The following is a 228,350-nucleotide window of genomic DNA, read 5'->3' as shown; positions in this document are numbered from 1 at the left end:
CCCCGCGGGCGACCGCGTGGGCAAGGTCCGGGACGTCCTGGTGGTCTACCGCCGGGCCGATCCCCCGCACGTCGTGGGGTTGATCGTCGAGGTGCCGGGCAAGCGCCGCATCTTCGTCAGCGTCGGCCGCATCACCTCGATCGGTGCCGGCCAGGTCATCACCACCGGGCTCGTCAACATGCGCCGCTTCGAGCAGCGCGGCGGCGAGGTCCGGGTGATCGCCGAGATGCTCGGTCGCAAGGTCCTCATCAAGAACCAGCGCATCCGCGCCACCATCGAGGACGTCGCGATCGAGGACCGCGGGCAGGGTGACTGGGAGGTCGCGCAGCTCTTCCTCCGCAAGCCGAAGACCACCCCGTCACCGTTCGGCAAGGGCCCGACGACCTTCGCGACGTGGAACGAGGTCACCGAGGACGAGCTCCCCGGCGAGGCCCAGTCCGCCGAGCACGTCATCGCGGCGTACTCCGACCTGGTGCCCGCCGACCTGGCGAGCACGCTGCTCGACCTGCCGGAGGAACGCCGGTTCGAGGTTGCCGAAGAGCTGCCCGACGACCGGCTGGCCGACGTGCTCGAGGAGATGCCCGACCAGGAGCGCGTCGAGATCCTGTCGCGGCTCGAGGACTCCCGCGCGGCCGACGTGCTCGACCAGATGCAGCCGGACGACGCCGCCGACGTCCTCGCGCAGTTCTCCGACGAACGGAGCGAGGCGCTCCTGCAGCTCATGGAGCCGGAGGAGGCGCAGGACGTCCGCATGCTCCTGGAGTACGAGCCGGACACCGCCGGTGGTCTGATGACCACCGAGCCCGTCATCGTCTCCGCCGACGCGACCGTCGCCGAGGGGCTCGCGCTCGTCCGCCGCCACGACCTCGCCCCGGTGCTCGGTGCCGCGGTGTGCGTCACGCTGCCGCCGTACGAGCCGCCGACCGGTCGGTTCCTCGGGCTGGTGCACTTCCAGCGCATGCTCCGCTACCCGCCGAACGAACGGCTCGGCACGCTCATCGACCAGCAGACCGAACCGGTCCGGGTCGACGCGAGCGCTGCCGAGGTCACCCGCGTGATGGCGACCTACAACCTGCTGTCCGTCCCCGTGGTCGACGACGCCCACCGCCTCGTCGGGGTGGTGACGATCGACGATGTCCTCGACCACGTCCTGCCGGACGACTGGCGAAGTCAGGGCGAGGGGGAACCCTCACCGCTTCCACGCCAACGCCCGCGCAAGACACCCGTGACGACGGGAAGGAGGACCACCCGTGGCCCGAACGGATGAGAACCGTCGTGATCGCGAGCGCTCCGACGTCCGCCTCGACTCCCCCAAGGGCATGCGCACGCGCGTGCTCCCGACCCGCCGTCGTGGCGGACGCGGTGACACGTTCGGTCGCGCGACGGAGGGCATCGCACGAGGCATGGGCACGCCGTGGTTCCTCATCGGCCTCACCCTGTTCTGTGTGGTCTGGATGGGTTACAACACCCTCGCGCCGAAGCCGTGGCAGTTCGACTCCGCCGCGATCGGCTTCACCGCGCTGACCCTGGTGCTGTCGCTCCAGGCCTCGTACGCCGCCCCGCTCATCCTGCTCGCGCAGAACCGGCAGGACGACCGCGACCGCGTGCAGTTCGAGCAGGACCGGCAGCGTGCGGAGCGCAACCTGGCGGACACCGAGTACCTGGCGCGCGAGGTCGTCGCGCTCCGGCTGGCGATGCGCGACATGGCGTCGAAGGACTTCATCCGCGCCGAGCTGCGGTCCCTGCTCGAGGAACTCGACCGGCGCGACGCCGACGACGCCGGCTACGCGAACGAGCCCGGCAGCTCCACCCGTGGCTGAGGCGGCTCCTGCCGACGAGCAGCTGGGCACGGCGGTCCTCGCTGCGCTCGGCCGCGTGATCGACCCCGAGATCCGTCGGCCCGTCACGGAGCTCGACATGATCCGTGGGGTCGACGTGCAGCCAGGAGGCGCGGTGCGCGTCGACCTGCAGCTCACGATCGTGGGGTGCCCCGCCGCCGACACCATCGAGCGCGACGTGCGCGTCGCCGCCGGTTCCGTCGACGGGGTGTCGTCGGTCGACGTCGACGTGTCGGTGATGGCCCCCGCGACGCGCGCCGCGCTGACCGAACGCCTGCGGGCCGGCCGGCCGAACGGCATCCAGTTCACGGCAGACTCGCTCACCCGGGTGATCGCCGTCACGAGCGGCAAGGGCGGCGTCGGCAAGTCGACGGTCACCGCCAACCTCGCCGTCGCGCTCGCCCGCCGGGGCCTGCGGGTCGGGGTCGTCGACGTCGACGTGCACGGCTTCAGCATCCCCGGGCTGATGGGACTGACCGACGAGCACGGCGTCGCGCCGCGTCCGACCCGGGTGGACAGCATGATCCTGCCGCCCGTCGCCCACGACGTGAAGGTCGTGTCGATCGGCATGTTCGTCGACGACGCCTCCACCGCGGTGTCCTGGCGCGGCCCGATGCTGCACCGCACCGTGAACCAGTTCCTGACCGACGTGTTCTTCGGCGACCTGGACGTCCTCCTGCTCGACCTGCCGCCCGGTACCGGCGACGTCGCGATCTCGGTCGGCCAGCTCCTCCCGCACGCCGAGGTCCTCGTCGTCACCACACCCCAGGCAGCCGCGGCCGACGTCGCCGAGCGCAGCGGGATCGTCGCACGCCAGACGGGCCAGCGGGTGATCGGGGTCATCGAGAACATGGCCGGGCTCGTGCAGCCCGACGGCTCGGTCCTGCACCTGTTCGGCGAGGGCGGTGGCGCCGAGACCGCCGCACGGCTGTCCCGCGGGCAGGACGCCCCCGTGCCGGTGCTCGGCAGCGTGCCGCTGTCCGTGCCGCTCCGCGAGGGCGGGGACACCGGCCTGCCGGTGGTCCTCGGCGCGCCGGAGGACCCCGCGGCCGTCGCCCTCGCCGCGATCGCCGACGGCATCACGACGATGGGGCGCGGACTGGCCGGACGGAAGCTGGGTCTCTCGCTGTCCTAGGCTCATCAGCATGAGCATGGATCACGTCAGCGTCGACTGGGACCGCGCCCGCGACACGAACCGGGCGAACTGGGACGACCGGGTCCCCATCCACGAGGGCGCCTACGCCGTGGACGAGCTGTCCGACCCGGCGCACCGCTCCGACGTCGTGCGCGACGACCTGCCGGTGTTGACGCCGTGGCTGCCGGACGGCACGCTCGCCGACCTCGACGTCTGCCACCTGCAGTGCCACATCGGCACCGACACCGTGTCGCTCGCCCGCGAGGGTGCCCGACTGACCGGTGTCGACTTCTCCCCCGCGGCGCTCGCCTCCGCCGCCGGCCTCGCGACACGGCTCGGCCTCGACGTCACCTGGGTGGAGACCGACGTGCTCGACGCCCGTGCCGCGGTCACCGGTGACTTCGACGTCGTCTACACGAGCATCGGCACGATCTGCTGGCTCGCCGACCTCGACCGCTGGGCAGCACAGGTCGCCGGCCTGCTGCGCCCGGGCGGGGTGTTCTTCATCCGCGACGGCCACCCCGCGCTCTACGCCCTCGACGAGACCGCCGACGAACTCGTCACCCGGTACCGGTACTTCCCGGACGGCACCGCGCAGCAGTGGGACGACGCCGGCACCTACGCCGGCGACGGCACCGTGGCGAACACCCGTACGTTCGAGTGGCCGCACCCGCTGTCCGAGATCGTGAACGCCCTGCTCGACGCCGGACTCCGACTCCGCCGCCTGGACGAGGGGCGCACCCTGCCCTGGCGCTTCAGTCCCCGCATGGAGGACACCGGTGACGGCTCGTGGGCGTGGCCCGACGCCGATCGCGACCGGGTCCCCCTGACGTACACGATCGTCGCCACCCGCGACTGACGACGGGCGTCCTGCCATCCGCTCGGCGCACGCCTGTACGTTCGTTCATGGACAGGTCGTTCCACCCCGGAGCATTATGCAAGGGCATTGCACAATGCCCTTGCGGAATGTGACCGCCTGGGCTCCACCCGCCGGACGACGACGTCCGGCCGAGGACAGGAGAACCGTGTGAACCAGAACACCCGAGTACGGATCGGCCTCGTGGCCACCGTCGCCGCAGTGATCGCCGGGGGATCACTCGCCGCAGCACCGGCCATCGCCGCGACGCCGTCGTGCGCGACCGCGTGGACCGCCGGCACCGCCTACTCCGGCGGTGCCACCGTCAGCGAGAACGGATCGAACTACACCGCGAACTGGTGGACGCAGGGCGACGACCCCGCGACGCACGCCGGGGCGACGGGCAGCGGCCAGCCGTGGACGTCGACCGGCGCCTGCTCCGGCACGGGCGGCGGCACCACTCCTCCCGGCGGGGGGACGACGACCCCCGGCACGGGCGGGAGCGGCGGCACGGCCAGCGGACTGGTGTTCAGCCCGTACAAGGACATCACCGTGAACCTCGACTGGAACACGAACGTCATGAACACCGCGGTCACCGGGACGCGGATCCCGGTGGTCGGCTCGAGCAACAGCCTGGTGTCGACCCGCGAGCCCGGCCTCAAGGCGATCACCCTCGCCTTCGCGACCGGCACGTGCGGCAGCGAGAACTGGGGCGGCGTCGCGGCGGATGCCTTCGCGAACGCCAACATCCCGAAGCTCGATGCCGCCGGGGTGAACTACATCGTCAGCACCGGCGGAGCCGCCGGTTCGTTCAAGTGCTCGGGCGCCGCACTGCAGTCGTTCATCGCCCGGTACGCGACCCCGCACATGATCGGCGTCGACTTCGACATCGAGAGCGGTCAGTCCGCCGCCGACGTGCAGAACCTGGTGAGCGCCGCAGCCCTCGCCCAGGCGAAGTACCCGGGCATGCGCTTCTCGTTCACGCTCGCGACCCTGGCCGCCAGCGACGGCTCGTACGGCGGGCTGAACAGCACCGGCGACGCCACCGTGAAGGCGATCAAGGCGTCGACCCTGACGAACTACACGATCAACCTCATGACGATGGACTTCGGCCGCGCGACCGCCGCGAACTGCGTGCTCTCCGGCTCCACATGCCAGATGGGCAAGTCGTCGATCCAGGCCGTGACGAACCTGCAGCACACGTACGGCATCGCGTCGTCGAAGATCGAGGTCACCCCGATGATCGGCGTCAACGACACCACCGACGAGGTCTTCACCCTCGCCGACGTCGACACCCTGTCCGCCTACGCGAAGGCGAACGGCCTCGCCGGGATCCACTACTGGTCGCTCGACCGGGACACGCCCTGCGCCTCGACCACGGCGTCGTCCACGTGCAGCTCCGTCCCGAGTGCACCGGCACTCGCCTGGACGGATCGTTTCCTCGCCGACCTGAAGTAGACGTCACCACAGGAAGGGCGGGAGGCCCGTGGCGGATCCGCCACGGGCCTCCCGTCTGCCGTCCGGTCAGGTGACGGGCGTCAGGTCGCTTCCGCGTCGAAGGGTGGCGCTTCTCCCGCAGCCAACGGCACGACGGGAGCCGTCGCGCGCACCTTGGAGGCGGTCACCTGCGCGGTCTGGACCGCGGCGGCGCTGCTGGCACTGCCGGAGTCGAGGAGCGCATCGCGGATGATCCGGCGTGGGTCGTACTGTCGCGGGTCGAGCTTCTGCCACTCGATGTCGTCGAACTCGGGGCCCATCTCGTCGCGCATCCGCTCCTTCGCGGTGTCGGCGAACCGGCGGACGGCCTTCACGAACTCGGCCAACTTCTGGGCGTACATCGGCAGGCGCTGCGGCCCGAGCAAGAGCACGGCAATGATCCCGATGATCAGGATCTTGTCGAGCGGGATGTTCACGTGAGCGAGCCTAACCCGTACGGCTCCGATGCACCCCTAGAGTTGTCAACCGAACGGAGTGTGCGTGTCAGAGAAAGAGTCGAACTGGAAGTTCGCCGAGGACATCGTCTCGGAGTCCGAGGCGATCGCCCGCGCTCGTGAGCACTCCCTGGAGCTCGGTGTCGAGGCGATCTCGCCCGCGATCGGCGCGCAGATCGGCGTCATCGCCGCAGCCTCCCGAGCCACGAGCATCATCGAGATCGGGACGGGCCTGGGAGTCTCCGGGCTGTACCTGCTCGGCGGCGCGCCGGACGCGACCCTGACCACCATCGACGTCGAGGTCGACCACCAGCAGTTCGCCCGCGACGCCTACATCAGTGCCGGCACCGCCCCCGCTCGGATCCGGCTCATCCCTGGTCGCGCGAACCAGGTGCTCCCCCGGATGAACGAGGCGTCGTACGACGTCGTCCTGGTCGACGCCGACCCCGAGCACGTCATCGAGTACGTCGAGCACGGTCTGCGGCTCGCGCGCCTCGGTGGGACCGTCCTGGTGCCGCACGCACTGTGGCGCGGACGCGTCGCCGACCCCGTCAAGCGCGACCGGGCGACGACCGACTTCCGGCTGCTGCTGACCGAGGTGTCGACGTCAGGTGCGGTGCGCAGTGCGCTCTCGCCGGCCGGCGACGGGCTGCTGCAGCTGACGAAGGTCACCGCGTAGCAGCCGTCCCCACCGGTCACTCCAGGTGCCGCAGGTACCGCTCTGGGGACTCGAGGAACGACCGCTGGTTGCGCACCAGGTCGAGGTCCTCCCACTCGGTGCGCCGGAACCCCCACTCGCCGACCTCGTGGATCGTCGCGCCGGGGAACGCCGCCAGGACCGGTGAGTGCGTCGAGAGCACGACCTGCCCGACCCCGCTGTCGACGATCGACCGCAGCAGCGCGATGAGCGTCAGACACCCGGAGAAGGACAGCGCCGACTCCGGTTCGTCGAGGATCCAGAGCCCCGGCCACTGCGCGCGGTCGATGACGAAGTCGAGGAACGACTCACCGTGGCTGCGCTCGTGGAACACCGGCTCGGGGCGGGAGTGGTTGGGGTGGTCCTCGAGGTAGGTGAAGAAGCCGTGCATGGTCTCGGCGCGCAGGAAGAACCCGCCGCGGGGCGCACCGAAGTCACGGCGGAGGATGATGTGCTGCCACAGCGACGACTCGGACGGACGCGTCGAGTGGTTCGCCAGGGTGGAGCCGCCCTCGGGTGACATGCCGAACCGGAGCGCGATCGCCTCGATCAGGGTGGACTTGCCGACACCGTTGTCGCCGACGAACACCGTCACCGGGTCGAGGTCGAGTCCCTCGTCGAGCAGCTGCCGCACCGGGGGCAGCGTCGCTGGCCACACGTCGCGCGGCATCGGGTCCGGGTCGCGGTACTCCTCGACACGGCGGATCGGCATGTGGGTCCTCGGCACGAGGCCATCCTGCCGGACCCGACCGACAGCGCGACGGGCGCGGACGCCGACGGCGCGGCACCCCAGACGCAGACGACGGGCCCGGCGCGTACACGCTCCGGACCCGTCGTTCTGGTGCTTTCGACTACGAGGCCGAGACGACCTCAGCGAGTGCGTCATGGAGTTCCTTGGCCTCGGCATCGTTGACCGAGACGACCAGGCGGCCTCCTCCTTCGAGCGGAACCCGCACGATGATGAGTCGACCCTCCTTAACAGCCTCCATCGGCCCGTCACCGGTCCTCGGCTTCATGGCTGCCATCAGATGTCCCCTTTCGTGCAGTACATGCCCGCTCATTATCTCGTATTGATGGGGCAACTGCGAAACCGCCCAGGTTGGGGGTGTCGGATCGGCGGTTCTTCGCGGGTTCCGTTCGTAACCTTGGCGGATGCCGAACATCCGCTCCATGCGCCGTCAGTCCCCCCGCGGACGACCCGACCGGTCCGAGCCGACCGGCAGGTCCGACGACGCAGTGCCCGCCGGCTTGCGGATCGGCGCGGCGTTCACCTGGCGCATCCTCGTCGTCGGTGCCGGCCTCGCCGTCCTGGTGGCGCTGGTCGTGCTGCTGCAGGACATCGTGGTGCCGTTCCTCATCGCGCTGCTGGTCTGCGCGCTCCTCATGCCGATGTCGTCGTTCCTGCAGCGGCACCGGTGGCCGAAGTGGACGGCGGTGCTGTCGAGCCTGGTGGCCTTGGTGCTGGCGCTCGGTGGGCTGGCGCTGCTCGTCACCGAGCAGGTGCGGTCCGACCTGCCGTCGCTCGAACGCCGGCTCCACCACAGCGTGCAGTCCCTGCGGACCCTGCTCGACAGCGAGCCGTTCGGGATCACGGCGAAGGACGTCGACTCGTGGGTGTCGAACGGCTTCGACTACCTGCAGGCGCACGCCGCGACGATCCTGTCCGGGTTCCAGGCCGCCGGAACCGGCGCCGTGCACGTGCTCGAGGGGCTGTTCATCATCGTGTTCACGACGCTGTTCGTGCTCATCGACGGCCCGCGCATCTGGGGGTGGGTCGTCCGGCTCTTCCCACGGCGCGCACGTGCTCGCATCGACGTCGCCGGGCACGCCGGCTGGAAGACCCTGACGAGCTTCATCCGCGTCCAGCTGGTCGTCGCCGTCACCGATGCCCTCGGCGTGACCATCGGCGCGCTCGCCCTGCAGATCCCGCTGGCGATCCCGATCGGCGTGATCGTGTTCTTCGGCGCGTTCGTCCCGGTCGTCGGGGCGATCGTCGCCGGTGCGGTCGCGGTGCTCATCGCCCTGGTCTTCAACGGCTGGGTGCCGGCGCTCGTGATGCTCGGCATCGTGGTGGTCGTGCAGCAGCTCGAGAGCCACGTCCTGCACCCGTTCCTGACCGGCACGGCCGTCAAGGTCCACCCGCTCGGGGTCGTCCTCGGGGTGACCGCGGGCACGACGATCGCGGGTGTCGTCGGCGCGTTCTTCGCGGTGCCGTTCATCGCCACCGTCAACGCGATGGTCGTGGCGGCGGCGAACTGGCGGCCGGGTGACCCGGAGCCGATGTCAGCGACGGTGCCGAAGCGCGAGCGGAGCGGTCCCGCCGCACGGCTCCTGGCCCGTGCCCAGGCCCGTGAGCGCCGTGCCGATCACGGCGGGGTCCAGTCGTAGCCGTCGATCCACCAGCAGTAGTACAGCCAGACCCACTGCAGCCCGACGAACGCCACCACGACGGCGACCCGGTACACGCGGGACCGCGGCAGCGCCACGATGCCGAGCAGCGGCGCGATCGGCACCAGGATCCGCCAGGTGCTCGACTGCGGGAAGAACACGGCGAGCAGGTACACGACGTAGGCGATGCCCCAGAGCCGCAGCTCGATCCCGATCACCCGTGCCGCGGGCATGCAGACGAACGCCACGAAGCCGACGACCACGACGGCCAGCAGGATCCCGCCGGCCGGCTGGTGGAACCACCACCCGAAGCCCTGGATCCACGGCGCGAACGGCACGAGCTCCTGCCACCCGACGTAGGACGACCGCCAGGCGAGCTCGGTGTCGGTGTAGGCCTTGGGCACCCCGGTGACGGCCCACGCGATCGCCGGCCACGCCAGGCCGACCAGTCCGGACACGACCGCGACCACGGCGGGCGGCACGAGGCGGCGCAGGGTGAGCGGCTCCGACGACCGCACCCACGCGGGCCGGATCGCCCACGCGCCGACGAACAGCGCGACGAGCAGCGCGAACGCGAGCCCGGTCGGCCGGGTCATGCCGAGCAGGAGCACGACGGGCAACATCGACCACCACCGCCGGTCGACCATGAGCAGCAGCGCGACGAGCAGCAGGAACAGCCCCATCGACTCGGCGTACGCCACCTGGAACATCGCCGACACGGGCGCGACGCAGAACAGCACGGTGGCGAAGGTCGCCCGCGCCGGGTCGAGGAAGCGCCCCATCAGGCGACGGAACACGAGCGCAGCGCCGAGCCCGGCGAGCAGCGAGACCGCCACCGCGACGAACTCGAACGACGCTCCGGTGAGCAGCATCAGGCCGCGCACCAGGAACGGGTACGCGGGCATGAACGCCCACGCGTTCTCGGTCACGTGCCCTGCCGCATCCACGGGCAGGGTCGACGGGTAGCCGCCGGTCGCGATCACGCGGTACCAGGCGCCGTCCCAGATGGACGCGAACGACAGGTACGCCGGGTGCTGGACGGTGAAGGAGTTCGCCGCCTGCACACTCGCGAAGGCCTGCATCATCAGTCCGGTGACGAACCGGGCGAGCACGTAGACGACCGTGATGCGGACCCACCACGGCACCACCCGGTAGCGGGCGCGCCAACGGGTGCGTGCAGGGGTCGGCCGGGTGGCCCCGGCCGTCGTCAGGCCGTCAGCCACCGACGGAGGCCGGCCTCGACCGCGGTGATCTGCGCGACCGGGACCTGCTCGTCGTCGTGGTGGGCGAAGACGGGCTCACCGGGGCCGTAGTTGACCGCGGGCACCCCGAGCGCCGAGAAGCGGGCGACGTCGGTCCAGCCGTACTTCGGCCGGGGCTCCGGGCCACCGACCGCCGACACGAAGTCCTGCGCGAGCGGGGCGTCGAGGCCGGGGCGGGCACCGGCGGCGAGGTCGACGATGGTCACGTCGTAGCCGTCGAAGAGCTCGCGGATGTGCGCCACGGCCTCGTCGGCCGAACGCGACGGCGCGAAGCGGTAGTTCACGTGCACCATCGCCTCGTCCGGGATGATGTTGCCCGCGATGCCGCCGCTGATCCCGACGGCGTTGAGGCCCTCGCGGTACTCGAGCCCGTCGACCGTGACGGTGCGGGGCTCGTAGGCGGCCAGCGTGGCGAGGATCGGTGCCGTCTTGTGGATCGCGTTGTCGCCGATCCAGCTGCGGGCGCTGTGCGAGCGCTTGCCGAACGTGCGGATCTCGGCGCGGAGGTTGCCGTTGCAGCCACCCTCGATCTGCGCGCCGGACGGCTCCCCCAGGATGGCGAAGTCGGCGGCCAGCAGTTCCGGACGGGTCCGGGCGAGACGGCCGAGGCCGTTCAGCAGGTCGCTGACCTCTTCGTGGTCGTACCAGACCCACGTGACGTCGACCGAGGGCTCGACCAGGTCGTACGCGAGCTTGAGCTGCACCGCGCAGCCGGCCTTCATGTCGACGGTGCCGCGACCCCACAGGATCTCGGTGCCGTCCTCGGCGGTGCGGAACTCGGTCGGCAGGTTGTCGTTGAGCGGCACGGTGTCGATGTGCCCGGCGATGACGACGCGACGGTCGCGGCCGAGGTTCGTGCGGGCGACGATCGCGTCGCCGTCCCGGATCACCTCGAGGTGCGGCAGCGGTGCGAGCACCGCCTCGATCGCGTCAGCGAGGGCCTGCTCGTTCCCCGACACCGATTCGATGTCGCAGATGGCACGGGTGATGTCGATGGACGAGGCGGTGAGGTCGAGCTGCTCCGGCATGCGGTCACCTTATCTGCCGTCGCCCCCGTCGCGCTGGCCCACGGCACGGCGGCCCGGGAGGCACGGTGCGGTTCCGCAGCGTCCGTCCGGTCGGTCCGGTGCTCCCGTCCAGTGCGTCGGTACCCTGGTGCGGTGACCGACACGACCGCTGCCACCGACCCGACCGCCACCGCCGACCGCCCGACGCACGCCTGGGGCCACGGCCTCGCGACGATCGCCGCCGACGGCACGACGCTCGACACCTGGTACCCGGAGACCCACCTCGGCCCGCTGCCGACCGACGCGGTGGTCCCCGCTGAACTGCAGGCGCACGTCGGCGACGACCCCCGCCGCGACGTCCGGATCGAGGCCGTCACCACCGAGGTCACCATCGACGCCGCCCCGACCAGCACCGAGGACGCGTACCTGCGCCTGCACCTGCTGAGCCACCTGCACGTGCGTCCGAACACCATCAACCTCGACGGGGTCTTCGGGTACCTGCCGATCGTCGCGTGGACGAACGCCGGGCCGGTCCACCCGGAGTCCCTGACCCGCCTGCGCCCGTCGCTGCAGCGCGCGGGCATCGCCGTGCACGCCATCGACAAGTTCCCGCGTCTGGTCGACTACGTCGTGCCGGACCGCGTCCGCATCGGTGACGCCAACCGGGTCCGTCTCGGTGCGCACCTGGCACCGGGCACGACCGTCATGCACGAGGGCTTCGTGAACTTCAACGCCGGCACGCTCGGCGACGCCATGATCGAGGGCCGCGTCTCGCAGGGCGTCGTCGTCGGCGACGGCACCGACATCGGCGGTGGTGCGTCCATCATGGGCACGCTCTCCGGCGGCGGCACACACCGGGTCTCCCTGGGCGAGCGCGCGCTGCTCGGTGCGAACGCGGGTCTCGGCATCTCCCTCGGCGACGACTCCGTCATCGAGGCCGGCCTGTACGTCACGGCCGGCACGAAGGTCGTCCTGGTCGGCGCCGCACCGAACCCGGACGGCACACCGAAGACCGTCAAGGCCGCCGAGCTGTCCGGCACCCCGAACGTCCTGTTCCGGCGCAACAGCCTGTCCGGCGCGGTCGAGGCCCTGCAACGCAAGGGCGAGGGCATCCAGCTCAACACCGAGCTCCACGCGTAGGACGCGTCGGACGGGAGGCCCGTGGCCAGGCCGCCACGGGCCTCCCGTCCGGCACTTCGTGAGCAGAAATGGTCGGGTCCCATCTCGGGACCCGACCATTTCTGCTCACGAAGCGGCTACCGCGCGGGGAGGTCCCGCTTCGGCGCACCCACGTAGAGCTGCTGCGGGCGACCGATCTTGTTGAGCGGGTCGTTGTTCAGCTCGCGCCACTGCGCGATCCAGCCGGGCAGGCGGCCGATCGCGAACAGCACCGTGAACATGCGCGGCGGGAAGCCCATCGCCTTGTAGATGATGCCGGTGTAGAAGTCGACGTTCGGGTACAGCTTGCGGTCGATGAAGTACTGGTCGCTCAGCGCGATCTGCTCGAGCTCCTTCGCGATGTCGAGCAGGTCGTCCTGCACGCCGAGGGACTCGAGGACCTCGTCCGCCGACTCCTTGACGAGCTTCGCGCGGGGGTCGTAGTTCTTGTAGACGCGGTGTCCGAAGCCCATGAGCTTCACGCCGCGCTCCTTGTTCTTCACCCGCTCGACGAAGCGCTGCACGGGCTCTCCGGAGTCCTTGATCTGCTGCAGCATCTCGAGCACGGCTTCGTTCGCGCCACCGTGCAGCGGCCCGTACAGGGCGTTGATGCCGGCCGAGATCGAGGCGAACATGTTCGCCTTCGTCGAGCCGACCAGGCGGACCGTCGCGGTGGAGGCGTTCTGCTCGTGGTCCTCGTGCAGGATGAGGAGCCGGTCGAGGGCCTTCGACAGCACCGGGTTCGGCTGGTAGGTCTCGGCCATGGTGCCGAAGTTCAGGCGCAGGAAGTTGTCGACGAACGACAGCCCGTTGTCCGGGTACAGGAACGCCTGCCCGATGGACTTCTTGTGCGCGTACGCGGCGATGACCGGCAGCTTGGCGAGCAGCCGCACGGTCTGCAGCTCGACCTTCTCCGGGTCGTCGACGTCCATGTCGTCCTCGTAGTACGTCGACAGGGCACTGACGGCGCTGGACAGCACGGACATCGGGTGAGCGGAGTGCGGGAGCGCGTCGAACAGGCGCCGGAGGTCCTCGTGCAGCAGGGTGTGCCGACGGATGCGGGCGTCGAAGTCGGCGAGTTCGGACTCGTCGGGCAGCTCGCCGTAGATCAGGAGCCACGCGACCTCGAGGAAGGTGCAGTTCGACGCGACCTGGTCGATCGGGTACCCGCGGTACCGCAGGATGCCCTCGTCGCCGTCGATGTAGGTGATCGCGCTCTTGGTCGACCCGGTGTTCACGAACCCGTAGTCGAGCGTGTTCATCCCGGTCTGCTTCTTGAACGTCGAGATGTCCATCGTGGACGCGCCGTCGACGCTCGGCAGGATCGGGAACTCCGCGCTGCCGCCCGGGTACGTCAGCGTCGCGGTCTCGCCCGTCTGTTCGGCGGCGGGACTCACGGGCACGGGCGTCGTGGGCGGTGTGGCCGTCTTCTGAGCGTCGTTGGCAGTGTCAGTCACGTTGACAGCCTAATCGCGGCGTCTGTCGCTCGTGCACACATCGATGGTCACGACTTGGTGGGAACCCCCGGTTGCGCTCCGGGCGGAATGCACGATCCGGCCGGTCGCGGGGTCCGTCCCCGCGCTACGCGGTGCCGAGCCGACGGCTGCTGGCCAGCCGCTGGGCCGCCGCGGCGATGCGCTCGTCGGTCGCCGTGAGGGCCACCCGGACGTGCTCCCCGCCCGCTGTGCCGTAGAACGTGCCCGGTGCGACGAGGATCCCGCGGTCGGCCAACCACGACACCGTGTCGAGCGCCGGCTCACCGCGGGTCGCCCAGAGGTACAGGCCGGCCTCGCTGTGCTCGATGCGGAAGCCGGCGTCCTCGAGTGCCCGTCGGAGCATGTTCCGGCGCGCCCGGTAGCGGGCCTTCTGCTGCTGCACGTGGGTCTGGTCCGCGAGTGCGACGATCATCGCTTCCTGCACCGGCAGCGGTGGCATCAGCCCCGCGTGCTTCCGGACCGCGAGCACGTCGGCGAGGATCCGGGCGTCACCGGCGACGAACGCCGCACGGTACCCGGCCAGGTTCGACTGCTTCGACAGCGAGTACACGCTGAGCACGCCGTCGACCGAGTCGCCGACGACCCGGGGGTCGAGGATCGTGGGGGTCGGGGTGGTCGCGTACTGCGGGTCCCAGCCGAGCTCGGCGTAGCACTCGTCGCCGACGATGACGGCACCGAGTTCGCGGGCGCGGTCAACCGCTGCGCGCAGGTCGTCGATGGAGAGCACGCGGCCGTCGGGGTTGCCGGGCGAGTTCAGCCACACCAGCTTCGTCGTCGCCGGCCACGCCGCCGGGTCGTCCGAGGCGAGGGCGTCCGCACCGACCAGGGCCGCGCCGAGCTCGTAGGTGGGGTACGCAGCGGCGGGGAACACCACGGTGTCGCCGGCGCCGATGCCGAGCCAGAGCGCCAGGCCGGCGATGAACTCCTTCGACCCGATCGTCGGCAGGGTGTGCGCCTCGGTCAGCTGCACCCCGTGCCGGCGGCCGTACCAGTCGGCGATGGCCTGCCGCAGCGCCGGGGTGCCGGCGACCTGCGGGTAGGCGTGCGCGTCGGTGGCGTCGGCGAGGGCGCGTCGGACGACCTCGGGGGTGGGGTCGACGGGCGAACCGACGCTGAGGTCGACGATGCCGCCTTCGTACCCGGCCGCACGCTGCTTGAACGGGACGAGCTGGTCCCAGGGGAAGTCGGGCAGGTCGAGCGCCACGTGCGTGTCCGGCTCAGCCGCGGGGCGGTTCGGCCATGACGACCGGGTGGTCCTTGTGGATCACACCGACCTTCGCGGCGCCACCGGGCGAGCCGACTTCCTGGAAGAACTCGACGTTGGCCTTGTAGTAGTCGGCCCACTCGTCCGGCAGGTCGTCCTCGTAGTAGATGGCCTCGACCGGGCAGACCGGCTCGCACGCACCGCAGTCGACGCACTCGTCGGGGTGGATGTACAGCGAGCGATCGCCCTCGTAGATGCAGTCGACGGGGCATTCGTCGATGCAGGCACGATCCTTGACGTCGACACAGGGCTGGGCGATCACGTAGGTCACGGTTCGGGTGCTCCCTTCGACGAGCGGGTTCGAGTCTACTCGCGGCCCGGGGCCGTCCGGGACCGCAGCCCCGACAGGTCCGGCCACGCGAGCACCAGGGCGGCGATGACGGCGGGCGCGAACGTCCAGACGTACCCGGCCGCGTTCGCCAGCACGAGCGGGGAGCCCTGGCCGCCGACGGAGACGAGCACCTGCGTGGCGACGAGGATGCCGATGCCGATCGCGGCGACCATCGCCCGCGACCGGTACAGCAGCCGGATGCCCACGGTCAGCCCGATCACGAGCAGCGTGGTGATCACCGTGCCGATCGGGAACACGGCGGCGCCGACGGTCTGCTGGTGCGTCACGGTGCCGAGGCCGCCGGTGACGAGCCCGAGCACGAGCGCGACGGCGACCGCGGCGACCTTGCCCTGACCGGACATCTCGGCGTAGGTCTGCGGCGCCGGGGGCTGCGGGTCGGCGTCGTGCCGGAAGGCCTCGACCGCGGGGGCGTGCTCGCGGACGCCGTGCGGCATCACCCACGACAGCGCGGTCGGGTCGGCGGGGTCGACCGGGTCGACCGTGACCTGCGAGCGGTACTGCTCGACCGCGGCACGCACCTTCGCCCGCACCGGCAGGACGTCGACGGTGACGTCGGCGTCACCGGTGTCCGGGGCGACGATCATCGAGAACGCGACCTCTTCCGCCCGGGCCGCGTACCGAGCAGCGTGGTGCACACGCACGTGGTCGGGGTGCCCGTACCCGCCGTCGTCGGCGTAGCTCACGACCGCGTCCGCACCGGTGGAGCGGATCGCGGCACGGACGTCGTCGACGACCTCGCCGAGGTCGGCGGCGGTCAGCGAGTCGACGGGGGCGTCGTCGGCGGCGGTCGCCCGGCCGTCGGGCCCCCACTGCATGCCGGAGTCGACGTACCGTCGTTCCGGCAGGTCGGTGGGCCGCGCACCGCGACCGCCGAGCCACAGGTGCGCCGGGCCGCCGAGGGCCGCGAGCGCCGCGTCGATCTCGGTCTCACGGTGCGCGGCGACGCGCTGCGCGTCGCCGGCCAGGGGTGCGAGCCGCTCGGTGAGCATCTCGCCGCGCTCACCGCGGGTCGCCGTCAACACGGTGACCTCGGCGCCGAGCTCGAGCAGGGTCGCGATCGTCCCGCCGGACGACAGGGTCTCGTCGTCGGGGTGGGCGTGCACGAACAGGACGCGCTCGGGGCGCGTGACGGAGGCCTTCGACATCGCCCCCAAGGGTACGGGACTAGCGGGCCGTGACGATGTAGGTCGCGGTGACGCCGTCGTCGCCGTCCGAGAACGTGAGCACGACGCGGTACCCGTCGCTGCGGAACATCCCGAAGGCACTCGACGAGTCGGCACGCTTCGCCGACTCGGTGTAGCCGGCGTCGGCGAGCTGCTGCGCGGCGGAGGCGAAGTCGTCGACCGACCCGGCGCGCACCTGCACGACCCACCCGGAGCCGTTCGGTCCCGCTCCCCCGCCGAGCACCGTGCCGTCGACGAGCGGCACGTCGGACGACGGGAACCCGTCGGGCACCTTGCCGTCAGAGGTGACGTTCGCACCCTTGAGCGCCGTGTCGAGCGCCCCGTCGATGCCGCCCGCGACCGAGGACATGCCGTCCTGGATCGCCTTGCCGTCGATGCCCGCGACGCCGTCCGCGACCGTCGAGGCCACCGAGGACCCGAGGTCCGTCGCCTGCTTCACGGAGTCGGACGAGCAGCCGGTGAGTCCGGCCAGGGCGATGCCGGCGGCGACGGCGGCGATCAGCGGGGTACGGAGGGAACGCATGCGCCGACGGTAACGGGTGAGCCGGGAGGCACGGCGCGAGTTGGCTGTGAACGTCCTGTCCCCGGGACGGTCACCCGCGCGGCGGGGCCGCCCCGCGCCTCCCGTCCGCCTCGCGCGTACCTGGCCGAAACGGGCGTACCTGGTCCTTCGTTCCGACCAGGTACGCCCGTTCCCGCTTCCCACCGCCCGCGCGATGGGAAGGAAGCGTCAGGCGACGTAGGCGCGCGTCGCGGCCACCAGGGCATCGACGCCCACCGGGATCGCGGTCTCGGCCTGCGGCGCGTAGAACGGCGAGTGGTTGCTCGGGATGTCCTCGCCACGGCGGAACAGCTCCGGGTCGGTGATCCCCGTGAACCAGTACACGAGCGGGACGCCCGCCGCCGTCGCGAGCTGCCCGACGTCCTCCGACGCCATCGCCAGCCCGATCTCGAGCTCGCGCGCACCCGGCACGGCGGCGCTGACGGCCGCGAGCACCCGGGCAGCGGACTCCGCGTCGTTCACGGTCACCTCGGCACCGGGCGACCGCACGATCGTCGGCTCCGGCAGCCCGCCGGCGTCGCTCTCGGCACGGACGATCCGCTCGATCGACGCGATGATCCGCGCACGGGTCTCCTCGTTGCGGGCACGCGTCGAGATCTCGATGACGGCCTGGTCGGGGATGATGTTGGCGCGGGTGCCGGCGTGGAAGCTGCCGACGGTGACCACACCGGCGTCGCTCGGCGAGACCTCGCGCGAGACGACGGTCTGCAGCCGCACGACGGCGGACGCGGCGGTGACGACCGGGTCGAGGGATGCCTGCGGCGCGGACCCGTGCGCCCCGCGACCGTTGAAGGTCACCGTGAGCCGGTCACTCGACGCCATCACGGGGCCGGAACCGATCGCGACGATGCCGACCGGGGCCGGAGCCGAGTGCTGACCGAGCACGACGTCGGGCTTCGGGAACCGGTCGACCAGGCCGTCCTCGACCATGGCGCGGGCGCCGGAGATGACCTCCTCCGCCGGCTGGAAGACGCCGACGACCGTGCCGCTCCACTGGTCCTTCGTGGCGACGAGGCGCTCGAGCGTGCCGAGCAGCCACGTGACGTGGATGTCGTGGCCGCAGGCGTGCATCGTCGGGACGTCGTTGCCGTCCTCGTCGGTGCCGCGGTGCTGGCTGGCGTAGGACAGACCCGTGCGCTCCTGGACCGGCAGGCCGTCCATGTCGGCGCGGAGCCACACGACCGGGCCCTCGCCGTTCGACAGGACGCCGACGACACCGGTGCCACCGACGCCGGTGGTCACCTCGATGCCATCGAGTTCGGCGAGGCGGTCGGCCACGATGCCCGCAGTGCGGTGCTCCTGGAAACCGAGCTCGGGGTGGGCGTGCAGGTCCTGGTACAGCGAGAGGAGGTCGAGGGTCACGGCATCCACCGTAACCCCCGACCTCCTCAGGTCGTGCTCTTGCTGACGCGACGCGTCGCTTGGTGCTTACGCGTCCTGACGCTTCAGGCGGGCGTACGAGCGCTGGCGGGCCTGCGCGTCGAGCTCGACCTTGCGGATGCGGACGACGGCCGGGGTGACCTCGACGCACTCGTCCTCGCGCGCGAACTCCAGGCACTCCTCGAGGGAGAGCTGGCGCGACGGCGTCATCGACTCGAAGGAGTCGGCGTTCGCCGAACGCATGTTCGTGAGCTTCTTCTCCTTCGTGATGTTGACGTCCATGTCGTCGGCGCGCGAGTTCTCGCCGATGACCATGCCCTCGTAGACCTCTTCGGTGGGGTTGACGAAGAACGTCATCCGCTCCTGCAGGTTCGTGATGGCGAACGGCGTGACGACACCCGAACGGTCGGAGACGATCGAGCCGTTGATGCGGGTCTGGATCGGGCCGGCCCACTCGTCGTAGCCGTGCGAGATCGCGTTGGCGATGCCGGTGCCGCGGGTCTCGGTCAGGAACGACGTGCGGAAGCCGATCAGGCCGCGCGACGGGACGATGAACTCCATGCGCACCCAGCCGGTGCCGTGGTTCGTCATGTTCTCCATGCGGCCCTTGCGAGCGGCCATGAGCTGCGTGATCGCGCCGAGGTACTCCTCCGGCGTGTCGATCGTCATGTGCTCGTACGGCTCCTGCAGCTTGCCGTTCTCGTCACGCTTCGTGACGACCTGCGGCTTGCCGACGGTGAGCTCGAAGCCCTCACGACGCATCTGCTCGACCAGGATGGCGAGCGCGAGCTCACCACGGCCCTGGACCTCCCACGCATCGGGGCGACCGATGTCGAGGACCTTGAGCGAGACGTTGCCGATGAGCTCGCGGTCGAGGCGCTCCTTGACCATGCGGGCGGTCAGCTTGTGGCCCTTGACCTTGCCGACGAGCGGGCTGGTGTTCGTGCCGATCGTCATCGAGATCGCCGGGTCGTCGACCGTGATGGTCGGCAGCGGGCGGACGTCCTCGGGGTCGGTCAGCGTCTCACCGATGGTGATCGTGTCGAAGCCGGCGACGGCGACGATGTCACCGGGGCCCGCCGACTCGGCCGGGTAGCGCTCGAGGGCCTTGGTGATGAGGAGCTCGGTGATGCGGGCGTTCACGACGGTGCCGTCGTGCTTGACCCACGCGACCGTCTGGCCCTTCTTCATCGTGCCGTGGAAGATGCGCAGCAGCGCGAGACGACCGAGGAACGGCGACGCGTCGAGGTTGGTGACGTGGGCCTGCAGCGGGTGCTGGTCGTCGTACTTCGGCGCGGGGACGTGCTGCAGGATCGCTTCGAACAGCGGCTCGAGGTCGTCGTTGTCGGGCAGCGAGCCGTCGGCCGGCTTGTTGCGCGACGCGGCACCGGCACGACCCGAGGCGTAGACCACGGGGACGTCGAGGATCGCGTCGAGGTCGAGGTCGTCGACCTCGTCCGACAGGTCGGACGCCAGGCCGAGGAGCAGGTCCTGCGACTCGGAGACGACCTCGTCGATGCGGGAGTCGGGGCGGTCCGTCTTGTTGACGAGCAGGATCACCGGGAGCTTGGCGGCGAGCGCCTTGCGGAGCACGAAGCGCGTCTGGGGCAGCGGGCCCTCGGACGCGTCGACGAGCAGGACGACACCGTCGACCATGGAGAGGCCTCGCTCGACCTCACCACCGAAGTCGGCGTGACCCGGGGTGTCGATCACGTTGATGGTGATGGGGCCGTCCGCGCCGAACTCGGTCGCGTGCTTGCCGTTGTAGAGCACCGACGTGTTCTTCGCGAGGATCGTGATGCCCTTCTCGCGCTCGAGGTCGTTCGAGTCCATCATGCGGTCTTCGCCCTCGAAGTGGGCGTCGAACGAGTTGGTCTGCGTGAGCATCGCGTCGACGAGGGTGGTCTTGCCGTGGTCGACGTGTGCCACGATGGCGACGTTGCGCAGGTCGGACCGGGTGGCGAGCGCCATACAGGACATCCTTCAATTTCTGGGAGAGTGTCGGGCCAGTGATTTGTCGGCACCGCACCCGCGGGCAGAACGCCCGACACGCCAGTCTACCGGTAGTTCGCAACCGTCAGGAGTACAGCAGATGAGCCGACGGCGAACGTGGGTCGAGATCACCATCGTGCTGCTGCTCTCACTGGGTGCCAGCGCGCTGTACTCGATCCTCCAGATCATCGACGACCTGTCGCAGACGACCCCGCTCGGCGAGCAGTCCACGGCGCTCAACACGTCGTCGACGACGGTGCAGTACGTCGACCTGGCCCGGCAGCTGCTCGGCATCGCGGTGGACCTGGCACCGGTCGCGCTCGTCTGCTTCCTGCTGTGGAGCACGTCCCGCCCGCACCTGTCCCGGCTCGGCATCGACCGGTTCCGGGTGAAGCCCGACCTGGGCGGTCCGGCGCTCATCGCGCTGTGCATCGGGATCCCGGGGCTCGCCCTGTACTTCGCCGGGCGTGCGCTCGGCATCACGGTGAACGTGGACCCCGCTGCCCTGAACTCGTACTGGTGGACGGTGCCGGTCCTGCTGCTGTCCGCGATCCGCTCCGGCCTGCAGGAGGAGGTCATCGTGATCGGGTACCTCTACGCCCGGCTCGGCGACCTGGGCTGGGGGCGGTGGCAGGTGATCCTGTCGACGGCACTGCTGCGCGGGAGCTACCACCTGTACCAGGGCTTCGGCGCGTTCGTCGGCAACGCCGTGATGGGCATCGTGTTCGGCTGGATCTACACGAAGTGGGGCCGCCTGATGCCCTTGATCATCACGCACTGCCTGCTCGACGCCGCGGTGTTCGTCGGGTACCCCTGGGTCGCGAGCGCGTTCCCCCGGTTGTTCTCGTAGCGTGAGCACATGAGCATCCCCGAGGTCGGCGAGTCCGCGCCGACGTTCACCCTGCCGGGCATGATCGTCCGCGACGGGGTCCGCACCGACGACGAGTACGACCTGTCGTCGGAGATCGGCCGGACCGTGGTGCTCGCCTTCTACCCCGGCGACGCGACGGCCGTCTGCACCGCGCAGCTGTGCAGCTACCAGGCGGAGCTCGACGAGTTCGACGAACTGGGCGCCGTGGTGTGGGGCATCAGCCCGCAGGCCCTCGACTCGCACGAGACGTTCGCGCGCGGCTCCTCGCTCACGTTCCCCCTGCTGAGCGACACCGCCGGCTCGGTGATCCGCGACTACGGCGTGCGTGCGCCGGGGATCGGACTTCGCCGATCGGTGTTCGTGATCGGCCCCGACGGCATCGTGCGGTGGCGGCACGTCGGGCTGGTCGGTCTGCGGTTCCCGAAGGCCGAGACCATCCGAGAACAGATCGAACTGCTGGTCTCGTAACCGGATCCCGCGGATCCCGCAGATCCCGCGGATCACGCGGCTTCGGCCGTTCCCGGCGTGGGGAATCCCGGAATCCGTCGCCATGGGGTATTGACACCCGAACTGGGGGCGACGACCATTGTCGGCACGAGAGGTCCACGCAGGATCTGCCTCCCCGGGGAATCGGGTCGTCCGGAGATACGCGCTGGTGTGTCACACCCGCTCCCCGGGCGTCTCCGGGGAGGCATCTCGTAACCTCGTCCGGTGCACACCACCATCGTCGCCCCGGGTCTCCGTCGTCTCGCCATCGTCCTCTGGGTCGTCGCGGTGGCGCTCGTCCCCCTGGCACTGCTCGGTGGCGGCACCCCGTGGCTCGTCCCGGTCCCGAGCATCTGCATCGCGTTCGTGGCGTGGGCCGCGCTCTGGCGGCCGCGCATCGAGCTGACCCCCGAGCACCTGCGGATCGTGGACGTCCGCCGCACCAGCACCTACACGTGGTCGCGCGTCACCGAGGTGCGCACGAAGTACGGCATCGAGGTCGTCACGAGCGAGGGCGTCCGCCGCGTCTGGATCGCGACGCGCCCGACCGCGCGGCTCACCGCCCAGGTCCAGGGCCGACCGGGAGGCCCGGATCACCTCGACGTCGACGCTGCGGCCGCGCGGATGCTGGCCCTCGTGCCCACCCCGGCTCCGCAGGACGGTCCGCCGCCCGCGACCGTGACGGCGGCGCCGATCACCCACCGGGTGCACGGCTGGACGGTCCTGGCGTTCGTCGTGCTCGGGATCGCGGCGTCGCTGGCGGCGGCCCGGATGTAGCGTCCCGGCGTCCACTCCCCCGCCGACGCAGAACGACACCCCCGACGTCGTGCGACGTCGAGGGTGTCGATGCGGGTCGTGCGACCGCGGGACTACTTGGTGTAGCCCACGTCCTGCCACTTGACCGAGTACTGCTGGAACTGCGCGGGCCCGTAGTTCACGAGGTCCTTGCGCACACCCCAGGCGTACGGCTCGGCGAACAGCGGGATGGTGCCGGCGACGGCGACGATCTTCTTGTCGATCGCCTGCGCGTCCTTGATGCGGGCGTCGGCGTCGAGCTCGGCGTTCGCCTTGTCCCATGCCGCGCCGAGCGAGTCGTCCGTCACGCCGGTGTAGTTCTGGCCGGCGTCGGCGGGGTAGTAGATCGACTTGAGCGACGAGATCGGGAACGGGGTGCCCTGCCACGCGAAGTACGTGGCGTCGAAGTCACGGCCGTCGGTGGTGATGTACTTCGTGAAGAAGTCGTCCGACGGGACGGTGTCGATCGTGACCTTGAAGCCGGCGAGCTTCGTCTGCTGCTGCACGAGCTGCGCGACGTTCGCCGAGTTCGGGTTGTCCGACGGGATCACGAAGCGGACGTCGAGTTCCTTGCCGCCCTTGGTCGCGTAGCCGTCCGAACCGACCTTCCAGCCGGCGTCCTCGAGCTTCGACTTCGCCTTGTCGGTGCTGTAGCCGTAGACCGACGAGACGTCGTCCTTGTACCCCTCCTGACCGGGCAGGTACGTCAGGTTGTTGAGCACGTCACCCGGGCTCTTCACCGGCGACAGGATCGCCTGGGCGAGGACCTTGCGGTTGATGGCCTGGGCGAACGCCTGGCGCACGTCCTGGTCCTTGAAGACGTCCGAGGTGCCGTTCAGCGTGATCTGCCGCTGCGTGGTGCCGAGCGAGCGCTCGATCTTCGAGTCGGAGCGGGAGTTCGCCGTCTTGAGGTTGTCGGCGCTGCCGTTCAGGTTGAACGCGTCGAGTTCCTTGTTGCCGTACGCCTGCGCGACACCGTCACGCGAGACCGTCTTGAAGACGATGGTGTCGAGCTTGCCCGGGTCGCCCCACCACTTCGAGTTCTTCTCGAACGTGAGGACGCCGCCGTTGGCGTCGAAGGACTTCACGATGTACGGGCCACCGGAGACGTAGGTCTTGCCGTCAGCGGCGTACGGGCCCTTGGCCCAGGCGGTGTTGAAGTGCTCGGGGGTGTCGACGGCCCAGTACGGGTAGATGGAGCCCAGGACGCTCGCCCAGTCGGCGTTCGTCTTCGAGAACGTCATGATGACGTCGCGCTCGTCCGAGCCCTGCTTGACCGAGTCGACGTCCTCCCACACGTTGGTGGCGAGGGGCGCGAAGGCCTTGTTCGTGCCGTTCAGCGCCTTCCAGTTGGCGATGACGTCCTTCGCGCTGATCGGGGTGCCGTCAGACCACACGGCCTTCGGGTTGATCTTGATCTCGACGGTCTGGGGTGAGTCCTTGGTCAGCTCGACCGAGGTCGCGAAGTCCTTGTTCACCTCCCACTCGCCGTTCTCCTTGAACTGGATGAAGCCCGGCAGGTACGCACCGGAGATCGTCTGGTCGTCGACGGTTCCGGAGTCGAGGTTGTTGATCTGGAAGTTCGCCGGAGCGGTGTCGATCGGCAGGGTGATCGACCCGCCGTCCTTGACGTCCGCGCGGTCCGCGACGGTCCAGCCGGTCGACTTCAGCGACGACTCGGCGACCGCGGAGCTGCTGTTGCCCGCCTGTCCACCGCCGGAGCAGCCGGCCAGCACGACGGCCGCAGCCGCAGCGGTGGCCAGCACGGCGATGCCCTTGATCCTCTTTCGCATGGCGAGGATTCCCTTTCGTTGTGGTTCGCGCAGTTCGCGCTGGAACGCGGCGACCCCCGCCGCCACGCCTGTTGGTTGAGAACCCTAGTCACATCCGAAGGCTCCACAAGGGTTGATGTGGGGAATCGAAACATGCTCGTAACGAATGTTGCATAGCGTCACAACGGAAGTCCCACCCCTCCGTCGCGAGCGGCTAACCTGTCGCCACCGACAACGCCGTCCGGACGGACGGCCGCACCCCACGAGGTCCCAGTACATGCTTGCCTTCATCGCAAAGCGGATCGTCAACTACATCGTCCTGACGATCGTCGCGACGACCCTCGGTTACATCCTCGCCAGCAGCACGCTGAACCCGGCTGCCCGGTTCCTGGGCCGCAACCCGGCCGTGCCCCAGGGCACGATCGACGCGTCCCTGCGGAAGCTCGGTGCCGATCCGGACACCCCGCTCATCGTCCGGACGTGGACCTGGTGGTCGAACCTCGTCACGCACGGGTCGCTCGGCATGAGCACCCGCGGCACCGAGGTCACTGCCGACATCGTCGCCCGCTCCGGCACGAGCCTGCGCTTGCTGGTCATCGGCACGCTGCTCGGCGCGATCCTCGGGGTGCTGCTCGGCGTGTGGAACGCCGTCCGCCAGTACCGCACGTCGGACCAGGTCTCGACGTACCTGTCGTTCGCCGTGCTCGCCACCCCGACCTTCGTCATCGCGGTCGTCCTGATGATCCTCGCGACCGCGATGAACCAGGGGCTCGGCACCCAGGTGATCCGGTTCACGGGTGAGTACACGCCGGGGGTGAACGGGTTCTTCCCGGTGCTCGGCGACCGGCTGATCCACCTGTTGTTACCCACGATCTCGCTGACCATCGGCGCCGTCGCCACGTACTCGCGGTACCAGCGCTCCGCGATGCTCGACGTGCTGTCGAACGACTTCATCCGCACCGCGCGGTCGAAGGGCCGGACGCGCGGATCGGCCATCATGCGCCACGGCGTCCGCGTCGCCCTCATCCCGATGTCGACGTTCTTCGCGTACTCGTTCGGGCTGATCCTGACCGGCGCGAGCATCACCGAGCTGGTCTTCAGCTGGCACGGCATGGGCGAGTACTTCGTCCAGGGCATCACCAACAACGACATCAACGCGGCCTCGGGCACGATCCTCTTCACGGCGATCCTCGTGCTCATCGCAGGAACCCTCGCGGACCTGCTCTACGCCGCGCTCGACCCGCGAGTGAGGGTGTGACCCGTGTCTGTTCTCGACCCCACGACCACGACCACCGCCGGCGACCCCGGTGACGGCAACGCCGGCACCCCGGCGCACGTCATCGAGGTCAAGGGCGGCCGCACGCCGCTCTGGCGCAAGGTGTTCGGCACCTGGCGTGCCCGCATCGGTGGCGGCGCCCTGCTGCTCATCCTGCTGTGGGCCTTCGTCGGCCCGCACCTGTACCACTGGAACGCCGTCGACTCCGATGGTCTGGCGTTCGGCATGCCGCCGAGCGCCGCGCACTGGTTCGGCACGAACGACATCGGCCAGGACATCTACGCGCAGACGCTCGTCGGCCTGCAGAAGTCGCTGCTCATCGGCCTCATCGCCGGTCCGGCCGCCACGCTGATCGCCGGCATCGTCGGTGCGATCGCCGGCTACTTCGGCGGCACCGTGGACCGCGTGCTCGTGTGGGTCATCGACCTGCTGCTCGTGATCCCGTCGTTCTACGCGCTCGTGCTCCTCAGCCCGGTGTTCAAGAACCTGACGTGGGTGGCGCTCATCGTCGGCCTCGCGGTGTTCAGCTGGATGGTGATGGCCCGCGTGATCCGCGGCCAGACGATGTCCCTGCGCGAACGCGACTACGTCAAGGCCGCCCGCTTCATGGGCGTCCCGGCGTTCACGATCATCCGACGGCACATCCTGCCGAACGTGGCGTCCCTGCTCATCATCGACGCGACGCTCGGCGTCGGGGCCGCGATCCTGGCGGAGAGCTCGCTGAGCTTCTTCGGCTTCGGCATCCAGATCCCCGACGTCTCGCTCGGCACCCTGCTCGCCGCCGGCAGCCAGTCCGCCGTCACCCGCCCGTGGCTGTTCGTCCTGCCCGCCGCGACCCTCGTCGCGACCGTGCTCTCGACCAGCCTGCTCGGCGACGCCCTGCGCGACGCCATCGACCCCACCTCCGGAGCCAACCGTGACTGAGCCGCTGCTGACCGTGTCCGACCTGTCGGTCACGTTCAACCCGAAGACCAAGCCCGTCTACGCCGTCCGCGGGGTCGACTACACGGTGGCCCCCGGCGAGTTCCTCGGGATCGTCGGCGAGTCCGGCTCCGGCAAGTCGGTGTCCTCGATGGCCGTGATGGGTCTGCTCCCGTCGTCCGCCCACGTCGAGGGCAGCATCCGCTTCGACGGCCAGGAGCTCTTGGGCAAGAACGACCGCGAGATGTCCCGCCTGCGCGGCGGCGACATCGCGATGGTGTTCCAGGACCCGCTGTCCGCTCTGACGCCCGTGTACACGATCGGCCAGCAGATCATCGAGGGGCTGCGACTGCACGACCGCTCCCTCACCCAGCACGCCGCCCGCACCCGCGCCGAGGAACTGCTGCGCGTCGTCGGCATCCCGAACCCCGCTCGGCGCCTCGACGCGTTCCCGCACGAGTTCTCCGGCGGCATGCGGCAGCGCGCGATGATCGCCATCGCCATCGCGAACGACCCGAAGCTGATCATCGCCGACGAGCCGACCACCGCGCTCGACGTCACGATCCAGGCGCAGATCCTCGACGTGCTGCAGACGGCGAAGGACATGACCGGTGCCGCCGTGGTCCTCATCACGCACGACCTCGGTGTCGTCGCCGGCAACGCGGACCGCGTCGCCGTGATGTACGCGGGCCGCATCGTCGAGACGGCACCGGTCGAGCCGCTGTTCCGCGAACCCGTCATGCCGTACACGATCGGGCTCCTCCGCTCGATGCCGAACATGACCGCGGCCCGCACCGAACGGCTCGTCCCGCTCGAGGGCCGCCCGCCCCTGCTCACGCAGAAGCCGACCGGCTGCCCGTTCGCCGACCGCTGCCCGGCGGTCATCGACGCCTGCCGCGACGGCGAGCCCGCGCTGGTCGAGCCGACCGTCCCGCAGAGCGGCGACAACCCGGTCCTGACCGGGACCGTCCCGACGATCGGCAACGGCACGCTGCTCGACGACCACACCGCCGCGTGCATCCGTCGCGACGAGATCGCGGCGGGCACCCTCGAGCGGTCGGAGATCTTCCCCCGCCCCGAGGACATCCCCGAAGCGGCGGTCGACCACGGCGACGACGTCGTCCTCGAGCTCACCGACGTCGTCAAGACGTTCCCGCTCACCAAGGGCGCGCTCTTCCGCCGGCAGATCGGCGAGGTGCACGCGGTCGACGGCATCTCCCTGACGCTGAAGCGCGGGCAGGTGCTCGGGCTGGTCGGTGAGTCCGGTTGCGGCAAGACCACCACGATCATGGAGATCCTCGAGCTCGCCGGCGCCCAGCAGGGCACCATCCGGGTGAACGGCGTCGACACCGCGTCGCTGTCGAAGAAGGACCGCCTGGCGATCCGCCGCGACATCCAGGTCGTGTTCCAGGACCCGATGGCGTCGATCGACCCCCGGCTCGACATCGGTTCGGTGATCGGTGAACCGCTGACGGTGCACAGGGTCGCGAAGGACGAGATCCGCCGCCGGGTCCGCGAGGTCCTCGAGCTCGTCGGGCTCGAGCCGAGCTACATCGACCGGTACCCGCACGAGTTCTCCGGCGGCCAGCGGCAGCGCATCGGCATCGCCCGGGCGCTCATCGTCGAGCCGAAGATCCTCGTGCTCGACGAGCCCGTCTCGGCACTCGACGTCTCGGTGCAGGCCGGCGTGATCAACCTGCTCGAGGACCTGAAGCACCGCCTCGGCCTGTCGTACCTGTTCGTCGCCCACGACCTGTCCGTCGTGCGGCACATCGCCGACGACGTCGCGGTCATGTACCTCGGCCGCATCGTCGAGTACGGCGACGGCGACAAGGTGTTCTCCGATCCGCAGCACCCGTACACGCGGGCGCTGCTGTCGGCCGTGCCGGTGCCGGACCCGTCCGCCGAGGCCGCCCGCGGGCGGATCCTGCTCGACGGCGACCTGCCCTCCCCCACCGAGCGCATCGACGGCTGCCGGTTCCGCACCCGCTGCCCGCTCTACCAGCTCCTCGACGAGGGCCGGCAGGAGCAGTGCCGTACCGTCGACCCACGCCTGCAGGACGTGCACGGCCGTGGTGTCGCGTGCATCCAGACCGACCAGGAGCACCTGCTCACCGAGCGGGTCGGCGCGGTCGTCTGACGACGCGGGTCACGTTCACCGCTCCACATCGTGAGCAGGAATGGTCGGGTCCTGTTCGCGGACCCGACCATCTCTGCTCACCAAGCGCGGCAGTTGACGTGACCAGCAGACGGACGGGAGGCCCGGCGCACGTCGTGCACCGGGCCTCCCGTCCGTCTCGTGGTCGCGATCGCGAGCCGCGTCAGCCGCCCAGCGTCAGGCTCAGCAGCGAGACCACGAGGAGCGCCAGCGCGACCGCGCCGACGATCACGGCAGGGCGGTCCCAGCCGCGCACGGCGTCGCCGTCACCGGCGACGGCACGCTGCTCAGCCCAGCGGTCGAGCAGCACGGTCATCTCGTCCGGCTGGCGCAGCACGGCACGCTCGCCGCGCCGGGCCGGCTTCGGCCGGGGCAGCGACGGGCCGCCCCAGCACTGCACGCGACGGCCCGCGACCGTCTCGATGACGATCTGCCAGCGGAGCTTGACGTCGGCGACCGCGTGCCACGGCACCACGGTGCGGCGGAGCGGGTTGACGACGGTGACGGCCGTGTCGTCGATGCGGATGCACGGGCGGTACGTGAGCACCCACAGGACCCAGACGAGCACGGCGATCGGTCCGACGGCGTCGAGCACCACGATCCAGCTGCCGCGCACGGCCGCGTCGACCAGCAGGAAGAGGCCCAGGACGGCGACGAGGCCGGCCGCCACGGCGCCTCCGCGACCAGCGCGGAGGACGACGGGACGTCCGGCCTCGTTCGTGTCCAGCAGGATCAGCGTCCGAACTCGAACCCGGCGCCGGGGATGGCGGCCAGGAGGTCCTTCGTGTACTGCTCCTTCGGGGCGGCGAAGACCTCGTCGGTCGTCGCCTTCTCGACGATCTTGCCCTGGCGCATGACGCACACGTTGTCCGCGACCAGGCGGACGACCGCCAGGTCGTGCGTGATGAACAGGTAGGTCAGGCCGAGTTCGGTCTGCAGCTCCGTCAGCAGGTCGAGGATCTGCCCCTGCACGAGCACGTCGAGCGCGGAGACGGCCTCGTCGAGGACGATGACCTCCGGCTTGAGTGCGAGCGCGCGAGCGACGGCGATGCGCTGCCGCTGCCCACCCGAGAGCTCGTTCGGGTAGCGGTTGACCATCGACTTCGGCAGCGCGACCTGGTCGAGCAGCTCGAGCACGCGGGCCCGACGCGACGCCTTGTCGCCCACTTTGTGCGTGGCGAGCGGCTCGGCGATCGTGTTCCCGACGTTGTACATCGGGTCCAGCGAGCCGTACGGGTCCTGGAACACCGGCTGCACGCGGCGGCGGAAGTCGAAGAGGTCCTTGCCCTTCAGGGCGCCGATGTCGATGCCGTCGAACTGCACGGTGCCGCTCGAGATGCTCTCGAGCTGCAGCACCAGCTTGGCGACGGTCGACTTGCCCGAGCCGGACTCGCCGACGAGCGCCGTGGTGGTGCCCTTCGGGATCGCGAACGACACGTCGTCGACGGCCTTGAGCTCGCGGGTGGCGAGGCTCTTGCCGCGCAGCTTGTAGATCTTCTCGAGGTTCTTCACCACGATGAGGTCCTCGGCCGGACGGTGCTCGCGCTCCTGCGCCCGGGCGATGAGCTCGGCGTCGTCGCTGCCGGCGTCGGCGATCTCGATGCGCTCGTGCTGCACCTTCGACTGGATGCGGCGGCTCGCGAGCGAGGGCGCCGCAGCGACCAGGCGCTGCGTGTACGGGTGCTGCGGGTTGGCCAGGATCTCCTTCGAGGGACCGGCCTCGACGACCTGGCCCTTGTACATCACGACGAGCTTCTCGGCGCGCTCGGCGGCGAGTCCGAGGTCGTGCGTGATGAACAGCACGGAGGTGCCGAAGTCGCGGGTCAGGCTCTCGAGGTGGTCGAGGATGACGCGCTGGACCGTGACGTCGAGCGCACTCGTCGGCTCGTCGGCGATGAGCAGCTGCGGGCGGCTCGACAGACCGATGCCGATGAGCACGCGCTGTCGCATACCGCCGGAGAACTCGTGCGGGTACTGCTTGAGGCGGGTCGAGGCATCGCCGAGGCCGGCCTCCTTCAGGACCTCGATCGCGCGGTCGCGGACGGCCTTCTTGCCGGTGGCCATGCCGTTCGCACGGATCGCCTCCTCGACCTGGAAACCGATCGACCACAGCGGGTTGAGGTTCGACATCGGGTCCTGCGGGACGTAGCCGATCTCCTTCCCGCGGATCTCGGACATCTCCTTGTCGCTCAGCCCGACGAGCTCGCGCCCGTTGAACTTGATCGACCCGCCGGTGACCTGGCCGGTGCCGGGCAGCAGCTTGATGATCGCCTGGGCGCTCGTCGACTTGCCGGAACCGGACTCGCCGACGATGGCCAGACGCTCGCCCTGCTCGAGGGTGAGGTCGACACTGCGCACGGCCTGCACGAGACCGGACTGCGTCTTGAAGCCGACCTGCAGGTCGCGGATCTCGAGCAGCGGAGCACCGTCGGCGTTGGTGCGTCGGCCGGTGGGGTTGGTCAGCGTCTCGCTCATCGGCGGGCCCTCGCCTTCGGGTCGAGCGCGTCGCGCACCACGTCACCGAGGAGCAGGAACGCGAGCACGGTGATGGACAGCGCGGCCGACGGCCAGAAGATCGTCGACGGGTTGGTGCGGATCGACGTCTGCGCCGTGCCGATGTCGAGACCCCAGCTGAGGGCCGACGGCGGCAGTCCGATGCCGAGGAACGACAGGGTCGCCTCGGCCACGATGAACGTGCCGAGCGACACGGTCGCGACCACGATGACCGGAGCCAGCGAGTTCGGGATGACGTGGCGCACGAGCGTCTTGAACCGGCTGACGCCGAGGGCCGCCGACGCCATGACGTAGTCGGCCTGCTTGGCGCTCAGGACGGCACCACGCATGATGCGGGCGATCTGCGGCCACGCGAAGGCCGACAGCACGAGCGCGACGGTGATCGCGTTCCGCGCGGGGATGACCGACATGATCACGATCGCACCGAGGACGGTGGGGATCGAGAAGAAGATGTCACCGATGCGGGACACGATCGTGTCGAGCCAGCCGCCGTAGAACCCGGCCAGCGCACCGATCACGATGCCGACGATGGACACCAAGACCGTCGCGACGATGCCGACGATGAGCGAGTTCTGGGCGCCCCAGATCACGCGGGCGTAGACGTCGGAGCCCTGACGCGTGAAGCCGAGGATGTGCCCGGCCTCGGGCCCGCCGTCGCTGTTGTCGAGGTTCGACGCACGCGGGTCGACGTGGGCGAAGAGCCCGGGGAAGACCGCGACGACGATGATCAGCAGGATCAGGATCGAGGAGATCCAGAACGTCGGGCGGGTCCGCATGGACTCCCAGGCGTCGGTCCACAGGGAACGGGTCTTCTCGTCCTCGTTGACCTGGTCGATCGCCTGCAGGGGCGTTTCCTCCAGCGGGGCGACGAAGTGCGTCGCCGAGCGGGGTGCGGCGTTACTTGGCATAGCGGATCCTCGGGTCCAGGACGGCGTAGAGCAGGTCCACCAGGAGGTTGGCGAGCATGAAGATGATGACCATCACGGCGACGAAGGAGACCACCGTCGGGCCCTCGCCGAGCTTGACGGCGCGGAAGACCGTGCCGCCGACACCGTTGATGTTGAAGATGCCCTCGGTGACGATCGCGCCGACCATCAGGTTGCCGATGTCGACACCCAGGTAGGTCACCACGGGGATGAGCGAGTTCCGGAAGATGTGCACGCCGACCACACGACGACGGGGCAGGCCCTTCGCGGTGGCGGTGCGCACGAAGTCCGCCGTGGTGTTCTCGGCCACGCTCGCACGGGTGAGCCGCACGATGTAGGCGAACGACACGGACGCCAGCACGATCGCCGGCAGGATCAGTTCGTCCCAGGGCGCTTGCCCGGACACCGTGACCCGGAACAACCCGAGTTTGATGCCGAACACGTACTGCAGCACGAACCCGACGACGAAGGTCGGCACCGAGATGAGCAGGAGCGAGACGACGAGCGCTGTGGCGTCGAACAGCTTGCCCTTGCGCAGACCCGCGACGACACCGACGACGATGCCGGCGACGGCCTCGAACACGAGCGCGAGGATCGCGAGACGAGCGGTGATCGGGAACGCCGAGGCGAGCTGCTGGCTGACCGGCAGACCGGAGTAGGTCACACCGAGGTCGCCGCGGAACACGCCGCCGATCCAGAGCAGGTACTGGACGATGAACGGCTTGTCCAGGTTGTACTGCTGGCGCAGGGTCTCGATGACCTGCGGCGACGGCTGGCGGTCGCCGAACAGCGCTGCGATGGGGTCGCCGGGCAGCGAGAACACCATGAAGTAGATGAGGAACGTGGCCCCGAAGAACACGGGGATGAGTTGCAGGAGGCGCTTTCCGAGGTACCAGAGCATCAGATCCCTGCCCGGTCCGGAGCGATGTCGATCAGGTTCATTGTGGTGAGGGGTGGACGTTCCGAGGGTCGGCACGGATGTCCGGTTCGGGCGGCGGCGCCCGATGTGGTGGGGGAAGGTGTTGCCGCCGAGGTACGGGGGTTCGGGGACCGTTGCGGTCCCCGAACCCCCGTCCGGTGGTCGCGAGGCAGGATACCTGCCCACGCGGTGCTCTCGAGGAGAGCGGTGTTACTTCGTGACCTCGATGTCGTAGTACAGCGGCACCGAGTTCCAACCGAACTTCACGTTGGACACGTTGTCGGCGTTCCAGACACCAGTGACGTTCGAGTACCAGAGCGGGATCTCCGGGAGGTCCTTGAACAGGAGCTCCTGGGCCTGGTCGAAGGCCTTGTTGCCCTCTTCGACCGTGGCGGCCGAACGGCCCTCGGCGAGCAGCTCGTTGTACTCCTTGGAGTCGTACCGCGAGTAGTTGTTCGACGAGCCCTCACCCATGGTCGGGCCGAGGAAGTTGTACAGCGACGGGTAGTCGGCCTGCCAACCGGTGCGGCTGCCGCCCGTGAGCTTGTCGTTCGTCTGGAGGTCGAGGGCCTCCTGGAACGTCGGGATCGCGTTGCCCTCGGCCTTGATGCCGAGCGTGTTCGAGATCGAGTTCGTGACCGCGGTCACCCACGCCTCGTGCCCACCGTCGGCGTTGTACGTGATGGTGAGGGTGTCGTCGTACTTCGAGATCTTGTCGGCCTCGGCCCACAGCTTCTTGGCCTCGGACTCGTTGTAGTCCAGGACGTCGGAGCCGTCGAGGTCGTCGTTCCAGCCCGCGATGACCGGCGACGTGAAGTCCTTCGCCGGGGTGCGCGTGCCGTCGAAGATCTTGTCGGTGATCTGCTTGCGGTTGATGGCCATCGAGACGGCCTCACGACGCAGCGTGCCTTCCTCGCCCTTCCAGTGGTCGAGGTAGTACGGCAGGTAGATCGCCTGGAAGATGGCGGCCGGCTGGTTGACGTTCGAGTCCGGGAAGTCCGACTTGTACGTCTTGAAGGCGCTGTCCGGCACGGCGTCGAGGACGTCGAGGTTGCCGCCCTGCGCGTCGGAGTACGCGGTGTCCTGCGAGGCGTAGAACGTGATCGTCAGACCACCGTTCTTCGGCTTGCGCTTGCCCTCGTAGTCCTTGTTGGTGACGAGCTTGATGGACTGGTTGTGCGTCCAGGCCTTCTTGCCGTCGAGCTTGTACGGACCGTTGCCGATCGGGTTCTCACCGAACGCCTTGGTGTCGTCGTAGAACGAGGACGGCAGCGGCACGAACGCCGAGTAGCCGAGCGACAGCGGGAAGTCCGACTGGGCCGACTTCAGCGTGACGGTGAACTCGTCGTCGTCGACGACCTTGAGGCCCGTGAGCTCCGAGTCCTTGTCGGCGTCGTAGCCCTCGATGTTCTCGAAGAAGTAGCTGGCGCCCTGGGCGTTCGACTTCTGCGCGGCCCAGTTCCAGGCCTTGGTGAAGGACTCTGCGGTGACCTTCTCGCCGTTCGTGAACGTGTAGTTCGTGTTCAGCTTGACGTCGAAGGTCTTCGAGTCATCGGTGTCGATGCTCTTCGCGACCTCGTTGACGGACTTGCCGTCGGCGTCGTAGGACACGAGGCCCTCGAAGAGCGAGTCGATGATCTTGCCGCCACCGGTCTCGGTGGTGTTCGACGGGATCAGCGGGTTCTGCGGCTCGCTGCCGTTGGTCGTGACGATGCCCGAGGCGTTGGACGAGCCCGAGCCACCCCCACTGTTGCTGTTGCTGGAGCAGGCGGTCAGGGCGAGTGCTGTGGCCCCGAGCACGGCGAGGGCTGTGAGCCCGGCGCGCTTCTTGATCAAGGTTCCTCCTGGTGCATGGGACGCGCAAGGGCACAGCGGTGTCACCCGGGCGCGTTTGACATCTGCACTGTAGGCAAGGTGGACAGCAGCCTCCAAACCCTGGAGCGAACGGTTACAAGCCGGTAACCAACTTGCACGATCCTTGCGAGAAGATGCAAGATTCGCGCGCTTGCTGAACGCCCTCGCGCTTTTGTTGCATCTGCATGAAATTCGTTGCACTGCGACACAGTTCTGTGCAAGGAAGACCTGTTCCGAGGCCGCCTCAGGACCCGGGCATCGGCGCCGCACCAGCCGTACCGTGAACACGTGCTCGCGAACGACATCCCCCATCTCCACGTCCCCTCCTCCCCCACCGTCAGCGGTGATCCCGGGAACGGCGGAGCCGCCTTCGTCGCGGTCTCCCGTCCGGACCTCGACCAGGACGCGTACCGCAGCACCATCGAACGCGTGACCACCGAGGGCACGGTCCGCTGGACGTCCGGCGACCGCGACTCCTCGCCGGCCCTGTCCCCCGACGGTCGTGCCCTCGCCTTCCTCCGGTCCGTCGAGGACGACCACGGCGTCGCACACCCGCAGCTCGCCGTGGCGCCGGTGCACGGCGGCGAGGCCCGCGTGGTCACCGCCCTGCCGCTCGGCGCCGGCACCCCGGTCTGGTCGCCCGACTCGACACGCGTCGCCGTGACCGCACGCTTCCCCGAACCCGGCCGCTACGGCTCCGAGGTCCCCGGCGGCGACCGTCGTCCGGCGACGGACGCCGAGGCGCCGCGGCTCGTGTCCCGACTCGACTTCCACGTCGACGGCACGGGGTACCTGCTCGACAAGCCGCAGCAGATCGTGGTCGTCGACGTCACCGACCCCGCAGCGGCACCGGTGGACTCCCCGCTCACGAGCGCGCCCTGCTCGGTCTCCGCACCGGCCTGGTACCCGGACGGCGGCGCGCTCCTCGTCGTCGCCCCGCGGGACCTCGGTGCGCGTGAGACCCACGACGACGACCTGTACCGCGTCGACGCGTCCGACGGCACGATGGCGCTGGCGATCCGGACCGAGGGCTCGGTCAGCTCGATCGCGATCACCCCGGACCGTACCGTCCACTACGTCGGGGCGTCGCACCGCGACGGGCGGCTGGTCGGCGAACCCGAAGGGCTGTGGGTCGCAGCGCACGACTCCGAACCGGTCCGACTGACCGCCCGCGAGACGGTCGACGTCTCCGGGACGCCGGCGTTCCACCGCGACGACGTCCTCGTGCAGGTGCTCGACCGCGGCACCGTCACCGTCCGTCGTGTCCCCGCCGGCACGACGGCTCCGCTCCGGCTCGACGAGCTCGGGGTCGTCCTCGGCGGCCGTCTGGTCGTCTCGGGCTTCGACGTCGACGGGGACGTCCTGGTCGCCACGGCTGCCACGACGGACTCGCCCGGCGAGGTCCACGTGGTCGACCTGACCGTGACCGACGATGCCCTCCCGCCGGTGCTCACCGACTACGCGGCCCCGCTCCGGTCCGAGGCATCGGCCCCCGGTGTCCGCCGCATCGAGGAGCTCACCGGCACCGCTCCGGACGGTACCCCGGTGCACGGCTGGGTCGTCCTGCCCGAGGGCGAGGGGCCGCACCCCGTCCTCCGGGTGGTGCACGGCGGACCGTTCGGCCAGGACACCTGGGCGTTCTTCGACGAGGCGCAGGTCTACGCCAGCGCCGGGTACGCCGTCGTCATCGGCAACCCGCGAGGGTCCGGTGGCTACGGACTCGACCACGGCCGCGCGGTCATCGGGGCGATGGGCACCGTCGACGTCGACGACGTGCTCGCCCTGCTCGACGCAGCGCTCGAACGCCCCGACCTCGACGCGGCACGCGTCGGCATCATGGGCGGCTCGTACGGCGGGTTCATGACGAGCTGGGTCGCCGCGCACCACGGCGAGCGGTTCGTGGCCGCGTGGAGCGAGCGCGCCGTGAACGCGTGGGACTCGTTCGCGGGCAGCTCCGACATCGGTTGGTACTTCGCCGACGCGTACGTCGGTGCCGACCCCGAAGAGCAGCGTCGCCGGAGCCCGCTGACGTACGCCGCGCAGGTCACCATCCCGTTCATGGTCGCGCACTCGGAAGCGGACTGGCGCTGCCCGATCGAGCAGGGGCAGCGCCAGTTCGTGGCCCTCCGGCGCGCGGGGATCGACGCGTCGTTCCTCGTGTTCCCCGGCGAGGGCCACGAGCTCTCCCGCTCCGGCACACCATGGCACCGCGTGCAGCGGTTCGAGCACGTCCTCGCCTGGTGGGCGCAGCACCTGCCCGTCACGCCGGTCGCCTGACCGGGCTGACGACGGACGGGAGGCCCGTGGCGGGTCCGCCACGGGCCTCCCGTCATCTCGTTGGTGCGTCGAGGACGCGGGTCGCTAGGCGAACGCCTCCACCGGCGGGCACGCGCACACCAGGTTGCGGTCACCGTAGGCCTGGTCGATCCGGCGGACCGGCGGCCAGTACTTGCGGCCACTGATGCCCGGCAGCGGGTAGACGGCCTGCTCGCGGGTGTACGCGTGCGCCCACTCCCCCGAGATCACCGACGACGCCGTGTGCGGGGCGTGCACGAGCGGGTTGTCGTCCGCCGGCCACTCCCCGCGCTCCACGGCCGAGGCCTCGGCACGGATGGCGAGCATCGCGTCGACGAACCGGTCGAGCTCGGCCAGGTCCTCGCTCTCGGTCGGCTCCACCATCAGGGTGCCGGCGACCGGGAACGACATGGTCGGGGCGTGGAAGCCGTAGTCGACCAGGCGCTTCGCGACGTCGTCGACGGTGATGCCGGTGGTGTCACGCAACGGTCGCAGGTCGAGGATGCACTCGTGCGCCACGAGGCCGTCCTCGCCCGTGTAGAGCACCGGGAACGCGTCGCGCAGTCGGGCCGCGATGTAGTTCGCCCCGAGTACAGCTGCCTCGGTCGCACGGGTGAGCCCCTCGAGCCCCATCATCCGGACGTACGTCCACGTGATGGGCAGGATGCTCGGGCTGCCGTACGGTGCCGCGCTGACCGGGCCGCCGGCGTGTGCCAGGCGGTCGTCGGCCTCGGCCGCGGTCGAACCGGGCCGTCGGTCGGCCTGCTGCGCGAACGGGTGCCCCGGCAGGTACGGCGCCAGGTGCGCCTTCGCCGCGACCGGACCGACACCGGGTCCGCCGCCGCCGTGCGGGATGCAGAAGGTCTTGTGCAGGTTGAGGTGGGAGACGTCGCCGCCGAAATCGCCGAAGCGGGCGTGGCCGAGCAGCGCGTTGAGGTTCGCGCCGTCGACGTAGACCTGGCCGCCGGCGTCGTGGACGGCGTCGCAGATCTCGCGGATGTCGTGCTCGTACACGCCGTGGGTCGACGGGTACGTGATCATCAGCGCCGCGAGGGTGTCGGCGTGCTGTTCCGTCTTCGCGCGGAGGTCGGCGAGGTCGACGTTGCCGTTCTCGTCGCAGGCGACCACGACGACCTGCATGCCGGCGAGCACCGCGGACGCGGCGTTCGTACCGTGCGCGCTCGACGGGATGAGGCAGACGGTGCGCTCGGTGCCGCCGTTCGCCAGGTGGTACCCGCGGATCGCGAGGAGTCCGGCGAGCTCGCCCTGGCTGCCCGCGTTCGGCTGCAGGGACACGGTGTCGTACCCGGTGACCTCGGCCAGCCAGGACTCCAGGTCACCGATCATGTCGAGGTAGCCCTCGATGTCGTCGCGCGGCGCGAACGGGTGGATGTTCGCGAACTCCGGCCATGTCACCGCGGCCATCTCGGTCGCCGCGTTGAGCTTCATCGTGCAGCTGCCGAGCGGGATCATGCCCCGGTCGAGCGCGTAGTCCTTGTCCGCCAGGTGCTTCAGGTACCGCATCATGCGGGTCTCGCTGCGGTGGGCGCTGAAGACGGGGTGCGTCAGGTACTCGCTCGCGCGCAGCAGACCGGCCGGGAGGCCCGTGGCCGCGTCCCGCACGGCCGCCTCGGTCGCGGGGACGGTCACGTCCACGGCCCCGAACACGCCCGCCAGTCGGGTGACGTCGTCGGGCGTGGTCGTCTCGTCGACGGAGAGCTGGAACACGTCCTCGTCCACCTGGTGCAGCAGGAAGTCGGCGTCCTGCGCTGCGGCGACGACCGCCCCGGCGCGACCGGTGGCCCGCAGGGTGAGCGTGTCGAAGAACGCGTCGTGCACGACCTCGAGCCCGGCGTCGCGGGCGACCGCGGCGAGCGCCGACGTCGTCCGGGCGACCCGGTTCGCGATGAAGCGCAGCCCCTCGGGCCCGTGGTAGACGGCGTACATCGAGGCCATCACGGCGAGCAGGACCTGCGCGGTGCAGATGTTGCTCGTCGCCTTCTCGCGGCGGATGTGCTGCTCGCGGGTCTGCAGGCTGAGGCGGTAGGCCATCGCCCCGTCGGCGTCGAAGGACACCCCGACCAGGCGACCGGGCAGCTGGCGTTCGAGCCCGGTGCGCACGGCGAGGTAGCCGGCGTGCGGGCCGCCGAAGCCGAGCGGGACGCCGAAGCGCTGGCTCGTCCCCACGGCGACGTCGGCACCCAGGTCACCGGGGCTGGCGAGCAGGGTCATGGCGAGCAGGTCGGCCGCGACGACGGCGATGCCGCCACCGGCGTGGACGCGCTCGATGATCGACGACGGGTCGACGATCCGGCCGGAGGCACCGGGGTACTGCACGATCACGCCGAAGGCGCCGTCGAGCTGCTCGTCGGTCGGCCCGGTGACGGGGTCGAACGCACGCAGCGTGATGCCGACGGCGTCGGCGCGGTGGTCGAGCAGCGCGCGGGTCTGCGGCAGCAGGTCGTCGTCGACCAGGAACGCGTCGCCCTTCACCTTGGAGGCGCGGCGGGCGAGGAGCATGCCCTCGACCACGGCGGTGCCCTCGTCGAGCATCGAGGCGCCGGCGGTGGCCATGCCCGTCAGGTCGGAGACCATCGTCTGGAAGTTGATGAGCGCCTCGAGCCGGCCCTGGGAGATCTCCGGCTGGTACGGCGTGTAGGCCGTGTACCAGCTCGGGTTCTCGAGCACGTTCCGCTGGATCACGGCGGGGGTGTGGGTGCCGTGGTACCCGAGCCCGATCATCGCGCGGCGGACGGTGTTGCGCCCGGCCTTGGCGCGGAGTTCGGCGAGCGCCTCGGTCTCGCCGACGGCGGCGGGGATCACCGAGTCGGTGACGGGTGCTGCGTGGATCGACTCCGGGATCGCGGCGCGGACCAGGGCGTCGAGCGACGGCCGGCCCACGGTGTCGAGCATCGCCTGCTGGTCGGCCGGGGTGGTGCCGATGTGGCGGTCGGCGAACGAGGTCTGCAGGTTCTGGAACTCCTGCTGGTCGTCGGGGCCGGTCATGCGATGGACGCCCGGTACGCGTCGTGGTCCATCAGGTCCTCGGGGAACGAGGTGCCGTCGACCTTGATCTTGACCAGCCAGCCGGTGCCGAACGGGTCCTGGTTGACCGTGTCGGGGGCGTCGACCACGGCGTCGTTGACCGCGACGACCTCGCCCTCGATCGGCGCGAAGAGCTCGCCGACGCTCTTGGTGGACTCGATCTCGCCGATCTGCTCGCCCGCGGTGGTGGCGGTGCCGACGGCGGGGAGCTCGACGTAGACGACGTCACCGAGCTGCTCGGCGGCGTGGTCGGTGATGCCGACGGTGACGGTGTCGCCCTCGACGAGGAGCCACTCGTGGTCGGCGGTGTACTGGAGTGCGGTCTGGTCGCTCACGGGATCAGCCTTTCTGAGGACGGCGGTAGAAGGGGAACGCGGTGACGGTGCTGGGGATGGCCGTTCCGCGGACGTCGATGTGCAGGACTTGTCCCTCGGTGGCGAGCGCCGGGTCCACGAAGGCCATCGCGACCGGGTGGCCGAGCGTCGGCGAGAGGGCACCCGAGGTGACGGTGCCGACGACCGTGCCGTCGTGCACCACGTCGTAGCCGGCACGCGGGGCGCGGCGGCCCTCGGTGACGAGCCCGACGAGCACGCGGGCGTCGTCCGACGGCGCGACACCGGCAGCGCCGACGAAGTCACCGGTCTTCGCGACCACGCGGCCGAGGCCTGCCTGGGCGGGGCGCACGTCGGTGCCGAGCTCGTGTCCGTACAGGGGCATGCCGGCCTCGAGCCGCAGGGTGTCGCGCGCTGCGAGTCCGGCGGGGACGACACCGCGGTCGGCGCCGGCCTCGAGCAGCGCGTCCCAGATCGCCGGGGCGACCTCGGGTGCGCTGTACAGCTCGAAGCCGTCCTCGCCGGTGTACCCGGTGCGGGCGACGAGCACCTCGGAGCCGTCGAACACGGCGTGCAGGGCGCGGTAGTAGCCGAGGTCGTCGAGGGGGCTCTCCGGCTGCAGGCGGTCGGCGACGACGAGGGCGTCGAGCGTGCCGGCGGCCGCGGGGCCCTGGATCGCGACGAGTGCGGTGCTGTCCGAGTCGTCCGACACCGCGACGTCGAAGCCGTCGGTGCGCCTGGACAGTGCGGCGACGGCGACCTCGCGGTTCGAGGCGTTCGCGACGACGAGGAACACGTCGTCGTCGGTGCGGTACACGACGAGGTCGTCGAGGATCCCGCCGTCCTCGGCGAGCAGCAGGGAGTACTTCGCGCGGCCGAGCGGCATCGCGCCGAAGGAGCCAGCGAGCGCGTGGTCGAGGAACACGACGGCGTCCGGACCGGTGACGCCGATCTCGGCCATGTGCGACAGGTCGAAGACCCCGGCCGACTGTCGCACGGCGTGGTGCTCGGCGAGGTCGGACGAGTAGCGCACGGGCATGCGGTACCCGGCGAAGTCGGTGAAGGTCGCACCGGCGGCTTCGTGCGCGGGTTCGAGCGGGGACGAACGCAGTGGCGTCGGACTCATGGCGGAGTTCTCCTGGCATCAGCAGGGCCCGGCGACGATCGCCGGGTGGAACTCCCCCTCTGTCATGGGCCTGAGAGTTTCACCGCGGCCCGTGAGGTCCGGCGGCTTTCACCGTGGGCGAGACGACTGAGCGTCTGCTTTTCAGAGTGGCCTGTCCGCTGCGGTGTGGGACCTGAGAGATTGACGGGGGGATTGCTCCTTCGGTGCCCGTGCGTGCGCCCGAGGGCACGTGCAGGGCGTCTCCCGCGACGGATGAGCGGCCGGTGTGTTCAGTTGTCCGCGCCGAGCATACCGAGACCGCGTTACGAACGTGTGTCGCATGCCGGCCTTCGACATCTCGTAGAATGCGGGGATGGCCGGACAGCGATCACGCCCCAGGGGGCAGCTCGAGCAAGCGGTGCTCGACGCGCTCCGCTCCGTGACCGACGGCCTCACCGCACGACAGGTGCTCGATGCCTTCCCGGAGCCCCGGCCGGCGCTGACCACCGTGCTCACCGTCCTCGACCGGCTCGGCCGCAAGGGCCAGGTGGAGCGGCAGGAGCACGACGACGCCCCGCTGAGCTTCCGTGCCGTGCACAGTCGCGACGAACAGACGGCGTCCCTCATGTCGAGTGCGCTCGCCGCCTCGGCCGACCGTGAAGCAGCGTTGCTGCAGTTCACCGGCTCGCTCGCCTCCGACGACCTCGAGGCCCTGCGCCGCGCCCTCGACGCCCGCGCACGTTCCTGACCGGGGTCGCTCCGTGGTCGTCGCCGGCATCGCGCTCATCGTCCTCGCCCTGCTGGTGGTCGTGTTCGCCCCGAGGGTGCTGACCCGATCCGCCTGGACCATCGACCGGCCGCGCACCGCCCTGGTGTGCTGGTCACTCGCGGTGCTGCTCGGCGTCGTCGGGTTCGTCGCCGGCATCGCGCTCGTCGCGCTCGCCGACCGCCCGCTCACCGAGCTCCTCGGCGGTGACGGCTCCCCCACGCACGGCTTCAACGTCGGCGTCGCACTGCTCGCGGTCATCGCGTTCGTCGTCGCCGTCCGCGTCCGGCCCGGGCCCGAGCACGAGGCCGTCCGCCAGGCCATGCGCTCCGGCGTCGCGCCGCACCGCGAGATCGACGGCACCCCGGTGGCCGTCGTCGACGCGGACCACGCCCTGGCCTGCGCCGTGCCCGGGCGGAGCGGCGGTGTGCTGGTCAGCACCGGCTTGGCAGACCGGTTGCGGACGGACGAACTGGAGGCCGTGGTCGCCCACGAGCGCGCCCACCTGACGCAGCACCACGCGGCTGCGGTCGCGGTCGCCGAATCGATCGAACGTGCGGTCCCGTGGGTGCCCGGTGCGCGCGCCATGGCGCGCTCGACGCGCGTCCTCGTGGAGTTCGCCGCCGACGACGCCGCGGCCCGACGTGTCGGACGCGACGCCCTGCGCCGGGCCGTCCTGGTGGCGGACGGGAGCAGCGCGCTCGGGGCGATCCGGGCCTCCAGGCTGTCCTGACGGGGCGATCCGAGACCGCACCGTCGCCCGCAAGGCTGTCCTGAGCGAGCACGTGTCGGAGGCGAGGCATATGGTGATCGAACCGTGAAGCCACTGACCGAAGCCGACATCCGATCCTCGTTCGTCAACGCCACCCCCGACGAGCTCGAGCAGTTGCCGATCCCGGGCCTGCACGAGATGCTCTGGGACGAGCGCGAGTTCCTGGGCTGGCGCGACCCGCAGGCCGCCCGCCGCGGGTACATCGTGTCCTGGATCGACGACCGCCCCGTGGGCATCATCGTCCGGTCCGCGGGCGGGTCCCTGCGCGCCGGGATCGCCGCGATGTGCTCGTTCTGCCACTCCCCGCAGCCGGCGACGCAGGTGCGGCTGTTCTCGGCACCCCGTGCGGGCGAGGCCGGGCGCAACGGCAACACCATCGGCACCTACATCTGCGAGGACCTCGGGTGCTCGATGCTCATCCGCACCGCTCCTCCGCACCTCAACCCGCCGGCGACGATCGCGATGCGCGGCGCCTCGCTGCTGCAGCGCGTGCAGAACTTCACCGCGGACATCATGAAGTCGGCGTGAGCCGCTTCGGCACCGCCCGCTGGGCCGTGGTCGAGGAACTCGGCGACGGCCGCTGGCGCCTCACGCTGCGCGACGAGGCCGACGACGAACTCGGTGCGTTCGGCCTCGGGGTCGAGGGGCCGTGGGACCCGGACGTCGAACCCCACGTCGGGTTCGTGCTCGTGCAGCTCGGGCTGACCCTGCGGGGTGCACGGCCGTGGCACGTCGACGAGCTCGGCGACCACCGGGCGCCGGTCCTCGCGCTCGGCTGAGCGGAGCGCTTCCTGCCGGGCGTCGTTCAGTCGGCTTCGCTCAGTCGGCTTCGACGAAGTTCCGCAGGATCTCGCGGTCGTCGTCGGCGCGCATCGCCCACGACAGCTCGCTGCGGTGATCGCTGTCGGTCAGCGGCAGCAGCACGACGGTGTCCGGTGCGGCGAGCGCGGCACTCTCCGGAGCGACGGTCACGCCGAGTCCCGCGCCCACCAGGTGCAAGACGGTTGCCCAGGTCGTTGCCTCCTGCACGACCACGGGCCGTCGGCCACCGGCGGTGACCGGGGCGAGGTTCCGTTCGGTCGCGAGCGAACCGGCCACGGCGGGGAAGAACACGAACGGCTCGTCCACGAGCTCGGTGCCGCGGATGGACGCACGGCCCGCGAGCCGGTGTCCGCGCGGGACCGCCGCGACGAACGCCTCGGTCCGGAACGGCAGTAGCCGCACGGCGGGGTCCGGGTCCGGGTCGCGCACGACGGCCAGGTCCAGTTCGCCCCGCACGATCCGGGCGAGGAGCGTCGACGAGTAGCCCTCGGTCAGGTCCACACGGACCAGCGGGTACCGCGCACGGAACGCCTGCACGCGCTCGATCGGCCCGAGGGGCAGCGCGGAGACGACGAAGCCGACGTCGAGCCGGCCGGCCTCACCGCGCCCGACCCGGACCGTCTCGTCGAGGTCACGGCGCACCTGCCCGAGCAACGACCGCGCACGCCCCTGCAGCGCCTGGCCGGCGGCGGTGAGGGCGACGCTGCGGCTCGTGCGGACGAACAGGTCGACGCCGAGTTCGCGTTCGGTGCGGCGGATCTGCTGGGACAGCGCGGGCTGTGCGATGCGGAGGCGCTCTGCAGCGCGCCCGAAGTGCAGTTCGTCCGCCACTGCCAGGAACGCGCGAAGCTGACGGAGGTCGACGTCCGGATCCCGATCCATGCACGCAGCCTATCGATCGAAGCGAACGAGTATTGGACGCGACCTCATCGGGATCGGAGGATGGACGCATGCCCGAAGCGATCTCCACCGTCACCATCACCGACCTCGCCACCCCCGCCGATGCCGAGGCGTTCCGCGTCCTCAACGAGGCCTGGATCACGCAGTTCTTCGCGCTCGAGGACGAGGACCGCAAGTTCCTCGGCGACCCCGTCGGTCACGTCGTCGAGCCCGGCGGCGCCGTGTTCGTCGCACGACTCGACGACCAGGTGATCGGGTGCATCGGCATCGTCCCGACGACGCCGGGGGTGTTCGAGCTCGTGAAGATGGCCGTCGCTCCGGGGCACCAGGGGCACGGCACCGGTCGGAAGCTCATCGCCACTGCACTCGACCGCGCCCGGGAGCTCGGTGCGCAGCGGGTCGACCTCGAGAGCAACGCACAGCTGGCCAGCGCCGTGCACCTGTACGAGGCGTTCGGCTTCCGGCACCTGCGCGACGACGAGCTCGTCCCGAGCCCCTACGTCCGGGCCGACGTCCACATGACGCTCGAGCTGCGCTGAAGCTCGAGCGGCGCTGAAGCGCGATCGGCGCTGAAGCGCGATCGGCGCTGACGACACCGGCCCGCTTCGGTACGCTCGCGGCATGGCGACGTACGAGGTGCAGGCGGTCCGTGAGCGCGGCGCGTGGCAGGTGTTCATCGACGGCTTCATGGTCACCGAGGTCGACCGCTGGCCGGCCGTCGGCTTCGTCGCCCGCGAGATCCTGGCGATGGACCGCACCGACGAGCTGCAGATCCGCGTCGTCGGGCGCAACCAGTACGTCGACTGACCCGGGCGCTCACGCGACGTGCCAGACCAGCCCCTCCTGCGCACTCGACGGGTACGCCGAGGCGATGCGGAACAGGGCCTCGCGCAGCGTCTCCGGTGAGCACGCCAGGTTGAGGCGGACGAACCCGCGCCCCTCGCTCCCGAACCCGAGCCCGGAGTTCAGCGCGACGTAGGCGTTCTCGCGCAGTGGAACGGCCGGGTCGTCGCCGAGCCCGATCCCGCGGAAGTCGAGCCACGCCAGGTACCCGGCGCGCGGCCGCGTGTAGACGACGCCGGGCAGGTGCTCGGCGAGGAGCTTCGCGAGCAGCCGGTCGTTGGCCACGATCCGGGACACCACGTCGTCGAGCCAGGTGGTCCCGACGGTGAACGCGGCGAGGTTCGCGTGCAGCCCGAGGATGCTCGTGCGGCAGGCGACCTCTTCCCACAGGGTGTCGAGGAGTGCGGCGGTGCGGTCGTCACCGGCGACGATGATCGAGCACTTCACGCCCGCGAGGTTCCACCCCTTGCTCGCCGAGGTCACGCAGACGCTGCGGGCTCCGACGGGTTCGGCGACGGCCGCGAACGGGGTGAACTGCACGCCCGGGTGGGTCAACGGTGCGTGGATCTCGTCGCTGATGACGAGCACGTCGTACTTCGCCGCGAGTTCGGCGATCGCGAGCAGGTCGGCGCGGTCGTGCACGAGACCGACGGGGTTGTGCGGGTTGCAGAGCAGGAAGACCCCGACCCCGCTCGCGAACGCCCGCTCGAGTCCCTCGAGGTCGAGTCGGTACTGCCCCCACTGCTCGAGCAGCGGGACCTCTTCCACCTGACATCGGGCCTCGTCGACGAGCTCGAAGAACGGCGGGTACACCGGCGGCGTGATCGCGACGCGACCGCCGTCGGGCAGCGCGAGCCGCAGCGACTCGACGATGCCGACGCTGACGTCGGTGGCCAGGTGGATGCGGGACGGATCGATCTCCCAGCCCCAGCGGTCGAGCGCGAACTGCGCGAACGCGGGCGCGAGCGGCCCCGGTCCGTCCAGGTAACCGAGGTCGGACTGCGACACGCGCTCGATCAGGGCCTGGCGGATCTCCGGCGCGACGTCGTGGTCCATCTCGGCGACGAACAGGGGCAGCACGTCGGGCGCGTACCGCGTCCACTTGATGCTCGTGCGGACCCCGCGGAGCGTGCCGACCGGGTCCTGCTCGTCGCTCGCCATGCGTCCCAGCATGCACCGACCGGGAGGCCCGGCGCGAGCCCGCCTGTCATCCAGCGTCGTCTTCCGCGCACCCTGGGACGCGGGGCGTCGCCCCGCCTACTGTCGGTCCCATGAGCACGAGCACCGCCGACAAGGCCACCACCCTCAAGCAGCTGCACGAAGCCCCGGAGATCCTCCGCGTCGTGAACGTGTGGGACGCGATCACCGCGAAGGTCGTCAGCGACCTGCCCGGCACGAAGGCGATCGCCACCGCCGGGCACTCGATCGCCGCGTCGTACGGGTACGAGGACGGCGGGATGCCCCTCGACCTCGCGTTGTCGGGCGCCGCGATCGTGGCCGCCGCGACCGACCTGCCGGTCACCGCTGACCTCGACGACGGCTACGAGGACCCCGCCGAGACCATTCGCCGCGCGATCGGCTCGGGCGTCGTCGGCGCCAACGTCGAGGACCGTCTGCGTCCCTTCGACGAGGCCGTCGCCCGGGTCGCCGCGATCACGGCCGCTGCCCAGGCCGAGGGCGTCGACTTCCAGTTGAACGCCCGCACCGACGCGATCGCCCGCGGCGGCGACCGTCCGATCGACGAGAGCATCGCGGACGCCATCGCTCGCGGCAAGGCGTTCCTCGACAACGGCGCCGCGCTCGTCTTCGTGCCCGGCGCGATCCAGCGCGACGTCGTGGAGCAGCTCGTCGCAGGCCTCGGCCGCGGCAAGCTGTCGGTCATCGGTCTGCCGGGAGCCCTGCCCGCTGCCGAGTACGAGGCCCTCGGCGTCGCCCGCATCTCGTACGGGCCGCTCACGCAGCGCGTCGCGCTGCGGGCGCTCCGCGACCTGGCGACCGACCTGTACGCCGACGGCGTCGTGCCGGAGGACACCCCGACCTTGAACTGACGGAGCGGACGGACGGGAGGCCCGTGGCGGTGTCGCCACGGGCCTCCCGTCCGTCCTGTGGTCGCGTCACGCGACCCGCTCAGCTCAGCCGAGCGCCGGGTACAGCGCGGGCGTGGTGCGCGCCTTCGTCTCCTGCTCGAAGGCGTAGCCGAGGCCGATCAGCGTGCTCTCGTCGAACGAGCGGCCGAGGAACTCGAGGTTCACGCCGGCACCGGTGATCGTGCCGTCGGCCGCGGTCGCCTGCCCCATCGGGACGGTGATCGCCGGCATGCCGGTGTTCGGGCTCAGACGCATGTTCGTCGACTGCGTGCCGTAGGGCGTGCCCGACGGGTAGATGAGCGAGTCGAGGTCCTGGTCGTCGAGCATCTGCGTGACGAGCTGCTTGCCGGTGGCGAGCTGCGTCGTGTGCGATCCCGTCGGCCCGGCCCACGCCTGGTACTGCGCGTCGGTGATCAGGTCGCGGGACTCGTAGGTCGACTTGCGGCTCGGCACGTACTCGCCCGAGGCCAGGATGCCCTGCAGCGACCGGGCGGTCACGTCGGGGTCGAGGTGCTTCGCGACGTACTCGTCCAGGTCGTGCTTGAACTCGTTCGTGCTGCCGCTGCCCTCGGACAGGACCCGGTTGAAGGCCGTCGTCGCGGTGATCGGGACGACGGTCGCGCCAGCGGCCTCGAGCTTCGCGACGGACGCGTCGAACAGTCGCTTGGCCGTGGCGTTCGTGCCGACCATGCTCGTGACGTAGCCGATGCGGGCGCCGTCGAGCGAGTCCGCGTCGAGCGAGGACGTGTACGAGGTCGGCACCTTGCCGGACTGGGCGCTCGTGACGGGGTCGGCCGCGTCCACGCCGGTCACGGCGTCGAGCGCGACGGCCGCGTCGGTCACCGAGCGGGCGATCGGCCCACCGGTGTCCTGCGACAGTGCGAGCGGGATGATGCCGTCGCGGCTGGCCAGGCCGACCGTCGGGCGGATGCCGACGAGCTGGTTGTACGTCGACGGGATGCGGATCGAGCCGCCGGTGTCGGTGCCGAACCCGATGCCGGCGAGGTTCGCCGCGATCGCCGCACCGGTCCCACCGCTGGAGCCACCGGCGGTCTGCGCCGTGTTGTACGGGCTGGCGACCAGGAGCGACGAACCGGCGGGCTGGTTCGACGAGAACTCCGAGACGAAGCCGTAGGCGAACTCGTCGAGGCTGGCCTTGGCGAGGATCACCGCACCGGCACCGCGCAGTCCGGCGACCATCGTGGCGTCGGTGTCGGTCTGGTTGTCGTCCCAGCAGCCGCAGCCGCCCGTGGTCGGCATGTCCTTGGTGTCGTAGTTGTCCTTCACCGCGATCGGCACACCGAGCAGCATGCTCGTCATGCCGTGCTCGGCACGCTCGGTGTCCGCCGTCTTCGCGGCGGCGAGGGCCTCGGCGTTCGTCGTGACGATCGAGTTGAGCGCGCGGCCGGTCGACGCGGAGTCGACCTTCGTGCGGTCGTACGCGGCGATGCGGTCGAGGTAGTCCTGCGTGATGGCGACCGAGGTGGTGACCCCGGCGTTCATCGCGGCCTGCATGTCGATGGTGGACGCCTCGACGAGCGTGAACGGACCGTCGTCGTAGATCATCCGCTGGGACAGAGCCGCGACGTCCGCGACGGTGATCGTGCCGTCGGCGTCGGAGTCCGCGGCGCTGACCGTCGCCCAGTCACCGCTGGCGCTCGTGGCCCCGAGGTGCTCGGTGAGCACCGCGAGGTCGGCCTTCGTGACCTGGTCGTCGCCGGTCAGGTCGAGGTCCGTGTAGTACGGCGCGAGCATCGCGGCGGGGCTGGCGTCCACCGCTGCCGGTGCTGCTGCGGCCGTGATCGCGGGGGTCGCGGCGAGGACGGTGCCGACGAGGGCGATGAGCGAGGCGCCGGCGACGGCCGTTCGCTTCCGGGCGTGCTTCGTGCTGGCGTCCGGCTTGGTGATCGCCTGCTTGCTGGCGTCCAGCTTGGTGATCGCCTGCTTGCTGGCGTCCGGCTTGGTGGCGGTCATTCGGCTGCTCCGGTGCGCTCGCGGCGGGCGCGGCGCGCACGCAGGGTGATCAGGGTCCCGCCGGCGGCGAGGAGGGCCAGCGACGCGGCGATCCACGGGGCGACGTCGGCGCCCGTCCAGGCGAGTTCGCCGCCGGTCGGACGGTCGCCGCCCGCTGCGGCCACGGCGGTGGCGCCGCTGGTCGGGCCGGCGGTGGTCGTCGGGTCGGGGTCGCCCGCGCCGGTGCCCGGGTCGGCCGTGGCGGTGGCGCCCGGGGTGGGCGCGGCCGTCGGGGTCGCCGTCGGCGCTGCAGCGACCGAGATCGTGGTGCTCGCCGGGTCGGTGAGGGTCGTCGAGGTGCCGTCGGATCCGACGAGGGTGATGCTCGTGACCGCCAGGTCGACGCTGCCCGATGCGGTCGGCGTCAGGCCGATCGAGGCAGCGAGGTCGCCGCTGAGTGCCGGGGACGTCCCGAGGCGGGTGTGCACGATCGTCAGGGCGTCGCCGTCCTGCTCGACGCTGTCGAAGCCGCCGTCGGGACCGGTGACGCTGTCCTCCACGTACGACACGGACTCCGCGTCGGCGTCGAGGGTGATCTCGTAGGCGTAGACGTCGGTCGTCGCCGGGATCGTCAGGTCGACGTCGAAGGCGGTGCCGACGGTCGCGGTGGTGGGGGCGTCGATGGTCGCGGTCGTCGCGGTCGGTGCTGCCTGGGCCGGCGAGGCGGTCAGGGCGGCGAGGCCGATCGCCCCGGCGGCGACGAGTGTCGAGGACACGATCGTCGCGCGGGGGCGCAGCCGGAGGCGGTGCTGCATGGGTGCAGGTCCTTCGGGAGGAGGTCGGGTGCTGAGCGGGTACTCAGTGATCCGAAAGCTAACGGTGCGCTGTTTCCGGCTCGGGCCCGGCACGTTTCCGCGCCGTTACGGCTCCGTCGCACCGCTACTGTCGTGCCATGTCGCTCGACGTCGAAGCCCTGCTCACCCCGCCCTCCCCCGTCGCCGCACGGGCGTTGGACGTCGTCCGCACCTGGTCCTCCCCCGCCCTGGTGAACCACTGCCTGCGCTCGTGGGCGTGGGCGGTCCTGCTCGCCCCGACCGTCGACCTCGAACCGGATCCCGAACTGCTCTTCGTCGCGACGATGCTGCACGACCTCGGCGTCACACCGTCGTTCGACGCCCACGCCGTGCCGTTCGAGGAGGCCGGCGGTGCCGTGGGCTCCGTCTTCGCCCTCGGCGCCGGGTGGGACGCAGCGCGCGCTCGACGCGTCGGCGAGGTCATCGAGCGGCACATGTGGACCTCCGTCGACCCCGTGGTCGACGTGGAGGGGCACCTGCTCGAGGTCGCCACCTCGCTCGACGTCTCCGGTGCCGGGTTCTCACGGTGGTCCACCGACGACCTGCACGCCGTCGCCACAGCACTGCCCCGCCTCGGGTTCTCCGGCACGTTCGACGAACTCATCCACGCGCAGGCTTCGCGCAAGCCGTCCTCGGCCGCTGCTCGGCTCGACGGCTCCGGCAACGTGACTGCGGGTGGCTCGCGATGGGACGCGTTCCTGGCGTCCTGAACCGTCTTCCTGGTCTGCGCTGGACTTCTGCGCTTCGGGTGCGTATAGTTCTTGGTTGGTGCACTGCAGCGAACCCATCTGACTCGCGCACACCAACGTCTCGAGACCGACTCGCCCGAGTCGCATTCCAACCGAGACCACCGCTTGATCCGAACGGATCAGCAGCACGTTGAAACTCGACGTGCGCGCCCCGCACTCGATGCGTCGCGCCGGACTGAGACGTCCGCCGACACCGAGTCGCCCTGGCGCCGAATGACCAGGAAGTACAGCACCATGACCAGCAACGAACGAATCACCGTGTTCGGGACCGCACTCGCGGCCCCGACGATCACCCCCGACCGCATCGCCGAGTTCCCCGTGCGTGACGACCGCTCGCAGCGCGAGTACCTCGTCCGCATCGCGGCCGACGACCTGCAGACCTTCGTCACCCGCGGCACCCGTCTGGACGCCGTCGGCGAGGCCGGCTGGACCGTCCCGGGCCGCTCCTGGGCCGGCGAGGCCAGCCGGACCCTGCTGCAGGCACAGTCCGTGCACGCAGGGGACATGGCCCTCGCGGCCTAGGCTCCACCAGTACGAACGCGAAGCGCCGCCGGGCTCCCCGGCGGCGCTTCGTCGTACCTGCGACCGACCGTGCGACGGTCACACACCTCGACGGGCAGCAGCGACGACCTGCGATGCCGCCCCGAGCACGCCGGGCACGATCGCTGCGAGCGCTCCGACGGGGTGACCGGCCGAGATGAGGATCGCCCCCGGAACGAGCCGCTCGTACTCGGCCAGGACGCGCGGAGACGCTACCGGTCCACTGAACATCTCCGTTGCAGCGATGTCGAGGACGTTGGCGTCCGCCTCTCCTCGGCTGCCGCCCGCTGTGCCGCTGATGCCCGCTTCTCGTTCAACAGCTCCCGCATCGCCCGCGCTCGGGAGCTGTCGCCCGTGAACCCGACGTACAGGCCGTGCATCACCGCAGTCTTCACCAGAGTCGCCGTCATAGCCCATGCCCTGCCCTTCATCACCGGTTCGTGGCGACCAGGGTCGATCAGCGTTGCCTGCCGTACCAAACATTTTGCATGCACGGCTGCTTCGCCACGTCAGTACTCGCCCTTCACCACGAAGAACGAGCCGCGGATCGTGCCGGCGAGCTTCGACTTCTGCCGCGCGAACTTGAACTTGTCGGCGAGTTCCTCGGGCACGTCCATCCCGTCGGACAGCTTGAAGCCGACCGCACGCTTGCCGCCCGGTTCGAGCGTGTAGAGCACGTTGATCGCCAAGCCGGACTCGTAGAACACGTAGGTCCAGCGCACGCCGTCGACGAGCGCTTCCGTCGCTTCGAGCGGTGGCGACGCGATGACCAGCCCGCGCTCCTCCTCGAGCACCCGCCGCACGTACCCCACCAGGTCCGGAACGTCCGCCGCGGCGTGCGTGGTGAACACGTGGTCGTACTTGTTCGCAAAGTACCGCGCCTCGTTGGCCCGGAGCCCGGCGAGTGCGTCGGCGACCGGCGAGGACTCCAGACCCACCGTGGACACGTTCACGAAGTCGACGACGTACGACATGGGGCCTCCTCGGGCGCTCGGACGGTCTGAATCTAGCCCCTCAGCTCCCTCCCGGAGCCGCCGCGGTCCACCTACAGTCGATGACCGTGACGGAAGCGACGACGCGACTCGACCACGCCGCGGAACTGATCCGTGCTGCGCGCGAGGACATCGGGTTCTCGCAGGCCGACCTCGCCGAAGCCGCGGGAGTGGAGTTCCTGGAGATTTTCGATTACGAGAGCGGACGGAGTCGACCTCGCCCAGAGTCGCTCGATCGCATCCTCACCGCTGCTCGCGCCCGGCCGAGCATCCCGCTCGTGGTCTTTGCGGACACGATCCTCAACGAGGCGGAGCGCTTCCGCCTCGAGTACGTCCGTGTGTTCGGATCGGCTGTTCGCGGTCACGACACCGAGCACAGCGACATCGACCTCTTGGTCAGCCTGACGCCCGCGGCTTCGCTGTTCGACCTCGGCGGATTCGCGCACGCGGTCGAGCGCCTCACCGGGTTCGAAGTCGACGTCCTCACCGACGACATCGAAGACGACGAGCACTTCGCACGCGTCCTCGACGAAGCTGTGCCGCTCTGACCAGGCGCGCCATCAGCCGATCCTGGCTCCTCAGTTGATCCGCTCGAACACCATGGTGGCCTGCAACCTGTCTCCGCCACCGAACCCAGTACTGCCCGACGAAGCCGTCGTGATCGTGTGCAGCCGGTAGCCGAGCGCCGCCTGCGCGTTGATCGCCTTCTCCAACTCGGTGAGGTTGCCGGAACCCGTCCCGAAGAACTTCTCCCGCAGCACCACCTGCAGCACGACGTAGCTCATGCCGTTCTGCGCCGGCCGAGGCTGCCCGCCCGCCGCGGCTTCCGCTTGGATACGGTCGATCACTCCGCCGATGCCAGCCGCGCCCGGTGCCTTCGGCTGCACCTGCTCCGTCCACGCCGAACCATCCCACCACCGCATCGTGCCGGAACCGTCGTCGTACCAACCTGCCTGTGGGTTCGTCATGCGCTCATCCTGGCGCACCCGCAGCGGGGTCAGTTGTTGAAGCGGAACTCCACCACGTCGCCGTCCTGCATGACGTAGTCCTTGCCCTCGATCCGGGCTTTGCCGGCAGCGCGGGCCTCGGCGATGGAGCCCGTCTCGACCAGGTCGTCGAACGAGATGACCTCGGCCTTGATGAAGCCCTTCTCGAAGTCGGTGTGGATGACGCCGGCAGCCTGGGGTGCCTTCCACCCCTTGCCGATCGTCCACGCACGGGCTTCCTTCGGACCGGCCGTCAGGTAGGTCTGCAGCCCGAGGGTGTCGAAGCCGATCCGGGCGAGCTGGTCGAGGCCGGACTCGGTCTGCCCGGTCGACTCGAGCAGCTCGGCCGCGTCGGCGGGGTCGAGGTCGATGAGCTCCGACTCGACCTGGGCGTCGAGGAAGACGGCCTGGGCCGGGGCAACGAGGGCGGCGAGCTCGGCCTTGCGGGCGTCGTCGGTCAGGATCGCCTCGTCGACGTTGAACACGAAGATGAAGGGCTTGGCCGACAGGAGTCCGAGCTCGGCGATCGGCGCGAGGTCGATCGTGGTGGCGGACAGCAGGGTGCCCTGCTCGAGCGCGGCACGGGCCTCGCGAGCGGTCTCGAGCACGATCGGCTCGGCCTGCTTGAGCTTCACGGTCTTCTCGTACCGCGGGAGCGCCTTGTCGATCGTCTCCATGTCGGCGAGGATCAGCTCGGTGTTGATGACCTCGAGGTCGTCCTTCGGGGACACCTTGTTCGCGACGTGCACGACGTCGTCGTCGGTGAAGCCGCGGACGACCTGCGCGATGGCGTCGGCCTCGCGGATGTTCGCGAGGAACTTGTTGCCGAGCCCTTCACCCTCGCTCGCACCCTTGACGATGCCGGCGATGTCGACGAACGACACCGGCGCGGGCACGGTCTTCTCCGAGTGGAAGAGTTCGGCGAGCTGGTCGAGCCGCGAGTCGGGCAGGTTCACCACCCCGACGTTCGGCTCGATCGTCGCGAACGGGTAGTTCGCGGCGAGGACCTGGTTCTTGGTCAGGGCGTTGAACAGGGTCGACTTGCCGACGTTCGGGAGACCGACGATTCCGATGGTGAGAGCCACGGAAGAACAGCCTACCGGCGGCGGCCCGCCGGAGCCGACCCGGGCCTCCAGTCCGTCCGCCAGAACCAGCGCGAGCCGGTCGTGGCAGCGTGGTCCCCGTCGTCCGGACCGGGCGACGGGACAGGAGGACGTCGATGTGGTTCGAACGCGACGAGCGCGGTGTGCACTCGGTGGGCATGGGAGCGCCGGGGCTGCGCCAGCGCTTCGCACCGGAGACCCTCGACGCCCTCGAGCAGGCCTCCCGCGCTGAACTCGAGCAGCTGCACGACGCGATGGCCGAGCTCGAGGCGGACGTCCTGGTCGTCTACGACCCCGAGGACGACACGATCGACTACGCCGAGGAGGACCGCTTCCGCGGGATCCCGCTCCCCCGGAACTCCGGCTTCCCGGTCATCACCGGCGACCTGACCGCCGGGCTCACCGAACACGTCGAGCGCCTGCCGCTGCGCTGGCGACTGGACGGCGTCGCGGTGGCGTTCGAGATGGTGGGCACCCTGCTCGCGCCGCACTGGAAGCGCGAACGAGCCCGTCGGACGGCGACCTGGCGAGCGACGGCACGACGCCGGCGCAGCGGTTCCCGCTCGGCACGACGCCGCTGAGCGTCCGGCCGCAACGCCGAGGCGGCTTCCGGCGATGTCGGCGCCCCGTGCGACGATCGGAACCGTGCCGTTGAACTTCACCGCGATCGACTTCGAGACCGCGAACAGCTCGCCCGCCAGTGCGTGCTCCGTTGGACTCGTCAAGGTCCGCGCGGGCCGGGTCGTCGACCGGGCGTCGTGGTTCATCCGCCCGCCGTTCGGACACGACGCGTTCCTCGAGTGGAACACCCGGATCCACGGGATCGTCGCCGAGGACGTCGTTCGCGCGAAGACGTGGGAGCAGCAGTACCCCGACCTGGTGGCCTTCGCCGAGGGTGACGTCCTGGTCGCGCACAACGCTCGGTTCGACATGGGCGTCATCGCCGGTGGGTGTTCGGCAACCGGCATCGACCTCGCCGAGCACCACTCGATGTGCTCGCTCGCGGTGGCCCGCAAGACCTACACGCTCGACTCCTACCGTCTGCCGGTCGCCGCGATGGCCGCCGGGTTCGAAGGCTTCCAGCACCACGATGCCGCCGCCGATGCCGAGGCGTGCGCCGCGATCGTCATCCACGCCGCCGGCCACCACGGCACCGACACGGTCGAGGCCCTGGGGGCAGCGACCCGCGTGACGATCGCCCCGGTCCGGGCCCGTGCCGAGAAGCCCAAGGCCTCGACGCCGCAGCCCCGGCTGTCGAACCGCCCGATGGTGTTCGCCGACTGAGCTGACCGAGCCGGCCGAGCCGGCCGAGCCGAAGGTCCCTGTTGCGCCCTCGACCGCGGCACTACGCTCAGCGCATGGCAGCGCCCACCACGATCGAACGCGAGACCGTCATCACGGCTCGCGCCACGGACATCACGCCGTACCTGGCAGACCTGCACCGCTGGGTCGAGTGGTCGCCGTGGGAGGGGCAGGATCCCGCGCTGCAGCGGACGTACACCGGTGAACCGGGGACGGTCGGCTCGACCTACGCCTGGAAGGGCAACCGCAAGGCCGGCGCCGGGTCGATGGCGGTCACCCGAGTCGATGCCACCGAGGTCGACGTCGACCTGCAGTTCACCGCACCGTTCAAGTCGTCGAGCGCAGTGGCGTTCCGGTTGCACGAAGCGACCGACGGCACGCGGGTCGTCTGGTCGATGACGAGCCCGCAGAACCTGATGTCGCGCGTGATGGGGGTGTTCGTCAACATGGACAAGTTCCTCGGCGGCGACTTCGAGAAGGGCCTCGCCAAGCTGAAGGCTGCGGTCGAGCACTGACGGGAGTGGCACACCGGGGAGCAGGGCACCCGGTGGTATTGTCACGACAATCCCTCGGCATCGCTGCCGAACCCGCAATTCCCCGAAGGACCGCGATGACCAACGAAGGCCAGCTGCCGTCCGACCTGTTCATGGACCTGGACCGGTCGGGTCCCATGCCCCTCTACTTCCAGGTGGCCTCGCGCATCGAGGAGTCGATCCGCTCCGGTGTGATGCCTCCCGGCGCCCGTCTCGAGAACGAGATCGCGCTCGGTGAACGCCTCGGGCTGTCCCGCCCGACGATCCGCCGGGCGATCCAGGACCTCGTCGACAAGGGTCTGCTCGTCCGCCGCCGCGGCATCGGCACACAGGTCGTGCACGGCCCGGTGACCCGCAAGGTCGAGCTCACGAGCCTGTACGACGACCTGGCCCAGGGGTCACAGGCACCGGCGACGAAGCTCCTCGAGCGCAACGACGTCCCTGCCTCGGACGAGGTCGCCGCAGCCCTGAGCATCGAGCCCGGCACGATCGTGGCGCACATCCGCCGCGTGCGGTTCGCCGAGGACGTCCCGATGGCGATCCTCGAGAACTACCTGCCGCCGGAGTTCCTCGAGATCACCGACCAAGACCTGCAGGACCACGGGCTCTACCAGCTGCTTCGCGGCCGCGGTGTGACGATGCGAGTGGCGAAGCAGCGGATCGGTGCCCGCGCGGTCACCGACGAAGAGGCCGGTCTGCTCGAGATCGAGGACGGCGACCCCGTGCTCACCATGAGCCGCACGGCGTACGACGCCTCGGGCCGCGCGGTCGAGTACGGCGTGCACTGCTACCGCCCCGACCGCTACTCGTTCGAGGTCACCCTCGTCGACAAGTAGGCAGTTCGTGCTGCCCGCGTGACGTCGAGGTTCCACGAACTGCCGCGTGCGTGACGCCGAGGTTCCACGGACGAGCGCCGGACGCCTCGAGATGCCGAGATTTCGGAACCTCGGGACCGGGACGGACGGCCCCGCTCAAGCGGGCGCGGGCACGCCGAGCTCGCCGGTCACGTACTGGGCACGGCCGAAGCCGAACGACCAGTCCTGCGGCCCGTTCTCGACGTAGCCGATGAAGACGTCCTCGGACGCGACACCGATCGCCGCCAGGGCGTCGTGGATGGCCGCGTACAGCGTCGTCTTCGCCTCGTCGGTGCGCCCGCGCTGCGTGAAGACCTGGATCATGACGACGCCCTCGGTGCGCTCGAACCCCAGGCCGGCGTCCTCGGCGATGATCTGCTGCGCCGGGTGCTCGGTGATCACCTGGAACCGGTCGCGCACGGGGATCGCGTACACGCCGACGATGGCCTGGTGGATCGCGTCGGCGATGGCGCGCACCGCCTCCGGCGTGCGGCCGGTGGCGAGGTCGATACGGACGAGCGGCATGGTGCCTCCTGCAGTTCGGGACTTTGTCCTGACAAACTAACATGGATCGAGACCCAGCAACAGACGGACGGGAGGCGCGGTGCCAGCTGGCACCGCGCCTCCCGTCCGTCGTCCGCGACCGTCTAGAGCACGGGGGTCGCCGCCGCGTAGGTGAGCGGTCCGTCGACGCGCGCGACGTCGTGCCACGCACCGTCGGCGAGGGACGCCTCCGCCGCCTCGACGATGGACGCAGCAGCCAGCCCGTCAGCGACGGACGGGGCGAGCTGCTCCCCGCGGCGGACGCTCGCGATGAACTGGGCGGCCTCGATCGTCTTCAGGTCGTCGTAGCCCATGGCCGTGCCGGCGCCGGGCTGGAAGCGCGCGAACTCGCCGTCACCCGCGGCGACGTAGTGCGTGGCGTAGCCGTCGACCTCTTGGCCGTCGAGGTACACCTCGAGCTCGTTGAGCCGTTGGAAGTCCCACCGCACCGAACCCTTGGTGCCGTAGATCTCGAGCGTGTACTCGGCGTGCGGCCCCCGCATGACGCGGCTCGAGTCCATGGTGCCGACGGCGCCGTCCTCGAAGCGGAAGAGCAGGGCGGCGTAGTCCTCGTTCTCGACGCGGCCGAGGTCGCCGGTGGCGGCGGCGCTCCGGTCGACGATGCCCGCTGCTGGCTTCGGGCGCTCCTGGATGAAGGTCTCGGCGAGCGCGCTCACGCTGGCGATCCGACCGACGACGTACTGCGCCAGGTCGAGGCCGTGCGAGAGCAGGTCGCCGAGCACGCCCGAACCGGCACGCTCACGCTCGAAGCGCCAGGTCAGCGGCGCCGCGGGGTCCGACGAGTAGTCGGCGAGCAGCGACCCGCGCACGTTCGTGATCCGACCGAGGCGGCCGCTGCGGACGAGTTCGCGCGCCCGCTCGATCGCGGGGGCGTGCCGGTAGTTGAACCCGACGCTCGTGATGACGCCCGCGCGCTGGACGGCCTCGTGGATCTGCCGGGAGTCGCTGGCGTAGCGGCCCATCGGCTTCTCGATCCAGAACGGCTTGCCGGCCTCGGCGGCGGCGACCGCCATCTCGCGGTGCAGGAAGTTCGGCGAGCAGATCGACACGACGTCGACGGCCGGGTCGGCGAGGACCTCGTGGTAGTCCGCGACAGCCCGCTCGTAGCCCAGGCGGGTGACGGCCTGGTCGCGTGCGGCCTCGATCGGGTCCGCGGCGACGACGAGGCGGGGCTGCACGCCGAGCTCCGGGAAGTGGTCCGGCAGGGCGCGGTAGGCGCGGGAGTGCAGCCGCCCCATCCAGCCGACCGAGACGAGGCCGACACCGATGCTGTCCATGGGAACTCCTTCGTTCGTGGGCGCCGATTGGAGCGCGACAACCATCGTACGGGATCGCTCGTGGTTTGTCAGTACAAAGACCGTGAGCAGAAGACGTCGGGTCACCTGGGGCGACCCGACGTCTTCTGCTCACGAAGTGGCTCAGTTCGGCGGGAAGATGATGTCCCGCACCAGGGCGTCGAGCTGCGCGTCGGCGTCGAGGAACTGGCGCAGCGTCGTCACCGTGGCCCCGAACCGGTCGAACTCGTCGATCGTCATGCCGTCGACGTCGTACCCGCGCGCGAACTCGGGCGTCGCCGCGCGCAGAGCCGCGATGACGTCGGCCGGCACCTCGTCGTGGATGGCGTCCGGACGGAACGGGAACGCGTTCGCGTTGATGTCCTTCGTCCACTGGAACGGCGGCGAGACGACGAGGTCCCCGCCCTGGAACTCCGACCACTGCAGGGCGTTCCGGAAGGCGGCGACGAGCACGCGCGACCGGAAGCCACGCTCCTGGAACACCCGGTAGGCGTTCTTCACCGCGGCGACGCCGGCCCACTCGAGGATGCCGGGGTCGACCATGACGTGGTCCCGCTTGACGACGGTCTTCAGCCAGTCGTCGAACCGGCCGGCCATCAGCGTGACGACGTGGCCGAACTCCTGGTCGGGCAGCCCGTCGGCGGCACGACGGTCGAGCGCACGCTCGATGGCCTCACCGACGGCGACGACCTGCGGCACCGTGAACGACACCGTCGCGTTGATCGAGACCCCGCGGTAGGCGGCCTCCTCGATCGCGGCGATGCCGACCGTGGTGGCGGGGATCTTCACGATGATGTTCGGGGCGAGCTGCGAGAACCGCACGGCCTGCTCGACCAGGGCGTCGGCGTCGCGGTGGAACCGCGGGTCGGTCTGCATCGACAGGCGACCGTTGCGGCCGCCGGACGCCTCGAACGCGGGCAGCAGCTGTTCGGCTGCCGCGATGGAGAGCTCCTCGACGGCCTTCCAACCGATCCAGGACTCCCCCGCGGTCGGGTGCTCCGCGGCGATCTCGCGGATGCGCGGCACCCAGGTCTCCGGGTCCTGCTTGATGCAGGTGTACGCGATCACCGGGTTGCAGGTCGCCCCGACGGCGCCGTACTCGTGGATCGCGGTGGACAGTTCGCGCGGGTCGGCGGAGTCGTTCCACAGGGCGGTCACGGTCTGCGACGCGGCCTGTAGTGTGACGGGTCGGACGTCGGCGTCGGTGGTCGCCGGTGACGAGAGGGTGTCGGTCATCGTGTGAGTCCCTTCTTGATCGTGTCGAGCTGGAAGCGCGAGACCTGGTCGGCGTTCTCGTCCTCGGCGAAGACGCTCGACACCGCGACGGTGTCCTCGCGCGCCGTGAAGCCGACCCGGTCGAGGGCGGCCCAGAAGGCGTCGAAGTCGACGTCCGCCTGGCCGACCGGCAGGTGCTGGTGCACGCGGACCGGGTTGCCGGGCGGGTTGGTGATGTAGCGCAGGCCGTGCGACCGGTGGTGGTCGTACGCGTCGGCGACGTGCACGAGCTGCAGCGAGTCGCCCGCGGCGTCGATGATCTCGTCCATGTTGCCGCCGTAGTGGAACGTGTGGCATGCGACGTAGACGAAGCCGATGCTCTTCGAGTTCAGCCCGCGGATCACCCGGAGCGCCTCGAGCCCGTCCTCGACGAAGTCGTCGGGGTGCGGGTCGATGAGGACCCGGATGCCGGAGTCCTCGATGATCGGCAGGAGCTCCTCCATCGCCCAGTGGAACTGGTCCTCGGACTCCTCAGCACGCTCGGGGCGGCCGGAGAACTCCGTGTTGATCGTGTCCACGCCCAGGCGCTTCGTGATCTCGATGACCCGCTTCCACTTCTTGACGGCGGCCTCGCGGGCCTCCTTGTCCGGGCCGGCCCAGCGCAGGACGGGCAGGACCGACGCGACCTGGACCCCGGCCGTCGTGCACGCCGCGGCGAACGCGTCGACGAGGTCGTCGTCGGCCGTGGGGTGCCGGTAGAACGGGATGAAGTCCTTGTGCGGGGTGAGCTGCAGGTACTCGTAGCCGAGGTCGGCCACCTTCTGCGGGAACTCCAGCAGCGACAGGTCGTGGTGGTAGGGCGTGGGGTCGAGTGCGATCTTCGGCATCGATCAGGCCGTCTCGTAGAACGCGGGCTTCGCCGTGGCGTACGTGATCGGCTCGAGCGCACCGGACTGTTGCGCACGCACGGCGACCTCGGCGACGACCGACGCCGTGTAGCCGTCCCAGGCGCTCGGGCCGTCGATGCCACCGGTGCGCGCGGCGTCGACCCAGCGCTGCACCTCTTCGTCGTACGCGGCACCGAAGCGCTCGACGAACGACGGGGTGACGCCCTGGCCGGAGACGCCTTGCGACACGAGGTTGAGCGAGGTCTCGCGGCCGATGTACGCGACCCCGGACTCGAACACCGCGTCGGTCGTGACCTGGTAGCCGAACTGGGCGTTCACGTTGATCTCGACGATCGCCATGGTGCCGGACTCGGTGGTGAACAACACGAACTGCGGCTCGGGCAGGTCGGCTGGCGCGAGCGAGTTCTTGCGGGGCTTCTTGACCTCGACGCTCGTGATCGCCTCGCCCGTGATGAACGGGATGATGTCGATCTCGTGGATCACCGAGTCGTGGATGAGCATCGACTCGCTGAAGTTCGGCGGCGTGGTCGGGTTCCGGTGCGCGTGGTGCAGCGCGAGCAGGGCGCCGTTGGCCCCGGACTCGCGCAGGGCGCGCAGCTCCTGGTAGCCCTTGTCGAAGCGGCGCATGAAGCCGACCTGGATCTTCGGACGGTCGGACGTCGCCTGCTCGAGCTCGACGATCCGCAACGAGTCCTCGGCCGAGGTCGTCAGCGGCTTCTCGCACAGGACGGCGAGACCGCGCTCGATCGCCGGCACCAGGACCGGCTCGTGCAGGAAGCCGGGCGTCGCTACGATGACGGCGTCGATCGGGGTGGCGTCGAGCGCCTCCTCGAACGATGCCGCGGTGATCGCGCCGGGCGCCTTCGCCGCGGCGGCGGTCGCACGGCCGGTGTCCGGGTCGACGATCGCGACGACGTCGGCGCCGGCGATGGTCGAGGTGATGCGACGGATGTGGTCGCTGCCCATGGCGCCCGCGCCGACGACGGCGACGCGGAGGTTGTCAGTGGTGCTCATGGCGGTGCTCCTGGGGTAGATGACGCTGCGTGGACGGCTGCTGGGGCCGGTCAGGACACGCGGGCGGCGGACGTGGAACCGAAGATGTGCTGGAAGGTGCGCTCGGCGATCGGGCCGGGGGCGTCGACCGAGCAGCCGTACATGTCCTGCTCGACGATGCCGAAGATGTCCGGGTTGATCTTCGCGACCGCCTCGATGATCGGGCCGAGCTCCGGGGTGCCGTGCGGCGGCTCGGTCATGATCCCCTGCGACACGGCGGTGGCGAACGGCACGTCGTTCTTCAGCACGTCGAACAGCAGGTCGGTGTCGACCTGCTTGAGGTGCAGGTAGCCGATGCGCTCCGGGTGTGCGGCGATGAGCTTGAGGTTGTCGCCGCCGTAGTACGCGAAGTGGCCGGTGTCGAGGCAGAGGTTCGTGTACTCGGGGTTCGTCACCTCGAGGAACCGCACGGTCTCCTTGTAGGTGCCGACGTGGCTGTCCGCGTGGGTGTGGAACTGCTGGTGGACGCCGTACTCCTCGAGCAGCGCCTTGCCGAGCTGGTCGTGCCCCTTGCCGAGGCGGTCCCACTGCTCGTCGGTCAGGGTGCGCGACTCGAGGACCTCTTCCGTGGCGTCCGAGCGCCACAGGTCCGGGATCGTCACGAGGTGCTGGGCGCCGAGCTTCGCCGCCAGACCCGCGACCGCCACGGCCTGGTCCCAGGCACGCTGGAACTGGTCCTCGCCCTTGTGGAACCCGGTGAACACCGTTCCGGCGGACAGCTTCAGCCCGCGCGACTCGAGCTCGTCCGACAGCTGCGACGGGTCGGTCGGCAGGTAGCCGTACGGTCCGAGCTCGATCCACTCGTACCCGGCTGCGGCCGCTTCGTCGAGGAAGCGCTTCCACGGCACCTGCTTGGGGTCGTCGGGGAACCAGACGCCCCACGAGTCGGGGGCGGTGCCGATCCGGATGGCGTCGGTGGCGGTGGCGGTGTCGGTCATGACGAGAGTCGTCTGCTTTCTGGATGTGGTGCGTGTGGTGGACGGTGGTGCTCAGCCGAGCAGCGGGCGCTGCGCGGCGACTTGCTGCTCGTACTCGGCGCGGGCGGTCTGCGTGCTCGACAGCGTCGAGGTCTGCGCCACCGGCACGTCCCACCAGCCGTCGCCCTCGGGGGCGTAGACCAGCGGGTCCGAGTTGATGTGCACGAGGGTGGTGTGGTCGTTCGCCTTCGCCTGGCGCACCGCGGCCTTGAGGTCCTCGATGCTGTCCGGGCCGGGCTGGACCTCGATCACGTCGACGCCGTACGACCGCGCGTTCGCCGCGAGGTCGACCGGCAGCGGGTCGCCGTTGTCGAACGACTGCGTCTCGTCCAGGTAGCGGTACTTCGTGCCGTAGCGCTCGGACCCGACGGTCTCGGACAGGTGCCCGATCGACGCGTACCCGTGGTTCTGGATGAGCACGACGATGATCTTGATGCCCTCGGCCACGGCGGTGACGAGCTCGGTGTGCAGCATGAGGTAGCTGCCGTCGCCGACCATGACGATCGCGTCGCGGTCCGGGGCGCCACGACGGACGCCGATGCCGCCGGCGATCTCGTAGCCCATGCACGAGAACGCGTACTCGACGTGGTAGCCGAGGGCGTCCTGCACGCGCCAGAGCTTGTGCAGGTCGCCGGGCAGCGAGCCGGCCGCCTGGATGACGACGTCGCGCGGGTCGGACACCGACTGCACGGCGCCGATGATCTCCGGCTGACCGGGCAGATCGGCGCCGGACGGCGTGAACGCGCCGTCGACGGCTGCGTCCCACGCCTCCTTCAGCGACGCGATCTCCGCAGCGTAGGCGGCGTCGACGACGAACGCGGGCTCTGCGGGTGACGACCCGGACGACGCGAGCGCCGCGGTCAACGCGACCAGGGCCTCCCGGGCATCCGCGATCAGCGGCAGCTGCGAACCGTGCTTGTACGCGTCGAACGCGGCCACGTTGACGTTCACGAACGTGACGTCCGGGTTCTGGAACGCGGTCCGCGACGCGGTCGTGAAGTCGCTGTAGCGCGTGCCGATCCCGATCACGACGTCCGCCTGCGCGGCGACCGCGTTCGCGGCGGCTGTGCCGGTCGCGCCGATGCCACCGAGGTACTGCGGGTGGTCCCAGACGAGCGAGCCGCCGCCGGCCTGCGAGGTACCGACCGGGATACCGGTGGCCTCGACGAAGGCCGCGAGCTCGTGCTCCGCGCCGGAGTACAGCACGCCGCCGCCCGCGACGATCACCGGACGCTGGGCGCCCCGGATCGCGGCGACCGCACGCGCCAGCGGCCCGTGCTCGGGCAGCGGCCGACGGATGTGCCACTCGCGCGGCTGCAGGAACGCGACGGGGACGTCGAACTCCTCGGCCTGCACGTCCTCGGGCAGGGCGATGGTCACGGCACCGGTCTCGGCCGGGTCGGTGAGCACGCGCATCGCGGCGAGGGCGATCGAGAACAGCTGTTCGGGGCGCTCGACGCGGTCGAAGTAGCGCGACAGCGGACGGAACGCGTCCGTCACCTGGATCGAGGTGTCGTGCGGCAGCTCGATCTGCTGGAGCACCGGGTCGGTGGTGCGCGTCGCGAACGTGTCCGACGGCAGCAGCAGTGCGGGCAGGCGGTTCGTCGTCGCGAGCGCCGCAGCGGTGAGCATGTTCGCGGCACCCGGGCCGACCGACGCGGTCGCTGCGAAGGTCGCACGGCGGCGGTGCATGCGGGCGAAGCCGACGGCCTCGTGGACCATCGCCTGCTCGTTGCGGGCCTGGTGGTACGGCAGCAGGCCGGGCTGCTCGACGTGGAGCTGCTTGATGGCCTGTCCGACGCCGGCGACGTTGCCGTGCCCGAAGATGCCGAAGATCCCCGGGATGGTGCGTTCGCGGACGTCGCCGTCGACGGTCCACTGGTTCGCCAGGAACTCGACGAGTGCCTGGCCGACGGTCATCCGGCGCGTCGCGCCGGCTTCGCGCGTGGTGGTGGTCACGCGGACTCCTTCTCGTAGGGCAGGCGCGGGTCGAGCTGCTCGCTCGCCCAGGCCTGGCGGACCCAGCCGTGGGCCGGGTCGTCGGTGATGTTCCAGACGCGCTCCGGGTCGGGCCCGGCCATCACGTTCAGGTAGTACATGTCGTAGCCCGGAGCAGCGACGGCGGGACCGTGCCAGCCGTGCGGCACCAGCGCGATGTCACCGGTGCGCACTTCGCGGAACTCGTCGATCGGACGGTCGTCCGAGGCGTAGGTCCGGTGCAGGGCGAACGGGTCGGCGGTGGCCGGAGCGGAGAGGCCGCGTGCGACCGCGGACTCGTAGTAGTAGATCTCCTCGAGGTTCGACTCCTTGCCCGGCACGTTGGTGTCGTGCTTGTGCGGCGGGTACGACGACCAGTTGCCGGCCGGCGTGATCACCTCGCACACGATGAACTTGTCGGCGCCGAGGGCCGCCGGGGTGCCGAAGTTGTGCACCTGGCGGCTGGACTGCCCGGCACCGCGGAGCTCCACCGGCACGTCCTGCCGGGCCACGTACGTGGTCGGCTCGACGGTGTCGGTGGGCGCCTCGGCGACCGCGAACCGGCCTGCGCCGGTGATCGTCGCCGCGGTGCCGGACCCCAGGTACAGGACGTCGGTGGGGCCCTCGAAGACGCTCGCGCGTCCCTGCAGGGCCTGCTCGCCGTCCCCGGCGGCGCCCGCGTAGGTCACGTGGAACGACCCGGCGAGCGGCACGACGATGCGCTCCACGGCGTCGGCCGGGAGGCGCAACTCGCGCGTGCCGGTCGGGTCACCGTCCGTCAGGGTGCCGGTCCGGAGCCCGGTGTGCGCCCATCCTGCGATGCGGCCGTCGACGACGTCGGTCCAGCCGGCCTCCGGCCGGCTCCCCTTCGGGATGAACCACTGCTCGTGCTCGTGCTCGTGCTGTTCGTTCGCCATGCTGCGGCTCAGTTGTTCGACGGGAAGCCGAGGTTGATGCCGCCGTGCGACGGGTCGAGCCAGCGGCTCGTGATCGCCTTCTGGCGGGTGAAGAAGCTCACGCCGTCGGCGCCGTACGCCTTGTGGTCACCGAACAGCGAGTTCTTCCAACCGCCGAACGAGAAGTACGCGACCGGCACGGGGATCGGGACGTTGATGCCGATCATGCCGACCTGCACGTCGCGCTGGAAACGACGCGCCGCGCCGCCGTCGTTGGTGAAGATGGCGGTTCCGTTGCCGTACGCACCCGAGTTGATGAGCTCGAGGCCCTCCTCGTACGTGGCGACGCGGACGACGCTCAGCACCGGGCCGAAGATCTCCTCGGTGTAGACGCGGCTCGTGGTGGGGACCTGGTCGATCAGCGTCGGGCCCAGCCAGAAGCCGTTCTCGTCGCCGTCGGGTCGGACGGTGCGGCCGTCCACCACAACCACCGCACCGTCCTGCTCTGCGACCTCGATGTACGAGGCGACCTTGTCACGGTGCTGCTTCGTGACGAGCGGGCCCATGTCGCATCCGCGACGACCGTCGCCGATGCGCAGGGTGGCCGCGCGGTCCTTGATCTTCTGGATGAGCTCGTCGGCCACCGGCTCGACGGCGACGACGACCGAGATCGCCATGCAGCGCTCACCGGCGGAGCCGAAGCCCGCGTTGATTGCGTTGTCCGCGACCAGGTCGAGGTCGGCGTCCGGCAGCACCAGCATGTGGTTCTTCGCGCCGCCCAGGGCCTGCACGCGCTTGCCGTGCTTCGTGCCCGTCTCGTAGACGTACTGCGCGATCGGCGTGGAACCGACGAACGAGATCGACTCGACGTCGGGGCTCGTGAGCAGGCCGTCGACGCTCAGCTTGTCGCCGTTGAGGACGTTGAAGACACCGTCGGGGAGACCGGCCTCGGAGAACTTCTCGGCGAGCCAGATGGCGGCGCTCGGGTCCTTCTCGGACGGCTTCAGTACGACGGTGTTGCCCGCGGCGATCGCGATCGGCAGGAACCACAGCGGCACCATCGCCGGGAAGTTGAAGGGGCTGATGATGCCCACGACGCCGAGCGGCTGCCGGATCGAGTAGACGTCGATGCCGGTCGAGACCTGGTCGGAGAACTCGCCCTTGAGCAGGCTCGGGATGTTCGTCGCGAGCTCCACGACCTCCTGCCCACGGGCGATCTCACCCAGGGCGTCGTCGATGACCTTGCCGTGCTCGCTCGTGATGATCTCAGCGAGCTCGCCCTTGTCGCGGTTCAGGATCTCGCGGAACGAGAACAGGATCTGCTGGCGCTTGGTGAGCGACAGGTTGCTCCACGCCGGGAACGCCGCCTTGGCGCTCGCGATGGCGGCCTGGATCTCGTCCTCGTTCGCCAGGGCGACCTGCTTCGTCGCGACGCCCAGGGCCGGGTCGTACACGGGGGCGCTGTTGCCCGACGCGGACTCGACGTGCTTGCCGCCGATCCAGTGGCCGACGGTGGTGGTGGCGGTCTCCGTGGTGGTCATGCGTTGCTTCCTTCGAGTGTGGTGGCGTGTTCGTGCGTGGTGCCGGCGTTCCCGGTGCCGGCGCTCCCGGTGTGGACGAGGCCGGCGGCGACGTCGACCGCGGTGGCGACGTCGCCGTCCGGCGGGTAGAGCAGGGTCCGACCGACGACCAGGCCGCGCACGCCGGGGAGCGCGAGGGCGTCGGCCCACTTGGCGTACGTCTCGAGCGGCTTGCTCGACGGGTCCCCACCGAGCAGGAGCGTCGGCAGCGTCGTCGCCGCCATCACCCGCTCCATGTCGTCGACGACGGGGATCTTCAGCCAGCTGTAGGCGCTGGACTCCCCCAGGCCCGCGGCGATCGCCATCGAGGTGATGACGGCGTCGGCGGTCAGGTCGTTCACGACCCGGCCGTCCTGCCACGCGGACATGAACGGTTCGAGCATGATCGGCAGCTGGAGTGCGGCGGCCTCGCTCACGGCGCGGGCCGTGGCCTCGAGCGTCGGGGCCGTGCCCGCGTCCTCGAGCGCGATGCGCACCAGGAGCTTTGCGAAGTCGAGCCCGGAGTCCTTGATGGCCTGCGCCGAGTAGGCGGTGTAGCGGTCATCCATCTCGAACGTCGCGCCGCGCAGCCCGCCGCGGTTCATCGACCCGACGACGACCTTGCCGTCGAGGGCGCCGAGCAGTGCCAGGTCCTCGAGGATGTCGGGCGTCCCGAGCACCCCGTCGACGCCGGGGTGACCGAGCGCCGTGACGAGCCGCTCGAGCAGGTCGTAGCGGTCGGCCATGGCGGACTCGTCGTTCCGGACCGCCAGGGCACCGCGTGCCGGGTGGTCGGCGGCGACGATGAAGAGCTTGCCGTCGTCGGCGAGCAGGGAGCGCTTGTGCCGAGCGTCGAGCACGGACCGCACCAGTTCGGGCTGTCCGGCGCGGATGTCCCGGAGGCGCTGGAAGTCAGCGGGGCTGATCTCAGGCATGGGTCTTCTCCTCGGTGTTGGTCGCACCCGCGCTCGTGTGCGTCGTTCCCTCGGCGGGGTTGTCGGTCAGGAACTGCTCGATCTCGTCGCTCGTGGGCATCGCCGTCGAGCACTCGAACCGGGTCGCGACGATGGCGCCGGCGGCGTTGCAGAAGGCGAGGATCCGCTCGAGGCCCCAGCCCTGCAGCAGGCCGTGGGTCAGCGCGCCGCCGAAGCCGTCGCCCGAGCCGAGCCCGTTGACGACGTCGATGTGGTGCGGGCGGAACTCGACGAACTCGTCGCGGGTCTTCGCCAGCACGCCCTTGGGGCCCTGCTTGACGATGGCGATCTCGACGCCGCGCTCGAGCAGGGCGTCGGCCGCACGGACCGGGTCGGTCTCACCGACGGCGACCTCACACTCCTCGCGGTTGCCGACGGCGACCGTGGCGTGCTCGAGGGCGACGGCGACCTCGCGCGTCGCGGCCTCGGGGCTCGACCAGAACATCGAGCGGTAGTCCAGGTCCAAGACGGTGTGGTTCTTCGTGCTGTTCTGCGCGGCTGTGCGCGCTTCGTACGCGACGTGGTGTGCCTGCCGGCTCGGCTCTTCGCTCAGGCCGGTCACCGTGGTCCAGAAGATCTTCGCCCGCTCGATCTCGTGCAGCGGCAGCGACTTCGCCGTGATCATCAGGTCCGGCGCCTTCGGGGCACGGTAGAAGTACAGCGGGAAGTCGTCCGGCGGGAAGATCTCGCAGAACGCAACGGGGGTGTTCAGCCCCTCGACCGTCTCGACGTAGGCGTTCGCGACGCCGAACTCCGGCAGGGTGCGGGCGATGTACCGGCCGAAGGGGTCGTTGCCGGTGCGGGTGATGACCGCGGCGTCGGCACCGTGGCGCGCTGCGGCGATGGCGACGTTGGTCGCGCTGCCGCCGACGGACTTCGAGAACGTCGTGACGTCTTCGAGCGGGCCGGTCTGCTGCGGGTAGATGTCGACGCTGACGCGTCCCATCGTGATCACGTCGTAGGCGTGGGGAGCGGGGTTCGTCATGCGACGTGGTGGACCTTCCGTGCGGCTTCATCGGCGGACGTTCACGACTGTACACCGTGTTTGCCCTAATGTCATGACATGGTTTGCCGGGCTGGTCCCGCCGGGCCGGTGGCCGCGTCGCTGCGCCAGGAAACCCGGGATCGGTGGGCCGGGAGGCCCGGTGTCGGTGGGTTCTGCCAGGGTCACGACATGCAGATCCTCGCCCTGGTCATCGGTCTCGTGATCGGCATCGCCGTCGGTGCGGTCGTCGCCTGGTCGCTCGCGCGGTCGCGCGCCGGCGTCGACGCCGCAGCGTCGCGCGCGAGCGCCGAGGCACTCCGCACGCGGCTCGACGAGGTCCGGCGCGACGCCGAGGAACGCCTCGACGCGCAGGACGCCCAGTACCGCCGACAGGTCGACTCCCTCGAACGGCGCGCGGCCGAGCTCGAGCACCTCGTGCAGCGCATGCACGGCGCCGACTCGGCCCGGAACCAGAACGAGTCGAAGGTGCTGTCCGCCCTCAGCCCCGTCGCGCAGACCCTCGACGTCATGCGCACGAAGATCGCCGAGCTCGAGCAGTCCCGCAGCGAGCAGTACGGCGCCCTGTCCGCGCAGCTCCGGTCGGCCGCCGAGTCCGAGGAACGCCTGCGCGCCACGGCCGACACCCTGGCCAGCGCCCTGTCGTCGAACAGCACCCGCGGGGTGTGGGGCGAGACGCAGCTGCGCAACGTGGTCGAGGCGGCCGGGTTGCTCGAACGGGTCGACTTCGACGTGCAGTCCTCGGTCACCACCTCGGCCGGCACCGCCCGGCCCGACATGGTCGTGCACCTGCCCGGTGGCAAGACCATCGCCGTCGACGCCAAGGTGCCGTTCAGCGCCTACCTGCAGGCCGCCGAGATCCCGGCGACCGCAACCGGCGCCGAGGGGGCTCGCCGCGACGCGCTCATCGGGCAGCACGTCAAGGCGCTCCGAGCGCACGTCGACGCCCTGGCCGCGCGCGAGTACTGGACCGGGTACGACGCCTCCCCCGAGCTCACCGTCGCCTTCATCCCGTCCGAGTCCCTCATCTCGAGCGCCCTCGCCGCCGACCCCGGACTGCTCGACCACGCCTTCCGCAAGCGCATCGCCCTCGCCTCACCCGTGACCCTGTGGTCCGTGCTGAAGACGGTGGCCTTCTCGTGGCAGCAGGACGTCGTCTCGCAAGAAGCGCACGAGCTCTTCCGCGTCTCGCGCGAGCTCTACGGCCGGCTGTCCACGATGGCGGGGCACGTCGACAAGCTCGGTCGTTCGATCCGGGGCTCCGTCGTCGACTACAACCGGTTCGTGGGGTCGCTCGAGCGGCAGGTGCTGCCGAGTGCACGGCGGTTGTCGCTGCTCGACGAGTCGAAGGTGATCGCGGACCCGGCATCGATCGAGGACGAGCCGCGGTTGCTCACGGCGCCGGAGCTGGTGGGGGCGGTCGACGAGGACTGACCGGCCGCTCGCTACGATCGTTCGTCATGGGGGAACCACTGCAGAACCATCCCGGCGACCGCGAGTTCCCGGTCCGTCCACGCTGGCGGCACCGGGCGATGGTCGCCAGGGCGCGGAAGCAGACCGGGCGGCGACGGGACCGCGCCGCAGCATGGATCATCATGGCGATCGCGATCGTCGCGTTCTTCGCCGTACTCCTGATCTCGATCCTCGCGCCGTACGAGGTCCGGCAGCACTTCGGGTACGGCATCCAGGCGGTGTGGCGTTGCTTCCTGATCGCCGTCGTCGTGTGGTTCGTGTTGACCTTCATCGTCTCGCTGCGTGACATCGGACTGCCGGTGCGGGAACAGCGGCGGTACCAGGAGCGCACCGGCGCCCGCGAGCTGCCCGTCCGCCGGCTGCAGCAGCTGGCGCTCACCTCGTTCGGCGACTTCCACGAGGGCTGGTGGCCGGCGTCCCTCGCCCCGTACGGTGCGCGGATCGAACTCGGCGGCGAGTACCTGCAGGACGCCACACGTTCTCCCTTCGTGACGATTCCCCTGCCGCCCGTGACCGTCCTGCGCCGCGAACTCGATGAGGCCTACAAGGTCGCCAGCGGGCGGGACGCACAGGCCTTCGCCGTCGACCTGCTCGGTCCGAAGAGCGTGTCGTGGCAGTTCCTCGCGTTGAGCCGCACCGCCGAGGGCGAGGCTCGGCTCACCCGACTGTCCTCGCTGCTCGGCAGCGATCCCTGGGCGGGGTCGAGCCTGCTCGAACGCCGAGCGGACCGCCCGCCGAAGCTGCTCTGGTCGATGGACGTCAAGAACGCCGTCACCGCCGTCCGAGGCGCGTACGCCGCCGGGCTCCTGAGCGAGGACGATGCCTGGGCGTCGATCGACCTGGTCGCCGACGTCGCGTTCACCCTGTTCGACTCGTGGGACGACTACTTCGACAACCTGCGCGCCGCGTACGCCCTGGTCTACGACGAGCTCAAGACGGTGCAGGAGTTCGATGCCGGGCGGCGTGAGCTCTTTGCCTCCGACTGGCCGGTCACGCGGCTGCCGTGGCCTGCGTCGCCGGAGGCACTGTTGCCCCGGACCGTCAGCGACCCGCTGTGGGCGGACGAGGACGACGCGTCGGTCTCCTGACTGCGACCGGACCCTCATCGGGGCGCCGGCTCGTGTGTGGAAGTGCCCGGGGAGCGCGCGGACGGCCTCGAGCAACCCACCGCACGCCAGAGCAAGCGCAGCACACTGTCAGTGACGCCTCGGTGAACGGCGGCATCTCGCGAGAACGCCACCGGCGTCGGGCCGTCTGGTAGGTCATTTCAGATGTGGCCCGCAGGGCCCCTCCTCCTACAGGAGATCGAGCGGCAGGAAGGGCGATTTCATCTCATCGAGGTGCATGTCGGTCGCTTTGGCGATCGCCGGCAGTTCCAGCGCCCAATACCCGACGAATCCCGCACCGTAGCTGTCGCCCGGGGCGACTGCTTCCAGCGATCCCATCCAATCCATCGGTTTCATCCGCGACGGCCAGTCTGCGAGGTACGTCTCGATTGCATGGCTGGCTTCGACTGGCTGCTCGAGCGCCGTGAGCAGGGGCCGCGCGAGCCGCGGCGTCGAAGGCTTGTTCTGATCCCAGGAGTGCTGAAGTCCGGACGCAGACGCAAGCGCCGAGAACAGCGGGTCCGCCCCCTGCCGAACCACCGTCTCGAGAACCGTCCGCGCACGAGTCGTCCGGCCACAGCCCATCGTGATGCCGAGAAGCCGCAGCACGCTGATGTAGTACTCGTTTCCGTCGCCGAGGCTGGGCGACGGCTTCTGGTCGGAGGACGCTAGGTCGACCCACGTGCAGTACGCATCCGCCACCGATTCAGCGACATCTCCGATGACGTCCAAGCCGACGCCCGCGGAGTACTGCGCGGCCAGGTAGCGGAGGCCCATGTGCCACTCGCCACGAACGGCGCTCAATCGCTTCGTGGGATCGGTTGCTCGCTGCGCGGCAGCCTTGCGCCCTTCCCAATTGGTCGAGGTCACCTCGATGGCGCTCTGCCAGTATCGCGCATCGAACTCGGCGGCCCGCTGCCGGAATGCAGTCTTGCGCCGGAAGAGCGGCATCAGGGGATCACCTTTCCACCCGTATCGACCATGAATCGTGTTGAACCTCCATCATGTCCGACGACGACGACACTTCGGGGGAGCTTTCCCTCGTCGAGCAGCTTCTGGATCGCGTCGAAGTGGCGCTCGTCCACGGCTCGTTCCAATCGAGTCAAGGCATCCCGCCCCGCTGGAGAGTCGATCCACTGATCACTCAGCTGACGACCACTCAGTTTCGTGTTCTGCAACAGGCCGTTCGGAGCAGCGTCATCGTGCTTCGAGAACTTCGCCTCGCCGATCTCGTAGTCGCCGGTCTTCTTGTCGAAGTACACACCGTCGAGTCCGTTGGCATTGGTGCTGCCCTTCGTGTCGATCCGTTCGAAACCGGAACGAGCGTAGAGGTCGTGCATCTGCTGCTCTCCGAAGGCTGCCTTCTCGTCCTTGGTCGCGGTCCTCGCCAGGGTCCGCCCGTTCGGGTTGACCTTGACACCGAGGGGCAGTTCGACGCGACGTCCGAACGGGATCGCAGAAGTGACCTTCCCGACGACCGAGCGCCCCGCGGCGAGGACCCGTCCGCCGGCGCGGGAGATCCCACCCATGCCGCTGGCGTACTTGCCCATGCTCGCCAACCGCCCCAGGGCGCCAGCCGCGGGGACGCAGTCGAGCAGGGAGAAGGCGAGGTCCCACCCGTCGGCTTCACCCTTGCTCATCTTGTACAACGTGTCCGCCAACACCACGAGCGCGATCGCCGCGATGATCAACGTCCACGGCCCCGGGATGATCATCGCGATGATCCCGCCCACGGCCACGACGACCTTCGCCACCGACACGATGGTCTCCCACGCCTCGGACCCGAAGATCTTGTCCCACGTGGACTGCTTCCCCAGCCCCGCGTCAGCCGCTTCACCGATCTTCGTCGCGGTCCGCTGCTCCGCGTCCTGCCAGTCACCCTTCGCATCCGCCACGAGCCGCTTCGCCGCGTCGATCCGCGACTGCGCCGCCGCGATGTCGCCCTGCGCGGACGACACGGACCCCTGCGCGACGGCGGCGTTGTCGGACGCCGCCCGCAACTGCGCCGGCGACGGCACGTCCACCCCGTCCGGCACCTCGGACCCGGCCGGGTACTCGTCCGCGACCTTCGACAGGTCCTTCGACGCCGACTGGTAGTGCGACAGGTTCGACTGCGCATCGGAGAGCCGGTCCTGCGCCGCGGCGAGGTCCCCGGAGGCGTCCTTCGCATCCGCGAGCGCACCATCAGCCCGGTACTGGGTGTCATCGACCGTGTCCGCCCACCCCGACAACGCCGTCGCGGCGAGTTCGTACGAATCGACGAGCTTCGTCAGGTCCGACGGGGTGTCCTCGATCGCGTCGACGAACACGTCGGCGGCTTCACCCTCCCAGTCGGTCAGCCACCCCGACCCCTTCACCGACTGCAACCGGGTCGAGGCGTCATCCGCTGTGTCGGAGATGCGCTGGTACTCCCGCGACATCATCCGCAACGTCGACGGATCACCCTTGACCGGATCATCACCCTGATCGACGACATCCCACCCCGACGGCCGCCCCATCATTCCTCCCCAGGTCCGATCTCTCGCCCTGTTCTCCATAGGCGCGCGAATGTGACCATATCAGGGGACATCGACGTGGACGCGTGCCCCCGACGCGGCCACGGCGTCAGAGGGCTGCGCGGATGGCACCGAGCTCCGGGAACCCTCGGAGCCGGTACCGGGCGGGGCGGACGTCGAGCTCGTCGATCAGGTCGGTCGCCAACTCCCGGAGCCGACCGAAGGGCACGGGCTGCGTCTGGCCGTCGAGTGTGACGAGCACCACGGTGTCGACCGCGGCGACGATCGTCTCGACGTCCTGGGTCCACGACGAGTACGAGAAGGCCGGGGAGTCCTCGGCGAGCCGCGCAACCGACACCGCAGCGACGTGCACTTCCTCGCCCCGGCGATCGAACGACGCCTGCAGGTCGTCCTGCTGCAGGTTCGCGACCGTCGACGTCCACAGCGCTCGGATCGTCCGCAGTTCCCCGTCGAGCGAGGGGTGCTCGAACCGTACCCACCCGTCAGCGCGCAGCACCATGGGCGGTCCGCTCAGGACCTCGCCCTCGTCGTCGGCCAGGATCTGCTGGGCGACACCGGCCGCGACCTGGAGCCCGTCCTCGTCCTGGTCGCCGGTGACGATGAACGTCGTCGGCGCGACCGGGAAGACCACTGCGCTGCCGCGGAACTCGATGCCCTGGAACGTCTGCGGTGCGAGCACGAGCACCACGGCGAGATCGGGGTCCTGGATGACGATCGTGCCGGGCTGGATCACCGCGACGTCACCGCCGGCCTGCTCCTGCGCAGCAGCAACGGCCGCACGCAGGACGTCGTCGTCCGTCCACCCCATCTCGGCGAGCGCCGACGTGGTGAGGACCGAGCCGTCATCGTCGGCGAGGATCACGCCGAGGTCGGGCGCCACCGGCACGACGTGCGGCAGCCGGTCGGCCGTGCCGTCCGCCTCAGCGTGCAGCGTGCGGATGCCCGCGGTGTCCAGTCCGACGATCCGTGCCGTTGTCGCAGCCATGCGTCGAGCCTACGCAAGGGCCCGTGCAGCGGGGCGCCGCCGGAAGACCGACGACGCCCCGAAGCGGCGGACGAGCGTCCGGCCTAGAACCACTTCTCCGCACGGTGGTCCGCCTGGATGCGACGGATGGTGTTCGAGCGGGACCGCAGCACGAGCGAGTCGGTGTGGATGACACCGCGCGAGCGACGGACACCGTCGACCAGGACGCCGTCGGTGACGCCGGTGGCGACGAAGAACGTGTTGTCACCCGTGACCAGGTCGTCCTGGTCGAGGACCTTGTCCAGGTCGTGGCCGGCGGCGATGGCGCGCTCGCGCTCCTCGTCGTCCTTGGGCTGGAGCTTGCCGAGGATCACACCGCCGAGCGCCTTGATCGCGCACGCCGTGATGATGCCCTCGGGGGTGCCACCGACGCCGACGCACATGTCGATGGTCGAGCCGGGCAGGGCGGCGGCGATGCCACCGGCGACGTCACCGTCGAGCAGCAGTCGCGTGCCGGCACCGGTCGCACGGATCGCGCGGATCAGCTCGTCGTGACGGGGACGGTCGAGCACGGCCACGACCATGTCCTCGAGGTCCTTGCCCTTGGCCTTCGCCAGCGCGCGGATGTTGTCGCCGATCGGCTTCTCGAGGTCCAGGACACCGCGACCCTCGGGGCCGGCGGCGATCTTGTCCATGTAGAACACGGCGGAGGGGTCGTACATCGAGCCACGGTCCGAGACAGCCATGACGGAGATGGCGTTCTGGCGGCCGGCGGCGGTGAGCGAGGTGCCGTCGATCGGGTCGACCGCGATGTCGCAGGCCGGGCCGTGACCGTTGCCGACGTGCTCGCCGTTGTAGAGCATCGGGGCGTTGTCCTTCTCGCCCTCACCGATGACGACGACGCCGTCGAAGTTCACGGTGCCGAGGAACTTGCGCATCGCGTCGACCGCGGCGCCGTCGGCGAGGTTCTTCTCACCACGCCCGACCCACGGCTGGGCACGGATCGCGGCGGCCTCCGTCGCACGCACGAGCTCGAGCGCCAGGTTGCGGTCGGGCTGGAGGAACAGGGAGCCGGTTTCCGTAGAGGGAGTCACGACCCGAGCCTACCGACCGGCGGCCGACCGGCGGTCTGGACACCGGGCCCGTGAACGCATGTGCACGACGGACGCGGGCCGAGCGCGTAACCCGCACCGCGCCTCCAGAGCTTCTGACTACGATCGGCGGGGACATCACCGAAGTCGAAGGAGATCCACGTGCCCATCGCAACGCCGGAACAGTACGCCGAGATGATCGAACGCGCGAAGGCGGGCAAGTTCGCGTACCCCGCGGTCAACGTGTCCTCGTCGCAGACCATCAACGCTGTCCTCCAGGGCCTGCAGGAGTCCGGCTCGGACGGCATCCTCCAGGTGACGACGGGCGGTGCCGACTACTTCGCCGGGCACACCATCAAGAACCGTGCCGCCGGTGCTCTCGCGATGGCGAAGTTCGCCCACGAGGTCGCGAAGAACTACGACATCACGGTCGCGCTGCACACCGACCACTGCCCGAAGGACGCCCTCGACGGCTTCGTCCTGCCGCTCATCGCGGCGAGCGAGGAAGAGGTGCGCGCCGGGCGCAACCCGATCTTCCAGTCGCACATGTGGGACGGCTCGGCCGTGCCGCTCGACGAGAACATCGAGATCGCGAAGACCATGATCGAAAAGACGCGGAACATCAACGCGATCCTCGAGGTCGAGATCGGCGTCGTCGGCGGCGAAGAGGACGGCGTCGAGCACGAGGGCACGAACGACGCCCTGTACACGACCCCGAACGACGTCGAGAAGGTCGTCGACGCACTCGGCCTCGGCGACAAGGGGCGCTGGATCGCCGCGCTCACCTTCGGCAACGTGCACGGCGTCTACAAGCCGGGCAACGTCAAGCTCCGCCCTGAGCTCCTCGGCGAGATCCAGGCCTCGGTCGCGGCCAAGCACGGCACGGGCGAGAACCCGCTCGATCTCGTCTTCCACGGCGGCTCCGGCTCGACCGACGACGAGATCCACGAGGCCGTCCGCAACGGCGTCATCAAGATGAACATCGACACGGACACGCAGTACGCGTTCACGCGCTCGATCGCCGACTCGATGTTCCGGAACTACGAGGGTGTCCTGAAGATCGACGGCGAGGTCGGCAACAAGAAGCAGTACGACCCCCGCGCCTGGGGCAAGGTCGCCGAGTCCGCCATGGCGGCTCGCGTGGGCGAGGCCGCGAAGGTGCTCGGCTCCGCCGGTCACACCAAGGGCTGACACCGGGAGCAACTGCCAGGAGGAACGGGGCGCGTCCGACGGACGTGCCCCGTTCTGCGTCCGGTCGACTCCACCGCATGCCACGATGGGCAGGTGACCGTCGACGCCATCGCCTCCGAGTTCGCCCAGTTCGTCACCGAGTCGCCGACCGCGTTCCACGCGGCAGCGGCCGCCCGTGACCGCCTCGTCGCAGCCGGGTTCACCGAGCTGTTCGAGCTCGACGCCTGGCCGACCGAACCCGGTGCGTACGTCGTGGTCCGCGACGGTGCGGTCATCGCGTGGCGCCTGCCGGAGGGTGCACCGGCGACGACCCCGTTCCGGATCCTCGGCGCACACACCGACTCCCCCGGGTTCCGGATCAAGCCGAACCCCGGAGTCCGCACCGGCGGGTGGGAGCAGCTGAACGTCGAGGTCTACGGCGGCGCGCTCCTGTCGACGTGGTTCGACCGCGACCTGCGCATCGCCGGCCGGGTCGTCGACACCGACGGCAGCGTGCGGCTCGTCAGCACCGATGCCGTCGCCCGCATCCCGAACCTCGCGATCCACCTCGACCGCGGGGTGAACGACGGCAAGGAGATCGACCGCCAGCGCCACACGCTGCCGATCGTCGGCGTGGACGGCGACGCCGGCGGGACCTCGGTCGTGGAGTGGTTGCGCGCTCGCCTCGGAGACGATGCAGTCTCGTGGGACCTCTTCCTCGCCGACACCCAAGCCCCCGCCCGCATCGGCATCGAGCGCGAGTTCCTAGCGTCGGGCCGGATGGACAACCTGACGAGCGTGCACGCCGGGCTCCGCGGCATCGTGGACGCCCCGGCGGACGGCGACCACATCCCCGTGTTCGCAGCGTTCGACCACGAGGAGATCGGTTCCTCGACCCCGTCCGGTGCCGGTGGCCCGTTCCTCGAGGACGTCCTCGTCCGCGTGCAGGAGGGTCTCGGCGCCACCCGCTCCGAGGCCGCCCGGGCGTTCCGCGCCTCGTGGCTGCTCTCGAGCGACGCCGGTCACCTGGTGCACCCGAACCAGTCGGAGAAGCACGACCCGACGAACCGTCCGCGCCCCGGCGCCGGTCCGCTGCTGAAGATCAGCGCGAACCAGCGTTACATGACCGAGGCCAAGGGCGAGGCCGTCTGGGCCGCCGCGTGCGACACCGCAGGGGTGCCGTGGCAGCCGTTCGTCAACGTCAACACGATCCCCGGTGGCTCGACCATCGGCCCGATCGCAGCGACCCGGCTCGGGATCCCGACGATCGACATCGGCGTCGGGTTGCTGTCGATGCACTCGATCCGCGAGCTCGTGCACGTCGAGGACCTGGCATCACTGCACGGCGCCGTCGCGGCGTTCCTGGCCGGCTGAGCCCTGACCGGCTGGACCCGGTCGCCCACGCGGAACGACGTTCTCGACGTCTCACGACATCGAGAACGTCGTTCCGGGTCGGCGCGTACCCGGCTCGGGTCAGGCGCCGGCCTGGCGCATCATGAACTCCACGAACTGCGGGTCCTGGAACACCACGACGACGAACGCGATGGTGCTCACGAACGTGGCCACGACCGCGCCGACGATCGGCACCCAGAACGTGCGCTTGCGTGCCCGGAGCCGGCGGATCGACCACCACGCCACGAGCGCGAAGACCACGACGTTCGTGATCGCCCCGATGATCGCGGCACCGCTCAGTGCACTCGGGTCGTTCAGCGCCGTGTACTGCGTCTCGAGGGTCCGACGCACCGTCGACGCGACGTTGGTCACCGCGAGGGACTGCACCACGGAGATGAGTCCGAAGGCGAGCAGCCCGACCGTCAGGACGAAGTCGGCGGGCGTGCGGCCGAACCGGCTCGTCGACGCGGACCGCTGCGACCCGCCCGTGGTCGGGTCGCCGGCTGCGCCGGGTCGGCCTGGAGGCACGGTGCCGGTCGGCGCACCGGCACCGGACCGGTACGCGGTCGCGCCGTCCTGCCCGGCCTGGCTCGCCGCCTGCTGGCGGCGGTCGCGCTCCTGCTGCTCGCGCTCCTGTCGTTCCTGTTCGACCAGGACCGGGTTGACCCATCCCTCGGGCGCGTACTCGCCGTACGCGGGGGCGGGTCGGCCGTGGACCCGGCCGCTGACGGCACCGGCGGCCGTCGTCGGGGACGTGCCCCGGGCCTCCTGGCCGGCTGCCGCCGTGTCGTCGACCTGACCCGGCTCGCGCTGCGGCACCGAGCCCCAGCCGTCCGCGCCGCTCATGCCCGACGCCCGCCGAGCGCGCGCGTCGGGTTGCCCGACGCGTCGGTGCGGAGCTCCTTCGGGAGCGAGAACATCAGGTCTTCGTGTGCGGTCACGACTTCTTCCACGGCGCCGTACCCGGCGTCGGCGAGTTGTTCGAGGACCTCGGCGACGAGCTCTTCGGGGACGGACGCACCGCTCGTGACGCCGACGGTGGCGACGCCGTCGAGCCACTCCTGGCGGATCTCCTCCGCGTAGTCGACGCGGTGCGCGGCCTTCGCCCCGTGCTCCAGGGCGACCTCGACCAGACGGACGCTGTTCGACGAGTTCGCGGAGCCGACGACGATCACCAGGTCGGTGCCCGGGGCGACCTTCTTGATGGCGACCTGGCGGTTCTGGGTGGCGTAGCAGATGTCGTCGGACGGCGGGTTCGCGATCGTGGGGTACTTCTCGCGCAGCAGGCGGACGGTCTCCATCGTCTCGTCGACGCTCAGCGTGGTCTGCGACAGCCAGACGAGGTTGTCGGGGTCGGGGACGTCGAGCGCGGCGACGTCGTCCGGTCCGTTGACCAGGATCGTGCGGTCGGGGGCGTGTCCCATCGTGCCCTCGACCTCTTCGTGGCCGGTGTGCCCGATCAGGATGATGGTCCGCTCGGCCTTGGCGAACCGGGTGGCCTCGCGGTGGACCTTGGTGACCAGGGGGCAGGTGGCGTCGATGGCGTGCAGGTCGCGGTCGGCAGCACCGGCGACGACGGCCGGCGAGACGCCGTGGGCGCTGAAGACGACGTGCGAACCGCGCGGGACCTCGGCGACGTCGTCGACGAACACCGCACCGCGCTGCTCGAGGGTCGACACGACGTGGACGTTGTGGACGATCTGCTTGCGGACGTAGACGGGCTCGCCGTACTGCTCGAGCGCCTTCTCGACCGCCACCACCGCTCGGTCCACCCCGGCGCAGTAGCCGCGGGGTGCCGCGAGCAGCACCTTCTTCGGACCGGCGACCGGCTCGTCACGCAGTCGCCCACGCGCCGCGTGCACACGCGGAGGGGCGAGCGGGACCGTGTGGCCGTTGGTGATCGTCACGTCCCCGATGATAGGTGAGCGGGACGCACGCGACCTGGGCGCGGGGGCCGGCTGTGGAGAACCTGCCGCTCGCCCGCTGTCACCGGTGTCGGGCACGATGGACGTCCAGCACGAGAAGGAGCGACGTGGCGATCGAACAAGGCCCGCCGACGGCCGACAACCCGTGGCCGGTCGCGCTCCTCGGCGCGAAGCTCCGCGACTGGATCGATCGGCTGGGCACCGCGTGGATCGAGGGCGAGATCACGCAGTGGAACGTCGCCGGCGGCAACGTGTACGGCAAGCTCAAGGACGTCGAGGTCGATGCGACGGTGTCGTTCTCGATCTGGTCGAGCGTGCGGTCCCGGGTGCCGGCGGACATCAAGCAGGGCGACCGGGTCGTCGCGGCCGTCAAGCCGAACTACTGGGTCAAGGGCGGCTCGCTGACCATGCAGGTCGTCGAGATGAAGCACGTCGGCCTCGGTGACCTGCTCGAACGGCTCGAACGCCTGCGCCGGACCCTGGGCGAAGAGGGGCTGTTCGATCCCGCACGCAAGAAGCGCCTGCCGTTCCTGCCGCACCGCATCGGCCTGATCACCGGCAAGGACTCCGACGCCGAGAAGGACGTCAAGCGCAACGCGCAGCTCCGGTGGCCGCAGGTCGAGTTCCGCACCGTCCACACCGCGGTGCAGGGCGAGCGCACCGTGGGCGAGGTCACGGCGGCGATCCTCGAGCTCGACGCCGACCCGACGGTGGACGTCATCATCATCGCCCGTGGTGGCGGCGACTTCCAGAACCTGCTCGGCTTCAGCGACGAAGGACTCGTCCGCGCAGCAGCAGCAGCGAGCACACCGATCGTGTCGGCCATCGGGCACGAGGCCGACCGTCCCATCCTCGACGAGGTCGCGGACCTCCGTGCCTCCACCCCCACCGACGCCGCCAAGCGCGTCGTGCCCGACGTCGCGGAGGAGCTCGCGAACGTCCGGCAGGCCCGCGCCCGCATCGGCCTGCGGTTGTCGCAGACGCTCGCGGTCGAGGCCGACCGGATCGCAGCACTCCGGTCACGCCCCGCGCTCGCGTCGACGGCGTGGCTCGTCGACACCCGTGCGGAGGAAGTGGCCCGCGACCTCTCCCGGTCGCGGGAGCTGCTCGATCGTCGGCTCGAGCGGGGCCACTCCGAGGTCGGGCACCTGACCGCCAGGCTCCGTGCGCTGTCGCCACGCGACACCCTGCGCCGCGGCTACGCGATCGTGCAGCGGGCCGACGGCGGCGTGGTGCGGTCGTCCGACGACCTGACCGGGCAGACGCCGGTGCACGTCACGCTCGGCGCGGGGACGGCGACCGGAACGCTCGAGCCGGACGGGCCGGGTCCCGACGGGTCGGGTTCGACCGGGTCGGGTCCGACCGGGTCGGGTCCGACCGGGTCGGGTCCCGACGGGTCGGGTTCGACCGGGTCGGGTTCGGGCGCCTGACGCGTCGGGATTGCCGACGGCCTGGTCACCAGCCGCGGTCGCGCAGCCAGGTCGTCGCCAGCGTGCTCCACGCCTCGGCCGGCCCGAGGCCCTCGGCGAGCCCGATGCCGTGCACCCCGCGCTCGAACACGTGCAGGTCGAACGGCACCCCGTGCCGCGCCAGCGCGTGTGCGTAGGACAGCGAGTGCGTCACCGGCACGTGCTCGTCCTCGGCCGTGTGCCACAGGAAGGTCGGCGGGGTCCGGTCGTCGACGAGCAGGTCCGCGTCCACCGCGGACCGCTCGCGGACGCTCGCGCCCGATCCGAGCAGGTTGTCGGCGCTGCCGACGTGCGGGTGGTCCGTCATCGACGTCACCGGGTAGCAGAGCACCGTCAGGTCGGGTCGGTCGTCGACGTCCGACACGGCGCGCTCGGCCGGCGTCGGTGCGTTCGACACGAGGGCCGCCAGGTGCCCGCCTGCCGACGAACCGATCACGACGATCCGCGGATCGGACGGGAGGCCCGCCCAGCGTCCGGCACGCAGGTCGCGGACGAGCGCTCGGGTCGCCACCACGGCGTCCGGGTGGCGGTGCGGGGCGAGCGGGTACGCGAACACGACCGCGTCGATGCCGATCCCGTTCAGCCAGCGGGCGTACCCCTCACCCTCGTGCGGAGCGTGCATGCCGTACCCGCCGCCGGGCAGGACGACCGCGAGCGAGCGGCGGCCCGGCAGCCCGTCGCGCTCCGCGCTCGGTCCGTCCGGTGCCGGGTACCAGTCCACGCCCTCGGGGAGATCTGTCATGGCGCGACCCTACCGGCCGGTGTTCTCCCCAGGCGCAGCGGGCACGTCGGTCAGTCGGTGGACCCTCGGTAGGATCGAGTCGTGCCATCCCAGCAGGAACCCGAGCAGACCGACGTCCAGTCGCTGAGCTACGAAGCAGCCCGCGACGAACTCGTGCGTGTCGTGAGCGAGCTCGAACAGGGCTCCGCGACCCTCGAGCGCTCGCTGTCGCTCTGGGAGCGCGGCGAGGCCCTGGCCGCCCGCTGCGAAGAGTGGCTCGTCGGCGCTCGTGCCCGGCTCGACGCGGCCCGCGCGGCCAGCAGCGCCGAGGACGGCTCCGCCCGATGACCGACGCGAACGGTCGCCCGATCGTCGCCGAGCTCGGCCGACCCGAGACGGCAGAGGAGACCTGGGCACGCAAGGACGCCGCACGGACCGCTCGTCGCCAGCACCAGACGGCCTTCAACCTGGTGATCGCGCTCATCGCGTCGCTCGGCATCGTGCTGTTCCTCGTCGCCGTGGTCGTGCGGCCGAACACCACGGTCGACCGCACCGTCGACTACCAGCAGATCGCGGCCGATGCCCACGTCGGCGACATCACCCTCGCCGCCCCCGACCTGCCGAGCGGCTTCACGTCGAACCGCGCCGACTTCTCCGACAAGACCTCGGACGACGTCGACGTCTGGACCGTCGGGTTCGTGACGCCGGACAAGCAGTACCTCAGCCTGCAGCAGGGCGTTGACGCGAACGGCTCGTGGGTCTCGAACCAACTCGACCAGCGACCGTCGACCGGCACTCGCGTCATCGACGGCACGAAGTGGACCGTGTACGACCGACGGGCCGAGGGCTCGGATGCCGGCAACCACGCGTACTCGCTCGTGTCCACGTTCGGCGCCAACACGATCGTGCTCTCCGGCACCGCCGACGACTCGTCGTACCGCACCGTGGCCACGGCCGTGACCAAGCAGTTCTCCCAGTAGCGACCGCCGGACGGATCCTGCCGGACACCCCGCAGCCCGACCACTCGACCTGATCCGACCCGATCCGAGGAGCCCCATGCCCGACCGCGCCGCCTCCACCCCGTCCGACGCCCTGCGCCTGCTCGTCGACGGCAACGCCCGCTTCGCCGCCGACAAGCGCCGCATGGGCCGCACGGACCCCGACCGCCGCACCGAGCTCCAGGGGTCGCAGGCGCCGTTCGCGACCGTCCTCGGCTGCTCCGACTCGCGCGTGCCGTTCGAGCACGTGTTCGACGCGGGCATCGGCGACCTCTTCGCCATCCGCAACGCCGGGCAGATCGTCGACGACGTCGTGCTCGGGTCGATCGAGTTCGCGGTCGTCGCGCTCGGCACCCCGCTCGTCGTCGTCCTGCGCCACACCCGGTGCGGAGCCGTCGCCGCCGCCCGCTCGGGTGAGCCGGTCCCCGCGCCGCACCTGCAGGCCCTGGTCGACGCAATCGCCCCGAGCGTCGAGAAGGTCCGTGCCACCGACGCCGAGCTCCCGCAGGAAGCGATCGGCGCCGCCCACCTCGAGGCCACGCTCCGCCAGGTGCTCGAGCGCTCCGGTGCCGTCTCCGACGCGATCGCCGAGGGCCGGCTGGCCGTCGTCGGCGCGACCTACGACCTCGGCACGGGCGAGGTCACGATCGACACGGTGGTCGGCAACGCCTGACGGCGCCTCGGCGCCGCACCCGCACGTCCCACATCCGTCGCACCGGTACAGTCGAACGAGACGCCCGGCGCCGGTTCCGTGACCCACGGAGACCTCGTGCGCCGGCGCAGTCCCCCGACGCGACCGCGTCCGGCGAGCACCCCAGGAAGGACCACGACGACGTGACCGACACCACCGAGACCGAGTTCCGCATCGAGCACGACACCATGGGCGAGGTGCGGGTGCCGAAGTCGGCGTTGTACCGCGCCCAGACCCAGCGCGCTGTCGAGAACTTCCCCATCTCGGGCACCGGGCTCGAGTCAGCCCAGATCGTGGCGCTCGCCCGCATCAAGCGCGCTGCGGCCATCGTGAACGGCGAGCTCGGCATCGTCGAGCCCGCCGTCGCCGACGCCATCGCGGGCGCGGCGGACCTGATCATCGGTGGGCAGCACCACGACCAGTTCCCCGTCGACGTGTACCAGACCGGCAGCGGCACGTCGTCGAACATGAACATGAACGAGGTCCTGGCCACGCTGGCGTCGGACATCGGCGGCACCGCGGTGCACCCGAACGACCACGTCAACGCCTCGCAGTCCTCGAACGACGTGTTCCCGACCTCGGTGCACGTCGCTGTGACCGAAGCCCTGCTGCGCTCGCTCGTCCCGGCGCTCGAGCACCTCGCCGAGTCGCTCGAGGCCAAGGCCACGTTGTGGGCCGACGCCGTGAAGTCCGGCCGCACGCACCTGATGGACGCCACCCCGGTCACCCTCGGCCAGGAGTTCGGTGGCTACGCACGCCAGATCCGCCTGGGCATCGAGCGGGTCACCGCGACGCTCCCCCGCGTCGCCGAGGTCCCGCTCGGCGGCACCGCCGTCGGCACCGGCATCAACACCCCGAAGGGCTTCCCGCAGCGGGTCATCGCCCAGCTCGCGAGCGACACCGACCTGCCGATCACCGAGGCCGTCGACCACTTCGAGGCCCAGGGCGCGCGCGACGCCCTGGTCGAGGCCTCCGGGGCGCTCAAGGTGCTCGCGGTCAGCCTGACGAAGATCAACAACGACCTGCGCTGGATGGGGTCGGGCCCGAACACCGGGCTCGGCGAACTGCACATCCCCGACCTGCAGCCGGGCTCGTCGATCATGCCCGGCAAGGTCAACCCGGTCATCCCCGAGGCCACCCTGATGGTCGGCGCGCGGGTCATCGGCAACGACGCCACCATCGCCTGGGCGGGTGCGTCCGGTGCGTTCGAGCTCAACGTCGCGATCCCCGTGATGGGGACGGCGCTGCTCGAGTCGATCCGCCTGCTGGCGAACAGCTCGCGGGTGCTGGCCGACAAGACCATCGACGGGCTGCAGGCGAACCTCGAGCGGGCCCGGGCGTTCGCCGAGTCGTCGCCGTCGATCGTCACCCCGCTCAACCGGGTCATCGGCTACGAGGCCGCGGCGAAGGTCGCGAAGTACGCCGTCGCCGAGGGCATCACCGTCCGCCAGGCCGTCGTGGCACTCGGACACGTCGAGCGTGGCGAGGTCACCGAGGAGCAGCTCGACGCGGCACTCGACGTCCTGTCCATGACCCACCCGAGCTGACGCCTCCGAGCTGACCCCTCCGCGCTGCCGCCTCCGCGAAAGCGACAGATCTCCGCGAACTGTTCGCGGAGATCTGTCGCTTTCGCGTGAGGGGAACAGCCGGGCGCTAGACCAGGTCGGGCGAGTCCAGCAGGTCCGTCACGAGGGCGGCGATCGCGGAGCGCTCCGACCGCGTCAGCGTGACGTGGGCGAACAGCGGGTGGCCCTTGAGCCGCTCGATGACGCTCGCGATGCCGTCGTGCCGTCCGACCCGCAGGTTGTCGCGCTGCGCGACGTCGTGGGTGAGCACCACGCGGGAGTTCTGCCCGATGCGGGAGAGCATGGTGAGCAGCACGTTCCGTTCGAGCGACTGTGCCTCGTCGACGATCACGAACGCGTCGTGCAGGGACCGACCGCGGATGTGTGTGAGGGGCAACACCTCGATCAAGCCGCGCTCGATCACCTCGTCGAGGACGTTGTCGGACACCACCGACCCGAGGGTGTCGTAGACCGCCTGCGCCCACGGGTTCATCTTCTCGCCGGCGTCACCGGGCAGGAACCCGAGGTCCTGGCCACCCACGGCGTACAGCGGTCGGAACACCATGATCTTCTTGTGCTGCTGCCGCTCCAGCACCGCTTCCAGCCCGGCGCACAGGGCCAATGCGGACTTGCCCGTGCCGGCGCTGCCGCCCAGGGACACGATGCCGATCTCGGAGTCGAGCAGCGCGTCGATCGCGAGCCGCTGCTCGGCGGAGCGGCCGCGCAGCCCGAAGACCTCGCGGTCGCCACGGACCAGGGCGACGGAACCGGCGGTGTGCACGCGCCCGAGGGCCGAACCGCGCTCGGAGTGGATGACGACACCGGTGTTGACCGGCACGCCGTCGAGCTGGACGGAGCGGATCTCCTCCTTCTCGTACAGGTCGGCCATCTGCTCGCCGGAGACCTGCAGGTCGGCGATGCCGGTGTAGCCGGAGTCGACCGCGAGCTCGGCGCGGTACTCCTCGGCCGCCATGCCGATCGACGACGCCTTGACGCGCAGGGGCAGGTCCTTCGACACGACGACCACGTCGAGCCCGTCGTTCTGCAGGTTCGAGGCGACGGCGAGGATGCGGGAGTCGTTGTCGCCGAGCTGCAGCCCGGACGGCAGGACGGACTGGTTGGAGTGGTTCAGCTCGACGCGGAAGGAACCGCCGTCACCGAGCGCGATCGGGAAGTCGAGCCGTTCGTGTTCGATGCGCATCTCGTCCAGCAGCCGGAGGGCCTGCCGCGCGAAGTACCCGATCTCCGGGTCGTTGCGCTTCGACTCGAGTTCGCTGACGACCACCACGGGCAGGACCACCGCGTGCTCGGCGAAGCGGAACAACGCCCGCGGATCGCTGAGGAGCACCGATGTGTCGAGCACGTACGTGCGCTGGGCGACCGACGTGGACGAGTCCGCGGTGGGCTGGTGCTGGGTTCCGCGAGAGACGTTCTGAGAGGTCACGACCACTCCATCCCCGGGCCGCGAGCAGCCCGGTCCATGTCCTCGAACGCGGCCGTGGAGCGGGTCCCGAAGCACCGACTGTGGCCGCTTCGATCGGGCGCGGTGCCCGATGGGGACAACGTACGTCCGCCCTCCGACACCCCGCCAGCGACACGCGGTTCCCGGCGTTACGGTCACGTGAACAACGTGACACCGGCAGTCGACGTGGCAGGATGCCGGACGGGAGGCCCGTGGCGGCGCCGCCCCGCGCCTCCCGTCCGCCGGTGGGGCGCGCGTTACTGCAGCGTGGCGTACGAGACGCAGGCGTCCCGGAACATGTCCAGCGTCTCGTCCGTCGTCGAGGCGAACACCGACACCCGCGCGACGCCGAGCCGCGTCGTCGCGGTCACGCCGTGGTTGTGCAGCGCCGCGGACAGCGCGGTCAGGCGTCCCTCGGCCGGCCGCAGCACGACGATGCCGGCGCGCTCGCGCGGGTCACGGCTGGACTCGACCTCGAGCCCGAACTCGTCCGCGATCGCGAACACGCGCTCGACGCGCTCGGTGACGCGCTCCTGCACGGCGGCGACACCGACGGCGGTCAGCCGGTCCAGCGACACCGCGAGGCGGGCCTGCGCGATGGGGTCGATGCGGGTCATCTGGTAGCCGGCGGCACCCGGGCGCACGGCGGGGACGTCCACTGGCCAGCCGGTGGTGCCGTGCGCGCCGGACAGCGCCGGACGCAGGCGGTTCAGGGCACGGTCGCTGAAGGCGGTGAACCCCGTGCCCCAGCCTGCGTGCAGCCACTTCTGGCCGCCGGTGGCGACGACGTCCGCGATCTCGTACGGGGCGTCGACGACCCCGAAGCCCTGGATCGCGTCGAGGATCAGCAGGCGGTCTCCGATGACCTCGCGGATGCCGGCGAGGTCGGCCAGGTAGCCGGTGCGCCAGTCGACCAGCGACACCGCCACGGCCGTCACGTCGTCGGTCAGGCGCTCCTGGATGAGCGAGGGGGTCATCCACCCGGCACCGGACTCGATGACGACGGGCTGGACGCGGCCGCCGGTCGCCGAGGCGGCACTCGCCAGCGCGAGCGGCAGCGAGGGGTACTCGTCGGCCGACACCAGCACGCCGCCGGTCAGGCCGAAGGCGGTGTGCAGCAGGCCGGGCGTCGTCGCGGTCTGCGAGACGACCTGGTCCTCGCGGCGACCGACCAAGCGGGCGGCGACCGTGCGGACTCGGGCGTCCTGCTCGTCGAGGGTCTCCATGGCGCCGAATCGCATGTGCTCCTGGATCGTGCCGAGCACGCGCTGCTCCTCGAGCACGGCGGTCTGCACGGGGCCGAACGCAGCGTGGTCGAGGTAGCCGGGGTCCTCGGAGAAGCCGGCGGCGTACTCGTCGATGTTCACAGGGGTGCACCTTTCACAGTGTCGAACCCTGAGAGCCTACTGGGACGGGGCTGCCGCGGCCGACGCGACGCGGGACGTGGCCACTCCGTGCGCGGTGTGGGCAGCGTCCGCCGAGTCAGCCTGGACAGCAGGTTCAGCCGGTTCAGCCGGTTCAGCCGGTTCAGCCGCCTCAGCCGCCTCAGCCGCCTCAGCCGCCTCAGCCGCCGAAGCGTCGGGACCGCAGCCCGAAGTCGCGGACGGCACGCAGGAAGTCGACCTCGCGCAGGTCGGGGTAGAGCGCCTCGACGAAGTAGAACTCGCTGTGCGCGCTCTGCCAGAGCATGAAGTCGGACAGCCGCTGCTCGCCCGAGGTCCGGATCACCAGGTCGGGGTCGGGCTGTCCCTGCGTGTACAGGTGGTCGCCGATGAGCTCGGGGGTCAGGACCTCGGCCAGGGTGTCGATCGTGCCGCCACCCGCGCCGTGCGACTCCACGATGCTGCGCATGGCGTCGGCGATCTCGCGGCGTCCGCCGTACCCGACGGCCAGGTTGATGTGGAGTCCGGTCCGGCTGGCGGTGCGCTCCTCGGCCTGCGCGAGCGCGGACACGAGCGAATCGGGCAGCCCCTCGTTCGACCCGACGTGCTGGACGCGCCAGTCCGTGGTGTCGGCGAGCACCCCGGCCAGGTCGCCGATGATGCCGACGAGCTCACTGAGTTCCGCTCCGGCACGTCCGGTCAGGTTGTCGGCGGAGAGCAGGTAGAGCGTCACGACCTCGATGCCGAGCTCGTCGCACCAGGTCAGGAACTCCGGGATCTTCGCGGCGCCGGCGCGGTGGCCGTGCGCGGCGGACTCGAGCCCGAGCTGCTTCGCCCACCGACGGTTGCCGTCGACGATCATGGCGACGTGCTTCGGCTTCGCGCTGCCCTCGATCTGGCGGCGGATGCGGCTCTGGTAGGCGCGGTAGAGGATCCCTCGTCCTGCCCATCCCACCCTGCCGGTCACGCACCGAGCGTAGTGCACCGTCGGTCGGAGCGTCCCGAGTGCGGCTCCCCCGGAACTCGTGGCATCCGTTCGGGCGCGGGGCTTACAGTCGGCACATGCAGGACGAGCACGAGACCGCCACCCTCCCCCACGTCCCGTTCACCGAAGAGGCCGCGACGACCACGGAGGACACCCGCCCCGCCTGGCGCGGGTGGATCCACCTCGGTGCGTTCCCGTTCGCCATCGCGATGGGCATCGTCCTCATCGCCCTGGCCGACAGCACCGCGGCGAAGGTCGGCAGCGCGGTGTTCATGGCCACGTCGCTGGCCATGTTCGGGGTCTCCGCGACGTACCACCGGTTCCCGTGGGGGCCGACCGTCAAGGCGGTGCTCAAGCGCATCGACCACACGAACATCCTGCTGCTCATCGCCGGCACCTACACGCCGATCGCGATCTGCGCCCTGCCGCACACCCTGATGGTGGTCGTGCTCTGGGTGATGTGGTCCGGCGCCGCCCTCGGCATCGCGTTCCGGGTGCTGTGGATCAACGCGCCCCGGTGGCTGTACGTGCCGATCTACCTGGTGCTCGGGTGCGCGGCGCTCGGGCTGCTGCCGCAGTTCTTCGCGGCGAGCGTCCCGATGACGGTGCTCATCCTGTCCGGCGGCGCTGCCTACATCGTCGGCGCGCTGGTCTACGGCTTCAAGCGGCCGAACCCGGTGCCGACCCAGTTCGGCTTCCACGAGGTGTTCCACGCCCTGACGGTCGTGGCCTTCGGCGCGCAGTGGGTCGGCGTGCTCATCGTCGCTCTTGACCCGGTGCGCTGACGGTCGCACGTTCCTTCCCAGAACGCGCGCGATGCCTGGTCGTTCCGGGCGTACTCACCCGGAACTCTCGACCAGGTACGCCCGATCCGTCCAGGTACGCCCGATCCGACCATGTACGCCCGGTTCCGGCCGGTGCGCTAGCGCGTCAACCGCGCTCGGTGTCGTCCCCGACGTCGGCTCGGCCGTCCTCGGCCGCACGCCGCTCCGACTCGTCCGTCGCCGGACCGTCGACCGCGGTGCCGTTCGCTTCCGCCTCGAGACGCTCGCGGATCTCCGACCGGTAGCGCGTCCGGCGGATGCGCCGGGTCATGTCCACGACCAGGACGATCGTCGCGATCGCCACCAGCGCGATGGCGATGAACCCGACGACACCGGGGGTGACGTTCACGTCCGGCACGACGCTGGGGCTGGGACTGGGGGTGGCGGCGAGTGCCGCCGCGATGGAGCTCACGGGGTCGGTTCCTTGTCGGCAGGGATCCCGGCGAACAGATCGGTCTCCGGGAGCTCGGTCGGCACGCGGGCCTCCACGAGCTGGTAGTCCTCGGTCGGCCACACCGTGGCCAGGAGGTCGTTCGGCCAGTAGAAGAACGCACTGTCCGGTGCCACCTGGCTGGCGTGGGCGCGGAGCGCGGCGTCGCGCTGGTCGAAGTACTCGTGCACGTCGACGTGCGTGGTCGCGAGGTCGGGCCGGTCGGCGAACCGCTCGACCCACTCGCGCAGCTGCTCGATCGCGGGGCTGTCCGGGTCGCGGTCCTGCAGCGCCTCGAAGATCGTGCGGAAGCGGCGCGGGTTCATCGTGCGCTCGTAGTAGAGCTTGGCGATCGACCACGGTTCGCCGGCCGCCGGGTACGCAGCGGGGTCGGCCGCTGCCGTCCAGGCGGCGACGGACACCTCGTGCGTGCGGATGTGGTCGGGGTGCGGGTAGCCGCCGTTCTCGTCGTAGGTGACGAGCACGTGCGGACGGAACCGGCGGATGACCCGGACGAGCGCCTCGGTGCTGTACTCGAGCGGCACGGTCGAGAACGTGCCGGGTCGGACGGTCTCGCCCTTCTCGGCGTCAGGCAGTCCGGAGTCGTGGTAACCGAGCCACAGGTGGTCGATGCCGAGGGCTGCCTGCGCGGCGGCCATCTCACCGCGGCGGTACCCGGCCATGTCGCGGTGCGCACGGCTCGTCGCGGGCTCGCCGAGCTTGTCGTTGAGGATGTCGCCGGCCTCGCCCCCGGTGCAGGACACGACGAGCACCTCGTGCCCCTCGGCCACGTACTTCGCCGCGGTCGCCGCCCCCTTGCTCGACTCGTCGTCGGGGTGGGCGTGGACGGCCAGCAAGCGGTACGGCACGGGACTTCCTCACGGGGGTGAGCGTGGGCGAGCGGAGGACGAGCGGAGGACGAGCGGGGACGGGAAGTGCACAGCGACGCGTGAACTACCCTGGGATCAGGATAATCACCCCGGGAGCCCCGAACTGTCCGAACAGCACCGCACCGCCACCCTCGACGACCGCTACGGCCGCACCCCGGCCCGAGCGCGCCGCAGCAAGGCCGTCGCGATCACCGCCGCCATCGCCGTGGTCGTGGTCTTCGCCGCCTGGGTGATCTGGGCGGGTCTCGACCAGTCCGACCGCGGCCTCACCGACGACGTCGTGGGGTACGAGGTCCTCTCCCAGCACAGCACGGTCGTGCACTCGCAGGTCTCCGTCGACCCGGGCGTCCGGGCGAAGTGCGCCGTCCAGGTCCTCGACAAGAGCTACTCGATCGTGGGCTGGAAGGAGATCACCCTCGCACCGTCCGAGCAGCGCACCCGCAGTGTCAGCACCGAGGTGACGACCACGACCCGTGGCGTCACCGGCTTGATCCACGACTGCTGGATTCCCTAGACTGTCCTGATTCGCCTCTCGAGACCGACCACTCGGCCGGTCTCGTTTTTTCATGGTCGAAGGGACAGAAGATGAGCAACGACACGCAGGTCACCTGGCTGACCCAGGAGGCGCACGACCGTCTCCAGGCGGAGCTCGACGAGCTGAGCGGCGAGGGCCGTGCCGAGATCGCGCGCCGCATCGAGGCCGCTCGCGAAGAGGGCGACCTCAAGGAGAACGGCGGCTACCACGCCGCCAAGGACGAGCAGGGCAAGATCGAGGCGCGCATCCGCGTCCTCACGAACCTCCTCAAGCACGCGACCGTCAGCGAAGCCGTCTTCGACGGCACGGTCGAGCCCGGCACCGTCGTCACCGCGGTCATCGCGGGCGACGAGTCGACGTTCCTGGTCGGCAGTCGCGAGATCGTCGCCGAGGGCTCCGACCTGACCGTCTACAGCCCGGTCAGCCCCGTCGGCGCGGCGATCGTCGGCCTCAAGGCCGGCGACGAGGCCACCTACACGGCGCCGAACGGCAAGGAGATCGCGGTCGAGGTCGTCAAGATCGAGCGCTACGAGCCGTAGGCAGCACCACAGACGGACAGGAGGCCCGGGGCGACACCGCCACGGGCCTCCTGTCCGTCTGTCGGTCGCGTCCACGGCCCGCGCCTGACTCGGAACGACACCACCGACGTCGTACGACAGCGACGTTGTCGCTCCCCAGCGGCCGCAACAGTTGCACGCGCGCAAGAACGACGTTCTCGGTGTCGCACGACGTCGACGTTGTCGCACCGCCCGTCGTCGCAGGACGCGTACGCAGGACTAGTGCTCGAGGAGCTCCGGGCGGAAGCCGACCTCGTGCAGGCGCTGGATGACCTCTTGTGCGTGCTCGGGGCCACGCGCCTCGATCGACAGGTCGAGGGCCACCTCGTTGATGACCAGGCCCTGTCCGTGGCGGGTGTGCAGGACCTCGACCACGTTCGCGCCGGCGTCCGAGATCACCTGGGCGACCCGGGCGAGCTGGCCGGGACGGTCCGGCAGCATGATGCGGATGCCGATGTAGCGCGACGCAGCGACGAGACCGCGGGTGATCACACGCTCCATCATGAGCGGGTCGATGTTGCCGCCGCTCAGCAGCACGACGGTGCGCCCGGTGTCGCGGACCGCACCGGACATGATCGCGGCGACGCCGACGGCACCGGCGGCCTCGACCACGAGCTTCGCACGCTCGAGCAGCACGAGCAGGGCGCGGGCGGTGTCGTCGTCGGAGACCGTGACGATGTCGTCGACCAGGTCGCGGATGATCGGGAAGTTCAGGTCGCCGGGGCGGGCGACCGCGATGCCGTCGGCGATCGTCGGTGTGGTCGTGATGGTGACGGGCTCGCCGGCGCGGATCGACGACGGGTACGCAGCGGCGTTCTCGGCCTGCACCCCGATGACCTTGATCGGTCGTCCGAGCCGCTCGGCCATGCCCTTCACGGCGAGGGCGATGCCGGAGATGACTCCGCCGCCGCCGATCGGGACGACGACGGTGTCGACGTCGGGCACCTGGTCGATGATCTCGAGGCCGAGGGTCCCCTGGCCGGCGATGACGGCGGGGTGGTCGAACGGCGGGATGAAGACCGCTCCGGTGTGCGCGGCGAAGTCCTTGGCGGCGCTCAGGGCTTCCTCCACCGAGTGGCCGCGCAGCACGACCTCGGCGCCGTAGTGGCGGGTGGCCTGCAGCTTCGGCAGCGCGACGCCGACCGGGGTGAAGATCGTCGCCGGGATGCCGAGCTCGCGGGCGGCGAGGGCGACGCCCTGGGCGTGGTTGCCGGCACTGGCCGCGACGACGCCCTTGGCGCGCTGTTCCTCGGACAGGGTGGACAGGCGGTTGTAGGCGCCGCGGACCTTGTACGCGCCGGTGCGCTGCAGGTTCTCGCACTTCAGGTGCACCGGTGAACCGAGCACTTCGGCCAGGAACTGCGAGGTCTCCATCGGGGTGACGCGCGCGACGCCCGAGATGGTCTCCCGCGCCGTCTCGATGTCCGCGAGGGTGGGGATCGCGGCGAGCGTGTGCTGGGAGGCGCTGGTGTCGGTCACTCCCCCATCATCGTCGTTCCGGGCGTCCGCGGCGAACCCGTGACACGAGGGATCGTTCAGCGTCAGCCTGCCGTCCCCTTGACCGCGGTCGGCTGCTCGTCGGTGCCCGGCTTCGGGACGTCGCCACGGCGCTTGCGCAGCTTGAGGATCTTGCGCCGGCGCTTGGTCCGGACGTTCTCGTCGTGCGCGTCCTGCTTGGCCTCGAGCACGTGGTCGGAGTCCATCGTCTTCCACCGGCCGCTCGAGATGGTCGTGACCATGGAGTTGACGGTGGCGATGAGCGGGACGGCGAAGAACGCGCCCGCGATGCCCGCGAGACCCGACGCCGCGGTGACCCCGAGGACGACGGCGAGCGGGTGCACCTTGACGGCGCTGCCCATGACGAGCGGCTGCAGGATGTGTCCCTCGACCTGCTGCACGACGAGGATCACGCCGAGCATGATGACCGCCGCCACCGGGCCGTTGAAGACCAGGGCGACGAACACCGCCAGGAACCCGGTGACGATCGCACCGACGACCGGGATGAACGACCCGAGGAACACGAAGACCGCGATCGGCACGACGAGCGGCAGCTGCAGGAAGAACGCACCGAGGCCGATGCCGACGGCGTCGACGAACGCGACGAAGATCTGCACCCGGATGAAGCTCGTCAACGTCGTCCAGCCGGCGACCCCGGCGCCGTCGATCGCGCTGCGGGCGTTCTTCGGGAAGAGCCGGACCGTCCAGCGCCAGACGTTCTTGCCGTCGATGAGCAGGAAGATCACCGTGAAGATGACGATGAACAGGCCGGTGAGGATGTGCGTCAGCGACGACCCCGCGCTGGCCACTCCGGACAGGATCGAGCCGGAGTTGCTCTGCAGCCAGTCGGTCGCCTGGTTGAGGTAGGAGTTCAGGTCCTTCTGACTGATCCCGAGCCCGGAGCTGAGCACGAAGTCGCGGATGTTGTCGTACTGCGACAGGGTTCGGTCGCGGAGCGACGGGTAGGCGGCGGCGATCTGGTCGACGACGAGCCAGATGAGCGCCCCGACGGCGGCGAGCCCACCGACCAGGCTGACGATGACGGCGAGCCACTTCGGCACGTGGTGGCGCTGCATCCAGTTCGACAGCGGGACCAGGAGCGCGGCGACGACGATGCCGATGAGGAACGGGATGAGGATCTCGCTGAACAGCGTCACCAGGTAGATGACCACCGCGACGACGCCGACCACGACGAGGATCCGCCACGACCACGCGCCGGCGATCCGCATGCCGGGCGGCACCGCGTCATCGACGACGACGGGATCCGCGTGCGGTGTCTTCTTTCCCCAGGCCATGGGCCGATCCTAGCGATCCGAACGTCCTCGCGTTCCAGATACGGCATACGTTCGGACGCCGCGCTGTCGGCGGGGTTCGGTAGCGTCGCCGCATGGTCAGGTCCTCGCTCTCCGCCGCCGAAGCCCGCCGCGTCGCCCTCGCCGCGCAGGGGTTCGGTCGGCCACCGGCGACGGACGTCTCGACGCGTGCGGTGAACGCTGCGTTCGCTCGGCTCGGGCTGCTGCAGATCGACTCGGTGAACGTGTTCGAGCGCAGCCACTACCTGCCGCTCTTCGCACGGCTGGGGGCGTACGACCGGTCCACGCTCGACCGACTGACCCTCGGCCGGTCCGGGCCCTACACCGAGTACTGGGCGCACGAGGCAGCCCTCATCCCGCGCGACGACCTGCGGCTGTTCCGCTGGCGGATGGACGCCCTGCGGGAGCGCGACGCCGGCCCGACCCGGATCGACGGCGTCACCCGCACCGCCGGGGTCCGACGTGAGCTGCACGCGCTCCTGCGTGCCGAGGGGCCGATGCAGGCCAGCGCGGTCGAGCACGAGTCGAACGTGCGCCGTGGTCCGTGGTGGGGCTGGAGCGACGTGAAACTCGGGCTCGAGCAGATGTTCCGCTGGGGCGAGGCCGTGAGCGCCGGACGGTCGGGCTTCGAGCGCGTGTACGCCCTGCCCGAGCAGGTCCTGCCGGCCGGGTTCCTCGAGACGGCACCGCCGCGCGCTGCCGCAGTGCTCGAACTCGTCCGGCACGCCACCCGCGCCCTCGGGGTCGGCACCCGAGCGGACATCGCCGACTACTACCGACTGCGGTCGGACGACACCGCCGGCGCCATCGCGGAGCTCACCGCTGCCGGCGAGCTCCTGCCCGTGCGGGTCGAGGGCTGGGGTGAGCGGGCCTGGCTCCACCCCGATGCCCGGGTGCCCCGGCAGCTGACCGCCGACGCGGTGCTCAGCCCGTTCGACCCGGTCGTGTGGTTCCGCCGGCGGGCGGAGCGGATGTACGGGTTCCACTACCGGATCGAGATCTACACACCGGCGCCGAAGCGTGTGTTCGGGTACTACGTGCTGCCCGTGCTGCAGGACGACCGCCTCGTCGGCCGGGTCGACCTGAAGAGCGACCGGCAGCGTGGCGTCCTACGGGTCCGTACCGCGTGGCAGGAGCCCGGCGAGCACCTCGATGCCGAGCGGCTGGCCGAGACCCTCCGACGCACCGCCGCCTGGCAGGGACTCGACGAGGTCGAGGTCACCGATCGGGGCACGGCTGCGGCCGCGGTCGCCGGTGCGCTCGGCCTCCCGCTGGTCCCGCACGAAGCCGTCGACGACGCCGATGCCCCCGAACCCACGGAACAACTCGACCCCGTCGAGGCCTGACCGGGCTCAGAAGCGGTCGGCGTTCGCCCGCAACCGTGCGATGCGGTCCGGCAGCGGCGGGTGCGTCGAGAACAGCCGGTCCATCACGCCGGGGCGCATCGGGTCGGCGATCCACAGGTGCGCCATCGACGAGTTCTGCGTCTGCATCGGTCGGCCGTACGCGCCGAGCTTCTCGAGCGCCCGGGCGAGGCCCTCGGGGTGACGGGTCGTCATCGCACCGGTGGCGTCGGCGAGGTACTCGCGCTGCCGGGACACCGCGGCCTGCACGCCCGCGGCGGCGATCGGCGCCACGACGACGGCCACGATGCCGGCGATGAGCAGTACCGGGTTCGCGCCACCGCCGTTGTCCGAGTTGCGGTTCCGGCCGCCGGACAGGCCGCTGAAGATCGAGATGCGCAGGAGCACGTCGGCGATCAGGCCGACGGCGACCACCAGCCCGAACACCATCGTCGAGACCCGGATGTCGTAGTTGCGGACGTGCCCGAGTTCGTGGGCCATCACACCCTGGAGCTCCTGGTCGTCCATGATCTGGAGCAGCCCGGTCGTCGCCGCGACCACGGCGTGCTCCGGGTCGCGCCCGGTGGCGAAGGCGTTCGGCGACGGGTCCTGGATGACGTAGACCCGGGGCATCGGCATGCCGGTCGAGATCGCCAGGTTCTCGACCGTCCGCCAGAGCCGCGGTTCGGAGGTGCGGTCGATCTCGATGCCACCGGCGATGGCGGTCGCCTGCCGAGCGGCGAAGAAGTACTGCAGCACCGCGTAGCCCAGGGCGACGGCGAGCACGATCACGCCGATCGAAACGTTCCCCGCCAGGTAGCCGCCGAGGAACCCGAGCGCGCCGATGATCAGCAGGAAGACCAGGACGATGACGACGGTGTTGCGCTTGTTCCGCGCGATGGCGCTGTACACGGCAGCTGCGAGGCTGGGGTCAGAACTGGACGCGCGGCGGCTCGGCGATGGCTGCCGGCTCGGCTGTCTCGAAGAACGTCGCCTCGGCGAAGCCCCGTCGCTTGGCGAACGTGGAGTTCGGGAAGACCCGGATCTTCGTGTTCAGCTCGCGCACGCCGCCGTTGTAGAAGCGCCGGGCGGACTGGATCTTGTCCTCGGTGTCGACGAGCTCGGTCTGCAGCTGCAGGAAGTTCTGGCTCGACTGCAGCTGCGGGTACCCCTCGGCGACCGCGAACACGCTCTTCAGCGCCTTCTGCATGTGTCCCTCGGCCGCGGAGGCCGTGCCGGCGTCACCGGCCGTCAGCGTCTCGGAGCGCGCCTTGGTGACGTCGTCGAAGACGGCCTTCTCGTGGGTGGCGTACCCCTTGACCGTGTCGACGATGGTCGGGATCAGGTCGGCGCGCCGCTTCAGCTGCACCGAGATGTCGCTCCAGGCCTCGTCCACACGGACCTTGAGCGTGACGAGCGAGTTGTACGTCACCCAGAGGTAGATCCCGATGATGACCAGGATCACCACCACCACTCCGACGACGATCAGCGTCGTGACGAGTCCGGTGTCCATGCGTGGGTGCTCCTTCTCGCGTTCGGATCCGCGGTGCTGCGTGGCCTGAACGGCCGTCGTGAAGTCTACCGACGCGTCCGCGGTGCTCGCGTCGACCATCAGGGTTCACGGGCGATTCCCGAGTCACGCACACCGGGCGTTCGGGCTGCGGGGCGAACACGACCGGATGCGGGACATCATCCGCGAGGTGTATTGACCCAGCGGCCCGGATCACGTGGGATGGAGCCGGTGAGCACGCGAGGGGACAACGTGGACGACCGGGCCGTCGGGGGCGACGGCCCTCGTCGTCGTACCCGGTTCGTCGCGCTCGCCTCGGCCACGGCCGTCCTCGCCGCGGCATTGCTGGCGGCGGCGGCCGCCCCCGCGTTCGCCGGCACAGCGGCCCACGAACAGGCGACCACCGAACGCGTCAGCGCCGCGAGCACCGCGACCCCCGCACCGGGCGAACTCGTGGGCCCGCCGAGCAGCGGTCGCCCCGGCACCCCCACGCCCCCGCCCGCGTCCACCGGACGACCGCCCGTCGCACCGACCATCGCCGACCCGGGGGACGTGACGAGCAGCACCGCACGGTTCCACGGCACCGGGACCCCGGCGCACGTCGTCCGCGTCGCGGGCCCCGCGTCGACCGGTTCGGCCGGGTGCTCGGCCCAGGTGCAGCCGAACCGTTCGTGGTCGTGCCTCGGTACGGTGCGGTCGGGTCCGCAGCAGGTCTTCACGGTGCGGGACGTCACCACGCCGAGCCAGCCGCCCGCGAGTGCCCCGGCCTCCGACGTCATCGTGCCGCCGACCATCGCGTCCGACCACCCGACCAGCGGCGCGCTCTCCGGCGCGGGCTTCCCCGGTTCCACCGTGGTGCTGTCGGTCTCCGGATCGTCGACGCAGCAGACCGCCCCGGTCGGCCCGGACGGTCGGTGGGTGACCTCGCTCGCGCTGCGGTCCGACGCGACCGTCACCGTGACCGCCTCGCAGACCGCCAGCACGGCGCGCGGTTACCGCTCCGACCTGCGCAGTGCGTCGTCGGCCCCGGTGCGGATCACGGTCGACCGCACAGCACCGGCAGCCCCGCGGATCACCGCACCCGACGACGGCGACCGCGTCGGTTCGCGTGCCACGGTCGTCCGCGGCACCGGCGAACCCGGTGCCGACGTGACCGTCTACGTCGACCGCGCACCCGTCTGCCGGGCCGAGGTCGCTGCGAACGGTTCCTGGTCCTGCTCCACCGCGGGGTCGCAGCTGCGGGCCGGCGGACACGACCTCACCGCGACGCAGCACGACGCCGCCGGCAACTACTCGCGATCGTCCGCTGCCGTGCAGGTCACGGTGTGGTCAGCCTCGGGCACCCCGAACGGCACCTCCGGCACCGGCGGCGTCGCACCGACCAACGGCACCGGCACCAACGGCACCGGCACCGGCACCAACGGCAACGGCTCCGACTCCGACTCCGACTCCGGCACCACCGGCACCACGACCGCACCGGGTGACGGCCAGACCCCCGGCGACGCGGAGACCCCGGCCGGCGCCGGAACCGGGAACGCAGGCGGCACCGGCGACGACGGCCTCGGATCGGCGGCAGCGCCCGGTGACGGCACCGACCCGACCGGCACGAGCATCCCCGGGGCCGCGGGCTCCGGCGGCGGCCACACCGACTGGTCGGGCCCCGCGGGCGACTGGACCGCCGCCACCGCCTACGACCGCACCGTTCCGACGATCCAGGCCGCGTTCTCGTGGCGGACCGTCCTGATCGCCACGGCCGTCGCCGCTGGGTTCCTCCTGTTGATCGCCGCACCCCTCGCGCTCGTCGCGGCCGCTGCCCGCGGGCGCATCCGCTCGCCCTTCGCCGGACTGCTCGGGCGGAACCGCTCGCGCTCGGACCGCACCGGGTCCGACGACGTGCTGCCGACGTGGGTGTCCATCACCGTCGCGGTGGCCGTCGCCGCCCTGTGCACGCTGCTCGGCGTGGGCGTCTCGCTCGAGGCCCGCTACGTCCGCCTCGCCATCGCCGTGCTGCTCGGCACCGCGGTGCTCACGGCGGCCGTGGTGCTCGTGACCCGGTGGGCAGCCGGGCCCGACCACCGTGCGGTGGGCTTCCGGGTGTCCCCGTGGCTGGTGCTCGCGGCGCTCGTGGCGTGCGGGATCACGCGGGCCGCGGACCTCTCCCCCGCCCTGATCGTCGGAGTGGTGCTCGTGCCGTCGGGACGCCCCGACCTGGACACCGCCGCACTGCGCCTGGGCTCCGGGATCGCCGCCGGTGCCCGGAGCGCGACCTGGCGGACGGTTGCGCTGCTCGGACTCGCGACCGCGGGGTGGGTGCTCCACAGCCTGACCGCGGGCGGGGGCTTCTGGTCCGCGTTGACGTCGGAGTTCGCCATCACCCTGTGCGTCGGCGGGGTCGGTGCCGTCGTCGCGACACTGCTGCCGTTCGCCGGGTCGGCCGGCAGTGCGGTCCTGATGGCCTCGCGTGGCCGGTACGTGGCACTGGCGGTCGTCGCGGTCGCGCTCACCGCCGCGGTCTACTCGGGTCCCGCGGGGACCCACGCGTCGCCGGTGCTGCTCGGTGCGGTCGGCGCGGCCTGCGTGGCGGGCGCGATCGGGGCTTGGTTCTGGGCGCGCACCGCGCGACCGGACGCGGCCGCCTGACCCGCACCGGGCCTCCCGTCCGCCGTCCCCGCGCGGCGGATACAGTGACGATCGGTGCGTGACGCGCCGTTCGACCGCCCCAGGGAGCGATGATGACCGAGACCCGATCCGACTACGACCCGACGCGGTTCCGCGAGGTGTTCGAGGGCAGCTACACGTACGCGAACGGCTTCGCGCGGAACACCCACCGCTTCGCGGACCGGCCCGCGCTGCGCGACCCGGACACGGGTCGATCGTGGACCTACGCGGAGCTCGGGGACGTCGTCGACCACATCGGCGGGTGGCTCGTCCGGCACGGTGCCGGTCGCGGTTCGGTCGTGATGGTCGAGCTGTTCAACTCGCCCGAGTTCGCGATGCTCTACCTGGCGTGCCACCGCATCGGCGCGGTGTTCTCGCCGACGAACTTCCGGCTCGCGCCCGACGAGGTCGCCTTCATCGTCGAGGACTCCGCGCCCGTGGTGCTGGTGCACGACGCAGTGCGCGGCGACGACATCGCTCGAGCGCTCGAGACCGCGCCGCACCGTCCGGACCACATCGTCGTCGTCGGTGGCGACGACCAGGTCGCACACCACGACCACGACGCGCACGACCCCGACGCGCGCGACGACCACGCCGCGCGCGACGCGCGGGTCCCGTTCACCGCCCTCCTCGCCGCCGACCCGGTCACCCCCGCCGAGCTCGCCGCGACCGAGCCCCGCAGCACCTACGACGAGACCACCCGGCTCTACACCTCCGGCACCACCGGGCGACCGAAGCCGGTGCCCCTGCCGAGCCTGGTCGAGGTCCTCAGCGCCCACGACGTCGTCATGCACTTCCCGCTCAGCCCCTTCGACAAGACGCTCAACATGTCGCCGCTGTTCCACCGTGGCGGCCTGTACTCGGGCGGCCCGAACCCGGTGTTCTACGTCGGCGCCGAGCTCACCACCCTGCGGCACTTCGAGGCGGAGCGGGTGCTCGACCTGGTCGAGTCCGAGCGGCTGACCTTCCTGATCGGTGCGCCGCCGAACCTGGTGCAGCTCGCGAACGCGCAAGAGGCTCGTGCCCGCGACCTGTCGTCCCTGCACGGCATCGTCACGATGGGTGCCCCGCTCGACCGCGCCGCCGCACTCCGCTACCAGGAGCTGCTGTCCCCGCGGATCTTCAACGGCTACGGCACGACCGAGACCTTCTGGAACACCTTCCTGCGTCCCGAGGACTTCCCCGACGGTGCCGGCTCCACCGGACGCGCGTCGACGGACGACGACGTCGCGGTGGTGCGCGTGTACGAGGACCGCCTGGCCGACCCGAGCGACACCGTGCCGAAGGACGGCTCCGAGATCGGCGAGTTCGCGGTCCGGACCGTGAAGTCCGGCTACTCGTACCGCAACCCGGGGCTCGAGGCGGAGAAGTTCGCGAACGGCTGGTTCTACCCCGGCGACCTCGCCACGTGGGACGAGCACGAGCGGGTGACGATCGTCGGTCGCAAGGACGACATGATCATCTCCGGCGGCGAGAACGTCCACCCCGTCCAGGTCGAGGCTGCACTGCAGGAGCACCCGGGGGTCGCCGACTCGATCGTCGTCGGGATCCCGGACGAGCGTTGGGGCGAGGTCGTCACGGCGTACGTGGTCCGTGCAGCGGGACGGCTACCGGACGACGACGTCGCAGCCGCCGGCGTGCTCGAAGAGTGGACGGGCTCGCACCCCGGGCTCGCCCGCTACAAGCGGCCGCGGCGGTACCGGTTCGTCGACGAGCTGCCCTACAACGCGACGGGCAAGAAGGTGCACTACCTCGCCAAGGCGACGGCAGCGGAGGACCAGGCGGCGGGCCGACTGCTCGAGCCGTAGCGGGTTCTGCACGTGCGCGGCGCCGGACGGGAGGCCCGTGGCGGCCCCGCCCCGCGCCTCCCGTCCGTCACCGGTCGCGTCCACCCGGCGCTACGTGTGGCTCGGCGCGTTCCGGGCGAACAGGCCCGGCAGCAACCCACCGATCTTCGTCCCGATGCACAGGCTGACGAAGGTCGCCAGGGGCGTCGCGAGGGACTCGGGGTCGAACGTGGCCACCGCCACCAGCCCGACGGTCCCGGGGACGAGCAGCAGGAACGCCGGGAAGAACGACACCGTCGCCGGGATCGCCGGCACGAGCCGCTCGAGCAACCGCGTCGCGACGAACAACAGGGCCGCCGTCGCCCCGGTCGCGACGACGCTCCCCCACACCGGCGTCGTCCCGCTCACCAGGGCGTAGGCGGTGACCATGACCGCCACCGACACGAGCGTCAGCCGCCAGCCCGATCGGAACACCAGGCCGAGGCCGACCGCCAGGACCACGACGGCGACCCACGACACCCAGTAGGACGGCACGGACTCCCACCCGGCCAGGTCCGTGCCGACGCCGGCGACCTCGCCGACGAGCGCCGCCGAGGACGGGTCGACGTGCAGCCCGGTCAGCGCACTGCCCGAGGCGATGCCGGCCGCCATGAAGCCGAGCATGATGAGACCCTGGACCAGCCGCGAGGACCCGGTCACGATGTCCGCAGCGGTCAGTTCGAGCAGGGCGTTCGTGATGAGGGCACCGGGGACGAACACCGCCACCGGGGCGCACACGGCGAACAGCGGGACCTGCTCGAACCCGGCACCCGCGGCGACGAGTCCGACGATGGCCGTCGACACGAAGGCCGCCAGGAACGGGATGATCGCGACGGCCTCGCGGAAGCGCCGGAGCAGCAGGCCGATGACCCCGACGAGCGCACCGACCAGGAGTGCGAGCAGGATCGCCCACCACGGGCACCGGAACACGACGGCGAGCCCGGCGGAGGTCAGCGCGTTGCCGAGGATCCACGGCAACGCGGGCGGCGGGACCGTGCCGGCACGGATGGCCCGGACCCGCGCGGGGATCTCGGCGAGGGCGATGGACCCGCTCTCCAACCCGAGCACGACCCGGTTCGCCCGTGCAGCCTGTCGCGACGACAGCTCGACGCCCTCGGCGTTCACGATCGTCGCCGCACCGGTCGAGACCTCGCTCACCATCACGAGCGCCGGCAGCACCCCGATCGCCAGGGTCGGACCGACCCCGGCGGCGTCGCGGGCCTTCTCGAGCGCCGAGCGGACGTCGGTGACGGAGCTGCCCGCGTCGAGCAGCAGCGCACCGAGCGTGCCGAGGAGCATGCCGACGGGGACGGTCTCGCCGTCGACGACCTCGACGTGGGCCTCGGGCCGACGGAGGGCGTTCTGCAGGTTCGCGAGTGCGCTTCCGAGTCCGACCACGCAGGCGATGTTAGCGATCGAGCGTGGCCTCGATGACCACGTTGTCGACCGAGGCGGAGCCGTCCGGCCGCTGCAGGCACGTGATGAGCAGGAGCCGGCCGGGCTCGTCCGCCCAGACGTCGGCATCGGCGGCCACGGTCGCCTTCGTGATCCGCTCGGAACCGGTCACCGTCCACCGCGCGTCGCCGATCCGGACGCTGCTGCCGACCGCGACCTCGGAGCGTTGCCCGTCGACGTCGATGAGCAGGTTGCCCGGTCCGATCGCACCGTTCCGCAGCGAGTGCATGACGACGAACACGGTGCCGTCCGCGCGGTCCGCCAGCGGGACCCCCAGATTGCGGACCCGGTACGCCTCACTGAACCCCGGCGGCGTGATCTGCCCGTCGACGGCGTCCAGTTCGCCGAGCGGCACCTCGAGCCCGACCGACGGCACCACGAGCTGGACGCCGGTGTCGGCGACCGCGTTCGACGCAGACGCCGCCGTCCCCGACTCGCCCGGGTCGAGCGTGACCTGCTTGCCGTCGAGCGACGTGCCGGTGATCGCCGTCGGCGAGGCCGCTCCGGTGGTCGCCGCGACCACACCGACCACGCCGACGACGAGGGTCGCCGCGGCGAGCACGGCGATCATCCAGAGCAGCGCGCCGCCGCGACGGCGGGGCCGCCGCCTGCGGGGCTTGGTGCGAGGGGCGGTCATCTTCCGTTTCCGGGGTGGTGACGGACGTGTCGGACGGGAGGCGCGCTCCCGTCCGACACCTGGGTGTCGGGATCCGCGTGGCGGGGTCGACCGCCCCACGGATCCCGGTGCGTCAGTCCTGCTGGGTGACGCGGCGGCGGTACGCGATGAACGCGACCGAGCCGAGGGCGACGACGCCGACGGCCGACAGGCCGATCCACGGCAGGGCCGAGGTGCCGGAGACGGTGCCTCCGGTGTTCACGGCTGCGCCGGTGGTGACGGCAGTGGTGGTGTCGACCGGGTCGACGACGACGGTGCCGTCAGCGGTGACCGTGACGGCGAGCGAGACCACGGCGGTGCCGTCCGATGACTCCACCGCGATGGTGTGTGCGCCAGCCGGGGTGTCCGCGGGGATCGCGACCGAGGTCGCGAAGGCACCGTCGGCGTCGGTGTTCACCTTGCCGAGGACGACGGGGTCGCTGTGCAGCACGATCGAGTACTCCGTCGCAGCCGGCAGGCCCTCGGCGCGCAGCGGCACCGAGTCGCCGACCGTGAAGGTGGTGGTGCCACCGGTGCTGAGCGACGGCGCGGGGGTGGTCGGGCCGGTCGTGGGCTCCGGGGTGCCGGGCTCGCTCGGCACGGTCGTCGGCTCCGGCGTACCGGGCTCGCTCGGCTCGGTCGTCGGCTCCGGCGTACCGGGCTCGCTCGGCTCGGTCGTCGGCTCCGGCGTGCCGGGCTCGCTCGGCTCGGTCGTCGGCTCCGTCGTCACCGGGGTGGTCGGCTCGGGCGTGGGTGCCTCGGCCGCCGTGTACGCGATCGAGATCGGCTGCGGCTTCTTGGCCGCGGCGTCGTTCGCGCCGGACGTGTACCAGTACGAGCTCTGACCGGTCTCGTTCTGGAAGTCGACGAAGTCCGCCGGCCACGAGCCCCAGTCGGCGTTCGTCTTGTTCAGGCTCGTCGCCGACGCGGGCTCGACGCCCTGCCAGTCCGGGCTCACGGTGATGCCCGAGCTCGTGACGTCGACGTCGGTGAGGGTGGCGAGGTGCACCGTGCGCGGCGTCAGCGGCGCCCAGCTGCCCCCGTCGCGCGAGGCCGCGTAGCCCGAGACCGTCGCGGTGAGCTCACCCGTGCCGTCCGCTGCGACGTGCAGTTCCGGGTCCTCGGCGGACCAGTAGGTCAGGCCGCCGTAGAACGCGACCGTGAAGCCGCCGTCCCACGCGATGTCCGCGGTGCCGGCTGCGGCGTCGACGGTGCCCGTCCCCGCGGCGAGCGTCAGGACCCCGGCGGTCGTGGTGCCCGGGCGGACCGTGGCGCCGTCGCCGGTCTGGCACTTCGTGGCGAAGGTCGGGGTCGAGGTACCGCCCGCGGCCTTCGGGTAAGCGATCGAGACGTTGCCGGCCGAAGCGGCGTAGCCGGGCGACGGGTTGGTCGCGGTCCACGGAGCCGAGGCACCCGAGTTGCCGGCGACCCCGGCGGACAGGAAGTTGCAGCCGCCGAAGTAGGCGCCGGCGTTGGCCTCGTTGCTGAGGCTCCAGGACAGCGACGCGTCGGTGACGTCGGCGGAGGCGGCGTTCGCGGGGGCGGCGCCGAGCGCGGCGGCCGCGGCGATCGTCGCGCCGACGGCGACGGCGGTCGCGCCGGCGGCCAGACGCCGGGCGCGAGGAGAGGACAGGTGCATTCGGGTGGTCTCCAAGTTTGGGTAGCCTTACCTAACTCCCTGAGCATAGGGACAGGAGTTAGGTAAGGCAACCCTAACTTTGGGTCGACTAGACATGTTCGTGCGCGGACCTGGTTCGCGCACGTCAAAGCGACAGTTGTCCGCACGGACGCGCCGTCCTGCCCGCGAAAGCGACGTAGTGCCGCGAACGGTTGGCGGCACGACGTCGCTTCCGCGAGACGCACGCGTGTGACGGACGGGAGGCGCGGTGCGGGCGCGCCACGGGCCTCCCGGCCGGGCTGGGGCCGGTTCACACCCGCCGAAGCGACAGATCTCCGCGCGGATGCGCTGTCTTGCCCGCCAGGGCGACAGTGTGCCGCGAACGGTTGGCGGCACGACGTCGCTTTCCCGAGACGTGCACGGGTACCCCCGGTGGGACTCGAACCCACAACTCGGCGATTTTAAGTCGCATGCCTCTACCGATTGGGCCACGGGGGCGGGCCGCAACAGCCTACCGATGCGCGAGAGGCGGCCACTCCGAAGGGTGACCGCCTCTCGCGGACTGCTGCTGGGACTACTTGGCGTCGGCCGGAGCCTTCACGGGCTCGGCCTCGTTCGATACGTCCTTGGCGGGCTCGCCGTACGCCGGGCCGGCGGCACCAGCGGGCTTACCCTCTTCCGGAGCCGGAGCGGCGGCCGGAGCTGCCGGGGCCTCGGCCGCGGGCTTCGGACGGGACGCGAAGGCCTCGAACGCAGCGCGCGGGGTCTCACGGTCATCGAGCGACGCGATGTCGCGGCCCAGGAAGAAGCCCCCGACCCAGTCGCCGATGACGCGCCACTTGCGCTCCCACGACGGCATCGCCATGCCGTGGTAGCCGCGGTGCGCGCCCCACGCCAGGAAGCCCTTCATGGCGAACTTGCCGGACTGGAACACGCCGATGCCCAGACCGAGGCCCGCGACGGCGCCGAGGTTCTCGTGCTTGTAGTCGGTCGTGGCCTCGCCACGGATGGTCGCGACCAGGTTCTTCGCGAGCTGCTTCGCCTGACGGACGGCGTGCTGGGCGTTCGGCACGCAGAAGCCGCCGACGCCACCACCGCTGAGGTCCGGCACGGCTGCGACGTCGCCACAGGCCCATGCGTCCGCGATCACGCCGTTGTCGTCGACGACGCGCAGGTCGGGCTGCACGCGGATGCGACCGCGCTGCTCGAGCGGGAAGTCGGTGCCCTTGACCATCGGGTTCGCCATGACACCGGCGGTCCAGATGATGAGGTCGGACTCGATCTTCTCGATCGCGCCGTCGCTCGTCTTGAGCTCGCAGACGCCACCGACGGCCGAGGCCAGCTGGGTCTCGAGGTGCACGTTCGCACCGCGCTGCGCCAGGTTCTTGAGCACCCAGTGCGAGGTCTCGAGCGAGACCTCGGGCATGATGCGGCCCATCGCCTCGACCAGGTGGAACCGCGTCTCGTCGAAGGAGAGCTGCGGGTAGCTCTTCAGCAGGTCGGTGACGAAGGAGCGGAGCTCGGCGAAGACCTCGATGCCGGCGAAGCCACCACCGACGACGACGACGGTCAGCAGGCGGTCACGCTCGGGACCGGCCGGAAGGTTCGCCGCCTTGTGGAAGTTCGTGAGGATCTTGTCGCGGATCGCCGCGGCTTCCTCGATCGTCTTGAGGCCGATGGCCTCGTCCGCGACACCCGGGATCGGGAACGTGCGGGACACCGCGCCGGCGGTCATGACGATCTGGTCGTAGGACTCCTCCCACGCCTCGCCCTCGGTCGGGGTGATCGTGGCGGTCTTCGTCGCGTGGTCGACCTTGGTGACCTTCGCGGTGACGACGCGGGTGTTCTTGAGGTGGCGGCGGTGCGAGACGACCGCGTGACGCGGCTCGATCGAACCGGCAGCGACCTCGGGCAGGAACGGCTGGTACGTCATGTACGGCAGCGGGTCCACCATGACGACCTCGGCTTCGCCCTGGCGAAGGTGCTTCTCGAGCTTCCATGCGGTGTAGAAGCCGGCGTAACCGCCGCCGACGACGAGGATCTTGGGCACGGGGGATGATCTCCTTGGATGGGGGTTTCGGAGTCGAGTCAGACTTCGCCGCCACCCGCCCCGACTCCAGCGTCTGCACCGTCATCATACGCCCGGCACTCACACCGGGAGGGCGACCAGTCCGCGCGCTCGAGCGCGAGGTCACCGATGGGGTTGACGCCGGGTCCGGCGGCGAGGGCGTGACCGACGAGGGCGTGCAGGCACTTCACACGGGTGGGCATGCCACCGGCGCTGATGCCGACGATCTCGTCGACGTGCTCGATCGACTCGCGATCGGCCAGGTAGGACTCGTGGGCCGCGAGGTACGCGGCCGCGGTGGTGTCGTCCTCGAGCAGTGCTGCCAGCTCCGGCATCACCTGGTTGGCCTCGAGGGTGCTGACCGCGGCGGTGGCCGCGGGGTGGCACAGGTAGTAGAACGTCGGGAACGGGGTGCCGTTCGACAGTCGGGGCTTCGTGGAGACGACCGTGGGGTTGCCACAGACGCACCGTGCCGCGATCCCGATGACGTCGCGTGCCGGTCGGCCGAGCTGCGCCGACACGACCTGGACGTCGCGGTCGGAGGGCGGGTCGAAGGGAGGGGTCGTCACGGGAACGTGAGCCTACCGGAGACCCGGTGCCCCGCGCACCGTCGCGCCGGACGGGTCCGGCTCGGAGCTACTTGCTCTCGCCGGTGCCCGAGACGTCCGGGGCCACGAGGTCGGCAGCGGTCTCGTCGGTGAGCCCCGACTGCAGCACCGAGGACAGCATCGCCTGCACCCAGTCCACCTTCGGCGTCTGGACCTTCGTGCTGACGGGCGTCCCGGAGTCCGTCGTCGGCGTGGTCTCGGCCTTGCGGTCCTCGGCCCCCATCACGAGGTAGCTCTCCTCGCCCGGGTACACGTAGAGCAGGCGGTCGCGCGCCTGCGCCTCGATGTAGGCGGGGTCGTCCCAGCGGGCGACGTCCTTCTTCTTCTGCGTGACGTCGGCCTTCTGGCTCGCGACCTCACGCTGCTGCTGGGCGATCTGCTCCTGCTGCTGGATGAGCGTGCGGAGCGACGGGGCGAGCACCACGACGAAGAGCACGATGATCGCGAGCATCAGCAGGCTGAACCCGGAGAAGTGGATCGAGCGGTACCAGGGCTGCGCCGACGTGCTGCCGTCGGGCATCGCCACGGGGACGCGGCGGACGCGGGGCTTCTGGCTGGGCACGTCCCGACGATAACCCGACCGACGCGGTGGGAGCGCCCGGCACGCGGCCGTTCGGTGGCCTCTCAGCGACTCGTGTCGCGCGGTGCAGCCCCGCAGAAGTCGCCGTCGTCTCGTCGAGACGCCTCCGGATTCGGCGGCGTCTCACGGATTTCGCGGCGGCAGGCGAAGACGACGGCGTCGCGCACACGACGAGACGCCGCCCTCTCGGAAGAGGACGGCGTCTCGATGGTGCCGGTACTGCCGGCCCGGGTGGTTACAGGGCAGCGGCGCGCGGGAAGGCCGAGCGACCGGCGTACACCGCGGCGTCGCCGAGCTCTTCCTCGATGCGGAGCAGCTGGTTGTACTTCGCGACGCGGTCCGAACGAGCCGGTGCGCCGGTCTTGATCTGACCACCGTCGACCGCGACCGCGATGTCCGCGATCGTGGTGTCCTCGGTCTCGCCGGAGCGGTGGGACAGGATCGAGGTGAGGCCGTGACGGTGCGCGAGCGAGACCGCGTCGAGGGTCTCGGTGAGCGTGCCGATCTGGTTGACCTTCACCAGGATCGAGTTCGCGGCCTTCTCGTCGATGCCCCGCTGCAGACGCTTCGGGTTGGTGACGAACAGGTCGTCGCCGACGATCTGGACCTTGTCGCCGAGCTCGGCGGTCAGGTGCGACCAGCCTTCCCAGTCGTCCTCGGCCAGCGGGTCCTCGATCGTGACGAGCGGGTAGTTCGCGACGAGGTCGGCGAAGTACGCGGTGAACTCCTGGCTCGAGAGCTGCTTGCCCTCGAACGAGTACTTGCCGTCGTGGAAGAACTCGGTGGACGCGACGTCGAGGCCGACGGCGATGTCCTTGCCCGGCGTGTAGCCGGCCTTCTCGATCGCGGTCAGCAGGAAGTCGAGCGCCGCACGGTTCGACGCGAGCTCCGGCGCGAAGCCGCCCTCGTCGCCGAGGCCGGTCGCGAGGCCCTGCTTCTTCAGCTCGCCCTTGAGGGCGTGGTAGGTCTCGACGCCCCAACGGAGCGCCTCGGAGAACGACTCGGCGCCGTAGGGCACGAGGAAGAACTCCTGGATGTCGACGTTGGTGTCCGCGTGGGCACCGCCGTTGACGACGTTCATCAGCGGAACGGGCAGCGTGTGCGCGTTCGGGCCGCCGAGGTAGCGGAACAGCGGCAGGTCGGCCGAGTCGGCAGCGGCACGGGCCACGGCGAGCGAGGCACCGAGGATCGAGTTCGCGCCGAGTCGGGACTTGTTCTCGGTTCCGTCGAGCTCGATGAGCGCGGCGTCGACGAGGCGCTGGTCGGTGGCGTCGAAGCCCTCGAGCGCCGGGCCGATCTCGTCGAGGACGGCGTCGACGGCCTTGAGCACGCCCTTGCCGCCGTAGCGCGAGGCATCGCCGTCGCGGAGTTCGTACGCCTCGAACGCGCCGGTGGAGGCACCGGAGGGGACGAGCGCGCGGGACACGACGCCGTCGTCGAGGAGGACCTCGACCTCGACCGTCGGGTTGCCTCGGGAATCGAGGACTTCGCGTGCGCCTACGGCATCGATCAGGGCCACGGGGTACTCCCTACACATTGGTTGTGGTGTTTGCGGGACCGATCCTAGCGAGCCGAGGTGAACACGACGTCGACCGTGACGCCCGGTGTGGACAACTCAGTCGAGCGGGCGGAACTCCACACCCTCGAGCGACGTCGTGTCCGCGCCGACGGTCGCGAAGGCGGAGAACCCCTGCGCGGCCAGACCGGCGAGCAGGTTCTTCGCGTTCTTGGTGCGTCGTTCGAGCCGCACGCGCCGGTGCGAGGCGAGCGCCTCGGTCTTGAGGGCGGCGAGCCGGACCGGGTCGACGTCCTTGTCGTAGACGAGCACCACGGCGTCCGACTCGGCGGACTCCGGGAGTGTCACGAGGTCGACCAGGCGCTCGAAGCCCAGCGAGAAGCCGACCGCGGGGACGTCCTGCCCGAGGAACCGACCGATCATGCCGTCGTACCGACCGCCGCCGCCCAGGCTGTAGCCGAAGTCGGGGTGCGCGACCTCGAAGATCGTGCCGGTGTAGTAGCCCATGCCGCGCACGAGCGTCGGGTCGAAGCGCAGGTCGACGCCGGGCAGCGCTTCCCGCAGACGCAGCAGATCGGCGAACGCATCCCCGTCGAGCCACGCAGCCCCCTCGACCGAGGTCCAGTCCGCGGCCTCGAGCGCGCGGATGGTGTCCTCGAGCCCCGGCAGCTCCTGTCCGACGGTGCTGCGGAGCTCGGCGGCGACGCCGTCCGGGCCGATCTTGTCGAGCTTGTCGACCGTGATGAGCGCGCGGTCGGCGGCAGCGGGGTCCGCGATGCCCCACGACGCCAGCAGGGTCAGCAGGATCCGCCGGTCGTTGATGCGGATCGTGGTGCCGGTCACCCCGAGCGCGTCGAGCGCGGCGGTCGTGGCTCGGATGAGCTCGATCTCGGCCAGCTGCCCGGGCTCCCCCAGGATGTCGATGTCGCACTGCACGAACTGGCGGTAGCGCCCCTTCTGCGGACGCTCGGCGCGCCAGACCGGCGCGATCTGCACGGAGCGGAACACCGCGGGCAGCTCGGCACGGTGCGAGGCGTAGAACCGGGCGAGCGGCACGGTCAGGTCGAACCGGAGCCCGAGGTCAGCGAGGTCGAGCGGCGCCTGGGCCGTCTGCAGATCCTCGGTGCTGAGCCCGCGCTTCATGACCGCGAACGCCAGCTTCTCGTTGTCGCCGCCGAGCCCGGAGTGCAGCCGTGCGGCGTCCTCGACCACGGGCGTCTCGATCTCGTCGAACCCGTGCCGCGAGTAGACGTCGCGGACGACACCGAGCACGTGCTCGCGTCGGGCCTTGTCCGCCGGGAGGAAGTCGCGCATGCCACGGGGTGCCGTCACGGTCGTCGCCATGGGGTCAAGTCTGGCAGATGCACCTCGACGAGTTGCGCGGCACCCGTCCTACTGGCATACTGCATTCAGTACCTCGGTTCGGAGCGTGCCTGATCCACTCTCCGGACCGATCGCGTGGGCACCGTGCTGCAGTGTGCCCCGCGACTCGAGCGGGTTCTGCGTGCACACCTCTCCCTGGGGGTGTGCCCACCCGCTCACGGGCGCCCTCCTTTTTCGGGTTAGGAGGGCGCCCTTCTCTTTTCGGGTGCACGCACTCCGCGGCTCCCCGCGCACGCACTCCGCGGCTCCCCGCGCACGCACTCCGCGGCTCCCCGCGCACTCACTCCGCCGCGCGGCCGGCTTCCTCGAGCGCAGCGACCGCAGCACGGAGACTCGCGACCGGGTCGATCCCGTCCCGCACCGCTCCGGCGACCTCTTCCAGCATCGCGATCCCCCACGCCGGGTCCACCGCCCCCGCACCGTCGGCCGGTGCCGGCGACCCGACCGATGCCCGAGCGGTCCCCGCTCCGGGTGCCGCAGCCGACGTGGCGGACGTGCCGCAGGCCTCCCGGTCAGCGACCGAGACGGACGCGACGGTCGCGGCGGCCACGACCGACGCGACGGCCGTGTCGGCCGCACCGTGCTCCTCCAGGCGCTCCAGCAGCTTGACGGCCCGCTCCAGCGGCGGCATCGCACGCGGGACGCCGTCGAGGGCGCTCGTCCGGGCCGACTTCTCCGCCGCCTTCGCCGCGCGCCACACCCGGACCACGTCGTCGACCGTGTCCGCGGTCTCGTCGCCGAACACGTGCGGGTGTCGACGGACCATCTTGTCGCGGACCCCGGCGGCGACGTCCTCCAGGGTGAACTCCCCCGCGCGTTCGGCGATCCCGGCGTGCAGGACGACTTGGTACAGGACGTCGCCGAGCTCCTCGCGGACGTCGTCCGGGTCGCCGTCGTCGATGGCGTCGACGAGTTCGTAGGACTCCTCGACCGCGTAGCGCGCGAGCGTGGCGTGGGTCTGCGCACGGTTCCAGACGCAGCCCCCGTCCTCGGCGAGCAGGCGGTCGACGACGGTCACGAGGTCCGGTACGGCGGTCATCGCGCCATCGTCTCACCCACGTATGCTGGTCGTGGTGTGTCGGGAAGTCTGGTCGACGGACTACCACCCGACCCCTCGAGACGGAGATCCATGTCGTCCCTCGTCCGCTCCCCCCGCTTCAGCGCCATCGCGCTCCTGACCGCCGCCGTGCTCGGCCTGGTCGTCGCGAACTCACCCGTCGGCCCCGGCCTCGAACGGCTGCTCGACGCACACCTGCCGCTCGGCGCAGTCGGTCTCGACCTGTCGATCGCGCACTGGATCAGCGACGGCCTGCTCGCGGTGTTCTTCCTGCTCGTCGCGATCGAGCTGAAGCAGGAGCTCGTCGACGGTGAGCTGTCGAACCCGAAGACCGCGATCATCCCCGCCATCGCGGCGGTCGGCGGCGTGCTCGTCCCGGCTGGCATCTTCCTGCTCGTCACCGCGGGCACGCAGTACACGCACGGCTGGCCGATCCCGACGGCGACCGACATCGCGTTCGCGCTCGGTGTCCTGGCGATGTTCGGTCGCGGGCTGCCGAGCGGCATCCGGGTGTTCCTGCTCGCGCTCGCGGTGCTCGACGACCTCATCGCGATCATCATCATCGCCGTCGTGTTCGCGCACGACACCGACTTCCTCGCCCTCGCCGGTGCCGTCGTCACGCTCGCGGTGTTCTGGCTGCTCGGCCGGATGCTCCGCCCAGGGCGCAACTGGCAGACGCTGCTCATCGTGGCGATGGTCGTGGTCGGGCTCCTGACGTGGTGGCTCGTGTACCACTCCGGCGTGCACGCCACGATCGCCGGCGTCGCGCTCGGGCTCGTGCTCCCCCGCCGCCCGGGGCACACGCTGCACGAGAACGTCGAGCCGTGGTCGAACGCCATCGTGTTGCCGGTGTTCGCGTTCGCGTCGGCCGCGGTGGTCATCCCCGCCGTCGGCATCAGCGAGCTCTCGCCCACGTTCTGGGCCGTCGTCATCGCACTGCCGGTCGGCAAGGTCATCGGCATCACACTGTTCGGCGCGGTCGCCACGCGGATCTTCCGCTCACCAGGACGGTCGTCGTTGTCGTTCTTCTCGATCATCACCGTCGGGGTGCTCGGCGGGATCGGCTTCACGGTCTCGCTGCTCATGAACGAGCTCGCGTTCGCCCGGAACGAGGAGATCCTCGACGAGGGCGTGCTCGCCGTGCTCGTCGGCTCGGGCATCGCCATCGTCGCGTCGGCGGTCGTGGTCACGCTGCGGGCCCGGGCGTACCGCGGGCGGCGCGAGCTGTCCGAGGCCGAAGCGACCGAGTAGCGGCTGGCCGGCGGCGGCGCAGCCGATGCGGAACGACAAAGTCGACGTCGTACGACGTCGACTCTGTCGTTTCGCATCAGCGGACGCGTGGATCGTCGCGAACGGCGTGCACGCGGTGGACGCGCCCACGAGCGGACGGGAGGCACGGTGCCAGCCCGCACCGTGCCTCCCGTCCGTCGCCGCTCGCGACTACTGCACACCCTTACGCGGCCGGCGCCTCCGCCGGCGTCGTCGCGCCGTACACGGCGGTGAGGATGCTCTCCACCCACTGGATCAGGGCGTCGTCCGGCAGCGCCTGGTCGTGCGGCCGCGGCATCGGGATGCTCGCCGCGTTCTGCTGCGGGAACCACTTCGCGCCCGGGAACATCCGCTTGAGCCGCACCTGCGACGAGTCGGCGAGCTCCTTGCCCGCCACGCGCAGGTTCGAGCCCATGACCACCACGTCGGACAGCCCGACCTGCTGCGCCATCCGACGCAGGCGGGAGACCTCGACCAGCGTCTGCACGGCCTGCGGCGGCTGCCCGTAGCGGTCGGTGAGTTCGTCGAGCACCATGTCGATGGCGTCCCGCTGCGCCGTCGGGGCCGAGGCCGCCGACAGCTTCTGGTAGGCCTCGAGCCGGAGCCGCTCGGACTCGACGTAGTCCTCGGGGATGTGCGCGTCGACCGGGATCTCGAGTCGGAGCTCGGTCTGCCCCTCGGCCACGTCGCCGCGGAACTGCGAGACGGCCTCGCCGATCATCCGGAGGTACAGGTCGAACCCGACGCCTGCGATGTGCCCGGACTGCTCGCCGCCGAGCAGGTTGCCGGCGCCGCGGATCTCGAGGTCCTTCATGGCGACCTGCATGCCCGCGCCGAGCTCGTTGTTCGCCGCGATGGTCTCGAGGCGGTCCTGTGCGGTCTCGGACAGGGGCTTCTCGGAGTCGTACAGGAAGTACGCGTACCCGCGCTCGCGCCCTCGGCCGACACGACCGCGCAGCTGGTGGAGCTGCGACAGCCCGTACTTGTCGGCCTTGTCGATGATGAGCGTGTTCGCGTTCGCGATGTCGAGGCCGGTCTCGATGATCGTCGTCGACACGAGGACGTCGAACCGGCGCTCCCAGAAGTCGACCATGACCTGCTCGAGGGTGCTCTCGGACATCTGCCCGTGTGCCACGGCGATGCGGGCGTCTGGAACGATCTCGGCCAGGTGCGCGGCGACGCCCTGGATGTCCCGCACACGGTTGTGCACGTAGAACACCTGGCCCTCGCGCAGCAGTTCGCGGCGGATCGCGGCGGCCACCTGCAGGTCGGACTGCGGCCCCACGAAGGTCAGGATGGGGTGGCGGTCCTCGGGCGGGGTGGCGAGGGTCGACATCTCGCGGATCCCGGTGACCGCCATCTCGAGCGAGCGTGGGATCGGGGTCGCCGACATCGCCAGGACGTCGACGTTCGTCTTGAACTTCTTCAGCTGGTCCTTGTGCTCGACACCGAACCGCTGCTCCTCGTCGATGATGACGAGCCCGACGTCCTTGAAGGTGATGCCCTGCGACAGGATCCGGTGGGTTGCGATGACGATGTCGACGGTGCCGTCGGCGAGCCCGGCGATGGTCTCCTTGGACTCCTTCTCGGACTGGAACCGGCTCAGGGCGCGCAGGTGCACGGGGAACCCGGCGAAGCGCTCCTGGAACGTCTCCATGTGCTGGCGGACGAGCAGGGTCGTCGGCACGAGCATGACGACCTGCTTGCCGTCCTGCACCGCCTTGAACGCGGCGCGGATCGCGACCTCGGTCTTGCCGTAGCCGACGTCGCCCGACAGCAGGCGGTCCATCGGGATCGGGCGTTCCATGTCGCGCTTGATCTCGTCGATGGTGGTGAGCTGGTCGGCGGTCTCGGCGAACGGGAACGCCTCTTCCAGCTCGCGCTGCCACGGGGTGTCCGGGCCGAACGCGTGCCCCTTCGACGCCATCCGCGCCGAGTACAGCTTCACCAGGTCGACGGCGATGTCGCGGACGGCCTTGCGGGCCTTCGACTTGGCGGCGGACCAGTCCGAACCGCCCATCTTCGACAGGGTCGGTGACTCGCCACCGACGTACCGCGACAGCTGGTCGAGCTGGTCGGTGGGCACGAACAGCTTGTCGCCGGGGTAGTTCCGCTTCGACGGCGCGTACTCGAGCACGAGGTACTCGCGCTGCGTCTTCACCGCGTTGCGGCCGCCGGAGCTGACCTCGCGGCTCACCAGTTCCACGAACTTGCCGATGCCGTGGGTCGCGTGCACGACCACGTCGCCCGGCTTGAGCTGCAGCGGGTCGACCACGTTCTTGCGACGGCTGGCCAGCTTCTTGACGGTGCGCGCGCCCTGCTGGACGCTCCGGCCGTAGAACTCCGCTTCGCTGAGCACGACGATGCGCGGATCCGGGATGGCGAAGCCGTGCTCGACGGTGGCGGTCGTGACGATGGCGACACCCGGTTCGGGAGGCGCGGGCAGGGCTTCGGCACGGGCTGCGACCCCGGCGTCGGCGAGGACCTGTACCGCCCGCTCGACCAGCCCCTGGCCCTGGGCGGTCACGACGACCGCCCACCCGTCATCGGTGAGCGCCTTGACGTGCGCGATCGCGCCGTCGGCGCTGCCCGCGAAGCTCGGTACTGCCTCCGCACGGACGCGGATGTACTCCCCCGCCTCGGCTGCTGCCTCGGCGTCGGTGAGTACGCGCGCCGTGTCGCCTTCGTCGAGACCGGAGTCGAACGGCGACACCGTCCACCAGGTGCGCTGGCCGCGGGTGTTCTTGAGCTGCTGCACCGTCAGGAAGTTGCCGGCGTCGAGGTCGATCGGCGCCTGGGCCCCGGCGACCGCGGCGCTCCACGCGGCCTGCAGGAACTCGGTGTTCGTCTCGGCCAGGCTGTTCGCGCGACCGTTCACCCGCTCGGGCGAGAACACCGCGATGGTGGCGTCCTCGGGCAGGTACGAGGTCATCGGGACGAGGTCCTGCACGAGCGCGGGGGCGAGGGACTCCATGCCCTCGACCGGGATCCCCTCGGCGATCTTCGCGAGCATCTGGGACAGGTTCGGGAACTCGTGGAGCATCTCGCGCGCCCGCTGCCGGACGTCGTCGCTGAGCAGGAGTTCGCGCGAGGCCGTGAGTTCGACCGAGCCGAGGTCGTCCTCGGTCGTGCGCTGGTCGGCGACCGAGAACGCCTTGACGGCCTCGATCTCGTCGCCGAAGAAGTCGACGCGGACGGGGTGGTCCGCGGTGGGCGGGAAGACGTCGAGGATGCCGCCGCGCACCGCGAACTCACCGCGCCGCGTGACGAGGTCGACGCGGGCGTAGGCCATGTCGACGAGCTTCGCGGCGATGGCGGCCAGGTCGTTGCCGCGCGAGTCGGTGCGCAGCACGACGGGCGCGAGTGAGGTCAGGTTGGCGGCGATCGGCTGCAGCGCTGCGCGGACGCTCGCCACGACGATGGTGGTGCGGCGATCTGTGTCGTCGGCAGCGGACCACGACGCGAGCCTGCGGAGCGTCGCGATGCGGGTGCCGACGGTCTGGGCACTCGGGCTGAGCCGTTCGTGCGGAAGGGTCTCCCACGCTGGGAACTCGAGGACGTCGGCGTCGGGGACGTAGCTGCCGAGGGCGTCGCGGACCGCTTCGGCTTCACGCCCCGTCGCCGTGATGACGAGCACGCACTGCGGCCCGTTCCGCTCGGCGAGCAGCGCCCCGAGCAGCGGGACCCGCAGGCCGTCGACGACCGAGAAGTCGGCGTCACGAGGCGCGGCGCGGAGCACGCGATCGAACGCGGAGGCGCGCGAGAGCGCAGGGATGATGCCCGAGATCGTCACTCAGGAGATGGTACCGGCCCCCACCGACACCGCCCGCGCGGTGCGCGACGGGCGAACACGGCCAGCGCGGTCAGGACGGCGCGTGCACCCGCTGCTGCGCGGCGACGAGTCCGACCTCGGCGATCGCCTCGACCGCGTCCGCGGCGTCGGCCAGCAGGATGGGCAGCGACTTCTTCTCGGCTGCGGAGAAGTCACGCAGCACGTAGTCGGCCGGGTCCTGACGACCGGGCGGACGACCGATGCCGACCCGCACGCGCGTGAACTCGTTCGTGCCGGTGGCCTTGATGATGTCGCGCAGCCCGTTGTGCCCGCCGTGACCCCCGCTGCCCTTGAGGCGGACGGTGTCGAACGGCAGGTCGAGCTCGTCGTGCACGACGACGAGGTCGGCCGGGGTGGCGCTGTAGAACCCGAGGACCGACGAGACCGGTCCGCCCGAGGTGTTCATGAACGAGCCGGGCTTCGCGAGCACCAGGCGCGGACCGCCGGGCACCAGGCGCCCTTCGGCGACCTGGTTCGGCGTCTTGTGCTTCTTGAACCGCGCACCCATGCGGGACGCGAGTTCGTCGAGGACCATCTGGCCGACGTTGTGACGGTTGCCGGCGTAGTCGGGCCCGGGGTTCCCGAGTCCGACCACGACCAGCGTTCGATCCGCCACAGCGTCGACCAGATGCCTTCGAAGGGGGTGTTACTCGGAGTCGACCGGCTCGGAGCCGCCCTCGGCACCGGCTTCGGCACCGGCCTCGGCCGAGGCCTCGTCCGCGGCGTCGTCGTCAGCGGTGCCACGCGGGGTGACGATCGCGACGACCAGCGCCTCGGCGTCGGTCTCGAGCTCGGCGCCCTCGGGGAGCTCGAGCTGGGCGGCGTGGATCTGCACGCCGTCCTCGAGGCCCTCGACGTTGACGACGACGTGCTCCGGGATGTCGGTCGCGAGGACCAGCAGGGAGACGGTGTTCAGGTCCTGCACGTGGATCGTGCCGGAGAAGGACTCGCCCTCGATGACGACGGGCACGTCGACCGTGACCTTCTCGCCGCGGCGCAGGACCACGAGGTCGATGTGCTCGATGATCTGGCGCACCGGGTCACGCTGGACGTCCTTGACGAGGGCGAGCTGGGCAGCACCCTCGATGTCGAGGTCGACGACCGCGTTGGCGGTACGGACGAGCAGCATGGTCTCGTGACCGGGCAGCGAGATGTGCTTCGGCTCGGTGCCGTGGCCGTAGACCACTGCCGGGATCTTGTCGGCGGCGCGGAGCTTGCGCGCTGCACCCTTGCCGAACTTGGTGCGGACGTCCGCTGCGAGCTTCGTGTAGTCGGCCATGGTGCCTCCTGGTCTCGGGGGTCGACACCGGCGGTCCGGCATCGTGGGGGTCTGTGGTGTTGCAACTCGAACGCGTGCACGCGTGAGGAACGTTCCCTGGGCTGGGCCGGGTCTCCCACCGCGTCGATCACGGCCGCTGTCGCGGCCCTCGCCGAAGTCAATCACCGACTCTACCAGCACCCGCCGGGCGTGTCGTGCCTCAGTGCCCCGCGGCCACCGCCTCCTTCGGCACCTTGAGGAACGACAGCACCACGAAGGCGAGGACGTAGAGGCCGACGAACGTCCAGACCACGCCGCCGGGCCCACCCCACGGCAGGACAGCGCTGACCACGGCGTTGCCGAGGAAGGTCGCACCACCGGCCGCCGTGGCGTACATGGCCATCGCGGCGCCCCGGCGCTCCTCGCCGGCGAAGGCGGGGACGATCGCGCCCATGGGTGTGAACCCGGCGAGCATGATGCCGAACACCGTCCCCGCGGCGGTGGCGAGCCAGAAGCCCCACTCGGAACCGGCCGGCACCAGGTGCGGGACGTACCACCAGGCCAGCAGCCCGATCGCCGAGGCGCCGATGCCGAACCACTTGACGGTGCGGATCCAGCCGATGCGGTCGCCGAGGGCGCCGAAGAAGGCGTTGAACAGGATGTTGCCGGCGTAGACGATCACGGTCATCGTGAGCCACTTCGACTGGCCCCACCCGAGCTCGGTGCCGATGATCGCCGGCATGATCACGAACATGCCGAACTCGGGCGCCGTGTTGACGAGCCGGATCAGGACGGCGAGCAGGACCTTGGGCCGCGCGATGCAGACCTCGATGCCGCTGGCGATGACCCGTGCGGCGGAGTGGGAGCGCGGGGCGATGCGGCCGAGCCCGGTCTGCTCGTGCACGCCGAACCGGACGATCACCCAGCCGGCCACGACCAGGACGAGCGACAGGGCCATCGACCACGTCTCACCCGTGTGACCGCCGCCGAACGCGGGGATGCTGCCGATCGCGATGAGCGAGCCGAGCGTCGGCAGGCCACCGGTGAAGACGACGTAGAACCAGCCGACGGCCGTGGCGTTCCGGTCGCGCGCCACGGTGTGGTTCACCCAGCAGAGGAACGAGAAGGCGAACAGCGGGAACCCGAGTCCGCGCATGAAGTACGTCAGGGCGATCAGCCCGACCGACCCGGTGGGCAGCGCCGCGAGGAACGCGACCTGGAACACCACCCACAGGACGGCGCCGATCGTCATGACGCGGCGTGGGCCCCACAGCTCGGAGAGCACGCCGGCGAAGTAGGACGCCACCAGGACGGCGACGCCGTAGATGCCGATGACCATCGCGGCGCTGTCCGTGCCGCCCGAGCCGAGGGCCGCGGCGATGTGCGGAGCGATGAAGTTCGACTCGATGCCGTCGCCCGTCATGAAGACGAGGACACCGAGGAAGCCCCAGCGCAGCGGGTGTGGGATGCCGAGGCGGGCGATGAAGCCCTCGCGCCCGGCAGACGGTGGTGCGGTGGCAGGTGGGGCGGTCGTCACGCCGTTCGGCGGGGTCAGGGTCGTGGTGCGCTTGGTGCGGGGTTCCGACATGTGTCGTCTCTCCTGGAGGGGCCCCGGAGTGCTCGACCCGGCATCGCGGCATGTCTCCGGGGTGCGCCGCGCGCCACGCACCCGACCGTCCGCGCAGTGGCTGCGGGCGGTCGGGGCGTCGGCGATGATGCGAGTCCTGTACCCGGGGCGCCCCGTGCTGATGCGGAGACGGATCCCGGCGGACCATCGCCGGCCCGAAGCATGGTGTCCGACGTTAGACCGCTCCAACGCCGCTCGTCAAGAACGACAACTGTTGTGTAACGATCGGCGGTCGTGCCGCGCGGAGGCGGTCGTTCCGGGCGTAGTGGGTCGTTCCGGGCGGAGGTGGTCGTTCCTTTCGGCCGAGTACGCCCGATTCGACCTTCCATCGCGCCCGTGATGGGAAAGAACGCTCCGCGAGGCTCAGCGACCGAGGCTGCGCCGGTGCTCCTGCGCGGCCGCCAGCAGCTCGCGGGCGTCGTTGCTCGTGGCCTCGGCGGCGTCGCGAGCACGTTCGAGGGCCTCGATCTCCGCGATCGCCCGATCGAACTCGCGCTGCAGGTCGGCCCGGCGCTCCTCGGCCTGCTCGAGGTCCGCCTCCGCGGCGTCGAGTGCGGCATCGGCGTCGCGCGACTCGCTCCGGGCTGCGGTCTCCGCCCGGCGTGCGGCCTTCCGCGCAGCGGCCGGGTCACGCTTCGGCTCGGGCTGGGCGTCCGGCTCCGGTCCGTCCTGGGGTTCCGTCTCCGTCGACCGGGAGGCACGGCTCGCCTTCCGCGCGCCCCTCGCCTGGGTGATCGGGATGGGTGGGGCATCGCTGCCGGACCAGGCGTCCGGCACCGCGTCCGGATCCGCGAGCGCCCCGTCCAGGTCGACCGCGTCGAACCCCACGCTCTCCAGCGGTGCCACGAGCAGCCCCGACCGCACTGCGGCGCCGGCGTGCGGATCGGCCATCGCGGCCTCGATCGTCGCGCGCACCTGGTCGAGCACGGCGGGAGTCGCGGCGTGTCCGGCGTCCGAAGCGAGGTCGGCGCCGGCCTGCGTCAACGCCTCGATCACCTCGGAGCGTTGCTGCCGGAGCTTCCGGATCTCGCCGGGGTCGGCGTCGGCCTGGGCCTTCCGCAGGGCGGGCCCGAGGTCGACCGCGTCGTCGAGGGCGCCGTCGTGCGCGAGCAGGTCCACGACCCACGCTGCCGGTGCGGGCTTCCGGAGCTTCCCGATCGCCGCCGCCAGGGCCCGGTCGTCCGTCCGCACCGCGCGCTGGCGGGCCGTGCGCTCGGCGACGAAGTCCCCCGGCGCGACGAGCAGCAGCTCCCTGGCGACGTCCGCGAACTCCATGCCCCCAGCCTGCCCGCTACCAGTCGTGGACGGTGCCGTCGGCCAGGCGGTTGAACGGCAGGTAGGCCTGCTCGTACGGGTACTTGCCGGCCTCGTCGACGTCGAGGCTGACCCCGAGGCCGGGCTCGTCACCGGGGTGCAGGTAGCCGTCCGTGAAGGTGAAGGTCTGCTGGAACACCTGGTTCGTCTGCGGCCCGTGCTGCATGTACTCCTGGATGCCGAAGTTGTGGATCGCCATCCCGAGGTGCATCTGGGCGGCCAGGCCGACGGGCGAGATGTCGGTCGGCCCGTGGAACCCGGACTTGATCTGGTACATCGCGGCGTAGTCCATCGTCTTCTTGAGCGGGGAGATGCCACCCATGTGCGTGACGGCTCCGCGGACGTAGTCGATGAGCTGGTCGCGGATGATGTCCTTGAAGTCCCAGATCGTGTTGAAGACCTCGCCGATCGCGAGCGGCGTGGTGGTGTGCTGCCGGACGAGCTTGAGTGCCTCTTGGTTCTCGGCGGGGGTGCAGTCCTCGAGCCAGAACAGGTCGTACGGCTCGAGGGACTTGCCGAGCTTCGCGGCCTGCAGCGGGGTCATCCGGTGGTGGCCGTCGTGCAGGAGCGGCAGTTCGGGTCCGAACTCGTTGCGGACGGCCTCGAACACGGTGGGGACGTGGCGCAGGTAGGCGCGGGTGTCCCAGTCCTCCATGGCGGGGAAGGCCCCACGTTGCGCCGGCTCGAAGTCGTACCGGACGCCCTCGTTGCCCTCGGTGGTCTTGTTCGACGCGATGCCGTAGATGCTCTCGAGACCGGGGACGCCGGTCTGCACGCGGATCGAGCGGTAGCCCTCCTCCTGGTGCTCGCGGATCGAGTCGAACAGCTCGGGGAGTTCCTTGCCGGAGGCGTGCCCGTACGCCATCAGCCCGGTGCGCGAGGCACCCCCGAGCAGCTGGTAGAGCGGCATGCCGGCGACCTTGGCCTTGATGTCCCAGAGCGCCATGTCGACGGACGCGATCGCCGCCATCGTGACCGGGCCGCGACGCCAGTACGACGAGCGGTACAAGAACTGCCAGGCGTCCTCGATGCGGCTGGCGTCGCGGCCGATCAGCAGCGGCACGACGTGCTCGGACAGGTACGCGGCGACGCCGAGCTCGCGGCCGTTCAGCGTCGCGTCACCGAGGCCCGTGACACCGTCGGCGGTCGTGATCTTCAGCGTGACGAAGTTCCGGTTCGGGCTGGTGACGATGACCTCGGCACGCTCGATGAGCTGGCCGCGGTCGGCCGACGCCCACGTGTCCGGACGCCCGGAGGTGTGCCCGGTCGCCGCGCCGGTGTCGGCGGCGCCCGGCACCGGGGCCGCGGGGTTCGTGGTGGTGTCGGTCATGCGTGGACTCCTTCGTCGGTGCTGGTGGTGGTGCGTGCGGCGGTGCTCGCCGCCCGGATGTCGTCGGCCGCTGCGGTGATCGCGTCGACCACGGCGGGGGTGTCGAGGTCGGGGGCGATGACGCGCAGCGCGTCGCGCACGTCCGAGTCTGCCCCGGGGGCTCCGTCGTCGTCCACGAGGTCGGGCTGCGTCGTGACGTGGAGCCACCACGCGGCGATCACGGTCGCGGCTCCGGGGCCGATGCCAGCGGACGGCTCGCGCTCGAGTCGGTGCCGCACGACGTCGACGACCCGGACGGGCAGCTTCTGCGATCCACCGGAGGCGATCTGCCGCAGGGTGTGCCGGATGCGGGGGTTCTGGAACCGGTCCACCAGGGCGGCACGGGCGTCGGTGACCTCGTCGGCAGGCAGGGGCAGTTCGCGGGCGGCCTCGTCCCACAGCTGCTCGACGGCGGCACGGCACACCGGGTCGTCCACGGCCGCGGCGACGGTCTCGTGCCCGAGCTGGAGCCCGAGGTACGCGAGCAGCGAGTGCGAGCCGTTCAGCAGCCAGAGCTTCCGCTGCTCGTACGGGGTGACGTCGTCGACGATGCGCACGCCGGCGGTCTCCCACGCGGGGCGGTCGATCCCGTCGAAGGCGTCCTCGAGCACCCACTCCGCGAAGGGCTCGGTGACGACGGGCACCCGGTCCCCGGCGAGTGCTCCCGGCAGGGCGGCGAGGCCCTCGACGTCGGCGTCGGTGGTCGCAGGGGTGATCCGGTCGACCATCGACGACGGGAACGAGACGTTCGCCTCGATCCACGCGCGCAGTCCGGGGTCGGTGGTGGCGCCCAGCACGGCCTCGCGCAGCACCGCGCCGTTGTGCGTCAGGTTGTCGAGGCTGACCAGCGCGATGCGACCGCTGCCGGCCGTGCGCCGGGCGTCGAGCCCCGTGACCAACCGGGCGGGGACGTCGGAACCGGACCGGTAGCCCTGCTCGGTGACCGTCAGCGTGACGATGGTGGTCTCCGGGGACGCGACCACGTGCCTCCAGGCCGTGTCGTCGCTGCCCGGGTGGGCGGCCACGATCGTGTCGACCACCTCGGCGTCGTCGCCGGTCGCAGCACGCGTGACCAGCGTGTACCGGCAGTCCTGCGCGGTGAGGGCGTCCGCCGCCGCGGGCGAGCGGCCGGTGAAGGCCGTGATGCCCCACGACTCCCCCGTGGTGTGGGCCGTGTACCAGGCGAGGTGGGCGCGCGCGAACGCGCCCACCCCGAGGTGGACGATGCCGGGGCGGCGATCGGTCATGCGGTCACCGGGACGAGGGACCGCAGGTACGCCAGGTTGTCGGCGGTCCGGGCCTCGAGGGACAGGTCGGTGGAGAAGTCCTCGATGGTGACCCAGCCGTCGTAACCGACCTGGCGGAGGGCGTCGAGGTACTCGGAGACGGACGCCTGACCGGTGCGCAGCGGCGCCCACTCGTTCTGCCAGATCGTGCTGCCGTCGGCGCGGGTGTCGCCGGTGTCGACCCAGCGGGCGTTCTTCACGTGAGCGTGTGCCAGGTACGGGCCGAGGAGCTCGAACGCGGCGAGGTGGTCCTCCTGCCCCTCGATGACCAGGTTGCCGAGGTCGTGGATGACGCCGATGCGCTCCGGGTCGAGGCCGTCGACGAGCCGCAGCGCCGCCGAGGCCGAGGGCGTGATCGTCATGTGGTGCAGCTCGACGAGCGCCTTGACGCCGAGCTCGGTCGCCCGGGTCACGACCCACTCGAGGTCGGCGCGGGTGCGGTCGAAGATCTGCCCGTACGTCTCGCCGGTGCGTTCCTTCTCCTGCCGGTACATCGGCATCGAGACGCGGACCTGGCGGGCGCCGAGCTCGCTCGTGACGCGGAGCATCGTCTCGACGCCCTCGTGGTCCGACGCCTGCTGGTACCCGCCGATGCCGGAGTACTCGAGGCCGGCGGCGTCGGTGATCCGCGCGATCTCGCCGACCTGGTCCTGGACGCCGGTGAACTGCCACGTGGAGTTGTTGCCGGCCCAGAACGAGCGACCGGCGGGCACGACGGCGCCGTCCGCGGGGCGGTCGTCGACGATGCGCCACTCGACGCCGTCCCAGCCCTGCTCGGCCAGCGTCGAGGCGGCCTGCGACGGGGTCCAGTCGGGGGTGGAGGCGGTGAACACGGAGAACTTCATCGGGTGGCTCCTTCGGTCGCGGTGTCGGACGGTGCTGCAGCGCCGACGACCGGCACCACGTCGTCGTACTTGCCCTCGATCACGTCGTCGATCCGGACCGGCTGCCCGAGCGTCGCGCTGACGTACAGCCCGCGGACGGTGGCGAGTGACACGAGGGCCGCGTCGACGGTCACGCCGGGCTCACGGCCCTCGCGGACCGCGGCCACGATGTCGGTGTACTGCCGGCCGTGCCCCGCGGCGAAGTGGTCGGGCTCGGCCGGGCCGCCGACGACGTGCTCCGGCGGGACGACGTCGTCCTTCTGGTCGACCGCGCCCGCGACCGCCGAGGCGTTCGAGGTGGTCGACGCGGACTCGAGCGTGGCGGCGTCGGGTGCGATGTGGAAGTAGGCCAGGCGGTCGTCGTCGACGATCGCCGACCCGTGCGTGCCGTACACGGCGTAGCGCGCGGAGAGGCCCGGGTACGCGGCGGTCGTGCAGTGGATGACGCCGAGCGCGCCGCCGGCGAACCGGACGGTGGCGACGGCGGTGTCCTCGACCTCGATGCGGTCGTGCGCGAGCAGCCCGGTCTGGGCCGAGATCTCGACCGGACGGCCGAGTGCCCAGACGAGCAGGTCGACGGTGTGCACGCCCTGGTTCATCACGGCACCACCACCGTCGAGCGCCCAGGTGCCGCGCCAGTCGCCGGAGTCGTAGTAGCCCTGCGACCGGTACCAGGCGACGCTCGCCAGGCCGGAGGTCACGGTACCGAACCCGCCGTCGTGGGCGGCTGCGGCGACGGCGGCCGAGGCCGGATCGAAGCGGTGCTGGCTGATGACGCTCGTGACGAGTCCACGGTCGCGTGCCGCCGCGGCGAGCGCGGCGATCTGCCGGGCTCGGGGCATCGTGGTGTCGAGGGGCTTCTCGATGACGACGTGCTTGCCGGCGGCCAGGGCCGCCTCGGCGAGCTGCACGTGCATGCCGGAGGGCGAGCAGATCGCGACGACGTCGATGTCGGTCTGCGCGATCGCCTCCTCGATGGTGGACGTCGTGACGGGGCGGGTGACGCCCATCGCCTCGATCTCGTCGGCGGCGCTCGTGGCGGCGGCGGGGATCGCGTCGACGAGGGCGACGACCTGCAGGTCCGGGTGGTGGACGGCGACCTTGGCGTGGTGGCGTCCGATGACGCCGGCGCCGACGACTGCCAACTTCAGTGGGGTGGTCATCGCAGGGTGACTCCGATCTGGTCGGTGAGGGTGCGGAGGGCACGACCGGCGCGGCCGAAGGCCGCGGGGCCGGAGAACCCGCCGAGGGAGGTGAAGTCGCTGAGGTGCGGCTCGAGCGAGGCGTAGCCGGAGTAGCCGGCGTCGCGCAGTGCGGTGAGGGTCTGGAGCAGTTCGCCGTCGCCCTCGCCCGCGGGGACGACCGACGAGTCAGCGGCCAGGGCGTCCTTGACCTGCAGGTAGTCGACGTAGGGCGCGAGCTGCGCCCACCCGTCGGTGAACGGCTTGACGCCGCACTGCACGTAGTTCGCGTTGTCCCAGGCCAGTCGGAGCGCCGGCGACCCGACGCTCTCGACGATGTCGAGCACGCGCGAGGGGACGTCGCCGTAGATGTCCTTCTCGTTCTCGTGCAGCAGGGTCACGCCCTCGCGTGCGGCGAGGTCGGCCAGGGCGCGCATCCGGACGAGGACGTCGTCGCGGACGTCCTCCGGCTGCCGGCCCTCGAAGTAGAACGAGAAGATGCGGATGTTCGTGGTGCCGAGGGCGTGCGCGGCGGCGATCGCGCGGCCGAGCCGTCCGACCTCGTGCTCGACGGGCTCGTCGACGGAGACCTTGCCGATCGGCGAGGCGATGGCGGACACGGTCTGTCCGCGCTCCTCGAGCAGGCGGTGGAGTCCGGCGAGCTGGTCCTCGTCGAGGTCGACGACGCTCACGCCCCAGGCGCTGCGGACCTCGATGGCGCTTGCGCCGAGCGCCTGCAGGACCGCGACCTGGACGACGGGGTCTGAGTCGATCTCGTCGCCGAAGCCGGAGAGTTCCCACGTGGGCTGGTCGGTCATGGTGTCCTTTCGTGTCGGACGGGAGGCGCGTGGCGGGGCCGCCACGGGCCTCCAGTCCGGTTCTGGGTTGCGGTGACTGCCGCGCTCACTTGACGGAGCCGGCCGTCAGACCGCCCACCAGGTAGCGCTGGAAGATGAGGTACAGGGCGACGACCGGCACGGCGCAGACGATCGAGGCGGCCATCATCTGGCCGTAGATCGGGACCGCACCGCCTTCCTGCGCGGTGCCGAGCACCTGCAGGACCACGGCCACCGTGCGGGTGTTCGGGGTCGTCATGATCGTGGAGAACAGGACGTCGTTCCAGCCGAGCAGGAAGGCGAAGATCGCCGAGACGACGATGCCGGGCCACGACAGCGGCAGGACGATCTTCGTCAGGATCTTCGTGCTCGAGGCGCCGTCGATGCGGGCGGCCTCCTCGAGTTCCTTGGGCAGACCACGCAGGTAGGTGACCATCACCCAGGTCGAGAACGGCAGGGCGAACGTCAGGTACGTGACGAACAGACCCCAGCGGGTGCCGATGATCTGCACGCCCGTGGCACTGGCGATGTTCGAGAACACCACGAACACGGGCAGCAGCAGGAGCGTGCCGGGGATCGACTGCAGCGCGAGGAGCCCACGCAGGATGGTCAGGCGACCGAGGAAGCGGAACCGGACCAGCACGTACGCGGTGGACACGGCGAGCGCGGCACTCGCGATGGCGACCGCGCCGGCGGTGAGCATCGAGTTGACCAGCCCCTCGCCGAGGGCGACCGTCGACCAGATCTCGACGTAGTTCGACAGCGTGAACTCGGACGGGAAGTACTCGCCGCGGGCGACCGCGACATCCGAGTTCACCGAGCCGAACAGGATGTACAGGACCGGGACGGCGATGAACGCGATGATGATCGCGATCACCACGATGAGCAGCCAGCGGGGCAGGAGCCGGGTGACGTCGGTGTCGTAGGGGCGCTTGTGGCGTCGACCGGGTGCGGTGATGCTCTCGGTCAGGGTCGACGTCGGGCGGGTCCGGGTGGTGCCGGCGAATGATGTGCTCTGGGCGCTCATGCTCGTGCTCCGTCGATGTCGGCGGCGGTCGGGGCGGCGGCGAGCGTGGCGCGGTCGGCGCGGCGCTGCTTCCGGTTGGGACCCGCGTCGTCACCGGTGTCGAGCTTGACGGCTCGCAGGTAGACGAACAGCGGGATGGCGACGATCACGAGGGAGCAGATCGCCATGGCCGCGGACAGACCGAAGCGGAACGACTGGAAGCTCGCGATGTACGTCAGGACGGGCATGACCTCGACGCTCGACGGCAGCGGGATGCCGAACAGCACGAACGGCAGGGTGAAGTTGTTGATGTTGTGCAGGATCGCGATGATCACCGCCAGGCTGAGCGGCCCGCGCAGGTACGGGAAGATGATGTAGCGCAGCTTCGCCCACCAGGTCACCCCGTCGAGCGCGGCGGCCTCGTGCACCTCGTTGTCCACGGCCTGCAGCCCGGCCAGCGACAGCAGGTAGACGAACGGCCAGCTCGTCCAGATCATCACGCCGGCCAGCGCCCAGTAGGACGCGGAGCCGTTCAGCCAGAGCACGTCGGTGTGCAGGATCGAGTTCACGACGCCCTGCGGCTGCAGCATCGTGCGGAAGAACGTGCCGACGACGAACGCGGGCAGCACGTAGGGGATCAGGTAGATCGACCGGACGAGGCCGCGCCCCGGGAACCGGTTCTGCGTCGAGATCGCCGCCGCGACGCCGATCGGCACGGTGACCGCGGTGACCAGGGCGGACAGCGACACCGAGATCCAGATGGAGTGGAGCAGGGGCGAGTTCGTGAAGGCCTCGGTGAAGTTCGCGAAGCCGATGAAGGGGGCGCTGAACCACTGCCGCAGCGTGTACTGGTCCAGGTCGAGCATCGCGATGTAGAAGCCCACCAGGAGTGGCACCACGATGACGGCGAGCATGAGGACCCCGCCGGGGATGAGCATCCAGAGCGGACGCTCCTTCTTGTACAGCGGCGTCGTGCCGTGCGGGCGGACCGTCTGCTCCGTGCGCTGCGGCGGTCTGGTCTGGGTGCTGGTCATCACAGACCTCCGTTCTTCTGACGGTCGAGGGTGGACTGGGCGTCCTTCTGGGCGTCCTGCAGACGCTTGCGGAGCTGGTCGTCGGTGACCTCGCCGCTCTTGAGCGACGGGATCGACTGCACGACCACGTCGACCAGGGCGAGCTGGATGTCGGACCAGGCGCCGGTGAACGCGGTGGGCTTCGACAGGCGACCCGCGTCGATGATCGGCTTGAGCTGCGGGTTGTCTGCCGCCAGGTCAGCGGCGGCGGAGGCGTTGGTCGGCAGGTTGCCGAACAGGTCGTAATACTCGAGCTGCGCCTTCGGTGCGCTGAGCTGCTTGACGAAGTCGAAGGACAGCTGCTGCTTGGTGCCGTAGTCGGCCACCACCCAGTTGTCGCCGGACAGGATGCTCGCGGCCTCGATGCCGTCGGCCGGGCGCTCGCTGGCTCCCGGCGGGACGGTGGGGAGCAGGGCGAACTCGTACTTGCCGTCGACCTTGGTGTCCTTGAACGAGTTGATCGCGGTGGTGGTCGTCATCGGGAAGAACGCGGCCTTGCCCTCGGTGAACTGGGCCAGGGCCTGCGCGTTGTTCCAGCCGATCGCGGCCTTGTCGACGACGCCGTCCTTCGTGACCCAGTCGAAGTAGGTCCGGTACGCGTTCTCGACGGCGTCGCTGTCGATCTCGGCCTTCGAGCCGTCGACGATGGTGTTGCCGGCGTTCTGCGCCATGCCCCACACGAACTTCCACGGGTCGAAGCCGTCGGCGTAGGCGATCGCCAGGCCGTGCCGACCGTCACCGGTGGTGGCCTTCGCGTCCTCGGTCAGCTCGTCCCACGTGGTCGGCATGTCGGTGATGCCGGCCTTCGCGAGGAGGTCCTTGTTGACGGCCATCACGAACGGACGGCTGGCGAACGGGATCCCGATCTGCTTCGAGTCGCTCGGCCCCGAGATGCCGAACGAGGCCGGGTCGAACTGGTCCTTGCCGCCGATGGCGTTCCACTCCTTCGATCCCATCTCGACGAAGGCACCGGTGGCGTAGGCGGTCGGGGTGAACGTGGTGCCGATGGCGTAGACGTCGGGACCCTGGCCGGAGATGACGCTGGTCTGGATGGCGGTCAACTCCTCTTGCGCGGACGAGTAGGTCTCCCACTGGATGTCCGCACCGGTGGTGCGCTTGAACTCGGCAGCGGTGTCCTGCTGCCACTGCTTGCGCTCCTTGGGGTACGTGGTGTCCGCGCCCATCATCACGCGGAGGGTGTTCGGGTCGTCGCCGCTGCCGTTCACGACGGCGCAGCCCTGCAGGGAGAGAGCGGCGAGGGCGATCACCGCGACGGCACCGACGAGGGTGCGGGGCTTCAGCCGTGTTCTGTTCATCCGGGGGCTTCCTCCTCGAGACCTCCTCCGGGCGGCGCTGCCCGGTGGCACCACTGTTCCGCCGTTGGCAACATCCGGCAACCGGTTGCCACTTGTTGCCAGACGCGAATACGTTCGGCCTCGTGAGCGACACAGACATCGACGTCTCCGGCGCCGGGGCCGGTTTCAGCGCCGCCCGGCGCGTGACCATCCGGGACATCGCCGACGCGACCGGCGTGGCCCCGTCGACCGTGTCCCGCGCGCTCTCGCTGCCCGACCGCGTGAACCACACCACGCAGGAGCGCATCCAACGAGCGGCCCGCGAACTCGGCTACGTCGCCAACTCGCAGGCACGCGCCCTGACGTCCGGCCGCACCCGTGCCGTCGCCGTGCTCGTCTCCGACATCACGAACCCGTTCTACTTCGACGTCATCCGCGGCACGCAGCACCAGCTCGCCGGCGCCGGGTGGACGCAGTTGCTCGTCGACACCGAGGAGTCCGCCGACGCCGAACTCGCCACCCTGAGCTCGATCGGCGCGAAGGCCGACGGCGTCGTCCTCACCGCCTCACGCCTGTCCGACGCGCAGATCGCCCGGTTCGCCGAGCGGATCCCCCTCGTCGTCGTCAACCGTCGCCCCGCCGGGGTGCCCTCGGTGCTCATCGACACCCCCGGCGGCGTCGAGCAGGCCGTGCAGCACCTCGTCTCCCTGGGCCACCGCGACGTGCTCTACGTCGCCGGTCCGGACAGCTCGTGGTCGAACGAACGCCGGTGGAAGGCGCTCGTGCGCGTCGCGAAGCGCCTCGGGGTCCGCGTCGCCCGCATCGGGCCGCACGCGCCGTTCGTCGACTCCGGAGCCGCAGCCGCCGACGCCGCCGTGCACGCCGGGGCCACCGCCTGCATCGCCTTCAACGACCTGATCGCGATCGGCATGCTCGCGCGGCTGCGCGAACGGGGCGTCCGCGTCCCCGAGGACGTGAGCATCGTCGGCTGCGACGACATCTTCGGTGCCGACTTCTGCAACCCGCCGCTCACCACCATGACCTCGCCGATCGAACGCGCCGGACGGGTCGCGATCCGGATGCTGCTCGGCCGGCTCGGTGCGATCCCCGCCGACGAGCTGCCCGGTGAGCACATGACCGGCGCCGTCGCACTGCCCACCCACCTGACCGTCCGGGAGTCGACGGGTCCTGCGCCCGCCTGACGCGGGCGCACGCCCGCTGCACCCGCCGGCCCCGCCGCGCCCCGCCGTCCGTACCGTTCTCGAAGGAGTCGATGATGACCCAGACCAGCACCGCCACCCGTCTCGCCCCGCACCCCGACCGGCTGCTCCCCGCCGACCCCGGTGCACGCCAGGTGGCACGGACCGTCTACGACGCGGTCAAGGACGCACCGATCATCTCCCCGCACGGCCACGTCGACGCGGCGCTCATCGCCGCCGACCAGCCGTTCAGCGACCCCGCGTCGCTGCTCATCACGCCCGACCACTACGTGCTCCGCCTGCTGCACGCCAACGGGGTGGACCTGGCCGCGCTGGGACGCGCCGACCTGTCGGGGACCCACGCCGCGCCTCCCGGTCGCGCCATCTGGCGGCAGCTGGCGGACCACTGGGACGACTTCCTCGGCACCCCCGTCCGCTACTGGTTCGAGACCGAGCTGCACGACGTCTTCGGGCTGACGGAGCAGCCGTCGGCGGCGAACGCCGACGCCCAGTACGACCACATCGCCGGCCTGCTGGCATCGCCCGCCTTCCGCCCGCGTGCCCTGTTCGACACCTTCGGCATCGAGGTCCTCGCCACCACCGACGGCCCCGCCGACGACCTCGCCGCGCACACGCAGCTCGCCGCCGACCCCACGTTCACCGGCCGGGTGGTCCCCACGTTCCGCGCGGACGCCGTGTTCGACCCGTCGCGGCCGGACTGGAGGCCCGTGGTCGCGTCCGTCGGCGAGGCCGCCGGCATCGACACGGGCACCCACGCAGGGCTGTTGGCAGCACTCCGCGCACGTCGCCAGTACTTCATCGAGCACGGCGCGACCGCCACGGACACCGGGGTGCTCGACGCCGGATCGTCGCCGTTGTCCGCCACGTCGCGCGAGCGTATCCACGCCGCGGCGCTCCGCGACCCGTCTTCCGTCTCCGAGGCGGACGCCACCGCGTACCGGCACGACATGCTCTACCGCTGGGCCGAGATGAGCGTCGAGGACGGCCTCGTCATGCAGCTGCACCCCGGCGTCATCCGGAACCACCACGCGCCGACGCTCGAACGCTTCGGCCCGGACACCGGCCACGACCTGCCCGCCGTCGGGTCCTTCACCACGCCGCTGCGGCCGCTCCTGGAGTCCTTCGGCACCGCTCCGGGCTTCCACCTCGTGCTGTTCACCGTCGACGAGACCGTCTTCTCGCGCGAGATCGGCCCGCTCGCCGGCTTCTACCCCGCCGTGTACGCCGGGGCACCGTGGTGGTTCATCGACACCCCGGCGGCGATCGGCCGCTACCGCTCCGCGATCACCGACTCGGCGTCGTTCACGAAGACCTCCGGGTTCATCGACGACACTCGGGCGTACTGCTCCATCCCCGCGCGGCACGACATGGCGCGGCGAGCGGACGCGGCGTACCTGGCCTCGCTCGTCGTCACGCACGAGATCTCGGAAGAGGACGCCGTCCACACCGCACGGCGAATCGTGTCCGACATCCCGCGGGCGACGTTCAAGCTGTAGGGGTGCGGGGTGCCGCGTGGTGCGAGGTGAACCAGCCGAGGCGGTACGGTCGGGCGCATGACCGAGCGGGTGACGGCTGCCTACGGCGCTCGCGCTGCGGAGTACGCGGCAGTGCTCGGATCGATGGACGCCGTCCACCCCGACGACCGCGCGCTCGTCGACGCCTGGGCAGCGGGTCGCCGAGATCTGCTGGTCGACGCCGGGTGCGGCCCCGGTCACTGGACGGCGCACCTCGCTCGGAACGGGTACCGGGTCATCGGGATCGACGCCGTGCCGGAGTTCGTCGAGCACGCACGGCAGACGCACACTGCCTCGGTCGACTTCCGGGACGGATCGATCGATGCGCTGCCGCTCGCGGACGGCAGCGTCGGCGGCGTCCTCGCCTGGTACTCGGTGATCCACCACGAACCCTCGCGGGTCGGCGTGCCACTGGACGAGTTCCGGCGGGTGCTCGCCCCCGGCGGTGGGCTCCTGCTCGGGTTCTTCGAGGGCCCCGCGGTCGAGGCCTTCGACCACGCGGTCGTCACCGCGTACCGCTGGCCGGTCGCGTCCCTGGCAGCGCGGCTGGACGAAGCGGGCTTCGACGTGGTGGACGTCCACACCCGGTCAGCGCCCGAGCACCGACCGCACGGGGCGATCAGCGCGGTGCGCCGCTGACGGATCCCGTCGGCCGTGCCTCCCAGCCGGGGTGTCCCGCGAACCCGTCTGCACGGTGCGAGGATCGTCGCCCGGCGCGAGGTGGGCGGTTCCGTGCTGGGTTGCCGCGCGGCACGGAGCGATCAAGGTCGCACGGGCCGACCGGAGTTGCACCGTGCGGCGCGCGAGCAGTTCAGGCGGAGGTGACGACGAGCGCAGCCACGATGTCCCGCACCGTGTCGTCGACCGGCCCGTCGATGGAGACGTCGACGGCGGCCTCGTCGGCCTGCGGCCGTTCGAGCGTCGTGAACTGGGAGTCGAGCAGCGACGACGGCATGTACTCGTGGTGCCGGTGCGCCTGCCGCTCGGCGATGAGGTCGTGCGAGCCGTCCAGGAACGCGATGACGAGGCCCGGCGCCGACTGCCGGAGCCGATCGCGGTAGACGCGCTTGAGGGCGGAGTTGGCCATCACGCAGCGGCTCCCGGACGCCTCGACGGCGGCGATCCGCGCGGCGCAGGCGTCGAGCCACGGCCAGCGGTCGTCGTCGGTGAGCGGGATGCCCTGCCGCATCTTCTCCTTGTTCGCGGCCGGGTGCAGGTCGTCGGCGTCGACGAACACGGTCGGTTGGCCCTGCTCGGCGAGCGCCTCGGCGAGTGCCTGCCCGATCGTGGACTTGCCGGAACCGGAGACGCCCATGACGAGGACGGGCGGGAGGACAGCGGTGTCGGTCATCCCTCCACAGTATTGACGGGGTGAACAGTGGTCCCCAGTTCCCGTAACACCCGTGCGGTCCCAGGGCGCCGACCGTAGGTTGGTGTTACGTCCGGACAAAGGAGACGACGTGGCAGACAGCACTGGTCAGGCGAACATCGGGGTCATCGGCCTCGCCGTCATGGGGTCGAACCTCGCACGCAACCTCGCGTCGCGTGAGGGCAACACGGTCGCGGTCTACAACCGCACCTACGCCCGCACCGAAGAACTCATCAAGGAGCACGGCGACGCCGGCTTCATCGCGTCCGAGGACATCGACGGCTTCGTCGCCTCGCTCTCGAAGCCGCGCACGGCGATCATCATGGTGCAGGCTGGCAAGGGCACCGACGCCGTGATCTCGCAGCTCGCCGAGAAGTTCGAGGAAGGCGACATCATCGTCGACGGCGGCAACGCCAACTTCCACGACACGATCCGGCGTGAGCACGACCTGCGCGAGAAGGGCCTCAACTTCGTCGGCACGGGCATCTCCGGTGGTGAAGAGGGCGCACTCAAGGGCCCGTCGATCATGCCCGGCGGCTCGAAGGAAGCCTGGGAGACCCTCGGACCGATCCTGAAGTCGATCGCGGCGGTCGCCGAGGGCGAGCCCTGCGTGACCCACATCGGCACCGACGGCGCCGGCCACTTCGTCAAGATGGTGCACAACGGCATCGAGTACGCCGACATGCAGCTCATCGCCGAGTCCTACGACCTGCTCCGCCGCGTCGGCGGGCTCTCCGTCGAGGACCTGGTCAAGGTGTTCCAGGAGTGGAACGGCGGCGACCTCGAGTCCTACCTGATCGAGATCACGGTCGAGGTCCTGAAGCAGCGCGACGCCGACTCCGGCAAGCCCCTCGTCGACGTCATCCGCGACGAAGCGGGGTCCAAGGGCACCGGGGTGTGGACCGTGCAGAACGCGGTCGGGCTCGGCATCCCGGTCTCCGGCATCGGCGAAGCGGTGTTCGCCCGCGCGGTGTCGTCGAAGCCGTCGCAGCGTGCCGCGGTGCAGCAGGCGTTCCCGGACCGGCCCGACATCGCCGAGGTCCCCGACGGCTTCGAGGACGACGTCCGCGCGGCGCTCTACGCCTCGAAGGTCGTCGCCTACGCGCAGGGCTTCGACCTGATCATCGCCGGGGCCAAGGAGTACGGCTGGGACATCAACCTCGGCAACGTGGCGAAGATCTGGCGGGGTGGCTGCATCATCCGCGCCCAGTTCCTCAACCGCATCGTCGAGGCGTACGACAAGAACCCGGAGCTCGAGTCACTGCTCGTCGACCCGTACTTCGCGAACGCCGTGCAGGAGGGCGAAGCCGCCTGGCGCCGCATCGTCGGGATCGCCGCCGCGTCGGGGATCCCCGCGCCGGGGTTCTCGTCGGCGCTGTCCTACTTCGACTCGCTCGCCTCCGAGCGGCTGCCCGCCTCGCTCATCCAGGGGCAGCGCGACTTCTTCGGGGCGCACACCTACCAGCGCATCGACAAGGACGGCACCTTCCACACGCTGTGGTCCGACGACGACCGCCGAGAGGTCGACCAGGAACCGTCCACCCACTAGACCGCGGCACGACCGCACCCTCGAAGGGCCCTGCCGATCGGCGGGGCCCTTCCCACGTCCGACCGCTGTGCGCTCGGTCACGACGATGCGCTCGGTTCAGGCGACGATGCGCTCGCGCGCGAGGTCGGCGACGAGCCGGTCCAGGCGTGACCCTCGGCCGAGCAGCCGACGGGAGCCGGGAGCCGTCCGTACGAAGAAGGTCGCGACCGCAGGTGTGTCGTCCGGCCGGACGTAGTGGATCGCGACCGCGCACGCCCGACGGGCATCGGCGCGGTCACCGTCGCCGTGGACGTCCTCGATCCCGACGTGCACCACCCGGCTCCACCGGACCACGAGCAACCGTGTGGCCTTGCGGTCGTCGAGTTCCCACAGGGAGGCCTCGGTCGCCCCGAACGCCCACGTCACGCGGGCACCGAGGCTCACCTCCGGCCGGACCTCGGCGATCGCGTCGCGCAGTTCGGTCGTCGGAGCCGCCGGCACGAGCCAGACCGTGGGGTCGATGCGGCGGATGGCGAGCGCGAGGGCCTCGTCGGCGTGCCGGCGTCGCACCGCAGCGGCACGGAAGACCGCGACCACGATGACCGTGACGCCCAGCGCGATCGCACCGAAATCGACGATCCCGAACCAGGACAGGTCCACGTCGGGCGCCGTCGCGACGACGATGATCCGTGCGGTGAGGAGCGCCGCCCAGATGCCCACGATCACCCACCGCAACGTGGACAGGCGCTGTGCAGCCGACATCGGCGTGCGGTCGGAGCGGCGGGCGCGGCCGGGGCGCGGAACTGGATCTGGACGCCTCGGCACACCCCGATCCTCGCACGGCCCGATCGGCAGGTGCTGGCCGGGGTCGGTGAACGCCCGGGGAACCGCACGCACAGCCGACGAGCGGCCGGGCGACCTACGCTCGGGCGGTGACCACCGAACGCACCACGGACGTCCCGACGCCGGACGACCCATCGACGGACGAACGCCCCGCCGGAGCTCCGCTCCGCCGGCCCGCGGTCCTCGCTGCGGCCGTCGGTCTCGTGGCCGCCGCCGCCTTCCTCGGGATCGCCGAGTTCGGGGCGCTGCTCCTCGGTGGTGCCGGCAGCCCGTTGGTGGCCGTCGGGTCCGCCGTGATCGACCTCGCACCGGCGGGGGCAAAGAACCTGATGGTCGCCCTGTTCGGCACCGGCGACAAGGTCGCACTCTTCGCGCTCATGACCGTCATCGTCGCCGCGATCAGCGCCGGGGCCGGGGTCCTCGAGCGCGCTCGGCCGCCCTTCGGGGCACTGGTCTTCGCCGTCGGCGGCGTGCTCGCGCTCATCGCGGTGAGCACCCGTTCCGGCAGCGGCACGTTCGACGGCGCTCCCACCGTGTTCGGCGTGGCGGCCGCCGTGATCACCCTGCGGCTGCTGCTCCGCCGGCTCCGGCGCTGGGAGGCCGCAGCGGCCGTCCCGTCGGCGTCACCGCGACCTGCCTCGACCGAGCGCCGCGCGTTCCTGGTCTGGGGCGTCGCGACCGCAGCGGTCGCGGTCGTGGTGGGCACCGCCTCCCGGATGGGGTCGTCCGCGATGCAGGCGGTCGCCGCTGCCCGACGAGCCGTGCGCCTGCCCGCGGCGGCGACGCCCGCACCGGCCGTGCCGGCCGGCGCCTCGCTCGACGTCGACGGGATCACGCCGTACGTCACACCGAACGCCGACTTCTACCGGATCGACACCGCGCTGCGTGTCCCCTCCATCGATCCGGGCGACTGGAGCCTGCGCATCCACGGCGCCGTCGAGAACGAGGTCACGCTGACGTGGGACGAGTTGCTGGCCCTGCCGCTGGAAGAGCACATGGCTACCCTGAGCTGCGTGTCCAACGAGGTCGGCGGCGACCTGATCGGCAACGCACTCTGGCTCGGGTACCCGATCCGGGAGCTGCTGGCCCGCGCGAAGCCGACCGGGGACGCAGACATGGTGCTGTCCCGCAGCATCGACGGGTTCACCGCCGGGACGCCGTTGGACGTCCTGCAGGACGAGGGCACCGACGCGCTGCTCGCCATCGGCATGAACGGTGAACCGCTGCCGACCGAACACGGGTTCCCGGCACGGATGGTCGTGCCCGGACTGTTCGGGTACGTGTCGGCGACGAAGTGGGTGACCGAGATGGAGGTCACGCGCTTCGCCGATGCGCAGGGCTACTGGACGCCGCGCGGATGGTCGGAACGCGGGCCCGTGAAGCTCGAGTCGCGCATCGACACCCCACGGAACGGGACGACCGTGACCGTCGGCGAGCAGGTCGCCATCGCCGGGGTCGCCTGGCAGCCACACACCGGTGTGAAGGCCGTGCAGGTCCGGGTCGGCTCGGGTGCGTGGCAGCAGGCGGAACTCGCCGAGTCGGTGTCGGCGGACACCTGGCGCCAGTGGGTGCTGCGGTGGACGCCGACCGCGGGGTCGCACCGGATCGAGGTCCGCGCCGTGAGCGCCGACGGCGAGGTGCAGACGAGCGTCGAGCGGCCGCCCGCGCCGAACGGAGCTTCAGGCTGGGCGTCGGTGACGGTCGACGCGAAGTAGCGCGGGCCGGCGGCGTCGGGTGGAGGGCATCGGGTGGGGCCGTGCGGCGCGCCGTCCGCTGGTCGTCGAGGTTCCGAGATCTCGGCATGTCGAGCGTTCGAACGGCCGTCTGTGCGACCTCGGCGGAACTGAGCGGCGTGTCGCGATTGGTCGGCAAACCAGGTGCCGGCCGAACTCGCGCGGGTCGAGCCCGTGCCGGTCGAACTCGCGCGGGTCGAGCCCATGCTGGCCGAACTCGTGCGGGTCGGACTCGTCGGGTCAGACGGGGAGCGTCGCGACGACGCAGGTGCCGTCGACCTCGTCGTCCTGCTCGACCACGGCCGTGAACCCGGCGGCCACGAACGCCGCGACCGACGACTCTGACTGCGCCGCGGACACCTCGATGACGACCGAACCACCGGGGCGCAACCACTCCCCCGCTCCCGCGGCGATCCGCCGGTGCAGGTCGAGTCCGTCCGCGCCACCGTCGAGGGCCACACGGTGCTCGTGCTCCCGCGCTTCGACCGGCATCATCGCGATCGACGCCGTCGGGACGTAGGGGGCGTTCACCGCGATGACGTCGACGGCGCCGCGGAACCGGTCCGGCAGCGGCGCGAACAGGTCACCGGCGACGACGATCCCGCGGTCGCCGATGTTCTCAGCCGCGACGTCGACGGCATCCGGGTCGATGTCCGTGGCCACGAGGTCGAGCGCGCCGACCCGGCCGAACAACGCCACCGAGATCGCACCGGCACCGCAGCACAGGTCGACCACGCGGTCGTAGCGCTGCAACCGACGGGCAGCCTGCTCGACCACGACGGTCGTCCGGGCACGCGGGACGAACACCCCAGGGGTCACCCGGATGCGGTGTCCGTGGAAGGCGGCCCAGCCGAGGACGTACTCGAGCGGCTCACCGGCGAGGCGACGCTGGACCAGGGAACGCAGCCGGACGGGCTCACCGGTGCCGGCCTCGAGCAGCAGGTCGGCTTCGTCCTCGGCGAAGACGCTCCCCGCGGCCCGGAGCCGGGCCGCGAGGGCGTCACGCGCGGGATGGGTCACCAACGTTCCGCAGACACGTCACGTCGACGAGACGGTGAGGCGCCGTCGGCTGTGCCCATGGTTCGACGGCTCCGCTACGCTGCGCCGTCGAACATCGACGTGACGGACCCGTCGTCGAAGACCTCGTGGATGGCGCGGGCCAGGAGCGGGGCGATCGGCAGGATCTCGAGGCGGTCCCAGCGCTTCTCGACCGGCACCGGCAGGGTGTCGGTGACGACGACGCGGTCGATGAACTCGCTCTGCAGCAGCTCGGTGGCCGGGTCGGAGAACACGGCGTGGGTCGCGGCGACGACGACGCCGATCGCGCCGGCCTCCTTCAGCGCCTCAGCTGCCTTGGCGATCGTGCGCCCGGTGTCGATCAGGTCGTCGACGAGCAGGCACCAGCGGCCGGAGACGTCGCCGACGATCTCGTGGACCGTGACCTGGTTCGGGACCAGCGGGTCGCGACGCTTGTGGATGATGGCGAGGGGCGCGCCGAGCTTCTCGGACCAGATGTCGGCGACGCGGACGCGGCCCATGTCGGGCGACACGACCGTCAGCATCGACGGGTCGAGGATCTCGCGGAAGTGCTCGAGCAGCACCGGCATGGCGAAGAGGTGGTCCACCGGGCCGTCGAAGAAGCCCTGGATCTGGGCGGCGTGCAGGTCGACGCTCATGATGCGGTGCGCGCCCGCTGCCTTGAACAGGTCGGCGACCAGGCGGGCCGAGATCGGCTCGCGGCCGCGGCCCTTCTTGTCCTGACGGGCGTACGGGTAGAACGGCGCGACGACGGTGATGCGCTTGGCCGAGGCCCGCTTCAGCGCGTCGACGATGATGAGCTGCTCCATGAGCCACTCGTTGATCGGTGCCGTGTGCGACTGGATGACGAACGCGTCGCACCCGCGGACCGACTCGTCGAACCGGACGTACAGCTCACCGTTCGCGAAGGTCCGGGCATCGGTGGGGACCAGGTCGACACCGAGTTCCTCTGCGATCTCGGCGGAGAGCGCCGGGTGTGCTCGCCCCGAGACGAGGACGAGTCGTTTCTGGCCGGTTGTCTTGATTCCGGACAAGTGCGGTGCTCACTCCCTGACCCGTGTGGGGTCGATGTCGACGACCGGTGGTCGCCAGGATCTATTCGCCGTTCGCGTGCCGAGCAGCCTCGGCCGCCGGTGTGCCGGGTCGGTGTTCCTCGACCCATCCGTCGGTGTTGCGCTGTGGGGCGTAGCTGATCGCGAGCGATCCGGCCGGGACGTCCTTGCGGACCGTCGTTCCGGCACCCGTGTACGCACCGTCACCAATCCTAACCGGGGCGACGAACACGTTGTGCGAGCCTGTACGAACGTGCGAGCCGACCTCAGTGCGGTGCTTGTGCACGCCGTCGTAGTTCGCGGTGATCGTGTTCGCACCGATGTTCGAGTCCTCGCCCACCTCGGCGTCGCCGATGTACGACAGGTGCGGGACCTTGCTGCCGCGCCCGATCTTCGCGTTCTTCGTCTCGACGAAGGTGCCGATCTTGCCCTGGTCGCCCAGGATCGTGCCGGGACGCAGGTACGCGAACGGCCCCACCGAGGCACCGTCACCGATGACCGCGAGGGTGGCGTCGACCCGGTTCACCGTCGCGCCGGCACCGACCTCGGTGTCGCGCAGTGTGGTGTCCGGCCCGACGACGGCACCCGCGGCGATGGCGGTCGCGCCGAGGAGCTGGGTGCCGGGCAGGACCTCGGCATCCGCTTCGATCGAGACGTCGAGGTCGATCCAGGTGGTGGCCGGGTCCTGCACGGTGACGCCGGCGAGCTGGTGCCGGCGGACGATGCGGGCGTTGAGCTCGCGGGCGGCGTCGGACAGCTGCGCGCGGTCGTTGATGCCGGCGACGAGCCACGGGTCCGTCAGGGTGACCACGTCGATGATCCCCCCGCGTCCGGCGATGAGCGTCGGCGCGTCGGTGATGTACTTCTCGCCCTGTGCGTTCGCGGTCGTCAGCGACGGCAGCACGGCACGCAGGTGGGCGGCGTCGAAGGCGTAGATGCCGGCGTTCGTCTCGGTGATGGTGAGCTGGTCGGCCGTCGCGTCCTTGTGCTCGACGACGCCGACGAACGCCCCGGAGCCGTCCCGCACCACGCGCCCGAGTCCGGTCGGGTCGGGCGCGATCGCACTGACGAGGGTGACGGCGTTGGCCGCGCCGAGGTGCGCGTCGACCAGCGTCCGGAGCGAGCCGGCGTCGAGCAACGGGACGTCGCCGGAGAGCACCACGACGGCACCGTCGAAGTCGGCGGGGAGTGCCTGGACCGCGACCTCGACCGCGCGGCCGGTGCCGGGGACGTCGTCCTGGTCGACGACGATGGCGTCGGGCGCACGCTCCGTGATCTCCGCTGCGACCAGGTCACGCTCGTGCCGCACGACCACGGCCACGTGCTCCGGCCCGAGGGACGACGCCGTCCGCAGGACGTGCGCGATGAGCGGCAGCCCGGCGAGCCGGTGCAGCACCTTGGGGGTGGACGACTTCATGCGCGTGCCCTGCCCGGCGGCGAGGACGACGACGGCGATGCGCTGGTCGGTCATGGGTCCATCCTGGCGCACCCGCGCCGCGGAGTCCGGTGGAACCGCGGCCCTGTGCAGAACCGTGCGCACAACCGCACGGGTGACGTTCCTTCCCATCACCGTCGGGATGGAAAGCGGGATCGGGCGTACCTGGCCGGAAGGAACGACCAGCTACGCCCGGAACGACCAGCTACGCCCACACACCTACCCGCGCAACGACACCTACGCGCGCAGCACCCGCGGCTCGGCCTTCACGAACGCCATGAGCACCAGCCCCACGACGAGCACCACCACGATCCCGAGGATCCCGAAGCGCGTCGAGCCGCCGACCGTCACCGCGACACCGAACAGCGCCGGCGCCAGGAACGACGCCGCCCGGCCGGTGGTGGCGTAGAGGCCGAAGAGCTCGCCCTCGCGGCCGGGGGTCGCCAGCCGCGCCAGGTAGGCCCGCGACGACGACTGCACGGGTCCGACGAACAGCGCCAGGGTCAGCCCCAGCACCCAGAACCACTCCGTCCGAGTACCGACCGCCAGGACGCCGAGCCCGCAGGCAGCGAGGCCGATCAGCGAGACCATGATGAGCGCGCGCGAGCCGAAGCGGTCGTCGAGGCGTCCGGACACGAAGGTGGCGATGCCGGCGACGACGTTCGCGGCGATGGCGAACAGGATGACCTGCGAGGCGCTGAACCCGAACACCTGCGCCGCGATGATCCCGCCGAAGGTGAACACCGCCCCGACACCGTCGCGGAACACCGCGCTGGCGACCAGGAACGCGAGCACGTTCCGCCGCTCGCGCCAGAGCCGGGCGATGTCCCGACCCAGGTCGCGGTAGGCACCGAACACGCCGCCGGTGTGCCGGTGGTCGGGCGCGGCCTCGGGCACGACGACGAAGAGCGGGATCGAGCTGACCGCGAGCCACACGGCAGCGATGCCGATCGCGACGCGGACGTCCCACTGCCCGGTCGCGACGGTGGCCGGCAGCTGCAGCAGTCCGCCGACGACGCCGTCGCCGCGGAAGTCCTGGATGCAGAGCACGAGCAGCAGCACGAGCAGCACGATGCCGCCGAAGTACCCGGCGGCCCACCCGATCGCGGACACCCGTCCGGTGCGCTCCCCCGACGCGACCTGCCCGATCATGGCGTTGTAGCCCACGCTCGCGATCTCGTACGCGACCGTGCCGATGCCGAGCAGCGCCGCCCCGAGCACCAGGTACGGCTGGCTCGGTGCGACGAAGACCATGCCGCCGATGGACAGCACGATGCCGATCGTGGCGATGAGCACGGACCGGCGGCGGTGCCCGGACGAGTCTGCCAGGCGCCCGATCGCCGGGGCCACGAGCGCGACGACGATGCCGGCGATCGTCAGTGCCGTGGAGACCACCGCGGCGTTGTGGGCGAGTTCGCGTTCCACCAACGCCGTGCCCGCGGCGGACGTGTCCGCCACCTTCGCCGGGTCGACGAACGCCCGGCTGGCCAGGTACGTGCTGAACACGAACGTGGTGACGACGGCGTTGAACGCCGCGGACCCCCAGTCCCACAGCGCCCAGGACACGAGCGCGCGCCGGTCGGTGCGCTGCGGCACGACGGCGGCCGGTGAAGCGGTCATGCGCGAACCGTAGCGCGTCCCGGTGACGCACCGGTGGCCCCGTTCCGGGTCACGTGCCGGACGGGAGGCGCGCGGCGGCCTGGCCACGGGCCTCCCGTCCGCACTGTGCGTGCGTCGTCACCCCGCGCGAGCTTCCGCGCACGGTGCCCGCCCACAGGGCGGCACCATGTGGACGACCGTGGACACAACGACGAACCTCGCACCGTGCGCCAACCACCAGCCGGACGGGAGGCCCGTGACGACCCCGCCACGGGCCTCCCGTCCGCACCGTGCGTGCGTCGTCACCCCGTGCGAGCTTCCGCGCACCGTGCCCGGTTGCGACCCCGCACGGGGCACGCAACGCGGCGCGGGGCAGCGAACCGAGCACCGTGCGCGCTCAGGCGGGGACGCCGCCGGGGTAGACGACCGACTTGAGGGACTCCGGGTCGGTGTCGCTCTCGAGTGCCTCGCGGACCTCGTCGAGGCCGAACCGACCCGTCACGAGCGAGTCGAGGTCGATCTGCCCGGACGCGACCAGGCCGATCGCGACGGGCCACGTGCCGGTGTAGCGGAAGATCCCGGTGACCGTGACCTCGAGGTTCTGGATGTGCTCGACAGGCAGGGTCATCTCGGAGTTGCCGAGCCCGACGAGCACCGCGGCGCCGGCCGGTCCGACGGCCTTGATGCCGTCGGACACGGCACGGGGAGCACCGCTGGCGTCGATGAACGCGTCGACCGGGGCGATGTCCGAGGCGACGGACACCACGGTCGGGTCGACGACCTCGGTGGCGCCGTACTGCAACGCACGCTCCCGGCGCTCGGGGACCAGGTCGCTGATGACGATCCGGGTGGCGCCGAAGGCCCGCGCCGCCTGGGCGCAGATGATCCCGATCGGACCGGCACCGGCGATGAGCACCGAGGAGCCGGGGACGATGCCGGCCTTGCGGACCGCGGCGATCCCGACGGACAGCGGTTCGAGCAGGGCACCGGCCTCGAACGAGACGGAGTCGGGCAGCACGTGGGCGAACTCGGCCTCGATCGTGACGAACTCGGCGAAGGCGCCGTCGACCGGCGGGGTCGCGTAGAAGCGCATGTGCGGGCAGAGGTTGTAGCGGCCGGCCAGGCACTGCGCACAGCGGTGGCACGGGCGCTGCGGTTCGACGGCGACGCGCTCCCCGACGCGGGCGGGGTCGACGCCAGCGCCGACGGCGGTGATCGTGCCGGACAGCTCGTGGCCGAGGACGAGCGGCTCCTCGACGACGAAGTCCCCGATGCGGCCGTGGCGGTAGTAGTGCACGTCGGAGCCGCACACCCCGACGGCGGCGACCCGGACGAGCACGTCGCCCGGTTCGACCTCGGGCACGGGGCGGTCCTCGACGGTCAGGTCCTGGGTCCCGAGCAGCACGCTGGTGCGCTGGCGCTGGATGGAGGTCATGGGGTTCTCGCTTCCTCGGCCGCGGCGTCGCGGTCGGACGTGGGGGTGGTGGAGCGGTCGGACGTGGGGGTGGTCGTGGTGTCGGCTGGAGCGGGCCTCGGGACGAACCCGGCTGCCGTCGGGTCGCGCAGCAGGTCGCGGAACCCGAGTTCGGCGGCGCCGCGGAGCAGGACGTCCCGCCCGAGGGCTGCCGGCACGACGCGCAGCCGGTCGGTCATCGCGGCCATCGTCTGCGCCCGGACGTCGTTCTCGACGCGGTCCCCGACGTGTCCGAGCAACGTGCTGAGGAACCCGCCGAGCACCACGACCTCGGGATCGACGGTGTGGATCGCGTTGCGGAGCGCGGTGGCGAGCGCCGTCACCTGACGGTCGACCACCCGCTCGACCTCGGGCCGGTGCTCGGCGAGCGCTGCGGCGAGCGCGTCGAGGTCGTCGGGCGGTGTCCCGGTGACGTCGGTGAGCGCCGACCGCGACGCCTCGGTCTCGAGGCACCCGACGGCGCCGCAGTGGCACCGGATGCCGTTGGCCGCCACGAAGGTGTGGCCGAGTTCCCCCGCGTACCCGTCGGCGCCACTGAAGGGCCGCCCGGCGCTGACGATCCCGCCGCCGATGCCGCTGGCGCCGCCGTTCAGGTACACGAGGGCGTCGACGCCGCGGGCGCTTCCGTACAGGCGTTCGGCCCAGGCACCGAGGTTGGCGTCGTTCGCAGCCCGGACGGGCAGGCCGAGACGTTCAGCGAGCGGCACCGCGAGCGGTTCGTCGCGCCAGCCGAGGTGCGGGGCGTTGCGGACGGTGCCGTCCTCGACGCGCACGATGCCGGGGACGGCGACGCCGACACCGACGATCCGGGTGTCTGGGGCTGTCCTCGCCCGCGCGGCGGTCCGGGCGCTCAGCACGCCGAAGATCCGTTCGACCGCGTCGATCGCCCGGGCTGCCGTCGGCACGGTGGTCTGCCGCTCGACGAGCCGGTCGCGCACGGTGCCGTCGAGGGCGACGAGGGCCACCCCGACCGCGTCGATCTCGACCGTGACGGCGGCGGCGAGCACGTTGCCCGACGCCCGCACGACACCGCTCGGCCGTCCGACCCCGACGCTCGGGGCACCGGCGGACGGCATCTCCTCGAGCACGAGTCCGGCCTCGACGAGTTCGCCGACGAGCGCCAGTACCGTCGAGCGGTTCAGGCCGGTGCGCCGGGTGAGTTCGGCGCGGGTGACCGGGCCTTCCTCGTGCACCAGGCGGAGGACGCGCGCGGCGTTGCCGGGTGTCGCGGTCGGTTGCCGGACCATGGTGCTCCTCGTCGGTCGGTCGGTCGGTTGGTGGTGGGTCGGTGGGTGGGGCTGCGCCGAGTCTCGCGCTGAGCGACAGTCCTCGCGCTCGCGGGCCCGCGAAGTGTCGCTCAGCCTGGGTCTCGGCCCCGGCTCAGCCCGGCTCAGCCCGGCTCAGCCCGGCTCACGCCCGCGACCGCGAGAACGCGGCGTCGAACGAGGCCTCCGGCGGCGCGATCGTGCCGAGCTGCCGCACGAACGCCAGCGCTTCGGGTCCTCCGACGAGTCGGTCCATGCCGGCGTCCTCCCACTCGACGCTGGTCGGGCCGGTGTACCCGATGTGGTTCAGCACGCGGAACACCCGCTCCCACGGCACGTCGCCGTGTCCGGCGGTCACGAAGTCCCAGCCGCGGCGCGGGTCACCCCACGGCAGGTGCGAGCCGAGCCGGCCGTTGCGCCCGTCGAGCTGCTTCACCGACTCCTTGCAGTGCACGTGGTACACCCGGTCGGCGAAGTCGAGCAGGAACGCGGCGGGGTCGAGGTCCTGCCAGACGAAGTGCGAGGGGTCGAAGTTGAACCCGAACGCCGGCCGGTCCGCGAACAGCTCGAGCGTGCGCTTGGCGGTCCAGTAGTCGTAGGCGATCTCGGACGGGTGCACCTCGAGCGCGAAGCGGACCCCGACTTCCTCGAACACGTCGATGATCGGCGACCACCGGTCGTGGAAGTCCTGGTACCCGGCGTCGATCATGCTCGGCGGGACCGGCGGGAAGCCCGCGACGGTCTTCCAGATCGACGACCCGGAGAACCCGGTGACGGTGTCGACCCCGAGTGCCGCTGCGGCGCGGGCGGTCCACTGGAGCTCTTCGGCGGCACGCTGCCGGACGCCCTCGGGCTCGCCGTCGCCCCAGACGTGCGGCGGCAGGATGTCCTCGTGCCGCTGGTCGATGGGGTCGTCGCACACGGCCTGGCCGACCAGGTGGTTCGCGATCGTCCAGACGCGCAGCCCGTTGCGCTCCAGGATCGCCTGCCGCTCGGCGACGTACGAGGGGTCCGTCGCGGCGCGCCGGACGTCGAGGTGGTCGCCCCAGCAGGCGATCTCGAGTCCGTCGTACCCCCAGTCGCCGGCGAGCCGGGCGACCTCCTCGAAGGGCAGGTCGGCCCACTGTCCGGTGAACAGCGTGACCGGCCGGGAGGCCCGGGTCGGCTCCGCCTGGTCGCTCGCGTCCGTCGTCGTCATCGTCGTCGTCCTTCCGTGCGGTGGTCGGGGTCCGTGCTGTGGTCGAGGTGCGTGCTGTGGTCGAGGTGCGTGCTGTGGTCGAGGTGCGTCACCACGACCCGGGTGCGGACCCGGCGGGGACGGTGGCGGGGCGGTCGACGCGCGAGCGCACGTCGACGACCGCGTGGTCGCGGGCCGCGGCCGAGACGGCCTCCATGACCTCGAGCACGTGGAACGCGAGGTCGCCCGAGGCCCGGTGCGGACGGTCGGTGGCGATCGCGTGCGCCAGGTCGGCGAGCCCGTACCCACGGCCGGCGTCGGCGTACCCGGCGGAGACCGGCAGCTCGCGCCACTCGCGGTCGTCCGACGTGGCGATCGACACCGGGTCCGAGAACCGGTTCGGGTCCGGCACACCGAGGGTGCCGGCCGTGCCGTACACCTCGAAGAGCGGTGCGCGGGTCGCCCACACCTCGAACGAGACGGTGACGGTCGAGACGACACCGTTCTCGTGTTCGAGGATCGCGACCACGTGGGTGTCGATGTCGACCGGGATCGACGTGCCGGCGTTCGGTCCGGTCGCGATGGTCCGCTCGCGGGTGGAGCGGGTGGCACTGCCGCTCACCCGGACGACCGGTCCGAAGAACGTGACGAGGCTGGTCAGGTAGTAGGGGCCCATGTCGAGCAGCGGGCCGCCACCGGGCTGGTAGTAGAACGCAGGTGCAGGGTGCCAGAGTTCGTGGCCGGGGGCGCTCCAGGCGACGGCCGCACCGACCGGGGTGCCGATCAGGCCGTCGTCGAGGGCGGCCCGCGCGGTCTGGATGCCGGTGCCGAGCACGGTGTCCGGGGCGCTGCCGACCCGCAGGCCCGTGGCTCGGGCGGCCTCGAGCACCGGTTCGGCCTCGGCCGTGGACATCGCCAGGGGCTTCTCGCCGTAGACGTGCTTGCCCGCGGCGAGCGCCCGGGTCGCGACGTCGGCGTGGGCGGCGGGGATCGTCAGGTTGAGCACCACGTCGACGTCGTCGGCCGCGAGCAGCTCGTCGACGCTCGTGCCGCGCACGCCCTGTACGGCGCCGACCGCCTGCGCCCGGTCGACGTCGAGGTCGGCGACCGCGACGAGCGACAGGCCGGGCAGGGACGGGAAGTGTTCGAAGTACTGCTGGCTGATCACGCCGACGCCCACCACCCCGACGCGGAGGACGGGTTCGTTCATCGTGCTGCCCACAGGAGGCCCCTCTCGATGATGGTGCGGAGCGGCTGTGACTCGACGACCTCGAGGCGGTGCCCGGGTGCGGAGACGAACACGCGACCAGCACCCCACTGCCGTGTCCAGATCGCCGGGGCGGTGACCGGACGGTTCCAGGCGTCGAAGTCGCGCGCTTCCTGCGTGGTGGTCGCGAGGACGTCGTTGTACTCGTCGGACAGCACCCAGTACTGCTCGGTGACGAGGTCGAAGTCCTCGATGCCCTGCGTGATCGGGTGTGACCGTCCGAGGTCGGTGAGGTGCACCGTGTACGGGATGTAGTTGTCGGACTGCTCCCCGACGCGCTCGTCGGGGTGCTTGCCGGCGTGGTGGGCGAACTGGCCGCCGACCATGTGCAGGTAGTCGGCGGTGTTCCGGAACGCGTCCGCGATGCCTCCGTGCCAGCCGGCCAGTCCGGCGCCGTTCAGCACCGCGCGCTGCAGCCCGGCGAACTCGTCGTCGGCGATGGTCGACATGGTGACGACCTGCACGATCAGGTCGACCTCGGCCATGACGGACTCGTCGGCGTAGACGGCCGTCGAGTCCGACACCCGGACCGCGAACCCGTTGTCGCGCAGGAACGGGACGAACAGGTCGGTGGTCTCGACGGGCTGGTGGCCGTCCCAGCCCCCGCGGACGACCAGGGCCTGGCGTGTGCCGTCGGCGGCGGTCACGCGGTCACCGTCCAGCTGCTGCCGTCGGCGGCGCTGCGTTCGACGGCGTCGAGCACCCGTTGCACGTGCAGGCCGTCCTCGAACGAGGGCGACGGGTCGGTACCGGCGACGATCGATTCGACGAAGTCCTTCACCTGGTGGCTGAAGGTGTGCTCGTACCCGATGAGGTGTCCGGTGGGCCACCACGCCGCCATGTAGGGGTGCTCGGGTTCGGTGACCAGGATGCGGCGGAAGCCCTGCTCCCCCGCGGGTGCCGACGACTCGTACAGTCGCAGTTCGTTCATGGACTCGAGGTCGAACTGGATCGCGCCCTCGGACCCGCTGATCTCGAGCGTCAGGCCGTTCTTCCGGCCGGTGGCGTAGCGCGTGGCCTCGAACGTGCCGATCGCGCCGTCGGCCGCACCGCCGCCGAGTCGGGCGGTGAAGAACGCGGCGTCGTCGACGGTGACCTGCCCGCGCTCGCTCGACGCCGTGCCGGAGAGTCCGACGCCGTCGGCGAGCAGGGGGCGCTCGGTCACGAAGGTCTCGAGCAGCCCGGACACCCGGGTGAGCTCGGCGCCGGTGACGTGCTCGACGAGGTCGATCGCGTGCGCGCCGATGTCGCCGAGCGCACCGGAACCGGCGAGCTCCTTGTCGAGGCGCCAGGTCATCGGGCCGTCCTCGTCGGCGAGCCAGTCCTGCAGGTAGAGCGCGCGGACCTGGCGCACGGTGCCGATCCGGCCGTCCTGCACGAGCTGTCGGGCGAAGGCGATGGCCGGCACCCGGCGGTAGCTGAACCCGACCATGGCGCGGACCCCGTGCGCCCGGGCGGCTGCGGCAGCGGCGGTCATCGCCTCGGCCTGTTCGACGGTGTTCGCGAGCGGCTTCTCGCACAGGACGTGCTTGCCGGCCTCGAGCGCGGCGATCGCGATCTCGACGTGCGACGACCCGGGCGACACGATGTCGACGACGTCGATGTCCGGGTCGGCCAGGACGGCGCGCCAGTCGGTCGACGCGGACTGCCAGCCGTACTGCACGCGAGCGGCCTCGGTGCGTTCCGGGTCGCGCCCGACGATCACCGCCATCTCGGGTTCGACCCCGAGATCGAAGAACCTGGGGGCGGTCCGCCACGCCTGTGAGTGCGCGGCTCCCATGAAGCCGTGCCCCACCATGGCGATCCGCAGTCGTTGCTGCGCCGTCGAAACACTTGCCATCCGCTCGCTCCTTTGCGATCACGTCCTTGCCACAGCCAACACTACCGCTTATGTTGGGCGCGGCAACATTTTGTTTCGACGACGAACGGTGACCACCATGGCAACGACGCCCACCCGTGCAGACAAGTTCTCCTTCGGTCTCTGGACCATCGGCTACAACGGCTCCGACCCCTTCGGCGGGCCGACCCGTCCGGCCCTCGACGTGGTCGAGGCGGTCGAGAAGCTCGACGAACTCGGCGCCTACGGCCTGACCTTCCACGACGACGACCTGTTCGCGTTCGGTTCGACCGACGCCGAGCGGCAGACGCAGATCGACCGCCTCAAGGGTGCGCTCGACTCCACCGGCCTCATCGTGCCGATGGTGACGACGAACCTGTTCTCGGCGCCCGTGTTCAAGGACGGTGGCTTCACCTCGAACGACCGGCAGGTCCGCCGCTTCGCGCTCCGCAAGGTCCTGCGCAACATCGACCTCGCCGCCGAGCTCGGTGCGTCGACGTTCGTGATGTGGGGCGGCCGCGAAGGCTCCGAGTACGACAGCGCGAAGGACGTGCAGGCCGCACTCGAGCGCTACCGCGAGGCCGTCAACCTGCTCGCCGACTACGTCACCGACAAGGGCTACGGCATCCGCTTCGCCATCGAGCCGAAGCCGAACGAGCCCCGCGGCGACATCCTGCTGCCGACCCTCGGCCACGCCATCGCCTTCACCGAGACCCTCGAGCGCCCCGAGCTGTTCGGCATCAACCCCGAGGTCGGCCACGAGCAGATGGCGGGCCTGAACTTCACGGCCGGCATCGCCCAGGCGCTCTACCAGGGCAAGCTCTTCCACATCGACCTCAACGGTCAGCGCGGCATCAAGTACGACCAGGACCTGGTGTTCGGCCACGGCGACCTGCAGAACGCGTTCTCGCTCGTCGACCTGCTCGAGCACGGTTCGCCGCAGGGTGGCCAGGCCTACGACGGCCCGCGCCACTTCGACTACAAGCCGAGCCGCACCGAGGACATCACGGGCGTCTGGGACTCGGCCGCCGCGAACATGCGCATGTACCTGCTCCTCAAGGAGCGCGCGCAGGCCTTCCGCGCCGACCCCGAGGTGCAAGCCGCGCTCGAGGCCTCGAAGGTCGGGGAGCTCAGCACGCCGACCCTGCACGACGGCGAGTCCTACGACGCCTTCCTGTCCGACCGCTCGGCCTACGAGGACTTCGACGCCGACGCGTACTTCGGCGGCAAGGGCTTCGGCTTCGTCCGACTGCAGCAGCTCGCCATCGAGCACCTGCTCGGCGCGCGCTGACAGGCTGCGGGGATGACACAGCTCGTCGCCGGCGTCGACTCGTCGACCCAGTCCTGCAAGGTCACGATCCGCGATGCGGCGACGGGTGCCGTCGTCCGTGAGGGACGTGCCGCCCACCCGGACGGCACGTCCGTCGATCCCCGCCGCTGGTGGGACGCCCTCGGCACCGCGGTCGCGGACGCCGGCGGGCTCACCGACGTCGGCGCCGTCGCGATCGCCGGGCAGCAGCACGGCATGGTCGCGCTCGACGCCGACGGTCACGTGGTCCGCGACGCCCTGCTCTGGAACGACGTGCGCAGTGCGGATGCGGCCGCGCAGATGGTCGAGGAGATCGGACGGGAATCCTGGGTCGCCCGGACGGGACTGGTCCCGGTGGCATCGTTCACCGGTACCAAGCTGCGCTGGCTCCGCGACGCCGAGCCGGACAACGCCGGCCGCGTCGCAGCCGTCGCGCTCCCCCACGACTGGTTGTCGTGGCGGCTGCGCGGGTACGGCCCGGCCGACGAGAGTCCGCTCGGCCCCGACCTCGACGCACTCGCCACCGACGCCTCGGACGCCAGCGGCACGGCCTACTGGGACCCGGTACGCCGGGAGTACGACCCGGACCTGTTCGAACTCGCGCTCGGTCGCCCGATGCGCGTCGCCGGCTCCGAGCCGACCGCGGACACCGTCGTCGTGCCGCGCGTGGTCGCCCACGACGAGGCGATGGGGACGCTCGACGTCGAGGTGGCACTGCCGAACGGCGCGGTCGCACCGGCCGGACTGGTCGTGGCTGCCGGACTCGGCGACAACGCCGGTGCGGCGCTCGGACTCGGGCTCGCCCCCGGGGACATCGCGGTGTCCCTGGGGACCAGCGGGACCGTCTTCGGCGTCACCGCGACCGAGGTCCTGGACCCGAGCGGGACCGTGGCGGGCTTCGCCGACGGGACCGGGTCGCGCCTCCCGATCGTCACGACGCTCAACGCAGCCCGCGTGCTCGAGGTGATCGGCGGCCTGCTCGGTGTGGACCACGACGCGCTCGGCGAGCTGGCGCTGCAGGCGCCGGCCGGGGCCGACGGCCTCGTGCTGGTGCCGTACTTCGTCGGCGAGCGCACGCCCAACCGGCCGGACGCGACCGCGTCACTGCTCGGGATGACCCCGGGTACGACCGACCGACCGCACCTGGCGCGCGCCGCGGTGGAGGGCATGCTCTGTGCCCTGGCCGACGGACTCGCCGCGGTCGAGGGCGCCGGCGTGACCGTGTCACGACTGCTGCTCATCGGCGGGGCAGCGCGGAACGAGGCCGTCCGGACCGTCGCCGCGCAGGTGTTCGGGCGCGACGTGCTCATCCCGGAACCCGGCGAGTACGTGGCCTCCGGGGCCGCGCGTCAGGCAACCTGGGCGTTGACCGGCGCGCTGCCGTCGTGGGACATCGCGACGACGACCGTGCCGGCGGACCCGCACCCCGAGGTGCTCGAGCAGTACCGCGCCGCGGCGCGCTGACCGAGGAGACCCATGGCACGCACCGACCTCCCGCTCGACGAACTCCGTCGACACCGATCCGAGGTCCGGCGACCGGCCGACTTCGACGCGTTCTGGGCGGACACGATCACCGCGGCCCGGGCGGCCGGAGCGGAGACGGCTCCCGTCCTCGCTCCGGCCGACACCCCCGTGACCGGACTCGTCGTCGAGGACCTGACGTTCCCGGGGTTCGCCGGCGATCCGGTGCGCGCCTGGGTCTCGCGACCGCTGGCCGGTCGTGACACGGCGCTGCCCGTCGTGGTCGAGTTCCTCGGCTACGGCGGCGGCCGCGGGCGCCCCGGCGAACGCGTGCACTGGGCCCTCGCCGGGTACGTGCACGTCGTCATGGACACCCGTGGCCAGGGCAGCGGGTGGGCCGGCGGCGACACCCCCGACCCGCACGGCTCCGGACCGCACGCGAGCGGGTGGATGACGAGCGGCATCGGATCCCCCGCGGACCACTACTACCGCCGGGTGTACACCGACGCCGTCCGCCTGGTGGACGCCGTGCGGACGCTGCCCGGTGTCGACCCGTCACGCATCGCCCTGACCGGCGGCAGCCAGGGCGGGGGCATCGCCATCGCCGCAGCTGCCCTCGTGGAGGCCCACGTCGGCCCGATCACCGCGGTGCTGCCCGACGTCGCGTTCCTGTGCGACTGGGAGGGCGGCACCGACATCGCCGTCGGGGGCCCGTACCTGGAGCTCGCGACCTACCTGTCCGTGCACCGCGACGCAGCCGACACGGTGTGGGACACCGCGGCGTACTTCGACGGGGTGAACCACGCCGCCGGCATCACCGCGCCGGCGCTGTTCTCCGTGGCCCTGATGGACGACGTCGTGCCGCCGCGCACGACCTTCGCCGCCTTCAACGCGCTGGGGTCGGACGACACGCACGCGTCGGCCGACCGACAGCTCGAGGTCTACCCGTACAACGGGCACGAGGGCGGCGGGTTCCGGCACTGGGAACGACAGGTGGCGTTCCTGCGCGCACGGGCGTGACGGCGCGGCCGCGTAGCGTGCCACGCATGGGCGTCAGGAACTTCGTCGTGGAGGGTGTCTCCGGTACCGGGAAGACGGCTGTCTGCCTGGAGTTGCGCCGGCGCGGCTTCCCGGCGGTGAACGGGGACCGCGAACTCGCGTACCAGGGAGATCCCCGCACCGGTGCCGCCGTCGACGGTCTGTCCGGCCTCGACGTGCACGCCCACCACCTCTGGAACGCCGAGCTGGTCCGGCAGCGGGCGGCGGACCGCTCGGAACCGGTGACCTTCTTCTGTGGCGGATCCCGGAACGTCGGCGCGTTCCTCGACCTGTTCGACGAGGTCTTCGTCCTGACCGTCGACGCAGCGACGCTCGACGACCGACTCGATGCGCGCGCCGGCGACGAGTGGGCGGGGCGGGGCCGCACGGCCGAGCGAGCCCTGGTCCGTCGGCTCCACGCATCCGGTGCGGACACGCCTCCCGGCACGCCGATCGACGCGACCCGGCCGCTGTCGGCGGTCGTCGACGAGATCCTGCGGCGGTGCGGCCTGCTGGGGGCGTGACCGACGACCGCCCCGGGCCGCCGCGTTCGCTCGCCGCTCACTCCCCCGAAGCGCGCTCGATGCGCTCGAGACGCTCGATGCGCTCGAGACCCACCCGGCACCGGTCGACGTACTCGGCGTACCGGTCCGGCCGCTGCTCCCGCGCCCACCGGGTCACGTCGACGAGGTGCAGCGCGGTGAGCGACGCCAGGGTCGCGTGGTCAGCCGGAGTGGCCAGCTCGGCGGCGGCGGTGAACTCGTCGTACTCGGCCCGCGAGATCGTCTCGTCGACGAACGCCCACTCGAACACCCGACGGGCGTCGGTCCACGGTGACGGACCGGTCTCGGCAGCACCCCAGTCGATGAGCACGGGCGCACGACCCGGTCCCCGTGCGATCAGGTTCCGCGGTGCCAGGTCGCCGTGCGCGACCCCGAATGCGAAGTGCTCCGCGGCCAGCCGCTCGAAGTGCCTCCGGAGCGCGACGGCCGAGGTGTAGGCGCCGTCCCGGCGGAGTGGATCGTCCGCGACGAGCGCTGCGCTGTTGTACGCCAGGTGCGCCGACCATGCCCGAGCCAGGTCGGTGCCGAAGCGGGTGTACAACGACGGCGGCGCCTCCGCCAGGCTGATCGAGGCAACGGTGCGCGCGGACGACCCGAGCCATGTCCAGGGGTGCTCGATCGGCCGCGGGTCGGGTTCGACGTACTCGGACACGATGAAGGGGACGCCGTCCTGGACACCGTGGTCGATCGGACGAGCGACGGCGATGCCCGCTGCGGCAGCCGCTTGCGCGGCCCACACCTCGACGGGGAACTCGTCCGAGCGCCGGGGGTCGACGGGGAACCGCACGACGACGTCGGCACCGACCGCTCGCCGCACCCGGTACGTGTGGTTCACGGATCCGCCCAGCAGCCGTTCGGCCTGGCCGTCCGAGGTGCCGACGGCGCGCAGGACCGCGTTCAGTCGGTGGCGGTGGGTGTCGTCGTCGAGCACGCTCCCATCATGACCGTCGGGGTGTCACACCCGCCGCATCGTGTCCCGGGGGTACTCGCCGTGGCGCTCGAGGTAGGCGGCCGAGAACCGACCGGCGTGGGCAAACCCCCACTGCCGGGCGACGTCGGCGATGCTCGTCCCCGCCGGGTCGGCGTGCACGAGCTCGTCGCGCACCCGGTCGAGACGGACCCTGCGCAGGTAGCCGTTCGGGCTCACCCCGAGCTGCCGCTGGAACGCCTGCTGCAGTGCACGCAGGCTCAGGGAAGCCACCTCGGCCAGGTCGGTGCTCGTGATCGGCAGGTGGGCGTGCTCGTGCACGTACTCGACGGCCCGGCGGATGTGCGCGTTGCGCGGGAGCAGGAGTTCGTCCGGCAGCGTGGCCGAGACGACCGGGTACAGCTCGAGCAGCGCCAGTGCCCCCAGCCTGCCCATCTCCGCCTGCAGCAGCGGTGAGACCTGCCGGTCGAGCACCGTGTGCGAGATGAGCTTGACCGTGTTCCGCCACATCGTCACCGCCCGGTCGTCGGGCTGTACGGTGTGGTCGAGCTGGACGCCGCCCGACGCCGCGCCGCGCTCGCCGGCGACCTCCTCGAGCGATGCCCGGTTGATCTGCACGAGACGCTGGTCGTAGTCCTGGTACGTGAACGCGGCGCCGTCCTGCGGCCACAGCTGCGGCCGGCCCACGGCGCTCACGAGGCGGTCGTCGCCCTCGCCGATGAAGCCGGTACCCCGGGTGATCCACTGCACGACGAAGTCGTCCGACGGCGTCATGACACCGTCGAGGTGCCCGTCGAACCGGATCGCGCGCAGCGTCATCGTCGAGTCGCCGACCGCCGAGTACCGGAAGGTGAAGGGCTGCGCGGTCGTCTCGGCGCGCCACTCGGAGGCGTCGTACGCCCCGACCAGGAAGTCGCGTGCTTCGTCGACGTCGGCGGACCGGACGTCGTCCTGCACGCGAGCTCGTTCGTCTGTCATCGGTTCACCGAGAGCAGTGTGACCGAACGGACGCGCGTCGTCCGTGTCGCTGTCCGAGAAGCGCTACCGACGATCGTCGGCGCGTGGACCGGATGCTCGTGGCGACGGGACGATGTCCGGATTTCGACCGCCGGGCCGCTCCCGACATCCGCGATCCGTCGAGTCTCCGGTCCTGGCGCGCACCGACGACCCCGCTGCTCGTACGGTCGTGTCATCCAGCGGCAACGGGCCGCTCAGGAGAACACGAGGACGACATGACCGCCGTGACCGCAACTCCGGTCCACCCGATCAGCGCACCCAAGCACGCCTTCGAAGCGACGTCGGTGTCCGGCCGACGCAACCGCCACCGCGGCGGCTTCAGCGAACTGCGGGACGCCCAGCGACAGCGCACGCTGCAGATCGCCGCGGTGAGCACCGGCATCGTCTCGGTGAGTGTCCTCGCGTCCGCCGCCGCCGTGCTCGGACTCTCCGCGTGATCCGCGAGGGATCCGCGGTCGAGGACGTCCGCACCCAGGCCATCGACATGACCGCACTCTTCGCAGAACAAGAACGCCACGATGCTTGACCAGAGCACGCTCGAGCAGCTCCGCAGCAACCCGTTCGAGTGGCGCCGACGGGGCTTGACCCCGCCCGCCGACCTCGACGAGATCGTCCAGGCCCGCCTCAGTGCGCACATGGGCCACGCCGACCCGAGCTACGCGGACTTCTTCGCATCCTGACACCCCGCCGTCCGTCCACCGATCGATAGGGTGATCCACACTTCCCCATGACGCTCCTCACACTCACGCCCCCGGCCGTCGAGACGACCGCGCAGCGCACCGCATCCAAGGCCGCCGACGACCTCTTCACGGCGCACGGCGTGATCCCGGTGCGCTTCGAGGACATCGCCGCGCACGCAGGCATGAGCGTGGAGGAGCTGACGGCGGCCTACCCGTCCAAGCAGGCGCTCGTGGTGGCGGTCCTGCGACGCTGGCACGGCGCGTGGCGTCGGGCCCTGGACCACATCGCCACCACCTCGGCGGATCCCCGCGACGAGATCCTCGGCATCTTCAGCTACCTCGAGGAGTGCTTCGCGGACGAAGGGTGGCGCGGCTGCGCGTTCATCAACGGACACGCCGAGCTCGGACGGCAGGACCCGGAGATCGCCGCGCTCGCAGCCGAGCACTTCCGCGACGTCGCGAGCCACCTCACGTTGCTCTGCACCCGTGCGGACATGCCGGCGCACATCGCCGAGACCATGTCGCTGCTGGTCGAGGGCGCCCGGGTGGAGTCAGCCGTGCAGGGGTCGGCGAAGCCGGCCCGGAGCGCGCGACTCGGAGCGGCCATGATCATGTCGGTGTTCGAGGAGCGCACGACGTTCTGACCTGCGGCCGGACGTATGATCCGGGGAACCACTCGTCACCGAAGACGGAGACCGGAATGACGCGCACCGAGCCCACCACCGCCGCTCACCACGGCACCCCCAGACCGACCCGGGCCACCGCCTCGGTCGCCGCGATCCTCGCCGAGTCCGCCGCGCGGTACCCGGACGACGTCGCCGTGATCGTCGGTGACCACCGCACCACCTACGCCGAGCTGTGGTCCGAGACCCTCGCCTACGCCGGAGCACTCCGGGCCCGCGGGGTCACCGAGGGATCGCGCGTGGCGATGCTCGTGCCGAACGTCGCGGACTTCGCCCGCGTCTACTACGCCACGCTCGCACTCGGCGCCGTCGTCGTCCCCGTGCACGCGCTGCTCAAGCGGCGCGAGATCGAGTACCTGCTGCAGGACAGCGGCGCCATGCTGCTCGTCTGCGCTTCCCCGCTGCTGGCCGAGGGCGCAGCCGGTGCCGAGCTCGCCGGCGTCGACGTCATCACGGTCCTCGCTCCGGCCGACCACGACGACCGCGAAGGCCACGACGGCCACGACGGCCACGAGAGCCCGGACCGCCTCGAGGCCCTGGCCGCGGCAGCCGTACCCCTCGACACGTACGTCCCCCGCGACCCCTTCGACACCGCGACGATCCTGTACACGAGCGGGACCACCGGCAAGCCGAAGGGAGCAGAGGGCTCGCACTTCGCCCTGCTCGAACAGGTCAACACGAACCTGATGAGCACCTTCGACATGCACCGCGGCGACGTCCTGCTCGGGGCACTCCCGCTGTTCCACACGTTCGGTCAGACCTGCACGATGAACACCGGGTTCCGCGCCGGCGCCACCATCGTGATGCTCCCGAAGTTCGACGGCGACGCAGCACTGTCGGCGATGGTCGAACACGGCTGCGAGATCTTCATGGGGGTGCCGACGATGTACATGGCACTGCTCGACGCCGCGACCCGCAACGACGCGAGACCGGACCTGCGCTACGCGATCTCGGGCGGGGCGTCGTTGCCGTTGGCCGTCCTCGAGCGGTTCCAGTCCGTGTTCGACGCGCCCATCCACGAGGGCTACGGACTGACCGAGACGTCACCCGTGGCCACCTTCAACCACGTCGGTCGCGCACCGCGACCGGGAACGATCGGGACGCCGGTGTGGGGCGTCGACGTCGAGATCGCCGACCCGGCCACGCCCGACGCGATCGTGCTGCTGCCGCACGGCGAGATCGGCGAGCTCGTCATCCGCGGGCACAACCTGATGAACGGGTACCTGGACCGGCCGGAGGACACCGACGCGGCGATCGTCGACGGGTGGTTCCGCACCGGCGACCTCGGCACCAAGGACGACGACGGGTACCTGACGATCGTCGACCGCACGAAGGACATGATCATCCGCAACGGCTACAACGTGTACCCGCGGCAGGTCGAAGAGGTGCTGGCGACGCACCCGGACGTCACCATGGCGGCGGTCTTCGGCGTCCCGCACGAGCTGCACGGCCAGGAGATCGAGGCCGCCGTGGTGCTCCGCGCCGGTGCGACCGTCAGCCCCGACGAGCTCGTCCACTTCGTGTCCGACGAGATCGCGGCGTACAAGTTCCCGCGGGTCGTGCACGTGGTCGACGCCCTGCCCCTCGGACCGAGCGGCAAGGTCCTGAAGCGGACGCTGGTCGAGCAGTTCAGCACACCGGTCGACGCGGCGACTGCTCCGGCCTGACACACTCGGGGCGTGATCACCAGGCCGCGTTCCGCAGGCTTCGCCGTCGCCCTGATCGCGGGCCTCGTCCTGTCCGGGTGCGCCGGCCCCGCGGGCGTGGGCGCCGGCTCCACGGGCGCGGACGCCAGCACGCCCGCCTGGTTCGACGTGACGGGCTTCCAGCCGGAGGGAGCGGACCCCGCACTGATCGACGCCGACGCATCGGCGATGGACGTCGTCGGCGTCGACGGGCTGCTGCTGAGCCGGACCGGCACGCGCGTCAGCACCCCCTCCCGCGAGGCGAGGACACAACGCAACCGGGCGCACGCCCGCGGGCTCGAGGCGCAGCTGCTCGTCAGCAACTACGCCGACGGCGACTTCAGCGAGCCGATCGCCCGGAGGATGCTCCGGTCCCCCGCCAACCGGTCCCACGTCGTCCGCGCGCTCGCGGCCGACGTGCGATCCGGCGGGTGGGACTCGGTCATGATCGACCTCGAGGCGTTGACCGCGGCCGACACGGCGGGGTTGACTGCCTTCGCGCGGGAGCTCCGTGCGGCGGTCGGCGACGACGTCCGGCTCGACATCGCCCTGTCGGCGTCGACGACCGCGGCTGGCTACGCGCGCACGGGGTACGACATCAGAGCACTCCGCGCTCCGCTGGACCACCTCACACTGATGGCCTACGACGAACACGGCCCGTGGGAGCCGGACGCACCGGGGCCGGTCGGGTCGTTGCCCTGGGCGGCGGAGTCCGCCAGGGCGCTCGCCACCCTCGCGCCCGCCGACCAGATCGTGCTCGGCGTCGCTGGGTACGGCTACCACTGGAAGGGGCCGCGACCGGCGGGGCAGCTGTCCGACGACCAGGCCCGTCGTCGCGTCCGGAAGGCCGGCGTCACCCCGACCTGGAACGCGACAGCGGGCGAGTGGACGGCGACCCTGCCCAACGGCGAGGCGCTCTGGTGGTCCGACGCGCGGTCGCTGCGCGAGCGCGTGGCACTCGCCGAGCGGCTCGGCCTGACCGGGGTCGCCGTCTGGTCGCTGGACCTGTCGGACGCGCTGGACACGGTGCACTGACGGTGACCGACGAGCGGACGGGAGGCCCGGTGCGGGCCCGCCACGGGCCTCCCGTCCGCCGCCGCACGACGCAACTGCCATGGCGGGCTTGACAGCGTCGGCTAATAGTCTTAGCTTTTAGCTAACACACTTAGCCATGGAGGCAGTCATGCTCGAACACCTGCGCACCGACGACGGCACCATCGCGTACGACGTCAGCGGCGACGGACCGCTCGTCGTCCTCGCACACGGCATGGGCGACAGCCGGCACGCGTACCGGTTCCTGGTCCCCGAACTCGTCGCCGCCGGCTACCGGGTGGCGAACGTCGACATCCGCGGGTGCGGCGACTCGAGCACCGCCTGGCCGTCGTACCAGCGCGTCGACATCGCCCGCGACCTGGTCGCCGTCGTCCGGCACCTCGGCGGCCCCGCGGTCATCATCGGGCAGTCGATCAGCGGCGGGGCGGCCACCATCGCCGCCGCCGATGCCCCCGACGTCGTCACCGGCATCGTCGAGCTCGCGCCGTTCACGCGCAAGCAGTCGTTCGACCTCGGCGGCCTGCTCCGGAACCGCCACCACCGTGCCGGCACGTTCCAGCTCGCCAAGGTGATGACGACCGGGAGCCTGGCCGGCTGGCTGGCCTACCTGGACCTCGCCGTGCCGACGAAGCCGGCCGACTGGACCGAGGAACTGGGCCGCATCGAGTCGACGCTGCGGCAGCCGGAGCGGATGGCGGTGCTGCGCGCGATGACGAGGACCTCACCCGCCGACGCCGGTGCACGGCTGGCGGACGTGCAGTGCCCGGTCCTGGTCATCGAGGGCAGCGCCGACCCGGACTGGGCCGTCCCGCGGGCCGAGGGCGAGCGGGTCCTGGCCGACCTGCCCGACGGGCTCGGCGAGCTGGCCGTCATCGACGGTGCCGGCCACTACCCGCACACCGAGACCCCGACCGAGGTCCTCGCGCTCGTGCTCCCCTTCCTCGGCCGCACGCTCGCGCCGGTCGGTGGCCACCGTGGCTAGGGCAGGACTCGACCCCGCCGCCGTCACCACCGCCGCGGCGGGGCTGGCCGACGAGATCGGGCTCGCACGGCTGAGCATGAGCGTCGTCGCCGAACGGCTCGGCGTGAAGTCGCCGTCGCTGTACAAGCACGTCGACGGACTCACCGACCTGACCCGCCGGATCGCGATCCTCGCCGCGAACGAACTCGGCGACGACCTGCGCGACGCGATGCAGGGGCTCGCCGGGCGCGATGCCGTCGAGGCGGCCGCACAGACCGTCCGCCGGTACGTGCAGCGGCACCCCGGTCGGTACGAGGCGACGGTCGGGATCCGTCCCACCGGGCCGGACGACCCGTTGGCCGTCGCCCTGGAGCGCACCCTCGCCTCGTTCGCAGCGGCCCTGCGCGGCTACGGACTCGACCCCGCCGACGAGGTGCACGCGCTCCGCCTGCTGCGCAGCGTCCTGCACGGCTTCGCGACCATCGAGGCGTCCGGTGGGTTCCAGATGCGCACCGACGTCGACACGAGCTTCGAGTGGATCGTCGCGTTCCTCGACCGGGGGTTCCGCGCGACGACCGCCGCCCCCAGTCATGGTCACGATCCGGATTCCCTGAACCGGTAGGGTTGTCACGAGCCAACATTCACTGCGGAAGGTGTGCCATGCCCCTCGACGATGAAGCCCCGGGTCGCGTGCTCGCACCGGGTCAGACCTGCCGGATCCGGATCTGGCACCGAGCCGACCGCAGCGTGACGACCGTGCACGAGTCCGCCGAGCGGCTCTACGAAGCGCCGAACTGGACCACCGACGGCCGTCTCGTGCTGAACGGCGACGGGGTCCTCTGGACGATGCCGGCCGACGGCGCCGCAGCTCCGGAGCACGTCGCGATCGAGGGCGTCCCACCCCTGAACAACGACCACGTGCTCGATCCCGACGGTGTCACCGTGCACGTCAGCGCGAACGACTTCCACATCTGGAGTGCCCCGCTCGCCGGCGGCGCAGCGACCCGGGTCACCGCGGACGACGGCGGTCTGCACTTCCTGCACGGCGTCAGCCCCGACGGCTCCGAGCTCGCCTACGTCCGGCTCGACCCGTCCGGTGACGCCGTCTGGGCCTCGGGCACAATCCGGGTGATGGGCGTCGACGGCAGCTCGGACCGCGCCGTGACGACGGACCCCTCCGCGGCCGACGGCCCGGAGTGGACGCCCGACGGCGCGTGGATCCTGTTCAACACCGAGCAGTTCGAGTCCGCACCGGGGCACGCGCAGATCGCCCGGGTCCGACCGGACGGCACCGGGATCGAGCAGCTCACGGTCGACGAGCACGTCAACTGGTTCCCGCACCCCGCCCCGACCGACGACGCCGCCGTCTACCTGTCCTTCCCGCCCGGCACCGAGGGGCACCCGGCCGACGAGCGCGTGCGGTTGCGCCTCGTCACCGGTGACGGATCCGTCAGCGCCTGGGGACCCGAGGTCTGGCAGGCAGCCGAGACCATCGTCGAGCTCGACGGCGGGCAGGGCACCCTCAACGTCAACGGGTGGGCTCCCGACGGGTCCGCCTTCGCCTTCGTCGACTACCCCACCGGAGACCCCGCATGATCGTCCACACCGTCTGCTTCACGCTCGTCCACGCCGCCGGCTCCCCGCACGAGGCAGCGTTCCTCGAGACCGCCCGCGACACCCTGCCGGCGATCCCCGGCGTGCAGGACTTCACGGTGTCCCGCCAGGTGTCCACACAGAGCGACTTCCGGTTCCAGTTCTCGATGGCGTTCGCCGACCAGGACACCTACTCGGCGTACGACGCACACCCCGCGCACCAGCGCTTCGTCGCCACCCGTTGGGCGGACGAGGTCGCATCGTTCCAGGAGTTCGACTTCGTGCCGCTGCCAGCCTGAGCGCTCGGGTCGTCCGCCTGGCGCCCGCCGGGCGCCCCCAGGTTCCGAAATCCTCGCATCTCGGGGCGCCCAGGGGCCGTCCGCGGAACCCCGGGGAACGTGAGCGGCAAGTCGTGGAACCTCGCGGATCGCGGACGCGGGCTGCGAAGGGAACCCTCAGGTTCCGAAATCCTCGCATCTCGGGGCGCCCAGGGGCCGTCCGCGGAACCCCGGGGAACGTGAGCGGCAAGTCGTGGAACCTCACGGGTCGCGGACGGGACCGGGTGACGGACGGGAGGCACGGTGCCAGCTGGCACCGGGCCTCCCGTCCGCATCTGGTCGCGTCAGGGACGCAAGGCGAGGAACGCGCGCAGGCCAGCGACGACCAGGTCGTGGTCCTCCATCGAGGACAGGCCGGAGGCCGTCGCGGCCGCGACCACACCGGCACCGCGGACCCGGATCGGGAACGACCCTCCGGTCACGGCGTACTCGGCGCCGAGCCACCCGATCGCGGCGGGATCGACCCCGGCGGCGGACAACCGGGCGTCGACGAGCGCACTCGACTGCTCCATCCGGAGCACCACCGCGGCCTTCCGGTCGATCCAGACGTGCTGGTCCGGGGTGATGCCCGGGGTCGCCGCGCGGAACAGCCCGAGGCCAGGACGCCGGATGTCGATGCCGACGGCGTGGCCGGCCTCGTGGGCGATGCCGCGGATCAGGGAGCCCAGCTCCCAGGCGTCGTCGTGGGTGAAGGCGTCGAGCACGAGGTCGCGCTCCTGCTGTTCGAGGGTGGTGATGGGGTCGGACATCATCGTCTCCTGCTCAACCCGTGGCGATCTGCGCGCGGGCGGTGTCGATGGTCTCGAGGATCGAGATCGTCTCGTCGAGGGTGTGGAACGGGGACTCCGTCCGCCCCTCGCCGACGAAGCGTGCCAGGGCGGTGGCTTCCCAGGCCAGGGCGGCAAAGCCCCGCAGGGGTGTCGGGTCCTGCCAGTGCAGGGCGGGCGAACCGTGTGCTGCTGCCGAGATCGTGAAGGTCGTCGGGTTGTAGAACGGTCCGGCGAAGTCGATCGTGCCCTCGGTGCCGGCGATCGACGCGGTCGTCGGCGTCCGCGCGGCGATGGTCGTGTGCAGGACGGCCTGGGCGGCGCCGTGTTCGAGGACGAGCGAGCCGGCGGCGTCGACGCCGGACTCGGTCATCCGGCCCCGTGCCGTGACGCGGTCCGGGGACCCCAGCACCATCGAGGCGAACTGCACGGCGTAGATGCCGAGGTCGAGCAGCGCTCCCCCGCCGAGCTCCGGACGGAACAGCCGGTGGTCCGGGCCGAACGGGATCGCCTGGCCGTGGTCGGCGAGCACGCTGCGCACCGCACCGAGCGCACCGTCCGCGAGCAGGGTCCGGAGCACCGAGGCCTGCGGCAGGTAGCGGCTCCACATCGCCTCCATGACGAACACGCCGGCCGCGCGGGCGGCATCGGCGACCGCACGGGCTTCGGCAGCGGTCACCGTGAAGGGCTTCTCGACCAGGACGTGCTTGCCGGCGGCGATCGCGGCGAGGGCGGTCGGCGCGTGGTCGCTCTGCGGCGTCGCGATGTACACGACGTCGACATCGGACCGTGCCAGCAGTGCGTCAACGCTGCCGAGCGCGTTCTCGATCCCCCGTTCCGCGGCGAACCGTTCGGCCCGGTCGAGCGAACGTGAGGCCACCGCGACGACGCGTTGGGCGGTGTGGGCACCGAGCGCGTCGGCGAACTCACCGGCGATCCAGCCGGGGCCGACGATGCCCCAACGCAGGGCGGGCTCGCCGGAGTCGGCGGTGAAGACGTCGGGTTCAGGCAGGGAGCTCGGGATCATGGTGGCGAGGTTAGCACGAGCCAAAACGACGGGTGGGCGGTGCGGAACGACATGATCGACGTCGTGCGACGACCACGATGTCGTTCCGGGTCAGCGCGCGACGGGACCCGTCGAATCGCGCACCACGAGGCCGGTCGGTGTCGCGACCCGACGTCGCGCACCACCGTCACCCGAGGTCCGGTCGAGGACCGCAGCGAGCGCCGCGTCGACCGTCGCCTCGACGTCCTGGTGCACCGACGTCAGGCGGTGGTAGCTGAGCGACGCGAGGTAGCTGTCGTCGAAGCCGACCACCGACACCCGCCCCGGCACGTCGACCCCGTGCTGCGCGAAGACGGCGAGCAGGCCGGTGGCGCACTGGTCACCGCAACAGACCACGGCGGTGGGCAGGGTGTCGCGGGCGACGAGCTTGCGGGCGGCTGCGGCGCCACCTTCTTCGCTGAAGCCGCTGGGGACGACGTCGGTCTCGGCTGCGAGTCCGGCGACCTGCATCGCGTCGCGGTAGGCGGTCGCACGATCGCGGCCGACCAGCCCGTCCTCGCCACCGAGGTACGCGATGCGTTGGTGGCCCAGGGCGACCAGGTGCTCGACCGCCGCGCGGAGCCCACCGACCTCGTCCACGTGCACGTTGTCGGCGTAGGGGGCGTCCGTCCACTCACCGAGGAGCACGACCGGCACGAGACGGCTCGCCTCCTCGAGCGCGGTCGCGTCGGGGTCGGGGTTGAACACGACGAGGGCCTCGACGCGTTCGCCGAGCAGGTCGGCCACCACCTGGTCCGTGGAGCGCTCGGCGCCGGCGGGCCCGAGGGCGACGCCGAAGCCCTGCTCGGCCGCACGCGCGAAGAGCCGTTCGACGAACCGGACCTGGAACGGGTTGCGCATGCTGAAGACCGCGCCGATGAGCCGCGTGCGGCCCTCGCGGAGCAGCCGGGCCGAGGTGTGCGGCCGGTAGCCGAGTTCAGCGGCCGCCGCGAGGATCCGGTCGCGGGACTCCGCGCTGGGACCGGGCGCACCGCGGAGCACGAGCGAGACGAGCTGCCGGGACATCCCGACGTGCTCGGCGACGTCGCGCATCGTCGGCAGGCGGCCACCGGTGGGGCGCCGCTCCGGCAGGTCGTCGGTCCCCGTCGTCACCCGGCCAGTCTGGCACGTGCAAAGGACGCACCGACCAGGCGGCCCGTGACGGTCAGGTGAGCCCGACGTTCCGCAACCACCGGTCGAGGTCGTCTCCGGCAGCGCGCTCGCGGACGTCTTCGCCGCGCACTGCGAGCCCCTCGCCGAGCGTCGCCCCGGTGTCGAGGTCGCGGTAGAAGGACTCGGTGGAGCCCAGACCGCTCACCGCGTACGTGACGATCGGCAGCAGCCGCTTGCCGGACAGGTCGACGGCCTCGACGAAGGTCGCCATGATCATGGGCGGCTGGACGTTCCAGATCGGGCTCCCGAGCAGCACCGTGTCGTAGGCGCGCAGATCGGGCAGTTCGCTCGCGATCTCCGGACGGGCGTCGTCGTCCTGCTCCGTGCTGTTGCGCGCCACGGTGGCGTCGTAGCGGTCGGAGTAGGGGTCGGCGGCCTCGATGCGGACGACGTCGCAGTCGATCCGGTCACCGATCAGACGGGCGAGGACCTCGGTGTTGCCCGTGTCGATGGTGCGCCGACCGCCGTTCCAGGAGTTCTCGCCGGGTCGGGAGAAGTACGCCAGCAGGACGCGGTCGTCGCGCGCGGTCGGGGACACGGTGCTCCTCGGGGTGGTGGACGGAGTGGGCGCGGTGGTGCACGCGGCCAACAGCCCACCCACGGCGACACTGAGCGTGCTCGCTGTGGCGGTCCGCAGCACCTGGCGGCGGGTGGGCTGCCGGCCGGGCACGCAGATCAGGCTTCGGCGCGGCCGGTGAGCCAGCGGACCATGTCGGGGTCGACGTGGGAGAAGAACTGCGACTCACCCGCCTCGAGCTCGGCGATCGTCGCCATCTGCTCGTCGGTGAGCTCGAAGTCGACGACGTCGAGGTTCTGCCGCATGCGCTCGGGCTTGACGGACTTCGACACGACCACGACGCCGCGCTGCACGAGCCACCGGAGCACGACCTGCGCGACCGACTTGTCGTGCGCCGCACCGATCTCGGACAGGACCGGGTTGGCGAACAGGTCGTTCTTGCCCTCGGCGAACGGCGCCCAGGCCTCGAGCTGCACGCCCTCTTTCTGCAGCAGCTCCTGGTAGTCGGCCTGCTGGTGGAACGGGTTCGTCTCCATCTGGTTCACCGCGGGCACGACGTCGGCGAACGCGATGAGGTCCACGAGTCGGTCGGAGGCGAAGTTGGACACGCCGATCGCGCGGAGCCGGCCGTCTCGGTGCGCCGCTTCGAGGGCACGCCACTCGCCGTAGTAGTCACCGAACGGCTGGTGGATCAGGTACAGGTCGAGGTAGTCCAGGCCGAGCTTGTGCAACGACGTGGTGATCGCCTCACGGGCGCCGTCCTCGCCGCGGCGCTGGATCCACAGCTTCGAGGTGATGAACAGCTCCTCGCGGGGCACACCGCTGGCGGCGATGCCCCGGCCGACGGCTTCCTCGTTGCCGTACGAGGCGGCGGTGTCGATCAGTCGGTAGCCGGCCGTGATCGCATCGGTGACGGCCCGCTCGGTCTCGTCGGCGGGGATCTGGTAGACGCCGAAGCCGAGCTGCGGCATCGTCGTACCGGTGTTGAGGGTCACTGTGGGAGTCGTGTTGGCCATGACTCCATGAGACTCCCGCGGCGGCGTGCGTGGGAGGGCGGGCTCTTCCGTGTACCAGCAGTCACTCCTTCACGACAGCGCGTCGTCGTACGGTGAGGAGTATGGACAACCAGGCCGAGGTCAGCGACTTCCTCCGCACCCGGCGTGCTCGCATCACGCCCGAGCAGGCCGGCCTCATCAGCGGCGGTCGGCGGCGCGTCCCCGGGCTCCGTCGCGAGGAGGTCGCGATGCTCGCGGGGACGAGCATCGACTACTACGCCAAGATCGAGCGCGGGAACCTCTCCGGGGTGTCGACCGAGATCCTCGAGGCGATCGCCCGTGCGCTGCAACTGGACGACGCCGAGACCGAGCACCTGCACGACCTCGCCCGCGGCGCGGCTCCGGCCCCGATCCGTCGGCGGACCACCACGCCGGAACCGGTCGTGCGTCCGAGTCTCCAACGCTTCCTCGACACGGTCACGGGGACACCGACGTGGGTGCGGAACCGGCAGATGGACATCGTCGCGACGAACCCGCTCGGCCGGGCGCTCCTGGCACCGGTCCTCGACGCCCCGGGCGCGCAGGGCAACAACGCACGCTTCACGTTCCTCGACCCTGCCGCCCGGGCCTTCTACCCGGACTGGGTGGCGGGTGCGAACAGCATCGTCGCGACGCTCCGACAGACCGCCGGACAACACCCGCACGACAAGGACCTCACCGGACTCATCGGGGAGCTCGTGACCCGGTCCGACGAGTTCCGGGCCCGCTGGGCTGCCCACGACGTCCGGTTCCACCGCACCGGCGCGAAGCGGATCCACCATCCCGACGTCGGCGACCTCGAGTTCACCTACGAGGCGTTCGACCTTCCCGACAGCCCCGGGTGGACCATGTACGCCTGCACGGCGACAGCCGGGTCCCCCACCGAAGAACGTCTCACCCTGCTCGGCAGCCTGTCGGCGACCTCCGCCACGAGCTGACCCGGGTACCGTCCCTCCCGTGCCCGGTCCTCGCCTACCGCACCGAGTCCATCGCGGAGTACTGGGTCACCGACCAGGACACTCCGAGCGTCTCGGTCGAGACCGCACCCACGACGGCGACGGTGACCCGTGGCCTGCACCTGGCGTTCGAGGCGGCGAGCCGAACCGAGGTCGACGCGTTCCACCGGGCGGCCGGCGCAGCCGGCGGGGTCTCGCGCCACGAGCCTCGGTACTGGCCCGAGTACCGCGCCTGCACGGCGTTCGTGAGCGACCCCGACGGCAACAACGTCGAGGCGCTCGTCACGGAGCACTGACCGCGGCGACGAGCCGTGTGTCCTGATCCGTCCGCACGGCCCTCCCCGTCGGCGCAGCCCCGGTTCAGGCCACCGTCCACTCGACCATCCGCGGGTCGTCCAGCGTGACCTCGTGCACCGGCCCCGTCACGTCGACCGTGGCGCGCTCCGTGGCGGAGCCGGGGACGGGCCGTCGGACCGACCCACCACCGGACGCGACGATCCCACCTGCCGGCACCGGGCCTCCCGGTCGTGACGCCGCCGCGTGGGACGCGACCCAGACCTGCACGTCCCCGGGCTCGACGACCCGGCGCATGCGACGGTCGGTGAACGCGAACCGCTGGACGGGGACGCGGAAGCGGACCCGGGTGGACTCCCCCGCGGCGAGCGCGACGCGCGCGTAGCCGAGCAGCTGGACCTCCGGTCGGGTGACGCTGCCGTACACGTCGTGCCCGTAGAGCTGGACGACGTCCTCGCCCGCGTGTGCGCCCGTGTTCCGGACGGTCACCGAAGCATCGAACAGCCCGTCGGAAGGCACCGACGCGTCGACCATCAGCTCCTCGTACGCGAACGTCGTGTAGCCGAGGCCGAAGCCGAACGGGCGGATCGGCGTCGAATCGGCGGCGGTGACGTCGGACGGCCCGCCGAGTCGCGGGTGCAGGTACGTGTACGGCTGGGCACCGGCGGCACGGGGCAGCGAGACGGGCAGGCGGCCGGACGGTGACGCGGCGCCGGTGAGCAGGTCGGCGATGGCGGTGCCGCCCTCCTCGCCGGGGAAGAACGCCTGCACGACCGCCGCGGGTCGGCGAGCGCCAGCAGCGACTCGGCTCGCGCCGGCCGGGCCAGCGGCGACGCCGGCGCCGGCTTCGACACCGGCGCCGTCGAGCGCCCACCCGATGGCGTACGGCCGACCCGTCAGCAGCACCACCACGGTCGGCGTGCCGGTGGCGACGACCGCCTCGACGAGCGAGCGTTGCACGCCCGGCAGGTCGAGCGACTCGGTGTCGTTCCCCTCGCCGACGGTGCCGCGGCCGAACAGGCCGGCCTGGTCGCCGACGACGACGACCGCGACGTCGGAGGCAGCGGCCACGGCGACGGCGTCCGCGAACCCGGCACGGTCGGACCCGGTGACGGCGCAGCCCGCGGCGAAGCGCACGGCGTCGTCGCCGAGGGCGTCGACCATCGCCTCGCGCACGGTCGGGATGGCGAAACCGAGCGGCAGGTCGGGGTGCGACGCGAGCACGTGGTTGGCGAACGAGTAGCAGCCTTGCAGGGCCTCGGCGCGGTCGGCGTTCGGGCCGATGACGGCCACGGACGCCCCGGGCCGCAACGGCAGGACGGGCGCGGCGGCCGGCGCCCCAGCGCCAGCGCCCGCGCCAGCGCCAGCGCCAGCGCCAGCGACCACGTCGTCGTTCGACAGCAGCACCAGTGACCGCGCCGCCAGCTGCTTCGCCAACGAGCGATGCAGCGGGGTGTCCAGGTCGATCCCGGTCGGCGGCTCGTCCTCGAACGCCTGCGGGTCGAGCAGCCCCAGTCGCTCCTTCTGCCGCAGCACCCGCAGGACCGCACGGTCGACCAGGCGCTCGTCGAGCAGACCGGCCCGCACCCGCTCGACGAGCGGCGCGAGGTACGCGTCCCCGGTGGGCAGCTCGACGTCGATGCCCGCCTCGAGCGCGAGCGCCGCTGCTTCACCACGATCGGCGGCGATGCCGTGCATCACCTCGAGGAACGCGACCGAGAAGTAGTCCGCCACGACGGTGCCGTCGAAGCCGAGCTCGTCACGCAACAGGCCGGTCAGCAGTTCACCGTTCGCCGCGACGGGCACGCCGTCGATCTCGGCGTACGAGTTCATGACGCTCCGGGCGCCCCCGTCGCGCAGGGCCATCACGAACGGCGGCAGGTACACGTCGGCGACCTCGCGCGGCCCGGCGTGCACGGGCGCGTGGTTCCGCCCCGCCTGCGAGGCCGAGTACCCGAGGAAGTGCTTGAGGGTCGCGTCGACACCGGCCGACTGCAGCCCCCGTACGTAGGCGGTCCCCACCGTGCCGACCAGGTACGGGTCCTCGCCGATGCACTCGTCGACCCGCCCCCACCGCGGGTCGCGCACCACGTCGAGCACCGGGGCGAGCCCCTGGTGCACGCCGAGCTGCCGCATCGACGCGCCGATGGCGGCGCCGACCTGCTCGACCAGGTCGGGGTCGAAGGCCGCACCCCACGCCAGCGGGGTGGGGAACGTCGCGGCCTTCCACGCGGCGAGCCCGGTCAGGCACTCCTCGTGCACGAGCGCGGGGATCCCGAGCCGGGTCTCGCGCTTGAGTCGACGCTGCTCCGCCCACAGCCAGGCCGCGCGGTCGTCGGGTTCGACCGGTCGCGTGCCGTAGACGCGGGTGAACTGGCCGATGCCGTCGCGGGTGATGTCCGCCAGGGTTCGGCCGTCGGCGGCCGCCGCCATCTCACCCTGCATGGGCGCGACGACGCCGGTCTGGTCGAGCCAGTAGCCGACGAGCTGCGCCGCCTTCTCGTCGAGGGTCATGGCGGCGAGCAGGGCGGTGGCGCGGTCGGGTCCGGTCGCGTCGGGCGCGTCGTGGTCGGCCTGGAGGCGCGGCTGGCGTCCGGTGTCCCGGGTCGCGTCCGTCGTCGTCACCCCTTCACCGCCCCGGTCAGGCCGCCGACGATGCGGCGCTGGAAGATGGTGAAGAACACCAGTGCCGGGATCATCGACATCGACGTGAACGCCAGCACCTTGGCCGTGTCGACCGAGTACTGCGACGAGAACGCCTGCACGCCGAGCGGCAGTGTGTAGCTGCCCTCGTTGTTCAGGATGAACAGCGGCAGGATGTAGCTGTTCCAGCTCGCGATGAACGCCAGGATGCCGACCGTGACGACGCCCGGCAGCGACAGCGGCACGACCATGCGGAAGAAGAACCCGAGGCGGCTGGCGCCGTCGATCGACGCTGCCTCTTCGAGCTCGTCCGGGATCGCCCGCAGGAACGGCACCAGGATGATGACCGTGGTCGGCAAGGCGAAGGCGATCTGCGGCAGGATCACGCCGGCCAGGCTGTTCGTCAGCCCGAGGTCCTTCACGAGCAGGTACAGCGGCGTGATGGCGACGGTGATCGGGAACATCAGACCGGCGGCGAACAGGGCGTACAGCGCACCGCGGCCGGCGAACCGGTAGCGGGCGAGCACGAAGCTCACCATCAGTCCGAGCACGACGACGCCCGCGGTGGTGGTCACGGCGCTGATCGTCGAGTTCGCGAGCTGCTGCCAGAAGATGCCGCTGGACAGCACGGATCCGTAGTTGCCGAGTTCGAACGGCGCTGGCAGCCCGGCCGGGCTCGTGGTGATCTGCGAGTTCGTCCGGAAGCCGCCCAGCACGATGTACAGCACCGGGGCGAGGTTCGCGGCGACGAACAGGATCACCACCAGGTAGGTGAGCGGGTTCGCGCGACCGATGGCCGCGCTGGACCGCCGCTCCCGCGTGGCCCGCCGCCCGGGGGCGACGATGCTCGTGGTGGCCATCAGTTCTTCCTCTCGGTGAGTGCACCCGCGGTGTCGCGGCGGAGCACGAAGCGCTGGTAGATCAGAGCGACGGCGAGCGAGATCACGAACATGACCACAGCGACGGCGCTGCCGAAACCGAAGTTGCCGGACGTGCGACCGTTGGCGACCATGTACGTCGCCATCGTCGAGGTGCCGGCGGTCGACGAGATGTACTGCCCCCAGATGATGTAGACGAGGTCGAACAGCTGCAGTGAGCCGATGATCGACAGGAACGCCCAGATCCGGATGGTGGGGCCGAGCAGCGGCAGGGTGATCCGCCGCTGGATCTGCCAGTAACCGGCGCCGTCGATGGCCGCCGCCTCGAACAGCTCCTCGGGGATGCTCTGCAGGCCGGCCAGGAACAGGATCACCGCGAAGCCGATGTACTTCCACGAGATGATCACGAGCAGGGTCCAGATGGCGATGTCCGGGTTGGACAGCCAGTCGGCCCGCAGCCCGCCGAGGCCCATGCCCTGGAGCAGGTCGTTCACCGCGCCGTTCGACTGGAGCATCAGGCTCCAGCCGGTGCCGACGATCACCTCGGAGATGACGTACGGCACGAACACGAGCACGCGGACGAGCCCGCGGCCGTGCATCTTCTGGTTGAGCAGCAGGGCGAGCACGATGGCGATCGGCCCCTGCAGCACGAGGGACAGCACGACGATGAAGCCGTTGTGCATCAGGACCGCGTGGAACGCCTTGTCCTGGAAGATGATCAGGTAGTTCTGCAGCCCCACGAAGTCGGTTGGCGGGCCGTAGCCCTGCCACTTGAAGAACCCGTAGTAGGCGGCGAGCACCACGGGCAGGATCACGAAGGTGACGAAGACGATGACCGCGGGGCCGGCGAGCACCGCGATCTCGACGCGCTTCCGCCAGTCCGCGATGCGGCGCGTGGACCGCCGACCGGCGGGGAGCGGCGCACCGCTCCCCGCCGGGGACGTCCCCGCGGCCGTGTCCGACCCGGTGGTCGGAGGCGTGCCGAGCGAGGTGTCGAGGGTCATGGTCAGCCCTTGGCCGCGGCCTGGTTGGTGGTGTCCACGATGTCCTTCGCGCTGCCCTTGCCGGCGAGCAGGTCGACGACGCTGGTGTTCAGCGCGTTGCCGACGTTCTGGCCGTACAGGGTGTCCAGGTACTGCGAGACGAACGGCGCGTCCTGGTAGGCGGCGAGCGCCGACTTCAGGTAGTCCGCGTCGACGACCGACTGGGCCTCCTGGTTGACCGGGATGGCCTGGAACGCCGTGTAGTAGGCCTCTTGGTTGTCCTTCTGCACGATGAAGTTCAGGAAGTCCGTGCAGGCCTTCTTCGGAGCCTTCGCCGAGCAGGAGTTGCCGTCGACGCCGCCCATCATCGACTTCGGGTCACCCTTGCCCCCGTCGATCGTGGGGAACGGGAACCAGCCGAGGTCGGCCAGCGGCTTGCCGTCCGGGGTGAGCGAGCTGATCACGCCCGGGTCCCACGCGCCCATGAGTTCCATGGCGGCCTTGTGGTTGGCCAGGAGTCCGGCGGAGCTGCCGGCACCCTGCTGGGCAGCGGTCGTCAGGAAGCCGTCGTTGAACGGCTTCGTCGCGGTGAAGTCCTCGAGCTGCTCGCCGGCCTTCGTCCAGCACGCGTTGTCGAACTTCAGCGACTTCGCCGCGCCCTCGAGCGTCTTCTGGCTGCACTCGCGCAGCGCGAAGTTGTAGTACCAGTGGGCGGCGGGCCAGGCGTCCTTCGCACCGACGGCGACGGGGTCGATGTCGGCGGCCTTGAGCTTCGCGATGTCGTCGTTCAGCTCGTCCATCGTCGTCGGGGTGCCGTCGATGCCGGCCTTCTGGAACAGGTCCTTCGAGTACCAGATGCCCTCGGGGAGCACGGCCCCGGGCATGGCGTAGGTGGCGCCGTCCTTCTCGTAGCCCGCGAACGTCCCGGCGCTGATCGACTTCTTCGCGTCGGCGCTGATCGAGTCGGAGATGTCCATGAGCTGCCCGGCGGCGATCATCGCGTCCATCTTGCCGCCGCCGCGCTGCAGGAAGACGTCCGGTCCGTCGCCCGAGTTGAGCGCGGTCTGCAGCTTGCCGTCGAGGTCCTCGTTCTGGATGGCCTGCGTCGTGATGGTGACGTTCGGGTACTTCGCCTCGAACGCCTTGACCGTCGAGGCCCAGTAGGCCTTGCCCGGTCCGGTGGTGGAGTTGTGCCAGAAGGTCATCGTGACCTTCCCGTTGCCGTCGTCGGCCGCGTTGCCGCCTGCCGAGCAGCCGGAGGCCACCAGTGCTGTCGCCCCGATCAGCGCGATGGCTGCCGCGGCACGGATCTTCCTCGTCATCGTGGAACTCCTCGTGTCGTCGTTGACATGCAGCGACATCGACTGCCGCTGCGGAGAGCGTGCCAGCTGCTCCTGCCGCTTGTCAATCGATATCGATAACGTTTTCTACGCCGTTTCCAGCGCACATCAGCGGTACGGTGAGCACATGGACTCGGCCCTCGGTGCACGTCCCGGTGCCGGCCGGGTGACGATCGGCGACGTCGCACGGGTCGCGGGGGTCTCGATCCCCACCGTGTCGAAGGTCATCAACCAGCGCGACGGCGTCGCCGCTGCCACGATGATCCGCGTGCAGCAGGTCGTCGCCGACCTCGGCTACGAGACGTCCTTGGTCGCCCGCAGCCTGCGGAGTTCCCGCACCGGGGTCGTCGGGATCCTGGTGCCCGAGTTCGAGCCGTTCTCGACGGAGCTCCTGCGCGGCATCTCGAGCGCGACGACCGGCACCGGCTACGAGCTGCTCGCCTACGCCGGCCTGATGACCGGCGCTGACCGTCCGGGCTGGGAACGCCGGTCACTGTCACGCCTGTCCGGCACCCTCATCGACGGCGCCATCGTCGTCACCCCGACCACAGCCCTGTCGAGCTCGTCGATCCCGGTCGTCGCGATCGACCCACACACCGGACCCGAGGGCCACGCGACGGTCGACGCCGACAACGAGGGCGGGGCCGTCCAGGCCGTCGAGCACCTGCTCGCGCTCGGGCACACCCGGATCGCGCACCTGCGCGGCCGCGTCGACCTGGCGTCCGCCCAGCTGCGCGAGGCCGGGTACCGCTCCGCGCTGACCGCCGCCGGACTCACGATCGACGAGCGGCTCGTCCGCGACGGCGACTACCAAGAGGAGCAGTCCGCGGCTGTCGCGCGCGACCTGCTCACGATGGACGAGCGACCGACAGCGGTGTTCGCCGCGAACGACTCCTCGGCGGTCGGTGTGCTGCGGGCCGCGGCAGAGCTCGGCCTGCGGGTGCCGGAGGACCTGTCCGTCGTCGGGTTCGACGACGTCCCCCAGGCGTCGATCACCACCCCGCCGCTCACCACCGTGTCGCAACCGCTGGCCGAACTCGGGTCCCGTGCGGTCGAGATGCTGCTGACGATGCTCCGTGGTGAAGCCGCGTCGGACCACGTCCGTCTGTCGACCACGCTGCGGGTGCGTTCCAGCACCGGCCCCGCGCCGCGGGCCTGACCCCCGGCTAGCGGCGCAGGGTCTGCTTCGGGTACTCGCCGAACCGCGCCGCGTACGACGCCGAGAACCGGCCGAGGTGCGCGAACCCCCAGCGTCGGGCGACGCCCCCGATCGCTCCGACCTGCGGGTCGAGTCCGAGGAGCTCGCTGCGCACGCGGTCCAGACGGACGTCCCGCAGGTAGGTGAGCGGCGACACGTCGAACACCCGACGGAACGACTCCTGCACGGACCGCACGCTCAGGCCGGCCACCGCGGCGAGGTCGGCGATGGTCACCGTCTCGGACGCGTGCGCGTGGACGTACTCGACGGCGGCGCGCAGCCGGGCGTTCCGCGGCAGGGCCAGTTCCGCCGGCAGGTCGTCGAGCTGCGGCGGGAAGGTCTCGAGGAACGCGGCGATCGCGAGCGACTTCGCCTCGGTCCAGGTCTCCGAGTCCGGACCGCCCACACGGAGCGCGCGGGACAGCGCGGCGAGGGCACCCTGCCACCGGCCGTACATCGCCTTGTCCGGTTCGCGCGCGTGGTCGAAACGGAGCGGCCGGTCCCCCAGGTCGAGCTGTTCGCCGGCGATCCGGTGCACGAGCTCCCGGTCGAGGTGCACCAGGCGCTGGTCGTGGTCCTCGGCTGCGAAGACGAACGCGGTGTCGCAGGGCAGGAGGGTCGGCACGTTCCGGTGCAGGTCCACCCGCTGCCCGGCGACGTCGAGGTGGGCGCTGCCGCTCGTCATCCACGCGACGATGTAGTCGGTGCTGATCGGCATCGCACCGCGCAGCACGCCGCGCATCTGGGACCGACGGATGCTGATCTCCGTGTCGCCGACCGCGGTGTAGCGGTAGACGAACTCGCCGCCGGTCTGCTGGGCGGACCACTGCTCGGCACCGTGCACCGCGGCCAGGTCGCGCGCCGCGGACTCCGGATCGGTGCCGGACACCTCGAAGCGCACCGACTCGCTCGCACGTCCACCGGCGCGCGGGGCCTCGTAGGTGTCAGTCACGGTGCATCACCCCCGTGCCGGACACCCGAACCTGACCGCGCGACTCGTTATGTGGATACGCTGACCCGGTGAGCACGGCGTACGGTGGCGCGGACCCGATCGGTTCGAAGGGAGCGCTCTCGTGAGTGATCTCGACCTCGTGGCGGCGCTGACCCGACTCGAAGCAGCAGTGTCCGCGCTGCGAGCGCGGCTGCGCGACCAGCTCGACGTCTCCGGCAGCGACCTGACCGTGCTGCAGTTCGTGTCCCGCGCCGAAGCGGCCGACCGGACCGTCCGCGTGAAGGACCTCGCGCAGCACCTCGGCCTGACCGGACCGGCGGTGACCGGCATGGTGGACCGACTCGAGCAGAGCGGGCACCTCAGCCGCGTGCCGAACCCGGCCGACGGTCGGAGTCGCCACATCGAGCTGACCGAGACCGCCAGACGCGACTACTCGATCGCCATGGACGGCACGAACAAGCACCTGCACGAGCTGTTGGCCTCCTTCTCGGAACGGGACAGGGTCCGGTTCGTCCGGATCGTCGACCGCATCATCGCGGCCGTCGACCTCGGCGCCCCGAGCCCCTGACGGCAGATTACGGGCGCTCAGCGTGCGGCTCCGGCGATTGTCCACCATGCGCAGCTAGGTAACGATGCTACCTATCTCGGGGGCGGACCGTTCCGACGAGCGACACCGAATTCGGCCCCACCACGGCGCTGGCCAGGTCGACGCGGGCCAGTCCCCCGGGCACCAGGGCGTCCGCGATCGACAGGCGGAGTGCGGTCTGCGTGTACTGCCCGGTCGTCGCACGGCCGGCCGGGGTCGGGGCGGCCGCGAGGTCCCGCTGCACGTTCACCCGGAGCGAGAGCACCCCGGGCAGCCGCGCGAGGACCGTCCCGAGCGCACGGACGACCGGGCCGCCGATCGTCGTCGTCAGCGTCGTGCCGAGCGTCCCGACGAGCGCGAACAATCGGGTCGTGAGCGTCCCCGCCACCGCCTGGGTCAACGGGTTCACGAGCGACGTGGCGAGGCCGGTGACGACCCCGAGCAGGCCACCCAGGTCGAGTCCGAGCAGCGCGACCCCGACCGACAGCTTCGTCCGCCCAGCCATGAGCGCCGCGACCCCGGTGTCGACGCCGATCGACAGGGTGGCGATCTTCACCCGGATGCCGAGCACCAGGGGCGCGCTGAGGTCGGCGGCGAGCGCGATCCGGACGTGCAGGGACCCGAGCGCGGTCGTCAGGGCGGTCGTGATCTTCCCCGCCCAGGCGTCCACGACCTGCCCGAGCCGGTCGGCCAGCGCACCGAGGGTGACGGCGTCGAGCACCACCTCGTGGTTCGGGGGCAGGTCGTTGAGCCCGTGCTCGTCGTCGCCGAGCAGGTGCGCGAGGTCGACCCGGACGGATCCGGCCGACAGGTCGAGCGACAGCGTGCCCCCGGCGTCCTGCACGGGTTCGGCGAGCAGCGGCGCGACCGCGCCCGCCAGGTCCGGCCCGGTGATCTCGACCGTGCCCCCGATGGTGCCGAGCCCGAGGCTGCCGGTGAGCCCGCCGAGCACCCCGAGCACGCCCTGGTTGATCGTCCGTGCGAGCACCCCGTCCTGCCCGCCGAGCGCGTCGACCGCGGCGTCGAGCTGCACCACGGTGTCGTTCACCGCCGTGACGAGCGCGCCGACGAGCGGGCTGTCCACACGGAGGTCGAGGCTCGCGATCCCGTAGTCGCGCTCGAGCCCGGCGGGCCCGCTGTCGGCAGCGACCTGCTGCACTGCGGCCCGCAGGTTCGTCGCGAGCGTGCGCTGGACGACCCCGCCCCACACGTCGTCGCTGATCGCGTCGCACCCGGCGAGCTGCGCACTCGCACCGACGGCTCCGACGTCGAGCCCCACGTCGGTGACGTCCGCGATGCCCGGCAGCGCGCGGCCGAGCGTGATCGACGCCGGGTCGGGCAGGTCGCCGGACGGGGTCGTCGGTGTGACGAGCACGCCACCGGAGTCCGCGACGAGCCCGGATGCCGCCACCGCGTCACCGGTGCCCGACGCCGTCGCGACCTGGTTCACCGCGCCCGCCGAACCGGCCGGCAGTCCGAGGCCGAGACCGGTGAGGTCGATGCCCGCCACGTCGCCGAGCAGCCCGACGTCGAGCGGGTTGCCGAACGCCTGCGTGAACGGGCGGCCGCCGGTGCCGAGCTCGGGCGCGGTGGCCGGCTCGACCGATGCCGGTGCGGCGCCGGTCTTCGCGACGTCGACCCCGCGCACCGTGGCGACGTCGTCGAGGTCGATGCCGGCGATGCTCCCGCCCAGGAACCGGCTCGAGGCCGTCGACGTGTAGTCCGCGTCGGCGCCGCAGTCGAACGACGACGTCCCCACGGCCCCGTGCGCCCACTCGCGGTCCGACCACGACGCGGTGCTCGGGACGGCGGTGGGCGTGACCAGGGCTGCTGCGACGACGATGCCGGTGACGACCGCGATCCGGCCAGGGCGCAGGTGCAGCGGACGCCGGCTCACGACCGGCTCCCGGGGCGTCGGAGCCGGAGGGCGACGCCGGTGAGCAGGGCCGCGACCGCGACGAGCACCGGCCCCGCGAACCCGCCACCCGTCATCGCGAGCACGGCCGGGCCGACGCCAACGCCGTCTCCGTCGCGTTCGCCGCTGCCGTGCGCCGGGCGTCCGGGCACGACGGGGTCCCCGCCGCGGGCGGTCACGCCGACGCCGACCTCGGCGGTCCGGGGCACCGTGGTCGCGGCGTCACCGAGGGACAGCCGGACGAGCAGGTACGCCGAGCCGTCGCCGTCCGGGTCGGGCACACGGACCGACGGCGCGGAGGTCGCCCAGTCGACGAGGGGGACCGTGTCGACGAGGGCGGCCGTCGGCCCGCCACACGTGGGGGCTCCGGACGGGTCCGCCCACGGCTGGTCGCACGTCGCGACCGACACGAGCACGCCGTCGGTCCCGCCCGGCAGGCCGCCCCGCCCCGTGAGCTGCAGGTCGAGGGTGACCGGGCCGGGCTCGTCGACGCTCGTCCGCACCTGCCACGTGACGTCCGCGTCGTTCCCCGGCTCGGGCAGCACGAGGGGCTCCGGACCGGTGTGCAGCGCCAACCGGCCCGGCGTGCCGGTCTCGGCCACGGGCCTCCAGTCCGTCGCGGCGACCGCCACCGCCGTCGTGCCGATCCCGGTCGCACCGACGAGCACCGCGGCGACCGCCGCGGAGGTGGCGAGGACGCGGGTCACGAGTCCTCCCGCCGGGCCGGCCAGAACGCCCACGCGACGAGCACGCCGACGAGCGCGACCGCCAGCCCACGGGCCGGGGCACTCGTGACCACGACGAGCACCGAGCCCAGGCCGGGGGCGTGCGCCAGCACGAGTCCGGCGTGCCGGACGACGTACGGGTCGCGGTCGTCGGAGGCGTTGTCGTCGCCCCGCAGGGTCAGCGACCGCGCCGCGGAGTCCCCCGGGACCCGGTCCACCGCGACCACCCGGTGGGTGACGGGCAGGGCCGACCCCGCACGTGGGACCGTGACGACGTCCCCGTCGGTGATCTCGGCCGCGGGGACGCGGTGCGTGATGGCGAGCCCACCCGCGGGGATCGTCGGGGCCATCGACCCGGTCGTGACGACGACGAACGACAGTCCGGTGAACGCCACGGCGGCCCAGGCGAGCAGGCACGTGAGTCCGATCGCGCCGGCGACCGTCAGGACGACGGAGCGGACGCGGTCGGCGGGACGACGGGGCGGCGCCACGCCCTCGTCGGAGGACGTCGGCGCGGTGGAGCCGCGCACGGCCGCGCTCAGTCGGACTCGGCGGCGAACTGCCACGCGGGCGCGGCCGTCCGCCCCTGGAGCGCGTCGACCGACGTGCCGGCGGGCAGGGTCGGCGACGCGGGCAGCGAGACCTCGAAGCAGTACACCTGCGTCGACCCGCCGGCCGCGGCGAGGGGCCGCGCGATCGTCGCGGCAGCCGTGCCGAGCGGCCCGGACGCGACGCTCGTCCACGGCACGTCGAACGCGGTGGCGTCGCACACGGCGGTGGTGTCCGTGATCGCGGCGACCCGGACCTGCAGGGCGTTCCACAGCACGTCGTCGGCGTCGGAGACCGTGACCCCGGTCGCCGGCACCGCTGCCCGGAGCACCAGGTCGCCGGCGATCGAGTCGGCGGTGGTGCGGAGCGCGACGGGGGCGTAGGTCGCGGTGCCCGGCGACAGGGCGAGCGCGTCGACCGTGAACCGGAGCGCCTGGCCCGGGTTCGTCTCGTCCGAGGTGAAGCCCGCCGCGGCGAACGGCGCCGTGACGTTCTGCTCGACCTCGAACCCGGACGTCCCCACGCCCGGCCCGCCCGAGCCGTTGCCGCCGAACACCCACTCGGTGTCCGTCCACGACGCGAGCGTGTAACCCGCACCGCCGATGACGAGGACCCCGCCGGCAGCGAGCGCGAACGCCCGGTTGCGACGCCGGGTGCGGCGGGCGGTGTCGTCCGCGGCACGACGGCCGTGGTTGCGGGCGCGCGGGGGCGCAGTGCTGTCAGCCATGACGTGTCTCCTGATCCGTGACGCCGATCGGTGGCGGCGACGGCCGGGGTGGTTGGTCCTGGCCGTCGCCGTCGACGTCTGCTCCGATCCTGGCGGACTATCCCTCAGGAATCAATGGACGCGTCACCCCTTGACGGCACCGGAGGTGAGCCCCGACACGATCGAGCGGCGGAAGACGAGCACCAGGATCACGATCGGCACCGTCGCCGCGACGCTCGCCGCGAAGATCTGCGCGAACGGCACCGTGAACTGCGTGCCGAACAGCGCGATGCCGACCGGGATCGTCCGGAACGAGTTCTCGCTGTTGAACGTCAGCGCCATCAGGAACTCGCTCCACGACGCTGTGAACGTGAAGACGCCGACCGTGAACAGGCCCGGCTTCGCCATCGGCAGGATCACGCTGAGCACGGTGCGCCAGGCCCCGGCCCCGTCGATCTCGGACGCTTCCTCGATCGTCGAGGGGATCCCGACCAGGTAGTTCCGCATGATCCAGATGGCGAACGGCAGGTTGAACGCGACGTACGGCACGATCAGGCCCGGGTACGAGTTGAGCAGTCCGAGGTTGCGCTCGAGCAGGTACAGCGGCGTGAGCACCGCGATCGCCGGGAACACCGACAGCATGAGCAGCGACGTCATGATCGCCGTACGGCCCTTGATCCACCGGCCGGCGAGCGCGTAGCCCGCCAGGAACGCCAGCGCGAGCACGATCACCGTCGTCGACACCGAGACGATGACGCTGTTCACCATGTACTGCCCGAGCGCGTTGTCGCGGAAGGCCACCACGAAGTTGTCGAGGGTGAACGACTGCGGGAACGCGGTGGGCGGCGACTGCCCGATCTCGGACGCCGGCTTGAGCGACGTCGACACCAGCCAGTACAGCGGCAGCGCCGTGAGCACCGCGATGACGACGCCGCTGACGTTGACGGTGTTGACCCACCTGCGCCAGCCCTTGCGCACACGTTGACGGGGCATCAGGCATCCCCTCCCTTCGCCTGGTTCCGGAACGCCCGGAGGAACAGCAGACACCCGGCCGCGACGATGATCGCGGTGGACGTCGCGATCGCCGCGCCCGGGCCGATGTTGATGTCCTGGAACAGGACCTTGTAACCCATGATCGCGAGCGACTGGGTGGCGGTGCCCGGTCCGCCGTTCGTCAGCACGAACGGCAGGTCGAACACCCCGAACGCCTGCAGGATGCGGAACAGCACCGCGATCGTCAGCGTCGGGGTGAGCTGCGGCAGGACCACCCGCCAGAACGTCTGCCAGGTGCTGGCCCCGTCGAGCTCCGCGGCCTCGTAGTGGTCCTCGGAGATCTGCACGAGCCCGGCGAGCAGGATGATCGCCACGAACGGCGTCGTCTTCCAGATGTCCGCGACCATCAGGCCCGTGATCGCGGGCACCGGTTCGCCGAGGATCACCGGGGCGTCCCCGAACAGGCCGAAGAACCACGTCGCGACGCCGTAGGTGCTGTCGTAGATGTACTTCCACAGCTGCGCGTTGACGATGGTGACGAGCGACCACGGGATGAGCATCAGCGCGAGCATCCAGCCGCGCGTGGCCCCGAGCCGCTCGAGCACGAGGGCGACGAGCATCCCGAGCACGAGTTCCACCGAGACGGTCACGACCGTGTACAGCACCGTGAAGCCGAGCGCGCGGTACCAGTCGGCGCTCTGCAGCAGGGCCGCGTAGTTGCCGAGCCCGAACGACTGGATCGTGAACCCCTCGTAGCCGACCTCGACGTCCGCGAAGCTCAGGACGATCGAGTAGACCACCGGGAAGATCGTCACCGCCGCGACGACCAGGAGCGCCGGGGCCGCGAAGCCCCACGCGCCCCGCGCGCGGATGCGGTCGAGACGCGACCGCCCGCTCAGGCGGGGCGGCGGGTCTTGGCGACCCGTGCCTCCCGGCCTGGTGCCCGAGCGTGTGGCCGTGCCGGCGCTCACAGCGCCTCCCCCTGCAGGGCGAGCGCGATGGCGGAGGCCATCGTGCTCGTGCCGCCGTCCACCGTGGCCTGCCCACCGAGGATGCTGTTGCCGTTCTGGTACACGCCCTGCGAGACCTTCGGGTAGTACGCCGTCGACGTCGGACGGGGCACGAGCGTGATGCCGGCAGCGGTGTCGTACGTCGGGCGCTTCTGCTGCTTCGCGTCCTCGCTGACGAGCGACGCGCTGCGGGCCGGCAGGACGCCGCCCTCGCGGGTCAGGAACTGCTGCGCCGTCTCGCTCGACATCCAGCGTGCGAACGTCAGTGCCGCCGCGGGCTGCTGCGTGTGCGGGTTGATGTAGTTCCCCCACCCGCCGATGGTCGAGTGGTGCTCGTCCTGCCCGTCGAACGTGGGACGGGCGGCGAGCCCGACCTTGCCCGCGACCCGGCTGTCCGGCCCGTTCGCGATGCCCCACGCGTACGACCAGTTGCGCAGGAACGCCGCCCGACCGCCGGAGAAGGCGTCGTTCGTGTCCTGCTCCTGGTACGTCAGCGTGGCCCGGGGGCTCGCGCCGTCCGTGATCAGGGACCGCATGAACTCGAACGCTCGCTTCGTCTCCGAGCTCGTCGTCTCGGGCTTCGTCAGGTCGTCGTTAAGCAGCGAGCCGCCGGCGTCCGCGACGAACTCGGTGACGTTGCAGGTGAGGCCCTCGTACACGTCGCCCTGGAACGCGAATCCGTAGCTGACGTCACCGGTGTCGACGAGCTTCGCGGCCGTCTCGCGCACTTCCTCCCACGACCCCGGCACCTGCAGGGAGTGCTTCGCGAGCAGGTCCTTCCGGTACAGGAAGAACGACTCGTCGATGTAGAGCGGGAACATGTAGTAGGTCCCGTCGACGCTCGCCGCCTGCCGCAGTCCTTCGGGGAACTGGTCGAAGAAGTCCTCGCCCACGAGCTGGTTCACGGGGGTGGCGAGCTTGTTCTTCGCGAACTGCCCGGGCCACGCGACGTCACCGAGGTAGACATCCGGCGTGCTGCTGCCGGCCGCGATCTGCGTCGTCAGGCTCGTCCGGTTCGTGTCCGTGTCGCTCGGGGCGCTCACGATGCGCACCCGGATGTTCGGGTGCTCCTTCTGGAATTCGGCGATGAGCCGGCGCCGCAGGTCACCGCCGTCCTTCGAGGCGACCTGGCCCGCCCACCAGCTGATCGTCGCCTCGCCCTCCGGCGGGTCGGTGGGCCAGTCCTGGACCAGCGTGCGCTCGGGGCGGGTGGAGCAACCCGCGAGGAGCAGCACCCCCGCTCCCCCGAGCAGGAACATCCTGCGGTCGATGGCCATCCGTCCTCCTCGACGTGTGGTGCTGCGAACCTGTGCGTCCACACAACCAACGGACCCTGAGCGCCCGGTGGGTGGGCGGCGGCGGCATGGCCGAGTCTCGGGGTGGGCGACGGCGGGCACACTGTGCCGCTGGCGGCTCGGTCGCTGTCGCGAAAGCGACACCCTGCCGCGGAACGTTCGCAGGGATCTGTCGCTTTCGCGGGTGGGGATGTGGGGCCGCGGGGCGGCGGCCTGGAGGCCCGTGGCGGGGACGACCCGCGCCTCCAGTCCGGCAGGTGGTCGCGAAAGCGACAGAACGCGCGCAGGTGCCCCCGTCAGTGCTGCGAAAGCGACAGTGTGCCGCGAACCGTTCGCCGAGATCTGTCGCTTTCGCGGGCGGGGTCGGCAGGTGGTCAGGCGGGCGCAGGGGCGGGGGCGGTGGACTCCGCGGTGCGGAGCGTGCACGGCAGCAGGAAGTGCGGCAGGTCGTCGGACGTGCCGTCGAGCTGCTCGATGAGGGCGTCGGCGGCCCGGATCCCGAGCTCCTGGCCGGGGGCGACCATCGTCGACAGCCGCGGGTAGTGCTGGTCGGCGTTGGCCTCGGACGACGCGATGCTGAGCACGGAGACGTCCTCGGGGACCCGCCGCCCGGCGGTGTAGAGGCCGACCAGGACGCCGGCGGACGAGTCGTCCTTCATCACGAGCAGCGCCGTGACGTCGGGGTCCGCCGCGAGCAGGTCGCTCGTGGCCTGCCGTCCGCCGTCGCTGCCCGGCCCGGCGGTGACGACCGTCCCGGCCAGCCCGCGCTCGGCGATCGCGCGCCGGAAGGTCGCCTCGACGCGCAGGTGTGGGGCGTAGCCGGCCATCGGGGTGCCCTCGAGGTCCTCGAGCACGAGTCCGAAGCGGCGGTGCCCGAGCGTCTCGAGGTGGTCGAGGCTGTCCTCGATGGTCGTCTCGAAGTCGATGTCGACGAAGGGCAGACCGCTGCTGTCGCGGGTCCGGCCGATCAGGGTGAACGGCACGCCGAGGTCGGTGAGGACGGCGACGCGGGGGTCGTCCATCCGCACCTCCATCAGGATGACGCCGTCCACGAGCCCACCCGAGACGAGGTCGTCGAGGTCGTCTCCAGCGGGGTCCACCGGCCAGAGCACGAGGTGGTGTCCCCGCTCGGATGCCCGTTCCGCCGCACTCATGAAGAACTGCGAGGTGGTCGGGCTGAAGCGGTTGCCGGTGGTCGGGAACAGCAGCGCGATGATCCGGGTCCGCCGGCTCGCCAGGGCCCGGGCGACGACGTTGCCGCGGAACTTCAGCTCGCGCATCGCGGTCTTCACCCGCGCGGTCGTGCCGGGGGTCACGTACTTCGTCCCGTTCACCACGAAGGACACGGTGGCGATCGAGACCCCCGCCCGATCGGCGACCTGCTGCATCGTGGCCATGGCGCTGATCCTAGCGCGCGGGAAGTCAGAAAAGCGCTTTACAGGTGAAGCGCTTATCTGTTAGCTTCTCGCCCCAGGAGCACAGCGACGATGACGTCAGCGGCCTCGTCGATGCGTGCCTGCCCCAGCACCCGTCAAGAGAAGAGCTCTGCAATGAAGCAAAGATTCCCCTCCATGTCCCGCCGGACGCGCGCCCTCGTCGGCGCAGTCGCCGTCGTCGCCACGATCCCCCTGGTCCTGTCCGGCTGCTCCGGCTCCGGATCGGCCTCGTCGGGCGGCAGCAAGGCCCTGACGATCGAGGACTACTACGACGCGAACTACAACCCGGTCTACAAGCAGTGCGCGAAGGAGGTCGGCGCGACGGTCACGATCAACCACGTCGCCGGCGCCGGTCTGATCGCGAAGGTGCTGCAGCAGGCATCGTCGAAGACGCTGCCCGACGTCCTCATGCTCGACAACCCCGACGTCCAGCAGATCGCCTCCTCCGGTGCCCTGTCCGACCTGTCCGACTACGGTCTGGACGCCGACGGCGACGTCCCCGGCGTGAAGGCGGCGAGCACCTACAAGGGCAAGCTCTACGGCCTGCAGTCGAACACGAACTCCATCGCGCTCTACTACAACAAGAAGCTCCTGGCGGACGCCGGCGTCCAGCCGCCCAAGACGTGGGACGAGCTCAAGGCCGCGGCGAAGAAGCTCACGAGCGGGTCCACCTACGGCTTCGCGATGAGCAACATCAACACGTACGAGGGCACCTGGCAGTTCCTGCCGTTCTTCTGGTCGAACGGCGGCGACGAGAAGGACATCGCCACCGCGGACGCCACCCAGGCGCTGCAGCTCGTCGAGGACCTGCAGGACGACGGCTCGATGTCGAAGAGCTCGATCAACTGGGCCCAGGCGGACGTCAACAACCAGTTCCTGGCCGGCAAGGCCGCGATGATGATCAACGGTCCCTGGCAGCTGCCGGCGCTCAACGAGAAGAAGAGCCTCGAGTTCGACAGCGTCCCGATCCCGACGCGCACCGGCGACGCCACGGTCGCACCGCTCGGCGGCGAGGCGTTCACCGTCCCGCAGACCGGCGACAAGGACAAGATGCAGCTCGCCGGAAAGTTCGTCGGCTGCCTCCACTCGCAGAAGATGCAGAAGACCCTGTCCGAGGTCAGCGGCAACGTGCCGACCAACCTCGAGGCCGGCGCCGCCTGGGCGAAGGACCACCCGCAGGTCGCGTCCTTCGTCACCACGGTGCAGACCGCCCGCGCCCGCACCGGTGAGCTCGGACCCGACTGGCCCAAGGCCGCCACGAAGATCTACACCGCCGTCCAGCTCGCCCTCACCGGCAAGGCCAGCCCCGAGGCAGCGCTCAAGCAGGCGCAGTCGCAAGAGCAGTAGTCCACGGGGAGCCGGCCGACCGGTCGGCTCCCTCCGGCGTGCAGGAAAGGACCCCGGCGTGAGCGCCTCGACACAGACACGACCACGGACGATCCCGCCCGTGACGACACCCCGACCCGGGCAACGACGAGCCCGGTTCCGATCCGGCGTGACCCGATGGCTCTTCGTGGTGCCAGCGGCGGTCTTCGTGGCCGTCTTCTTCGGCTACCCCGTGGTGAAGAACATCATCATGTCCTTCCAGGACTACACGACGGCGACCTTCTTCACCGGCGAGGCCCCCTGGGTGGGACTCGGCAACTACATCTCGGTGTTCCAGAGCTCGGTCTTCACGACGAGCCTCGTGAACACCGCCCTGTTCACGGCCGGCTCGATCATCCTGCAGTTCGTCATCGGGCTGAGCCTCGCGCTGTTCTTCCGTCGGCACTTCCCGCTGTCGGGCTTCCTGCGGGGGCTCCTGCTCCTGCCGTGGCTGCTGCCGCTCATCGCCTCGAGCGCGGTGTGGAAGTGGCTGCTCGACCAGGACAGCGGGGCACTCAACCAGCTCCTCGGCCTGGTGGGCATCGCCCCGGTCCCGTGGCTGGTCAGCCCGAGCCTCGCGCTCATCGCCGTCATCGGCGTCAACGTGTGGCTCGGCATCCCGTTCAACACGACGATCCTCTACAGCGGTCTGCAGTCCGTGCCGCCGGAGCTCTACGAGGCCGGGTCGCTCGACGGCGCCACCGGGTTCAAGGCGTTCTGGTACATCACGTGGCCGAGCATCCGGTCGGTGGTCAGCGTCGTGGTCGTGCTCGGGGTCGTCTACACGTTGAAGGTCGTGGACATCATCCTCGGCCTGACCGGCGGCGGGCCGGCGAACTCGACGCAGACCCTCGCCACGAACGCGTACCACCAGTCGTTCATCAACTTCCAGTTCGGCATCGGAGCCGCGGTGAGCAACGTGCTCATCGTCGTCTCGTTCGTCTTCGCGATGGTCTACATCGCGATCTCCCGGAAGGCGGTCGACGAATGAGCGTCGGACTCGCGAACCAGACCGTCACCGCCACCCGCGCGATCACGACGAAGCGGACCACCCGGGCACCCCGCCCGCGCGGTTCCGCCAAGGGCATCCCGTTCACGATCCTCGGGTGCGTGTTCCTCGCGATCATGGTGTTCCCCGTCTACTGGATGGTGAACACCAGCCTGCAGGCGACGTCCGGGGCCGCCACGGCGACGTGGTTCCCGTTCTCCCCGACCTTCGCCGGGTACGAGGCCGCGTTCGCCCAGCAGGGACAGAACTTCCTGTCGAGCATGATCATCGGCCTCGGCACCGTCCTGCTGACGCTGGCCATCGCGACGCCGGCCGCCTACGGGCTGGCCCGGTTCCGGATGCGCGGCGGCCGGGTGTTCCTGCTCGTGCTGCTCATCACCCAGATGATCCCGGCGATCGTGATCGCGAACGCGCTGTACACGCTGTTCAACAACATCGGGCTGCTCAACAGCTACGTCGGGCTGATCCTGGCCGACAGCGCGGTCCAGGTGCCGTTCGCCATCCTGCTCATGCGGGCGTTCATGGAGTCGATCCCGCCGAGCCTGGTCGAGGCCGCACTGGTCGACGGCGCCAGCGACTTCCGGGCGTTCGTGTCGATCGTCGTGCCGATCAGCCGGAACGCCATCGTCACCGCGGCGCTCTTCACGTTCCTCGGCGCGTGGGGTGACTTCCTCATCGCACTGACCCTGACGTCGACGACCGCGGTCCGACCGATCACGCTCGGCATCTACAACTACATCGGCTCGAACGTCACCGACTGGGGACCCGTCATGGCGACCTCGGTGCTGGCGTCCCTGCCCGCTGCCGTCCTGCTGATCTTCGCGCAGAAGTACATCTCCGCTGGTGCCCTCGGCGGTGCCGTCAAGTGACGGCCCCGGACCGACGCCACCACGTACCACCGTCTGAAAGGCACACCATGACCACCACCCCGCTGCGCATCACCGTCTGGGGCGAGAACGTCCACGAGCAGGTCGAGCAGCACGTCGCCGAGCGGTACCCCGACGGCATGCACGGCGCGATCGCCGACGGCATCCGCGAGAACCTGCCCGACGCCGTCGTCCGGACCGCCACCATGCAGGAACCCGAGCACGGCCTGACCGACGAGGTCCTGGCCGCGACGGACGTCCTGACCTGGTGGGGGCACGCCGCGCACCAGGACGTCGACGACGCCGTGGTCGACCGGGTGCACAAGCACGTCCTGTCCGGCATGGGCCTGGTCGTCCTGCACTCCGGCCACTGGTCGAAGATCTTCGGCAAGCTGATGGGCACCACGTGCACCCTGCGCTGGCGGAGCGAGCACGACCAGGAACTCGTCTGGACCGTCAACCCGCAGCACCCGATCACCCGTGGCGTCCCGAACCCGATCGTCATCCCCGAGCAGGAGATGTACGGCGAGTACTTCGACGTGCCGACCCCCGACGAGCTCGTGTTCATCTCGGGCTTCACCGGCGGCGAGGTGTTCCGGAGCGGCATGACGTACCGCCGCGGCCTGGGGAAGATCTTCTACTTCTCGCCCGGCGACCAGGACTTCCCCGTGTACCACCACAAGGACGTCCGCCGCGTGATCGCGAACGCGACCGAGTGGGCGCGGCCGGAGCGCGAGCGTGAGATCCCGACGCTCCGCCGCTACGACCTGGGCGAGTACTTCGAGGGGCAGCACTACCGCGGCCCGTTCGACGACGCGCCCGTCGAGGACGCCCCTGTCGAGGACGCCGCCGTCGGCGACGCCCCCGTCGACGACCACGCCGGGGCGCAGGCGTGACCGCGCTCCGCGTCCTGCAGGTCGGCGCCGGGGGCATGGGCCGGGCGTGGCTCGGCACCGTCGCAGCCGACCCCGACGTCGAGCTGGTCGGCATCGTCGACCTCGACCTCGACGCCGCCCGGGCCGGTGCCGAACACGCCGGCGACCCGAGCATCCCCGTCGGCACCGACCTGACCGTGCTCGCCGCCGAGACCGGTGCACAGGCGGTGCTCGACATCACCGTCCCGGTCGCGCACCACCCCGTCACGCTGCAGGCGCTGCACGCCGGACTCCCCGTGCTCGGCGAGAAACCCGCAGCGCAGACGGTCGCCGAGGCACTGTCGCTCGCCGCGGCCGCCGAGGCCACCGGCAAGCTGTTCATGGTGTCGCAGTCGCGGCGCTACAACGACCAGCTCGTCGCGTTCCGCCAGCACGTGCGCGGCCTGGGCGCGATCGGCGGCCTGGGCACCCGGTTCGCCAAGGCTCCGCACTTCGGCGGCTTCCGCGAGCAGATGGACGACGTCCTGCTGCTCGACATGGCGATCCACGCGTTCGACTCCGCCCGCTACGTGCTCGAACGGGACCCGGTGTCGGTGTACTGCGAGTCGTGGAACCCGTCGTGGTCCTGGTACCGCGGCGACGCGGCGGCGGCGGCGGTCTTCGCCTTCGAGGACGACATCCGGTACGTGTACGACGGCTCGTGGTGCGCACCGGGGGCCGAGACCTCGTGGAACGGCGACTGGCGGGCCTCGGGTGCGGTCGGCACGGCACTGTGGGACGGCGACCACGACCCGTCCAGCGACCTCGACGGCACCGCGGGCACGCCGTCGTCCGCGGCGAGTGTCGGGTACGAGATCGCCGGGGCGCTGACGTCCTTCGTGCACGCCGTGCGTTCCGGCGAGACCCCGGACGGCGAGGTGCACGGCAACGTCATGAGCCTCGCCATGGTCGAGGCGGCGATCGCGTCGACCCGCACCGGGCAGCGCATCGTCATCGACGAGGTGCTCGAGCGCGCACACGCCGAGGCACTCGCCGCCGAGCGGCACGACGCGGTCCGCGACCGCCTGGCAACGTGGGGTTCGGTGCGCGAGGCCCTGAGCGCGTCCGTCCCCACGCCGTAGGCGCCCCGGCACGCCCGGCACGCCCGCGCGTCTTCCCCCGAGGTTCCGAAATCCCGGCATGTCGGCGTCCGTCAGGCTCGTGATCGGAACCTCGGCAGACGTGAGCGGCGAGTCGCGGGACCGCGACCACTCCTGTCGGGCGCGGCGCGTGCGGTGGACGTGACCAAGGACGGACGGGAGGCCCGTGGCGACGCCGCCACGGGCCTCCCGTCCGTCCCGCGGTCACGTCAACGCGGGATGACCGAGAACAGGAACTTCTTGCGGACCATGTACCAGGCCAGCAGGATCAACGCCGAGTGCACCACGAAGCCGATCCAGAAGTCGCCCCACGGCACGCCGGGGATCGACGCGATCGCCAGCGCGAAGAACACCTGCCACACGAAGACGTAGAGGCTCGCCTGCCCGATCGGGATCCAGAGCCAGCCGATCGCCGTCGAGATCGGCTTCCAGAACACCGTCAGGATCGCGTACGACACGATCGCGAAGAACGCGATGTCGACCAGTCGGCCCCACTGCAGGTCCACCCGCTGGTACGCCGTGTTGTACAGGTCCTCGTACATCGACGCCGGGAACGGGACCGGTGTGAACCCGGCGTGGTTCGCCGCCCAGACGTACACCAGGAACGCCGCGTAACCCCCGACACCGATGCCGACCAGGACCTTGCCGAGCCGCCCGGTGAGCGCGCCGATGATCTGCCGTCGGTAGTACCCGAGCACGAGGCCGTGGGTGAACACGACCTGCCAGGTGAGCAGCGGGAAGACCGCCTCGAACTGCGAGTTCAGCGGGCGGAACTCCGGGTTGAGGGCCTGGAACACGTACAGCGCCCAGCTCACGACGAGCACCACCCACCAGAAGCCGCGGCGGATCAGCCAGAGCAGCGGTGGGATGAACAGGCTCAGCACCACGAACAGGCCCATGATGTTGAACGGCCACGGGCCCATCTCGAGCAGCAGGAACTGTCGGATGGCGTACCACGGCGGCGGGTAGCCGAGCAGCTGCATCGCGTTCGGGTACAGGTCGTACACCCGGCCCTCGGCACCGACGCCCCCGGTGCCGGTCCCCCGGTCGGTGAACGTCGTGATCGCGTCGGTGTTCAGGAACGGGACGAAGCTCAGCGCGAAGACGACCGCGATCACCACGAGCGTGACGAGGTACTGCTTGCGGGCACGCTTCCACGCCCCGATCGCGGCCGCCCACTCGCCGAACTTCTTGATGGCGAACGGGTAGGTCATGCCGAGGACCATGCCGGACAGGAACACGAACATCTCGGCACCGGTGATCGCACCCACCGCGTGCAGCGTGAGGTACGAGTACGGCCCGCCGATCTCGATGTGGGTGATCACCACCGCCAGGATGATGAACCCGCGGAACAGGTCGAGCCGCAGGTCGCGCCCGGGTTTCCCGTCGTCGGGGTAGCGCCAGCTCGGCAGCAACCGGCCGAACAACCCGCTCAGCAGGAACACCACCGCCAGGCCCACGGCGACCCAGACGATCCACGCCATCTGGTCGCCGCCGGTGTCGTACTGCTGGTCGGTCGCGGCGTTGCCCTGCTGCGTGGTGATGCGGTCGGTGACGGGCCCGAAGGCGAAGTGGTCGCCCCGCTCGAGGTCGGTGCGGAACGAACCGGCGATCCCGGGCACCGCCGTGTCACGCCAGTCGGCGACACGGTTCCCGGCCTCGGGCTCGCGGCGGTTCGTCTCGAGGAAGGTCACGCCCCGGATCAACGGGCGGTCCTGGACCGAGGCGATCACCTGCCGCCACCAGCCCTGCTTGACCGGGAGCTCTGCATCGCCCCGGCGGGTGTGGTCGTACAGCGCACCGGTGTCGAGCAGCATCGACCGGTCGCCGTCGACGGCGAACCGGTCGTAGAAGCTGTCCGCCTGCTGCTGCTCGTAGCCCCACGTCTCGTCGAACCGGGATTCGACCTCGCCGCGCTCCGGCACGTCGTTGCGGGTGAGGGGGACGTCACGACCGGCGGCTTCGGTCGACTTGCCCTTGCCGAAGTAGTACATCGACAAGCCGACCCAGTCCACCGAGGCGTCGCCCGGCCAGTACGGCTCGTAGGGGTCGTCGGCCGCGGTCAGCTCGCCGTCGCCGTTCGTGTCGAGCTTCGCGACGTCGGTCGCGGAGAGGTCTGCCAGGCGTCCCGCGGACTCACCGAACGGGTACCCCGCGCCGTACGACGGCGACCACACCATGCGCGCGTCGGAGTCGCCGCCGTGCACCGCGGTCGCGAGCGTCCGGAACGCCTGCACGAACTGGGTCGGCTGCTGCCCCCAGCGCACCCACGTGCCGTTCATCTGTGGCGCGAACCGCACGAGCACCTGGGTGTCGTACTGGTCGTGGATCTCCTGGAACGCGGTGTTCGCGGCGCGGGCATCGGCGGCGTCGAGTGACCGGAGCGACTGCCCGGGCTCGAGGCTCACGACGAGGACCGCGCCCTGCGTCGCCGCGGCACGCGTCGCACGGAGGAGCTCCCGCCTGGCCGAGCGGTCGAGCGGGTAGTCGATCTCCACCCCGTACATCGACGGCGTCGCACCGAGCCGTCCCTCGTAGCCCGCCGGGGAATCGTCGCCCCAGTCGAGGTCCGGGCCGAACCAGGCCGTCCCACTCGCCGGCTCCGTCGCCGCGGCCGTGTGCACCGTCACCGCGGACGCCGGCAGCGCACCACCGAGCAGGAGCGTCGCGATCGTGACGAGGACGGCGACCACGCGGGCCGCCAGCAGCCTCATCGGTCGCACACCAGCGTCCAGACGTTGTGCCCGTGCTCGTGCCGGTGCTCCAGGCGGTCGAGGGCGGCGATCGCGAGCGCCAGACCGCGTCCACTCTCCTGCTCGACGTCGGCCATCGTGACGGCGCTCAGGTCGATGTCCACGGGCAGACCGTTGTCGGTGAGCTCCGCGGTGAGCGCCCGCTCGGTCGACTCGAGCCGCACGGTGTAGCGCCGACCGGTCTCCTGGTCGGAACGCGCGGTGTGCTCGACGATGTTCGCGGCGACCTCGGCCAGCGCGGTCTCCAGCGCGAAGCGGAGCCGGACGTCGTCGATGCCGAGGCCGTCCCACCAGGCGCCGAAGCGGTCCTGGACCTCGTCGAGCGACACGGGCGTCGCGGCGACGTCGAAGGTGGTCTCGGCGTTCACAGTGGTCCTCCGGCGGTGCTCGACTCGTGCTCTGACTGGACTCCCGTGCCCGGGCCGCGGTAGAGCACGGCCCGGATCACGATGCTGAAGATGAACAGGTCGAAGACGACCCACGCGGTGTTGACGAGCGGCGCGATGCCCGACGCCTGCCCGGTCAGGTACCGGATGCCGATCAGCAGCAGTGCCGCGACCAGCGCCCCCATCGCGATGAGCTGCGGCTTGACGAGGTCCCACCGGGGCTTCTGCTCGGTCTCGTCGCGCACCTTCGGCGTGACCCGGAACCCGAGCGGCTTGCCGCGGAACACGTTCTCGAACGCACTCGTCACCGCCTCGATCCACACCGGGAACAGCGCGAGCGAGTACTGCTGCCCGCGCCACGTGGGTCTGCCGGCGGCCACCACCCAGAACAGCAGCTGGTTGAGCACGAGGAACGGGATCAACCGTGCGAAGAAGTCGACGCTGTAGGCCTGCACCGGGACGACGCCGAACGACAGGCAGAGCACGGGGGCCGCGATGTACACGATCGCGGCGAACCCGGACAGGTAGCTCCACATCGTCGAGAAGTACATCAGGCGCTGCCCCCAGGACAACCCCTTCTGCACCAGCGGGTTCTCGCGGAAGAACACCTGCATGGTGCCCTGCGCCCACCGGAGCCGCTGCACGAGCATGGTCGGCAGGTCCTCCGGCGCCAGGCCCTTCGCCAGGATCTCGTCGTGGTACGCCGACTTCCAGCCGAGCCCGTGCAGCCGCATGGCGGTGGCCATGTCCTCGGTCACCGAGATCGTCGCCAGCGGCATGATCGGCTGTGCCTCGTCGTCGCGGTTGACGTCGAGTGCCCGTGCGAGGACCGCGATCGACTCGATGGCCGTCACGGGCGATGCGTCGCGCCGCCCGAGCACGTCGAGCGCGGCGTCGTCGAGCCCGGCGAAGGTGTTCGCGTCGGTCGACATCGCGGCGAGTTCCTGCAGGTCGTTCCGCACCGACTCGAGGTCGGCGGCGGCGAACCGGAAGGCGATCGTGTCGATCCCCCGCTGGAACGCGTAGGTGACGTCGCCGAGCGGTTCGCCGGCCCGGACCTGGTCGCGAGCGCGGTCGACGACGGCTTCGGCCTCGTCCAGAGCGCCGAGCACCCGCGGGTCCGTCTCGGTCTCACGGGCACGGGCCAGCAGCTTCCGCGACGTCGTGATCGTGCGCTGCACCGAGGCCTCGACCTCGACCACGTAGCGGGAGATGCCGAGCTGCATCAGGGCCTCGCGCCGCAGGATCGCGTTCGACCCGCAGAAGAACGCGGCGTTCCAGCCGTCCTTCGACTGCTGGATCGGCCCGTAGAACAGCGGCGCCTGGCTGCCGAGCAGGTCCGCCTCGGGAACGTTCTCGAACCACTGCGGCGTCTGCACGAGCGCCATCCGCGGGTCCTTGAAGTACCCGAGCGTGCGGTCGAGGATGCCGGGCTCCGGCACCTGGTCGGCGTCGAGGATGAGCAGGAACTCGCCCTGGGTCGCGAGCAGGGCGTTGTTGAGGTTGCCGGCCTTGGCGTGCCGGGGACGGTCGATCCAGTCGGCACCGCGGGTGATGACACCGATGCCGAGCGAGTCGGCGGCCGCACGCATCTCGGGGCGGTTGCCGTCGTCGAGGATCCACGTCGTGTGTGGGTGCGTGATCGCCTGCGCCGCACGGGCCGTGCGCACGACCATCTCGACGGGCTCGTTGTAGGTGGTGATGAAGACGTCGACCGTGACGTCGGAGGACGGCTTCGTCGGGGGCTCACCGCGCTCGCGCAACCGCCACGCCCCGAACGCGAACAGGAGCGAGTCGATGACGCTGTAGGTCTCGGCCAGGATGAGCGGCACGGCGATCCACCAGGAGTGCCAGTTCACCGAGGCGGCCCAGCGCCAGACGACGTAGTTCACACCGGCGATCGACGCCAGGAGTGCGACCGTGCGCACCGTGACGAGTCGACGGCGGGCCGTGCCGGTGGTGAGCCGGCGGCGGTCCTGGCGGCTGACGTCGAGCGCCGTCACCGGGTCGCTCCGTCTGCGGGGTCGCCGGCCGAGCTGCGTCGCAAGGGTGCCTCCTGATCCGCGCGGACCCCGGCCGCGGCGCACGCCCGGGTGTGGTGCCGTCCGCCCGCTGCCCAGGGGGCACCGTGCCGGCCGTCCGCTCCGGTCGTCGGGCACGACCTCGGCGTAGGGACCTGTCTACCGCAGTGACCGGCACTCTGTCAGGCCCCGAGTGCGAGTCGTGGACAACGGCCCGGGGCGACCGCACGACCGGGTCAGAACGCGGCGGCGAATCCGAGGTCGTCGGCGAGCCGGGCGACCACCTGGTCGAAGTAGGCGGCGCCGTCGGACACCGAGCCGACGAAGTGGCCGAAGAGCTCGAACGAGATCGTCCCGAACACCGTCGACCAGGCCATCAGGGTGCGGACCAGGACCTCGTCGGGCAGTGCGATGCCGAACGACCGCAGGGTGGTCACTGCGTCTGCGACTGCGGGGCCGGCCACCCCGGGAGCTGCAGTGGGCGCGGCGGGTGATCCGGGCCTCCCGTCCGCCCCCGACGCCGACGTGACGTCCCCGCCGGGCGCGACCGCGTCGGCCACCACCCGCACCAGCGCGAGCGTCGTCCGCGCGGCGGGCACGACCGTCTCGCGCGGTGCGGCGTAGCCCGGCACGGGCGACCCGAACAGCAACGCGAAGTCGCCCGGGTGCGCGACGGACCACGATCGGATCGCGCGGCACGCGGCGACCCAGCGTGCACCCGGTTCCGGGCCGGCCGCGGCGTCAGCAGCCTCGACAGCTGCGCCGAGTTCGTCGTAGTCGACGATGAGCAGCGCCGTCAGCAGGTCGTCGCGACTCGGGAAGTAGCGGTACACCGCGGACGACACCATGCCGACGTCACGGGCGACGGCTCGGAGGCTGAGCGCTGCGGGTCCCTCGTCGGTGAGGCGGGTGCGCGCGGCGGCCAGGATGTCCGCCTGGATCGTCTGCCGGGCGAGCTCGCGTGCTGTCGGTGCCATCCGGTCACCATGCCACACGAGAGCACTGCACACAAATGAGAGCAGTGCTCTTGCTCTTTCGTCGCCGAGCGCGCATCCTGGTCGCGAGAGCACCGCTCTCGCTCACCGAGAGCTTCGCTCTCGCACACCGAGGGAAGCAGGAACCCATGTCACACGACCACCTCGTCATCGGCGCCGGTCCGGTGGGCCGCCACGTAGCCGCGCTGCTCGCCGAACGCGGCGAGCACGTCACGGTCGCCACGCGCTCGGGTCGTGACACCGGCCTGTCAGGGGCCGATCACGTCGCGCTCGACGCCTCCGACGCCGAGGCGCTCACCCGGGCAGCCGACGGCGCCGCCGTGCTGTACAACTGCGCGAACCCGGGCGACTACACCCAGTGGGAGCGCACCTGGCCACCGCTCGCGGCGTCGATGCTGACCGCTGCCGAGCGGACCGGGGCCGTCTACGCCATCACCGGGAACCTGTACCCGTACGGCCCGGTCGACGGCCCGATGCGCGCCGACACCCCGGACGCGGCAACCGACCACAAGGGGATCCTCCGCGCACGGCTGTGGGCCGACGCCCTGGCCGCGCACCGTGCCGGACGCATCCGCACGGTCGAGGTCCGCGCTTCGGACTACGTCGGGCCGGGCATCGGGGCGAACGGGCACGTCACGCGTGTGCTGCCGGCCGCACTGCAGGGGAAGGCCGTGACGATGATCGGCAGGACCGACCTGCCACACACCTTCACCGACGTGCTCGACGTCGCCAGGACCCTCGTGGCGGCGGCCTCGGACGAGGGCGCGCACGGCCGCACGTGGATGGTGCCGAGCAACCCTCCTCGTACCCAGCGGCAGGCGCTGACCGAGGTGCTGGCCGCGGCCGGCAAGGCACCCGTAGCCGTCCACCGGATGCCCGCGGGGGCGATCCGTGCGCTCGGGCTCGTGTCGCCGATGATGCGGGAGCTCGCCGAGATGAGCTACCAGTGGACCGCACCGTACGTGGTCGACGATGCCGAGAGCCGCGCGGAGTTCGGCATCGAGCCGACCCCGTGGGACGAGGTGTGTCGCCGGACGGTCGCGGGAGTGGCGTGAGGCGGGTGGGGTGCGGTGGGCGGGGTGCGGCGGGCGGGGTGCGGCGGGCGGGGCGCGGTGCGCGGGGTGCCGGGCGGGGTGCCGGGCGGGGTGCCGGGCGGGGTGCCTGGCGGGGTGCCGGGCGGGGCGTGGTGGCGCCGAGGTTCCACACCACGCCGCAGGTGCGCCGCCGAGGTTCCACGGATCAGCGCAGGGAGCGTCGAGGATCCAATACTTTGGAACCTGGGGCCCGCACGTCCCGCACGCCGCCAGCGCCCGCGACACAGGACGGGGTGGGACGCGCCGTTGCGTCCCACCCCGTCCTGCCTCGGTCTGCCGGTCAGATCACCAGCAGCCGCGAGTACTGCGCCGACGACAGCTGCTGCGCAGCCCCGCCGGAGGCCGGCACGCGCCAGAGCCCCGGCGTCGCGCCGCCGTCGATGGCGACGAAGACGTCGCCCTGGGCATCCGTCGCCCCGACGTACGGTGCACGACCGTTCGCGGTGATCCCGCTCGTCGTGCGCTCGGTGGTCGCGCCGGAGGCGTTGCGGACGAACTGGTGCGTCAGGGTCCGGTCGACGTGGCAGCCGCCGGGGCTCCCCTCGCTGATCGCGGCGCACCACTGCGCGGACTGCAGGATCGTGAGGTCGGTCGAGTTGACCGCCGCGTACTCGAACGCGATCCGCGGCTCGATCACGGTGAACGCCGTGGCGCGGGCGGGCAGGGCGTACCAGCCGAAGTACCCCGAGCCGCCCGGCGACTGGAAGGACACGTAGAGGGTTCCGGACCCGTCTGCGAGCAGCCCGGACAGGTACCCGTACGTCTGGCCGGCGGGGAACGCCACCGTCCGCTTCGTCACGGTGGCCGTCGGGCTGGCGGTGTTGACCAGGCCCCCGGTGGCCGTGCTCGTGTAGGCGGAGACGGTGCCGTCACGGCCGACGGCCCACTGGGATCGGGACGCCGAGTTCTGCGCGGCCGGGAACGTGACGGCCGTGGCCGCGGTGGAGCTGCCGACGGGGAGCTTCTGCACCGAACCGTTCACCGAGTCGATCCAGTACAGGTTGCCGGCGACGTCGGAACGCAGGTCGGGCGTCAGGTGCAGGCCGGTCGCCAGGGTCCGCGCCGCGCTGCCGTCAGCGGGGTGGAACAGGATGGAGGTGTGGTCGGCCGACGGGGTGAACACGTCACCGACGTCGTCCGCGGCGAAGCCCGTCCCGTTCGCCGAGACGACCTTCCCGGTGCCGGAACCGTCCTCGGCGAACCGCACGACGTTGCCGGACGCGTCGAGGGCGAACAGCGACTGCGTCGTCTCCACGACGGCCGGTGCCGTGTAGCGGACGGCCACCGCGCGCCCGGCCATCTTGCCGCTGACCGCCCGCACCGAGAACGTGTAGGTCGTCTTCGGGGTGAGGTCACCGAACCGGTCGGACCGTGCCTTCGCCGGCAGTCGGTCGACGCCGGCGTCGGGCTGCTGCTGCACGGGGGCGATCGCCACGGTCCACCCGGTGACCTTCGCGCCGGACTTCGGGGCACCCCAGGTGACGGTGGCGCTGTCGGCCGCGCCCGAGACCCGGACGGAGGTCGGCACACCGGGCGCCGAGGACGGAGACGAGGGAGCAGCCGTTGCCGGCGCCACTCCCCCGATGACGAGCGCCGCCGCTGCGGCGACGGTGATGAGTGCTCGGTACACGTTCGTTCCCCTGCCTTCTCCGCGGCTCCCTGCGTCACGGCTTCCGGTATCACAGCACCGCTCGGGAGCCAGGGGAACGGGTCCGGGCCTGATGTGCGGTTCCCCGCACCGCAAGACTGCGGCGGGCCGGTTTCGTCAGACGCCGTCGTGTTCTCGAGACGCCGCCGAATCGTGCGGCGTCTTGCGGACTCCGCGGCGTGACAGCGACACGACGGCGTGTTCGGTGCGGGAGACGCGACCGGACGACGGACGGGAGGCGCGGTGCCAGCTGGCACCGCGCCTCCCGTCAGCAGGTGGTCACGTCGAGGACGCGGCTCGCGTCAGTAGCGGGGCTTGCGCTCCGGACGCTCGTCGCGGCGGCCACCACCACGGCGGTCGGGCTTGATCTCGATGAGCTTGCCGCTGATCCGGGTGTCGGTCAGGCGGTCGAGCACGCCGCCGTCCATGTCGGCGGGCAGCTCGACGATCGAGAAGTCCGGCTGGATGCGGATCGCACCGAAGTCGTCGCGGCGCAGGCCGCCCTCGTTCGCCAAGGCGCCGACGATCTGACGCGGCTCGACGCGGTGACGACGGCCGACCTCGATGCGGTAGGCGGTCATCGGCTGCGAACGGCGGGGCGCACGGTCGCGGTCGCCGCCACGGTCGCTGCGCGGGCCACGGTCGTCGCGCGCACCGCGGTCGTCGCGCTCGCCACGGCGGGCATCGCGCTCCATCTGCGTGCGGAGGGCGTCGTCGGCTGCGGTCAGGAGCAGCGGCGAGTCGCCCTGCGCCACGACGGCCAGGGCGGCGGCGACGTCGTCCGAGGGGACGTCGTGGTGCTCGACGTAGTGCGCGATGACGTCGCGGAAGGCGGCGATGCGACCCTGGTCCTCGAGCGCTGCGGTGATCGCGTCGTCGAAGCGGGTCAGGCGCGTCTCGTTGACGTCGTCGATCGTCGGCAGCTGCATCTGGGTGAGCGGCTGCTTCGTGTGGCGCTCGATCGCGGAGAGCAGGCGACGCTCGCGGGGGGTCACGAAGCTGATCGAGTCACCCGAGCGGCCGGCACGACCCGTGCGGCCGATGCGGTGCACGTAGGACTCGATGTCGACCGGGATGTCGTAGTTCACGACGTGGGTGATGCGGTCGACGTCGAGGCCACGGGCGGCGACGTCGGTGGCGACGAGGATGTCGAGCTTGCCGGACTTCAGCTGGTTGACGGTCCGCTCGCGCTGGGCCTGGGCGACGTCACCGCTGATGGCTGCTGCGGCGTAGCCACGGGCCCGGAGCTTCTCGGCCAGGGTCTCGGTCTCGCTCTTGGTGCGGACGAAGATGATCATGCCCTCGAAGTCCTCGACCTCGAGGATGCGGGTCAGGGCGTCGACCTTCTGCGGGTACGAGACCATCAGGTAGCGCTGCGTGATGTTCGCGGCGGTCTTCGTCTTGGTCTTGACGGTGATCTCGGCCGGGTCCGTCAAGTACTGCTGCGAGATGCGGCGGATCTGGGCGGGCATGGTCGCCGAGAAGAGGGCGACCTGCTTGTCGTCGGGGGTGTCCGCCAGGATCGTCTCGACGTCCTCGGCGAAGCCCATCTTGAGCATCTCGTCGGCCTCGTCGAGCACGAGGTACTTCAGCTCGGACAGGTCGAGCGTGCCCTTCGCCAGGTGGTCCATGATGCGACCGGGCGTGCCGACGATGACGTCGACGCCGCGGCGCAGGGCGGACAGCTGCACGCCGTACGCCTGACCGCCGTAGACCGGCAGGACGTGGACGTGCTTCATGTGCGACGCGAACTGCTCGAACGCCTCGCACACCTGCAGGGCGAGCTCGCGCGTCGGGGACAGCACGAGGGCCTGCGGCTTCTTGCTGCCGGGCTCCATGCGGGACAGGATCGGCAGCGCGAAGGCGGCGGTCTTGCCGGTCCCGGTCTGCGCGAGGCCGACGACGTCGCGGCCGTCGAGCAGCGTGGGGATGGTGGCTTCCTGGATGGCGGAAGGGGTTTCGTAGCCGATGTCCTTGACGGCCTTGAGCACAGCATCGCTCAGGCCGAGATCGGCGAAGGTCACCACGGGCCCCTCGTCGGTGGTCTCGGTGGTGGTGGCGGTGTCCGTGCTCATACACCAACGGTATCTCGAATGCACGCTCCGCAGTGACCGGAGGGCGTCCGGACGGGAGGAACGGGCCGGGCCCGCCCCGCGCCTCCCGGTCATGTCGTGGTCACGTCACGGGCGTGGGTGCCGATCCCGAGGACCGCGTCGGCCCGGTCGTTCAGCCGCGTGAGCATCTCGGCGAGCGAGCGCAGCTCGTCCGAGGCGAACTCCTCGGTGAGGTCGTCGAAGACCTCGGCACCGGCGGCGTCGAGTTGGTCGAGCAACTGCTTGCCCGCGGGTGCGAGCGAGACCAGGGTCGCTCGGCCGTCGGCGGGGTCCGGCGAGCCGACCAGGTGCTCGGCCTCGACGAGCGACGCCACCCGGCGGCTGATCACCGGGCGGGACAGGCCCGTCGCGTCGGCGATGGCGGTCGCCCGGACGGGTCCGTGACCGGCGACGGCCCGCAGGATCACCCGCGCCGTCGGGTCGAGCCCGCCACGGGACTCGATGAGCGAGGAACGCAGGGTCTGCCGGACCCACAGCCGGTCGAGCTGGGATCGCAGGAGTCGCTCGGCAGCACGCCGCTCGTCGGACATGGGGCCAGCGTAGCGGGCACATTTAGTTGCTTGCTGGAAGCAACAGATGTATCGTTGCGCGGTCTGCAAAGTTACACAGCACGAAAAAGGAGTTCGATGACCGCCACCGCACCCGTCCAGGTGCAGCACGGTCGGCACACCGCCGAGGCCCCAGCAGCCTCCGGCGGGACCGGCCCGCAGCCCCTGATGACCCACCGCCAGATCCTCCTGGTGATCTACGGCCTGATGGCGGGCATGTTCCTGTCGTCCCTCGGCCAGACGGTGTTCGGCACGGCGATCCGCACCATCGGCGACGACCTGCACGGCCTCGACCAGCAGGCCTGGGTCACCACGGCCTACCTGATCACCTCGACGATCGCGACGCCGATCTACGGCAAGCTCTCCGACATCTTCGGCCGCCGGCCCCTCTACATCTTCGGCATCGTCGTGTTCATCCTCGGCGCCGTCCTGTCGTCGATGTCCACCTCGATGCTCATGCTCGCGGCCTTCCGCGCCGTGCAGGGCATCGGTGCCGGTGCGCTGATGTCGCTGCCACTCGCGATCATGGGCGACATCCTCGCCCCGCGCGAACGTGCCAAGTACCAGGGCTACTTCCTCGCCGTGTTCGGTATCTCGTCCGTCATCGGGCCGCTCATCGGCGGGCTGCTCGCCGGTTCCTCCGAGATCCTGTGGATCACGGGATGGCGCTGGGTCCTGCTGATCAACGTGCCGATCGGTGTCGCCGCGCTCCTCATGGTCATCGTCTTCCTGCACCTGCCGAAGGTGCACAGTGCCGACGACGCGAAGCCCAAGGTCGACTGGTGGGGCGCGACCGCCGTCATCGTCACCCTCGTGCCGCTGCTGCTCGTCGCCGAACAGGGCCGCATCTGGGGCTGGGGCTCCCCCGCCGCCATCGCCTGCTACGTCGTCGGGGTCGTCGGCCTGATCGGGCTGCTGCTCATCGAGTCGAAGATGGGCGACGCGGCGATCATCCCGCTCAAGCTCTTCCGCTCGGGCACGTTCTCGATGGCGACCGTCATCGGGTTCCTGGTCGGCTTCGCGATGTTCGGTGCGATGCTCACCATCCCGCTCTACCTGCAGATCGTCGTGGGGCTCACCCCGACCGAGTCCGGCTTCGCCACGCTCCCGCTGGTCGGCGGTCTCATGATCGCCTCGATCACGAGCGGTCAGATCGTCGCCCGTGTCGGCCGCTACCGGATCTTCCCGGTCATCGGCACCGCGCTCGTGTCCGCCGGTTACGTCGTCCTGACCTTCATGTCGATCGACAAGCCGCTCTGGTTCCTGATGATCGGCATGTTCCTGATCGGCCTCGGCCTCGGCTCGGTCATGCAGTCGCTGACCCTGGCCTCGCAGGGCTCCGTCGAGGCCCGTGACATGGGTGTCGCCACGTCGTCCGCCACGTTCTTCCGGCAGATCGGTGGAACGCTCGGCACCGCGGTCCTGCTCTCCATCCTGTTCTCGGTGATGCCGGCGAACATCCTGCACGCGACTGCGAACGAGAAGGACCTCGGCCCGGCGCTCGACGCCGCGCTCAACCCCACCGTCGCCAGTGCGAAGGCGAACCAGGGCGCGATGGACAAGATCTGGACGCCCGTCGTCACCCCGCTGACGAAGACCGTGCAGTCGCAGCTCGACGCTGCCTCCGCGAAGGCGACGCAGGCCGCCGACGCCGCGGTGACCGAGCAGGTCACGGCAGCCGTGCAGCAGCAGGTCGCCGCCGGTGCGGTCCCCGCCGCCTCGGCCCAGTCCGTCATCGACCAGCAGGTCGCAGCGGCGACGCCGGCGGCCGAGCAGTCCGCCCTCGAGCAGGTCGCCGACCAGGCACACGCCAGCGTGCAGGACGGCACCGTGTCCGTCGACTGGTCGAACGCCTCGCAGCGCTCGTACTGGGTCGACGAGCTCACCCCGGAGCTCGCGAAGAAGATCGACGACGGCAACACCACGAGCGACAGCGCCACCAGCACGAACGACACCTCGTTCCTGACCGGTGCCGACAGCCGCCTCACCCGACCGTTCATGGCGGGCTTCAACGCCTCGTCCGTGACGATCTACTGGGTCGGCCTCGGTGTGATCCTGCTCGCGTTCGTGCTCACCTGGTTCTTCCGGGTGCCGCCGCTGCGCCAGCGCTCCGCCCTGCAGGAGCGTGCCGACCTGTCCGCCGAGGCCCAGCTCGAGGCCGAGGCCGGCGCAGCCGCTGCCGACGCCGGCTCGTTCACCGGTCCGATGACCGGGTCCGTGCCGACCGGATCGGTGCCGACCGGATCTGGTTCGGCCGGATCTGGTTCGGCCGGATCGGGCTCGACCGGATCGGGCTCGACCGGATCCACACCGTCGCACCGTCGGTGACCGACCGGGCCGTCCGTGCCGTGCCCCCTTTCCGGCACGGGCGGCCCACCACCCCCCACCACCACCAGGAGTCCACGTGATCACCACCCCGGCAGCTGCAGTGGCGACGGAGCCGTGCACCCTGCGGGAGCGCAAGAAGCAGCAGACCCGGCAGGCGCTGCACGACGCGGCCCTGACGCTGGTGTCAGCGCACGGGCTGGACGGCGTCACCATCGAGCAGATCTGCGCCGATGCCGACGTCTCGCCCCGCACCTTCTTCAACTACTTCTCGTCCAAGGCGCACGCGGCCCTCGGGCTCGACTCGGTCGAGGTCCCGGAGCCCTCCGCAGCATGGTTCACCGAGGCTCGTGGCGGCCTGGTCGACGACCTCTGCACCCTCGTCGCGGCGACCGTACCGCTGTCCCAGGACCGCCGACGGATGAAGGAGTTGCTGGTGCTCCGGCCCGAGATGTCCTCGATGGTGATGCAGTGGATGGCCGAGTCGCGCCAGTCCCTGCTCAGCGTCGTGGGCACCAGGACCGACGACCAGACCGCACGCACGGCGGTGACGCTCGTGATGTCGGCGCTCAGCGAGGCAGCCCACCGCGACTCCGTTCGGAACAACGAGGAGCTCGCGGTGCGGCTCCGGGCCGTGGTGCGCGAGATGGCGGCGCTGGCCTCCTGAGCCTTCCGTGCCGCGTACCGAGTCGTTTCGGGCGTACCGGGTCGGAACTTCTGACCAGGTACGCCCGATTCCGCTTTCCATCGCACGCGTTCTGGGAAAGAACGTCAGGCGGTGGTGGCGCCTGCTCGCTGCCGCGCCGGTCGGTGCCAGACGAGCGCGGCGTTGGCGCGGTCGCGGGCGAAGCGGAGCACCCGCAGCACCACGATGTCGTGGTCGCCCGCGCGGTGGACGGCCTCGACCGAGCACTCCAGCCACGAGTGGGCGCCGTCGAGCAGGATCGCTCCCGCCCCGGTGTCCGTGGACGGCACGCCGACCAGTCGCTGCGACCGATCGCGGGAGGCCAGCTGCCGGGTCTGCGCCGCGTGCCCCTCGGCGAGGACGGAGATGCCGAGCACCGGCGCCCCGGCCAGGTCCGGCCAGGTCGTCGACGAGTGCTGCACGGCGATCGTCGCGAGCGGCGGGTCGTACGAGACCCCGACGGTGAACGACGTCGCCACCATGACGACCGGCACGCCCTCGACCCGCGCGGCGATGGAGGCCACGACGGAGGGGACCTCGGCGATCGCCTCACGGATGTCGAGCGGGTCGTCGATGAAGTCGTGCTGCATGGTGGTTCCTTCGTTCAGGAGCGGGCGAGCAGGGTGCGGGCACGGCGCTCGTCGGCACGCATCGCGGCGACGAGGGCGTCCGGCCCGGGGAACGTGCGCTGCCGCCGGAGCCGACGGCCGACGGTGAGCTCGACGGGGGTGCCGTACAGGTCGCCGTCGAAGTCGAGCACGTGGATCTCGACGGTGCGCGGCCGGTCGGCGAAGGTGCTGTTGCTGCCGATCGACACGAGCGCCTCACGGGCACCGGACCACGTCGGCGCGGTCAGCCAGCCGACGTAGACCCCGTCCGACGGAACAGCGCCCGCGTCGTCGGGCAGCAGGTTGGCGGTCGGGAACCCGAGCCCGTGCCCGACCCCGGCGCCGTGCACGACCGCGCCGGTCAGGACCGCCGGCGCTCGCCCTGGCAGGGACGCCGCCGCCACGAGTGCCCCGAGGGCCGCCAGCGCCAGGGCACCGAGGGCCACCGCGTCGGTCGACACCGCGAGGAGCACGGCGGTGACCGTGCTGCCCAGGACGGCACCGAGCTGCTTCACGGTGTTGAAGGTGCTCGACGCCGCACCGATGGTCGCCGGTCCGGCCCCGAGCACCGCCGCGAGCGAGAACGGCGACCAGACGAACGCGTTCGCGACCCCGAAGCCGGTGAACGCCGTCGCCACCGCCCAGAGGGGTGCGGCGGTCCCGATGAGCACGGCGGTCAGTGCCACCGAGACGACGAGCAGGACGGCGCCGATGGTCGCCGTCGCACGGGGGCCCGCGGTGTTCGTCGTGCGGCCGACGAACGGTGCGGCGGCCAGGCAGGCGACCCCCATCGGCACGAGCTCGAGGGCCGCGGCACCCGGTCCGAGACCACGTCCGTCCTGCAGGTCGAGCATGAGCGGGATCGGGGCAGAGCCGACGCAGAACGATGCCGCGGTCGCGCCCCACGAGCCGGTCACGAACCCGCGGTCGCGGAACAGCCCGAGCGGGACGAGCGCCCGGTCCCCCGCGCGGCGCTGCACCGTGAGCACCGCAGCGACGACGAGTGCGCCGAGCACCACCAGACCGACCCGCGGCAGGGGTTCGGCGAGGACGCCGTCGCCCGTGCCCTGGACACCGACGACGACCGCGAACACCCCGGCGGTCACCCCGACGACGGCGAGCACCGGTAGGGGCACCGCGATGCGTCGGGACACCGGCACGAACCGGAGCACGGCGACGGCGGTGATGATGCCGACGGGCACGTTCACCAGGAAGACCGACGGCCACCCCCACGCCTCGACGAGCACGCCGCCGACGATCGGACCGGCGACGGTCGCCGCACCGCCGCCGGCGCTCCAGACGGCGAGCGCGACGGCGAGTCGAGGTGGTTCGAACAACGAGCGGATCACCGTCAAGCACTGGGGTGTGAGCAGGGCGGCTCCGACGCCCTGCACGGCGCGCCAGACGATGAGCGCGCCGATGCCCGGTGCGAACGCGCACCCGACCGACGCGACGGTGAACACCGCGAGCCCGAGCAGGTAGACCCGGCGGTGCCCGAAGCGGTCGCCGAGCCGTCCGGCGACGAGGAGCGGCACGGCGAACGCGAACAGGTAGGCGCTGTTCACCCAGACCGACAGCGACGCCTCGGTGCCGAGGTCGCTGCCGATGTCCGGCAGGGCGACCGACACGATCGTGCTGTCCAGCAGCAGCATGAAGAAGCCGAGGCAGAGCCCGCCGAGCGCGAGCCACCGACGGGCCGGGGTCACCTCACACCGCCAGGTTCTCGCGGAGCGTCGAACCCGGGTACCGCGGCGCCAGGGCACCTCGGGCGCGCAGCTCCGGCACGAGCAGCTCGCTCAGGTCGGCGAACCCGGTGGGCATGCCGAGCGGGCTGGACAGCATGTAGCCGCCGCGTCCGCCGGTCGCCACGAAGTTCTCCTGCAGGGCGTCGGCGACCCCCGCGGCGTCGCCGACCAGCATGTGGTCGAGGCCCGTCGCGGCACGCCAGCCGTGCTCGAAGAAGTCGTCGCGGTCCATGGTGTGGTCCTCGCCGAACTCGGCGACCAGGCTACCGACCAGGCCGGCCGGGCTCGCCTGCGCGGCGACGATCTCGTCGCGCAACTCGCCGAGGCGGAACGTCTCCGGGAGCGTGGAGAAGTCGTACCCGGCGTTGTGCGAGATGAAGGTGCCGACGGCCTCGCGGTTCCAGAACGACAGCAGCGAGTCACGGCGGGCGGTGGCCTCGGCGTCGGTGGCGCCGACGATGACCTGGGTCGCCCAGAGGATCCCGACGCCGGACGGGTCCCGACCGGCGTCGGTGAGCGCTGCGTCGAGGGCGTTCCGGTGCCGGAGCTGTCCGGCGACGCTCGATCCGAACCCGAACACCAGGTCGGCGAACGACGCACTGGCGGCGATGCCGCGCGGCGAGTTGCCGGCCTGCACGACGACGGGGTGCCGCTGCGGACTCGGGACGCTCGCGAGCGGGCCGCGCACCTTGAAGAAGCGGCCGTCGTGGTCGATGGGGTGGACCCCGGCCGGGTCGGCGAACCGCCCCGTCGCGCGGTCGCGGACGATCGCGTCGGGGGCGACGGAGTCCCAGAGCGCACGGCAGACGCCGATGAACTCCTCCATCCGTTCGTACCGCAGGTCGTGGTCGATCAGGTGGTCCGACCCGTAGTTCGCCGCGTCCGCGCCCCGCGACGAGGCGACGACGTTGAACGCCATCCGCCCGCCGGTGACGTGGTCGAGCGAGTTGAGCAGTCGGGCGACGGAGAAGGGGTGGGTGAACGTGGACGAGTAGGTGAGCCCGAACCCGATGTGCTCCGTGACGGTGGACATCGCGGCGATCACGGGCGACATGTCCTGCCGGGGCCACTGGATGCCCCACTCGACGGCCGGGTCGATGCTGCCGCGCCACGTGCTCGGCACACCGGACCCGTCGCCGAAGAACAGCATGTCGACGCCTGCGCGCTCGGCGGTCCGGGCGACCTCCATGTACATGCGGACGTCGGGGAAGTCCTGGCCGACCCAGCTGCCGGCCGCTGCCCACCGCCCCTCGGTGTGGGTGAAGGACAGGTCGTAGGCCAGGTGCATGCCGCTCATCGCGCACCCACCGGCGAAGCGGACGCAGACGCAGACGCAGACCCGGGCGCAGACGCAGACGCAGCAGCATCAGCAGCAGACGCAGCAGCGTCAGCAGCCGCGCGCCACAGCGCCACCGTCTCGTCGGCGTCGGTCACGACGCCCACGTTGAGGTCGATCAGGGTGAGTGCGGCGTCGTGCACGTCGGTGTCGTACGCGGCGGTGGCGTCCTGCGGGACCACCACGGGCCAGCCGAGCTGCATCGCGTCCTGTGCGGTGGCGAGGACGCAACACTCGGTCGTGAGTCCCACGACGGTGACCCAGCCGATCCCTGCGGCGGTGAGCCGGGCCTCCAGGTCAGTGCCCAGGAACCCGCTGTAGCCGCGCTTGACGACGCGTGTCTCACCGGGCGCGGGCGCCGTGCGGTACCACTCGGCGCCCTCCGTGCCGATCCGGCACGGCTCGTCGTCCGGCATGGGTCCGGCCGGGTCGCCCCCGCGCAGCCACGTGCTGGAGCGCCACGGCCGGGCCGGGTCGCTGCCGAGTTCGACCCAGACGACGGGGACGCCCGCTGCGCGGGCCTCGTCGACGAGCGAGCCGATGCGGGTGACGGCGGCGTCCACGGCGACGGACGCGCGGTCGTCGAGTCCGTACGGGGCGATCCGCGCCGGCTCACCGAAGTCGCGCTGCACGTCGACGACGACGAGCGCGGGACGCGAACCGCCAACCGGCGAACCTGCAGCCAGCGAACCGGCAGCCAGCGAACCGCCAGCCGGCGAACCGGCAGCCAGCGATCCCCCGTCCAGCAGCCTGACGAGCCGCGGGTCGCGACCCGCGTCGAGTCCCCCGGTCACCGGACGACCGCCGCGTCGTGCTGGCGGAGCGCCGGCAGGACGGTCTCCCCGAACAACACCATGTCGTGGTCGTACTCGGGGAAGATCAGCATCAGGCCGTCGAGCTCGCCCCGGTCGACGATGTACTCGATGTGCTCGGTGACGGTCTCGGCGGACCCGGCGACGTACGCGGTCTGGAACGCGTCCTCACCGGCAGCACCGTCCGCCCAGGCACGCGCCTGCTCGGCGGGGACGCCCCACGACGCCCGCATCGAGGCCAGTGCTTCGCGGTCGACGCCGGCACCCCACTCGCGCACCTTCCGCTGCGCGGCGGCGTCGGTCTCGCCCTGCACGACCGTGAGCATCGAGTAGGTGCGGCACTCGCGTCCCTCGGCGGCGGCTCGGTCGTGGACGTCGCGGGACAGGTCGCGCATCTCGTCCAGGCTGTCCGCTGCCAGGAAGGCGCCGTCGGCGTGCTTCGCCTGGAACGCCCGGGCCGCTTCGGACTTGCCGGCGCTGATGATGGTCGGCCGCGATGCGGGGTGGGGGCGGGACTCGCACGCGTCGAGGTCGAAGTACGGCGTGTGCATCGTCACGCTGTCCTCGGTCCACAGGCGCGTGACCGCTTCGGTCCAGAGCTCCGTCATCCGGTACCGGTCGGCGTGGCTGAGGGCCGCGTCCCAGATCCCGAACTGCTCGAACTCCGCCGCGTAGGCGCCGTTGACGATGTTCATGCCGGCCCGGCCGCCGGAGACGTCCTGCAGCGTCGTGTACATCTTCGCGGCGACCGCCGGGTTGTGGACGTTGGCGTGCATCGTCGCCCAGATCTTGACGCGCTCGGTGGCCTCGGCGATGCCGGCCATCATCGTCATCGACTCCAGGGAGCGGCCCCAGTGGTCGGTGGAGCCGCCGAAGCCGCGCCACTTCGCCATCGACATCACGAAGTCCAGGCCGATCGTCTCGGCGTGCAGCGCCGCCCGCTTGTTCCAGGCGTAGGTCGCCTCGGGGTGGGGTGCCGTGGTGGAGAGCATCCACCCGCCGTTGCCGATCGGGAGGAAGATCCCGTACTCCTTCGCGGGCATCTCACGCCGCCTTTCTGGTCGTTGCGGAACACTCGGTGACGAAGGGACTCACGGTGCCGGCCACACGGTCTCGCCGTCCTTCGTGATGGCGTCGATGTACTCGTTGGTGAACCAGCTCTTCGCGTCGTCGGCGGTCACGGAGCTCTTGACGATGTCGAACTGGTGCAGCATGTCGACGAGCTTCGTCACGTTCTCCGGGTCGATCCCGCCGAGGGGCTGGTCCGGCGTCGGGTTGTCCGCGATGACCTTCGTCTCGGTGGTCCAGATCTTGGTGTTCTGGGCGGTGTCGTAGGTCGCGCCGGACAGCTTGGCGGCGTACCCGACGCACTGCTTCGTCTTCGCCTCGCTCGCGGAGCAGAAGTCGTAGGCGTGCAGGGCTGCGCGCAGGACGTCCTCGACCGCGGTCGGGTGCGCCTTCGCGAAGGCGGGGTTCACGGCCATCGCGCCGATCGACGAGGGGATGTCGTAGTCGACGGGCTGCCAGACGGTGACGTCGTCACCGGCGGCCTTCAGCAGGTTCGGTTCGTTCGACACGAAACCGGTCAGCGCCTCGAGGCCGTTCTGCTTGCGCGGCAGGACGGACGGGTCGTAGCCCTCCTTGACGAGCGTGAGGGAGTCCCACTCGACTCCGGCCTTCTCCATCATCGCGCGGACCGAGGCGGGGACGTAGCCCTTGTGGCCGACGACCTGGCCGTCGAGCTGCGGCAGCTTCGTGATGTCCTTGTTCGTCATCAGGACGTCGAGTCCGGCGTTCGAGTACGACGAGATCCCGGTGATGTCGATGCCGTTCGCGCGGGCCTGGATGAGGTCCTGCTCGGCGACGGCGGACACGGTGGCCTGACCGCTGGCGAGGAGCTTCGTGTTCTGGGCGGTGTCACCCGAGCCCGGCTTCAGGGTCACGTCGAGGCAGAGGTCCTTGAAGTAGCCGAGCTCGTCCGCCGCGATGTACTCGAGGATCGACGCCGACGACTGGTACTGGTAGCCGGACAGGTAGGTGATCTTGCCGGCGTCCTGGTTCTCCTTGCACCGCTCGGCCGAGATCGCGCTGCCCTCGGACGAGGTGGTGCCGGCGCTCGAGCCGGTGCTGCAGCCGGTGAGCGCGAGGGCGACGACGGCGGTGGCGAGAGCCGCGAGTGCGGCCTTGGTGCGGTGCGTGGTGCGGTGCGTGGTGCGGTGCATGGTGCTGTGCTGCATGGTGCGGTGCTGCATGGTCACTCCTGTGGGAAGGGATGGGTGGTGCAGGGCGGGTGCGGGTGCAGGTGGTGCGGGTGGGTCGGTGGGTCGCCTGACGTCGGCCTGGAGGCGCGGCTGACGTCGCGCGGGCAGGCTCGCGCCGGCGGGTGGTGCGGCAGGGCCGCGGGGCGGCCGCGTGGTGGGGCCGGCAGACCGCGCGTCAGTCGTTCGCGGTGCGGTGCCAGTGCAGGACGCGCCGCTCGACGACCGTGATGAGTCCGAGCAGGACCACGCCCATCACCGCGAGGATCGCGATCGCCGCGTAGACGACGTCGAGCTGGTTCATCGACGACGCCGTGCTGATCACGGTGCCGAGGCCGCCGGTGGAACCCGAGGCGGAGAGCTCCGCGACGACCGCGCCGATGATCGACAGCGGGAACACGATCCGGAGCGCTGCGAACACGAACGGCAGGGCGTTCGGGATCCGCAGGTGCACGAGCATCTCGAACCGGGAGGCATCGATCGTCTTGTACACCTGCAGCACGGGCTGCGGCACGGACCGGAGGCCCGCGGCGGTGTTGATCAGGATCGGGAAGAAGCAGATGAGCGCCGTGATGACGAGCTTCGGCAGCGGCCCGAACCCGAACGCCACCACCAGGGCCGGAGCGATCGCGACGAGGGGCGTGACGTTCAGCACGATGGCGATCGGCATGACCGCACGGCGGACGATCGGCAGCTCACTCGTCAGCACCGCGAGCACGAAGGCGGCGAGGAACCCGATGGCCAGGCCGACGAGCGACTCCGCCAGGGTGATGCCGGCGTTCTGCAGGTAGTAGGGCAGCTGCGTGGCGAGGGTCTCCCCCACCGCGGGCAACGGCGGCAGCAGGTACGGCATCGCCGTCGCGCCGATCTGCCAGAGCACCGCCAGGACGGCGAGCATCACGACGAGGGGCAACCAGACGGTCGGTCGGAGCCAACCGGGCACCGGTCGGCGGGCGGTGCGTCGTTCGGCGTCGGCCGTGGTGGCGGTCGCCGCGGGCGCGGAGGTGGTGGTGGCGCTCATGGTCCCGTCTCCCTCAGGCCGCATCGGTCATGCGCCAGGCGCTGTGCAACCGGGTCCGAACCAGGTCTTCGTACTCGTGGAACCGCTGTTCCTCGAACAATCGCTGGTTGCGCGGGCGGGGCAGGTCGATGTCGATGACGTCGACGATCCGGCCGGGGCGCGGCGCCATCACGACGACGGTGTCCGACATCCGGACGGCTTCGGACACCGAGTGCGTCACGAAGAGCACCGTCGTGCGCAGCTCGTCCCACAGGTCGAGCAGCTGGTCCTGCAGGCTCTCGCGGGTGAACTCGTCGAGCGCCGAGAACGGCTCGTCCATCAGCAGGACGTCGGGGCGCAGGCCGAAGGCCCGGACGATCGCGGCACGCTGCTGCATGCCGCCGGACAGCTGTGCGGGGAGCTTGTCCATAGCCTCGCCGAGTCCCGCCATCCGCAGGAGTTCGCGCATGTCCGGGCCGGTGCCGGTCGGGCGCTCCTCGAGGTCCTCGATGGCGGCGCGGCGACGACCGGCACCCGGGTTCACGCGCCCGGCGAGCGACACGTTCTGCAGCACGGTGAGCCAGGGCAGCAGCGCCGGTGCCTGGGGCACGAGTCCGATGAGCTTCGCCGCGCAGGCCTGGGCCGGCGTGACACCGTGCACCCGGACGTCACCGCGGTCGGCGGGCTCGAGCCCGGCCACCAGGCGGAGCAGCGTCGACTTCCCGCAGCCGCTCGGGCCGATGAGCGACACGAACTTCCCGGGTTCGATGGTCAACTCGACGTCGTCGAGGGCCACCATGGCGCTCGGGCCGCTGCCGTAGACCTTGCGCACCGCGTCCACGCGGACCGCTGATGTGGTCATCCGTTCCTCCATACCGTCGGCGAGCACGCAGGCTCGGTCTCGTATGGCGGAGAGCGTGCGTCGCGAGCTCGGGTTGGTCTGCGACGCGGAAATCCGCTGCTGGTGTCGAGGTTAGGACGCCCGTGTTACGGAGTCGGACCACATGTGTTGCGAACGTGTGAACGAGTGCGCGGGTCGGGTCGACTGGGCTCAGCGCGGCGAGGGCACCGCGGTCTGCCCGTCCCAGACGAGCACCTCGACGCCGAGGTCCTCGGCGGCCACCGCCACCCACCCGGCGAGCGCCCTCGCCGCGGGTTCAGCGACGACGAGCACAGCCCGCTCCACGCCGGGGACCGACTGCCGCAGCCACAGCAGCTTGAACAGGTCCGCCATCACCTTGTTGCGCCAGGCGGGCTTGTAGGCGCCCTGGTTCGCGACGAGCTGCACGACGACACGGTCGGCGTCGTCGATGCCCTCGACCTCGACCCGGGCGCGGTCGAGCACGACCGTGCGCGGGCGGAGGACGAGGCCGAGGGCGGTGCCGGTGTGCTCGAGCATCCGGCGTTCGACGGAGTCGGGGGCGAACCGGCCCCACTCGGAGCGCGCGACGGGGACCTCGGTCATGTCGGCAGTGTAGGCGGGCGGGACATCTCGAGACGCCGTCGTCTCACCGAGACGCCGCCGAACGCTCGAGACGCCGCCGTTTTCCGAGGCGTCTGGACACGACGACGGCGTCTCGAGGGACTCCCGCGTCAGACGACCGACCACCCGCCGTCGCTCGGCAGCACGGCGCCGTTCACGTTGGCGGAGTCGTCGCTGAGCAGCCAGGTGATGGCCGCGGCGAGCTGCTCCGGCTGCGCGACCGGCGGGATGGCGACCTGCATGATGGGGCCGACCCGGCTGGCGGCGTACTCGCTGCGCATCGGCGCCTCGATGTTCGTCGCGACCGCACCCGGCGCGACCGCGTTGGCCCGGATGCCCTGCGGCCCGTGGAAGAACGCCACGCTCTTGGTGAACCCGGCGATCGCGTGCTTCGACGCCGTGTACGCGGCACCCGCTGCCGAGGCGCGGAGTGCGGCCTCGGACGCGACGTTCACGACGGCGCCGCGGCCGGCGGCGATCATGTGCGGCAGGACGGCGCGGGTGAGGCGCATCGGTCCGGTGACGTTGACGCTGAAGACGCGGTCCCAGGTGGCGTCGTCGACCTCGCTCGGCGGCAGGAAGGCGTCCATGATGCCGGCGACGTTCGCCAGTCCGTCGATGCGATCACCCGCTGCCGCGATGAGTGCGTCGATGGTCTCGGTCGCGGCGACGTCGCCGACGACGGTCTCGAGTTCGAGGCCCTCGAGTTCGGAGCGGAGCGCGTCGAGGCGTTCGGCGACGACGTCGGTCGCGATCACCCGCCCGCCCTCGTTCGCGATGCGCGTCGCCGTGGCGCGTCCGATGCCGGAACCCGCCCCGGTGACGATGATGGTCCTGCCGGTGAAACGTCCGGCGGTGGTGTCGGTCATGTCGTCTCCTCACTGAGAGGCGCTCGCTGCGCCACGATGGTTATAGCACTCAGTGCCGAAAGGACTCCATGCGCCCGACGAGCGACCGGCCGACGAGCGATCGACCGACGGGACGCCCCCGCACGATCGACCCGGACGCGGTGTCCCTCGTGGCGCTCCGGCTGTTCGACGAGCAGGGCTTCGACGCCGTGTCGATGGACGACGTCGCCGCAGCTGCCGGCGTGAGCCGCCGGTCGTTGTTCCGGCTGTTCCCGAACAAGGCGGCGCTCGTCTGGGGCGGGCTCGACGAGTTCGCCTCGCGGTTCGGTGACGCGCTCCGACAGCGGCCGTCCGCGGAGTCGTCGTCGGACGCCCTCCGCGCGGCGTACCGGATCGGCGCGACCTTCCCCGACGACGCCGTCGAGGTCACCCGCCACCGACTCCGTGTCATCCGGGCGAACCCCTCGCTCGAGCACGTCGGCGCGGCCACGGTCACGACCCTGACCGACGCGATCGTCCGGTTCGTGGCCGAGCGGGACGGCGCGACGCCCGACGACCTCGCGGTGTCGGTGCGTGCGCACGCCCTGGCGGCCGCGGCGAGCGCGGCCCTCACCTGGTGGGCGCTGCACGGCGACGGCCGACCGGAGGACGTCGTGGACCGCGCACTCGCCCTGCTCGCCTGAGACGCGCCCTGGACACGACCACCGGACGGACGGGAGGCCCGTGGCGGGCGCGCCACGGGCCTCCCGTCCGGCACCCGGCCCGGCTCAGCCCATCGCTCGCTTCCCACGGACGTCGCGCGACAGCGCGTCGATGCGCGCGCCGTCGCCCGGCGGTATCGTCCGGGCATGAACGTCACCGGACCGTCGCCGTACTTCCAACTCGCCGGCACCGCCAGGCAGGCCCTCGAGCACTGGCGAGGGGTCTTCGGCGGCGAGGTCCAGATCGCGACCTACGCCGACTTCTCACGGACCGACGGCCCCGCCGACGCGGTCGCCCACGGGCAGCTCACCGGCGGACTGCAGCTCTTCGCCGCCGACGCGAGCGAGACCGACGAGCCGTTCGCGGCGACCGGCCTGCTGTTCTCGCTCCTCGGGGCCGACGAACCCGACGTGCTGCGGCGGTGGTTCGACGCGCTCGCCGAGGGCGGCACGGTCGTCGACGCCCTGCAGCAACGGCCGTGGGGCGACTGGGACGGCACCGTGCGGGACGCGTTCGGTGTCACGTGGCTGATCGGGTTCGAGGCGTCAGCGCTGGGATGACGGGCGCCCTCGCTGGGATGATGGGCGCATGACCGACCGCCCCGCCGTCCTGTTCGTGTGCGTCCACAACGCCGGACGCTCCCAGATGGCCGCGGGGTGGCTGCAGCACCTCGCCGGTGACCGCGTCCGAGTGTTCTCCGCCGGCAGCGAGCCCGCCGACCAGGTCAACGCCGTCGCCGTCCAGGCCATGGCCGAGCAGGGCATCGACATCGCCGACGCCCGACCGGCGGTGCTCGAGACCGAGACCGTGCGCGAGTCGGACGTCGTCATCACCATGGGCTGCGGGGACGCCTGCCCGGTGTTCCCCGGCAAGCGCTACGAGGACTGGGACCTCGCCGACCCGGCCGGGCTGGGGATCGAGCAGGTCCGCCCGATCCGCGACGACATCCGGATGCGGGTCGAACGGTTGATCGCGTCCCTGTAGCCGGTTACTGCTGGTCGGACGGCAGCAGCGGCGCCCAGTAGGCATCCGCGCCGTCGGCCTGCACGGCGTCGCGCTCGAACCGGAAGCCGTAGTCGCGCACGAAGTCGAGTGCGGCGGCCTGCTCGTCCTCGGCGTCGTCGTGCGCGGCGTCGAACAGGTACACGCCGTGCCCCATCTTCACGCCCGAGTCGCTGATCACCGTGAGGTCCCAACGCCCTTCCTCGGCGCGTTCGATCCGCACGACGGCGGCCTGTGCAGCGGTGAAGTCAGCCATGCCGTCAGCCTACGGACGGCGCCCCGGCGGCGTTCAGGGTCCGCCGCGCCCACTACGCTGAGCACCGTCACAGGCCCGGACGAGCGGAGAACGAAGTCATGTCAGTCGGATTGCTCGCCGTGGTGGACGACATCCTCTCCGCGGCCCTGAAGGCGAGTGCGAAGACCGCCGGTGTCGTCATCGACGACGCCGCGGTCACCCCGCAGTACGTGCAGGGACTCGCGCCGGCCCGAGAGCTGCCGGTCGTCGGTCGCATCGCCCTCGGCAGCCTGTTCAACAAGTTCATCATCATCATCCCGCTGGCGCTGCTGCTCACCGCGTTCGCGCCCTGGGTGCTGCCGTACCTCCTGCTCATCGGCGGGACGTACCTGTGCTTCGAGGGCGCGGAGAAGGTCACCGAGTGGTTCGGTGTCCACCACGGCGCCGGCTCCACCGACTCGGTCACCGAACCGAAGCTCGTGTTCGGCGCCATCCGGACCGACCTCATCCTGAGCACCGAGATCATGCTCATCGCCCTGGCCGGCCTCGACCCCGACCTCGGGCTCTGGCCGACGCTCGGCGCCCTCATCGTGATCGGGCTCGTCATGACCGCGGTCGTCTACGGCGCGGTGGCCCTGCTGGTGAAGATCGACGACGTCGGTCTGCAGATGATGAAGAACTCGGTCCGCCGGACCCGTCGCACAGGAGCGCGGATCGTGCGGGCGATGCCGACCGTCTTCCGGGTCATCAGCGTCATCGGCACCGTGGCCATGCTCTGGGTGGGCGGGCACCTGGTCATCGCGAACCTCGCAGAGACCTTCTGGCACGGCCCGTACGACCTGCTGCACACGATCGAGCACGCGATCGAGGCCACAGGCCCGGTCATCACGTGGATCGTCGACACCGCGGTCTCGGCGGTCGCTGGCGTCGTCCTCGGCATGGTCGTCGTGGCGATCGTCCTCGGCATCGGTCGCCTCCGCGGGAAGCACTGACTTACACTTCTGTTCCGCCATCGGTACACTTGTGTACATGGCTGAGGAGAGTGTCGCCGAGTTCGCGGTCCGCGCGGGGTTGTCACCGCGACGCGTGCGGGCGCTGATCGAAGGGGGATCGATCCGAGCACGCCAGGTCGGCGGCCAGTGGCTCGTCGACCAATCGTCGGAACATCGTCCTGCCGCGAGTCGACCGCTCGGTGCACGGATGCGCAGCAACCTGCTGGCCTCGCTCTCCGGTCAGCCGATCGATGGCCTCTCCGCGCCGGAGCGGGTCCGTCTTCGCCGCTACCGGGACGAACTCGTTCGGAGCGCCGAACCGGACCGCATGCTCGGAGCCTGGATCCGCCCGGTCCCTGCACTTCGTCTCCGAGTGGCCGATGCCGACCTCGAGGACCTCGCCGCTGACGGTCGCCTGGTGAAGTCGGGTTTCAGCGATCCCCGCTCGGAGATCGCCGCGGCGGGGCAGCTCGAGGCTCGTGTCGCGGCCAGCGACGCCGATGCACTCCGGCGTGACTACCTCCTCCGCCCCTCCGACCAGCCCAACGTCCTGCTGCACGTCTCTGAGCAGAAACCCCCGTCGCCGGTTCCGCTCGGGTTGCTCTTGGTCGACCTCGCGGTGCACGACGGAATCCGCGAACGGTCCCGGGTCGCGGCACTCCTCCAGGCCGCGTCGTGACGATCGTCGCACCGGCCATGACGTCGGCCCAGGCAGCAGCGCGGCATGCGCTGTTCCAGGTCCACGAACGCCACCCGAGTGGATGGGCACTCGTCGGCGGACAGATGGTGCATCGTTGTGCTGGGAGCGAGGCGCTGTCCCGCCCCGGCCCACTCACGACGCAGACGCCGTGCTCGACGTCCGCGCACAACCGCGAGTCCTCCACGACTTCACCGCCGTGCTCAGCGCGCTGGGGTTCGAGTCTGCCGGCGAAGCACCGCCCGTGCTCGAGGGGACACGTGGCGTGCAACACCGGTGGTTGAAGGGCGACGCCCAGATCGACGTCCTCATCCCACGCTTCCTCGGCGAGCGAGCGGACAACCGGGTCGGCGTGACGGGTGGTCGGACGATCGCAGCGCCGGGCGGTCAAGGGGCACTCGACCGATCCGAGACGATCGACGTCGAGGTCTCGGGCAGGACGGGTCGTGTGAACCGACCGACCCTGCAAGGAGCACTGGTCGCCAAGGCGTCCGCGCTCCTCACCGGCGAAGGAACACGAGCGGACCGACACCTGAACGACCTCGCGATCCTCGCGTCGCTCGTCACCAGGCGGGACAGGGTGGGCGAGCGCCTCACCAGGACCGAAGTCGTTCGCGTCCGCTCTGCGCTCGGACTGGTCCTCGACCGCCCGCCGCTCCACCTGAGTGTCGGCGTGGACGCGGCGACGGTGACGGTCGTGCGGGAGCAGTTCGTCATCGGACCGCACTGACACGAGTCGGAACACGAGTGTTCCGACGGTGCACGCGTCGAACGTTTCGTGGTCCGTCGCAGAACGGGTGCGCGCGACCCGCGCCGCGCGCCTACCCTGGCGCGCATGGCAACGGTGCGACAGGTCCAGGTGACGTTCGACTGCGCCGAGCCGGAGCGGGTCGCCCGGTTCTGGTGCGAGGTCCTCGGCTACGAGGTCCCTGCTCCCCCGCCCGGGTTCGACGACTGGCAGGCGTTCAACGCCTCGCTCCCGCCCGAGCACCAGGACTCCGCCTTCGCGTGCGTCGACCCGACCGGCGCCGGCCCGCGGCTGTTCTTCCAGCGGGTGCCTGAGGGCAAGACGGTGAAGAACCGCGTGCACCTGGACGTCCGGGTCGGCACCGGCCTGGTCGGCGAGGAACGTCTCGCAGCGCTCGACGCGGAGAGCGCCCGCCTCGTCGCGCTCGGCGCGACGCAGTTCCGCCGCATGCTCGCGGATCAGGTCAACGAGTCCTGCATCGTGATGCAGGACGTCGAGGGCAACGAGTTCTGCCTCGACTGATCCGCGAGCGCGGGCGGACTCAGACCACCGGCCCGTAGAGCGGCGTCTCGGCCTGGTCGAGCTCGAGCTCCGCCGTCTGCTGGATGAGCGCCAGCAGGTCGGCGTCGAGCCCGGGAGCGAACTCCTCGAGGCGCTCCGGCGCGATGAACGACGGCACGCCGGCCGGGGCCTGCTCGGTCGCCGTCAGGTCCGTGCCGTCCTTCGACGGGGACGCCCCGCGGAAGATCTTGCCCGCCTCAGACGCCCCGTCGAGGTCGAAGCTGTACTGCTTGCTCTGCAGCCCGAGGTCGAGGAGCTCCTTGACCTCCGGGAACCGCTCGGCGTTCGTCTTCGGGATCGGCAGCAGGGTCTTCCAGTCGACGCCGAGGGTCTCGAGCGCCTTCGCGTAGGCGTTTTCGTGCGCCTGGTCGCGGACGATCAAGTACGCGACGGTGCTGCGCGCGATGGGGTTGTCCGTCATCTCGTAGATCCGGCACTTCTGCAGCCGACCGGTGGACTCGAGCATCAGGTTGTAGAGCAGGTCGAGCGGCAGGTTGCCGGAGTTGTAGACGTAGCTGCCGCTCCACGGGTTGCCGGCCGCGTCGACCGGCAGGGCACCCTGGGCGCCGACGAGGTAGTGGTGGATGTTGCTCGTGTCGAGCGCGATGTTGAGCGGCGTCGCACCCTTCGCACCCGGCTTGTCCAGCGGGTCGGTGAGCTTGCCGGTGTACTCGGGCGAGCCGTCGAGCAGGCGGGAGATCGTGGTGCCGATGAGCTCGACGTGGCTGATCTCCTCGGTGCCGACACCCTGGATGAGGTCGCGGTACGGCTTCGCCGCCGGGCCGCGGAAGTTCATCGCCTGGAACAGGTACTGCATCATCGTGCGCATCTCGCCGAACTGCCCGCCGAGCCCTTCCTGCAGGGCGTTGGCGGCTGCCGGGTCGGGCTCGCCGTCGGCGATCTCGTTGATCCAGGTCTGTGCGTGGAAGTACATGGGGCCTCCTTGCCGTCCGCGACGGATCCGCCGCGTGCCTCACCGTCGTCCGGCCTCCCTGGCAGGCGACACGGGTCGTCCGCTCAGCGCGGTATCGTCGTCGGCGCCGCACCGCAGCGCCCGGAAGGACCCCCGAACCGATGACCGTCAGTCACGCCGTCGACACCGCCGACCTCGACGACCTGCTCGCGCCGGACCAGGTCCTCCGCGACCCGGCGTCGCTCGAGCGGTACCGCCACGACGACGCCGAGTGGGCCGACTCCACGGCACCGCTCGCCGTCGTCCTCGCACGCAGCACCGACGACGTCGTCGCCACCGTCCGGTGGGCGGCAGCCGCCGGCGTGCGGGTCGTGCCGCGCGGCGCCGGGACCGGGCTGTCCGGCGGGGCGAACGCGATGGCCGGATCGGTCGTCCTGTCCCTCGAGCTGATGGACGCCGTGCTCGAGGTGAACACCGACGAGCGCTACGCCGTCGCCCAGCCCGGTGTGATCAACGACGCACTGCGGGCTGCCGTCGCGGAATACGGACTCTGGTACCCGCCGGACCCGGCGAGCTCGGCCATCTCGACGATCGGCGGCAACGTCGCGACGAACGCCGGCGGGATCTGCTGCGTGAAGTACGGCGTCACCCGCGACTACGTGCTCGGGATGACCGTCGTGCTGGCCGACGGTTCCGTGGTGGAGCTCGGACGCCGCACGGCGAAGGGCGTCGCCGGGTACGACCTGGCCGGCCTGATGGTGGGCTCGGAGGGCACGCTCGGCATCGTCGTGTCGGTCACCGTCAAGCTGCTCCCCCTGGCCGGACGCGACGAACGCGCCGTGATCGGCTACTTCCCCTCGCTCAGCGCCGCCGGGGACGCCGTCGCCGCGATCTCGCGTGCCGGGATCATCCCCGCCGCACTCGAGATCGTGGACCGGACCTGCCTGCGGGCCGTCGACGACTGGATGCACCTCGGGCTGCCGTCCGACGTCGACACCCTGCTGCTGGCCCGGGTCGACGAGCGCGGTGCCGCGGGGGACGAGCTCGCCGACGAGGTCGCAGCCGTCTTCGCGCAGGCCGGCGGCACCGACGTCGAGCGCGCCACGGACCCCGACGACATCGACCGGCTGTTCCGGGCACGGCGACTCGCGTACCCGGCACTCGAGCGGCTCGGACCGGTGCTCACCGAGGACATCTGCGTGCCCCGCAGCGCGGTGCCCGAGATGCTCCGACGGATCCAGGTGACGGCGGCCGCGCACGACGTCACCATCGCGAACATCGCGCACGCCGGCGACGGCAACCTGCACCCGCTGATCATCGCTCCCGAGGGCGACGACGCCGCGAAGGCCCGCGCGAAGCAGGCGTTCGACCAGATCGTCGCGGACTGCCTGGCACTCGGCGGCACCGTCACGGGTGAGCACGGCGTCGGCCTGCTCAAGCTGCCCGGCCTGCGGCAGGAGCTGGGCGAGCGGGTCCTCGCGATGCACCGTGCCGTCAAGGACGCCCTGGACCCGGCGGGGACCCTGAATCCCGGCAAGGCGTTCTGAACCCACGTGGACGACGGACGGGAGGCCCGGTGCCAGCTGGCACCGGGCCTCCCGTCCGTCGTCTGGTCGCGTCCAGGGCGCGAAGGTCACAGACCGGTAACGAGGACAGATCGGTCCAAACCTTTTGCCGGAGGCCCCCGAATCACCTGCACAGACCGGGAAACACCCGGAGCGCTCACCAGCCGCACATTGCTGGTTCTCCACCCTGCACCAGGGTGTGTTCGGCGCGCACACAGCAGCCGCGCCGAGCGCGACACCTCAGCAAAGGAAACGATCACCATGCGCAAGAGCCTGAAGACCTCCATCACCCTCGCCACGACCGGCGCCCTCGTGCTCGGCGGTGCCGCGTTCGGCATCTCCTCCGCCCAGGCCTCGACCCCCCAGGTCCACACGGTCTCGTCGTCGTCGTCGAAGATCCCCGCACCGGTCGCCTCGGTCCCCGAGGTCCTCGGTGGTTCCACCGCCGTGAAGCTCGACTCCGGCTTCACCGACGCCCTCACCGCCCTCAAGCTCACCCCCGGCGTCTCGGGCGACGCGACCCTCGCTGACGGGTCGGTGTCGTTCCCGATCACCGCCGGGTCGGTCACGTACTGGTCGCCGGACGGCAACTACAAGCCCTACGTGCAGGGCCTGCTCAACCACGACGACTCCGGCCTGACCCTGAAGGCCGGCGA

211 protein-coding genes, 1 tRNA gene, 1 pseudogene and 1 riboswitch (1 of these 214 running past the window's edge) are annotated in these 228,350 nt (G+C 71.0%); of the genes and pseudogenes, 84 read left to right on the top strand and 129 right to left on the bottom strand.

The genetic code is table 11. The annotated features are described in order from the left end of the window. From EDF42_RS15235 to EDF42_RS15215, 5 genes are all read left to right on the top strand, one after another. Positions 1–1,267 carry the 3' portion of a magnesium transporter MgtE N-terminal domain-containing protein gene (locus EDF42_RS15235; RefSeq protein WP_111084991.1) on the top strand. Its footprint begins 53 nt before the window's first position, so 1,267 of the gene's 1,320 nt are visible here — the last part of the coding sequence; the start codon falls outside the window, past its left edge; its stop codon occupies positions 1,265–1,267. Between the two features lie 52 nt (positions 1,268–1,319). Then, on the top strand, positions 1,320–1,820 hold the full coding sequence (locus EDF42_RS15230) for a DUF1003 domain-containing protein (protein ID WP_111085044.1): 501 nt from the start codon (positions 1,320–1,322) through the stop codon (positions 1,818–1,820). Further along, positions 1,813–2,973 (top strand): P-loop NTPase, encoded by a 1,161-nt coding sequence (locus EDF42_RS15225; protein ID WP_123673127.1) that lies wholly within the window; start codon positions 1,813–1,815, stop codon positions 2,971–2,973. Before EDF42_RS15230 ends, EDF42_RS15225 begins: the two co-directional genes overlap by 8 nt. 10 nt (positions 2,974–2,983) lie before the next feature. After that, complete coding sequence (locus tag EDF42_RS15220; protein WP_123673125.1) at positions 2,984–3,832, top strand: bifunctional 2-polyprenyl-6-hydroxyphenol methylase/3-demethylubiquinol 3-O-methyltransferase UbiG; 849 nt, start codon at positions 2,984–2,986, stop codon at positions 3,830–3,832. Between the two features lie 168 nt (positions 3,833–4,000). Further along, positions 4,001–5,287: a carbohydrate-binding protein gene (locus tag EDF42_RS15215; protein ID WP_185040979.1), complete on the top strand. Its 1,287-nt coding sequence runs from the start codon at positions 4,001–4,003 to the stop codon at positions 5,285–5,287. Between the two features lie 80 nt (positions 5,288–5,367). Here the strand turns inward: EDF42_RS15215 and EDF42_RS15210 are convergent, their stop codons facing one another. Continuing rightward, complete coding sequence (locus EDF42_RS15210) at positions 5,368–5,742, bottom strand: twin-arginine translocase TatA/TatE family subunit (protein WP_111084987.1); 375 nt, start codon at positions 5,740–5,742, stop codon at positions 5,368–5,370. A 64-nt stretch (positions 5,743–5,806) separates the two neighbouring features. On the opposite strand from EDF42_RS15210, the gene EDF42_RS15205 reads away from it, so the two are divergent. After that, the gene (locus tag EDF42_RS15205; protein ID WP_123294100.1) at positions 5,807–6,439 is read left to right on the top strand and encodes an O-methyltransferase; all 633 of its coding nucleotides are present in this window, start codon (positions 5,807–5,809) and stop codon (positions 6,437–6,439) included. A 16-nt stretch (positions 6,440–6,455) separates the two neighbouring features. Here the strand turns inward: EDF42_RS15205 and EDF42_RS15200 are convergent, their stop codons facing one another. Together EDF42_RS15200 and EDF42_RS15195 are read right to left on the bottom strand one after the other, a co-directional pair. Next, positions 6,456–7,184: an AAA family ATPase gene (locus EDF42_RS15200; RefSeq protein ID WP_123673121.1), complete on the bottom strand. Its 729-nt coding sequence runs from the start codon at positions 7,182–7,184 to the stop codon at positions 6,456–6,458. Positions 7,185–7,308: 124 nt separating this feature from the next. After that, positions 7,309–7,482 carry a DUF3117 domain-containing protein gene (locus EDF42_RS15195; protein ID WP_123673120.1) on the bottom strand — a complete coding sequence of 58 codons (174 nt, stop codon included), beginning with the start codon at positions 7,480–7,482 and terminating at the stop codon, positions 7,309–7,311. 127 nt (positions 7,483–7,609) lie between these two features. Between EDF42_RS15195 and EDF42_RS15190 the strand changes: the two genes are divergently transcribed. Next, positions 7,610–8,845 carry an AI-2E family transporter gene (locus tag EDF42_RS15190; protein WP_260235524.1) on the top strand — a complete coding sequence of 412 codons (1,236 nt, stop codon included), beginning with the start codon at positions 7,610–7,612 and terminating at the stop codon, positions 8,843–8,845. Here EDF42_RS15190 and EDF42_RS15185 read toward each other — a convergent pair. Both EDF42_RS15185 and dapE read right to left on the bottom strand, forming a co-directional pair. Beyond that, positions 8,824–10,068, bottom strand: a complete 1,245-nt coding sequence (locus tag EDF42_RS15185; RefSeq protein WP_123673262.1) for a hypothetical protein — start codon at positions 10,066–10,068, stop codon at positions 8,824–8,826. The genes EDF42_RS15190 and EDF42_RS15185 overlap by 22 nt on opposite strands. Further along, positions 10,053–11,135, bottom strand: a complete 1,083-nt coding sequence (gene dapE / locus EDF42_RS15180) for a succinyl-diaminopimelate desuccinylase (protein WP_123294103.1) — start codon at positions 11,133–11,135, stop codon at positions 10,053–10,055. The genes EDF42_RS15185 and dapE overlap by 16 nt, the downstream gene beginning before the upstream one ends. A gap of 132 nt (positions 11,136–11,267) precedes the next feature. Between dapE and dapD the strand changes: the two genes are divergently transcribed. Continuing rightward, positions 11,268–12,254, top strand: a complete 987-nt coding sequence (dapD, locus tag EDF42_RS15175) for a 2,3,4,5-tetrahydropyridine-2,6-dicarboxylate N-succinyltransferase (RefSeq protein WP_123673118.1) — start codon at positions 11,268–11,270, stop codon at positions 12,252–12,254. Positions 12,255–12,370: 116 nt separating this feature from the next. Here dapD and EDF42_RS15170 read toward each other — a convergent pair whose 3' ends face one another. From EDF42_RS15170 to typA, 7 genes are all read right to left on the bottom strand, one after another. Then, positions 12,371–13,669, bottom strand: coding sequence for a citrate synthase (locus tag EDF42_RS15170; protein WP_123340789.1), 1,299 nt, complete (start codon positions 13,667–13,669; stop codon positions 12,371–12,373). Between the two features lie 184 nt (positions 13,670–13,853). Further along, the gene (dapC, locus tag EDF42_RS15165; RefSeq protein WP_123673116.1) at positions 13,854–14,972 is read right to left on the bottom strand and encodes a succinyldiaminopimelate transaminase; all 1,119 of its coding nucleotides are present in this window, start codon (positions 14,970–14,972) and stop codon (positions 13,854–13,856) included. Positions 14,973–14,985: 13 nt separating this feature from the next. Continuing rightward, positions 14,986–15,303 carry a ferredoxin gene (gene fdxA, locus EDF42_RS15160; protein WP_069711637.1) on the bottom strand — a complete coding sequence of 106 codons (318 nt, stop codon included), beginning with the start codon at positions 15,301–15,303 and terminating at the stop codon, positions 14,986–14,988. 35 nt (positions 15,304–15,338) lie between these two features. Then, the gene (locus EDF42_RS15155; protein WP_123673114.1) at positions 15,339–16,529 is read right to left on the bottom strand and encodes a PIG-L family deacetylase; all 1,191 of its coding nucleotides are present in this window, start codon (positions 16,527–16,529) and stop codon (positions 15,339–15,341) included. A gap of 19 nt (positions 16,530–16,548) precedes the next feature. Then, a complete protein-coding gene (locus EDF42_RS15150) occupies positions 16,549–17,091 on the bottom strand; it encodes a hypothetical protein (protein ID WP_123673112.1) in 543 nt (180 codons plus the stop codon). A 207-nt stretch (positions 17,092–17,298) separates the two neighbouring features. Further along, a complete protein-coding gene (locus EDF42_RS15145) occupies positions 17,299–18,492 on the bottom strand; it encodes an amidohydrolase (RefSeq protein WP_185040977.1) in 1,194 nt (397 codons plus the stop codon). A gap of 66 nt (positions 18,493–18,558) precedes the next feature. After that, positions 18,559–20,481: a translational GTPase TypA gene (gene typA / locus EDF42_RS15140; RefSeq protein ID WP_111084979.1), complete on the bottom strand. Its 1,923-nt coding sequence runs from the start codon at positions 20,479–20,481 to the stop codon at positions 18,559–18,561. Positions 20,482–20,602: 121 nt separating this feature from the next. On the opposite strand from typA, the gene EDF42_RS15135 reads away from it, so the two are divergent. The 3 genes from EDF42_RS15135 to EDF42_RS15125 all read left to right on the top strand — a co-directional run bounded on the left by EDF42_RS15135 (position 20,603) and on the right by EDF42_RS15125 (position 22,636). Continuing rightward, a complete protein-coding gene (locus tag EDF42_RS15135) occupies positions 20,603–21,352 on the top strand; it encodes a CPBP family intramembrane glutamic endopeptidase (protein ID WP_123294108.1) in 750 nt (249 codons plus the stop codon). A 9-nt stretch (positions 21,353–21,361) separates the two neighbouring features. Further along, positions 21,362–21,841 carry a peroxiredoxin gene (locus tag EDF42_RS15130; RefSeq protein WP_123673108.1) on the top strand — a complete coding sequence of 160 codons (480 nt, stop codon included), beginning with the start codon at positions 21,362–21,364 and terminating at the stop codon, positions 21,839–21,841. Between the two features lie 243 nt (positions 21,842–22,084). Further along, positions 22,085–22,636 carry a PH domain-containing protein gene (locus EDF42_RS15125; RefSeq protein ID WP_123673106.1) on the top strand — a complete coding sequence of 184 codons (552 nt, stop codon included), beginning with the start codon at positions 22,085–22,087 and terminating at the stop codon, positions 22,634–22,636. A 92-nt stretch (positions 22,637–22,728) separates the two neighbouring features. On the opposite strand, the gene EDF42_RS15120 is transcribed toward EDF42_RS15125, so the two are convergent. Then, positions 22,729–24,447 (bottom strand): ABC transporter family substrate-binding protein, encoded by a 1,719-nt coding sequence (locus EDF42_RS15120; protein WP_123340699.1) that lies wholly within the window; start codon positions 24,445–24,447, stop codon positions 22,729–22,731. A gap of 256 nt (positions 24,448–24,703) precedes the next feature. Between EDF42_RS15120 and EDF42_RS15115 the strand changes: the two genes are divergently transcribed. Genes EDF42_RS15115 through EDF42_RS15105 form a run of 3 tightly spaced genes read left to right on the top strand, consistent with a single transcriptional unit; the run spans position 24,704 to position 28,763 of the window. Beyond that, positions 24,704–25,684 carry an ABC transporter permease gene (locus tag EDF42_RS15115; protein ID WP_123340698.1) on the top strand — a complete coding sequence of 327 codons (981 nt, stop codon included), beginning with the start codon at positions 24,704–24,706 and terminating at the stop codon, positions 25,682–25,684. A 3-nt stretch (positions 25,685–25,687) separates the two neighbouring features. Next, entirely contained in the window at positions 25,688–26,626 is a 939-nt protein-coding gene (locus EDF42_RS15110) for an ABC transporter permease (RefSeq protein WP_123340697.1), read from the top strand. Continuing rightward, the gene (locus EDF42_RS15105; protein WP_123673104.1) at positions 26,619–28,763 is read left to right on the top strand and encodes a dipeptide ABC transporter ATP-binding protein; all 2,145 of its coding nucleotides are present in this window, start codon (positions 26,619–26,621) and stop codon (positions 28,761–28,763) included. The genes EDF42_RS15110 and EDF42_RS15105 overlap by 8 nt, the downstream gene beginning before the upstream one ends. A gap of 181 nt (positions 28,764–28,944) precedes the next feature. Here EDF42_RS15105 and EDF42_RS15100 read toward each other — a convergent pair whose 3' ends face one another. From EDF42_RS15100 to EDF42_RS15080, 5 genes are all read right to left on the bottom strand, one after another. After that, positions 28,945–29,451 (bottom strand): PH domain-containing protein, encoded by a 507-nt coding sequence (locus EDF42_RS15100; RefSeq protein WP_123340696.1) that lies wholly within the window; start codon positions 29,449–29,451, stop codon positions 28,945–28,947. A 62-nt stretch (positions 29,452–29,513) separates the two neighbouring features. Continuing rightward, positions 29,514–31,256 (bottom strand): ABC transporter ATP-binding protein, encoded by a 1,743-nt coding sequence (locus EDF42_RS15095; protein WP_123340695.1) that lies wholly within the window; start codon positions 31,254–31,256, stop codon positions 29,514–29,516. Continuing rightward, a complete protein-coding gene (locus EDF42_RS15090) occupies positions 31,253–32,203 on the bottom strand; it encodes an ABC transporter permease (RefSeq protein WP_123340694.1) in 951 nt (316 codons plus the stop codon). Before EDF42_RS15090 ends, EDF42_RS15095 begins: the two co-directional genes overlap by 4 nt. After that, entirely contained in the window at positions 32,193–33,122 is a 930-nt protein-coding gene (locus tag EDF42_RS15085) for an ABC transporter permease (protein ID WP_123340693.1), read from the bottom strand. Before EDF42_RS15085 ends, EDF42_RS15090 begins: the two co-directional genes overlap by 11 nt. 228 nt (positions 33,123–33,350) lie before the next feature. Continuing rightward, the gene (locus EDF42_RS15080) at positions 33,351–34,976 is read right to left on the bottom strand and encodes an ABC transporter substrate-binding protein (protein ID WP_123673102.1); all 1,626 of its coding nucleotides are present in this window, start codon (positions 34,974–34,976) and stop codon (positions 33,351–33,353) included. Positions 34,977–35,282: 306 nt separating this feature from the next. Here EDF42_RS15080 and EDF42_RS15075 point away from each other — a divergent pair, with 306 nt between their 5' ends. Beyond that, positions 35,283–37,271: a S9 family peptidase gene (locus tag EDF42_RS15075; protein ID WP_123673100.1), complete on the top strand. Its 1,989-nt coding sequence runs from the start codon at positions 35,283–35,285 to the stop codon at positions 37,269–37,271. An 84-nt stretch (positions 37,272–37,355) separates the two neighbouring features. Here EDF42_RS15075 and gcvP read toward each other — a convergent pair whose 3' ends face one another. Genes gcvP through gcvT form a run of 3 tightly spaced genes read right to left on the bottom strand, consistent with a single transcriptional unit; the run spans position 37,356 to position 41,792 of the window. Beyond that, positions 37,356–40,295, bottom strand: coding sequence for an aminomethyl-transferring glycine dehydrogenase (gene gcvP / locus EDF42_RS15070; RefSeq protein ID WP_123673098.1), 2,940 nt, complete (start codon positions 40,293–40,295; stop codon positions 37,356–37,358). Then, positions 40,292–40,669 (bottom strand): glycine cleavage system protein GcvH, encoded by a 378-nt coding sequence (gene gcvH, locus EDF42_RS15065; RefSeq protein WP_123294121.1) that lies wholly within the window; start codon positions 40,667–40,669, stop codon positions 40,292–40,294. Before gcvH ends, gcvP begins: the two co-directional genes overlap by 4 nt. A gap of 4 nt (positions 40,670–40,673) precedes the next feature. Beyond that, on the bottom strand, positions 40,674–41,792 hold the full coding sequence (gene gcvT, locus EDF42_RS15060) for a glycine cleavage system aminomethyltransferase GcvT (RefSeq protein ID WP_123673096.1): 1,119 nt from the start codon (positions 41,790–41,792) through the stop codon (positions 40,674–40,676). Between the two features lie 49 nt (positions 41,793–41,841). Then, positions 41,842–41,947: riboswitch (glycine riboswitch) on the bottom strand. A 197-nt stretch (positions 41,948–42,144) separates the two neighbouring features. On the opposite strand from gcvT, the gene EDF42_RS15055 reads away from it, so the two are divergent. From EDF42_RS15055 to EDF42_RS15040, 4 genes are all read left to right on the top strand, one after another. Continuing rightward, positions 42,145–42,519 carry a BlaI/MecI/CopY family transcriptional regulator gene (locus tag EDF42_RS15055; RefSeq protein WP_111084962.1) on the top strand — a complete coding sequence of 125 codons (375 nt, stop codon included), beginning with the start codon at positions 42,145–42,147 and terminating at the stop codon, positions 42,517–42,519. 13 nt (positions 42,520–42,532) lie between these two features. After that, positions 42,533–43,270 carry a M48 family metalloprotease gene (locus tag EDF42_RS15050; RefSeq protein ID WP_123673095.1) on the top strand — a complete coding sequence of 246 codons (738 nt, stop codon included), beginning with the start codon at positions 42,533–42,535 and terminating at the stop codon, positions 43,268–43,270. 84 nt (positions 43,271–43,354) lie between these two features. Beyond that, a complete protein-coding gene (locus EDF42_RS15045) occupies positions 43,355–43,837 on the top strand; it encodes an FBP domain-containing protein (RefSeq protein ID WP_123673093.1) in 483 nt (160 codons plus the stop codon). Further along, on the top strand, positions 43,834–44,088 hold the full coding sequence (locus tag EDF42_RS15040; protein WP_111084959.1) for a hypothetical protein: 255 nt from the start codon (positions 43,834–43,836) through the stop codon (positions 44,086–44,088). The genes EDF42_RS15045 and EDF42_RS15040 overlap by 4 nt, the downstream gene beginning before the upstream one ends. A gap of 40 nt (positions 44,089–44,128) precedes the next feature. On the opposite strand, the gene EDF42_RS15035 is transcribed toward EDF42_RS15040, so the two are convergent. After that, positions 44,129–45,013, bottom strand: a complete 885-nt coding sequence (locus EDF42_RS15035) for a LysR substrate-binding domain-containing protein (RefSeq protein ID WP_123340686.1) — start codon at positions 45,011–45,013, stop codon at positions 44,129–44,131. A 68-nt stretch (positions 45,014–45,081) separates the two neighbouring features. Between EDF42_RS15035 and EDF42_RS15030 the strand changes: the two genes are divergently transcribed. Together EDF42_RS15030 and EDF42_RS15025 are read left to right on the top strand one after the other, a co-directional pair. Beyond that, on the top strand, positions 45,082–45,570 hold the full coding sequence (locus EDF42_RS15030; RefSeq protein ID WP_123673091.1) for a GNAT family N-acetyltransferase: 489 nt from the start codon (positions 45,082–45,084) through the stop codon (positions 45,568–45,570). Positions 45,571–45,652: 82 nt separating this feature from the next. Beyond that, positions 45,653–45,838 carry a hypothetical protein gene (locus tag EDF42_RS15025; RefSeq protein ID WP_123340684.1) on the top strand — a complete coding sequence of 62 codons (186 nt, stop codon included), beginning with the start codon at positions 45,653–45,655 and terminating at the stop codon, positions 45,836–45,838. A gap of 9 nt (positions 45,839–45,847) precedes the next feature. Here the strand turns inward: EDF42_RS15025 and EDF42_RS15020 are convergent, their stop codons facing one another. Beyond that, positions 45,848–47,035, bottom strand: a complete 1,188-nt coding sequence (locus tag EDF42_RS15020; protein ID WP_260235523.1) for a MalY/PatB family protein — start codon at positions 47,033–47,035, stop codon at positions 45,848–45,850. Positions 47,036–47,145: 110 nt separating this feature from the next. Between EDF42_RS15020 and EDF42_RS15015 the strand changes: the two genes are divergently transcribed. Beyond that, positions 47,146–47,922, top strand: a complete 777-nt coding sequence (locus tag EDF42_RS15015; RefSeq protein WP_123673087.1) for an isocitrate lyase/phosphoenolpyruvate mutase family protein — start codon at positions 47,146–47,148, stop codon at positions 47,920–47,922. A gap of 84 nt (positions 47,923–48,006) precedes the next feature. On the opposite strand, the gene EDF42_RS15010 is transcribed toward EDF42_RS15015, so the two are convergent. Continuing rightward, positions 48,007–49,935: an amidase family protein gene (locus tag EDF42_RS15010; RefSeq protein WP_123673085.1), complete on the bottom strand. Its 1,929-nt coding sequence runs from the start codon at positions 49,933–49,935 to the stop codon at positions 48,007–48,009. Next, positions 49,932–50,729 (bottom strand): hypothetical protein, encoded by a 798-nt coding sequence (locus EDF42_RS15005; RefSeq protein ID WP_123673084.1) that lies wholly within the window; start codon positions 50,727–50,729, stop codon positions 49,932–49,934. The genes EDF42_RS15010 and EDF42_RS15005 overlap by 4 nt, the downstream gene beginning before the upstream one ends. A 137-nt stretch (positions 50,730–50,866) precedes the next feature. On the opposite strand from EDF42_RS15005, the gene EDF42_RS15000 reads away from it, so the two are divergent. Both EDF42_RS15000 and EDF42_RS14995 read left to right on the top strand, forming a co-directional pair. Next, positions 50,867–51,478 (top strand): HD domain-containing protein, encoded by a 612-nt coding sequence (locus EDF42_RS15000; protein WP_123673082.1) that lies wholly within the window; start codon positions 50,867–50,869, stop codon positions 51,476–51,478. Between the two features lie 273 nt (positions 51,479–51,751). Next, positions 51,752–52,039: a hypothetical protein gene (locus EDF42_RS14995; RefSeq protein ID WP_111084949.1), complete on the top strand. Its 288-nt coding sequence runs from the start codon at positions 51,752–51,754 to the stop codon at positions 52,037–52,039. A gap of 527 nt (positions 52,040–52,566) precedes the next feature. Here the strand turns inward: EDF42_RS14995 and EDF42_RS14990 are convergent. Further along, on the bottom strand, positions 52,567–53,031 hold the full coding sequence (locus EDF42_RS14990; RefSeq protein WP_123673080.1) for a phage tail protein: 465 nt from the start codon (positions 53,029–53,031) through the stop codon (positions 52,567–52,569). A gap of 86 nt (positions 53,032–53,117) precedes the next feature. On the opposite strand from EDF42_RS14990, the gene EDF42_RS14985 reads away from it, so the two are divergent. Further along, positions 53,118–53,597 (top strand): XRE family transcriptional regulator, encoded by a 480-nt coding sequence (locus tag EDF42_RS14985; RefSeq protein WP_260235522.1) that lies wholly within the window; start codon positions 53,118–53,120, stop codon positions 53,595–53,597. Between the two features lie 30 nt (positions 53,598–53,627). Here EDF42_RS14985 and EDF42_RS14980 read toward each other — a convergent pair whose 3' ends face one another. Then, positions 53,628–54,017, bottom strand: a complete 390-nt coding sequence (locus tag EDF42_RS14980) for a DUF2510 domain-containing protein (protein WP_123673076.1) — start codon at positions 54,015–54,017, stop codon at positions 53,628–53,630. Positions 54,018–54,046: 29 nt separating this feature from the next. Next, on the bottom strand, positions 54,047–55,120 hold the full coding sequence (gene ychF / locus EDF42_RS14975) for a redox-regulated ATPase YchF (protein ID WP_123673074.1): 1,074 nt from the start codon (positions 55,118–55,120) through the stop codon (positions 54,047–54,049). Between the two features lie 134 nt (positions 55,121–55,254). Between ychF and EDF42_RS14970 the strand changes: the two genes are divergently transcribed. The 4 genes from EDF42_RS14970 (at position 55,255) to EDF42_RS14955 (ending at position 57,809) form a co-directional block, all read left to right on the top strand. Beyond that, positions 55,255–55,719 (top strand): hypothetical protein, encoded by a 465-nt coding sequence (locus tag EDF42_RS14970; protein WP_123673072.1) that lies wholly within the window; start codon positions 55,255–55,257, stop codon positions 55,717–55,719. Positions 55,720–55,783: 64 nt separating this feature from the next. Continuing rightward, positions 55,784–56,422: an exonuclease domain-containing protein gene (locus EDF42_RS14965; RefSeq protein WP_123294211.1), complete on the top strand. Its 639-nt coding sequence runs from the start codon at positions 55,784–55,786 to the stop codon at positions 56,420–56,422. A 74-nt stretch (positions 56,423–56,496) separates the two neighbouring features. Next, the gene (locus EDF42_RS14960; protein ID WP_123673070.1) at positions 56,497–56,955 is read left to right on the top strand and encodes an SRPBCC family protein; all 459 of its coding nucleotides are present in this window, start codon (positions 56,497–56,499) and stop codon (positions 56,953–56,955) included. Positions 56,956–57,050: 95 nt separating this feature from the next. Next, positions 57,051–57,809: a GntR family transcriptional regulator gene (locus EDF42_RS14955; protein ID WP_123294141.1), complete on the top strand. Its 759-nt coding sequence runs from the start codon at positions 57,051–57,053 to the stop codon at positions 57,807–57,809. Between the two features lie 135 nt (positions 57,810–57,944). Here EDF42_RS14955 and EDF42_RS14950 read toward each other — a convergent pair whose 3' ends face one another. From EDF42_RS14950 to iolC, 11 genes are all read right to left on the bottom strand, one after another. Then, positions 57,945–58,352, bottom strand: coding sequence for a tautomerase family protein (locus EDF42_RS14950; protein WP_123673068.1), 408 nt, complete (start codon positions 58,350–58,352; stop codon positions 57,945–57,947). A 122-nt stretch (positions 58,353–58,474) separates the two neighbouring features. Further along, the gene (locus EDF42_RS14945; protein WP_123673066.1) at positions 58,475–59,668 is read right to left on the bottom strand and encodes a Gfo/Idh/MocA family protein; all 1,194 of its coding nucleotides are present in this window, start codon (positions 59,666–59,668) and stop codon (positions 58,475–58,477) included. 141 nt (positions 59,669–59,809) lie between these two features. Further along, entirely contained in the window at positions 59,810–60,922 is a 1,113-nt protein-coding gene (locus EDF42_RS14940; RefSeq protein WP_123673064.1) for a transaldolase family protein, read from the bottom strand. Then, a complete protein-coding gene (locus tag EDF42_RS14935; protein ID WP_111084937.1) occupies positions 60,919–61,788 on the bottom strand; it encodes a sugar phosphate isomerase/epimerase in 870 nt (289 codons plus the stop codon). The genes EDF42_RS14940 and EDF42_RS14935 overlap by 4 nt, the downstream gene beginning before the upstream one ends. Positions 61,789–61,791: 3 nt before the next feature. Beyond that, positions 61,792–62,823, bottom strand: a complete 1,032-nt coding sequence (locus tag EDF42_RS14930; RefSeq protein ID WP_123294146.1) for a Gfo/Idh/MocA family protein — start codon at positions 62,821–62,823, stop codon at positions 61,792–61,794. A 50-nt stretch (positions 62,824–62,873) separates the two neighbouring features. Continuing rightward, entirely contained in the window at positions 62,874–63,800 is a 927-nt protein-coding gene (locus EDF42_RS14925) for a sugar phosphate isomerase/epimerase (protein ID WP_123340668.1), read from the bottom strand. A gap of 51 nt (positions 63,801–63,851) precedes the next feature. Next, positions 63,852–65,759 (bottom strand): 3D-(3,5/4)-trihydroxycyclohexane-1,2-dione acylhydrolase (decyclizing), encoded by a 1,908-nt coding sequence (gene iolD / locus EDF42_RS14920; RefSeq protein WP_123673260.1) that lies wholly within the window; start codon positions 65,757–65,759, stop codon positions 63,852–63,854. Between the two features lie 35 nt (positions 65,760–65,794). Further along, positions 65,795–66,733: a 5-deoxy-glucuronate isomerase gene (gene iolB, locus EDF42_RS14915; protein ID WP_123673062.1), complete on the bottom strand. Its 939-nt coding sequence runs from the start codon at positions 66,731–66,733 to the stop codon at positions 65,795–65,797. A gap of 8 nt (positions 66,734–66,741) precedes the next feature. Further along, positions 66,742–68,253: a CoA-acylating methylmalonate-semialdehyde dehydrogenase gene (locus EDF42_RS14910; RefSeq protein WP_173169470.1), complete on the bottom strand. Its 1,512-nt coding sequence runs from the start codon at positions 68,251–68,253 to the stop codon at positions 66,742–66,744. Next, complete coding sequence (locus tag EDF42_RS14905) at positions 68,250–69,206, bottom strand: class I fructose-bisphosphate aldolase (protein WP_260235521.1); 957 nt, start codon at positions 69,204–69,206, stop codon at positions 68,250–68,252. The genes EDF42_RS14910 and EDF42_RS14905 overlap by 4 nt, the downstream gene beginning before the upstream one ends. Further along, entirely contained in the window at positions 69,199–70,230 is a 1,032-nt protein-coding gene (gene iolC / locus EDF42_RS14900) for a 5-dehydro-2-deoxygluconokinase (protein WP_123340666.1), read from the bottom strand. Before iolC ends, EDF42_RS14905 begins: the two co-directional genes overlap by 8 nt. Positions 70,231–70,419: 189 nt before the next feature. Between iolC and EDF42_RS14895 the strand changes: the two genes are divergently transcribed. Together EDF42_RS14895 and EDF42_RS14890 are read left to right on the top strand one after the other, a co-directional pair. Next, the gene (locus EDF42_RS14895; RefSeq protein WP_123340665.1) at positions 70,420–71,682 is read left to right on the top strand and encodes a DNA recombination protein RmuC; all 1,263 of its coding nucleotides are present in this window, start codon (positions 70,420–70,422) and stop codon (positions 71,680–71,682) included. Positions 71,683–71,708: 26 nt separating this feature from the next. Further along, entirely contained in the window at positions 71,709–72,809 is a 1,101-nt protein-coding gene (locus EDF42_RS14890) for a DUF1266 domain-containing protein (protein ID WP_123673060.1), read from the top strand. Positions 72,810–73,016: 207 nt separating this feature from the next. Here the strand turns inward: EDF42_RS14890 and EDF42_RS14885 are convergent, their stop codons facing one another. From EDF42_RS14885 to glpX, 4 genes are all read right to left on the bottom strand, one after another. Continuing rightward, complete coding sequence (locus EDF42_RS14885; RefSeq protein ID WP_123673058.1) at positions 73,017–73,778, bottom strand: PoNe immunity protein domain-containing protein; 762 nt, start codon at positions 73,776–73,778, stop codon at positions 73,017–73,019. After that, positions 73,778–75,325: a putative T7SS-secreted protein gene (locus EDF42_RS14880; RefSeq protein ID WP_395865662.1), complete on the bottom strand. Its 1,548-nt coding sequence runs from the start codon at positions 75,323–75,325 to the stop codon at positions 73,778–73,780. The genes EDF42_RS14885 and EDF42_RS14880 overlap by 1 nt, the downstream gene beginning before the upstream one ends. Before the next feature lie 106 nt (positions 75,326–75,431). Further along, entirely contained in the window at positions 75,432–76,328 is an 897-nt protein-coding gene (locus tag EDF42_RS14875) for a hypothetical protein (RefSeq protein ID WP_123673054.1), read from the bottom strand. An 83-nt stretch (positions 76,329–76,411) separates the two neighbouring features. Next, on the bottom strand, positions 76,412–77,401 hold the full coding sequence (gene glpX, locus EDF42_RS14870) for a class II fructose-bisphosphatase (RefSeq protein WP_123673052.1): 990 nt from the start codon (positions 77,399–77,401) through the stop codon (positions 76,412–76,414). A gap of 159 nt (positions 77,402–77,560) precedes the next feature. On the opposite strand from glpX, the gene fbaA reads away from it, so the two are divergent. Together fbaA and EDF42_RS14860 are read left to right on the top strand one after the other, a co-directional pair. Continuing rightward, positions 77,561–78,589 carry a class II fructose-bisphosphate aldolase gene (gene fbaA / locus EDF42_RS14865; RefSeq protein WP_123673050.1) on the top strand — a complete coding sequence of 343 codons (1,029 nt, stop codon included), beginning with the start codon at positions 77,561–77,563 and terminating at the stop codon, positions 78,587–78,589. Between the two features lie 93 nt (positions 78,590–78,682). After that, entirely contained in the window at positions 78,683–79,942 is a 1,260-nt protein-coding gene (locus EDF42_RS14860; RefSeq protein WP_123673048.1) for a M18 family aminopeptidase, read from the top strand. A gap of 99 nt (positions 79,943–80,041) precedes the next feature. On the opposite strand, the gene EDF42_RS14855 is transcribed toward EDF42_RS14860, so the two are convergent. Together EDF42_RS14855 and EDF42_RS14850 are read right to left on the bottom strand one after the other, a co-directional pair. After that, positions 80,042–80,806, bottom strand: a complete 765-nt coding sequence (locus tag EDF42_RS14855; protein WP_123340657.1) for a DUF6264 family protein — start codon at positions 80,804–80,806, stop codon at positions 80,042–80,044. Next, entirely contained in the window at positions 80,803–81,867 is a 1,065-nt protein-coding gene (locus EDF42_RS14850; RefSeq protein WP_374102062.1) for a 4-hydroxy-3-methylbut-2-enyl diphosphate reductase, read from the bottom strand. Before EDF42_RS14850 ends, EDF42_RS14855 begins: the two co-directional genes overlap by 4 nt. Positions 81,868–81,992: 125 nt before the next feature. Here EDF42_RS14850 and xseA point away from each other — a divergent pair, with 125 nt between their 5' ends. Next, complete coding sequence (gene xseA / locus EDF42_RS14845; RefSeq protein WP_260235520.1) at positions 81,993–83,315, top strand: exodeoxyribonuclease VII large subunit; 1,323 nt, start codon at positions 81,993–81,995, stop codon at positions 83,313–83,315. Positions 83,316–83,340: 25 nt separating this feature from the next. Here xseA and EDF42_RS14840 read toward each other — a convergent pair whose 3' ends face one another. Beyond that, positions 83,341–84,096 (bottom strand): alpha/beta hydrolase, encoded by a 756-nt coding sequence (locus EDF42_RS14840; protein ID WP_123673047.1) that lies wholly within the window; start codon positions 84,094–84,096, stop codon positions 83,341–83,343. 81 nt (positions 84,097–84,177) lie between these two features. Between EDF42_RS14840 and EDF42_RS14835 the strand changes: the two genes are divergently transcribed. From EDF42_RS14835 to EDF42_RS14820, 4 genes are all read left to right on the top strand, one after another. Further along, positions 84,178–84,423, top strand: a complete 246-nt coding sequence (locus EDF42_RS14835; protein ID WP_111084805.1) for an exodeoxyribonuclease VII small subunit — start codon at positions 84,178–84,180, stop codon at positions 84,421–84,423. Beyond that, positions 84,420–85,055, top strand: a complete 636-nt coding sequence (locus EDF42_RS14830; protein WP_123673045.1) for a DUF4245 domain-containing protein — start codon at positions 84,420–84,422, stop codon at positions 85,053–85,055. The genes EDF42_RS14835 and EDF42_RS14830 overlap by 4 nt, the downstream gene beginning before the upstream one ends. A gap of 76 nt (positions 85,056–85,131) precedes the next feature. Beyond that, positions 85,132–85,746, top strand: a complete 615-nt coding sequence (locus tag EDF42_RS14825) for a carbonic anhydrase (RefSeq protein WP_111084807.1) — start codon at positions 85,132–85,134, stop codon at positions 85,744–85,746. Between the two features lie 161 nt (positions 85,747–85,907). Then, complete coding sequence (locus tag EDF42_RS14820) at positions 85,908–87,311, top strand: aspartate ammonia-lyase (protein ID WP_123673044.1); 1,404 nt, start codon at positions 85,908–85,910, stop codon at positions 87,309–87,311. A gap of 106 nt (positions 87,312–87,417) precedes the next feature. Here the strand turns inward: EDF42_RS14820 and EDF42_RS14815 are convergent, their stop codons facing one another. From EDF42_RS14815 to EDF42_RS14800, 3 genes are all read right to left on the bottom strand, one after another. Further along, complete coding sequence (locus tag EDF42_RS14815) at positions 87,418–88,779, bottom strand: PhoH family protein (RefSeq protein ID WP_185021053.1); 1,362 nt, start codon at positions 88,777–88,779, stop codon at positions 87,418–87,420. Between the two features lie 269 nt (positions 88,780–89,048). Continuing rightward, positions 89,049–90,158 (bottom strand): aminotransferase class V-fold PLP-dependent enzyme, encoded by a 1,110-nt coding sequence (locus EDF42_RS14810; protein WP_123673041.1) that lies wholly within the window; start codon positions 90,156–90,158, stop codon positions 89,049–89,051. A gap of 196 nt (positions 90,159–90,354) precedes the next feature. Beyond that, complete coding sequence (locus tag EDF42_RS14800; protein ID WP_185040973.1) at positions 90,355–91,140, bottom strand: isoprenyl transferase; 786 nt, start codon at positions 91,138–91,140, stop codon at positions 90,355–90,357. Positions 91,141–91,235: 95 nt separating this feature from the next. Here EDF42_RS14800 and EDF42_RS14795 point away from each other — a divergent pair, with 95 nt between their 5' ends. Further along, positions 91,236–91,943, top strand: coding sequence for a hemolysin III family protein (locus EDF42_RS14795; protein ID WP_123673035.1), 708 nt, complete (start codon positions 91,236–91,238; stop codon positions 91,941–91,943). Between the two features lie 145 nt (positions 91,944–92,088). Here EDF42_RS14795 and EDF42_RS14790 read toward each other — a convergent pair whose 3' ends face one another. Next, entirely contained in the window at positions 92,089–92,394 is a 306-nt protein-coding gene (locus EDF42_RS14790) for a hypothetical protein (RefSeq protein ID WP_123294745.1), read from the bottom strand. Further along, positions 92,391–93,281 carry a mycothiol conjugate amidase Mca gene (gene mca, locus EDF42_RS14785; protein WP_123673033.1) on the bottom strand — a complete coding sequence of 297 codons (891 nt, stop codon included), beginning with the start codon at positions 93,279–93,281 and terminating at the stop codon, positions 92,391–92,393. The genes EDF42_RS14790 and mca overlap by 4 nt, the downstream gene beginning before the upstream one ends. Between mca and EDF42_RS19265 the strand changes: the two genes are divergently transcribed. Further along, a complete protein-coding gene (locus tag EDF42_RS19265) occupies positions 93,166–93,816 on the top strand; it encodes a DUF4307 domain-containing protein (RefSeq protein WP_260235519.1) in 651 nt (216 codons plus the stop codon). The two genes, mca and EDF42_RS19265, sit on opposite strands and share 116 nt — an antisense overlap. A 71-nt stretch (positions 93,817–93,887) precedes the next feature. After that, complete coding sequence (greA, locus tag EDF42_RS14775) at positions 93,888–94,376, top strand: transcription elongation factor GreA (RefSeq protein WP_123673031.1); 489 nt, start codon at positions 93,888–93,890, stop codon at positions 94,374–94,376. Between the two features lie 237 nt (positions 94,377–94,613). Here the strand turns inward: greA and ilvA are convergent, their stop codons facing one another. Both ilvA and EDF42_RS14765 read right to left on the bottom strand, forming a co-directional pair. After that, complete coding sequence (gene ilvA, locus EDF42_RS14770; RefSeq protein ID WP_123340649.1) at positions 94,614–95,873, bottom strand: threonine ammonia-lyase; 1,260 nt, start codon at positions 95,871–95,873, stop codon at positions 94,614–94,616. A gap of 62 nt (positions 95,874–95,935) precedes the next feature. Continuing rightward, complete coding sequence (locus tag EDF42_RS14765; RefSeq protein ID WP_123340648.1) at positions 95,936–97,186, bottom strand: AI-2E family transporter; 1,251 nt, start codon at positions 97,184–97,186, stop codon at positions 95,936–95,938. A gap of 92 nt (positions 97,187–97,278) precedes the next feature. On the opposite strand from EDF42_RS14765, the gene EDF42_RS14760 reads away from it, so the two are divergent. Beyond that, on the top strand, positions 97,279–98,550 hold the full coding sequence (locus EDF42_RS14760; protein ID WP_123673029.1) for a winged helix-turn-helix domain-containing protein: 1,272 nt from the start codon (positions 97,279–97,281) through the stop codon (positions 98,548–98,550). A gap of 6 nt (positions 98,551–98,556) precedes the next feature. Here the strand turns inward: EDF42_RS14760 and EDF42_RS14755 are convergent, their stop codons facing one another. Together EDF42_RS14755 and EDF42_RS14750 are read right to left on the bottom strand one after the other, a co-directional pair. Then, a complete protein-coding gene (locus EDF42_RS14755) occupies positions 98,557–99,459 on the bottom strand; it encodes a M48 family metalloprotease (RefSeq protein ID WP_111084819.1) in 903 nt (300 codons plus the stop codon). 19 nt (positions 99,460–99,478) lie between these two features. Beyond that, the gene (locus EDF42_RS14750; RefSeq protein WP_111084820.1) at positions 99,479–100,060 is read right to left on the bottom strand and encodes a LemA family protein; all 582 of its coding nucleotides are present in this window, start codon (positions 100,058–100,060) and stop codon (positions 99,479–99,481) included. A gap of 228 nt (positions 100,061–100,288) precedes the next feature. Between EDF42_RS14750 and EDF42_RS19365 the strand changes: the two genes are divergently transcribed. Next, positions 100,289–102,697 carry an Ig-like domain-containing protein gene (locus EDF42_RS19365; protein ID WP_148067799.1) on the top strand — a complete coding sequence of 803 codons (2,409 nt, stop codon included), beginning with the start codon at positions 100,289–100,291 and terminating at the stop codon, positions 102,695–102,697. A gap of 92 nt (positions 102,698–102,789) precedes the next feature. After that, positions 102,790–104,523, top strand: a complete 1,734-nt coding sequence (locus EDF42_RS14740) for a class I adenylate-forming enzyme family protein (protein ID WP_123673256.1) — start codon at positions 102,790–102,792, stop codon at positions 104,521–104,523. Between the two features lie 90 nt (positions 104,524–104,613). Here EDF42_RS14740 and EDF42_RS14735 read toward each other — a convergent pair whose 3' ends face one another. From EDF42_RS14735 to EDF42_RS14690, 10 genes are all read right to left on the bottom strand, one after another. Further along, entirely contained in the window at positions 104,614–105,939 is a 1,326-nt protein-coding gene (locus EDF42_RS14735; RefSeq protein ID WP_123294738.1) for a threonine/serine exporter family protein, read from the bottom strand. 10 nt (positions 105,940–105,949) lie between these two features. Beyond that, the gene (locus EDF42_RS14730) at positions 105,950–106,633 is read right to left on the bottom strand and encodes a class F sortase (protein ID WP_221181035.1); all 684 of its coding nucleotides are present in this window, start codon (positions 106,631–106,633) and stop codon (positions 105,950–105,952) included. A 112-nt stretch (positions 106,634–106,745) separates the two neighbouring features. Beyond that, a complete protein-coding gene (locus EDF42_RS19360) occupies positions 106,746–108,305 on the bottom strand; it encodes a hypothetical protein (protein WP_148067797.1) in 1,560 nt (519 codons plus the stop codon). A gap of 388 nt (positions 108,306–108,693) precedes the next feature. Beyond that, positions 108,694–108,767, bottom strand: a tRNA-Leu gene (locus EDF42_RS14720). 76 nt (positions 108,768–108,843) lie between these two features. After that, complete coding sequence (locus tag EDF42_RS14715) at positions 108,844–110,319, bottom strand: NAD(P)/FAD-dependent oxidoreductase (protein WP_123673022.1); 1,476 nt, start codon at positions 110,317–110,319, stop codon at positions 108,844–108,846. A gap of 38 nt (positions 110,320–110,357) precedes the next feature. Beyond that, positions 110,358–110,906: a DUF501 domain-containing protein gene (locus EDF42_RS14710; RefSeq protein ID WP_111084823.1), complete on the bottom strand. Its 549-nt coding sequence runs from the start codon at positions 110,904–110,906 to the stop codon at positions 110,358–110,360. 67 nt (positions 110,907–110,973) lie between these two features. Continuing rightward, the gene (locus EDF42_RS14705) at positions 110,974–111,507 is read right to left on the bottom strand and encodes a septum formation initiator family protein (protein ID WP_111084824.1); all 534 of its coding nucleotides are present in this window, start codon (positions 111,505–111,507) and stop codon (positions 110,974–110,976) included. Between the two features lie 253 nt (positions 111,508–111,760). Next, the gene (eno, locus tag EDF42_RS14700; protein ID WP_111084825.1) at positions 111,761–113,044 is read right to left on the bottom strand and encodes a phosphopyruvate hydratase; all 1,284 of its coding nucleotides are present in this window, start codon (positions 113,042–113,044) and stop codon (positions 111,761–111,763) included. A 96-nt stretch (positions 113,045–113,140) separates the two neighbouring features. After that, positions 113,141–114,385 carry a histidine--tRNA ligase gene (hisS, locus tag EDF42_RS14695; protein ID WP_123673020.1) on the bottom strand — a complete coding sequence of 415 codons (1,245 nt, stop codon included), beginning with the start codon at positions 114,383–114,385 and terminating at the stop codon, positions 113,141–113,143. Between the two features lie 319 nt (positions 114,386–114,704). Further along, positions 114,705–115,463: a MazG family protein gene (locus EDF42_RS14690; RefSeq protein WP_123673018.1), complete on the bottom strand. Its 759-nt coding sequence runs from the start codon at positions 115,461–115,463 to the stop codon at positions 114,705–114,707. Between the two features lie 90 nt (positions 115,464–115,553). Here EDF42_RS14690 and nhaA point away from each other — a divergent pair, with 90 nt between their 5' ends. Further along, positions 115,554–116,732: a Na+/H+ antiporter NhaA gene (nhaA, locus tag EDF42_RS14685; RefSeq protein WP_123673016.1), complete on the top strand. Its 1,179-nt coding sequence runs from the start codon at positions 115,554–115,556 to the stop codon at positions 116,730–116,732. Between the two features lie 202 nt (positions 116,733–116,934). Here the strand turns inward: nhaA and mfd are convergent, their stop codons facing one another. The 13 genes from mfd to EDF42_RS14620 form a co-directional block, all read right to left on the bottom strand. After that, a complete protein-coding gene (gene mfd, locus EDF42_RS14680; RefSeq protein ID WP_123673014.1) occupies positions 116,935–120,543 on the bottom strand; it encodes a transcription-repair coupling factor in 3,609 nt (1,202 codons plus the stop codon). A 70-nt stretch (positions 120,544–120,613) separates the two neighbouring features. Continuing rightward, on the bottom strand, positions 120,614–121,198 hold the full coding sequence (gene pth, locus EDF42_RS14675; RefSeq protein WP_123673012.1) for an aminoacyl-tRNA hydrolase: 585 nt from the start codon (positions 121,196–121,198) through the stop codon (positions 120,614–120,616). 30 nt (positions 121,199–121,228) lie between these two features. Further along, a complete protein-coding gene (locus EDF42_RS14670; protein ID WP_111084831.1) occupies positions 121,229–121,861 on the bottom strand; it encodes a 50S ribosomal protein L25/general stress protein Ctc in 633 nt (210 codons plus the stop codon). A 199-nt stretch (positions 121,862–122,060) separates the two neighbouring features. Next, complete coding sequence (locus EDF42_RS14665; RefSeq protein WP_123673010.1) at positions 122,061–123,428, bottom strand: RbtT/DalT/CsbX family MFS transporter; 1,368 nt, start codon at positions 123,426–123,428, stop codon at positions 122,061–122,063. 402 nt (positions 123,429–123,830) lie between these two features. After that, on the bottom strand, positions 123,831–124,742 hold the full coding sequence (locus EDF42_RS14660; protein WP_123673009.1) for a hypothetical protein: 912 nt from the start codon (positions 124,740–124,742) through the stop codon (positions 123,831–123,833). A 16-nt stretch (positions 124,743–124,758) separates the two neighbouring features. Continuing rightward, the gene (manD, locus tag EDF42_RS14655) at positions 124,759–126,111 is read right to left on the bottom strand and encodes a D-mannonate dehydratase ManD (RefSeq protein ID WP_228504708.1); all 1,353 of its coding nucleotides are present in this window, start codon (positions 126,109–126,111) and stop codon (positions 124,759–124,761) included. Further along, positions 126,108–127,397 (bottom strand): mannitol dehydrogenase family protein, encoded by a 1,290-nt coding sequence (locus EDF42_RS14650; RefSeq protein ID WP_123673007.1) that lies wholly within the window; start codon positions 127,395–127,397, stop codon positions 126,108–126,110. The genes manD and EDF42_RS14650 overlap by 4 nt, the downstream gene beginning before the upstream one ends. Continuing rightward, positions 127,394–128,281 carry a sugar phosphate isomerase/epimerase gene (locus EDF42_RS14645; protein ID WP_123673005.1) on the bottom strand — a complete coding sequence of 296 codons (888 nt, stop codon included), beginning with the start codon at positions 128,279–128,281 and terminating at the stop codon, positions 127,394–127,396. The genes EDF42_RS14650 and EDF42_RS14645 overlap by 4 nt, the downstream gene beginning before the upstream one ends. Then, entirely contained in the window at positions 128,278–129,483 is a 1,206-nt protein-coding gene (locus EDF42_RS14640; protein WP_123673003.1) for a Gfo/Idh/MocA family protein, read from the bottom strand. The genes EDF42_RS14645 and EDF42_RS14640 overlap by 4 nt, the downstream gene beginning before the upstream one ends. Beyond that, positions 129,480–130,319, bottom strand: coding sequence for a sugar phosphate isomerase/epimerase (locus EDF42_RS14635; protein WP_123673001.1), 840 nt, complete (start codon positions 130,317–130,319; stop codon positions 129,480–129,482). Before EDF42_RS14635 ends, EDF42_RS14640 begins: the two co-directional genes overlap by 4 nt. Positions 130,320–130,404: 85 nt before the next feature. After that, complete coding sequence (locus EDF42_RS14630) at positions 130,405–131,364, bottom strand: carbohydrate ABC transporter permease (RefSeq protein WP_165901164.1); 960 nt, start codon at positions 131,362–131,364, stop codon at positions 130,405–130,407. Further along, positions 131,361–132,377 carry a carbohydrate ABC transporter permease gene (locus EDF42_RS14625; protein ID WP_123672999.1) on the bottom strand — a complete coding sequence of 339 codons (1,017 nt, stop codon included), beginning with the start codon at positions 132,375–132,377 and terminating at the stop codon, positions 131,361–131,363. Before EDF42_RS14625 ends, EDF42_RS14630 begins: the two co-directional genes overlap by 4 nt. Then, positions 132,377–133,732, bottom strand: a complete 1,356-nt coding sequence (locus EDF42_RS14620) for an ABC transporter substrate-binding protein (protein ID WP_123340630.1) — start codon at positions 133,730–133,732, stop codon at positions 132,377–132,379. Before EDF42_RS14620 ends, EDF42_RS14625 begins: the two co-directional genes overlap by 1 nt. A gap of 122 nt (positions 133,733–133,854) precedes the next feature. Here EDF42_RS14620 and EDF42_RS14615 point away from each other — a divergent pair, with 122 nt between their 5' ends. The 3 genes from EDF42_RS14615 to EDF42_RS14605 all read left to right on the top strand — a co-directional run bounded on the left by EDF42_RS14615 (position 133,855) and on the right by EDF42_RS14605 (position 137,084). Next, a complete protein-coding gene (locus tag EDF42_RS14615; RefSeq protein ID WP_395865646.1) occupies positions 133,855–134,913 on the top strand; it encodes a LacI family DNA-binding transcriptional regulator in 1,059 nt (352 codons plus the stop codon). A gap of 74 nt (positions 134,914–134,987) precedes the next feature. Beyond that, positions 134,988–136,427, top strand: a complete 1,440-nt coding sequence (gene uxaC, locus EDF42_RS14610; RefSeq protein WP_123672998.1) for a glucuronate isomerase — start codon at positions 134,988–134,990, stop codon at positions 136,425–136,427. Positions 136,428–136,484: 57 nt separating this feature from the next. Continuing rightward, entirely contained in the window at positions 136,485–137,084 is a 600-nt protein-coding gene (locus EDF42_RS14605) for a class I SAM-dependent methyltransferase (RefSeq protein ID WP_123672996.1), read from the top strand. Positions 137,085–137,256: 172 nt separating this feature from the next. Here the strand turns inward: EDF42_RS14605 and EDF42_RS14600 are convergent, their stop codons facing one another. Beyond that, positions 137,257–137,796 carry a gluconokinase gene (locus EDF42_RS14600; RefSeq protein WP_123672994.1) on the bottom strand — a complete coding sequence of 180 codons (540 nt, stop codon included), beginning with the start codon at positions 137,794–137,796 and terminating at the stop codon, positions 137,257–137,259. Between the two features lie 109 nt (positions 137,797–137,905). Here EDF42_RS14600 and gndA point away from each other — a divergent pair, with 109 nt between their 5' ends. Beyond that, positions 137,906–139,363, top strand: coding sequence for an NADP-dependent phosphogluconate dehydrogenase (gene gndA / locus EDF42_RS14595; protein WP_123672992.1), 1,458 nt, complete (start codon positions 137,906–137,908; stop codon positions 139,361–139,363). 96 nt (positions 139,364–139,459) lie between these two features. Here the strand turns inward: gndA and EDF42_RS14590 are convergent, their stop codons facing one another. Then, on the bottom strand, positions 139,460–140,104 hold the full coding sequence (locus EDF42_RS14590; RefSeq protein ID WP_123672990.1) for a hypothetical protein: 645 nt from the start codon (positions 140,102–140,104) through the stop codon (positions 139,460–139,462). 170 nt (positions 140,105–140,274) lie between these two features. Between EDF42_RS14590 and EDF42_RS14585 the strand changes: the two genes are divergently transcribed. Next, the gene (locus tag EDF42_RS14585) at positions 140,275–141,900 is read left to right on the top strand and encodes a molybdopterin-dependent oxidoreductase (protein WP_123672988.1); all 1,626 of its coding nucleotides are present in this window, start codon (positions 140,275–140,277) and stop codon (positions 141,898–141,900) included. A 258-nt stretch (positions 141,901–142,158) separates the two neighbouring features. Here the strand turns inward: EDF42_RS14585 and EDF42_RS14580 are convergent, their stop codons facing one another. From EDF42_RS14580 to EDF42_RS14535, 10 genes are all read right to left on the bottom strand, one after another. Further along, on the bottom strand, positions 142,159–142,938 hold the full coding sequence (locus EDF42_RS14580) for a putative protein N(5)-glutamine methyltransferase (RefSeq protein ID WP_260235518.1): 780 nt from the start codon (positions 142,936–142,938) through the stop codon (positions 142,159–142,161). Between the two features lie 74 nt (positions 142,939–143,012). Next, positions 143,013–143,990, bottom strand: coding sequence for a ribose-phosphate diphosphokinase (locus EDF42_RS14575; RefSeq protein ID WP_111084848.1), 978 nt, complete (start codon positions 143,988–143,990; stop codon positions 143,013–143,015). Between the two features lie 61 nt (positions 143,991–144,051). Further along, positions 144,052–145,479 carry a bifunctional UDP-N-acetylglucosamine diphosphorylase/glucosamine-1-phosphate N-acetyltransferase GlmU gene (glmU, locus tag EDF42_RS14570; protein ID WP_123672984.1) on the bottom strand — a complete coding sequence of 476 codons (1,428 nt, stop codon included), beginning with the start codon at positions 145,477–145,479 and terminating at the stop codon, positions 144,052–144,054. Positions 145,480–145,680: 201 nt separating this feature from the next. Further along, positions 145,681–147,063 carry an MFS transporter gene (locus EDF42_RS14565; protein ID WP_123672982.1) on the bottom strand — a complete coding sequence of 461 codons (1,383 nt, stop codon included), beginning with the start codon at positions 147,061–147,063 and terminating at the stop codon, positions 145,681–145,683. 376 nt (positions 147,064–147,439) lie between these two features. Further along, a complete protein-coding gene (locus EDF42_RS14560) occupies positions 147,440–148,477 on the bottom strand; it encodes an NAD(P)-dependent alcohol dehydrogenase (protein WP_123294705.1) in 1,038 nt (345 codons plus the stop codon). Further along, entirely contained in the window at positions 148,474–149,763 is a 1,290-nt protein-coding gene (locus EDF42_RS14555) for an ROK family transcriptional regulator (protein WP_123672981.1), read from the bottom strand. The genes EDF42_RS14560 and EDF42_RS14555 overlap by 4 nt, the downstream gene beginning before the upstream one ends. Positions 149,764–149,926: 163 nt before the next feature. Next, a complete protein-coding gene (locus EDF42_RS14550; RefSeq protein WP_123672979.1) occupies positions 149,927–150,979 on the bottom strand; it encodes a sugar phosphate isomerase/epimerase in 1,053 nt (350 codons plus the stop codon). Between the two features lie 88 nt (positions 150,980–151,067). Next, the gene (locus tag EDF42_RS14545; RefSeq protein WP_123673250.1) at positions 151,068–152,168 is read right to left on the bottom strand and encodes a Gfo/Idh/MocA family protein; all 1,101 of its coding nucleotides are present in this window, start codon (positions 152,166–152,168) and stop codon (positions 151,068–151,070) included. After that, positions 152,165–152,872 carry a ThuA domain-containing protein gene (locus tag EDF42_RS14540; RefSeq protein WP_123672977.1) on the bottom strand — a complete coding sequence of 236 codons (708 nt, stop codon included), beginning with the start codon at positions 152,870–152,872 and terminating at the stop codon, positions 152,165–152,167. Before EDF42_RS14540 ends, EDF42_RS14545 begins: the two co-directional genes overlap by 4 nt. Beyond that, positions 152,869–154,065 carry a Gfo/Idh/MocA family protein gene (locus EDF42_RS14535; RefSeq protein WP_260235517.1) on the bottom strand — a complete coding sequence of 399 codons (1,197 nt, stop codon included), beginning with the start codon at positions 154,063–154,065 and terminating at the stop codon, positions 152,869–152,871. Before EDF42_RS14535 ends, EDF42_RS14540 begins: the two co-directional genes overlap by 4 nt. Before the next feature lie 97 nt (positions 154,066–154,162). On the opposite strand from EDF42_RS14535, the gene xylA reads away from it, so the two are divergent. Genes xylA through EDF42_RS14515 form a run of 4 tightly spaced genes read left to right on the top strand, consistent with a single transcriptional unit; the run spans position 154,163 to position 158,394 of the window. Next, positions 154,163–155,353, top strand: coding sequence for a xylose isomerase (gene xylA / locus EDF42_RS14530; protein ID WP_123672973.1), 1,191 nt, complete (start codon positions 154,163–154,165; stop codon positions 155,351–155,353). A 12-nt stretch (positions 155,354–155,365) separates the two neighbouring features. After that, on the top strand, positions 155,366–156,835 hold the full coding sequence (locus EDF42_RS14525; RefSeq protein WP_123672971.1) for a xylulokinase: 1,470 nt from the start codon (positions 155,366–155,368) through the stop codon (positions 156,833–156,835). Between the two features lie 12 nt (positions 156,836–156,847). Further along, complete coding sequence (locus EDF42_RS14520; protein ID WP_123340613.1) at positions 156,848–157,852, top strand: acetylxylan esterase; 1,005 nt, start codon at positions 156,848–156,850, stop codon at positions 157,850–157,852. A gap of 26 nt (positions 157,853–157,878) precedes the next feature. Then, complete coding sequence (locus tag EDF42_RS14515; protein ID WP_123672969.1) at positions 157,879–158,394, top strand: nucleoside kinase; 516 nt, start codon at positions 157,879–157,881, stop codon at positions 158,392–158,394. Positions 158,395–158,431: 37 nt separating this feature from the next. Here EDF42_RS14515 and EDF42_RS14510 read toward each other — a convergent pair whose 3' ends face one another. Then, positions 158,432–159,364: a phosphotransferase gene (locus tag EDF42_RS14510; RefSeq protein ID WP_123672967.1), complete on the bottom strand. Its 933-nt coding sequence runs from the start codon at positions 159,362–159,364 to the stop codon at positions 158,432–158,434. Positions 159,365–159,388: 24 nt separating this feature from the next. Further along, entirely contained in the window at positions 159,389–160,339 is a 951-nt protein-coding gene (locus tag EDF42_RS14505; RefSeq protein ID WP_123672965.1) for an AraC family transcriptional regulator, read from the bottom strand. A gap of 254 nt (positions 160,340–160,593) precedes the next feature. On the opposite strand from EDF42_RS14505, the gene EDF42_RS14500 reads away from it, so the two are divergent. The 9 genes from EDF42_RS14500 (at position 160,594) to EDF42_RS14465 (ending at position 167,332) form a co-directional block, all read left to right on the top strand. Then, positions 160,594–160,815, top strand: coding sequence for a hypothetical protein (locus tag EDF42_RS14500; protein WP_123672963.1), 222 nt, complete (start codon positions 160,594–160,596; stop codon positions 160,813–160,815). An 81-nt stretch (positions 160,816–160,896) separates the two neighbouring features. Beyond that, positions 160,897–161,058: a hypothetical protein gene (locus tag EDF42_RS19040; RefSeq protein WP_185040971.1), complete on the top strand. Its 162-nt coding sequence runs from the start codon at positions 160,897–160,899 to the stop codon at positions 161,056–161,058. A 47-nt stretch (positions 161,059–161,105) separates the two neighbouring features. Continuing rightward, positions 161,106–161,702, top strand: coding sequence for a TetR/AcrR family transcriptional regulator (locus EDF42_RS14495; protein ID WP_123340609.1), 597 nt, complete (start codon positions 161,106–161,108; stop codon positions 161,700–161,702). A 56-nt stretch (positions 161,703–161,758) separates the two neighbouring features. Continuing rightward, on the top strand, positions 161,759–163,408 hold the full coding sequence (locus EDF42_RS14490) for a long-chain fatty acid--CoA ligase (protein ID WP_123340608.1): 1,650 nt from the start codon (positions 161,759–161,761) through the stop codon (positions 163,406–163,408). A 12-nt stretch (positions 163,409–163,420) separates the two neighbouring features. Beyond that, complete coding sequence (locus tag EDF42_RS14485; RefSeq protein ID WP_123672961.1) at positions 163,421–164,461, top strand: glycosyl hydrolase family 18 protein; 1,041 nt, start codon at positions 163,421–163,423, stop codon at positions 164,459–164,461. A gap of 136 nt (positions 164,462–164,597) precedes the next feature. Continuing rightward, positions 164,598–165,461 (top strand): alpha/beta fold hydrolase, encoded by an 864-nt coding sequence (locus EDF42_RS14480; protein WP_260235516.1) that lies wholly within the window; start codon positions 164,598–164,600, stop codon positions 165,459–165,461. Continuing rightward, positions 165,454–166,062 carry a TetR/AcrR family transcriptional regulator gene (locus EDF42_RS14475; protein ID WP_123673248.1) on the top strand — a complete coding sequence of 203 codons (609 nt, stop codon included), beginning with the start codon at positions 165,454–165,456 and terminating at the stop codon, positions 166,060–166,062. Before EDF42_RS14480 ends, EDF42_RS14475 begins: the two co-directional genes overlap by 8 nt. 38 nt (positions 166,063–166,100) lie before the next feature. Beyond that, complete coding sequence (locus EDF42_RS14470) at positions 166,101–167,036, top strand: hypothetical protein (protein WP_123672958.1); 936 nt, start codon at positions 166,101–166,103, stop codon at positions 167,034–167,036. Beyond that, positions 167,033–167,332 (top strand): Dabb family protein, encoded by a 300-nt coding sequence (locus EDF42_RS14465; protein ID WP_123294686.1) that lies wholly within the window; start codon positions 167,033–167,035, stop codon positions 167,330–167,332. The genes EDF42_RS14470 and EDF42_RS14465 overlap by 4 nt, the downstream gene beginning before the upstream one ends. Before the next feature lie 323 nt (positions 167,333–167,655). On the opposite strand, the gene EDF42_RS14460 is transcribed toward EDF42_RS14465, so the two are convergent. The 5 genes from EDF42_RS14460 to EDF42_RS14440 all read right to left on the bottom strand — a co-directional run bounded on the left by EDF42_RS14460 (position 167,656) and on the right by EDF42_RS14440 (position 171,889). Further along, positions 167,656–168,120, bottom strand: coding sequence for a heme-degrading domain-containing protein (locus tag EDF42_RS14460; RefSeq protein ID WP_123672956.1), 465 nt, complete (start codon positions 168,118–168,120; stop codon positions 167,656–167,658). 13 nt (positions 168,121–168,133) lie between these two features. Next, a complete protein-coding gene (locus EDF42_RS14455) occupies positions 168,134–169,165 on the bottom strand; it encodes a Gfo/Idh/MocA family protein (protein WP_123672954.1) in 1,032 nt (343 codons plus the stop codon). Between the two features lie 90 nt (positions 169,166–169,255). Beyond that, the gene (locus EDF42_RS14450; RefSeq protein WP_221181034.1) at positions 169,256–170,296 is read right to left on the bottom strand and encodes a LacI family DNA-binding transcriptional regulator; all 1,041 of its coding nucleotides are present in this window, start codon (positions 170,294–170,296) and stop codon (positions 169,256–169,258) included. Positions 170,297–170,348: 52 nt separating this feature from the next. Continuing rightward, complete coding sequence (locus EDF42_RS14445) at positions 170,349–170,894, bottom strand: flavodoxin (RefSeq protein ID WP_260235515.1); 546 nt, start codon at positions 170,892–170,894, stop codon at positions 170,349–170,351. Positions 170,895–171,031: 137 nt separating this feature from the next. After that, a complete protein-coding gene (locus EDF42_RS14440) occupies positions 171,032–171,889 on the bottom strand; it encodes an aldo/keto reductase (protein WP_123672952.1) in 858 nt (285 codons plus the stop codon). Between the two features lie 101 nt (positions 171,890–171,990). Here EDF42_RS14440 and EDF42_RS14435 point away from each other — a divergent pair, with 101 nt between their 5' ends. Both EDF42_RS14435 and EDF42_RS14430 read left to right on the top strand, forming a co-directional pair. Beyond that, the gene (locus tag EDF42_RS14435) at positions 171,991–172,845 is read left to right on the top strand and encodes a helix-turn-helix transcriptional regulator (protein WP_123340596.1); all 855 of its coding nucleotides are present in this window, start codon (positions 171,991–171,993) and stop codon (positions 172,843–172,845) included. 122 nt (positions 172,846–172,967) lie between these two features. Beyond that, positions 172,968–173,159, top strand: a complete 192-nt coding sequence (locus EDF42_RS14430) for a hypothetical protein (RefSeq protein ID WP_123672950.1) — start codon at positions 172,968–172,970, stop codon at positions 173,157–173,159. Between the two features lie 64 nt (positions 173,160–173,223). On the opposite strand, the gene EDF42_RS14425 is transcribed toward EDF42_RS14430, so the two are convergent. The 4 genes from EDF42_RS14425 to EDF42_RS14410 all read right to left on the bottom strand — a co-directional run bounded on the left by EDF42_RS14425 (position 173,224) and on the right by EDF42_RS14410 (position 178,983). Beyond that, positions 173,224–175,671, bottom strand: coding sequence for a glycoside hydrolase family 3 N-terminal domain-containing protein (locus EDF42_RS14425; RefSeq protein WP_123673242.1), 2,448 nt, complete (start codon positions 175,669–175,671; stop codon positions 173,224–173,226). A 107-nt stretch (positions 175,672–175,778) separates the two neighbouring features. Beyond that, a complete protein-coding gene (locus tag EDF42_RS14420) occupies positions 175,779–176,660 on the bottom strand; it encodes a carbohydrate ABC transporter permease (protein WP_123672948.1) in 882 nt (293 codons plus the stop codon). Then, complete coding sequence (locus EDF42_RS14415; RefSeq protein ID WP_123672946.1) at positions 176,660–177,682, bottom strand: carbohydrate ABC transporter permease; 1,023 nt, start codon at positions 177,680–177,682, stop codon at positions 176,660–176,662. The genes EDF42_RS14420 and EDF42_RS14415 overlap by 1 nt, the downstream gene beginning before the upstream one ends. 2 nt (positions 177,683–177,684) lie before the next feature. Beyond that, on the bottom strand, positions 177,685–178,983 hold the full coding sequence (locus EDF42_RS14410) for an ABC transporter substrate-binding protein (protein WP_123672944.1): 1,299 nt from the start codon (positions 178,981–178,983) through the stop codon (positions 177,685–177,687). A gap of 145 nt (positions 178,984–179,128) precedes the next feature. On the opposite strand from EDF42_RS14410, the gene EDF42_RS14405 reads away from it, so the two are divergent. Continuing rightward, complete coding sequence (locus EDF42_RS14405) at positions 179,129–180,160, top strand: LacI family DNA-binding transcriptional regulator (RefSeq protein ID WP_123672942.1); 1,032 nt, start codon at positions 179,129–179,131, stop codon at positions 180,158–180,160. 7 nt (positions 180,161–180,167) lie between these two features. Here EDF42_RS14405 and EDF42_RS14400 read toward each other — a convergent pair whose 3' ends face one another. Continuing rightward, complete coding sequence (locus EDF42_RS14400; protein WP_123672940.1) at positions 180,168–181,151, bottom strand: AraC family transcriptional regulator; 984 nt, start codon at positions 181,149–181,151, stop codon at positions 180,168–180,170. A 121-nt stretch (positions 181,152–181,272) separates the two neighbouring features. On the opposite strand from EDF42_RS14400, the gene EDF42_RS14395 reads away from it, so the two are divergent. Then, a complete protein-coding gene (locus EDF42_RS14395) occupies positions 181,273–181,719 on the top strand; it encodes a MarR family winged helix-turn-helix transcriptional regulator (protein ID WP_123672938.1) in 447 nt (148 codons plus the stop codon). A 67-nt stretch (positions 181,720–181,786) separates the two neighbouring features. On the opposite strand, the gene EDF42_RS14390 is transcribed toward EDF42_RS14395, so the two are convergent. From EDF42_RS14390 to EDF42_RS14355, 8 genes are all read right to left on the bottom strand, one after another. Continuing rightward, positions 181,787–183,634 carry a choice-of-anchor G family protein gene (locus EDF42_RS14390; protein ID WP_123672936.1) on the bottom strand — a complete coding sequence of 616 codons (1,848 nt, stop codon included), beginning with the start codon at positions 183,632–183,634 and terminating at the stop codon, positions 181,787–181,789. After that, a complete protein-coding gene (locus tag EDF42_RS14385) occupies positions 183,631–184,359 on the bottom strand; it encodes a hypothetical protein (RefSeq protein ID WP_123672934.1) in 729 nt (242 codons plus the stop codon). Before EDF42_RS14385 ends, EDF42_RS14390 begins: the two co-directional genes overlap by 4 nt. Continuing rightward, complete coding sequence (locus EDF42_RS14380; RefSeq protein ID WP_123672932.1) at positions 184,356–184,907, bottom strand: signal peptidase I; 552 nt, start codon at positions 184,905–184,907, stop codon at positions 184,356–184,358. The genes EDF42_RS14385 and EDF42_RS14380 overlap by 4 nt, the downstream gene beginning before the upstream one ends. An 8-nt stretch (positions 184,908–184,915) precedes the next feature. Continuing rightward, entirely contained in the window at positions 184,916–185,653 is a 738-nt protein-coding gene (locus tag EDF42_RS14375) for an acyl-CoA dehydrogenase (RefSeq protein ID WP_260235514.1), read from the bottom strand. A gap of 123 nt (positions 185,654–185,776) precedes the next feature. Beyond that, positions 185,777–186,625, bottom strand: coding sequence for a carbohydrate ABC transporter permease (locus EDF42_RS14370; RefSeq protein WP_228510603.1), 849 nt, complete (start codon positions 186,623–186,625; stop codon positions 185,777–185,779). Beyond that, complete coding sequence (locus EDF42_RS14365) at positions 186,625–187,596, bottom strand: carbohydrate ABC transporter permease (RefSeq protein ID WP_185021092.1); 972 nt, start codon at positions 187,594–187,596, stop codon at positions 186,625–186,627. The genes EDF42_RS14370 and EDF42_RS14365 overlap by 1 nt, the downstream gene beginning before the upstream one ends. After that, positions 187,593–188,912: an ABC transporter substrate-binding protein gene (locus EDF42_RS14360; protein ID WP_123672930.1), complete on the bottom strand. Its 1,320-nt coding sequence runs from the start codon at positions 188,910–188,912 to the stop codon at positions 187,593–187,595. Before EDF42_RS14360 ends, EDF42_RS14365 begins: the two co-directional genes overlap by 4 nt. Before the next feature lie 392 nt (positions 188,913–189,304). Then, positions 189,305–190,327, bottom strand: a complete 1,023-nt coding sequence (locus tag EDF42_RS14355; RefSeq protein ID WP_185040968.1) for a LacI family DNA-binding transcriptional regulator — start codon at positions 190,325–190,327, stop codon at positions 189,305–189,307. A 174-nt stretch (positions 190,328–190,501) separates the two neighbouring features. Between EDF42_RS14355 and EDF42_RS14350 the strand changes: the two genes are divergently transcribed. From EDF42_RS14350 to EDF42_RS14330, 5 genes are all read left to right on the top strand, one after another. Then, the gene (locus EDF42_RS14350) at positions 190,502–191,713 is read left to right on the top strand and encodes a sugar ABC transporter substrate-binding protein (protein ID WP_123340583.1); all 1,212 of its coding nucleotides are present in this window, start codon (positions 190,502–190,504) and stop codon (positions 191,711–191,713) included. A gap of 148 nt (positions 191,714–191,861) precedes the next feature. After that, on the top strand, positions 191,862–192,722 hold the full coding sequence (locus EDF42_RS14345) for a carbohydrate ABC transporter permease (RefSeq protein WP_111084886.1): 861 nt from the start codon (positions 191,862–191,864) through the stop codon (positions 192,720–192,722). Beyond that, entirely contained in the window at positions 192,719–193,609 is an 891-nt protein-coding gene (locus EDF42_RS14340) for a carbohydrate ABC transporter permease (RefSeq protein WP_111084887.1), read from the top strand. Before EDF42_RS14345 ends, EDF42_RS14340 begins: the two co-directional genes overlap by 4 nt. Before the next feature lie 47 nt (positions 193,610–193,656). Further along, positions 193,657–194,502, top strand: a complete 846-nt coding sequence (locus tag EDF42_RS14335; RefSeq protein WP_260213486.1) for a ThuA domain-containing protein — start codon at positions 193,657–193,659, stop codon at positions 194,500–194,502. Beyond that, positions 194,499–195,602: a Gfo/Idh/MocA family protein gene (locus EDF42_RS14330; protein ID WP_260235513.1), complete on the top strand. Its 1,104-nt coding sequence runs from the start codon at positions 194,499–194,501 to the stop codon at positions 195,600–195,602. The genes EDF42_RS14335 and EDF42_RS14330 overlap by 4 nt, the downstream gene beginning before the upstream one ends. A 227-nt stretch (positions 195,603–195,829) precedes the next feature. On the opposite strand, the gene opgC is transcribed toward EDF42_RS14330, so the two are convergent. The 4 genes from opgC to EDF42_RS14310 form a co-directional block, all read right to left on the bottom strand. After that, complete coding sequence (opgC, locus tag EDF42_RS14325) at positions 195,830–198,334, bottom strand: OpgC domain-containing protein (RefSeq protein ID WP_148067795.1); 2,505 nt, start codon at positions 198,332–198,334, stop codon at positions 195,830–195,832. Continuing rightward, positions 198,331–198,741 carry an ATP-binding protein gene (locus EDF42_RS14320; protein WP_185002695.1) on the bottom strand — a complete coding sequence of 137 codons (411 nt, stop codon included), beginning with the start codon at positions 198,739–198,741 and terminating at the stop codon, positions 198,331–198,333. Before EDF42_RS14320 ends, opgC begins: the two co-directional genes overlap by 4 nt. Beyond that, the gene (locus EDF42_RS14315; RefSeq protein ID WP_395865628.1) at positions 198,738–200,762 is read right to left on the bottom strand and encodes a glycosyltransferase; all 2,025 of its coding nucleotides are present in this window, start codon (positions 200,760–200,762) and stop codon (positions 198,738–198,740) included. Before EDF42_RS14315 ends, EDF42_RS14320 begins: the two co-directional genes overlap by 4 nt. A gap of 254 nt (positions 200,763–201,016) precedes the next feature. After that, positions 201,017–201,757 (bottom strand): TetR/AcrR family transcriptional regulator, encoded by a 741-nt coding sequence (locus EDF42_RS14310; protein WP_123672926.1) that lies wholly within the window; start codon positions 201,755–201,757, stop codon positions 201,017–201,019. A gap of 146 nt (positions 201,758–201,903) precedes the next feature. On the opposite strand from EDF42_RS14310, the gene EDF42_RS14305 reads away from it, so the two are divergent. Further along, positions 201,904–202,830 carry an NAD-dependent epimerase/dehydratase family protein gene (locus EDF42_RS14305; protein ID WP_123672924.1) on the top strand — a complete coding sequence of 309 codons (927 nt, stop codon included), beginning with the start codon at positions 201,904–201,906 and terminating at the stop codon, positions 202,828–202,830. Positions 202,831–203,149: 319 nt separating this feature from the next. Here the strand turns inward: EDF42_RS14305 and EDF42_RS14295 are convergent, their stop codons facing one another. From EDF42_RS14295 to EDF42_RS14285, 3 genes are all read right to left on the bottom strand, one after another. Beyond that, positions 203,150–204,499 (bottom strand): fibronectin type III domain-containing protein, encoded by a 1,350-nt coding sequence (locus EDF42_RS14295; protein WP_185040967.1) that lies wholly within the window; start codon positions 204,497–204,499, stop codon positions 203,150–203,152. 320 nt (positions 204,500–204,819) lie between these two features. Beyond that, positions 204,820–206,592, bottom strand: coding sequence for a DEAD/DEAH box helicase (locus tag EDF42_RS14290; RefSeq protein WP_123672920.1), 1,773 nt, complete (start codon positions 206,590–206,592; stop codon positions 204,820–204,822). A gap of 89 nt (positions 206,593–206,681) precedes the next feature. After that, positions 206,682–207,161, bottom strand: a complete 480-nt coding sequence (locus tag EDF42_RS14285; RefSeq protein ID WP_123672918.1) for a MarR family winged helix-turn-helix transcriptional regulator — start codon at positions 207,159–207,161, stop codon at positions 206,682–206,684. Between the two features lie 96 nt (positions 207,162–207,257). On the opposite strand from EDF42_RS14285, the gene EDF42_RS14280 reads away from it, so the two are divergent. Both EDF42_RS14280 and EDF42_RS14275 read left to right on the top strand, forming a co-directional pair. After that, positions 207,258–209,507, top strand: coding sequence for an MDR family MFS transporter (locus tag EDF42_RS14280; RefSeq protein ID WP_260235512.1), 2,250 nt, complete (start codon positions 207,258–207,260; stop codon positions 209,505–209,507). Positions 209,508–209,583: 76 nt separating this feature from the next. After that, positions 209,584–210,171, top strand: a complete 588-nt coding sequence (locus tag EDF42_RS14275) for a TetR/AcrR family transcriptional regulator (protein WP_123672916.1) — start codon at positions 209,584–209,586, stop codon at positions 210,169–210,171. A gap of 104 nt (positions 210,172–210,275) precedes the next feature. Here EDF42_RS14275 and EDF42_RS14270 read toward each other — a convergent pair whose 3' ends face one another. The 10 genes from EDF42_RS14270 to EDF42_RS14225 form a co-directional block, all read right to left on the bottom strand. Further along, entirely contained in the window at positions 210,276–210,779 is a 504-nt protein-coding gene (locus EDF42_RS14270) for a flavin reductase family protein (protein WP_123672914.1), read from the bottom strand. Between the two features lie 14 nt (positions 210,780–210,793). Next, positions 210,794–212,503 (bottom strand): MDR family MFS transporter, encoded by a 1,710-nt coding sequence (locus EDF42_RS14265; protein WP_260235511.1) that lies wholly within the window; start codon positions 212,501–212,503, stop codon positions 210,794–210,796. A gap of 1 nt (position 212,504) precedes the next feature. Further along, on the bottom strand, positions 212,505–213,839 hold the full coding sequence (locus EDF42_RS14260; protein ID WP_123672912.1) for an NtaA/DmoA family FMN-dependent monooxygenase: 1,335 nt from the start codon (positions 213,837–213,839) through the stop codon (positions 212,505–212,507). Beyond that, positions 213,836–214,672, bottom strand: a complete 837-nt coding sequence (locus EDF42_RS14255) for a cysteine hydrolase family protein (RefSeq protein ID WP_260235510.1) — start codon at positions 214,670–214,672, stop codon at positions 213,836–213,838. The genes EDF42_RS14260 and EDF42_RS14255 overlap by 4 nt, the downstream gene beginning before the upstream one ends. After that, positions 214,669–215,733 (bottom strand): LLM class flavin-dependent oxidoreductase, encoded by a 1,065-nt coding sequence (locus tag EDF42_RS14250; RefSeq protein WP_123672910.1) that lies wholly within the window; start codon positions 215,731–215,733, stop codon positions 214,669–214,671. Before EDF42_RS14250 ends, EDF42_RS14255 begins: the two co-directional genes overlap by 4 nt. Positions 215,734–215,781: 48 nt before the next feature. Next, positions 215,782–216,942 carry an ABC transporter substrate-binding protein gene (locus EDF42_RS14245; RefSeq protein WP_260235509.1) on the bottom strand — a complete coding sequence of 387 codons (1,161 nt, stop codon included), beginning with the start codon at positions 216,940–216,942 and terminating at the stop codon, positions 215,782–215,784. 184 nt (positions 216,943–217,126) lie between these two features. Then, entirely contained in the window at positions 217,127–217,969 is an 843-nt protein-coding gene (locus tag EDF42_RS14240) for an ABC transporter permease (RefSeq protein ID WP_221181033.1), read from the bottom strand. Between the two features lie 13 nt (positions 217,970–217,982). Further along, the gene (locus EDF42_RS14235) at positions 217,983–218,810 is read right to left on the bottom strand and encodes an ABC transporter ATP-binding protein (protein ID WP_123673227.1); all 828 of its coding nucleotides are present in this window, start codon (positions 218,808–218,810) and stop codon (positions 217,983–217,985) included. Positions 218,811–218,999: 189 nt separating this feature from the next. Beyond that, on the bottom strand, positions 219,000–219,413 hold the full coding sequence (locus tag EDF42_RS14230; RefSeq protein ID WP_123340571.1) for a hypothetical protein: 414 nt from the start codon (positions 219,411–219,413) through the stop codon (positions 219,000–219,002). Between the two features lie 128 nt (positions 219,414–219,541). Beyond that, positions 219,542–220,300, bottom strand: coding sequence for an SDR family NAD(P)-dependent oxidoreductase (locus EDF42_RS14225; protein ID WP_123672909.1), 759 nt, complete (start codon positions 220,298–220,300; stop codon positions 219,542–219,544). 68 nt (positions 220,301–220,368) lie between these two features. Here EDF42_RS14225 and EDF42_RS14220 point away from each other — a divergent pair, with 68 nt between their 5' ends. The 3 genes from EDF42_RS14220 to EDF42_RS14210 all read left to right on the top strand — a co-directional run bounded on the left by EDF42_RS14220 (position 220,369) and on the right by EDF42_RS14210 (position 221,965). Further along, positions 220,369–220,962 (top strand): TetR family transcriptional regulator, encoded by a 594-nt coding sequence (locus EDF42_RS14220; protein WP_123672907.1) that lies wholly within the window; start codon positions 220,369–220,371, stop codon positions 220,960–220,962. A gap of 165 nt (positions 220,963–221,127) precedes the next feature. Further along, the gene (locus EDF42_RS14215) at positions 221,128–221,541 is read left to right on the top strand and encodes a VOC family protein (protein ID WP_123672905.1); all 414 of its coding nucleotides are present in this window, start codon (positions 221,128–221,130) and stop codon (positions 221,539–221,541) included. 28 nt (positions 221,542–221,569) lie between these two features. Beyond that, positions 221,570–221,965 carry an arsenate reductase ArsC gene (locus tag EDF42_RS14210; protein ID WP_123672903.1) on the top strand — a complete coding sequence of 132 codons (396 nt, stop codon included), beginning with the start codon at positions 221,570–221,572 and terminating at the stop codon, positions 221,963–221,965. Between the two features lie 4 nt (positions 221,966–221,969). Here the strand turns inward: EDF42_RS14210 and EDF42_RS14205 are convergent, their stop codons facing one another. Further along, on the bottom strand, positions 221,970–222,239 hold the full coding sequence (locus tag EDF42_RS14205) for a hypothetical protein (RefSeq protein WP_123294645.1): 270 nt from the start codon (positions 222,237–222,239) through the stop codon (positions 221,970–221,972). Positions 222,240–222,337: 98 nt separating this feature from the next. On the opposite strand from EDF42_RS14205, the gene EDF42_RS14200 reads away from it, so the two are divergent. The 4 genes from EDF42_RS14200 (at position 222,338) to EDF42_RS14185 (ending at position 225,177) form a co-directional block, all read left to right on the top strand. Then, complete coding sequence (locus EDF42_RS14200) at positions 222,338–223,210, top strand: DUF808 domain-containing protein (protein ID WP_123294644.1); 873 nt, start codon at positions 222,338–222,340, stop codon at positions 223,208–223,210. Positions 223,211–223,247: 37 nt separating this feature from the next. After that, a complete protein-coding gene (locus tag EDF42_RS14195; RefSeq protein ID WP_123672901.1) occupies positions 223,248–223,889 on the top strand; it encodes a helix-turn-helix domain-containing protein in 642 nt (213 codons plus the stop codon). 169 nt (positions 223,890–224,058) lie between these two features. Continuing rightward, positions 224,059–224,637 (top strand): hypothetical protein, encoded by a 579-nt coding sequence (locus tag EDF42_RS14190; RefSeq protein WP_260235508.1) that lies wholly within the window; start codon positions 224,059–224,061, stop codon positions 224,635–224,637. Positions 224,638–224,742: 105 nt separating this feature from the next. Beyond that, on the top strand, positions 224,743–225,177 hold the full coding sequence (locus EDF42_RS14185; RefSeq protein ID WP_123672899.1) for a VOC family protein: 435 nt from the start codon (positions 224,743–224,745) through the stop codon (positions 225,175–225,177). 19 nt (positions 225,178–225,196) lie between these two features. Here the strand turns inward: EDF42_RS14185 and EDF42_RS14180 are convergent, their stop codons facing one another. After that, positions 225,197–226,150, bottom strand: a complete 954-nt coding sequence (locus EDF42_RS14180; RefSeq protein WP_123672897.1) for a manganese catalase family protein — start codon at positions 226,148–226,150, stop codon at positions 225,197–225,199. Positions 226,151–226,290: 140 nt separating this feature from the next. On the opposite strand from EDF42_RS14180, the gene EDF42_RS14175 reads away from it, so the two are divergent. Together EDF42_RS14175 and EDF42_RS14170 are read left to right on the top strand one after the other, a co-directional pair. Then, complete coding sequence (locus EDF42_RS14175) at positions 226,291–227,676, top strand: FAD-binding oxidoreductase (RefSeq protein ID WP_123672895.1); 1,386 nt, start codon at positions 226,291–226,293, stop codon at positions 227,674–227,676. A 279-nt stretch (positions 227,677–227,955) separates the two neighbouring features. Beyond that, positions 227,956–228,350 (top strand): annotated as a pseudogene (locus EDF42_RS14170) (hypothetical protein); the annotation flags it as partial.

Origin of the sequence: Curtobacterium sp. PhB172 (assembly GCF_003752545.1) — a bacterium.
GTDB lineage: Bacteria > Actinomycetota > Actinomycetes > Actinomycetales > Microbacteriaceae > Curtobacterium.
Note: the sequence above shows the minus strand (reverse complement) of the source record. Positions and strands in the feature narration are given on the sequence as shown.

Bases quoted from the DNA above. Each gene is read 5' to 3' on its own strand.
- EDF42_RS14375 (WP_260235514.1), bottom strand. From the start codon at position 185,653: ATGGCTGACAGCACTGCGCCCCCGCGCGCCCGCAACCACGGCCGTCGT.
- EDF42_RS14555 (WP_123672981.1), bottom strand. From the start codon at position 149,763: ATGGTCCGGCAACCGACCGCGACACCCGGCAACGCCGCGCGCGTCCTC.
- EDF42_RS14855 (WP_123340657.1), bottom strand. From the start codon at position 80,806: ATGAGCGGCGCGGACGGCTGGGGCTCGGTGCCGCAGCGCGAGCCGGGT.
- EDF42_RS14470 (WP_123672958.1), top strand. From the start codon at position 166,101: ATGCCCCTCGACGATGAAGCCCCGGGTCGCGTGCTCGCACCGGGTCAG.
- EDF42_RS14590 (WP_123672990.1), bottom strand. From the start codon at position 140,104: ATGTCGGCTGCACAGCGCCTGTCCACGTTGCGGTGGGTGATCGTGGGC.
- EDF42_RS14340 (WP_111084887.1), top strand. From the start codon at position 192,719: ATGAGCGTCGGACTCGCGAACCAGACCGTCACCGCCACCCGCGCGATC.
- EDF42_RS15195 (WP_123673120.1), bottom strand. From the start codon at position 7,482: ATGGCAGCCATGAAGCCGAGGACCGGTGACGGGCCGATGGAGGCTGTT.
- EDF42_RS15115 (WP_123340698.1), top strand. From the start codon at position 24,704: ATGCTTGCCTTCATCGCAAAGCGGATCGTCAACTACATCGTCCTGACG.
- EDF42_RS14465 (WP_123294686.1), top strand. From the start codon at position 167,033: ATGATCGTCCACACCGTCTGCTTCACGCTCGTCCACGCCGCCGGCTCC.
- EDF42_RS14280 (WP_260235512.1), top strand. From the start codon at position 207,258: ATGACCGCCACCGCACCCGTCCAGGTGCAGCACGGTCGGCACACCGCC.
- EDF42_RS15055 (WP_111084962.1), top strand. From the start codon at position 42,145: ATGGCCGGACAGCGATCACGCCCCAGGGGGCAGCTCGAGCAAGCGGTG.
- EDF42_RS14185 (WP_123672899.1), top strand. From the start codon at position 224,743: ATGGCAACGGTGCGACAGGTCCAGGTGACGTTCGACTGCGCCGAGCCG.
- EDF42_RS14670 (WP_111084831.1), bottom strand. From the start codon at position 121,861: ATGGCCGACTACACGAAGCTCGCAGCGGACGTCCGCACCAAGTTCGGC.
- EDF42_RS14950 (WP_123673068.1), bottom strand. From the start codon at position 58,352: ATGCCGCTCGTCCGTATCGACCTCGCCACCGGCCGCACGCCGGAGGCG.
- iolD (WP_123673260.1), bottom strand. From the start codon at position 65,759: ATGACCGTCGGCCAGGCACTCGTCGAGTTCCTGGCGAACCAGTGGACC.
- EDF42_RS14840 (WP_123673047.1), bottom strand. From the start codon at position 84,096: ATGACAGATCTCCCCGAGGGCGTGGACTGGTACCCGGCACCGGACGGA.
- greA (WP_123673031.1), top strand. From the start codon at position 93,888: ATGAGCAACGACACGCAGGTCACCTGGCTGACCCAGGAGGCGCACGAC.
- gcvT (WP_123673096.1), bottom strand. From the start codon at position 41,792: ATGAGTCCGACGCCACTGCGTTCGTCCCCGCTCGAACCCGCGCACGAA.
- EDF42_RS14895 (WP_123340665.1), top strand. From the start codon at position 70,420: ATGCAGATCCTCGCCCTGGTCATCGGTCTCGTGATCGGCATCGCCGTC.
- EDF42_RS15035 (WP_123340686.1), bottom strand. From the start codon at position 45,013: ATGGATCGGGATCCGGACGTCGACCTCCGTCAGCTTCGCGCGTTCCTG.
- EDF42_RS14405 (WP_123672942.1), top strand. From the start codon at position 179,129: ATGGACTCGGCCCTCGGTGCACGTCCCGGTGCCGGCCGGGTGACGATC.
- EDF42_RS14410 (WP_123672944.1), bottom strand. From the start codon at position 178,983: ATGACGAGGAAGATCCGTGCCGCGGCAGCCATCGCGCTGATCGGGGCG.
- iolB (WP_123673062.1), bottom strand. From the start codon at position 66,733: ATGGCGAACGAACAGCACGAGCACGAGCACGAGCAGTGGTTCATCCCG.
- EDF42_RS14350 (WP_123340583.1), top strand. From the start codon at position 190,502: ATGTCCCGCCGGACGCGCGCCCTCGTCGGCGCAGTCGCCGTCGTCGCC.
- EDF42_RS14230 (WP_123340571.1), bottom strand. From the start codon at position 219,413: ATGACCGAGGTCCCCGTCGCGCGCTCCGAGTGGGGCCGGTTCGCCCCC.
- EDF42_RS14625 (WP_123672999.1), bottom strand. From the start codon at position 132,377: ATGACCAGCACCCAGACCAGACCGCCGCAGCGCACGGAGCAGACGGTC.
- EDF42_RS14460 (WP_123672956.1), bottom strand. From the start codon at position 168,120: ATGTCCGACCCCATCACCACCCTCGAACAGCAGGAGCGCGACCTCGTG.
- EDF42_RS14240 (WP_221181033.1), bottom strand. From the start codon at position 217,969: ATGAGCGCCACCACCACCTCCGCGCCCGCGGCGACCGCCACCACGGCC.
- EDF42_RS14885 (WP_123673058.1), bottom strand. From the start codon at position 73,778: ATGCCGCTCTTCCGGCGCAAGACTGCATTCCGGCAGCGGGCCGCCGAG.
- EDF42_RS15230 (WP_111085044.1), top strand. From the start codon at position 1,320: ATGCGCACGCGCGTGCTCCCGACCCGCCGTCGTGGCGGACGCGGTGAC.
- EDF42_RS14565 (WP_123672982.1), bottom strand. From the start codon at position 147,063: ATGACCGCTTCACCGGCCGCCGTCGTGCCGCAGCGCACCGACCGGCGC.
- EDF42_RS14270 (WP_123672914.1), bottom strand. From the start codon at position 210,779: ATGCAGCACGACTTCATCGACGACCCGCTCGACATCCGTGAGGCGATC.
- uxaC (WP_123672998.1), top strand. From the start codon at position 134,988: ATGACCCAGACCAGCACCGCCACCCGTCTCGCCCCGCACCCCGACCGG.
- EDF42_RS14235 (WP_123673227.1), bottom strand. From the start codon at position 218,810: ATGACCACATCAGCGGTCCGCGTGGACGCGGTGCGCAAGGTCTACGGC.
- EDF42_RS14645 (WP_123673005.1), bottom strand. From the start codon at position 128,281: ATGAAGTTCTCCGTGTTCACCGCCTCCACCCCCGACTGGACCCCGTCG.
- EDF42_RS14995 (WP_111084949.1), top strand. From the start codon at position 51,752: ATGACCAGCAACGAACGAATCACCGTGTTCGGGACCGCACTCGCGGCC.
- EDF42_RS15000 (WP_123673082.1), top strand. From the start codon at position 50,867: ATGTCGCTCGACGTCGAAGCCCTGCTCACCCCGCCCTCCCCCGTCGCC.
- EDF42_RS19040 (WP_185040971.1), top strand. From the start codon at position 160,897: ATGCTTGACCAGAGCACGCTCGAGCAGCTCCGCAGCAACCCGTTCGAG.
- manD (WP_228504708.1), bottom strand. From the start codon at position 126,111: ATGACCGACACCACCACGAACCCCGCGGCCCCGGTGCCGGGCGCCGCC.
- EDF42_RS14880 (WP_395865662.1), bottom strand. From the start codon at position 75,325: ATGGGGCGGCCGTCGGGGTGGGATGTCGTCGATCAGGGTGATGATCCG.
- EDF42_RS14620 (WP_123340630.1), bottom strand. From the start codon at position 133,732: ATGAACAGAACACGGCTGAAGCCCCGCACCCTCGTCGGTGCCGTCGCG.
- EDF42_RS14305 (WP_123672924.1), top strand. From the start codon at position 201,904: ATGTCACACGACCACCTCGTCATCGGCGCCGGTCCGGTGGGCCGCCAC.
- EDF42_RS14245 (WP_260235509.1), bottom strand. From the start codon at position 216,942: ATGCAGCACCGCACCATGCAGCACAGCACCATGCACCGCACCACGCAC.
- EDF42_RS14970 (WP_123673072.1), top strand. From the start codon at position 55,255: ATGTGGTTCGAACGCGACGAGCGCGGTGTGCACTCGGTGGGCATGGGA.
- EDF42_RS14910 (WP_173169470.1), bottom strand. From the start codon at position 68,253: ATGACCACCACGGAGACCGCCACCACCACCGTCGGCCACTGGATCGGC.
- EDF42_RS14290 (WP_123672920.1), bottom strand. From the start codon at position 206,592: ATGAGCACGGACACCGCCACCACCACCGAGACCACCGACGAGGGGCCC.
- EDF42_RS15095 (WP_123340695.1), bottom strand. From the start codon at position 31,256: ATGAGCGAGACGCTGACCAACCCCACCGGCCGACGCACCAACGCCGAC.
- EDF42_RS14740 (WP_123673256.1), top strand. From the start codon at position 102,790: ATGACCGAGACCCGATCCGACTACGACCCGACGCGGTTCCGCGAGGTG.
- EDF42_RS14205 (WP_123294645.1), bottom strand. From the start codon at position 222,239: ATGGCTGACTTCACCGCTGCACAGGCCGCCGTCGTGCGGATCGAACGC.
- EDF42_RS15130 (WP_123673108.1), top strand. From the start codon at position 21,362: ATGAGCATCCCCGAGGTCGGCGAGTCCGCGCCGACGTTCACCCTGCCG.
- EDF42_RS15190 (WP_260235524.1), top strand. From the start codon at position 7,610: ATGCCGAACATCCGCTCCATGCGCCGTCAGTCCCCCCGCGGACGACCC.
- EDF42_RS15135 (WP_123294108.1), top strand. From the start codon at position 20,603: ATGAGCCGACGGCGAACGTGGGTCGAGATCACCATCGTGCTGCTGCTC.
- EDF42_RS14435 (WP_123340596.1), top strand. From the start codon at position 171,991: ATGGACAACCAGGCCGAGGTCAGCGACTTCCTCCGCACCCGGCGTGCT.
- EDF42_RS14250 (WP_123672910.1), bottom strand. From the start codon at position 215,733: ATGCCCGCGAAGGAGTACGGGATCTTCCTCCCGATCGGCAACGGCGGG.
- EDF42_RS14560 (WP_123294705.1), bottom strand. From the start codon at position 148,477: ATGACCTCCATCCAGCGCCAGCGCACCAGCGTGCTGCTCGGGACCCAG.
- glmU (WP_123672984.1), bottom strand. From the start codon at position 145,479: ATGACCGACCAGCGCATCGCCGTCGTCGTCCTCGCCGCCGGGCAGGGC.
- EDF42_RS14210 (WP_123672903.1), top strand. From the start codon at position 221,570: ATGACCGACCGCCCCGCCGTCCTGTTCGTGTGCGTCCACAACGCCGGA.
- EDF42_RS14635 (WP_123673001.1), bottom strand. From the start codon at position 130,319: ATGACCGACCAGCCCACGTGGGAACTCTCCGGCTTCGGCGACGAGATC.
- EDF42_RS14665 (WP_123673010.1), bottom strand. From the start codon at position 123,428: ATGTCGGAACCCCGCACCAAGCGCACCACGACCCTGACCCCGCCGAAC.
- EDF42_RS14225 (WP_123672909.1), bottom strand. From the start codon at position 220,300: ATGACCGACACCACCGCCGGACGTTTCACCGGCAGGACCATCATCGTC.
- EDF42_RS14175 (WP_123672895.1), top strand. From the start codon at position 226,291: ATGACCGTCAGTCACGCCGTCGACACCGCCGACCTCGACGACCTGCTC.
- EDF42_RS14925 (WP_123340668.1), bottom strand. From the start codon at position 63,800: ATGACCGACACCGCCACCGCCACCGACGCCATCCGGATCGGCACCGCC.
- EDF42_RS14220 (WP_123672907.1), top strand. From the start codon at position 220,369: ATGCGCCCGACGAGCGACCGGCCGACGAGCGATCGACCGACGGGACGC.
- EDF42_RS14935 (WP_111084937.1), bottom strand. From the start codon at position 61,788: ATGCCGAAGATCGCACTCGACCCCACGCCCTACCACCACGACCTGTCG.
- EDF42_RS14960 (WP_123673070.1), top strand. From the start codon at position 56,497: ATGGCAGCGCCCACCACGATCGAACGCGAGACCGTCATCACGGCTCGC.
- EDF42_RS14990 (WP_123673080.1), bottom strand. From the start codon at position 53,031: ATGTCGTACGTCGTCGACTTCGTGAACGTGTCCACGGTGGGTCTGGAG.
- EDF42_RS14640 (WP_123673003.1), bottom strand. From the start codon at position 129,483: ATGACCACCCCACTGAAGTTGGCAGTCGTCGGCGCCGGCGTCATCGGA.
- EDF42_RS14505 (WP_123672965.1), bottom strand. From the start codon at position 160,339: ATGACAGACGAACGAGCTCGCGTGCAGGACGACGTCCGGTCCGCCGAC.
- EDF42_RS14605 (WP_123672996.1), top strand. From the start codon at position 136,485: ATGACCGAGCGGGTGACGGCTGCCTACGGCGCTCGCGCTGCGGAGTAC.
- EDF42_RS14310 (WP_123672926.1), bottom strand. From the start codon at position 201,757: ATGGCACCGACAGCACGCGAGCTCGCCCGGCAGACGATCCAGGCGGAC.
- iolC (WP_123340666.1), bottom strand. From the start codon at position 70,230: ATGACGAACCCCGCTCCCCACGCCTACGACGTGATCACGATGGGACGC.
- EDF42_RS14550 (WP_123672979.1), bottom strand. From the start codon at position 150,979: ATGACGACGACGGACGCGAGCGACCAGGCGGAGCCGACCCGGGCCTCC.
- EDF42_RS14690 (WP_123673018.1), bottom strand. From the start codon at position 115,463: ATGACCGCCGTACCGGACCTCGTGACCGTCGTCGACCGCCTGCTCGCC.
- EDF42_RS14370 (WP_228510603.1), bottom strand. From the start codon at position 186,625: ATGCCCCGTCAACGTGTGCGCAAGGGCTGGCGCAGGTGGGTCAACACC.
- EDF42_RS14515 (WP_123672969.1), top strand. From the start codon at position 157,879: ATGGGCGTCAGGAACTTCGTCGTGGAGGGTGTCTCCGGTACCGGGAAG.
- EDF42_RS14525 (WP_123672971.1), top strand. From the start codon at position 155,366: ATGACACAGCTCGTCGCCGGCGTCGACTCGTCGACCCAGTCCTGCAAG.
- EDF42_RS14195 (WP_123672901.1), top strand. From the start codon at position 223,248: ATGGCTGAGGAGAGTGTCGCCGAGTTCGCGGTCCGCGCGGGGTTGTCA.
- EDF42_RS14455 (WP_123672954.1), bottom strand. From the start codon at position 169,165: ATGATCCCGAGCTCCCTGCCTGAACCCGACGTCTTCACCGCCGACTCC.
- EDF42_RS14730 (WP_221181035.1), bottom strand. From the start codon at position 106,633: ATGACCGCCCCTCGCACCAAGCCCCGCAGGCGGCGGCCCCGCCGTCGC.
- EDF42_RS15005 (WP_123673084.1), bottom strand. From the start codon at position 50,729: ATGCAGCACCGCCTCCGGCTGCGCCCCCGCGCGACGATCGTGTCCTCG.
- EDF42_RS14200 (WP_123294644.1), top strand. From the start codon at position 222,338: ATGTCAGTCGGATTGCTCGCCGTGGTGGACGACATCCTCTCCGCGGCC.
- EDF42_RS15025 (WP_123340684.1), top strand. From the start codon at position 45,653: ATGGCGACGTACGAGGTGCAGGCGGTCCGTGAGCGCGGCGCGTGGCAG.
- EDF42_RS15030 (WP_123673091.1), top strand. From the start codon at position 45,082: ATGCCCGAAGCGATCTCCACCGTCACCATCACCGACCTCGCCACCCCC.
- EDF42_RS15090 (WP_123340694.1), bottom strand. From the start codon at position 32,203: ATGCCAAGTAACGCCGCACCCCGCTCGGCGACGCACTTCGTCGCCCCG.
- EDF42_RS14180 (WP_123672897.1), bottom strand. From the start codon at position 226,150: ATGTACTTCCACGCACAGACCTGGATCAACGAGATCGCCGACGGCGAG.
- EDF42_RS14930 (WP_123294146.1), bottom strand. From the start codon at position 62,823: ATGAGCACCACTGACAACCTCCGCGTCGCCGTCGTCGGCGCGGGCGCC.
- EDF42_RS14660 (WP_123673009.1), bottom strand. From the start codon at position 124,742: ATGGAGTTCGCGGACGTCGCCAGGGAGCTGCTGCTCGTCGCGCCGGGG.
- EDF42_RS14980 (WP_123673076.1), bottom strand. From the start codon at position 54,017: ATGACGAACCCACAGGCAGGTTGGTACGACGACGGTTCCGGCACGATG.
- typA (WP_111084979.1), bottom strand. From the start codon at position 20,481: ATGGCGCTCGCCACCCGGTCCGACCTGCGCAACGTCGCCATCGTGGCA.
- EDF42_RS14425 (WP_123673242.1), bottom strand. From the start codon at position 175,671: ATGACCCTCGACGAGAAGGCGGCGCAGCTCGTCGGCTACTGGCTCGAC.
- EDF42_RS15015 (WP_123673087.1), top strand. From the start codon at position 47,146: ATGAGCACGAGCACCGCCGACAAGGCCACCACCCTCAAGCAGCTGCAC.
- EDF42_RS14830 (WP_123673045.1), top strand. From the start codon at position 84,420: ATGACCGACGCGAACGGTCGCCCGATCGTCGCCGAGCTCGGCCGACCC.
- EDF42_RS14825 (WP_111084807.1), top strand. From the start codon at position 85,132: ATGCCCGACCGCGCCGCCTCCACCCCGTCCGACGCCCTGCGCCTGCTC.
- EDF42_RS14285 (WP_123672918.1), bottom strand. From the start codon at position 207,161: ATGTCCGACGAGCGGCGTGCTGCCGAGCGACTCCTGCGATCCCAGCTC.
- EDF42_RS14545 (WP_123673250.1), bottom strand. From the start codon at position 152,168: ATGAACGAACCCGTCCTCCGCGTCGGGGTGGTGGGCGTCGGCGTGATC.
- xylA (WP_123672973.1), top strand. From the start codon at position 154,163: ATGGCAACGACGCCCACCCGTGCAGACAAGTTCTCCTTCGGTCTCTGG.
- EDF42_RS14495 (WP_123340609.1), top strand. From the start codon at position 161,106: ATGACGCTCCTCACACTCACGCCCCCGGCCGTCGAGACGACCGCGCAG.
- EDF42_RS14905 (WP_260235521.1), bottom strand. From the start codon at position 69,206: ATGCCTGAGATCAGCCCCGCTGACTTCCAGCGCCTCCGGGACATCCGC.
- EDF42_RS14355 (WP_185040968.1), bottom strand. From the start codon at position 190,327: ATGGCCACGATGCAGCAGGTCGCCGATCGGGCGGGGGTCTCGATCGCC.
- EDF42_RS14795 (WP_123673035.1), top strand. From the start codon at position 91,236: ATGCAGGACGAGCACGAGACCGCCACCCTCCCCCACGTCCCGTTCACC.
- nhaA (WP_123673016.1), top strand. From the start codon at position 115,554: ATGTCGTCCCTCGTCCGCTCCCCCCGCTTCAGCGCCATCGCGCTCCTG.
- EDF42_RS14750 (WP_111084820.1), bottom strand. From the start codon at position 100,060: ATGGACACCGGACTCGTCACGACGCTGATCGTCGTCGGAGTGGTGGTG.
- EDF42_RS14600 (WP_123672994.1), bottom strand. From the start codon at position 137,796: ATGACCGACACCGCTGTCCTCCCGCCCGTCCTCGTCATGGGCGTCTCC.
- EDF42_RS14500 (WP_123672963.1), top strand. From the start codon at position 160,594: ATGACCGCCGTGACCGCAACTCCGGTCCACCCGATCAGCGCACCCAAG.
- EDF42_RS14260 (WP_123672912.1), bottom strand. From the start codon at position 213,839: ATGAGCGGCATGCACCTGGCCTACGACCTGTCCTTCACCCACACCGAG.
- gcvP (WP_123673098.1), bottom strand. From the start codon at position 40,295: ATGACCGGCCCCGACGACCAGCAGGAGTTCCAGAACCTGCAGACCTCG.
- hisS (WP_123673020.1), bottom strand. From the start codon at position 114,385: ATGGCGACGACCGTGACGGCACCCCGTGGCATGCGCGACTTCCTCCCG.
- EDF42_RS15220 (WP_123673125.1), top strand. From the start codon at position 2,984: ATGAGCATGGATCACGTCAGCGTCGACTGGGACCGCGCCCGCGACACG.
- EDF42_RS14480 (WP_260235516.1), top strand. From the start codon at position 164,598: ATGGAGGCAGTCATGCTCGAACACCTGCGCACCGACGACGGCACCATC.
- EDF42_RS14650 (WP_123673007.1), bottom strand. From the start codon at position 127,397: ATGACCGATCGCCGCCCCGGCATCGTCCACCTCGGGGTGGGCGCGTTC.
- EDF42_RS14215 (WP_123672905.1), top strand. From the start codon at position 221,128: ATGAACGTCACCGGACCGTCGCCGTACTTCCAACTCGCCGGCACCGCC.
- opgC (WP_148067795.1), bottom strand. From the start codon at position 198,334: ATGAGGCTGCTGGCGGCCCGCGTGGTCGCCGTCCTCGTCACGATCGCG.
- EDF42_RS15155 (WP_123673114.1), bottom strand. From the start codon at position 16,529: ATGTCGAAGGCCTCCGTCACGCGCCCCGAGCGCGTCCTGTTCGTGCAC.
- EDF42_RS14415 (WP_123672946.1), bottom strand. From the start codon at position 177,682: ATGACCCTCGACACCTCGCTCGGCACGCCTCCGACCACCGGGTCGGAC.
- EDF42_RS14420 (WP_123672948.1), bottom strand. From the start codon at position 176,660: ATGGCCACCACGAGCATCGTCGCCCCCGGGCGGCGGGCCACGCGGGAG.
- EDF42_RS14945 (WP_123673066.1), bottom strand. From the start codon at position 59,668: ATGGACAGCATCGGTGTCGGCCTCGTCTCGGTCGGCTGGATGGGGCGG.
- EDF42_RS15010 (WP_123673085.1), bottom strand. From the start codon at position 49,935: ATGACCGCCACCAAGCCGGACGCCAGCAAGCAGGCGATCACCAAGCTG.
- EDF42_RS15120 (WP_123340699.1), bottom strand. From the start codon at position 24,447: ATGCGAAAGAGGATCAAGGGCATCGCCGTGCTGGCCACCGCTGCGGCT.
- dapE (WP_123294103.1), bottom strand. From the start codon at position 11,135: ATGCCGGAGCAGCTCGACCTCACCGCCTCGTCCATCGACATCACCCGT.
- EDF42_RS14535 (WP_260235517.1), bottom strand. From the start codon at position 154,065: ATGGCAAGTGTTTCGACGGCGCAGCAACGACTGCGGATCGCCATGGTG.
- EDF42_RS14760 (WP_123673029.1), top strand. From the start codon at position 97,279: ATGGTCAGGTCCTCGCTCTCCGCCGCCGAAGCCCGCCGCGTCGCCCTC.
- EDF42_RS14360 (WP_123672930.1), bottom strand. From the start codon at position 188,912: ATGGCCATCGACCGCAGGATGTTCCTGCTCGGGGGAGCGGGGGTGCTG.
- EDF42_RS14765 (WP_123340648.1), bottom strand. From the start codon at position 97,186: ATGGCCTGGGGAAAGAAGACACCGCACGCGGATCCCGTCGTCGTCGAT.
- EDF42_RS14875 (WP_123673054.1), bottom strand. From the start codon at position 76,328: ATGGCTGCGACAACGGCACGGATCGTCGGACTGGACACCGCGGGCATC.
- EDF42_RS15150 (WP_123673112.1), bottom strand. From the start codon at position 17,091: ATGCGTTCCCTCCGTACCCCGCTGATCGCCGCCGTCGCCGCCGGCATC.
- EDF42_RS14490 (WP_123340608.1), top strand. From the start codon at position 161,759: ATGACGCGCACCGAGCCCACCACCGCCGCTCACCACGGCACCCCCAGA.
- EDF42_RS15085 (WP_123340693.1), bottom strand. From the start codon at position 33,122: ATGCTCTGGTACCTCGGAAAGCGCCTCCTGCAACTCATCCCCGTGTTC.
- EDF42_RS14440 (WP_123672952.1), bottom strand. From the start codon at position 171,889: ATGGCCAACACGACTCCCACAGTGACCCTCAACACCGGTACGACGATG.
- EDF42_RS15020 (WP_260235523.1), bottom strand. From the start codon at position 47,035: ATGGCGAGCGACGAGCAGGACCCGGTCGGCACGCTCCGCGGGGTCCGC.
- EDF42_RS14630 (WP_165901164.1), bottom strand. From the start codon at position 131,364: ATGAGCGCCCAGAGCACATCATTCGCCGGCACCACCCGGACCCGCCCG.
- EDF42_RS14940 (WP_123673064.1), bottom strand. From the start codon at position 60,922: ATGACCGACACCCTCTCGTCACCGGCGACCACCGACGCCGACGTCCGA.
- EDF42_RS14520 (WP_123340613.1), top strand. From the start codon at position 156,848: ATGGCACGCACCGACCTCCCGCTCGACGAACTCCGTCGACACCGATCC.
- EDF42_RS14335 (WP_260213486.1), top strand. From the start codon at position 193,657: ATGACCACCACCCCGCTGCGCATCACCGTCTGGGGCGAGAACGTCCAC.
- EDF42_RS14955 (WP_123294141.1), top strand. From the start codon at position 57,051: ATGACCAACGAAGGCCAGCTGCCGTCCGACCTGTTCATGGACCTGGAC.
- EDF42_RS14890 (WP_123673060.1), top strand. From the start codon at position 71,709: ATGGGGGAACCACTGCAGAACCATCCCGGCGACCGCGAGTTCCCGGTC.